The following is a 223,939-nucleotide window of genomic DNA, read 5'->3' as shown; positions in this document are numbered from 1 at the left end:
GACAGCCTCGCCGCCCAGGACTCCCGCGCCACCGCCAAGCCCTATGTCTGGCGGCTGATCCGCCCGCGCACCATCGTCTACGGCCTGCTGATGCTGGTGATCCTCGGCGCCATGGCCTGGAGCTTCGCCCTGCGGCCGCGGCTGGACATCACGGTGATCCGCGACCGTGCGCCGCTGTTCGTCACCCTGTCCGACGGCAGCATCCGCAACGCCTACACCTTCAAGGTCGCCAACAAGACGCGGCAGACCCGCAGCTATGTGCTGAGCGCCGAGGGCATCGCCGGGGCCGAAGTGAAGGTGATCGGCGAGGAGGATGGCAAGACCGCGGGCGACCATCTCGCCACCATCGCCGCCGATCCCGACAGCGTCGCCACCTATCGCGTCTATGTGACGGCGCCGCGCGGGTCGGTGACGGCGAACTCTCTGCCCATGACCTTCAAGCTGACCGATCGGACCAGCACCGACACGGACAGCCGCGCCACGGTCTTCCTGGGGCCCACCCCCAACTGATCCACCCTGCACATAGGGCGTAACGCCGGCGGCAAGTCTTTCCGGGCTTGCCGCCTTTTTGTCTGCGCGAAGGGGGAGCATCCGGAAGGGCAGTTTGCAGCGCGGGAACCGAGCCTAACCTGAATCGTTCGATGACACAGGCGATCCCGGAGCAAGGTGGGCCAACGCATGCTGTTCGACTTCGAGCCATCCGGCATCAACGACACCTATCTGCGGCTGACCCGTAATCACCTGTCCTGCATCCTGGCCCCGGCCGGGACCTGGAACGGGCTGGTGAGGGTCAACTATATCGTGGCCGGCTTCCCGGGCGGCGCCGACCCGCACATGGTCTTCCGCTGCCTGGACGTCGGGTGGGACGACGGCCGCTTCTGCTGGCGCGGCCGTGCCGCGCCGGTGATGACCAGCGCCGCCATGATCGACGTGATGCTGGAACGCGGGCTGGTCAACGAGGGCGAGGCCGAGCGGCTGCTGTTCGGCATCAACTCCCCCTCCTCCGGCGCTTCGTCGGATGAGACGCTGATCATGCGGGCGCTTCTGATGGGCTGCAGCTTCAGCCCGGTCTATGACAGGCAGCCGCTGTCGTCCGAGCCGCCGGCGCTCGCCGGCTTCGCCATGCGCACGCTCTCCGATGCCGGCGCCTTCATGCTGGAGGCCCGCGGCGGCGTGCCGGTGCTGGATTTCGAGGCGCGCGAGGCGCTGAAGCGGGCGGTCGGGGCGGTCTACTGAGCGCAGCCGGCCCCGGCGGGCCGCCTCACCCGCCGATCACGCTCTCGTCGAGGCGCCGAAGCAGGTCCTGCGGGTCGCGATAGATTTCCCGGCAACCGGCGTCACGCAGCGCACCCTCCGGAAAGCCGCCGCACAGCATGCCGATGGCGGCGATCCCGGCACGCGTCGCCGCCAGGGCGTCCCACGGCGTGTCGCCGACCACCACGGCCTCCGCCGGGCCGACGCCCAGCTTGTCCAGGGCCGCCTGGAAGATGTCCGGATGCGGCTTCGACTGCTCGGCGTCGGACGAGGCGGTCTCGACGTCCGGCAGCCCCTCGATCCCCAGGATCGCCTTGTAGCGCTTGATCTCGTCCGGCTTGCCCGACGAGGCCAGGGCGACCTTCCGCCCGGTCTCCTTCAGGCGCCGGAACAGGTCCGGCACCGCCGGGAAGGGCTTCACCTGGGCGATGTGGTCGCGCAGGAAGAGGGCGTGGCGATAGCGCTCGATCTCGGGCTGCAGCCGCTCGCGGTCGTCTTCCGGAACGAAGACCGGGACGAGCTGGTCGCCGCCCTTGCCGATCTGGGAGCGTACCTCGGCAAACTCCACCGCATATCCGAAATGGCGCAGGGTCTCCACCCATGCGTGCGTATGCAGATCGACCGAATCGACCAGCGTCCCGTCGACGTCGAATATGACAGCCTGCACCGTCCCTTTTGCCGTGGCGGTCATGCCTGCTCCCTCTCATCCCTGCGCTGGCATAGCGCAGGGATGGGAACATGACCGCCGTATCAGGGGTTCCTTACCGTTCGGCGGTGCAGCGATAGAAACTGTCACAGTGCCGCGGCAAGAGTGACGCCAACCGGACACGGACGCTGGCAAGGACGAGCCGACATGCGCCATCTGACCAAGGGCCTGAGGATCAAGAGCACTTCCGCGCTGTTCGGCCGCGCCCGCGCCGCCCTGCGCCTGCACAAGCGCCGGCCGCGCCGGCCCCGGCTGGAGCTTCTCGACCTGCAGCTTTTCCAGATCGACCTGCGCGACTGACCGGGACAGCCGGCACGCTGCCGCGGTCGGCCGATCCAAGGCCCCGGAAACGACGAAGCCCCGCACGAGGCGGGGCTTGATCGTGACGCGGAAGTGGCGTCCCCTAGGGGATTCGAACCCCTGTTACCGCCGTGAGAGGGCGATGTCCTAGGCCTCTAGACGAAGGGGACGTCGTCGGCGTGGGCGGCTTTGTAACGAAGCCTCGCCCGCCGATCAAGCCTTTTCTCACGCGCTCTTGGCGATTTTCACGAACGCGTCCACCGCCCAGGCCGGAGTGTCGAAAGAGGTGACGAGACGGATCAGTCCGCCGTCCCACCGGTAGAAGGAGAATCCCGCAGCCTCCAGCGCCACGATCACCGTCTCGGGAAGACGGATGAAGACCTCGTTCGCCTCGACCGGATAGGCGATCGTGGCGCCCGGCAGGGCGGAAAGGCCGGCAGCCAGCCGGTCGGCCATGGCGTTGGCATGGCCGGCCAGCCGCAGCCACAGCCCGTCCTCCAGCCAGGCGTCGAGCTGGGCCGACAGGAAGCGCCCCTTCGACACCAGATGGCCGCCGCGCTTGCGGCCGTAACCGAAATCCTCGGCCTGGGCCGGGTTGAAGAAGATCACCGCCTCGGCGGCCAGGCAGCCGCCCTTGGTGCCGCCCAGCGTCAGCACGTCCACGCCCGCCTTCCAGGTCAGGTCCGCCGGCGCGCAGCCGAGCCGCGCGACCGCGTTGGCGAAGCGGGCGCCGTCCATGTGCACGGCCATGCCGTGGTCGTGGGCGACGTCCACCAGGGCCGCCACCTCCTCCGGCCGGTAGACGGTCCCGGCCTCGGTCGCCTGGGTCAGGCTGAGGGCGGAGGGCTGCATGCGGTGCACGACGCCGAACTGGGCGGTCTTCAGGGCGTTCAGCACCGCGTCCGGCGTCAGCTTGCCGTTGGCGCCCGGCAGCGTGACCAGCTTGGCACCGCCGGTATAGAATTCCGGCGCGCCGCACTCGTCGACATGGATGTGGGCTTCCTCGTGGCAATAGACCGCGCCGAAGGGCGGGACCACCGCCGACAGGGCGAGCGCGTTGGCCGCCGTGCCGGTCGCCACCGGGAAGACGGCCACCTCCGTCTCGAACAAGGCGCAGAGGCGCTTATTGAGCCGCTCCGTCCAGGGATCATTGCCGTAGGGGCTGGCGAAGCCGGTGGAGGCGGCGGTCAGCGCCGTCATCACCTCGGGGGCTGCGCCGGCGACGTTGTCGCTGCGGAAATCGTGGCTCATCTCGACCTGCTCGGGGAACGGCCTCAGGGAACGGCCTTTCCGGCCGTGATGGTGGCGGTGACCGCGCCGGAGCGCGGATCGACAACATAGAGGCGATCCGGCCCCTGCGGCAGCGTCACTTTGAACAGGACACGGTTGCCCGTTACGACGATCTCGCCGATGCGCGAGCCGGCCGGCACGTCGAGCACCACGTCCTCGACCGCCTTGCCGGCGACCGGCCGGTCCGGCTCCGGCGTTCCGCGGGCCGGATCGTTCATGCGCTTGTAGAGTTCGACGCCGATCACGGCGAAGCCGGCGATGATCAGAACGCCCATGATGACGACGAGTGCCTTGAGGAACTGCACGGTTTGGGGTCCACTCTCGCGCGATTGGAACAGGAAGACGATCAGACGATGCCCGAGCCCGCGGATACCGGCAACAGCAACGGCCTCCACCTCTACACCGTACCGGACGATGCGGCCGGGGAAAGGCTGGACAAGGCGCTGGCGGCTGGGCTGGAGGGCCTGTCGCGCTCGCGCGTGCAGGCCCTGATGGAACAGGGCCACGTGCGCGAGGGCGGGCGGACGATAACGGACCCGTCCCTGCGGGTCAAACCCGGCCAGACCTTCGAGCTGGTCATCCCTGAGGCCGAGCCGGCCGAGCCGGTCGCCCAGGACATCCCCTGACGGTCGTCTACGAGGACGAGGACGTGCTGGTGATCGACAAGCCCGCCGGGCTGGTCGTCCATCCCGCCGCCGGCAACCCCGACAACACGCTGGTCAACGCCCTGCTCGCCCATTGCGGCGACAGCCTGTCGGGCATCGGCGGGGTCCGCCGCCCGGGCATCGTCCATCGACTCGACAAGGACACCAGCGGCCTGATGGTGGTCGCCAAGAACGACCGCGCCCACCATGCCCTGACCGAACAGTTCGCCGACCGCTCGCTCAGCCGCACCTATCTGGCGCTCGTCTGGGGCGTCCCGTCGCCCGGGCAGGGCCGGATCGAAGGCGCCATCGGCCGCAGCACGGCCGACCGCAAGAAGATGGCGGTGGTCGAGCATGGCGGGAAGCACGCCGCCACCCGCTACCGCGTCGTCAAGGCCTTCGGGCCGGCTGCGGCCCTGGTCGAATGCGTGCTGGAGACGGGGCGCACCCACCAGATCCGCGTCCACATGGCGCACATCGGGCATCCGCTGGTCGGCGATCCGCTCTATGGCCGGGGGCGCAGCGGGCGGCCCGGCGGGAAACATGCGTCGGCCCTGCCGGAACCCGTCCGCAATCGACTTGTTGGATTCCCGCGGCAGGCACTACACGCCACCGCATTGACCTTCAATCATCCCGGCCGGCAGGAAAAGCTGCGCTTTGACTCGCAATTGCCGGGCGATCTCCATGAACTGATTGTCACGTTGGATTCATTGTAATCGACTATACCTGTGCAGGTTCCTTGGCTATCGTTGACCAATGAGAGGCGGTGACGGCGGCTCCGGCCTGCCGTCCGGCCCAGACCAAGAGGGGTCCCGCGCCATCCCATCGGGAAGGCGGCAATGGCGACCCTCGCAGAGGGGTTGAACCATGGCGACGGCATCCAGCGTTCCGGTGATCAGCTCGGAGAGCAATCTCTCCCGCTACCTCCAGGAAATCCGCAAGTTCCCGATGCTGGACCCGGATCGGGAGTACATGCTTGCCAAGCGCTGGCAGGAGCATGCGGACTCCGATGCCGCCCATCAGCTCGTCACCAGCCACCTGCGTCTCGTGGCGAAGATCGCCATGGGCTACCGCGGCTACGGACTGCCCCTGTCGGAGCTGATCTCCGAAGGCAACGTCGGCATGATGCAGGCGGTCAAGCGCTTCGACCCCGACCGCGGCTTCCGGCTGGCGACCTATGCCATGTGGTGGATCCGCGCGGCGATCCAGGAATACATCCTGCACAGCTGGTCGCTGGTGAAGATGGGCACCACCGCCGCCCAGAAGAAGCTGTTCTTCAACCTGCGCCGGCTGAAGGGCCAGATGCAGGCCATCGAGGAAGGCGACATGTCGCCCGAGCAGGTGCGCTCCATCGCCCAGACGCTGGAGGTGCCGGAGCAGGACGTCGTCAACATGAACCGCCGGCTGGCGAGCCCCGACCACTCGCTGAACGCGCCGCTGCGCGCCGACAGCGAGGGCGAGTGGCAGGACTGGCTGGTGGACGAAAGCGCCAACCAGGAAATCTCGCTGGCCGAGCAGGAGGAGCTGAAGAAGCGCCGGAAGCTGCTGACCGGCGCCATGGCCCACCTGAACGAGCGCGAGCGCGACATCCTGATGGAGCGGCGGCTGCGCGAGACCCCCACCACGCTGGAGGATCTGTCGCAGAAGTACGGCATCAGCCGCGAGCGCGTCCGCCAGATCGAGGTCCGCGCCTTCGAGAAGCTGCAGAAGGCGATCAAGAACGCGGCGGTCGAGCAGAAGCTGGCGATGTGACCCAGCCCCGGTGACGCGGCGGCAAGCGGCGGCTCAGCCCGCCGCCTGCGCCTCTTCCATGCCCGGCTCCGGCCCGCCGCTGTCGTCGTAGAAGTCGCCTGCGACGTCCGGCCCCCATTCCTGCACCAGGGCGACCTTCTTCTGCTTCAGAACCTCCACGCGCTTTTCGGCGCGGGACACCTCGATGCCGGCGACCAGCGGCGGCACGGCGTAGTAGATGCCCCAGCCGACCGCGGCGGCGCCGTACATCACCAGCCAGGACACCGGATCGGCCAGCAGCTTCGCCGCGGCGCCGATGGTGTGGTTGTGCTTCCACAGTTGAATGGCGAAGGGCATGCAGCCGCAGAAGTTCAGCCCGCCGACGGTGATCGGCGCCGTCTTCTCCGGATCGCGGTCCACGACATAGGCGACGATGGTCGGGATCATCCCCACCGCGAACAGCATGGAGGTCGGCAGCACGATCAGCGCCGCCGGGATGATCAGCAGGATCAGCGTCAGCATCCCGCCTTTCTTCTTCCTGCGCCTTCCTGCCATGGATTGCTCCGATCCCTTCTAGAACGCGAAGAACAGGATGATGCCGGCGACCAGGATGGTGGACACCAGGCTTGACACGATCGCCGCCGCCTGCCGGCCGGAGCTTTCGACGATGCTGTTGCGGTCGGCGATGGTGTGGCGGACCTTCTCCATCTCCGCGTCGGCCTCGCGATAGGCGATCTGCGCCGCCTCGAACTCCAGCCGGTCGCGGCGCAGCGACTCGGGATCGTCCACCACCTTCAGCAGCTCGGTCAGGCGGCCGTTGTGCGCGGCCGAATCGGCGGCCTTGCGCACCACGTCCTGCTGCGGCCGGCTGTGGAACCGCCGGAAGGCGGGATCGAGCAGCGAGACCACCCAGGCGGCGAGATGCGACAGCCCGTCGATGCCGGTACGGGCCTGCACCTCCGCCAGGATCGTCAGCATGGCGATGACGCGGCGGATCGGCTCCACCCCGGCGGCGAGCTGGGTGTAGAGCAGGTCGTCGCTGCGCTTCATCCGGGCGGCCAGGAAGGCGGCGATATGGCGGTCCACCGGGTCCTTGTGCCGTTCGCCGCCCGCCGCCGCCCAGTCGAGCGCCCGCAGCAGCTCTCCCGGGTTGGTCGGCAGTTGCTTGAGAACCAGCGGGCTGATGCACGGCATCGCCGGATTCATCTCGTACAGCACCCGCTCGAGCCCCAGCCCGTAGGAGGTCCGCTCCATGAAGCTGCGGAGCTGGTCGTAGGTCTGGACCAGCGGCACGAACTCCGGCTTGAAGTCCGACTGGACGTTCACCCAGAACATGGGGAGCTGGTTGTTGATGATCTCGGCCACCGCCTGGGGCGACTCGCCGCGGATATAGGCGTCGGCCAGCGCGCCGCCGATGCCGTCCGGCATCATCGCCCGGCCGCGGTAGCGGATCGGCGCGGTCGGGTCGAGCGCCATGCAGACGCGGGCCACCAGCCGTTCCGCCATGCTGCCGACCTTGCCGCTGCTGGCGGTCTGCACGGCGTTGCCGACGGCATCCGCCCGCGCCTCGTCGCCCATCGAACGGCGCAGCCATTTGTCGAGCTCGCCGCTTTCGATCACCGAGGTGGCGGCGGAGACGTTGCGTGCGAAGGCGCGGCCCAGCGTGCGGCAGTGCCAGTACTCGGCCCCCTGGAATTCCAGCGGCCGGGCGGCGCGGCGGGAGATCTGCGGCTGCTTCGGGCTGAGCCGGCGGCCGGCGACCCAGAGGTCGAGGTCGTTCAGCGTCCAGCGCTGCTTGGGATCGTCGACCAGCAGGCCGCGGATCACCTCGCCGATTGCCAGCGGCAGGCGAAGCTGCCCGACCAGCGCGGGGAAGGAGCCGCGCTCGATCTTCGCCTGCAGGATGGCCTCGTCGTCCATGCCGGAGACCGGGTTGCGGCCGAGCAGGAGCAGCAGGAGCGTGACGCCCAGCGAGTAGAGGTCGTCGGCGATGGTGCCGGTGCCGCGCCCGGCCGGCTGGGCCATGCCGCGCTCGATGGTCTCCAGCAGCAGCGGCTGGCCGTAGCCGGGCTGCGTCGAGACGCATTCGCCCAGCATCAGCCCGCCCGAGGCGATGTCGCGGAAGAACAGGTTGGTCGGCCGGATCGCGCCATGCACCACGCCGCGACTCGAAATCTCCTTCAGCGCCGGCACCAGCGGATGGACGATCTGCCGGGTGAGCTGGTCCTCCGGCATCGGCTCCATGCTGTCGGTGATGGCGTTCATCAGCCGGCGGCCGCCCGGCCGCTCGAAGATCATGCAATACCGACGGCCTCCCCGTTCCTGCGGCCAGTCCACCAGCCCCCAGTCGAGCAGCCGCATGTGCGTGCCGTTGTCGAAGCTGGAGACGGTGGCCGCGATGTCGGTGCGCGGCAGGGTCGTCGGGTGGCAGATGATCGCGAAGGGTTCCTGCCGCTTGTCGCGCAGGGCCTTGGCCGTGAAGGCGTTTCCCCCGACGGCGTTCAGCGCCGGCAGCGGCAGGTCGGGAAGGATCTCGTACCGTTCGCCGAGCCGGACGGGGTCGGCGGTGGACAGCGTCCGATCGACGGCGGCAGCGGTGTCGGACGGCATGACCTGCGATTCCCCTGGGCCTGCGAGCGTGTGCACGCCTTAGGTGGCGCAAAAAGGGGAAATAAAGTCTTAATGGCAGGCCGGCCTGCCCTCTCCCTCCTTAAAGCGGAGTTAAAGGACCGGCCGGCTGCAATGCCTGGTGGGTAACCGCTCAGTCGGCGAACGGGTCGTGCATCAGGATGGTGTCGTCGCGCTCCGGGCTGGTCGACAGCAGGGCGACCGGGGCCTGGATCAGCTCCTCGACGTGGCGGACATACTTCACCGCCTGGGCCGGCAGCTCCGCCCAGGAGCGGGCGCCCTGGGTGCTGTCCTTCCAGCCTTCGAACACCTCGTAGATCGGCTCGACGCGGGCCTGGGCGCCGGAATTGGCCGGGAAATAGTCGATCTCCTTGCCGTCCAGGCGGTAGCCGACGCAGACCTTGATCTCGTCGAAGCCGTCCAGCACGTCCAGCTTGGTCATCGCGATGCCGTCGATGCCGCCGGTCTTGACGGCCTGGCGCACCATCACCGCGTCGAACCAGCCGCAGCGGCGCTTGCGCCCGGTGACGACGCCGAACTCCTTGCCCTTCTGGCCGATCAGCTCGCCGATGTCGTCCTTCAGCTCGGTCGGGAAGGGGCCTGAGCCGACGCGGGTGGTGTAGGCCTTGCAGATGCCCAGCACGTAGCCGACGGCGCGCGGACCCATGCCGCTGCCGGCCGCCGCGTTGCCCGCCACCGTGTTGGAGGAGGTGACGAAGGGATAGGTGCCGTGGTCGATGTCCAGCATCGTGCCCTGGGCGCCTTCGAACAGGATGCGCTTGCCGGCGCGGCGCAGCTCGTCGAGCTGCTTCCAGACGACGGCGGCATAGGGCAGCACCTGCGGCGCGATCTCGCGCAGGGGATCCAGGATGTCGGCCGGCGCCATCTCCGGCGCGCCCAGCGCGCGGAACAGCGCGTTGTGGTGGGCCAGCAGGGCGTCGACCTTCTCGACCAGCACCGCCTCGTCGGTCAGATCGCACAGGCGGATGGCGCGGCGGGCGACCTTGTCCTCGTAGGCCGGGCCGATGCCGCGGCCGGTGGTGCCGATCTTGCCGGCGCCGCGGGCCTCCTCGCGGGCGCGGTCGATGGCGCCGTGCACGGGCAGGATCAGCGGAACGTTCTCGGCGACCAGCAGGTTGGCCGGCGACACGTCGACGCCCTGTTCCTTGATGGCGTTCACCTCGCGGATGAAGGCCCAGGGGTCGAACACGACGCCGTTGCCCAGCACCGACAGCTTGCCCGGGCGGACGACGCCCGACGGCAGCAGGCTGAGCTTGTAGGTGACGCCGTTGATCACCAGCGTGTGGCCGGCATTGTGGCCACCCTGGAAGCGCACCACCACGTCGGCCCGGCTGGACAGCCAGTCGACGATCTTGCCCTTGCCCTCGTCACCCCACTGGGCGCCGACCACCGCCACGTTGGCCATCTGTGTCTCCGCAACAAGAATGAAAACGCAACTGTCCCCTCACCCCCGATGGGGAGGGGTCCGAAACCCTCAGTCCACCGGCTGGACGGAGCCGTCCGCCAGACGGTGGCCGCACTGGAGGCGCCTCGCCTCCGCCACCGGATCGGCTGCCGGCGAAAGCCCGGCCACCGTCACCCAGCCCTCGGCGCGCAGCTTGCCCGCGACGGCCCAGTCGGTACCATGCGGCACGAATACGCGCCTCGCCGCCTGCGTCGCCGGAACGACGCGCAGCAGCGTATCCATATACAGCGTGAACCCGGTGGAAGGTTCCCCGTCCTCTTCGGCATCCGGCCGGGCGCCGGCGCGATAGCGGCCGCCCTGCCCCAACTCGCCCGACGCATCGCGCGAGAACAGGGTGAAGCTGAGGCCGGTCTGGTACTCGAAGCCGCGATGCTCCACCAGGTCGATCGTCACCGTCAGGTCCGGCTTGGCGGCGCGCAGCAGGCGCAGCGTCTCGGTCAGCCGGCGGCGGTCGGTCTCCGCCGCTTCCGGCAGGGCCAGCGCGCCCAGCGCCTGCATGGCGCGGCCGGCCGGCCCGGAGGCGGCCATCAGCGTCTGCAGCAGGGGGGCTGCCGGACCACCCACCGCGGCCACGCCGGCGGCGTCCTTGCGGTCGAGGGCGGCACGCAGGTGGCGTGTCTCCTCCTCGCCGAGGCCCAGGCCGCGGCAGATGCGCGACACCATGGTGGGAACGCACAGGTCGACCGACAGGTGCGGGACACCGACCGCCTCCAGCGCCTGGACGGCGAGCAGGATCACCTCGGCGTCCGCCTCGGGCTGCAGCGGGCCGATCAGCTCGACGCCGACCTGGGTGAACTGCCGCTCCTGGCGAAGCTGCGACCCCTTCACCCGCAGCACCTGCCCGGCGTAGCACAGCCGCACCGGCCGCGGCTCGTTCTTCAGGCGGGTGGTGGCGATGCGGGCGATCTGCGGCGTGATGTCGGCGCGCACGGCCATCATCCGCTGCGACAGCGGGTCCATCAGCCGGAAGGTCTGCTGCGCCATCGCCGCACCGGAGCCGGACAGCAGACTGTCCTCGAACTCGACCAGCGGCGGCTTGACGCGCTGATAGCCGAGGCCGGCGAACTCCGCCAGCAGGCGCTCCACCGTGTCCGCTTCGTGCGACGCCTCGTTCGGCAGCACATCGTGCAATCCGGCGGGCAGCAGGGCGGTGCTCATCGGGTCGGCGGGCATGGCCAGCGTCGTCTCTTGAAAGGAACCGTGGTCGCCATTCGGCATGCGTCGTCACGAAACGACGGCACACGGGCCGGGTCAATACCCGACACCCGGCCGCCATGCAAACGGAAAAGCCCCGCGGCCCGTGACCGCCTCCCCTGCGCCCCGCACATCCGCGACCCGGCCGGCCGGCAGGACACCATTGTATTCAGGCGACAATTGGATTGATTTGCTCCGAATATCATCCAATCCTGCCACCGGATGCGCCGAACGGTTGGGGGCGGGCGCCGCATGTCTCCGGCGGGAAGCAGTTACGAAGTCCAGCTCTACCTGCAGGACCATTGGGTCCTCGACGCCCGCTTCACGAGCGAGGCGGAGGCCCGCAGCCATGCCCGGCGCCTGCTGTCCGGCGGCCGGGTGGAGGGGGTGCGCATCGTCCGCGACTGGCTGCGCGCCGACGGCCGCCATGTCGAGACGGAACTGCACCAGGAGTTCCGCGCGCTCCACACCGCCGTCACCGTCGCCCCGCTGGACGAGGCGCCGCCCCCCTGCCGGGCGGTGGCCGACCTCTTCTCGGTCGACGCGCGCATCGCGATGAACCGGCTGCTGCGCAACTACGTGGAGCGGCATGTCGTCACACCCACCGAGCTGCTGCACAACTTCCCCGAACTGCGCCGGCTGACCGACAGCGACACGCTGCTGCAGAACGCGGTCGGACGGGTGGCGGTGCTGCAGGCCGAACACTACGCGCTCGACAGCCGCGGCCGGCGGGACGAGTTGCACGGCCTGATCGACGGCGTGCGGGAACGGACGCGCAGGGCCTGTGCCCGGAAGGACCTGCCGGAGGTCGCGGACAGCGGCTTCGCCCCGGCCTTCTCCCGGCTGGCGGAGACGGAGGCGCCGGAGGAGCGCGACTTCCTCGCCCGCGTGGTGCTCTCGCGCGAGCTGGTCCAGCTCCGCAACTGGCTCGCCAAGCTGGAGTATCTGGCGGAGCTGGTCCGGCAGGACGGCGGGCTGGCGGAGGAGCCGCTGGCCGTGCTGGACGGCGCCATCGCCGACGTGCTGGGCGCCCCTTCGGTCGTGCAGGCGCTGCTGGGCGCCCAGGGCAGCCTGGGCGAAGCGTTGTGCAGCCTGGCCGACCTCGCCCGCGGACGCCTCGACGCCAAGGGCCGGCCGGACGATGATGCCGCACTCCATCTCAACGAACTGCTGGCCTTCCACGATCTGGTGGAGACGCGGACCGTCCTGCTGGACATCCTGCGACGGCAGTTGCGGGGGACCCAGCCGCTCCATCGCCACGACCGCAACGCCGACTGGGCGGCGCATTGCGACATCCTGAGGCGGCTGACCGGCCCGGACGGGCTGCTCGGCGGCCCTCCGATGGCGGAGGCGCTGGTCCTGCGCCACATGCGCTTCCTGGAGAATGGCGGAGCGCTCGGCCGCCGCAAGGCGATGGAGGAACTGTCGGACCTCCACAAGGACCGCGGCGACCGGGTGCGTTTCCTGCTGGCTCTGGCGGACTCCGGCCTCGGACGGCAGCACGCCGCCGACGTCGGACGGCTGCTGGAACGGACGACGGCCGACCCGCAGGAGTTCGAGCGGTTCCTGCGGATCGAGGAAACGCCGCGGATCAACCTGGAGAAGATGACGCGCCTCTACCGGCAGGTCGCGGACTCGACCCTCGCCGAGCCCCTGCGCGGCCGCATCTCGGAGAACATCGACCGGCTGCTGGTCCGCTACATCACCGACTGCCGGGTGATCGAACGGCTGGACCGGATCGACGATCCGCTGCGGCACCGGGCCAACCGGCTGATCCAGCTTTGCGCGCCGGGCATCCTGCAGAGCCCCGGCGCGCTGGCGCTGGTGCGCGACCGGGTGATCGCGCATCTCCGCCAGCCGCAGTTCGAGCAGAAATACGTCAGCGACCTCCCGGACCGCGCCCTGCAGCAGGGGGCGCTCCGGGAGTTCTACCGGCTGCTCGGGCAGGCCGGCCTGCGCTAGAGGAAGCTGCGGGAAGCGTCAGCGCCCCAGCGTTTCCGCCTTGGCCGTCCGGAAAGCCCAGTCGAGCCAGGGAAGCACCGCCTCCATGTCCTCGTTCTCGACCGTGGCGCCGCCCCACAGCCGCAGCCCCGCAGGGGCGTCGCGGTAGGAGCCGGCGTCGAAGGCCGCCCCCTCCGCCTCCAGCAGGGCGGACATCTTCTTGGCGAGCGCCGCCTGGGCCTCGGCCGGCAGGGCCAGTACCTCGGGATCGGTGAAGCGCAGGCAGATGGAGGTGCAGGAGCGGGTCGCCGGGTCGGCCGCCAGGAAACCGGCCCAGTCGCTGCGCTCCACCCACTCCGCCACGATGGCGAGGTTCTGCTCCGACCGGCGGATGAGCTGCGGCAGGCCGCCCGCCTTCACCGCCCAGCGCAGGCCGTCGATGGCGTCCTCGACGCAGAGCATCGACGGGGTGTTGATGGTGTCGCCCTCGAAGATGCCCTCGATCAGCTTGCCGCCCTTGGTCAGGCGGAAGATCTTGGGCAGCGGCCGGCCGGGGTCGTAGCTTTCCAGCCGCTCCACCGCGCGCGGGCTCAGCACCAGCATGCCGTGCGCCGCCTCGCCGCCCAGCACCTTCTGCCAGGACCAGGTGATGACGTCGAGCTTGTCCCACGGCAGCTCCATCGCGAAGGCGGCGGAGGTGGCGTCGCAGATCGACAGCCCCTTGCGGTCGGCCGGGATCCAGTCGGCATCGCGCACCCGCACGCCCGAGGTGGTGCCGTTCCAGGTGAAGACGACGTCGCGGTCGAAGTCCACCTGCGACAGGTCGGGCAGCACTCCGTAATCGGCCACCAGCGTCCGCACGTCCGGCAGCCGGAGCTGCTTGGTGACGTCGTTCAGCCACTCCCTGCCGAAGCTCTCCCACGCGACCATGTCGACGCCGCGCGCGCCCAGCATCGACCACAGCGCCATCTCCACCGCCCCGGTGTCGGAGGCCGGGACGATGCCGATGCGATAGTCGCCGGGGATGCCCAGGATGCCGCGGGTGAGGTCGATGACCTCCTTCAGCTTCGCCTTGCCCGGCTTGGAGCGGTGCGACCGGCCGAGCAGCGCGCCCTCCAGCGCCTCCAGCGACCAGCCCGGGCGCTTGGCGCAGGGGCCGGAGGAAAACAGCGGGTTCGAGGGCCGGCGGCTGGGCTTCATGGGCACTTCCTCCCCGAAGAGGTGGGGTTGCAAAAGGAATGAAAGGCGACGCGGGCGCGGACGATAGGGGCCGTGCGCGCCCCGCGTCAATCAGGATAGGTACGCCGGTCAGGCAGGCCGGATCTTCATCGTGCGGCGGGCGGAGTCCGCGCCGCGATCAGGTGGTTCATCGTCACCGTCATGACCTCCTCCCCGCGCTGGTTCAGCGCCGTGTAGAACAGGCGCACCGTGCCGCGGTCGCCGCGGCGCGAGGGCGTCGCCTCCCGCACCTCCACCCGCACCCGCAGCGTGTCGCCCGGCCGCACCGGCCGCAGCCAGCGCAGCTCGTCCGCCCCGGATCCGCCGAGGCTGGTGCCGGTGATGGCGCCGGTGTCGCGGAACAGCCGGAAGGTCAGCGCCAGCGTCTGGAACCCGCTGGCGATGATCCCGCCGAACGGCCCCTCCGCCGCCGCGACCGCATCCATGTGGAAGGGTTGCGGGTCGTAGCGCTGGGCGAAGTCCATGATCATGCTCTCGGTCAGGGTGGCCCCTTCCGTCTCGATCACGTCGCCGACGCGAAACTCCTCGAAATAGCGGCCCGGCATTTGTCCTCCCCTTTGCTGTGTCGGGCGACAGTTTGCACGGGCCGCCATTGCTTGCCCAGCCGGTCAGACGCGGATGCTGCCCTCCAGATAAAGCACGGCATGGCCGCCGATCCTCACCCGGTCGCCGGCAAGCTCGCAGCTCAGGTTGCCGCCGCGCGCCGAGATCTGGCGGGCCTCCAGCCGCGTCTTGCCCAGCCGCTCCGCCCAATAGGGGGTGAGCGTGCAATGGGTCGACCCGGTCACCGGATCCTCCGGAATGCCGAAGCCGGGAGCGAAGGAGCGCGACACGAAGTCGCCGCCATGGCGGGCCGGCGCCGTCACGCAGACGCCGGGCCGGTCGAGCCGGCCGAGCCGCACCATGTCCGGCGCCAAACGCCTCACCGTCTCCTCGTCCTCGTAGACGACGTAGTATTCGCGCCCACCCAGGATCTCCACCGGCCAGCCGCCGCCCAGCGCCTCCACCAGATTGGGATCGGGCGACTCGGCACGGGCCAGCGGCCGGCTGGGGAAGTCGAGGACGAGGCGGTCGCCCTCGCGGGTGACGGTCAGCGTGCCGGCCTGCCGCGTGGCGAAGGCCATGTGGTCGCGGCCGGGTTCGAGGATGGTCGAGACGACGAAGGCGGTCGCCAGCGTGGCGTGGCCGCACAGATCGACCTCCACCGTCGGCGTGAACCAGCGCAGCTCGTAGCCATCCCCGACTTCAGGAAGAAGGCGGTCTCCGCAAGGTTGTTCTCCGCCGCGACGGCCTGCAGCCGGTCGTCGGGCAGCCACGTCTCCAGCGGCACCACCGCCGCCGGGTTCCCGGCGAAGACGGTGTCGGTGAAGGCATCGACCTGATAGATGGGCAAGCGCATGGATGGCTCCCTGTTCCGGGGCTGAGCTGGTCAGACCGTCGACGGCCCTGACGCCGCCCGAATGCTGTTGGCGGTCTATGCCGCCTGGACGAGTGCCGCGAAGCGGGCGAGGTCGACGTTGCCGCCGGTCAGCACGATGCCGACGCGCTTGCCGCCTACATCGAGACGCCCGGACAGGACGGCGGCGGCGGCGAGACAACCGGTCGGCTCCACCAGGAGCTTCATCCGGCCGGCGAAGAAGCGCATGGCCTCGACCAGCTCGGCGTCGCTGACCGTCTCGATGTCGTCGACCAGCCGCTGCATCACCGGGAAGGTGAGCTGGCCGACGCTCCGGCTCTGCGCACCGTCGGCGATGGTCCGCGGCGGTTCGATGCGGACGATGGCGCCGCTGCGCAGGCTCCGCTGGGCGTCGTTGCCCGTCTCCGGCTCGACGCCGACGACGCGGCAGCCGGGACTGAGGCTCTTCGCGGCGACCGCGCAGCCGGCGAGCAGCCCGCCGCCGCTGGTCGGCACCACCAGCAGGTCGAGCGCGCCGGCCTCCTCGATCAGTTCCTTGGCGACGGTCCCCTGCCCGGCCATCACATGCGGATGGTCGAAGGGCGGGATGAGGGTACCGCCCCGCTCGGCCAGCACGCGGGCGACCGCGGCCTCGGGTGGCTCGGCATAGCGGTCGTAGAGGATCACGTCGCCGCCGTAGCCGCGCGTCGCCTCCAGCTTCGCGGCAGGGGCATCCATCGGCATCACGATGGTCGCCCTCACCTCCAGCAGGCGGGCCGCCAGCGCGATCGCCTGGGCGTGGTTGCCGGAGGAATAGGCGACGACCCCGGCGGCGCGCTGCTCCGGCGTGAACCGGGCGATGGCGTTGTAGGCGCCGCGAATCTTGAAGGCGCCGGTGCGCTGCAGATTCTCGCACTTGAACAGCAGGGTCCCGCCGGTCCCCGCGTCGGCGGTCCGGCTGGTCAGGACCGGCGTGCGGTGGGCGACGCCGGCGATCCGCTCCGCCGCCCCCGCCACGTCGGCGAAGGAGATGGCAAGGCCCGTGGTGTCGGTCATGCGGCGGAACTCCCTGGACAAGAACCGGGTGGTTACTTGAGGTCGGTGAAGAGGAAGGCCTGCGGGTGCCGCTGCAGCCCGGCCGCCTCGTAGAAGCTCACCGCCTTGGGCGCGGAAAGGAGCAGGCACATCGTCCCCTCGCCCACCGCGTCGCGCGTGCGGCGCATCAGCTCCTTGCCGATGCCGTGTCCCTGCCAGGCGCGATCGACCGCCAGGTCCGACAGGTAGCAGCAATAGACAAAGTCGGTGACCGAGCGGGCGACGCCAATCAGGGCGCCGTCCGCCCGTGCCGTGATGATGAGCTGCGCGTTGCGGAGCATCGCCTCCACGCGCGGCCGGTCGGAGACCGGCCGGCGCTCCGCCAGGCCCGACCGCTCCAGCACGTCGACGAAATCGTCGGCCGTCAGGTCGGGTTCGATGGCGTAGGTGATGAAGGTATCGGTCATGGGGCCTCAGCCTCTCCAGAAGGGTTTGCGGACCTCGTGCTCGGCGTCGGTCCGGCTGATGCCGATATCCTTCAGCAAATAATCGTCAAGCGCCATCAGCGCGCGGCGCTGCCGCGACCGCTCGCAGGCGTCGAACAGCATGTCGACGATTTTCCACAGCGGGCGGACCCAGGTGGAAACCCCGCGCACGGTGACCTGGACGGCGGCCAGGGACGGGCCGTTGCTGTCGGTCGCTTCGAACTTGCGCATGGGGACCTCCCGATAAGGTGCGTGTTGCTCGGAAAATCGAGACAATCGCGATTATCCCTGCGCAATCACGCGGGTCAAAAGCATAATTGTCACCATTACATTTCCGACCGCGGATGTATCTCGGCGGCCACACCCCAATCCGCGTGCCCGACGAAGGACACAGCCGCGCCGCCCCCCGTCACTCCGCCGGTTGTTGCCGGGCGTACATCGCCGGCGGCACGCCGACATGGCGGGCGAAGGCGACGCTGAAGGTGCTGGCGGAGCTGTAGCCGACGCGTTCCGCGATCTCGGCGATTCCGCCCTGTTTCCGGCGGAGCATGTCCTTCGCCAGCGCCATGCGCCAATGGAGCAGATACTCCATCGGCGCGACACCCACCGCCCGCCGGAACCGCTCGAAGAAGCTCGACCGCGACAAAGCGGCTTCCTTCGCCAGTTGGGCAACCGTCCACGGCGTCGCCGGGCGTTCGTGGATGTGCCGCAGGGCGACGGCGAGACGCTCGTCGCCGAGGCCGCGCAACAGCCCCGGGAATCCGTCCGGCCCCGCCGCCGAGCGCAAGGCCTCGATCAGCAGCACCTCAAGCAGGCGTGCCAGGACGACCTCCCGCGCCGGCCGGAGAGCGCGCGACTCCTCGTTCACCAGCTGCGCCAGGGTCGCCAGCCTGCGGTCGCCGCGAACATGGATGAGCTGGGGAAGCAGCGAGACCAGGATGGCCGCGTCGGCCGATCCGAAGGCGCAGTAGCCGATGAGATTGCAAACCTCCGGCGGACGGTCGGGGGTGCCGAGCAGGAACTCCCCCGGTCGCAGTTCGACCGGCAGCGTGTCGCCGGCCCCCCACGGCGTCGGGTCGCGGCTGGACATCGCGAACTCGTGCGCCGCGGGGATCAGCACGAAATCGTCCTTCTCCAGGAGGATCGGCTCCTTCCCGCGGACGGTGAGGCAGCAGGAGCCATCGAGGACCAAACAATAGAACGGACGCCCGGATTCCGATCGGCGGACCCGCCAGGGGCCGGCGCCATGAACGATCTTCGAGAAGGCGGCGCTCGGCTGGAGCAAGCCGACCACCTGCGCGAGCGGGTCGGTCATGTTCGGACTCCTGCAAATGAAGAACGGACTTCCAATCGTAGATGGTCCGGGACGGCCGGTCTATCGTCGTTCCCGCACCCCACCGACAGGAGCCCCTCTCATGAAGACCATTCTCGTCACCGGCTGCTCGTCCGGATTCGGACTGGAAACCGCCCGTCACTTCCTCGGCCGCGATTGGACGGTCATCGCGACCATGCGGACGCCGCGCGACGACCTGATGCCCCGATCGGACCGCCTGCGCATCCTGCGCCTCGACGTCACCGATCCCGACAGCATCCGGCGCGCGGTCGACGAGGCCGGTCCGGTCGACGTGCTGGTCAACAACGCGGGGATCGGCCTTCTGAACGCGCTGGAAGGCGTCCCGATGGAGGCGGTGCGCGAGATCTTCGACACCAATACCTTCGGCACCATCGCGATGACGCAGGCGGTGCTGCCGCAGTTCAGAGAGCGGCGGTCGGGTGTCATCATCAACATCACCTCCAGCGTCACCCTGAAGCCGCTGCATCTGCTTTCGGTCTACACGGCGAGCAAGGCGGCGGTGAACGCCTTCACGGAATCCCTGGCGCTGGAACTGGAGCCGTTCGATGTGCGCGCGCATCTGGTTCTTCCGGGCCGGGCGCCGGACACCGCCTTCTCGAAGACCGCACAGTCCCGCATGAAGGACGGCATCCCGCCGGCCTATGCCCCACTGGCGCAGAGCGTGTTCGCCGCCTGGCAGCAGCCGTCCCTGGTCACCCGGCCAGCCGACGTGGCGGACGCGGTCTGGCGGGCCGCCACCGATCCGGCCAGCCCGATGCGGCTCGTCGCCGGCGCGGACGCCGTGTCGCTCGCCTCGCAGTCCTGAGCGCTTCGCCGCTGCGCCGGGCAGGCGGCGACCGGTCCGGAGATGGCTCTCCCACATCAGGATTGTCACCGTCGCACTTCCCAGAGGATGATGACAATCAGCCAACCATTGCCATTGTCCCCAGGGAATGTCATCATTGTCGCCCATGACACCCTGGACTCCGGATCTGGCCGGGCGCACCGGTCCCCGCTACCGCGCCATTGCCGACGCACTGGCCGACGACATCGCCGCCGGCCGGCTCGCTGCCGGCACGCGGCTTCCCACCCATCGCGAGCTCGCCTACCAGCTCGGCGTCACCGTCGGCACCATCACCCGCGCCTATGCCGAGGCGGAGAAGCGCGGGCTGATCGGCGGCGAGGTCGGGCGCGGCACCTTCGTGCAGGGACACCGGCTGGACCGCGGCCGGGCGCTGCCCATGCCCGAGGGGGAGGACCTGGAGGCGGTCAACATGACCGTCGTCCATCCCCAGCACAGCGTCGCCGACCAGATGTTCGGCCCGACGCTGGCCGCCATCGCCGCCTCCGGACAGGCGGTGCAGTTCCTGGCCTATCCGCCCCATGCCGGCCTGCCGGCCCACCGGGCGGCCGGCGCCCGCTGGCTGGAGCGGCACCATCGGCTGGAGGCGACCGCCGACTCGGTCGTGCTGACCACCGGGGCACAGAACGCCATGGCCGTGGCGCTCGCCGCCGTCGCGCGACCCGGCGACGTGGTGCTGACCGAGCGGCTGACCAACTACGGCATGAAGACCATCGCCGCGACGATGGGCTACTACCTGGAAGGAATAGCGATCGACGAGCACGGAATCGTGCCGGACGCGTTCGACAGCGCCTGCCGGCGGCTGGGCCCCAAGGCGCTCTATTTCGTGCCGACCATCCAGAATCCGACGGCCGTGATGACGCCCTACGAACGCCGGCTGGAGATCGTGGAGATCGCCCGGCGGCATTCGGTGGTGCTGATCGAGGACGATGTCTTCGGCCATCTGGTCGATGACGCCACGCCGCTCCAGGCCATCGCGCCGGACATCACGCTGCACGTCAACAGCGTGTCGAAGAGCATGAGCGCCGGGCTGCGCGTCGGCTACGTCGTGGCGCCGCCGTCCCTGCGCCCACGGGTGGAGGCGACGGTCCGCGCCCTGCAATATGCGGCGCCGGGGTTGGCGGCGGAGGTGGCGACGCGCTGGATCAACGACGGCACCGGAGACCGGATCGTCGAGGTCCAGCGGGCCGAGGACCGGGTGCGCCGGCAGATCGCCCGCGCGATCCTGCCGCCATCCGTGGTGTCCGGCGATCCGGCGGCGCCGTTCCTCTGGCTGGTGCTTCCCGAGCCCTGGCGGCGTGACGACTTCATCGCGGAGGCCCGCCGCCGCGGCGCCATCGTGACCGGGGCCGACGTCTTCGCGGTCGGCCGCAGCAGCGCGCCCCATGCCGTGCGCGTGGCTCTCAGCAAGCCGCCCAGCCGGGAGGAGGCGGAACGCGGGCTGCGGGCACTGGCCGCAACCCTGGACGCCCCGGCCACCGCCCCGCTGTCGATCGTCTGACGCCGACTCCGGGACAGGCCCCCTCTCAGGGGAAGGGGCGAACCGTGTGCAGGTGGTTCAACGGCCCGTGCCCATGCCCCAGACCGGGCGCGGTGAGGATCGCCGTCTCCACATAGGCCCGCGCCCGCGCCACCGCGTCGCGCACGCCCATTCCCTGGGCCAGCCCGGCGGCGATGGCCGACGCCATGGTGCAGCCGGTGCCGTGGGTGTGCGGGGTGTGGACCCGCTCGCCGCGGAACAGCTCCTCCCCATCCTCGGTCACCAGCAGGTCGAACAGCGTGTCGCTCTCCAGATGGCCGCCCTTCAGCAGAACGGCCTTCGGCCCGAAGGACAACAGAAGCTCGGCCGCCTGCCGCATGCCGTCGAGGTCCTTCACCTCGATGTCGGTCAGGGCCTGCGCCTCCGGCAGGTTCGGGGTGACGATCTCCGCATAGGGCAGCAGGCGCTTGCGCAGGCTGAGCACGGCGTCCGGCTCCAGCAGGAAGTGGCCGCTCTTGGCGACCATCACCGGATCGACGACCAGTGGGATGTTGATCGCCCGCGCCTCGATCTCGGCCGCGACCGCCTCGATCACCGCGCTGTTGCCGAGCATGCCCAGCTTGATGGCGTCGGCCCCGATGTCCTCCAGCACCACCTTCATCTGCAGGGCGACGAAGGCGGGATCGACCGGCACGACCCCGAACACGCCCTGGGTGTTCTGGGCGGTCAGGGCGGCGATGGCGGTCGCCGCATAGGCGTCGAGCGCACTGACCGCCTTGATGTCGGCCTGGATGCCCGCCCCGCCCCCGGAATCGGAGCCGGCGACGATCAGGACCCGTCCCTTCATGTTACGCCTCCGCAGTCTCGGCCTCTGCGGTGGCTTTTATCATGGCCGCGATGTCGCCGACCACCTCCGCGACCAGGGCGGCGTCGTCGCCCTCCGCCATCACGCGGATGACCGGTTCGGTGCCCGATTTGCGGATCAGCAGCCGGCCGGACGCCGCCAGCCGTGCCTCGCCCTCGCGGATCGCCTGCTTGACGGCGGCGCTCTCCAGCGGCTTGGAACCCGCGGCGAAGCGGACGTTGGTCAGGAGCTGCGGGACCGGGGCGAAGACCCGGCAGACCTCGCTGGCCGGACGGCCGTCGGCCTGGATCAGCACCGCCAGCACCTGCAGCGCCGCGATCAGTCCGTCGCCGGTGGTCGAATAGTCCGACAGCACGACATGGCCCGACTGCTCGCCGCCGACATTGTAGCCCTGCTCGCGCATCCGCTCGACGACGTAGCGGTCGCCGACCGGCGTGCGGGCGAGATGCAGGCCGAGGCCGGTGAGGTGCCGCTCCAGCCCCAGGTTCGACATGACGGTCGCGACGAGGCCGCCGCCGCGCAGCTTCTCCTCCCGCGCCCAGGATCCCGCGATCAGGCCCATGAGCTGGTCGCCGTCGATGGCGCGGCCGGCCTCGTCCACCATGATCAGCCGGTCGGCGTCGCCGTCCAGCGCGATGCCCAGATGGGCGCCATGGGCGACCACCTGTTCCTGCAGGGACTGGGTGGCGGTGGCGCCGCAGCCTTTGTTGATGTTGGTGCCGTCCGGCGTGATGCCGACCGGGATGACGTCGGCGCCCAGCTCGTAGAGCACTTTGGGAGCCACCTTGTAGGCGGCGCCGTTGGCGCAATCGACGACGATCTTCAGGCCGTCGAGCCGCAGGCCGCGCGGGAAGGTGTTCTTCACATACTCGATGTAGCGGCCGGTCGCGTCCTCCATGCGGCTGGCGCGGCCGAGCACGGCGGGGCCGGCGAGATCGGGGCCGAAGGGCTGTTCCATCCGCCGCTCGATCTCGATCTCCACGTCGTCCGACAGCTTGTAGCCGTCCGGGCCGAACAGCTTGATGCCGTTGTCCTGGTAGGGGTTGTGCGAGGCCGAGATCATGACGCCCATGTCGGCGCGCAGCGAGCGGGTCAGCATGGCCACCGCCGGGGTCGGCAGCGGGCCGACCAGCACCACGTCCATCCCCATGGAGATGAAGCCGGCGGTCAGCGCCGGTTCCAGCATGTAGCCGGACAACCGGGTGTCCTTGCCGATCACCACGCGGTGGCGGTGGTCGCCCCGGCGGAACTGCAGCGCCGTCGCCATCGCCACCCGCAAAGCGGTTTCGGCGGTCATCGGCTCGATGTTGGCCGTACCGCGGATGCCGTCGGTGCCGAACAGGTGTCGCGTCATGAAACCCTCGAAAGAAGTGGCCGGCGCCCCGCCCGGAACGGGGCGCCGGGTTGCATTCCACACAAGCCGCAGTTCTGCGCCCAGCCAACCCGGCGGGTCAAGGCGCCCATCCGCGCAGCCGCCAAATGGCTACACCCCGCCCGGCCGGGCCGGATGCAGCCCTTCCCACACCGCCCGCGCCTGGACGGTCTCCGCCACGTCGTGGACGCGCAGGATCTGCGCTCCCTGGTCCCAGCAGGCGATCCCGGCGGCGAGCGAGCCGGCCAGCCGCTCCTTCGGCGGCTCGCCACGCGACTGGCGGCCGATGAAGCTCTTGCGCGACAGCCCGATCAGCACCGGGCAGCCCAGCGCGTGATAGAGCGCCGTGTGGCGCAGGATCTCCAGATTGTGCTCCACCGTCTTGCCGAAGCCGATGCCCGGATCGACCGCGATCCGCTCCGCCGGCACGCCGGCGGCGGCACAGCGCTCCACCAGCGCCTCCAGCCAGTCGAAGACGTCGAGGGCCGCGTCCTCATAGACCGGGTTCTGCTGCATGGTGCCCGGCTCACCCTGCATGTGCATGACGACCACCGGCGCGCCGGTCCGGGCGACGACCGGCAGCGCCTCCGGGTCGGCAAGGCCGGCGATGTCGTTGACGATCCGTGCGCCGGCCGCCAGCGCCGACGCCATCACCCGCGCATGGCGGGTATCGACGGAGACGCAGGCGCCCTTCTCCGCGAAATGCCGGATGACCGGCAGCACGCGCGCCTCCTCCACCTCCGGCGGGACCGGATCGGCTCCGGGACGGGTGGACTCGCCGCCGACGTCCAGGATGTCGGCCCCGGCCTCCAGCATGGCCTCGCCATGGCGGATCGCCGCGGCGGGATCGAGGAAGTCGCCGCCGTCGGAGAAGCTGTCCGGCGTCACGTTGACGATGCCCATGACCAGCGGCCGGCCGAGGTCGAGCCCGCCGAAGGGCGGCCGCCCCCGCGTCAACGCGCCGAGCTGCCGGTCGAGCCGGGCCGCCACCTCGCGCCCCCGCTCCCAACCCCAGGCCATGACCTCCGCCAGCGGCGCGAAGGCGCGCTCGATGCGGCCCGCCCGGCGGACGATCAGCTCGGCGGTGGCGAAGGCGAAGCGGCCGCCGGCCAGCGGCACCGCCGCCCCCTTGGCCCAGGCGGCGATCGGCAGCAGCCCGACCGGCCGCAGATAGACACGCACCCCCGCCTCCCCCGCCCAGGGACAGAAGGCGGCGAGCGACCCGGCGGCCGATCGGGCCGGCTGGGGTTTGGCCGGTTGCGGCTTGGCAGGCGGATTGGAAGGGGTCATGGAACTGTCCTCCGCGACAGGATGCCGGAACGCGAAGGAGCCCTTCCCCGGTCGGAGGAAGGGCTCCTTCGTCTGCTTTCGGTGCCGGGGAGCGGCGTTACGCCCCGGCCTTTTCGGCGACCGCCTTCTCGATCGCCTCGATCGCCGCGGGGGCGAGGGAGGCATCGGGGCCGCCGGCCTGGGCCATGTCGGGACGGCCGCCGCCGCCCTTGCCGCCCAGCGCCTCGGCGCCGGCACGGACGAGGTCGACGGCGCTGAGCCTGCCGGTCAGGTCGTCGGTGACGCCGACGACGATGGAGGCCTTGCCGTCATTACCGGCGATGACCGCGACGACGCCGGAACCGACCTGCTTCTTCAGCTCGTCGGCCATCGGCTTCAGGTCCTTGGCCGGCAGGCCGTCGACCACGCGGGCGAGCACCTTGACGCCGCCGATCTCCTTGGCTTCGGCCCCGCCGGACGCGGCGCCGCCGCCGCTGCCGGCGAGCGCCACCTGGCGGCGCAGCTCGGCCAGCTCGCGCTCCATCTTGCGGCGCTCCTCGACCAGGGCGGCGACGCGGGCCGGAACCTCCTCGGGCCGGACCTTCAGGGCGCCGGCGGCCTCGGTCAGCAGATGGTCGCGCTCCGACAGCCAGGCCTTGGCGCCGGTGCCGGTCACCGCCTCGATGCGGCGGACGCCGGCGGCCACGGCCCCTTCGGAGACGATCTTGAAGATGCCGATGTCGCCGGTGCGGCGGACATGCGTGCCGCCGCACAGTTCGATCGAATAGTCGCGGTCGAGCTCGCCGTGCGGGCCGCCCATGGAGACCACGCGCACCTCGTCGCCGTACTTCTCGCCGAACAGCGCCATCGCGCCCATCTCGCGCGCCTCGTCCGGCGACATCAGGCGGGTGATCACCTCGCTGTTGGCGAGGATGCGGCTGTTCACCTCGTCCTCGACCGCGGCGACGTCGGACGGGCTGAGCGGGGTCGGCTGGCTGATGTCGAAGCGCAGCCGCTCCGGCGCGACCAGCGAGCCCTTCTGGGTCACATGGTCGCCCAGCCGGTGGCGCAGCGCCTCATGCAGCAGATGGGTCGCCGAGTGGTTGGCCCGGATGGCGGAGCGGCGGGAGGTCTCCACCCGCAGTTCGACCACGTCACCGACCGACAGCGTGCCCTTGCCCAGCGTGCCGACATGCGCCCAGACGGCGCCCAGCTTCTTCTGGGTGTCGGTCACCGCGAACTCGGCGCCGGTGGCAGAGAAGATCACGCCGCTGTCGCCGACCTGGCCGCCGGACTCGCCGTAGAACGGAGTCTGGTTGACGATCACCATCGCCTCTTCGCCGGCGGCGATGCTGTCGACCCGGCTGTCGCCCTTGACCAGCGCCGTCACCTTGCCCTCGGCGACCTCGGTGTCGTAGCCGAAGAACTCGGTGGCGCCCAGCTCGTCGCGCAGCTCGAACCACAGCGTCTCGGTCGCCGCCTCGCCCGACCCGGCCCAGGATTCGCGGGCCTTGCGGCGCTGCTCCTCCATGGCGGCGTTGAAGCCGGCCTCGTCGACCGCCCGGCCCTGCCCGCGCAGCACGTCCTGCGTCAGGTCCAGCGGGAAGCCGTAGGTGTCGTAGAGCTTGAAGGCCACGTCGCCCGGCAACGGCTGCGTCTCGCCCAGGCGGCCGACCTCGTCCTCCAGCAGGCGCAGACCGCGGTCTAGCGTCTGCTTGAAGCGGGTCTCCTCCAGCTTCAGCGTCTCGACGATCAGGGCGCGGGCGCGCACCAGCTCGGGATAGGCGTCACCCATCTGCTGGATCAGCGCCGGCACCAGACGGTGCATCAGCGGCTCACGCGCGCCGATCATGTGGGCGTGGCGCATCGCCCGGCGCATGATGCGGCGCAGGACGTAGCCGCGCCCCTCGTTCGACGGCAGCACGCCGTCGGCGATCAGGAACGAGGTGGAGCGCAGATGGTCGGCGATCACCCGGTGCGATACGGCGTGGCTGCCGTCCGGCGAGGTCTTGGTCGCCTCGGCCGACGCGACGATCAGCGCGCGCATCAGGTCGATGTCGTAGTTGTCGTGCTTGCCCTGCAGGACGGCGGCCAGACGCTCCAGCCCCATGCCGGTGTCGATCGAGGGCTTGGGCAGCGGCACGAGGTCGTCAGGACCCCGCTGCTCATACTGCATGAACACGAGGTTCCAGATCTCGATGAAGCGGTCGCCGTCGGCGTCGGCCGAGCCCGGCGGGCCGCCCGCCACGGCCGGGCCGTGGTCGAAGAAGATCTCGGAGCAGGGGCCGCAGGGGCCGGTGTCGCCCATGCGCCAGAAATTGTCGTCGGTCGGGATGCGGATGATCCGGTCGTCGGAAATGCCGGCGACCTTGCGCCAGATCGCCGCCGCCGCCTCGTCCGAGCTGTGGACGGTGACCGTCAGCTTGTCCGCCGGCAGCCCGAACTCCCTGGTGACGAGGTTCCAGGCGAACGCGATGGCGTCGTCCTTGAAATAGTCGCCGAAGGAGAAGTTCCCCAGCATCTCGAAGAAGGTGTGGTGCCGGGCCGTGTAGCCGACATTGTCCAGGTCGTTGTGCTTGCCGCCGGCGCGCACGCACTTCTGCGAGGTGGTCGCCCGCTTGTACGGCCGCGTCTCCGCCCCGGTGAAGACGTTCTTGAACTGCACCATGCCGGCGTTCGTGAACATCAGCGTCGGGTCGTTGCGCGGGACGAGCGGCGACGAGTCCACGACCTGATGGCCATTCTTGGCGAAGAAGTCCAGGAACGTGCGGCGAATGTCGTTGGCGGTCTGCATGTGACGGTCAAGGCTCCGGTACGCGGGCGCGGCCTTTCAATGGCCGAACCGTGCTTGTAGCGTGACTTGCTCTGACTGTCCACACACGGACTATTCGTTGCGGCATAGGCCACGTCGTCTGCCGCGGCCCATCGGCGCGCAATGTCCCGGCCCCGCCATCCGCGAGACATAAAATTGCTCGCGCCGCTTCTTTAGTTGCTTTTGACGATTGTCACACACCCTGAAGCTGTTTCGATGCGATATCGTGTCGCGCCTGCGCACGCATGGCACGCAGGCGGAAGCGGCATTAGGTTTGTGTTGGAAACTTTCTTTAAATACTGTCCCATATAATTCACCGATCAGAGACGAAAAGACGCGCCTCTTCAACTTCGCGTTGCCGATTGACCCAAGACCAATGCGCGGCCAACCGAAGCACGCAATAAGAATCGGAGACCCAAAATGAGCGTGCGGATCCAGAGCATAAAGGTAAAACTTCTGGCTGTTCAGGCCCTCCTGATCCTCGCCATCTTGGGCGAAGGGATGTGGTCGGCCTACGACAAGCGCCAGATGATGCTGGATGGATATCAGAACTCGATCCGTGCAGTGACCGAGTCCGCCGTCTCGATCATGAAATCCTACGACCAGCGGGCGGCGAAGGGCGAATTCTCGAAGGAAGAGGCCCAGAAGCGCGCGAAGGATACGCTGCGCTCCCTCCGTTTCTTTGGTCCGGAATACATGTTCGGGTACGAATATGACGGCACCAACGTCATCCACGGCACCATGGCCGAGGTGGAGGGGACCCGCAAGCTGGCCGACTTCAAGGACAGCACCGGCAAGCTGGTGATCCGCGAGCTGGTGAACGTCGCGCGGGCCGGCGGCGGCTTCGTCCCCTACGAGTTCCCAAAGGCGAGCGGCGGCGCCCCGCTTCCCAAGGTCGGCTATGCGCTGGCCTATGAGCCCTGGGGCTGGATCATCGGGACCGGAGTCTATGTCGACAACGTCGACGCCGAATTCCAGACCGTCCTGCGCAATACGCTGCTGATCGCGCTTCTGGTGTCGGCCGTGCTCGGCGCCATCAGCTATCGCATCGCATCGCGCGTCGCCAGCGACCTCGGCCGCATCACCGGCGCCACCGGCCGGATCGCCGCCGGCGACCTCGCCACCACGGTGGAGGGCATGGAGCGCGGCGACGAGGTCGGGCGTCTCGCCCAGTCGGTCGAGGCGCTGCGCAAGACCGCCATCGAGGCGGCCGAGTTGCGCGAGCGTCAGGCGGCGATGCAGGCCCAGGCCGCCGAGGAGCGCCGCCAGATGATGCAGAGCCTGGCCGGCGACTTCGAACGGACGGTCGGCGGGTTGATCCAGTCGGTCTCGGCCGCCGCCGACGAACTGACCCGCACCTCCTCGAAGATGAGCGTCGGGGCGGAGCAGACCACCGGCCTCGTCTCTTCGGCCGCGGAGACCGCCGGCCACACCTCGGCCAACGTCAACGCGGTCGCCGGCGCGACGGAGGAGCTGTCGGCCTCGATCCGCGAGATCGCGCGCCAAGTGGCCGAATCGACCACCGAGTCCTCGCGCGCCGTCCACGACGTGCGCCGGACCTACGAGTTGATCGAGCAGTTGGACGGCACAGCCAAGCGCACGGTGGAGGTCGTGGACCTCATCCGCTCCATCGCCGCCCAGACCAACCTGCTGGCGCTGAACGCCACCATCGAGGCGGCCCGCGCCGGGGAGGCGGGGAAAGGCTTCGCCGTCGTGGCGAGCGAGGTGAAGAACCTCGCCAACCAGACCGCCAAGGCCACCGACGACGTGCAGTCGCAGATCGAGGCGATGACCAGCGCCACGGCGTCGGTCGTGCAGGCCATGCAGGGGGTCGGCGGCGTGATCGAGGCGGTGAACGCCATCGCCTCGGCCATCTCCGCCGCCATCGAGCAGCAGGGGGCGGCGACGCGCGAGATCAGCTCCAACGTCAACGAGGCCGCGCAGGGCGTCGCCGCGGTGTCGGGCAGCCTCAACCAGGTCTGTGAGCAGGCGACGGAGACCGGATCGGCCTCCGCCCACGTGGCGCGCGCCGCCCACGCGATGGCCGAGCAGTCCCAGCGCATGCAGGCGGAGGTCGCCCGCTTCCTGGCGACCGTGCGGGCCGGCTGAGCCGGCCCGGTTGCGAAAGGCCTGAGGGCCGGCTCAGCCGGCCCGCCTCCCCTGTGAAAGACGGCGCGCCTATCCCACCGACAGGTGCGCCGTCGCCTCCCGCGGCACGATGGCGCCGGGATGGCCGATGACGATGCCGGCCATGCGGTGGCCGAGCCGGGCCGCCTCCACCGGGTCGCGCCCCGCCTGCCGGGCGGCGAGATAGCCGGCGCAGAAGCTGTCGCCGGCAGCCGTAGTGTCCACCACACGCTCCACCCGCTCGGCGGGCACGGCCGCGGCCTCTCCGCCGTGCCGCCAGACGAGGCAGTCCTCGCCGCCGCGCTTCACCACCACTTCGCAGGCACCGGAGTCGCGCCAGCGGCCGATGATGACGGCGGCATCCTCCTCGCCATGCAGCAGGGCTTCGTCCTCCACGCCGGACAGGACGATGTCCACCCGGCCGGCCAGGGCCGCATAGGCACTGCGCGCCATCGCCACGGTCGGCCAGCCGCGCAGGCGCAGGTTGGTGTCGAAGGCGACGCGGGCACCGGCCGCCCGCGCCGCGTCGAGCGCGTCGTAGAGCCGGGCGCGCCCATCCTCTCCATACAGCGACAGCGTGATGCCCGACAGCATCAGCAGGTCGTAACCTCCCAGCGACTCGACCAGCGGCCGGGCGTCGGGATGGGTGAACAGCTCGCGCGCCGGGGCGCGGTCCCGCCAATAGAAGAAGGACCGCTCGCCCCGCTCGTCGGTCTCGATGGCGTAGAGGCCGGGCAGGCGGCCCGCCAGGCGGAGCACCCGGCCGGTGCCGACCCCCTCCGCCCGCCAGGCCTCCAGCATCCGCCCGCTGTAGGGATCGTCGCCCAGCAGCGTCACGTAGTCGACCGGGACACCGAGCCGCGCCAGATAGAGCGCGCAGTTCAGCGTGTCACCGCCGAAGCCGAAGCGCGCCGTCCCGTCGCCGTTGCTGCGCACCTCGACCATGCATTCGCCGATGGCGGCGATCCGTCCCTTGCCAGACACGTCCCGGCCCTCTCCCCCTGTCAGCCCTGGACCACCCGCTGGCGCTGGCTGCCCAGCCCCTCGACGCCCAGCGTCACCTCGTCGCCCTCCTTCAGGAAGACCTGCGGCTTCTGGCCGAGTCCGACGCCCGGCGGCGTGCCGGTCGAGATGATGTCGCCCGGCCGCAGCGACATGAACTGCGACAGGTAGGACACGAGGTGGCGCACCCCGTAGACCATGGTGCGGGTGCTGCCGTCCTGGAAGCGGTGGCCGTTCACCTCCAGCCACATGCCGAGATTCTGCGGGTCCGGCACCTCGTCCGCCGTCACCAGCCAGGGGCCGGTCGGACCGAAGGTGTCGGCCGACTTGCCCTTGGTCCACTGGCCGTGCCGCTCGGTCTGGAAGGCGCGCTCCGACACGTCGTTGATGACGCAGTAGCCGGCGACATGGTCCATCGCCTCGGCTTCGGAGACATACTTGGCCGTCTTGCCGATGATGACGCCGAGCTCGACCTCCCAGTCGGTCTTGGTGGAGCCGCGCGGAATCTCCAGGTCGTCGTTGGGGCCGACGATGGCGCTGGTCGCCTTCATGAAGATGATCGGCTCCGGCGGGACGGTGGCTCCGGTCTCCGCCGCATGGTCGGAGTAGTTGAGGCCGATGCAGATGAACTTGCCGGTGCCGGCGACGCAGGGGCCGAGTCGCGGGGTGCCCTCCACCAGCGGCAGGCTGGCCGGGTCGATCGCCTTCAGCCGGGCGAGGCCGGCGGGCGACAGCGCCTCGCCGGCGATGTCCGCGACATGGGCGGAGAGATCGCGGATGCGCCCCTCGGCATCGAGCAGGCCCGGCTTTTCCTGGCCCGGCGGGCCGTAACGCAGAAGCTTCATGTCCGATCCGTCTGTGACTCCGGCCGCTACGCCGCCCCATCGGGACGGCCGCCGCACCGTTGGATTAGGTGACGAACAGATTGTAGTGAGCTTTCATCTGCCTGTCGACATGGCGGACGGCATGTAGTAAAACTACATCACACTACATTCACGGCCGCCGCCATGCTCTCCGCAATCCGTTCCGCCACAGACCAGCTCCGCCGGGCAGAGCTTGCCGTGGCCCGCGTGGTGCTCGCCGCACCCGCCTCCGTCCTCAACGACAGCATAGCCCAACTCGCCGCCCGCGCGGGCGTCAGCGAACCGACCGTGCTGCGATTCTGCCGGGCGGTCGGCTTCACCGGCTTCCAGGACTTCAAGCTGAAGCTGGCGCAGGACCTCGCCGCCACCGCCGCGCGGGCGGAGGCGACGCGCGAGTCGGTGGCGCTCGCCCGCGACCTCAGCCCCGACGACAGCGTCGGCAGTGCCGCGGAAAAGGTGCTGAACCGCGCCATCGACGCGCTGCTGCGGGTGCGCGACGGGCTGGACGCGACGGCGCTGGAACGGGCCGCCCGCGCCATGATCGGCGCCCGGCGGGTGGAGATCTTCGGCGTCGGCGCCTCCGGTTCGGTGGCGCAGGACGCGCACCACAAGATGTTCCGCCTGCTGCCGGCGGTAAGCGCCTCGTCGGACCCGCACATCCAGGCGATGGCCGCGGCGACTCTCGGCCCCGGCGACGTGGCGGTCGCCCTGTCGAAGACCGGCACCAGCGTCGAGATCCTCAATGCCGTCGCCGTCGCCCGCAGCGCCGGAGCGACCGTCGTCGCCATCACCGCCCCCGGCTCAGACCTCGCCAGGGCCGCCGACATCGTCCTGGCGGTCGAGGTGGACGAGGACACCGCGATCCACACCCCCATGGCCTCCCGCCTCGCCCAGCTCGCCGTGCTCGACGCGCTGGCGGTCGGCATCGGCCTGCTTTCCCCGCCCGACCTGAACGAAAGGCTGGGCCGCATCAAGGCCGTTCTGCGCGAGCGGCATCTGACCAGCACCGGGGCCGCCGTCAGCCCGACGCCCCTGGTCCCTCTCTCCTACGAGGATCACCGATGACTGCTACCGAAACCATCGACCGCCTGATCGCCTACGGCGTCGTTCCGGTCATCCGCAACAGCTCGGCGGAGCTTGCCGGCACGGCGGTGTCCTGGCTGCGCGAGGCCGGCTACGGCACCTTCGAGATCACCATGACCACCCCCGGCGCGGTCGGCCTGATCGAGCGTCTGGCCGCCGAGGGCGGCGCCCTGATCGGCGCCGGCACCGTGCTGACCGCCGACGCGGTGCGGGAGGTGGTGAAGGCCGGGGCGCGCTACGTCGTCTCGCCCTGCGTGGTGCCCGAAGTGGCCACCGCCTGCCGCGACCTGAACGTCGCCTGCCTGATGGGGGCCCTGACCCCGACCGAGGTCCATGCGGCCGTCACCGCCGGCGCCGACGCGGTGAAGATCTTCCCGGCCTCCACCGTCGGGGCCAGCCACATCAAGGCGCTGCGCTCGGTCTTCCCGTCGGTCCGCTTCGTGCCGACCGGCGGCATCGACGCCGGCAACGTCGCCACCTTCGTCGCGGCGGGCGTCGTCTGCGTCGGGGCCGGCGGCAAGCTGGTGGACGAGACGCTGGTCAAGCGCGGCGACAAGGACGCGATCCTCGCCGCCGGCCGCCAGCTCCTCGACGCCTACCGGGCGGCCACCGGCAAGGCCTGAGCGGCATCGGAGGGGGCGCGGCGCCCCCTCCCGCCCGCTCCGCTACCGCTCCTCGTCCTGCTCGATGACGAAGGCCTCGGCCTCGTCGTCGTAGGAGAACAGTTCCGCATAGCGGGCCCAGCTCGTCACCGCCTTCAGCGTCTCCTCCGCATAGTCCTCGCTCATGAAGCGGGCGAGATCGCGGGCGAACTGCGCCCAGGGGACGCGCTGGTCCGGCCGCTCGCACAGCGTGGCGTGGATGTGCGCCGCCAGCGGCACGAAGCGGACGAGATGCTCCGCGAACAGCTTCTTGCGGTCGTCCAGATCCGCCCCGGCGAACAGGTGGCCGGGCTCGGTCAGCCGGATGTCGCCCTCCGCCACTTCGGCGAAGCCGAGGAGCTGCAGCGTCTCGGCGATCGGGAACAGGTCGTCGATCTCGTGCTGCAGGGACGCCGCCAGATGCGGCAGGTCCGCCTTGCCGTGATAGGCGGGCGAGGCCAGCGTCTCCATCAGGCCCGACAGCAGGTTGGTCGAGACGTGCTGCAGCGGCTCGGCCCACACCGGCCGCAGCCGTTCGGCCGGCGCAGCCGCAGCCAGCGGCTTGCGCGCGGTCATGCGGCCGTAGATGTCGTCCACCATCTCGCGGAATTCCGGCGCCAGCCGGTTGCGCGGATGCGGGATGTCCACCCGGATCTCCGCCGCCACCCGTCCGGGATTGGAGGAGAAGACCAGGATGCGGTCGCACATCAGCACCGCCTCCTCGATGTTGTGGGTGACCATCAGGATCGAGCGGATGGGGAGCTTGCGCTCCATCCACAGGTCCAGCAGGTCGGTGCGCAGCGTCTCCGCCGTCAGGACGTCGAGCGCGGAGAAGGGCTCGTCCATCAGCAGGATTTCCGGATGCACCACCAGCGCGCGGGCGAACCCCACCCGCTGGCGCATGCCGCCCGACAGCTCCTTCGGGTAGGCGTTCTCGAACCCGGACAAGCCGATCAGGTCGATCGCCTCCTCCGCCCGCGCCGCCGCCTCCTGCTTCGGCACGCCGAGCGCCTTCAGCCCGGCCAGCACATTCTCCTCGACGGTCAGCCAGGGGAACAGCGCGAAGGTCTGGAACACCATCGCCACCCCGTCGGTCGGCCCGGCGACCGGCTGGTCATGGTGCAGGACATGACCGGCGGTCGGGTGGGCCAGCCCGGCGACGATCCGCAGCAGGGTGGATTTGCCGGAGCCGGAGCGGCCGAGCAGCCCGACGATCTCGCCGTCGCGCAGGCTGAGGTCCACGTTGTCCAGCACGACATACTCCTGCCCGCTGGGCTTGGTGTAGGCTTGGCGGACGCCGCGCAGCTCGAAGATGGTCTTGGAAAGGGTCTGCAGCATGGGACGGGTCCTCCGTCAGGCGAGGCGCAGGCGGCGCTCGGCGTAGCCGTAGAGCGGACGCCAGAACAGGCGGTTGAACAGGATGACGAACAGCGACATGACGGCGATGCCCAGCACGATTCGCGGGTAGTCGCCGGCGGCGGTGGCCCGGGAGATGTAGCTGCCGAGGCCGTGGGCGGTCACCTGGCTGTCGCCCCAGCTCACCGCCTCCGCCACGATGCTGGCGTTCCACGAGCCGCCGGACGCCGTGATCGCCCCGGTCACGTAGTAGGGGAAGACGCCCGGCAGCATGACGTCGCGCCACCACTGCCAGCCGCGGATCCGGAAGTTGGCCGCCGCCTCCTTCAGGTCGTTGGGGAAGGCCGCCGCTCCGGCGACGACGTTGAACAGGATGTACCACTGGGTGCCCAGGATCATCAGCGGGCTGAGCCAGAGGTCCGGGCTGAGGTCGAAGCGCATGATGCCGACCACCGCCACCGGGAACAGCAGGTTCGCCGGGAAGGCCGCGAGGAACTGGGCCACCGGCTGCACCTTCTCCGCCAGCCGTGGCCGCAGCCCGATCAGCACGCCGACCGGCACCCACACCAGAGTCGCCACCGCGATCAGCAGCACGACCCGCAGCAGCGTCACCGCCCCCAGCAGGACCACGCCCGCCACGTCTCCCCAGCCGGCGCCGGAGGCGATGAAGGACACCATCGTCCAGCCGGCATAGAGGCCGGCGGCGGCGAGCACGGCGTACCACGCCCGGTCGAGCATCCGCGACCCGGCCGCCCCGACCGGCCGCGCCATCCCCGGCGGCAGCGACAGCCGCAGCCAAGCCAGCCGGTCGACGGCGGCGCCGACCGGCGCGAACAGGGCACGGAAGAAGCCCGTGCGCTGGAACAGATCGAGCAGCCAGGATTCCGGAGCCTCGCGCCCGCCGGTCTGCTCGAAACGGAACTTGTCGGCCCAGGCGACGAGCGGGCGGAACAGAAGCTGGTCGTAGGCCAGGATGACCACCAGCATCGCCAGCACCGCCCAGCCGACAGCGCCCAGATCCTTCTGCGCGATCGCCTCCGCCAGATAGGCGCCGACGCCGGGCAGCGTGATGCTGCGGTCGCCCACCGTGATCGCCTCCGACGCCACGACGAAGAACCAGCCGCCGGACATCGACATCATCATGTTCCATACCAGCCCGGGCATGGCGTAGGGCGCCTCCAGCTTCCAGAAGCGCTGCCAGCCCGAGAAGCGGAAGCTGGCCGCCGCCTCGTCCAGGTCGCGCGGCACGGAGCGCAGCGACTGATAGAAGCTGAAGGCCATGTTCCAGGCCTGGCTGGTGAAGATGGCGAAGACCGCCGCGCACTCGGCGCCGAGCACGCTGCCGGGGAACAGCGACAGGAAGAACGCCACCGTGAAGGAGATGTAGCCGAGCACCGGCACCGACTGCAGAACGTCGAGCACCGGAATCAGCACCATCTCGGCCCGCCGGCTCTTCGCCGCCAGCGTCGCGTAGGTGAAGGTGAAGAGCAGCGAGGCCGCCATCGCCGCCAGCATGCGCAGCGTGGAGCGCAGCGCGTAGTCCGGCAGGTCCCAGGGAGACAGCGACACCGGCGCCGCCTCGACGCTCTCCAGCGGCGCCGACATCTCGTGGCCGCCGATGGCGATCAGCACGAGCAGGCCGATGACCAGCGGCAGCGCCACCAGATCCCACCGGTTGGGCGCCGCACCGCTCGCCTTTACCGAAATGCTTGCATTTGTCCAAACCATGACCGTTCCATCCCGCGGCACCGGATCGACCGGGCCGCTCCTGGCGAAAAAACGAGCCCTGCCGCCCTGATCGGGCGCTCAGGCGGAAATGCCGGGGGAACGGGTCAACTTCGGGCGAAGCGCCGGCAGACGGACGGCCATGCCGGCGGCACGGTCGCGTCGGGCACCCGCCCCTGTGCGGTGAGGAGCACTGTCACCATGGTCCACCTGAAACATCTGTCGGCCGGACGCCGACCGTGGTGGACCTTCGGGAAAAGGTCAGCCTTGGATCAGCGTCTTCGCCTGGGTCTTGCGGGATCGACTACTGGGGCTTTCCATCTCTTGCCTTCTCGGCGGCAAAGCCGGCGACCGCGCCGGGCCTGACGCCGATCATGCGTTGGCATCGCGGCCGGCTGTACTCCCAAGGAGCGAACGCCGTCAAGTCTCCGCAGCGCTGCGGTCCGCGCATGACGGTTCTTTCATGGACGAACCGGCCGATGGGCGCAGGGTGCCAAACGAAACGAGGCCGGCGCGCGACGTCACCAGCCACTTGCGAAACATGTTTTGGGAAGGATGGTGGGCGCACAAGGACTCGAACCTTGGACCCGCTGATTAAGAGTCAGCTGCTCTACCAACTGAGCTATGCGCCCATCCTGAGACCACCTGCCGCCATCTGGCGGATGACCGTGCTGGTCGGCGACCAAACTGAAGAGATGGTGGGCGCACAAGGACTCGAACCTTGGACCCGCTGATTAAGAGTCAGCTGCTCTACCAACTGAGCTATGCGCCCATCTCTGGTCACCGCCCGAAGGATTTTTCGCCGTTTTGCCCGGCGCGTTCGCGCCGTTCGTGCCGACTAGCCATCCTTCCGGCCAAGCCGTTGTCCCGGCCGGTGTGGCGCGGTTTATAGCCAAGGCAGGCGGGCTTGTCGATACCAAAATGACTGGTTTTTGCATTTTTTGCGACACCCCGTTAAACCAACCCGGACACCGGCCGATGCACCCGCGGCAGCCGGAGACGGGGGAGAGGCGCACCATGCAGAGCTGGACCGAGGGCTATGTCGGCGGCATCGACTATATCCGGAACTTCTACCGCGAGATGTCGCCGTCGCTGATCGCCTTCTCCCTGGTGCTGAAGGGCTGGCGGCCACCGCCGGGGCTGGCAGCCGGGCGGTTCGACTATGCCGAACTCGGCTGCGGCTATGGGCTGACGAGCACGGTGCTGGCGGGGGCCTGCCCGCAGGCCCGTTTCACCGCGCTGGACTTCAATCCCACCCACATCGCCGCCGCCCGCCGTCTCGCCGGGGAGGCCGGGCTGGAGAACACCGTCTTCCTGGAGGAGAGCTTCGCCGATTACACCCGCTCCGACGGGCCGCAGTTCGACGTCATCGCCCTGCACGGGATCTGGTCCTGGATCAGCGCCGGGAACCGGGCGGTGCTGGTCGAGCTGCTGCGCCGCAAGCTGCGCCCGGGCGGCGTGGTCTTCATCAGCTACAACACGCTGCCGGGCAACCTCGTCTTCCAGCCGCTGCGCCGCATCCTGACGGAGCACACCGCCGGCGGCTCCGGCCCCCTGCCCGCGCGCATCGCCCAGGCGATCGACTTCGCGTCGCGGGCCGCGGCGCTCAATGCCGGCTGGTTCGCCACCGCCGAAGGCATTCCGTCACGCATCGAGTCGCTGCGCCGCAAGCCGGCCAACTACATCGCGCACGAGTATCTGAACAGCGACTGGACCGCCTTCTACCACGCCGACGTGGCGCGCGAGCTCGCCGGAGCCAAGCTGGACTTCGCCGCCGCCGCGGTGGCGCTGGAACAGTATGACGACCTGATCCTGTCGGCGCAGGCACAGGCGCTGGCCGCCGAAGCCACCGACTCCGCCTATGCCGAGACCCTGCGCGACTACCTGTCCAACCGCAGCTTCCGCCGCGACCTGTTCGTCAAGGGGGCGGAGCGGCTGACGGAGTCCGAGCGGACGGAGCGGCTGCGCGATACCCGCTTCGCCCTGCTGAGCGATCCCGAGTCCCTGCCGGAGGTCGTTTCCACGCCCATCGGCCGCGTTCCACTGTCTCCCACCCTCTACAGGCCGTTGGGCGAGGCGCTGGCGGAGGGGCCGCGCAGCCTGCGCGACCTGCTGCGCCGTCCCGCCCTGGCCGTCCATGGCGAAGACCAGGTGCTGCGCGCGCTGGCGATGCTGAGCAGCCTGTCCCTCGCCTCCCCGACCCTGGACGCCGGGACGGCCGAGGGCGGGCGGAGCCATGCCGATCGCTGCAACGCCGCGCTGATGAGGGATCACCGCCCCGGCGAGGGAACGACCTATCTCGCCTCGCCCGTGCTGGGGACCGGCGTCGCGGTGTCCTGGGATGAAGCCCTGTTCCTGCTGGCCGCCCGGCAGGGCGAGGAGCCGGCCGCCTTCGCCTGGCGCCACCTGTCGGCCCAGGGCGTCGCCTTCCTGCGCGACGGCCGGCGGATGGAAACGGCGGAGGAGAATCTGGAAGAGCTGCGGCAGCGGCATGCCCGCTTCGTCGAGCGCCGGCTGCCGATCCTGCGGACCGTCGGCGCGGCCTGAGCCGGGCATCGATCCGGCGGCCGGAGACGGCGCTACCCGCGCGGTTCTTCCGGCCGGCCCGGGACCGGCCCCTCGGCCACCGCCGCCCGGCCGGGATCGCGCTTCTGGGTCTCCAGCAGGATGTCGCGGGCGATCGGCGCCGCCACGGCGGACCCGCCGCCGCCATGCTCGACGAAGACGGCGCAGGCATAGCGCGGCGCCTGGACCGGCGCGAAGGAGACGAACAGCGCGTGGTCGCGCTCCCGCCAGGGCAGGTCCTCGTTCTTCTTCACGCCGGTGTTGCGCTCGGCCATGGTGATGCGGCGCACCTGGGCGGAGCCGGTCTTGCCGGCCATCTCATAGCCGACCTCGGTGATGCGCGACTTGTAGGCCGTGCCGTTCGGTGCGTTGGTCACCTCGTTCATCCCGCGCAGGACGAGGTCGAGGTTCTCCTTCTTCACCCCGATGGGCGGCCAGGCGGTCTGCTCGCCCGCCACCGTCTTGATCTGCTTGGTCAGGTGCGGCTTCACCGCATAGCCGCCGTTGGCGAGACGGCAGGTCATCACCGCGAGCTGTAGAGGAGTCGCGAGCACGTAGCCCTGGCCGATCGAGGCGACCAGCGTCTCGCCCATGTCCCAGCTCTTGCCGTAGGTCGCCTTTTTCCAGGCGATGGAAGGGATCAGGCCCGGCCGCTCGTGCGGCAGGTCGAGCCCGGTACGCTCGCCCAGACCGAAGCGCTTCGCCATCTCGGCGATGCGGTCGACGCCGACGCGGCGTGACAGGTCGTAGAAGAAGACGTCGCAGGAATGGCGCAGCGCGCCGACCACGTCCACCGTGCCGTGACCGCCCTTCTTCCAGCAATGGAAGCGGTGGTCGCCCAGCTCCATGTAGCCGGGACAGAAGACGCTGTGCCGGCCGGTGATGGCGCCGCTCTCCAGCCCGGCGAGGGCCACGATCATCTTGAAGGTGGAGCCCGGCGGGTACTGGCCGACCACCGCCTTGTTGTTCAGCGGGGTCGCCGGGTTGGACAGCAGCTCTTCCCACAGCTCCGCATTGATGCCCATGGTGAACTGGTTGGGATCGTAGCTGGGGTGGGAGCACAGGGCGTAGATGCCGCCGGTATGCACGTCCATGACCACGGCGGATGCGCTCTGCTCCTGCGCCAGCCGCTGCTGCACGTAATGCTGCAGCGCGATGTCGATGGTCAGCTGGATCTCGCGGCCGGACTGCCCCTCGTCGCGCGACAGTTCGCGGATCACCCGGCCGACCGCATTGACCTCGAGCTGGCTGGTGCCGGCGGTGCCGCGCAGCACCTTCTCGTGATACTTCTCGATGCCCGCCTTGCCGATGCGGAATCCCGGCAGCGACAGCACCGGGTCGCTGTTGCCCTTCAGCTCCGACTCCGAGACGGCGCCGACATAGCCCATGATGTGGGCGGTCGCCTCGGCATGCGGATAGTGGCGCAGCTCGCCCACCTCGATCGCCACGCCCGGCAGGTCCGGGGTGTTCATCTCGATGGTCGCCACCTGCTCCCAGGTCAGGTTCTCGCGCACCGTCACCGGCACGAAGCGGCGCTTGCGGTGCAGTTCGCGCAGGACGCGCCGGCGGTCGCCGTCGGTCAGCGGCACGATGCGGGAGATCTTGTCCAGCGTCTCCTGGATGTTGTGGATGCGCTCCGCCACCACGACGACGCGGTAATTCTGCTGATTGACCGCCAGCGGCTCGCCGAAGCGGTCGACGATCGGCCCGCGCGACGGTGCGATCAGGCGCAGGCTGATCCGGTTCTCCTCGGCCAGCATGGTGTAGCGCGCCGACTCCACCACCTGCAGGTAATAAAGCCGCCCGACCAGGGCCGACAGGGCGCCCAGCTTCAGCCCGCCGAGCACCAGTGCGCGGCGGCCGAGAAGGCGGGAGCGGTCGGTATCGCGGTCGATCGAACTCATGGATGCCGAGGCCTGTGCGAGGAAACGGAACCGGTCAGGTCTGCAGGAAGGCGCGGTGGACGCGGATCAGCAGCCACGCCACGCTGGGAAAGATGGCCATGGTGAGCAGCCCCTGGAACAGTACCGTATTGAATGGCAGCAATGTCGCATTCAATGCGGAGAAGGCCAGCCACTGCAGGAAGCAGATACCCAGCATCACCATGGCGAAGCCCACCCACAGCAGCAGGAAGGTGCTGGACAGGAACACCCGCCGCTGGTTCAGCACCACCCATTGCGTGACAACCAGCAGCAGGGCGTTGACCCCCAGCGGCCCGCCGGTCAGCAGATCCTGCAGCAGCCCGATAAGGAAGGCGACGCCGGGCCGCATCAGATCCGGCCGATGGATCGTCCAGTAATAGACCGAGATCACCGTCAGCATCGGCGCCACCGGCGTGTAACCGGGGATCGGCACCGGCACCATGCCCAGCAGCATCAGCATCACGGTGACGGCGAACGGCGCGAGGTTGCGGCCGGCCTTGTCCAGCCGCTGCCAGAACGTCGTGGTCATTTCCACTCGGATGCCTGGTCCAGATCGGTGCCCGGCAGTCCGAATTCCACGAGACGCAGATGCTCGATGCGCGACAGGTCGGCGTTCGGCAGGACGCGCACGCCGCGCTCGCCCGCCGAGGTCACGACGCCGACCGGCAGGCCGGGGGGAAACAGCCCGCCATGGCCCGAGGTCACCACCCGCTCGCCGACCTGCACCGGCGTCTCCGGCGGCAGGTAGAGCAGCTTCGGCTGGTCGGAGTTGTCGCCGGCCAGCACCGCGCGCTGGCGCGAGGATTCCACCACCACCGGAACGCGGGCGTTGATGTCGGTCAGCAGCAGGATGCGCGACGACCACTCCCCCACCTCGATCACCCGGCCGACCAGCCCCGGGCCGGCAAGCGCCGCCTGCCCCTTGCGCACCCCGTCGCGACGGCCGGCGGTGACGACCAGCGTGCGCAGGAAACTGCTGCCGGGGGCGGCGATGACGCGGGCGGTGATGTAGGAGACGGAGGGTTCCGGCGTCGCCTTCAGCAGGCTCCGCAGGCTGGCGTTCTCGGACTCGAGCCGCAGGGCGGCCTGCTTCCATTGCAGCAGCCGGGCATTCTCCGCCTTCAGCCGCTGGTTCTCCTCGAAGGCGTTCTGCACCTCGACCGCCGACTCCACCACGCGGGCGGCGGTGGCCGCCGGGCGCGAGATGGCGTCGAGGATCGGGGCGAAGGCATCGGTGACGCGCGCACGCGCGTTGTCGACCGACAGCGCCTCGATCTTGCCGACCATCATCAGCGCGACGCAGGCCAGCACAAGGAGAAGGAAGGAAAAACGCTGCGCGAGGGCCCGGAGCGGAGCGGCGAGGCGTATGACGGATCCGGATGTGCGTGGCTTCACAGGATTATCCCGTCGAGATACGCGGTCCGTCTCCGGCCTTTCACTGTGCGGTGTCTAATCCGCAGGAGCAAAAAGGCCGGAGGCATCCAACCGAGGAATACACCAATCAGTAGGCGCTGACCAAGACGTTTCGCAGCGTCTTCATCTCTTCCAGCGCGCGGCCTGTGCCCAGCGCGACACAGGAGAGCGGATCCTCGGCGATCGACACCGGCAGCCCGGTGGCGTGGCGCAGGACGAAGTCCAGGTTGCCCAGCAGGGCGCCGCCGCCGGTCAGCACGATGCCCTTGTCGACGATGTCCGCGGCCAGCTCGGGGGCGGTATGCTCCAGCGCGACCTTCACCGCCTCGACGATGGCCGAGACCGGCTCGGCCAGCGACTCGGCGATCTGCCGCTCGGAGATGATGAGCTCCTTGGGCACGCCGTTCATCAGGTCGCGGCCCTTGATCTCCAGGATGCGGCCCTCGCCGTCCTCCGGCGGGCAGGCCGACCCGATCTCCTTCTTGATCCGCTCGGCCGAACCTTCGCCCACCAGCAGATTGTGGGTGCGGCGGATGTAGCCGATGATCGCCTCGTCCATCTTGTCGCCGCCGACGCGGACGGAGCGCGAATAGACGATGCCGCCCAGCGACAGCACGGCCACTTCGGTGGTGCCGCCGCCGATGTCCACGACCATGGAGCCGGTCGGCTCCGTCACCGGAAGGCCGGCGCCGATCGCGGCGGCCATCGGCTCCTCGATCAGGAAGACCCGGCGCGCGCCCGCGGCCTCGGCCGATTCCTGGATCGCCCGGCGCTCCACCGCGGTCGAGCCCGACGGCACGCAGACGATGACCTGCGGGCTGGCGAAGCTGCGGCGGTTGTGAACCTTGCGGATGAAATGCTTGATCATTTCCTCCGCCACCTCGAAATCGGCGATGACGCCGTCGCGCAGGGGGCGGATGGCCTGGATGTTGCCGGGCGTGCGGCCCAGCATCATCTTCGCCTCGTCACCGACGGCGAGAACCTGTTTCTTGCCGCGCACGTTGGCGATGGCGACGACCGACGGTTCGTTCAGGACGATGCCGCGGCCCTTGACATACACCAGGGTGTTGGCCGTCCCCAGATCGATCGCCATGTCGGCAGACAGCACGCCGAGCAGTTTGGAAAGCATGGAGCTGACGGACTCTATCTATGCGGTTGAGACGGCCTTGCCGACGGGATGGCCTGCCATGCCCGCCAACGGTTCCATAGACGAATGCCCCCTCGCGCTCAAGCGGAGTGTGCGCGCGGCCGGGCGACGCCCGATCCGGCGGCATCGGAACCCCGCAAGATCCCGTGGCAAAGCCGGCCCCCCGTCAAGAGGCGCCAGCTTCTAGGAGCACCGGCGTTCTACCGGACGTCGGTGCCGGAGAAACTGCCGGATCAGAGTTAATTTTCCGTCAACGGCAGGTACGCGAATAACCTGCCGGGACAGTCATACCCCCGGTCCCGCCGGGGGCTATGTCTAGGCTGAATCCCCCTCCCCCGCAACGGGATTGTGACAGCGGGGGCCTGCCCGCCCGTCATGGCCGGACCGCAGATTTCCCGGGTGGCCGTCTAGTTTTTGTAACATTTGTCCGGTACCCTGCCGGAATTCCCATTTTGCTACTCCTGCAGGGACGCCGGGCGGCACCGCCCGACGCGTCAGAGGTCGGACAGATGAAGAACAACGTTCCGCACATCGTTTCCGCGTTCGAAGATGCGCTGAAGCGGCTGAAGGCCGGCATCGTACAGATGGCCGGCGCTGCCGAGACCCAACTCGACCAGGCGCTGAGCTGCCTGACCCAGCGCAACCCGGATCTGGTGCAGGAGATCGTTCAGTCCGATGCCCGACTCGACAGCTTCGAGCATGAGATCGAAGCGCACTGCATGCGCCTGCTGGCGCTGCGCCAGCCGGTGGCCGACGACCTGCGCGAGGTGGTGGCGGCCCTGAAGATCGCCGGCAATCTGGAGCGCATCGGCGACCATGCCGCCAACTGCGCCAAGCGCGCCGCCATCCTGGCGGAGGGGCCGGAGCTGGCGCCGATGGCCGCCCTGCCGAAGCTCGGCCGCCTGGTGCGCGAGCGGCTGGCCGCGGTGGTCGACGCCTATGTCGACAGCGACGTGGAGGGCGCGCTGCGCATCTGGCGCACCGACGACGAGGTGGACGCCCTCTACACCAGCATCTACGAGGACATCGTGCGCTCCGCCTCGGCCGGGCAGGACCGCTTCACCACCCACATGCATCTGGCGCAGATCGCCAAGAGCCTGGAACGCATCGGCGACCACGCCACCAATATCGCGGAGGTCGTGCATTTCGTCGTCACCGCCCGCCCGCTGCTGGAGGACCGGCCGAAGGCCGACCGCTCGCGCGAGGTGGTCAGCCCCTGAGGCCGGCCGCCCGGCGAGCATTATTTTTCCCGGACCGATCACGAGGCGGATGGAAAGCGGGCCTGCGACTGTTCATATTCCAGTATAGTTTGTACATGAACAGTCCGATGACCGACGATCTGATCCGCCTCTACGACGCCATCCTCGAACGGCAGGGCATGGACCCCGCCGCGTCCAAGACCGCGCGGCTGTTCGCCTCCGGGCCGAAGAAGATCGCCAAGAAGGTCGGGGAGGAGGCCGTGGAGGTCGCCCTCGACGCCATGAGCGGCGACCGCGAAGGCGTCATCAACGAGAGCGCCGACCTGCTGTACAACCTGTCCGTCCTCTGGGTCGCCCTGGGCATCCACCCCGACGAGATCTTCGCCGAGCTGCGCCGCCGCGAATCCCTCTACGGCATCGCCGAGAAGCTGCCGAAACTCGCCGTGTCCGGCGGCGGAAACGGGGCGTAGCGCATACCGCACAGCCCCGCGGAACGGCGGCTGCGTCTTACGACGCCCCGAAGTCCAGCCCCCAGGCCTCGTACCGCTCCGGGTCGTCCACCCAGTCCTCGCGGACCTTGACGAACAGGATCAGGTGGACGCGGCGCTCCAGCATATCCTCCAGCTCGGTGCGGGCCGCCTTGCCCAGCGCCTTGATGCGCTGGCCGCCCTTGCCGAGCACGATGGCCTTCTGGCTCTCGCGCTGGACGAAGATCACCTGGGAGATCTTGACCGACCCGTCCTCGAACTCCTCCCAGGCCTCCGTCTCCACCGTGGCGGAATAGGGAAGCTCCTGGTGGAGCTGCAGGAACAGCTTCTCGCGGGTGACCTCCGCGGCCAGCAGCCGCATCGGCATGTCGGAGATCTGGTCCTCCGGGAACAGCCACGGCCCCTCCGGCATGCGGTCGGCCAGCCACTTGCGCAGATGGGCGATGCCGTCGCCGGTGGAGGCCGACACCATGAAGATGTCGGTGAAGACCCCTTCCTGCTGGAAGCTGTCGGCGATGCCCAGCAGGACCTCGCGCTTCACCAGGTCGATCTTGTTCAGGATCAGGATGGCCGGGCGCTTCAGCTCCTTCAGCCGGGCGACGATGCCGCGGGTGTCCTCGTCGATGCTGCGGCGGGACACGTCGTAGAGCACGCAGATGACGTCCGCGTCCTCGGCCCCCTGCCAGGCCGCCGCCACCATCGCGCGGTCCAGCCGGCGCTTCGGCCGGAAGATGCCGGGGGTGTCGACGAAGATGAGCTGGCTGTCGCCGGCGATGGTGATGCCCAGCACGCGGGTGCGGGTGGTCTGCACCTTCGGGCTGACGATGGAGACCTTGCTGCCGATCATCGCGTTCAGCAAGGTCGACTTGCCGGCATTCGGCGCGCCGACCAATGCCACGTAGCCGCAGCGCGGATGCTCCGGCAGGACGGTCGGCGGCGGCAGATCCTCCGTCACCCCGTCCAGCTCGTCCTCATCCCCGAAATCGTCGTCGGCCTCGTCCCCGAACCCTTCGTCGGGCTCCTGGTCGAGCTTCTCATCATCGTTGTCGATGTCGTCGCGGCCGTCAGTCATCGACCTTCACTCCCACCTGGCTCAGCAGCACGCTGGCCGCCTTCTTCTCGGCGATCCGCTTGGACGGGCCGGTCCCGGTCACCGGATCCATCCCTTCCACGCGCACCGCCACGCGGAACACCGGCTCATGGGCCGGGCCGCTCCTGTCCAACAGTTCATAGGTCGGCAGCGGCAGCCCCCGACCCTGTACCCATTCCTGCAGCGCCGTCTTGGGATCGATCGGCGGCGGCTGCGGCCGCTCGATCTGCTCGGCCCAGGCGCCGCGGATGAAGCGGCGCGCCACGTCCAGCCCGCCGTCGAGGTAGAGCGCCCCGATCACCGCCTCGCAGGCGTCGCCCAGGATGGTCTGGTTGGTCCGCCCGCCGCCCTGCGCCTCCGCCGGCGACAGCCGCAGATAGCCGCCGAGCCCGATGCCCTCGGCCACCCGGCCGACCGCCTCGCGGCGCACCAGCGCGGCATGGCGCTTGGCGAGCGCGCCTTCCTTCTCGTGCGGGAACTGCTCCAGCAGCCATTCGGCGATCACCAGCCCAAGCACGCGGTCGCCCAGGAACTCCAGCCGTTCATAGGCGAGCCCCGGCCCATGGTCGGGCCGCTGGCCGCGACGTCCGCCACGCTCGAGCCCCATCAGGCTGGGGTGGGTGACGGCGTCCTCCAGCAGGCCCGGCTTGGCGAAGCGGTGGCCGAGCGCCTCGGCCAGTCCCGCCAGATCGGCCGTCCCGGCGTCCGCAGCGGATCCCACGGACTCCTCCATCTCAGCACCCAATTACTTGACCCCGCTGAACAGCCGGCTGAAGCGCAGGTCCATCGGCCAGCGCCAGACCTCGAAGAAGCGGGTGCCCTCGTCCAGCGAGAAGAACAGGAACTCGGCGCGGCCGACCAGATTCTCGAGCGGGACGAAGCCGACCTGCGCCGGGACCCGGCTGTCCAGGGAGTTGTCCCGGTTGTCGCCCATCATGAAGACATGGCCCTCCGGCACCTTGTAGGCCGGCGTATTGTCGAGCGGGCCGTTGTCCGTCTCCTCGATGATGCGGTGGCTGCGGCCGTTCGGCAGGGTCTCGACATACTGGGCGACGTGCAGCGTGCGGCCCAGCGCGTCCTGCGTCACGAAATCCTCGATCCGATCGCGCTTCACCGGCTGGCCGTTGATGTGCAGGATGCCGCCGATCATCTGGATCGTGTCGCCGGGCAGGCCGACGATGCGCTTGATGTAGTCGGTCTTGTTGTCGCGCGGCAGCTTGAAGACGATGACGTCGCCGCGTTCCGGCATCTTGGCCATGATGCGGCCCTCGAAGACCGGCAGGCCGAAGGCGATGGTGTGCTTGCTGTAACCGTACGAGTATTTGGAGACGAAGAGGTAGTCGCCGATCAGCAGCGTCGGGATCATCGAGCCCGACGGGATGTTGAACGGCTCGAACGCGAAGGTTCGCACGCCGAAGGCGATCAGGACGGCATAGAGCACCGTCTTCACCGTTTCGGCAAATCCGGCGTCCTTGGTCTTGGCGCTGCCCGCCGTCTGCTTCTCGAAAGTCATGCTGGTGTCGCCGTGGCGGTGGAAACGGAAGGGGTGTCGGGTTCGGCACTGATGATGACGATGGCTTCCGCCATGGGATACTCGTCGGTCAGCGTCACGTGGATGCGCGGGCGCATGCCGGGGGGCGTCATCGTCTCCAGCCGGGCGAGCGCGCCACCGGTCAGCGCCATGGTCGGCTGGCCCGACGGCAGGTTCACCACCCCCATGTCGCGCCAGAAGACCCCGTCGCGGAACCCGGTGCCGAGGGCCTTGGAGCAGGCCTCCTTGGCGGCGAATCGCTTGGCGTAGGTGGCGGCGCGGGCACTGTGCCGTCCGGCGGCAGCGGCGCGGCGCTCCGCCTTGCCCTTCTCGACCTCGGTGAAGACGCGGTCGATGAAGCGGTCGCCGAAACGCTCCAGCGACTTCTCGATCCGGCGGATGTCGATCAGGTCGTTGCCGATGCCCAGGATCATGCCGGCGATCGCCGGTCCGGCAGTCATCGACCGCCTCTCGGCCGGGCCTTGTCCATCAGGGTGCGCATCTCGCGGATGGCGGCGGCCAGCCCGCCGAACACCGCCTCGCCGACCAGGAAATGCCCGATGTTCAGCTCCACGATGGTCGGGATCGCCGCGACCGGCCCCACCGTGTCGAAGCTGAGGCCGTGGCCGGCGTGGCACTCCAGCCCGATGGCCTCGGCATGGGCGGCGGCGTGGAGGATGCGGGAAAGCTCGGTCTCGCGCTCCTGCCAGGTCTCGGCCTCGCAATAGGCCCCGGTGTGGAGCTCCACCACCGGGGCGCCGAGCGCCCTGGCGGCGTCGAGCTGCGCCGGCTCCGGATCGACGAACAGGGAGACGCGGATGCCCGCCGCCCCCAGCTCGCCCACGAAGCGCGTCAGGTGGTCGAAGCCGCCGGCGGCGTCGAGGCCGCCTTCCGTCGTCACCTCCGTCCGCTTCTCCGGCACGATGCAGGCGGCATGCGGCTTGTGGCGCAGCGCGATCGCCAGCATCTCGTCGGTCGCCGCCATCTCCAGGTTCAGCGGCAGCGGGATTTCGGCGACCAGCCGCTCGATGTCGCTGTCGATGATGTGGCGGCGGTCCTCGCGCAGATGCGCGGTGATGCCGTCAGCCCCGGCCTCGGCCGCCAGCAGGGCGGCGCGTACGGGATCGGGATGCCGGCCCCCCCGCGCGTTGCGGATGGTCGCCACATGGTCGATGTTCACGCCGAGGCGCAGGTGACGGGACATGTGTCCAGGACTCCGGAATCCCTTGCGGCCCCGCCGGAGGTCGGCGGAGGTGGTGATCCGTCTATATAGCGAGGGTGCGGCGGCACGTCACCTTTCTTCCCGTTCATCCGCCGCCGGACCGGGCCGCAGGACGTACAGGCTGCCGGTCACTCGACCCGGATGCGGGAAGCCAGGGCCTTCAACTCGTCCATCGGCGGCGAGCGCCGCGGCCAGACGAGCTCCGCCCCGTCGCCTCGGTAGCGCGGCACGACATGGACATGGATGTGCGGCACCGTCTGCCAGCCGGCCGGCCGGTTGGTCTGCAGCACCGTGATCCCCTCCGGCGCGAAGGCGGCCTCGACGGCGCGGGCGACCTTGTGGACGGTGCGGAACAGGGCGGCCGCCTCGTCCTCGCTGAGGTCCAGCAGGGTCTCGGCCGGCCGCTTCAGCGCCACCAGCACATGGCCGGGATTGACCTGGCCGGCGTCCATGAAGGCAAAGGTCCGCTCGTCCTCATAGACCTTGGCGCAGGGCAGCTCGCCGGCGATCAGGCGGCTGAACACGGTGGGTTCGGAGGGCGCCGGGCCGGGCATGGGGCGATCCTTTCCGCTCTACCGGCCGCGTGCCCGGTCCACCGAGTTGATCGCCGGGGTCGCGCGCAGGGCCGCCATGATGTTGGTCAGGTGCTTGGCGTCCTTCACGTCGATGTCGATCAGCAGCTCGAAGAAGTCCGGGTTGCGGTTGGTGATCTTCAGGTTGGTTATGTTGCCGCCATTCTTGCCGATCACCGTGGACAGCGTGCCGAGCGAGCCCGGCTCGTTCGCCACGACGACGGAGATGCGGCCGACATGCTCCTCCGGGCTGTCCGGGCCGGTGTCCCAGGCCACGTCGATCCAGCGCTCGGGCGAGTCGTTGAAGCTCTCCAGCGTCTCGCAGTCGATGGTGTGGATGGTCACGCCCTTGCCCGTCGTCACGATGCCGACGATGCGGTCGCCCGGCAGCGGATGGCAGCAGCGGGCGTAATGGACCGCCATGCCGGGGATCAGCCCGCGGATCGGCAGGGCCGATTCCTTGCCCTTCGCCTTCGGCTTGGGCTTCGGGATGATCTGGTTCTTCTCATCGGGCTGCGGGGTCGCCGCGTGCGGCTTGTGGCCGGGGAAGACCGCGTGGAAGACCTCGCGGCCGGAATTCAGTCCCGACCCGACGCTCGCCAGCAGGTCTTCCGAGCTCGGCTGCTGGAAGATCCTGATGACGTTGTCGAGCGCCTTTTCCGAGAACTCGTAGCCTTCCGCCTTGAACTGCCGCTGCAGGATGGCGCGGCCCAGTTCGATGTACTGGGAGCGCTGCTGCGTGCGCAGGAACTTGCGGATGCGCGCCCGCGCCTTGCCGGTGACGACGAAGCGTTCCCAGCCGGGGACCGGCGTCTGCGCCTTGGAGGTGACGATGTCGACCTGGTCGCCGTTCTGCAACTGCGTGCGCAGCGGCAGCATGCGGCCGTTGATCTTGGCGCCGACGCAATGGTCGCCGACCTCCGAGTGGACGGCATAGGCGAAGTCCACCGGGGTGGCGCCGCGCGGCAGGGCGATCAGGTCGCCCTTCGGCGTGAAGCAGAAGACCTGGTCCTGGAACAGCTCCAGCTTGGTGTGTTCCAGGAACTCCTCGGGCTTCTGAGCGTGCTCCAGGATGTCCAGAAGCTCGCGCAGCCAGCGGTACTCGCGCCCCTCGGTGCTGTGGGGCGTGCCCTGCTTGTAGGCCCAGTGGGCCGCGACGCCCAGTTCCGCGATCTCGTGCATGTCGCGGGTGCGGATCTGCACCTCGATGCGGTTGCGGCCGGGGCCGATCACGCCGGTGTGCAGGCTGCGGTAGCCGTTGGGCTTGGGCGTCGAGATGTAGTCCTTGAAGCGCCCCGGAACGACCGGGTAATGGGCGTGGATCACGCCCAGCGCCTGATAGCATTCGCCCAGGTTTCCGACCGTGATGCGGAAGGCCATGATGTCGGACAGCTGCTCGAAGCTGACGTTCTTTCGCTGCAGCTTGCGCCAGATCGAATAGGCGGTCTTCTCGCGGCCGGAGACCGAGAAGTCGCGCAGCCCTTCGGCCTCCAGCGTCTCGCGCAGTTCGCTGATGATGCTCTGGACGCGGCTTTCGCCCTCGTTGCGCAGGCGGGCGAGCTGGGCCAGGATGCTGTCGCGGGCGTCGGGATTCAGCTCCGCGAAGGCGAGGTCGTCCAGCTCGTCCTTGATCTTGTGCATGCCGATGCGCTCGGCCAGCGGCGAGTAGATCTCGATCGTCTCGCGGGCGATGCGCTTGCGCTTCTCCGGCTTCAGGTGGTGGAGCGTGCGCATGTTGTGCAGCCGGTCGGCCAGCTTCACCAGGAGGACGCGGATGTCCTCCGACATGGCCAGCACCAGCTTGCGGAAGTTCTCGGCCTGCTTGGCCTGCTCGCTGTGCAGTTCCAGCCGCGACAGCTTGGTGACGCCGTCGACGAGCCTGGCGATCTCCTTGCCGAACAGTTTCTCGATGTCGTCCAGCGTCGCCACGGTGTCTTCCACCGTGTCGTGCAGCAGCGCCGTCGCGATGGTGCCGGAGTCGAGCTTCAACTGGGTCAGGATGCCGGCGACTTCCAGCGGATGCAGGAAGTAGGGGTCGCCGGAGGCCCGCGTCTGCGAGCCGTGCGCCTTCATCGAAAAGACGTAGGCGCGGTTCAGCAGATCCTCGTCCGCGTCGGGGTCGTAGGCCTTTACGCGCTCGACAAGTTCATATTGCCGGATCATGCCGCCCGACCCGGCGCTCCGCGCGCCATGCTTGTTTTTGGTTGGTTCGCGTCTTCGTGGTCCGCGCTATCGTGCCCGACGCCGGTCCGGTCCGCATGCGGGGATCGGGCGGGGAACCCTGTGCCCCCCGCCTGCCGTCCAGGGGCAGCGTCAGAGGTCCCCGTCGGCATCGCGGCCGACGACGTCGTCCTCGGTCATGCCGAAGGCGGCACCCGGCTCGGCGTCCATGTCGCCGGCGATGTCGTCATCCTCGCCGAGTTCCTCGCCGTCGCTCATCGCGTCGTCGTCGCCGAGCGAGTTGTTGCCGCGGGCGGCCCAGTCGTTCTCGCCGGCCATCAGCTCGACGATCTCCTCCTCGGGCTCGTCGGGCTCGACATGCTTCTGGTGGCCCTTGATCAGAGCGTTCTTCAGGTATTCGAGCGACACGGTCTCGTCCGCGATCTCGCGCAGGGCGACGACCGGGTTTTTGTCATTGTCGCGTTCGATGGAAAGCGGGGCGCCGGACGCCACCTCGCGGGCGCGCTGGGCAGCCATCATGACCAGCTCGAACCGGTTCGGAACCTTCAGGACGCAATCTTCAACGGTAACGCGGGCCATGCGAAACGAACTCCGGATTCTGGGAGGCCATTGACTATATGGATAGCACCCCATGGGTGCAAGTGCGAACGACTGCATTGCAGGCAGGCGGCCCGATCAACCTTGACCGTGGCGGCACCACTCTTGCGACCCCGCCCGTCCTGCCGGTTACCGGCTTGTCCTCTTGCCGGAGAGTATCACAGGCACTAATTTCACTGACGGGCGGCCGGAATTAGCCGGACCGCCATGACATACTAGAAGCTCTTGTAGAAGGATTTAGACATTGGATCGCAATACGACTTTGCCGCGTGATGTGAGCAAATTGTTTTACAAGGAAGAGCGGCTGGCCATGTTCATCGACGGCGCCAATCTGTATGCCGCGGCGCGGGCGCTGGGCTTCGATATCGACTATAAGCGTCTGCGCGATGGTTTCGCCGCCGAAGGGCGTCTGGTGCGGTCCTTCTACTACACCGCGCTGGTCGAGGATCAGGAATATTCGCCGATCCGCCCGCTCGTGGATTGGCTCGATTATAACGGTTACACGATGGTGACCAAGCCGACCAAGGAGTTCACCGACGCGTCGGGTCGCCGCAAGATCAAGGGCAACATGGACATCGAGCTCGCCATCGACGTGATGGAGATGGCGGAGCATGTCGACCACATCCTGCTGTTCTCCGGCGACGGCGACTTCCGCCGCCTGGTGGAGGCAGTCCAGCGCAAGGGCGTGCGGGTCAGCGTGATCAGCACCGTCCGCTCGCAGCCGCCGATGGTGGCGGACGAGCTGCGCCGGCAGGCCGACAACTTCATCGAACTGCAGGACCTCGCCCCCAACATCGCCCGCGTCCATCACCATCGCGAGCCGATGAACGCCGGCCAGGACAACGTCCACCAGGGCGGCCCGACCCTCTACGACCCGGACGACCGCATGTAGGCGGCCGGGCCTCCCCGGGGACCGGAAGACGACGCCCCCGCCCGGCCAGCAGGCCAGGCGGGGGCGTCTCCTTTTCGGATCAGCCACCCGTCTTGGCGGCGGCCAGCCCGTCCTGCCACATCTGCGCTTCGGCGGCACGGCGGGCGCGCAGCCCGGCCGCGTTGGGCCAGAGCCGCTGCATCGACAGGAACTGCGCCGGCACCTTGTCCAGCTCGTTCTTCTGGATCAGGTCGTGGATGGCGCGCATCTCGGACCGCGGGCCGGTGGTGTCGCCCGGGTCGCCCAGGCCGGGGCCGCGGTTGTAGACCAGACTGACCAGGGCCGCGCGGCACAGCGGCGGCAGGGGCATCAGGTCGCCATAGGCGCCTTCCGTCGACCTCACCTCGGCAGGCAGGGTCAGCGCGGTGAAGACGTCCCAGGCGGCGAAGAACGGGATGCTGTACTGCGACAGGGACGCCGCAGCAGCAGCCGAGCCCTGCTTGCCGATCCAGGGGCGCAGGGCCGCCGCGGTGGCGGCGGGCAGGCGCGGCGCCCAGCAGCTCTCGAAATCGCCCTGGAAGCGCAGGTCGTAGCCGATGCCGATGGTGACGCCGCTCTCGCCGCCCGGCCAGGTCGGCTTGGCGCAGGCGTGGTCATAGTTGGTGCGGCTCGACACCTCCTGCCGGGCGATGAAGACCACCCCCTCGGTCGGCACGACCGGCGACGGATCGGGCTGCTTCTGCAGCCATGCCACCAGCGCGTCGTCCACACCGCCGGCCGGCAGCCCGGCCGCTTCCCGCGCGTCGCGGATGGCGAGTTCCGTCTCCGGCCCCGCCTTGCCGTCGACCTCCAGGATCCCGCCGACCTTGTTGAGGAGCTGCTGGAGCTCCACCATCGATACCGTCGTCATGCGCCACGCTCCGCTTCGCATGCGAACACGCCCGTTCGCGCGCCGACGATGCGCGAGCATCCTTACTCAATCGTGAAAAAGTGGAATTACTTCCATACTAATCGTCTCTTGATTGCAGACGATTGTATGCCATTCCGGCCGCGGCCTTCATCGCCGCGACCAGGCTGGTCTCGCCGGCTTTCCCGGTGCCGGCGATGTCGAGCGCGGTGCCGTGATCGGGAGAGGTGCGGACGAAGGGCAACCCCAGCGTGATGTTGACCCCGGTATCGAAGTCGATGGTCTTCAGCGGGATCAGCGCCTGATCGTGGTACATGCACAGCGCCGCGTCGAATCCGGCGCGGGCGCGGACATGGAACAGCGTGTCGGCCGGGCGCGGCCCGTCGACCGCCAGCCCCTCGGCCCGCAGGGCGGCCACCGCCGGAGCGATGACGTCGATCTCCTCGCGGCCCATCGCCCCGCCTTCGCCGGCATGCGGGTTCAGCGCGGCGACCGCCAGCCGGGGCCGCGCGATCCCGAAATCGCGGACGAGCGCCGCCGCCGTGACGCGCCCGGCATGGATGATGGCGGCGGTGGTCAGCTGCTCCGTCGCCGCGCGCAGCGAGACATGAATGGTCACCGGCACCACACGCAGGTCGGCCGACGCCAGCATCATCACCGGCTCATCCGCCAGCCCGGCGAGATGGGCAAGATACTCGGTATGGCCGGGATGACGGAATCCGGCGGCATAGAGCGAGGATTTCTGGATGGGGTTGGTCACCACCGCCGCGGCCTCGCCGCCGCGCACCAGGGCGACCGCCCGGTCGATGCTGGCGATGACCGCGGCACCGTTGGCCGGGTCCGGCCGGCCGGGGACCACCGGCGCGGCGAGGGGCTGCGGCAGGACCGGCAAGGCCTTGTCGAACAGCTGCGCCGCCTCCGCAGCGGAAGCGATCCGCCGCACCGGAACGTCGAGCCCGATCCGCGCGGCCAGGGCGGCGAGCCGGTCCGGATCGTCGATGACGAAGAAGGGAGGAAGTCCCGCCGCCGCCCTCGCGGCCCAGGCCTTCAACAGGATATCCCCGCCGATCCCCGCAGGTTCGCCCATCGTCACGACGAGCGGCGGCAGTCTTCCCGCATGCGGGGACGGCAGGGGCGCCATCAGCTCCGGATCTCGATGAAGGCGGAACGGCGCAGGTCGCGCAGGTAGCGGCGCGACAGCAGGTCGGCCCGCTCGTTGACCAGATCGCGCTCCACCTCCTCGCGCGTCGGCAGCTTGGCTTCCTTCGGCGGCGGCGGGGGCGGCGCCGGGGCGGCGACCGGCTCGGGCTTCGGCTGCGCCTCCGGCGGCGGCTGGATCATCGGCACGTCGCGCTTGCAGACGATCAGGATGATCGCGGCGGCCGGGCTCATCAGCACCGGGCTCGGCTGGCCGAGCGGGATGCCGACGGCGAGCTGCTGCAGGCCGGCCGGCAGATCCTTGACCCGCAGCGTGCCCATGTCGCCCGACTCCGGAACCCCGGTGGCCTTCGCCTTGGCCTCGAAGTCCTCGCAGCTCTTGATCGACTTGCGCAGCTTCTCCGCCTGATCCTTCAGCGCCTTGATCGCCTCCTTGGAGGGGTTGGGCTCGGCAGCCGGCAGGACGATCTGCTTCATGTTGACCTTCGCCTTGGCGAGGTCTGGCTTCGGCTGCGCCACCGGCCGCGGACGCGGCGGCGGGGCGGAGCGGCCATCTCCTCGCCGCCACCGCTGCCATAGGCGCGCTGGCCGCGGACCAGCAGGATGTGATAGCCGGTCGCCGTGCGGACCGGGGCCGAAAGCTGGCCCGGCCGCATGGTGGCGAGCGACCTGTCCAGCTCGTTCGACAGCTCGCCGGACCGCACCCAGCCGAGGTCGCCGCCCGACGCCGCACCGGCCGACTGCGAGAACTGGCGGGCGAGCGCCGCGAAGTTGCCGCCGCGGCGGATTTCCTCCACCAGCCGGTCGGCGGTGCGGCGCACGTCGTCATCCTGGTCGGGGGTGTCGACCGCCAGGAAGATCTCCGCCACCAGATACTCGGGCTTGCCGATGTTGGCCTTCGCCCGTTCCATCGCCGCGTCGATCTCGTCCTCGCCGATGGCGATCTCCTGGCGCATGCGGCGCTGCATCACGCGCTGCCAGGCCAGCAGGGCGCGCACCTGCTCCTGCAGGGTGGTGACCGGCACGCCCTGGGCCTTCAGCATGCCCTCGACCTGTTGGCGGCTCATCCGGTTCTGCTCGCCGATGCGCTTGATCGCCTCGTCGATGTCGGCCTGCGAGACGGTGACGCCGTTGCGCTTGGCCTCCTGGAGCTGCAGCCGCTCGTCGATGAGCTGGCGCAGGACCTGCGGGGCGAGGCGCTGGCGCGTCTCCGGATTCTCCGCGGCACCGTTGCTGACCAGCGCCAGCCGGATGCGGGCGTTGACGTCGGAGACGGAGATCACCTCGTCGTTCACCACGGCGGCGATCCCGGCCGCCGGCACGCCGCCCGGCGCTGCGCCGGACTGAGCCTTCGACGCCGCTCCGCCGGGGACCTTGGACGTCTGTGCCGCTGCCGGCAGGGCAAGGACGGCGCAGGCGGTCGCCACGGCAAAGGCGGACCGGACGGCTCGCAAACTCGACATGGTGCTCCAGCTCCCAGAAGAAATCGCCGTTACATAAGGCGGGGTCGGTGCCCGTGTAAACGGAATCCTATGTCACGCCCCCGCGGCCGAATTGTGGCGGCGATTGTCATCGCGGCCCTGCGGGGACAGCGCGGCACGCCGTTCCGTCCTTCCGGCCATCGTCTCAGCCGTCCTCCAGGTGCAGCAGGGCGGCGGTGCCCAGCAGCAGGCTGATGCCTGCCGGGCTCCAGGCCGCCATCAGGACCGGGATGGTCTCCGACATGCCGAAGGTGCGGATGACGTCGGTGGTGACGAACAGCACGAAACCGGTCAGCACGCCGCCGGTCACCATCGCCATCGTGCCGCCACGCCGGGGCAGGCGCAGCGAGAAGGCGGCGGCGAACAGCACCATGGCGACGAACAGCAGCGGCTGGGCCAGCAGCGACTGGTAGTGCAGCCGGTGGCGGATCGCCGGGAATCCGGTGGTCTCCAGCGTCTGGATGAAGCGCGGCAACTCCCAGAAGGAGATGGTCTCCGGCGGGGAGAAGCTCTCCTCGATCGTCGCCATGTCCAGCTCGGTCGGAATGGTGAAGGTCGGCAGCGCCTCGGGATCCTTGCCCGGCCGGTTCAGCACGGCGTTCTGCAGCACCCACTTCTTCTCGCTCAGCACGGCGCCCGGCGCGTCGACGCGGCCGAGGTAGCGCTGGTCGGGGTCGAACTCGAACACGATGACCTGCGCCAGCCGGAAGGTCAGCGGGTCCACCAGGTCGGCGTGGATGAAGAACTGCTGCTTCTCGTTGGTCTGGCGCAGCCACAGGCCCGACCGCGAGATCGCCATGGAACTGGACTTCAGCTTCAGATAACGGTCCTGAAGCTGGTCGTACTTGGCGATGAAGACCGCGCCCACAGGATTGATCAGCGTCACCTTCACCACGCCGATCAACGCCGCGGCGATCAGCACCGGCGTCAGGAACTGCCAGGCCGACACCCCGACCGCGCGCGCCACCACCAGCTCGGCGCTGCGGGTCAGCCGCCAGAAGGTGAACATGCCGGCGAACAGGATGACGAACGGGAACATCTGCTGCCCGATCTCCGGCAGCTTCAGGAAGGCCATCTCGACGATCAGGCCGAAGGTCACGTTCGGCTTCGTGCCGGCCCGCCGCAGCAGCTCCACCGTGTCGAGCACCAGCACGATCGACAGCAGGATCAGCAGCAGCAGGACGAACCAAGTGACGAACTGGCGGCCGATGTAGCGGGACAGCGTGGGGGATGAATACATGGCGTCGGCCTTGCGGCGGCCTTCCTTGCAACCGGTGACGGACTCCGGGCCAGCCCGGGCATGACGTGGCTGTGTACGCCCAATCGCGGCGGCGCACAACCCGGTGGGACTTTTTCCCCGGTCCGCCCGCGGCGATGCCGCCTTTGCGACTGGACTTCCCGTCCGCACCTCCCAAACTCTTCCCTATGGACGCCGTTGCGGCGCCAGCCATCCGGACGGGAGACGGTCGATGACGGACAGCAGCGTGACGATCCGCGATGCCCGCCCCGGCGATGCCCCGGCCATCGCCCGCGTCCATGTGCGGAGCTGGCGGACCACCTACCCAGGCCTGATCCCAGCCGCCTTCCTTGTCGGCCTGTCCGAGTCCGCCGCCGCCGCCCGCTGGGAGGCGATCGTCCGCAGCCGCGGTCCCGGCCGCGGCGCGCTGGTCGCCACCATGGGGGCGGAGGTGGTCGGCTTCGCCAGCTATGGCGCGCACCGCGTCCCGGTCGCCGATCTGGCCGGCGAATTCTATGCGCTCTACCTGCTGGACGAGGCGCAGGGCCGGGGGATCGGCCGGCGGCTGCTGGGGGCGATGGCCGAACGGCTGCTGGAGGCCGGAACACGGTCCGCAGCGGTCTGGTGCCTGCGCGACAACCCGGCCCGCTGGTTCTACGAACGGCTGGGCGGAACCCGGATGGCGGAGCGTCCGATCCGCTTCGCCGGGCGGCAGCTCATCGAGATCGGCTACGGCTGGCGCGACCTGGCTCCGCTTGCACGCTTGTCCGCGGGGCCGGAGGTGGGGTAGTCAAGGGCCTTGATCGTCCCGCAGCAGGGTCCGCCATGTCTTCCTCCGTTTCTTCCGCCGACCGCATCCTCATTCTCGACTTCGGGTCGCAGGTCACGCAGCTCATCGCCCGCCGCATCCGCGAGGCCGGCGTCTATTGCGAGATCCATCCCTTCAGCATGAGCGACGAGCGGATCCGCGATTACGCCCCCAAGGCCATCATCCTGTCGGGCAGCCCGGCCTCCGTCACGGAAGAGAACAGCCCGCGCGCGCCGGAATCGGTCTTCGGCATGGGCGTGCCGGTGCTCGGCATCTGCTACGGCCAGCAGACCATGTGCCAGCAGCTCGGCGGCGCCGTCTCCGGCTCCGACCACCGCGAATTCGGCCGCGCCTTCATCGAGGTGAAGGAGCCCTGCGCCCTGTTCGACGGGCTGTGGGACCTCGGCGCCCGCGAGCAGGTGTGGATGAGCCACGGCGACCGCGTCACCGCCCTGCCCGAGGGCTTCCGCGCGGTGGCGGTCAGCGAGGGCGCGCCCTTCGCCGTGATCGCCGACGATTCCCGCCAGTTCTACGGCGTGCAGTTCCATCCGGAGGTGGTGCACACCCCGCACGGCGCCCAGCTCCTCGCCAATTTCGTCCACCGCGTCGCCGGGCTGAAGGGCGACTGGACGATGGCGGCGTTCAAGCAGCAGGCGATCGAGAAGATCCGCGCCCAGGTCGGCACGGGCAAGGTGATCTGCGGCCTGTCCGGCGGCGTCGACAGCTCGGTCGCCGCCGTGCTGATCCATGAGGCGATCGGCGACCAGCTCACCTGCATCTTCGTCGACACCGGCCTGATGCGCGCCGGCGAGGCGGAGGAGGTGGTGACGCTGTTCCGCGACCACTACAACATCCCGCTGGTCCACCGGAACGCGTCGGAGCTGTTCCTCGGCAAGCTGGCCGGCGTCACCGATCCCGAGAAGAAGCGCAAGATCATCGGCGGCCTCTTCATCGACGTCTTCGACGAGGAGAGCGCCAAGGTCGGCGGCGCCCAGTTCCTCGCCCAGGGCACCCTCTACCCCGACGTGATCGAGAGCGTGTCCTTCACCGGCGGTCCCTCGGTCACCATCAAGTCGCACCACAATGTCGGCGGCCTGCCGGAGCGCATGAAGCTGAAGCTGGTGGAGCCGTTGCGCGAGCTGTTCAAGGACGAGGTGCGGGCGCTCGGCCGCGAGCTCGGCCTGCCGGAGAGCTTCATCCGCCGCCACCCCTTCCCCGGCCCCGGCCTCGCCATCCGCGTCCCCGGCGAGATCACGCCGGAGAAGCTGGACATCCTGCGCAAGGCCGACTCGATCTACTTGGAGGAGATCCGCGCGGCCGGCCTCTACGACGCGATCTGGCAGGCCTTCGCCGTCCTGCTGCCGGTGCGCACCGTCGGCGTGATGGGCGACGGCCGCACCTATGACCATGTCCTGGCACTGCGCGCGGTGACCTCCACCGACGGCATGACCGCGGACTGGTACCAGTTCCCCCACGACTTCCTCGCCCGCGTCTCCAACCGCATCGTCAACGAGGTGCGCGGTGTCAACCGCGTCGTCTACGACATCACCTCGAAGCCGCCGGGGACCATCGAGTGGGAGTAAGGGGCGAGTGGGAGTAAGGGGCGAGTGGGAGTAAGGGGCTGAGTGGGCGTAAGGCACGCGCAATAGCACAAGCATCAGGGGACGTGCCGGTCATGTCCCCTGATCTTGCGACCGGATGGTGCCCGGCCACCGGCCGGCGGTTCCCTCCGGGTAACCACCGCACCGGATTCTGCCTTCTTACGCCGGCGGCACAGGCGTCCTATCTTCGCCTCGTCTTGAGGAGATCATCGGATGGCCGACCGCCTGCGCCTGTTCTATCTTTTCGATCCGCTCTGCGGCTGGTGCTACGGCGCCTCCGCCATCGTCCGCCGTCTGGCCGCCCTGCCGGGCGTCGAACTGGTGCCATCCCCGACCGGCCTGTTTTCCGGCGACGGGGCGCGGCCGATGGACGAGGCATTCGCCGCCTATGCCTGGGCCAACGACCAGCGGATCGAGCGACTGACCGGCCAGCCCTTCACCGAGGACTACCGGCACCGGGTGCTGGGCGACCGCAGCCGGCCCTTCGACTCCGGCCCGGCGACCCTCACCCTCGCCGCCGTCGCGGTGACGGAACCCGGCCGTGAACTGGAGGCGCTCGCCGCCATCCAGGCCGTCCGCTATGTCGAGGGACGTGACATCACCGACGCCGCGGTCCTGTGCGACATGCTGCATGCCTGCGGACTGGTGGAGGCCGCAAGGCGGCTGGCCGCCCCGGATGCCCCCTTGCACGCCGCCGACGAGGCCCGTCGGACTGCCGCGTCCGGCCTCATGCACCGCTTCGGCCTGACCGGCGTCCCCGCACTCGTCGCCGGCGAGGGGGCGGGCGCCCGCCCGGTCGGTGCCAACCGGCTGTTCGGCGACTTCGACCTGCTCGTCCGCACCATCCGCCCGACCTGACCGGACAAATGATCGAGCGGCGCAGGCAGGGGCTTGCCGGCGACCTTCCCCATAGGTACGTTTGTTGACGCATACTGTATGATCAACGGACAACCGCCCGGCCAACGGACGGGGCCGCGACGGGGAGGACCTCATGCCGATCATCGCCGACGGGGCGGTCGCCCTGATCGCTCTGCTGCACTTGTATATTCTGGTCCTGGAGATGTTTCTCTGGACCAGCCCCGCGGGTCGGCGCGCCTTCGGGCTGACCCCGGACTTCGCGCGTCAGACGCGGGTCCTCGCGGCCAACCAGGGGCTGTACAACGGCTTCCTGGCCGCCGGCCTGCTCTGGGGCCTGTCGCTGGGCGCCGCGGGGACGCAGGTCAAGCTGTTCTTCCTGCTCTGCGTCCTCGCCGCCGGCCTCTTCGGAGCGGCGACGGCATCCCGGAAAATCCTGGTCATCCAGGCGTTCCCCGCTGCCGTCGCCCTCGCGCTCGTCGCTCTGTCGGGCGGCTGACCGTCACTTGGCGAGGCTGGCGATCTCGATCCTGTGCGCCTCCAGCCACGCCTCGAAGGGCTGCGGGTCGCGCCCGGTCAGCGCCTTGAAGTCACCCGTCACCTCGCCGAAGCCGCCCTTGGCGGTGTTCTCGTCGAAGGAGGCGAAGACGCGCGCCACCGGTTCCGGCAGGCCGGCGCCCAGCATGCCCTGAACCAGCCCCTCGACCGGCACCTGGATCACCTGGATCGGCCTTCCGGCGGTCTGGCCGATCAGGTCCGCCAGTTCCGCGGTGGTGTAGGCGCGGGCGCCGCTCAACGTCAGGACCGTCTTGCCCTCGGTCTTGCCGGCGAGCGCCGTCGCGGCGGCCAGCGCCAGATCGTCCCGCGCGATGTGGGCGAGCCCCCCGTTGCCGGTCGCGGCGTACCACTGCCCGGTGGCGAGGATCGACGGCAAGGCGTGGAAGATGTTCTCGAAGTACCAGTGGTTGCGCAGCACGGTCCAGCCCGGCAGACCGCTGGCAGCCAGCGCCGCCTCGGTCCCCGCATGGTCCGGCGCGAACAGCACGGCGGAGGTCTGCGGGCCGGGCATGGAGGTGTAGACGACATGGCCGACCCCGGCCTGCGCCGCGGCCTCCACCGCCGCCTTGTGCTGCGCCAGCCGATGGCCCGGCCGGTCGAGCACATCGGTGCTGATCAGCAACAGCCGGTCGACACCCCGGAAGGCCGCGGCGAGCGAGGCCCGGTCGTCGAAATCGGCGGCCCGCACCGTCACGCCGCGGGCCGCCAGGGAGGCCAGCCTGTCGGGGTTGCGCGTGGTGGCGACGATCCGCTCCGCCGGAACCTTCAGCGTCTCCAGCAGATGATGCAGCACCCGCTGGCCGAGATGGCCGGAGGCGCCGGTGACCAGCAGGGTCGGGAAGCTCGGGGTCGACATCGCTTGGGTTCCTTTTCGTGAAAGCAGGTCTCTGAATGAGAGTTGCTTTACGATAGAGATCGACAGCGCGCGGTAAAGAAGGCATGTTTTTGGGAGATGGTCACCTGAAGGGAACCGGCAGCATGGACGGCAGCGCAAGCGGAACGCCCTCCCCCGACCTGTCGCGGAAGATGCGGGAGTGGAAACAGCAGGATTGCGGGCTCGCCGCCTGCCCGGTGCGCGACGTGCTCGACCAGATCGGCGACAAGTGGAGCACTCTGCTGCTGATCACCCTGTCCGACCGGCCCCACCGCTTCGGCGAGCTGCGCCGCGCCGTGCCGGACATCTCGCAGCGGATGCTCACCCAGACGCTGCGCGACCTGCAGCGCAACGGCCTGATCAGCCGCCACGTCTTCCCCACCCAGCCGCCGAGCGTCGAGTACCGGCTGACCCCGCTGGGCGCGTCGCTGATGGGGCCGATCCGTCATCTCGTCCAGTGGGCCGACGAGAATCACGGCGCCATCCGGGCCTCCCGCGCCCTCTACGACGCGCAGCTTGCGGAGGAGGAGTGACGGCGACGGGCGGATCATGATGACGAATTCATGAAATTCCCCCTTCACCGCCGGACGTTGCGCCGCCACACTGGCAGCCTCCCTGCCCCATCGACCGACAGGCAATGTGTCGCTTCCTTGCGTATTGCGGTGAGCCCGTCTACCTCGAAACCCTGGTCTGCACGCCCTGCCATTCGCTGATCGAGCAGTCGATGCACGCGTCGGAGGCCAAGACCGAAACCAACGGCGACGGTTTCGGCGTCGGCTGGTACAGCGAGCGGACCGAGCCGGGGCGCTATTGCGAGATCCGCCCCGCCTGGTCGGACGAGAACCTGCTGTCGATCTGCAGCCATGTCCGCTCGCACCTGTTCTTCGCCCATGTGCGGGCGGCGACGGGCACGGCGGTCAGCCGGGCCAACTGCCATCCCTTCAAGGCCGGGCGCTTCCTCTTCATGCACAACGGCCAGGTCGGCGACTGGACGCGGCTGCGCCGCCGGATCGAGGCGATGATCCCCGACGAGCTCTATCCCGCCCGCACCGGCACCACCGACAGCGAGGCGATCTTCCTTGCCGCGCTGGGCCAGGGAATGGAGCAGGATTCGGTCCGCGCCTTCCGCAGCGTCCTGGCACAGATCGAACGGGAGATGGAGGCGACCGGCGCCACGGCGCCCCTGCGCTTCACCGCCACCTGGACCGACGGCGAACGGGTGTGGGCGGTGCGCTGGGCGTCGGACGGCAAGCCGCCCAGCCTCTACTGGCGCCTCGGCGACAGCGGGCTGATCGTGGTGTCGGAGCCGGTGGACGCCCAGCGCGACGCCTGGACGCCGATCCCCACCGGCGGCGGCCTCGTCGCCCGCCTCGGCTCCCGGCCGGAGACCTTCACCTTCCACTGACGCCAGTTCCCGCCGGCCGGCGGCGGCCTCAAACCAGCCGGGCCACCGGAAGCAGGATGGTCACGGTGGTGCCGCGGCCGGGTTCGCTGTCCAGAACAACGCTGCCGCCATGCAGTTCGGCAAAGCGGCGCACGATCGGCAGGCCGAGCCCGATGCCCTCGTGGTGGCGCACCAGCGTGCGCTCCGCCATGTTGAAGGGATTGAAGATCCGCTCCATCTGCGCCGGCGGGATGCCCGGGCCGTTGTCGCTGACCACCACCGCTATGCCGTCCGGCCGTCGTTCGACCCGGGCGGCGACCCGCCCGCCGGAGGGGGTGAACTTCACCGCGTTGTCCAGCACGTTCAGGATCATCTCGCGCAGGCGCCTGTGGTCCGCCCGGATGCGGAACGGCTCGCTCTCGGCGATCTCCACGGCCAGCCGCTTCGCCCGCACCTTGTGGGACAGCATGTCGGCGGAGGTCTGCAGCAGGTGCGGCAGGTTCACCTCCGACTCCACCAGCTCGATCGCGCCGGAGGAACCGCGGGTGTAGTCCAGGATGTTGTTGACCATGGCGAGCAGCGCCTTGCCGCTCTCCTCGATCAGCTTGACGTATTCCATGTAGTCGGGATGGCCGAGCCTGCCCAGCGACTCCGAGGCCAGCACGTCGGCGAAGCCGATGATGGAGTTCAGCGGCGTGCGCAGCTCGTGGCTCATCACCGCCAGGAAGTCCAGCTTCGCCCGGTCGGCCTGCTGGGCCGAGGCCAGCGCCTGCGTCAGCTCCACCGTGCGCTCCTGCACCCGGCGCTCCAGGTCGCGGTTCTGCTCGGCCGTCCGGCGGTGGAGCATGCGGATCTCCACCATGTTGCGCACGCGGTGCAGCAGCTCCCACGCCACGAAGGGCTTGGTCAGGAAATCGACCGCTCCCGATTCCAGCGAGCGCCGCCGCGTCTCCTGGTCGGTCTGCGCCGTCAGCACCAGGACCGGCACGTGATCGCCGCCGAAGACCGGCTTCAGCCGCTCCATCAGCTCGAACCCGCTCATGTGCGGCATGCGGATGTCGATCAACAGGAGGTCGAACGGCTCGGCCCGGCACAGGTCGGGGACCAGCCGCGGATCGGTCTCCCCCCGGACCCGTTCGTAACCGTCATGGGTCAGGATCTCCCGCAGCAGTTCGACGTTGGAGGCGTTGTCGTCCACGATCAGGATGGCGGCCTCCCGAACCTGACGGGCGAGCTCGGGGTCCATATGGCTCCGGATCATGGGCGGGCAGCCTCCGCGTCGGTCGAACGGCCGGTCGGCCCGGTTCGGCGTCGGGCGGCAGGCGAAGGCCGCCGCGCCGAATGCTTATGGTCCGAAGGGTTGCCGGAAGCGGTCGGAAAAGCAATAAATATATTGGTTTTGCCGAAATCCGGCATCAGGCTTTCTTCTCCCAGCCGCCACGGTCCGTCTGCTGCCAGTAGGTCAGGGCGTGGCCGGCGGCCTTGAAGGCCTTCCAGCGGTCGCGGGCGGCCAGTACCGCCTCCTCGTCGTTGCCATCGAAGATGTCGCAGACGAGGTCGTAGGTGGCGGCCCGCTCGCTCATCACCCCATCCACCTGGACCAGCACGCCGGCACCGTTCGGGTTCTCGTCCTCCGCGGTCAGCCAGATCGGCTGCTTGTCCGCGAAGCCGTCCCGTGCGGCGCCGTGCGGCAGGAAGGAGGCGGGGTCGTAGGTCCACAGATGCTGGTTCAGCGCGTCCACCCGCTCCGGCGAGGCGGCGAGCACGACCGCCCGCCAGCCGCGCTCGACCACCTTCTCCAGGATCTTCGGCAACGCCTGTTCGAGCGTGCGCCGCTGGAGGTGATAGAAGCGGACTTCCGTCATGGCCGGGCGGCCGGCTGGCGGCGGGAGGACGGCTGGCGCTGCATCAGCCCTCGTGGAATTCGGCCACGAAGCGGTCGAGCAGCCGGACGCCGAAGGCGGTGCCGCCCTTCGGCACGGTCGCCGTGTCCTTCTTCGACCAGGCCACGCCGGCGATGTCGATGTGCGCCCACGGCACGTCGTTGACGAAGCGCTTCAGGAACTGTGCGCCGATGATGCTGCCGGCCCCGCGGCCCGACCCGACATTCTTCATGTCGGCCGCGTCGGAGTTGATCTCCTTGTCGTAGGCGTCGCCCATCGGCAGGCGCCACAGCGGCTCGCCCACCTTCAGGCCGGCGGCCGTCAGGTTGTTCGCCAGCTCGTCGTTGTTGGAGAACAGGCCGGCATGCTCGCCGCCGAGCGCGATGATGATGGCACCGGTCAAGGTGGCGAGGTCGATCATCAGACGCGGGTTGCAGGCGTCCTGCGCGTACCACAGGCAGTCGGCCAGCACCAGCCGCCCCTCGGCGTCGGTGTTGATGACCTCGATGGTCTGGCCGGAGGCCGAGGTGACGATGTCGCCCGGCCGCTGCGCGGTGCCCGACGGCATGTTCTCCACCAGCCCGACGATGCCGACCGCGTTGACCTTGGCCTTGCGGGCGGCCAGCGCCTGCAGGGTGCCGATCACCACGGCGGAGCCGCCCATATCCCACTTCATGTCTTCCATGCCGGCGGCCGGCTTGATCGAGATGCCGCCGGAGTCGAAGGTCACGCCCTTGCCGATGAAGGCGACCGGGCGCTTGTCCTCGGCCTCCGGGTTGCCGGTGTAGCGCATGACGACGACACGCGGCTCGTTGGCGCTGCCCTGGGCGACACCCAGCAGCGCGCCCATGCCGAGCTTGCGCAGGCGCTTGGGATCCAGGATCTCGACCTCGACGCCGACCTCCTCCAGGGCGCGGCAGCGGTCGGCCAGCGTCGCCGGGTTCAGGACGTTCGGCGGCTCGGACACCAGGTCGCGGGTCAGGAAGACGGCGTCGGCGACGCGGTCCAGGGTGCCGAAGACCTTCTTGGCGACGTCGGCCTCGTCGGTCAGCAGCGTCACCTTGCGCAGCGACGGCTTCTGGTCCTTCTTGGCCTTGTCGGTGGTGCGGTACTTGTCGAACTTGTAGGAGCGCAGCTTCGCGCCGAAGGCCACCTCGGCCGCGGCGGCGGCACCGGTCAGCGCGGCGCCGTCCGGCAGGTCGACCAGGATGGACGCCTCCTCGGCAGCCTTGTCGAGCGCCGCAAGCGCGGTGCCGCCGGCCGCCTGCAGGGCGAGCGCGTCGATCTCCTCCGGCTTGCCGAGGCCGACCAGCACCACGCGCTCCAGCTCGACGCCTGACGGGGCCAGCAGGGTCAGCGTCTCTTCCTTCTTGCCGGTGAAGCGGCCGGCGGCCATGGCGCGGCTCAGCGCGCCGCCCGTCTTCTGGTCGAGATCCTGGCCGACGGCGCCCAGGCTGCGCTCTGCGGCGACGGTAACCGCTACGCTGCCGGACTTGGGCAGCGTCGGCTTGGCGAAGGAGAACTTCATCTGGTCCTCTCGGATGGTCTTTGCGACGGCGTTCTTGATGGGCGGCGCGCCGGGGCACGCCGGAAATCGGAAGGGCGGAAGCCTAGCGCAGGGAACCGGCGCTTTCCACCCCGCCTGCCGGTTCCGGCCGCCGATTCCGCCCGTTGCATGCTGTGCGGCGAGCGCGGCCGGTCAGCCGGCCGCCAACTCCGCGGCGTCATCCTCCGCCCCGTCTCCGGCGGCCCCGCTCTCCGCCGCCGTCACAGGCTCGTCGGCTTTTCGCTCGAGCACGGCGGCGAAGAAGCCGTCTGTATCGTGGCGCGCGGGGGTCAGGCGCAGATAGGGGCCTTCGGCCGGAACGCTGTCCGCCCCTTCCTCCGCCCACACCTCGGCGACCGGCTTGACGGTGAATTCCGGGTGCGACTCCAGGAAGGCGGCGATCTGCCCCTCATTCTCCTCCGGCAGCATCGAGCAGGTGGCGTAGATCAGCCGCCCGCCGGGCTTCACCAGACGCGAGGCGCTCTCCAGGATGCTCGCCTGCAGCGGCACGAGCTGGTCGAGGCCGGGGCCGAGCGCCCGCCAGCGGCTGTCCGGGTTGCGCCGCCAGGTGCCGGTGCCCGAGCAGGGGGCATCGACCAGCACCCGGTCGAACTTGCGCTTGTGCCGCTTCACCCAGGGGTCGCGTTCGCTGGTCAGCGGATGCGGCTCAATGTTGTGGAGCCCGGCGCGGCGGAACCGCTCGGCCGCGCGCTTCAGCCGGCCGGCCAGCACGTCGCAGGCGACCACCCGGCCCTTGTTGTTCATCAGCGCCGCAATGGCCAGCGTCTTGCCGCCGGCCCCGGCGCAGAAATCCACCACCTGCTGGCCCGGCTTCGGCGCCACGGCGAAGGCGACGAGCTGCGAGCCTTCGTCCTGGATCTCGACCAGCCCTTCCTTGAAGGCGTCGACGGTGGCGAGCGGCGGACGGCCCTGGACGCGCAGGCCGAGCGGCGACCAGCGGGTCGGCTGCGCCTGGATGCGGGCGCGCGACAGCGCCTTGATGGCGCTCTCGCGGTTGGCCTTCACCGGGTTGACCCGCAGGTCGAGCGGCGCGGAGTCGAGCAGCGCCTCCATCTCGCGGGCGAACTGGGCGCCCAGCGCCGCGCGCATCGGCCCCTCCGCCCAGGACGGGCATTCGACGCGCACCGCCTCGGGCATCGACGGGTGCTCCAGCGTATGGGTGTCGAGCGCGCGGCCGAGCGCCAGCTCCTCCGGCGACAGGCGGGCGGGACCGAACTTCGACCCGTCGAACAGCTCCAGCACCGTGGCGAGCGGCTTGCCCTCGGCCAGGATTTCGTTGGCGAGGACGCGGGCGCGCGGCGTCGCGGTGCGTCCCTCCCGCTCCAGCCACCAGGTGAGGCGGGCGTGCCGACGCAGGATCGCGTAGGCCGTCTGCGCGACCGCGGTGCGGTCCTTGGAGCCGATGTAGCGGCGGGCGCGGAAATAGGCGCTCATCACCGCGTCGGCAGGGCGCGGGGTCTCGTCGATCTCGGTCAGCAGGTCGATGACCGCCTGAAGGCGGGCGGCGGGAGTCATGGTCGGAACCTCGGGGGAAACTGGGGCGGGCGGTGACCGGCGAACAGCGAACGGCGGCCGCAGCCCGAAGGGTCTGAATACCCGGTTTCCCGGCCCATTGCCACCCTGCACGGACTCCTGCCGGGACCGTCGTCATGGATCAAGGACTTGCCGCCCGCTCCTCACACAGAGCTTCACAAGCGCACGCCGCGTGCCGCGACTTGCCCCGCCAGGTCGCACTGTGACATCACCGCTTGAGTTACTCCTAAATCGCAAACACTTATTGACGCACCGCCGCCGCCCCGGCAAAAAGAAGCCAAGGGTCATGACTTCGCCGTGACAGTTGCGGCAGGTCGAGCGCCCCTCCTGATCAATCCTGCATTCACCGGCACGGGGTTCGCGATGGCGGCTGCGGTCGAGGGTGGCTTCGCGCGTGCGCTGGCACGGGCGGCCGGAGCCTGTACGCTTCTTCTTCTGGCCGCCTGCGCCGGCTCTCCATCCATCCAGACGTCCCAGGGCGTCCACCGGCCACGCGTCAGCCTGGATCAGGTGGCGCCGGAGTACCGGACGCTTGCCGGCTGGATCGACGACGACCATGCCCAGGCCGTTCCGGCGATCCAGCGCACCTGCGGCTGGGTGAAGAACCAGCCCCCGGGCAAGGCGCTCGGCCCGCTGCGCTCCGCCGGCACCACCGACGACTGGCGCCCGATCTGCGCCGCCGCCGCCGGGCTTCCCGCCGGCGATCCGGAGGCCGCCCGCCAGTTCTTCGAGCGGTTCTTCACCCCCGTGTCGCTGTCGCCGGGAGAGGAAGGCCTCTTCACCGGCTACTATGAGATCGAGCTGCAGGGAAGCTGGACGCGCACCGACCGCTACACCATCCCGCTCTACCGCCCGCCGGTCCGCGGCAAGCACGGGCTTCCCAGCCGGGCGCGGATCACCGACGGCGCGCTGGCCGGCCGCGGTCTGGAGATCCTGTGGGTGGATGATCCGATCGACGCCTTCTTCCTGGAAATTCAGGGCTCCGGCCGGGTGCGCATGACCGACGGCTCGGTGGTCGGCCTCAGCTATGCCGGACAGAATGGTCACAGCTACTACCCCATCGGCCGCTACATCATCGACCGGGGCGATGCCACGCCGGACCAGATGTCGCTGCAGCTGATCCGCCGCTGGCTGAAGGACCACCCGGACGAGGCCAGGCGCGTGATGAACCTCAATCCCTCCTATGTCTTCTTCAAGCTGCGCAACGAGGGCGGCCCGCGCGGCGCCCGCAACATGGAGCTGACGCCCGGCCGCAGCCTCGCGGTGGATGCCGAGCATGTCCCGCTCGGCGTGCCGCTTTGGCTGGAGGTGCGCAACGCCCCGGTGCCGGCCGGCGAGATCAAGCGGCTGGTCGTCGCCCAGGACACCGGCGGCGCCATCAAGGGCCCCGTGCGCGGCGACCTGTTCTGGGGCCATGGCAACGAAGCGGAGGAAGGGGCCGGCGTGATGAAGGCCCGCGGCCGCTACACCATGCTGGCGCCCCGCGCGGTGTCCATCGAAACGGCGGCCCGCAGATAGCGTGATCCGCCTCGCCCGCCTGACCGACCTGCCCGACCGCGCCGCCGCCCTGGCGGCGCTGGAGGAGATCTTCTTCCTCTCCACCACCCGGACCGACTTCGCCTCGGCCGGGGACCGTGCCGCCTTCCTGCGCACCTGGACCGGCTGGTACACCCAAGAGGCGCCGCAGGACATCCTGTTCGCGCTGGCGGAGGATGGCGTGGTCGTCGGCTACCTGACAGGATGCCGCGACAGCGCCGGCGCGGCGGAACTCGCTCGCACCATCCCGAAATACGAGGTCTTCGCCGACCTCTTCGCCGCCTACCCCGCCCATTTCCACGTCAATGTCCGGCCGGGCTGGCGCGACCGCGGCATCGGCCGGCTGCTGGTCGACGGGTTCGCCGACGACTGCCGCGCCGCCGGCATCCCCGGCGTCCACCTCGTCACCGCGGTCTTCGCCCGCAATGTCGAGTTCTACCGGCGCGCCGGCTTCACCGACGCCCACCAGCGCGGACCGCTGCTGTTTCTCGGCCGCCGCCTGTGCTAGCGAAAGGGCGATCCCAGCTTCGGACGCTTCCCATCATGACCCGGCCCCTCCACCGCATCGAAAGCCCGCAGAACCCGCAGTTCAAGCTGTGGGAGTCGGCCCTGGACAGCCGCGGTCTGAAGAAGACCGGCAAGTTCCTGCTGGCCGGGCTGAAGACAGTGCCGGAGGCGCTGGCCCGCCATCCCGGCGGTTCGAGCGCATCCTGGTCACCGACCCGGCGCAGATCGAGGGCTGGTCCCTGCCCCCGGCGGTGGAGCCGGTGCTGCTGTCGCCCGCCCTGTTCCGCGCGCTCGACGTCTCCGGCACCAACCACCCGCTCCTGGTCGGCAGCGTGCCGGCGATCCCGGCCATCGACCTGACGCAGCCGCCCCAGGGTCTGGAGCTTCTCTGCGCGCTCGGCGACCCCAGCAACCTCGGCGCCCTGCTGCGCAGCGCCGCCGCCTTCGGACCGGCTCGCGTCGTGCTGCTGGAGGGCGCTGCCCACCCCTTCCACCCCAAATGCCTGCGCGCCGCCTCCAACGCCCAGTTCGAGCTGACCCTGCTGCGCGGCCCGCGCTGGGCCGAGGTCAACCATGCCGCCGGCCCGCTGGTGGCGCTGGATGCGGGCGGCGAGGATCTGACGCGCTACGACTGGCCGGCCGACCTCCGCCTGATCCTCGGCGAGGAGGGCCAGGGCGTTCCGGCCGACTGCCCGGCCCGCCGCCTGTCGATCCCCACCACCGGCGCCGTCGAATCGCTGAACGCCACCGTCGCGGCGAGCATCGCCCTGTTCGCCCGTCATACCCGCCGAACGGCCTAAGCATTGAAGCGCGGCGGAATTCCCTTACCTTTTGTGATACATAGTATTCGTGCGGCCCCCTTCGCAGTCGGCGGGAGACGACGGCATCGTGTTGAGCATCGCCTACATCAGCATCGCCAGCAAAGACCTCTCGGCGGAGGAGCTGAGCGCGCTGGTCGACCAATCCGCCGCCAGTAACGCGCGCGACGGCATTACTGGTATGCTTGTATACCATGCCGGCCAGTTCATGCAGGTTATCGAGGGACCGGAGGAGGCGATCAAGGCCCTGATGCTGCGCATCCGCCGCGACCCACGCCACCACGACGTCTACGAACTCTTCCGCCGCCCGGTCACGGAGCGGGAGTTCCCCACCTGGACGATGACGCTCTGCAACAGCGAGGCGCTGACGGTGAAGGACCGCTCCGTCCTCAGCGACTACCTGCATCAGGTGCGCGCCGGCACCGGCGTCGGCGCCGACCGGGAGGACGCCGCGCGCTTCGGCACCGCCCTCCTGGAGCAGTTCTGCAAGGCCATGCTGCGCCACAGGCCCTGCTGATCGGGCTTCCGGCCGGGGGGCGGGCTGCGCTAAGCCTGTGGCTCCCGTCCTGCCAGCCGTGAAGACGTCCCGCCCCCGTGCCGCAGCTCATCCCCATCGACACCCCCGACGATCCCCGGATCGAGGTCTACCGCGCCGTGCGCGAACGCGACCTCGTGGGGCGCGAGGGGTTGTTCATCGCCGAGGGAGCGGTCGTCCTGCGCACGCTGCTCACCGCCTCCCGCCACAGCCCCGTGTCCCTGCTGCTGGCCGGCAAGCGCGTGGAAGCCCTGCAGCCCCTGCTCGACCGGCTGCCGCCGGAGGTTCCCGTCTATACGGCCGGACAGGCGGTGCTCGACGCCATCGCCGGCTTCCCGCTCCACCGCGGCATCCTGGCGCTCGGCCGGCGGGCGCCGCTGCCCTCCGCGGCGGAGCTTCTCGGCGGGCTCGGCCCGCGGGCGCGGGTGGTCGTGCTGTTCGGCATCGGCAACCACGACAATCTCGGCGGCATCTACCGCAATTGCGCCGCCTTCGGCGCCGATGCCGTGCTGCTCGACCCGCACTGCTGCGACCCGCTCTACCGCAAGGCCATCCGCGTGTCGGTCGGCGCCACGCTGATCGTCCCCACCGCCCGCCTCGCCGCGGGGAGGATGCGCCGACCCTGCTGGAACGGGCGGGCATCGCCCCCTTTGCCCTCAGCCCCTCCGGCGCCGCGACGCTGGCCCGCCTCGCCGTTCCCGACCGTGCCGCCTTCCTCTTCGGGTCGGAGGGGCCGGGCCTGCCCGAGGCGATCCTGGCGCGGACGACCACCGTGCGGATTCCCATGGCCGGCGGTTTCGATTCGCTGAATGTGGCGACCACCTGCGGCATCGTGCTTCACCACGCCGCCGCAGCCTTCGACGAGCCCCGATGACCGACACGCCCGATCCCCATCCGGTCCCGGATCCACATCTGGTTCACGAGATCGCGTCCGCGCACCCGGAAGTGCTGACGCTCGCCGCCGCCGGCCTGACCCGGATCGATCAGGCGGAGGGGCGCGGGCTCGTCCCGCTCGGCCTGCCGCTGCCCAAGGGCAGACGCGACCTTCTGGTGCCCGCCGACCGCCGACCGGCCATCCTGCTGGAGATCGAGGGGCGCATCGACCGCGCCCTGCGCCGCAACGGCCTGCTCGCCCAGGGCCGCCGGGCGCTGGACGGGACCTCCACCACCCTCACCGCCGCCGAGGACCGCACCCGGCTGCGGGTGACGCGCAGCGACGCCCTGCCCTGGCCCGGCTTCGCGCAGCCGATCCGGTTGCAGGTATCCCGCACCGTCGATGCGCTGGAGCTGGCCGACCTGCCGGACGAGGAGCTGACCGGCCGGCTCGACCATGACCCGGCGCTGACCCGGGCGATGGAACAGGCGCTGTCCCGCGTCGCCGCCGCCCTCCACCGCTATGCCGAGGCGGCGGGACAGGCGCAGGACGGCTGGGGCTTCGACAGCCTCGCCGACCGGCTGGCGCGGGCCTCGCGCAACCGCACCGACGCCGACGATCTGCTGGCCCGCTGGGACCGCGAGTACGACCAGTGGCGGCGCGACCGGGCGGAGGCGCGCGGCCGCGCCTATGTCGACCGCCATTTCGACTTCGCCCGGTTCGAGCGGCTGTTCCCGGTCGCCCGCGGCCTGGGGCGCAGGCTGGTCCTGGTGATCGGCCCGACCAACTCCGGCAAGACCCACCATGCCATCGAGGCGCTGAAGGCGGCCCGCGACGGCGTCTATCTCGCCCCGCTGCGCCTGCTGGCGCTGGAGGTGATGGAGCGGCTGAACGCCGAGGGCACCCCCGCCACCCTGGTGACCGGGGAAGAGGAGATCCGCACCCCCGGCGCCCGCCACGTCGCCTCCACCATCGAGCTGATGGACCCCGACCGTCCGGTCGAGGTGGCGGTGATCGACGAGATCCAGATGCTCGCCGACCGCGACCGCGGCTGGGCCTGGACCGCCGCCCTGATGGGCGTGCCGGCCGACACCGTCTACATCCTCGGCGCGCCGGAGGTCCGGCCCCTGGTGGAGCGCGCCGCCGCGCATCTCGGCGAGGCGCTGGAGGTGGTGGAGCTCGGCCGCAAGACGCCGCTGACCCTGCTCGACCGCCGGCTCGACTGGCAGGATGTCGAGCCCGGCGACGCCCTGATCGCCTTCTCCCGGCGCGAGGTGCTGTCGGTGCGCGACACGCTGCTCGCCCGCGGGCTCAGCGTCGCCACCGTCTACGGCGCGCTCGCCCCGGCGGTGCGGCGGCGTGAGGCGGCCCGCTTCCTGTCGGGCGAGGCCGACGTGGTGGTGGCGACCGACGCCATCGGCATGGGCCTGAACCTTCCCTGCCGCCGCGTGCTGTTCACCGCGCTGGAGAAGTACGACGGCAGCGCCGTCCGCCCGCTGACCTCGACGGAGGTGAAGCAGATCGCCGGACGTGCCGGCCGCTTCGGCAAATTCGAGGAGGGCGCCTTCGGCGTCGTCGCCCGCGGAACGCCGGCGGCCCTGCGCACGCTGCTGGAGAAGGCCGACCCGCGCCTGAAGCCCGACGCGCCGCTGTCGGTGCGGCCGACCCGTGCCATGCTGGCCCGCCTCGCCGGCCATGTCGGGACGGACGGCGCCGCGCTGGCCGTCTCCTGCTTCGCCGACGCCCGCACCGCCGGATCGCCCTACCGGCTCGCCGACCTCTCGACGCTCCGCCGGGTGGCCGTCCTGCTCGACGGGCGGCGCCTGACGCTCGACGACCGGCTCGACCTGCTCTTCTCGCCGGTCGATCTCGACGAACCGGCCGACGCCGAGGTCTTTTCCGCCATCCTCGACGCCGTGGAATCGGGGGAGACGCTGCCGCTGGCCCGGCTGGTGCCGGCCCGTCTCGACGGGCTGGAGGCCGACGTGCTGGAGGCGGCGTCGCGCGCCTGCGACCTCTATCACTGGGCGGCGCGCAAGTTCCCGGAACGGCTGCCCGACCGCGACCGCGTGCGCGCCACCCGCGACGCCATCGGGCAGCGGCTGTCCGAGCGTCTGGCCTCGCGCGCCCGGCGGCGCGAGCCGCCGCCCCAGGCCGGGTTCCGCGGTGCCCCCCGCAAGCGCTTCAGTCCGCGGCGGCGCTGAAGGGCAGCCCTTGCCACCGCGCCTGAGGATGTCCATGTGAACCCTTGATTTTCCTTGGATTCCGACGGAGCACCTTCCGATGATGCTGAGAGAGCTGGGCCGATCCGGCCTGCGCATCGCCCCCTTCGCCTTCGGCGGCAACGTCTTCGGCTGGACGGCGGACGAGGCGACCTCGTTCCGGCTGCTCGACGCCTTCGTCGACGCTGGTTTCACCCTGGTCGACACGGCGGACGTCTATTCCCGCTGGGTTCCCGGCCACAGCGGTGGCGAATCCGAAACGATTATCGGCCGCTGGCTCACCCGCTCCGGCAAGCGGAACCGGGTGGTGATCGCCACCAAGGTCGGCATGGAGATGGGGCCGGGTGAGAAGGGCCTCTCCGCCGCCTACATCCGCCGCTCGGTGGAACGCTCGCTGCAGCGGCTGCAGACCGACGTGATCGACCTCTACCAGTCGCACGAGGACGATCCGGCGACCCCGCTGGAGGAGACGCTCGGCGCCTACGCCGACCTGATCCGTGAAGGAAAGCTGCGCGCCATCGGCGCCTCCAACTACAGCGCCACCCGTCTGGCGGAAGCGCTGGAGGTCAGTGCCCGCAACGGCCTGCCGCGCTACGAAACCCTGCAGCCCCGCTACAACCTGTACGACCGTGCCGAATTCGAGGAGGCGTTGCAGCCGCTCTGCCTGCGCGAGGGCATCGGCGTGATCCCCTATTACGGGCTGGCGAGCGGCTTCCTCACCGGCAAGTACCGGACGGAAGCCGACCTGTCCAAAAGCCCGCGCGGCCAGGCCGCCCGCCAGCGGCTGAACGAACGCGGCCTGCGCATCCTCGCCGCGCTGGACGAAGTGGCGGCAGCCCGCCGCTCCACTCCTGCCGCCGTGGCGCTCGCCTGGCTGATGACCCGCCCGTCGATCACCGCCCCGATCGCCAGCGCCACCAGCCTCGACCAATTGCGCGAGCTGACCGCCGCCGCCGCCCTGTCCTTGAGCCAGCCCGACCTCGACCGCCTGGACCGGGCGAGCGCCTGACGGCCCTGCGGATCACCGCAGCCCCGGGGACCGGGCGGACGCCCGGCCTCCGGCATGAGCAGCCGGCATGGGAAGAATGAGGAATGAGCATCGCGGCAGGCCCCCGGTCGCCGGATCCTGCCGCGATCCGTCCCATTGCCTTGTCCGCCCGACGGGGACACGCTACATTAAATGCGAATAGTTATCGTTCGCAGTCCTACGCATGCTCCGCCCGGTCCTTTCCCTCCCCCGCCCCTGCACACCCCGCACGGGGACTCGTCGCCAGTCTGGAAAGCCTCTATATTACTCCGGCTGCGGACTTTCCGCGGCGCCGAAGAACCTTCGACCGCTTCGGTTGTTGTCGTCTGTTGGCAGGGCTCTCCAGTGCAGGCAGGGGATCGATAGGAAGCGCCTATCGCAGTCCACGGATCTTGCGATTGGACGGCCTTGCGCGGCCCTGCCACCCTCACGGTGTTTCCCACCTGCGCGGTGTTCCAGGGCACGGCAAGACCTCCAGCCCCGCCCAACAGGAGATCCGGTGTGACCACCTCCCCAGTCCCGAACGGCCAGACTCCGACCAGCCAGACTCCGACCGGCCAGATGATGAGCGACGCCAAGCCCGTTCCGATCCAGACCACGCCGCTGCAGGGCCTGCCGCAAGGCCGGCATTTCTGGTCGCTGCTGGGGCCGGGCTTCGTGGTGGCGGTCGGCTATGTCGATCCCGGCAACTGGGCCACCGACATCGCCGCGGGCTCGCAGTTCGGCTTCGCCCTGCTGTCCGCGGTGCTGATCGCCTGCATCGCCGGCGTCTTCATCCAGACGCTGATCGTGCGGCTGACGCTGGCGACCGGCCGCGACCTCGCCGCGCTGATCCGCGAGCGCTTCCCCAAGCCGGTCGCCATGGTCGTCTGGGCGGTGTCGGAGCTGGCGATGGTCGCCACCGACCTCGCGGAACTGCTGGGCAGCGCCATCGCGCTGAAGCTGCTGTTCGGCATCCCGATCCTGTGGGGCGTGCTGATCTCCGCCGTGGCGACCTTCGCGATCCTGCTGATGCCGGGCCTGCGCGGCCGGGCACCCGAAATGATCATCAGCGCCCTGATGTGCGTCGTCGTGATCTGCTTCGCGTCGGAGCTGCTCATCACCAAGCCCGACGTCGGCCTGATGGCCGCCGGGCTGGTCCCGACCCTGGAGCTCGCCCGCGATCCGGAGATGCTGTACCTGTCGCTGGGCATCATCGGCGCCACCGTCATGCCGCACAACCTGTTCCTGCATTCCGGTCTGGTGCGGTCGCGGCTGGCTGCCTGCGGCGACGACCTGGACCGCCGCCGCGCCGCCCGCATCCTGACCATCGACCTGGGTGCCGCCCTGGCGCTGGCCGGTCTGGTGAACGGCTCCATCCTGGCGGTCGCCGCCGTCGCCTTCCAGGGTGCCGCCGCGGCCGGCGCCACCCCCGGCATCGAGGACGCCTATGCCCTGCTGGGCTCCAGCATCGGCAGCGGGGCCGCCCTGATCTTCGCGGTCGCCCTGCTGGCCGCCGGCCAGAGCTCCACCGCCACCGGCACCATGGCCGGCCAGATCGTGACCGAGGGCTTCCTCGGCCTGCGCCTGTCGCCGCTGGTCCGCGGCGTCGTCACCCGCAGCGCCGCCCTGGTTCCCGCCCTGGCGATCCTGTGGCATGCCGACGACAGCTCGGTGGACGCGCTGCTGGTGTTCAGCCAGGTGGTGCTGGCCCTGACCCTGCCCTTCATCCTGGTGCCGATGCTGCTGATGCTGCGCAACCGCGACCTGATGGGCGTGCTGGCGATGAACCCGATGACCCTGCGCTTCGCCAGCCTGACCGTCGCCCTGCTGACCGGCCTCTCCGGCTGGCTGGCCGGCACCACCGCCATCGCCTGAAGGGCGACGGCCCGACGGGACGGAACGGGGGAAGGCGGCGGCGCCTTCCTCCGTCGCCGGGACGCGCCATACCGCGCAGCCATGGCGGACCCGATGTACGGGGCTATGCAGAACTGTCACAATCCTCTGCTATGAGATCCGGCAAAGACCAAGGGGCGGGCTCTTTCCGCCGCCGGAACGAGAGGGGAAGTGACATGCGGGGTTGGATGTTCGGCGCGGCGCTCGCCGCCGCCGTTCTCGGCGCTTCGGCGCCCCGGGCGATGGCCCAGCAGGCGGCGCCGTCAGGGACGCTGACGGTCTACACCTCCCAGCCGTCCGACCAGATGGCCGAGGTGATCAAGCTCTTCAACGCCTCCTACCCCGACGTGAAGGTGGAGCTGTTCCGCTCCGGCACGACCGAGGTGATGAACAAGCTCCAGGCCGAATTCGCCGCTGGCGGCGCCAAGGCCGACGTGGTGCTGATCGCCGACGCGGTCGCCGCCTCGCAGCTCAAGAAGGACGGCCGCCTGCAGCCCTATGCCGAGGCCAAGGTCGGCTCGATCCCGAAGTCGCTGGTCGATCCGGACATGAGCTGGTTCGGGACGAAGCTGATCACCACCGGCATCGTCTACAACACCACCCTCGTGAAGGCTCCGCCGAAGTCCTGGAAGGACCTGCTGGCGCCGGAGGCCGCCCGCTCGACCATCATGCCGAGCCCGCTCTATTCCGGGGCCGCCGCCATCCACATCGGCACGCTGGTGCAGCAGCCGGGATTCGGCTGGCCCTATGTCGAGACGCTGGCGAAGAACGGCGCGGTCGCCGGCAAGGGCAACGGCTCGGTCATCGAGGCGGTCGCCCGCGGCGAGAAGGCGTACGGCATCATCATCGACTACATGACCTACAACGCCAAGGCCAAGGGGTCGCCGGTCGACTTCGTCGTCCCGGCGGAAGGCGTCAGCGTCATCTCGCAGCCGGTCGCCATCCTGAAGGGCACCCGCAACCCGGAGGCGGCCAAGGCCTTCGTCGACTGGCAGCTCGGCGAGGCGAGCCAGCGGCAGGCGGTCGCCCAGGGCTACTACCCAGTGATCCCCTCGGTCGAGGCGCCGAAGGGCTATCCGCCCGTCTCCTCCATGACGCTGATGAGCGCCGATCCCGCCGCCATGATGGCCGCGGACGAGGCGATGAAGCAGAAGTTCGCCGAGCTGTTCGGTGGCTGACCAGGCCCTGGCCGAGGGGCGGTTCGGCGGCCGTCCCCTCCGCCCGATGGACGGCGAGCGCATCCTGCTCGCCCTGCTGGCGGTCTATGTCGGCGTCCTCGCCGCGTGGCCGCTGGCGCGCCTGTTCGGGGAGGCGCTGGCCCCCGCCGCCGGCACCCCCTTCGGCCTCGTTTCCCGCGTCTGGAGCAGCCCCGCCACCCAGCGGGCGCTCGCCAACACGCTGGAGGCCGGGCTCGCCGCCACCGCGCTGTCGGTGGTGATCGGCACCGCCGCCGCGCTGCTGGTCGGGCTGACCGACATCCGCGGCAAGGCGGCCGCCGTCTTCCTGCTCCTGCTCCCCCTGCTCGTCCCGCCACAGATCACGGCGCTGGCCTGGATCGAGCTGACCGGCTCGGGCAGCCCGATCCTCGCCCCGCTCGGCCTCGCGCCGGCCCCCGGCACGACCAACCCCCTCTATTCCAGGCTCGGCGTCATCCTGGTGATGGGGGTGGAGCATGCCACCATCGTCTTCCTGGCGGTGCGCGCCGGCATCCGCGGCCTGCCCCGCGACCTCGTGGAGGCGGCACGGGTCGCCGGGTCCGGCCCCGGCCGGGTCGTCGCCACGGTGGTCCTGCCGCTGCTGCGCCCGGCGATCCTCGCCGGGGCGGCGCTGGCCTTCGTTTCGGCCATCGGCAATTTCGGCGTGCCGGCCCTGCTGGGCATCCCCGGCCGCTATCCCATGCTGACGACGCTGATCTACCAGCGGCTGAGCGGCTTCGGACCGCGCGTGCTGGGGGAGGTCGCGGCCCTCGCCCTCATCCTCGCGGCGCTGGCCGCCGCCGGCCTCGCCATCCGGGCGCTGGTCATGCGCAAGGCACGCAGCGTCACCACGCGCAGCGGCCCGGCGCGGCCCTTCGCGCTCGGCCGGGCGCGCCCGTGGGCGGAGGGCGCGCTGTGGACCTTCCTGATCCCGACCGCGGTGCTGCCCCTGCTGGCGCTCGCCGCCTCGTCCCTCACCCCGGCGGTGGGGTGGCCTTGAGCGCCGACAGCCTGACGCTGCAGCACTACCGCTTCGCCCTGCTGGAGCAGGACGCGGTGCGCCGCGCCTTTACCAACAGCCTGTGGCTCGCCGGGGTGACCGCCGCCGTCTCCGCCGCGGTCAGCGTGCCGCTCGCCTATTTCGCCGTGGTGCGGCGCAACCGCCTGGCCCGTGTGGTCGACCTGCTGGCCGATGCCCCCTACGCGGTGCCGGGCATCGTGCTGTCCATCGCGGTGATCCTGGTCTTCCTGCGCCCGCTGCCGCTGCTCGGCGTCAGCCTCTACGGCACCGCGGCGATCATCCTGGCGGCCTATCTGGCGCGATTCCTGACGCTCGCCCTGCGCCCGGCCGCCGCCGGGCTGGAGCCGCTGGACCGCGCGCTGGAGGAAGCCGCGGCCGTCGCCGGGGCCGGGACGCTGCGCCGGCTGGTCGGCATCGTCGGGCCGCTCGCCGCCCCCTCGGCCGCCGCCGGGGCGCTGCTGGTCTTCATGACCGCCTTCCACGAACTGACCGTGTCGATCCTGCTGTGGTCGACGGGGAACGAAACGCTGGGCGTGATGATCTTCACCCTGCATTACGAAGGAAATTCGCCGGCCGCCGCCGCCGTCTCCACCGTCGCGGTGGTGGCGACGCTGGCGCTCGCCGGCCTGATCGGCTGGCTCGGCCGCCGCCTGCCCGAAGGGGTCGTGCCGTGGCGCGCCTGACCGCCGTCTCCGGCGTCGGCGCCAAGGGTCCGGCCTGCTTCCTGGTGGAGGCCGCCGGGCGCCGCCTTCTCCTCGACCTCGGGAGGGGCCGGACGCCGGCCTGCTGCCCGACGTGAGCGGGATCGGCCCGGTCGACGCGTTGCTCGTCAGCCACGGCCATCCCGACCATGTCGGGGCGCTGCATCTCCTGGCGCAGCTCGGCAATCCGCCGGTCTGGGCGACCGAGCCGGTGCTGGCCGGCCTCCCCGCCGGACTCGACCGCCGCATCCTGCCGCCGCAAGGCGCCGTCGAGATCGTGGACGTCGCCGTCGCCACCGGCCGGGCCGGCCACGCGCCGGGCGGCGTCTGGCTGCATCTGGCGGTCGGCGACGGGCTGCTGTACATGGGCGACGTCTGCGTCGAATCGCCGGTCTATGCCTTCGATGCGCCGCCGCGCGCCGGGACGATCATCCTCGACGCCTCCTACGGCATCTACGACGAAGGGATGGGGGCCTGCCGCGAGGGGCTGCTGCCGTTCCTGAGCGGTCCCGCCCTGCTGCCGGTGCCGGCGGGCGGGCGCGGGCCGGAGATCGCGCTGCTGATCCTGTCCATGGGCCGGCCCGCCCCGATGATGGACGACGCGGTGCGCGGCGCCCTCGGCCGGCTGCTCGGCCCCGACGCCGCCTACGTGCGGGACGAGGCGCGCGACGGGCTGGCCCGCCTGTTCGGCGATGCGCCGCCGCCCTCGTCCGGCCCCGACCGCGTGGTGCTCGCCGCCGATGCCAACGCCACCGGCGGCACCGCCGCCGCCCTGGTCGCGGCGTGGGAGGAGCAGCCGGGGCCGCCGATCGTCTTCACCGGATACCGCGCCGCCGGCACGCCGTCGCAGCGGCTGGTGGAGAGCGGCCGGGCGGTCTGGCGCCGCTGGAACGTCCATCCCCGGCTGTCGGACAACGCCGCGCTGGTCCGCTCCACCGGCGCGCGGCAGGTCATCCCCGCCTTCGGCGACGCCCGCCACCTGCCGGTCTGGCGCGAGGCCTTCGCGCCGGCCGCCGTGACGCTCGACAGGACACTCGACCTCTAGCGCCCGATGGTTCAGGGTGCCGCCCCACCGGAACACGCGGACCGAGGACCCATGGCCGACACACCCGACCCCAGCACCGACCAGCGCCTGACGGATCTGGAAATCCGCCTCGCCCACCATGAGAAGATGGCCGAAGAGATGTCCCAGGTCCTGTTCGAGCAGGGCCGGACCATCGACCGCATGGCCCAGCAGATCAAGCGGCTGCGCGACCGGCTGCTCGAACTGGAATCGAGCGCCGCCCGCGCGCCGATCGACGAGCCGCCGCCGCCCCACTACTGACGGGGACTATTGACGGGGCCGCTCACGCATAGCCGTCATAGACGACCTCGGTCATCATCCCCACCGCCATGTGCAACAGGTTGTGGCAGTGGAGCGGCCAGCGGCCGGGATTGTCCGCGTCGAAGGCGATGGTGACGGAGCCGCCGACCGGCACCAGAACCGTGTCGCGCACCGCCCCCGCCAGCGGCGTGCCGTCCAGCCCCACCACCTGGAAATGGTGGCCGTGCAGGTGCATCGGGTGGGCCATGTGGCTCTGGTTCACCATCGTCACCTCCACCCGCTGGCCGGGCGCCACCCGCAGCGGCCGGTGCTCGCCGAACGGCTGGTCGTCGATGGTCCAGACATAGGGCATCATGCCGCCGGTCAGCCGCAGGGTCGCCGTCACGTCGGCCGGCCGGGCGGCGGGCGGCGCCAGCGGCACCAGCCGGCGCTCCAGCGACAGGTCCACCGGGCCGGCGGCGGTTTCCGCCTCGCCCGCCAGCCGGGCCACCGGCGCGCCGGCGCTCGCCAGGACGATGCCGGTGCGCTGCCGCTCCCCCTCGCGGCGGGCGAGGACCGGAAAGGCGCCGCCCTCCGCCGGCAGGCTCAGCAGGATGTCGAGCCGCTGGCCCATCGCCATGCCGAAGCGGCTGCCCTCCACCGGCTCGACCGGCAGGCCGTCCACCGCCACCACCCGCCCGGTCAGCCGGCCGAGCTCGATGTGGAAGGCGGTGCTGGTGGCGCCGTTGATCAGCCGCAGCCGCACGCGCCCGCCCTTCTCGACCCGCACCACCTCCGGATCGTCGAGCGTCCGGTCGTTGGCGAGATAGGCATCGTACTCGACGTCGTTGAGGTCCATCGCCATGCCCTGCGGCATGGCGTGGTTCGGCGTCCCGTGCCCCGGCATGGCATGACCGCCCCCATGACCGCCCCCGTGAGCACCATGCGCCATCATGCCGCCGGTCAGCGCCCCCAGCACCTCGGCCGGATCGCGGAAGGTGAAGTCGTGCAGCAGGACCGTCACCTCCTGCAGGTCGGCGCGGATATCCTCCTCGCTCCGCACCACCAGCGGGGCGGCCATCAGCAACTGTTCCTGCAGCCCGAAATGGGAGTGCATCCAGTGGGTGCCCGGCTGTGCCGCGAAGTCGTAGAGCTGCTCCGCCCCGTCCGGCAGCGTCGGCCGGTTGCGGTCGGCGACGCCGTCCTGCACGTAGGGGGGCCGCTGGCCGTGCCAGTGGATGATCGCCTCCTCCCCCGACCGGTTGGCCAGGGAGACCAGGAAGCGCCGCCCCGGCTCCAGCGTCAGGCCGGAGGTGCCGTCGGGCTGGCGGATGCCGAAGACGCGGGCCGCCCGGCCCTTCACCTCCAGCGTCCGGCGCTCGATGGCGAGCGGGCGCGGCGCAGGCGGTGCGGCAGGCAGGCCCCCGGGCAGGGCGGGAACGAGAAGGGCGGCCCCGGCGGTGCCGAGGAACTGGCGTCGGGAAATCGTCATGATGCGCGATCCGTCGATGGGTGTGCCTGAAGGCCCGCGGCGCCGGACCGGCGCCCGGCGGGCATGCGGATGCTCCGGCGACGGACGGACCCCGTCCGCGCCGGTCAGGCGGTCGCGCGTGGTGGTCGGAGCGCGGGCGGCACGCCCAGCCCTTCCGCCAGCCGTTCGGCCGGCAGCGGCAGCTTGCGCCCGGCGGCGCTCGGCCAGGGCAGGCCGTCGGACGCCGGCAGACCGGCATGCATGATCAGGCAGGCGACGCCGCTGCAGCAGAGGGGCGGACCGCCGCCGTGATGCCGCGGCGGCCCATGATCGGATCGGCCAGCCGCCAAGACGCCCGATGCGGACACGCCCAATGCGGCCACGGCAGCCGGTCCGGACACGGCGGAGTGCGAAGCGACGCCCGGTACCTGCGGCGCACCGTGCCCCCATGCCATCCGGAACGGTGCCCGTCCATGGCCGCGGCCGGCGCACCACCACCCAGCAGCATCCCGGCGAGCAGCAGAACGGCCACGAGCACCCAGCCCGCGCCGCCATGCCGTCCTTGCCTGTTCCTGCCAGCCGTCATGTGCTGGAGATAAGGCGGCCTCCCCGCCGGGTCAATCAGCCTCTCCGCCTCGCACGCATCGCCAGCGGGAAGCCGAACCATGGCGATGGGATCAGCGCAAGCAGCGCCCCGGCTCCGCCGGCCGTGCCGACCGGCACCTGCGTGCCCAGCACCATGACGCGGCCTCGTTCAGCACCGTCGCGACCACCGTTGGCGAGCCGTCCGTCCCCGCCCTGCTCCCGTCCCCGTTGCCCGTCACGGCGATGCACTCGGCAGCCGGGCGGTCGGTTCGGCAGCGGCGCCGGGACCGCTGCGGCGGAGCCGCCTCTCAATGGGAGTAGTCACGCAGGCGAGCATCAAACTGCAACATCGCGTTCCTATAGTCCGGGCCAGTCGAAACAACGGGTCTCCAAGGTCATGATCGCCTCCGTCCGTCCGGGCCGGACTCTGCACTGCACCTGCTGCGGCCGCCCCTTCGCCCGCCCGTCCAACCGCGGACCGGCCCCGCTCTACTGCTCCAGCGACTGCCGCAAGCAGATGCGGGTGCGCCTGCGGATGTGGAGCGATGCGTCCGGCGGCCGTCGCGCCATGGCGGGCAAGCGCACGGATCTGCTCCGCGCCTCCTGACCTTCCGCCCTATCCGCTTGATCGGTCGTATTCCGTCTCCCCCACAGTCCGAATGATCAACGGCCCGTCCCTTCCAGATAATGGAACGGCCGGCGAAGCTGTGCGACGCTGACCGGATCGATCCGCGTCCAATCCGCTGAAGACAAGCCCGGCGCAGGCCTGCGCCGGACCGCACCGTCATTGCCTCGGCGACCGAACGGGACCTGCAGGAAAGCAGGCAGCATAACAAGGACATGCGGGATGACGTGATCGTATCGCCACCCAATGATCGGGAGGAAACGTCACCATGAACGACCAGACCATCCGGATTCACCCGTCGGTCGACACCGGCATCCGGCACGGCGACCCCGCCTTCGCCGGAGGCCGCCTGCACTGCAACTGCGCCGAGAACCCGGTGGAGATCACCATCACCGGCAACACCGCGCACAACCATGTCTGCGGCTGCACCAAGTGCTGGAAGCCGTCCGGGGCCCTGTTCTCCATGGTCGCGGTGGTGCCGCGGGACAATCTCCAGGTGACGGCGAACGGCGACAAGCTGCGCGTCGTCGATCCCGCGGCGACGATCCAGCGTCATGCCTGCCGCGACTGCGGCGTCCATATGTTCGGCCGGATCGAGAACAAGGACCATCCCTTCTATGGGCTGGACTTCGTCCACACCGAACTGTCGGACGAAGAGGGGTGGAGCGCCCCGGAATTCGCCGCCTTCGTCTCCTCCATCATCGAATCCGGCGCCTCGCCGGACATGATGCCGGCGGTCCGCGCCCGCCTGCGCGAGTTGGGGCTGGAGCCCTACGACTGCCTGTCGCCGCCCCTGATGGACCTGATCGCCGCCCATGTGGCGAAGAGCCGGTCCGCGATGGCGGCCTGACGGCCGGCACCGGCCGTTCCGCTCACCGGATCTCGACCGTCGCGCTGTCGCTTCGGCCGTCGGCGTCCAGCACCGTGATCCGCACGGTGCCGGCGCCGTCCGGGCGCCATTCGACGTCGCGTCGGATCGGCGTCACCGCCACCCGCCGCCCGTCGACCAGCCAGGACAGCGGGCGCCGGCCGCCGGTCGCCGACAGGGTCAGCGGATCGCCCTGCCCGTCCGGCCCCAGCGCCTCCAGCACCATGTCGTTCGACGGGAAGACCAGCCGCAGCCGGTCGGGCTGGCGCGGCCCGGCGGCCAGCGTCGGGTCCCCGGCGTTCAGCCGGCGCAGCAGCACCGGCGGCGCATTGCCGGCGGCCAGCGGTCCGGCCGGCCGGCCGCGGTCGCGCGGCAGCAGGTCGTAGACGCGGTAGAGCAGCGGGGCCGCCGTGTTGCGGCCATAGCGGTCGGGGCTCGGCGTTCCGTCGGGACGGCCGACCCAGACGCCGACCGTGAAACGCTCCGTCACCCCGAAGGCCCAGGCGTCGCGGAAGCCGAAGCTGGTCCCCGTCTTCAGCGCGATGGGGCCGAGCGCCTGCTGCCCCTGGTCCTGCACCACGCCGGCCGGCGGCGGCGCCCCCTCCAGGATCGCCCGCACCTGCTGCGCGGCCGCCGAGGAGAGCAGCCGGACCTCCTCCCCCTCTTGCGCTTTTCCCTCCGCCGCCGGGTCGGCACGCAGGGGCGCGACGAGGCCGTCGCGCGCCAGCCCGGCATAGAGCGTCGCCATGTCCAGCAGGCTGATCGAGGCACCGCCGAGCGCCACCGGAAGGCCCGGCTGCGTCGTGCCCGGCGGCATCACCAGCGTGACGCCCGCCCGCCGCAGCGCCTCGGCGAAGCGCACCGGTCCCACGCGGTCCAGCACCAGCACCGCCGGCACGTTCAGCGAGCGCTGCAGCGCCTCGGCGATCGTCAGGTCGCCGCTGAAACCGCGGTCGAAGTTGCGCGGCGCATAGTCGCCGAAGCGGGTGGAGACGTCGGCGACCTGGGTCAGCGGGTGGATCACCCCGTCGTCGAAGCCCAACCCGTAGATGAAGGGCTTCAGCGCCGACCCCGGCGAGCGGACGGCCCGCACCATGTCGATGGGTCCCTGCCGCCGCTCGTCGAGGAAATCCGGGCTGCCGACCCAGGCGAGGATCCGGCGGGTCCGGTTGTCCACCACCAGGACGGCGATCCCCGCCCGCTCGTGCAGCGTCTCGACCTCGCGCCGGGCCAGCAGCTCGACGGAGCGCTGCAGGCCGCCGTCGAGGGTGGTCGCCACCAGCGGAGCGCCGGGATGCGCCGCGCGCAGCAGGTCTGCCAGATGCGGGGCGGAGGCCGGCAGCGCCAGCTTGCCCGCCGGCACCGGCTCCTGCTTCGCCTCCTGCGCGGCGCGCGGGGAGAGCGCACCGGCCAGCACGGCGCGGTCGAGAACCTTGTCGCGCGCCGCCCGCGCCCGCTCGGCCGCCCGGTCGGGCCGCAGCAGCGACGGCGCCTGCGGCAGGGCGACCAGCAGCGCCGCCTCCGCCGGGGTCAGCTCCTTCGGCGGCTTGCCGAACAGGGTCAGCGAGGCGGCCCGGATGCCCTCGACATTGCCGCCATAGGGCGCCAGCGTCAGGTACATGCCGAGGATCGCCTGCTTGTCGTAGCGCCATTCGAGCTGGGCCGCCCGCGCCATCTCGATCAGCTTCGACCGCAGGGTGCGCGGCCGCGGCTCCAGCAGGCGGGCGACCTGCATCGTCAGGGTCGAGGCGCCGGAGACGACATGCCCCGCCGTCAGGTTCTGCCCCGCCGCCCGCAGCACGGCCAGCGGATCGACGCCGGGATGGTCGTTGAAGCGGCGGTCCTCGTAGGCCAGCAGCAGATCGACGAACAGCGGCGCCACCTGCTCCGCCGCCGCCGGCAGCCGCCACGCCCCCGCCCGGTTGGTGAAGACCCGCAGCGGTTCCCCCGTCCGGTCGGTGACGGTCACCGACAGATCCTGCAACCGCTGCAGCGGCGGCGGGAACAGCAGGTCCAGGGTGAGGAGGCCGCCGGCAAGCAGCCCCACCCCTGCGGCGGCGCCCGCCAGCAGCCTGCGCCAACGTCGCCTGCTCCCGTCCCCGCGGGGGGAGGGGCGTGCCCTCGCCCCCGCTCCCCGGTCATTGTGCCGGCTTCACCGCGATCCGCCCGGCGGCCTGGCGGGCGAAGAAGCGCGGCTTGTACATGTCCTCGACCGCAGCGCCCGGCAGCTCGTAGCTGCCCGGCGTCACCGCCCGGACCAGGAAGGCCAGCTTGAAGGTCTGCGGTCCGTCCTCCGCGATGTCGAGCGCCGCGGTGAAGCGGTCGTCGCGCGATTCGAAGCTGATCGGGGCGGACAGGTCCGTCAGCCATTCGAAGTCGCTGGTTCCCCGGCGCCGAAGCGCGGGTTCTCAATCTCCCAGCCGGCCGGCAGCGGATGCGTCACGACGAGCTGGTGATAGAGCTTCGTCGTCGACTCACCTTCCATCACCACCAGGAACACGTCGTTCTGGCGGATCTCGTCCAGGTTCACCGGGCTGCCGTCCTTCTTGAAGAAGTAGCGCTTGATGCGCAGCCCCTCGCGCGCCGCCGGCGCCGGCGAACTCGGCACGCCGGAGACCGATACCGCCTGCCAGATCGCCGCCTTGCCGTTGTTGGTCACCGGCAGGCCGCCGGAAAGCTGCGCCGGCGTCGGCGTCAGGTCCACCCGCTTGCCGCTGCGCTTGACGCCGCCCGGCAGCGCCACCTCGACCGGGGTCGGGCTGCCGCGCAGCAGCGTGTCGGCCGCCAGCACCGCCCAGGACTTCTCCTGCGTGTTGGTCCGGTTGGCCGCCGTGGCCGAGGCCGGCAGGCGATCGAGCAGGGCCGGCAGCCGGTTGCCCAGCATGTTGACCTCCGAGGCCAGAACGATCAGCGCCGCCGCGTCGCGGGTGGTCGAACCATAGTCGGCGTACCACTCGTTGCGCGCCAGCCGGCCGACCGCGGAGTCGAAGGCGCTGTTCGCCCGCTCCAGGTCGCCCATGCGGGCGAGCGCCGCGCCGAGCTGCCCCTTGGCGAGCGGCGTCGGAAGCTGCTCCAGCGCCGTGTCGTGCAGGTAGCGCGCCGGGCCGGGCAGCGAGATGCCGCCGAGCGCCAGCACATGCAGGGCATAGGCGCGCACGGCCAGCTCTCCCGGCTCGGACGCGCTGGCGATGGCGCGCTGGCGCAGCCAGGCGAGCGCGTCGGCCAGCGGCTTGTCGGGCACCGGGTTGCCCTTCTCCTTGGCGCGGATCAGGAACTCCGTCGCATAGGCGGTCAGCCAGGCGTCCGTCGAGTCATAGGCGCTCCACAGGCCGAAGCTGCCGTCGAAGCGCTGGCGGTCCAGCGTGCGGGCGACCGCCTGCTGCACCCGGCTCTCCAGCCCGTCGTCGGGCTTGCGGTCGGCGCCGATCGCCAGCTCGACGTCGCGCACCACCAGCAGCGGCAGGGCGCGGCTGATCGTCTGCTCGGCACAGCCGTAGGGATAGCGGTCGAGCGACCGCAGGATCCCCGCCACGTCGAAGGGCGGCGTCGTGCTGTAGCTGACCGACAGTCCGCCGGTGCCCGGCACGAAGCTGGCGAGCTGCGCCCCGTCGAAGCGAACCTGCTCGCCCGGCCCGACCTGGCTGGTGACGAACTGCGTCTCGACCGGCCGCGCCGGGCGCACCGTGATGCCGTACTCGTGCGACAGCGACAGCCCGTCCGGCCCCTTCACCGACAGGGCGATGCGGCCGATGCCGGCGGCAACCCCCTTCAGCGGCAGGACCAGCGTCTTGCGCTCGCCCTTCGCCAGCGGGACCGACATCTGCCCGCCCTCCACCGTCACCGCGTCGCGGCCTTCCACCGTCACGGCATAGGCGCCCTCGGCGGCCTCGACATTGTGGAGGTTGAGCGTCACGCGGCTGTCGTCGCCCGGCGCCAGGAAGCGCGGCGTGATGGCGTCGGCCACCAGCGTGTCGCGCACGGTCAGCGGCTGCGCGGCGGAGCCGACCCGGCTGCGGCTGTAGGCCACCGCCATCAGCCGCAGCTCGCCGTTGAAGTCGGGAATGTCGAAGCTGATGCGCGCCGTCCCGTCGGCGCCGACCTTGACCGGCCCCTTGAACAGCGACACGACGGTGAAGGGCACCACCGGCAGCCCGGCGCCGCTGGCGTCGCCGCCCTGGCGCAGCGCGCCGAACGGCCCGTCGAGCGCGTCGAGCAGCCGGCCGTAATCGTCGCGGATGTCGAGCCCGAGCATCCGCTTGCCGAAGAAATGCTTGCCCGGCTGCGGGCTGACGAAGTCGGTCAGGCGCAGGATGCCCTCGTCGACCGCCGCCAGCGTCACATAGGCCTCGTCCAGCGAACCGCCGCCGGCCGCCGCAACCTTCACGCCGACCTCGACCGGGCCGCGCGGCCGGATCACCGCCGGCGCGTCCAGCGCGACGTCGAGCGTGCGCACCGCCGGATCGATGCCGAGCCAGGCGAGGCCGATGGCGCGCACCGGCTGCCGCTCCTTGCCCTTGACCGGCGGGCGGAAGGCGGTGGCGGTGACATAGGCGCCCGGCCCCCAGGCGGAGTCCACCTTGACCTCGACCGTCGTCCCGCCGGCCGGCACCGACAGGGTGCGGACGTCGAACAACCGGTCGGTGGCGACGGTCAGCAGCACTTCCCCCGCAAAGGGCGGCGTGATCTTCAGCCGCGCCGTCTCGCCCGGCTTGTAGGCCTGCTTGTCGGTGGTGACCTCCAGCTTGTCCGGCGTGTTGCCGGCATCCTCGGCGATCGACCAGCCCGACGAGAAGCGGATGGAGGTCGCGACCCCCGACGCCTTGTCCGTCACCTCCAGCCGGTAACGGCCGAAGTCGCGCTTGCCGACCGACAGGACCGCCGGCTTGTCGGCACCCACCGTCACGGTGCCGGAGGTGATCGGCATGTCGCGCGTCACGGCGCTGTAGTTCACCCGGCCGTTCTGCCGGTACCACTGGAAGGTGACGCGCTCCTCGACCAGCTCCCAGGTCAGGGTCTGCTTGGCGACCGGCGTGCCGTCCGGCGCCAGGGCGACGAGGTCGAAGGCCGCCTCCTGCCCTTCGCCGATATGGCCGTCGCGGAACTGCGGGCGCAGGCCGATGGCGTAGGACTTGCTGCGCACCGGCACGGTCACCGACTTGCGCGCCGGACGCCCGCCCGGCTCGGCCAGCGTCACGCGGATTTCCGCGCGCAGCGGCCTGCTGGTGTCCGGCAGGCCCGGCAGGGCGACCGCGATGTGCGACTTGCCCTCGGCGTCGGTCGTCGGGAACTCCAGCGTCTCCAGCCGGCTGTCGATCTGCTCCTGGACGAGACCGAAGCGGTAGTCCTTGAACTGCGGGTAGGGCAGCGGGTCCGGCTGCAGCGCCACCTCCGCCGTGCCGTCCAGCCCGGCGGCCGGCGGGCCGTAGAGGAAGCGGCCGCTCGCCACCACCTCGAAGGGCTGGCCGAGCGTCAGGATCGGGGCGGAGGGGGCCACCTCCAGCGCCAGCTTCAGCGGCACGAAATCCTCGACCTGGAAGCTGGCGCGGCCGACCGGCTCGCCCTTCGGATCGGTATAGACCAGCACCTGCCAGCCGCCGAGCGGCGCCGTCTTCGACAGGCTGAGCGGCAGGAAGAAGCCGCCCGCCGGATGGGCCGGAGCAAGACCGGAATAATACTCGGTCCCGCTCGGCCGCAGCACCTTGACGGTCAGCGGGAAGTTCTCCACCGCGTCCGTCTTGTCGTCGCGCAGCAGGATGCCGAGGTTGACCGTCTCGCCCTGCCGGTAGACGCCACGGTCGGTATAGACGAAGGCGTCCATCGGACCGGGGGCCGCCCTCCCGCCGACCCCGCGGTCCGACAGGTCGAAGGCGGCGCTGGTCAGGTCCAGCATGGCGAAATCGGCGCCGGCATAGGCCATCGCCATGTCCGGCGTGTTGCCGCCGCGGTTGCGCACGACTCCCGCCGGGAACTTCGCCCGGCCGAGCTGGTCGGTGGTCACGCGCGCCAGCTCCGCGTTGTTGCGGGCGACCAGCGCCACCTCGACCCCCGGCATCGGCTTGGCCGTCCCGTAGGACCGCGCGAAGACGGTGATGCCGTCCGCCCCGCGGAAGCTGGTGAGACCGATGTCCGACACCACGACCCATTGCGTGGCGAGGTCGGACCATTCGTCCGCCGGCTCGACGTCCGCCGGCTCCGCCGTGACGACGTAGAGCCCGGCCTTCGGCGTGTCGCCCACCGCTTGGCGGAAGGGCAGCGCCGTGGTGTTCTCCTTGTTGCGCTCGCCCTTGGTCTCCAGCGTGCCCTTCCACACCAGCTCGCCATGCTGCTCGGCCAGCGCCTCGGCGGCGCTGCCGGTCAGCGGGTTGAACAGACGGCCGTCATGCGAGCCGGGGACGAGGTTGCGGTCGGCGATGCGGTAGACCGCGACGTTCAGCTTCTCGGTGTTGACGCTGACGACCGGGATGCCGTCCGCCCCGCTGCGCGGCAGGATGAAGGCGGAGCCGCGGAAGGCCGCCATGGCCGTGCGGTCGGGAATGCGGATGCGCTGCGTCTCGTCGGCCTTCAGCAGCACCCCGTCCTCGCCCGGCAGCCCCTGGCGCAGGGTCACCGCATAGCCGTTGCCGTGGGCGAAGCCGCGCAGGCAGAGGTCGCGGTCGCGCGTCTCCACCGCCACCTGGGCCTGCGGCTCGATGCGCAGGAAGTCGTCGAAGCGCAGCCCGCGCTTGCTGCTCAGCGGGTCGGAGAAGGTGAAGCAGACCCGCGGCGACTCGTCGTCCGGGTTGACGCGGACCGAGCGCAGCGACAGCCCCGCCTTCTGGCGCAGCGCCAGCACGCGGGCGTCCAGCCCCGGCGCGCGGGCCTCCAGCAGGGCCTTGTCCAGGCGCGGCGCCATCGTCTGGATGTCGCGCAGCACCATGGCCGCGTCGCCCGGCCGGCCGAAGGCGCCGTCGAGCAGGTCGCCCATCCGCCACAGGGCGGCCACCCGGTCCTCGTCCTTGCCGTCGGCGATATAGGCGAGGCGGGCGGCCTGCAGCGCGCGCTCCTTGTTCGGCGTCGGCAGAGCCATCCAGGCGTTGCTCAGCTCCAGCCAGACCGAGGGGGCGACGGCGCCCAGCGTGATCGCCTGCTCGAACTTCGGCACCGCGGCGGCGGCGTTGCCCTGCTGCAGCGCGGTCCGCGCCTGCTTCAGCGCGTCCGCCCGCTGCTGCGGGTTGGGCTGCGGCGGCGCCTTGGCGCGCAGGCTGTCGGCATAGGCCCCGGCCTCGTTGCCGAGGCCGGCCGGCACATACTCCGCCCGCACCGGGAAGGATGCGACGAGGACGACGAGGAGGAACGCCAGCAACCGGGCCATGGGTGACACCTTCCGAGCGGGGACGTTAAGACGCCTTAACCAACTTTTGGGTGTTATAGCCGAGCAATCGAGGGCTGGCGAGCAGGGAAGGGTTAAAGCCCGGTTTAAGCTGGCTTCCCCCGCAATCCCGTCCGCTGCCCGGCCCGCTGCCCGGCCCGCTGCCCGTGCCTGCCATCTCGATCGCAGAACGAAACCATCACGAGAATTCGTTTCCCGGCCCCGCAGCCGCCCCCTAGACTCGGGCGCCATGCACGCCATCCCCGCCGATCCCTCCCGCTCCCTCCTCGGCCATCTGCGCGTCGGCTCCGGCCCGCGGCCGGTGGTGGTCCTGCATGAATGGCTGGCCGACCACCGCAATTACGCGGCGATGACTGGGTGGCTGGACGGTGGGCGCTTCACCTGGATCCTCGCCGACCTGCGCGGCTACGGCCTGTCGCGCGATCTTCCCGGCGACTTCACCGCGGCGGAGGCCTCGGCCGACGTGCTGCGGCTGATGGACGGGCTGGGGCACCGGCGCTTCGACCTCGTCGGCCATTCCATGTCCGGCATGATCGCCCAGCGCGTCGCGCTCGACGCGCCGGAGCGGGTCGGCCGCCTCGTCCTGATCTCCCCCGTGCCGCCCTCCGGCTTCCGGGCCGACGCGGCGACGCTCGACCGCATGGCGGCGCTGATCCACGACGATGTGGCGGCGCGCGAGGCCATCGCCGCGCGCACCGGCCACCGCTACGGCGCGGTCTGGCTCGACCGCAAGCTCGCCCTGCTGCGCAGCTCGGCCCGGCCTGAAGCGATGCGCGGCTATCTGCGCATGTTCACCGGCACCGACTTCGCGGCGCAGGCGGCCGGCCTTCCCCTGCCGATCCTGGCCCTGCTGGGCGAGCACGACATCGAGCCCTACCGCGAGCCCCGCATCCGCGCGGCGCTGGAGCCGCTCTATCCCGCCCTGGCCGTCCGGGTCTGCCGCGAGGCCGGCCACTACATGATGTTGGAGGCGCCGGTCTTCACCGCCTCGTCCATCGATGCCGCCCTCGACGCAGCCGGCCCCCCCGAAGGAGACACGCCATGAACGCCGCCCGCGCCCGTGCCGAGGCCTTCTGCACCCGTTTCGGCCTGCGCCTGCCGATCCTGCTGGCCCCGATGGCCGGCGCCTGCCCGCCCTCCCTTTCCATGGCCGTCATGAAGGCCGGCGGGCTCGGCGCCTGCGGCGCGCTGCTGATGGCACCGGAGGAGATCGCCGCCTGGGCCGCCGAGGTGCGGGCCGGCGCCGGCGGCCCCTTCCAGATCAACCTGTGGATCCCCGACCCGCCGCCCGTCCGCGACCCGGCGCGCGAGGCGGAGGTCCGCGCCTTCCTCGGCAGCTGGGGTCCGCCGGTCCCGGCGGAGGCCGCCGACGCCCCGCTGCGCGACTTCGCCGCCCAGTGCGAGGCGATCCTGCAGGCGGCCCCGCCGATGGTCTCCTCCGTCATGGGGCTCTACCCGGCGGAGTTCGTCACCCGGCTGAAGCAGCGCGGCATCCTGTGGATCGCCAACGTCTCCACCGTCGCCGAGGCCCGCGCCGCCGAGGCGGCCGGCGCCGACGTCGTCGCGGTCCAGGGCATGGAGGCCGGCGGCCATCGCGGCTGCTTCGACGCCGCCCGCGCCGAGTCCGCCATGGTCGGCCTGTTCTCCCTGATCCCGGCGGTGGCCGATGCGGTCGGGCTCCCGGTGGTGGCGACCGGCGGCATCGCCGACGCCCGCGGCATCGCCGCCGCCCTGACGCTGGGGGCGAGCGCCGTCCAGATCGGCACCGGCTTCCTGCGCTGTCCCGAGGCCGGGCTGCCCCCCGCCTGGGCCGACGCGCTGGCGCGGACGCTGCCGAGGACACGCTGGTCACCCGCGCCTTCAGCGGCCGGGCCGGGCGCAGCATCGCCACCGCCTATGCCCGCGCCGCCGGCGCGCCGGACGCCCCGCCGCCCGCCCCCTACCCGGTCCAGCGCGCCCTGACCGCGGCGATGCGCGGCGCCGCGGCGAAGGCCGGCGACCTCGCCCGCATGCAGGCCTGGGCCGGCCAGTCCGCCGCGCTCGCCCGCGCCGAGCCCGCCACCCCGCTGACCGGGCGGCTGTGGCGCGAGGCGGCGGAGCTGCTGGGCTGAAGCGCCGCGAGGTCCCGGACGGGGACGGGCACGCACGGTCCGGGCGACGGCGGGCGGCCTCCGCCGAGGGTGCCGCCATGCCGCCGCGAACATCGCCCTGTCGCATCCCGCTGCGCGTGTGCTAGCATGCCGCCCGGCTGCCGCTGCCGTGCGAGCGGTCCGGTAGCCGCAAAACCCCCGGACCCGCTCGCAACGGACAGAGCGTTGATTTTCCAGGGTTCTTGGACATCGTAGAGAACGAAACGGAACCGGATTTCCTGACCGATCGGTCAAGATCCCGGACCGCTCGAATCCGCCTCCGATTCGGGCGTCTTTCCAACGGGGTACGCGGTACCCTGTCTTCCTGGGCAGTAATGCCCAGGCCTCATTGAAGCCTGCGCCAAGCTGGGTGGCGATGACTATAGCGCAGCGCCCGTCTTCCTGGGCAGTAATGCCCAGGCCTCATTGAAGCCGGCCGGTCTCATCAAGGCTGGTGTACCAGCGCGCGAGTCTTCCTGGGCAGTAATGCCCAGGCCTCATTGAAGCTGCCATTGGCGCATCAGCAGATTGTTGTACGTGAAACTGGTCTTCCTGGGCAGTAATGCCCAGGCCTCATTGAAGCTGCGCGGTCTGGCCATACTTGCGCATGTTCGGCAAGCCGTCCTCCTGCCCGGCAATGCCCAGGACCCTTGATGCCCGGTCACCGACAGCACCGCCGGCCGCGCCGCCGCACGCCCCGGGTCCGGTTCTATTCAGTCATACGCATCATCACCGTTGCAAATTGGTGATCGATCCTCCTAATCCTTCGACGGCGGGCGCGCCGGTCGCTTACACTGGGTGCCGGCACGCTCGGCGGAGCGGCGGCCGGTGTCCCGGAGGTGTCGCGGAGGAGAGCATCATGCGCGCTCGCAGCATTCGCCCGTCCGGCGGGCCAGTCCCACCCTTCGCAACCGCCGCCATGGCGGCGCGATGACCGGCACGGTGATCGAGACGCGGGAGAATCACTGGGACGCCAAGCGCCGCTCGATCGCCGCCCTTGCACTGGCGCAGGTCCTGGCGCTCAGCCTGTGGTTCTCCGGCACGGCGGTGGTCCCGGCGCTGCGGGCCGAGGCCGGGCTGACCGACTTCCAGGCCGCCGCCTTCACCAGCGCCGTGCAGATCGGCTTCGTCGCCGGCACCCTGGTCAGCGCCCTGCTCGGGCTTGCCGACCGGCTCGACCCGCGGCGGCTCTTCATGGCCTCGGCCCTGGTGGCCGGGGCGGCCAACGCAGCACTGCTTCTGGTCGATCCGGCCGGCATGGTGGCGCTGGCCCTGCGCTTCGTCACCGGCGCCTGCATGGCCGGCATCTATCCCGTCGGCATGAAGATCGCGGCGAGCTGGGCGCGCGGCGACCTCGGCCTGCTGGTCGGGCTGCTGGTCGGCGCCCTGTCGGTGGGGTCGGCGTCGCCGCACCTGATCGGCGCGCTCGGCGGGGTCGGCTGGCGCTCCACCATCGCCTTCACCTCGCTGCTTGCCGGGCTTTCGGCCCTGGTCGCCGCCTCCGTGTCGCTCGGCCCCAATGCCGCGGCCCCCCGGCGCTTCGTGCTCGCCACGGCGTGGGAGGTGTGGAGCGTCCCCAGCCTGCGCCTCGTCAATCTCGGCTACCTCGGCCACATGTGGGAGCTGTACGCCCTGTGGGCCTGGGTCGGCGTGTTCCTCCAGGCCAGTTTCGCGCACAGCCTGCCACCGGGCGACGCCGCCTTCTGGGCGAAATGCGCGACCTTCGCCGTGGTCGCCGTCGGCGGCATCGGCTGCGTGCTGGCCGGGCTGATGGCCGACCGGATCGGCCGGACGGCGGTGACCGCCGGGGCGCTGGCGATCAGCGGCTCCTGCGCCCTGCTGGCCGGAACCAGCTTCGGCGCCGCCCCGGCGCTGACCACCGCCCTCTGCCTCGTCTGGGGGGCGAGCGCCGTCGCGGACTCCGCCCAGTTCTCCGCCGCCGCCACCGAACTGGCGGTCCCGCAGCATCTCGGCACCATCCTCACCGCCCAGGTCTGCGGCGGCTTCACGCTGACGCTGCTGTCGATCCATCTGCTGCCGGAGCTTGCCGCGGCGGCCGGCTGGTCCGTCGCCCCGGCCGTCCTCGCCCTCGGCCCGGCGGTCGGCATCTGGGCCATGCTCCGCCTGCGCGGCCGGCCGGAGGCGAAACGGCTGGCCGGCGGACGGCGCTGAGCCGCCATCGTCGCACCCGCCCGTTTCCGGCCGGCCCGTCCCATTCCCACCCGCGGCACCACTCCGCTGTTGCGGCGGGCGCCGGGCTTGGCGATGCTCGGGACCTTCGGCGACCGATTGCGGACCTCCCATGCTGATCGCGCAAATCTCGGACCTGCACGTCACCGCCAGGGGCACCCGCCCGTTCCCGGCGGCGGACACCAACCAGCGTCTGGCGGCCACCGTCGCCCATCTGAACGCGATGACCCCGCGGCCCGACCTGGTGCTGATCACCGGCGACCTGATCAACGGGCCGGCCGAGGGCGAGTACGAGGCGGTGCTGGAAGGGCTGGAGCCGCTGGAGATCCCGTTCCGCGTGCTGCCCGGCAACCATGACGACCGCGCCGGGTTGCGCCGGGCCTTCGGCGATCGCGGCTGGCTGCCGATGGAGGGCCAGTTCCTGCATTATGCGGTGGAGGAGTTCCCCGTCCGCGTCCTGATGCTCGATTCGGTGATCCCCGGGTCGCCGGTCGGCGCGCTCTGCCCGGCCCGGCTCGCCTGGATCGCGGCGCGGCTGGCCGAACAGCCCGACCGGCCGACGCTGGTCGCCCTGCACCATCCCCCCTTCCCCATCGGGATGCAGTTCCTCGACACCATGCGCTGCATCGAGGGGGCGGAGGAGCTGGGGGCCATGCTGCGCCGGCACGGCAAGGTGCTGGGCGTGGTCTGCGGCCACATCCACCGGCAGGCGACGGTGAACTGGGGTGGACTGACCGGCTTCGTCGCCCCGTCCTCCGCCTACGTCATCGCGTTCGACCTCGCGCCGAAGCCGCCCTACCGCTGGACGGAGGAGCCGCCGGCGGTGGCCCTGCACCTCCATCGCCCCGATGTCGGGCTGGTCACCCACCTGAGCCCGGTCGGCGACTTCCCCGGAAAGGCCTTCAAATAATCGCTCCCGACGCGCCTATTTCGAAAGCACAGCACTAAAACAGGCGAGTTGACTCGCCCGGTTGCACTCTCATGCTTTGGGAGTGCGCGCGTCGTCAACGGCCATCGTGTCGATGACGGTGCAACAACCCAAAGAACTGGTGCGCCGCATCAAGCCGTCACTTCGTCCCGTGCCGGTGATGGCGGCTCCGTGCGTGCGGGGAGGACTTTCCAATGGCAGTCGAATACGTCTACGGGTCCAATGGCAGTGACCGGATCTTCCGTGGCCGCGGCTCGCAATGGATTTTCGGCCGCGACGGCAACGACACGCTGGGCGGCGGCAACGGATCGGATACGGTGGAGGGCGGTTCGGGCCACGACGTCCTTTATGGCGGCGACGACGCCAGCCGGGACCTGCTGATCGGCGGAACCGGGAACGACAGCTTCTGGGTCAACGGCCCGGAGGACGGCATCATCGAGGAGCGGGGCCAGGGCACCGACACGGTCCATGCCCGGTCCTCCTGGATACTCGGCCGGAACCTGGAAAACCTGGTGCTGCAGGAGGCCGGGGCCACCGCCAACGGCAGCGCCACCGGCAACGAGCTGGCCAACCGCATCACCGGCAACAGCGGCAGCAACCGCATCGACGGGTTGGCGGGAAACGACACGCTGCTCGGCCTCGACGGCCGGGACACCATGTGGGGCGGCGCCGGCAACGACTGGCTCTATGGCGGGACGGGCAACGACCTGATGGGCGGGGGGAGCGGCAGCGACCGGCTGTTCGGCGGAGCGGGCAACGACACGCTCTATGCCGGCGACGACGCCAGCTCCGACACGCTGGCCGGCGGCCTCGGCAACGACGTCTACTGGATCAACGGCACCGCTCCCGACCGCATCGACGCCCTGCGCGACACGGTCCAGGAGGGCGCCGGCGGCGGGACCGACACCGTCTACATCAAGGGCAGCGGGTGGCTGGCCGCCAATGTCGAGCGGATGATCGCGCAGGAGCAGGATCCGGGATCCCGCTCGCTGCTCATCGGAAACGGGCTGTCCAACGGGATCAGGGGGAATTCCGGCGCCAACTCGCTCGCCGGCGGCGGTGGGGACGATACGCTGGACGGCATGGCGGGCAACGACACGCTGCTCGGGCAGTCGGGCGACGATGTGCTGCTGGGCCGCGACGGGACCGATTCGCTGACCGGCGGTTCGGGCGACGACCTGCTGATGGGCGGCGACGGCGACGACGTGCTGACGGCGCACGACCTCTTCCAGTACGGCAACGCCGGCCGCGATACGCTGATCGGCGGACGGGGCGACGACCGGATCGACGGCGGCGGCACGCCGACGCGATGGGATGCGGTCGACTTCGGCGACCCCGGCGACCTGTTCCTCTTCAGCAAGGAGGTGGGAGGGTTCGGCACCGACGAGCTGACCGGGTTCAACGACGAGAACGACCGGATCGTCTTCAGCCGATACGGCCGCGACGACCTCGCCGGGGCGGTGACGGTGACCAGCCTCGGTGCGCTGCCCAACAATCCCGGCACCGTGCAGTGGGCCGCCGATTTCAGCTTCAGGGACGGCTCCTCCCTGCATGTCACCGGCGTTTCGATCGGCGCCCCGGCCTTCACCGAAGGGCGCGACTATGTCTTCGCCGGCAGCGACACGTCGGGGGCGGGCGGGCTTCCCCTGCCGCTCTCCGGAGGCGGGGTGCCCTTCTAGACCACGCCTTCCGCCGCCGGCTGCGGCCGCAGCGCCAGGAACTCCTGGAAGTTCGCGCAGCGGCCGGCGCGGAAGGCCTCCTCGAAGGCAGCGTTCAGCGCCCGCTTGGCCGCGATCGCCGCGGCGAAGCGGGCGCGCAGGCCCGGATCGGCGATGCCCAGCCCGTCGCCCTCCAGCCGGGCCAGCACATGGCGGTAGCAGCGTTCCGCCCGGTCGCCGCTGTCGGCGGAGAAGGTGATGGATCCCTCGCGCTGCCGGTACTCGTAGAGCGGCCGGCGGACCAGCGCCATGCGGCCGGCGCGGTCGAGGACGCGGACGTTGAACACCACGTCGTCGCAGAAAGTCACATCCTCCTCCCACAGCGGGTCGAGGTCGCGGCGAACCACCGGGAACATCGGGACGGAGGTTCGCAGGAACGCGTCGGCGTCCAGCCAGCCGGTGCCCCCGGTTTCCGGGAACAGGGTGGAGAGCGGCCGGCCGTCGCTGTCGCGCACCACCGCGACATTGTCCGCCGCGGCGCCGTGCCGGGCGGCGAGCGGCGCCAGCAGGGCGAGGCGGTCCGGCGCGAAGCGGTCGTCGGCGTCGAGCGGAGCGACCAGCGGCAGGCGTGAGGCGCGAAGCGCGGCGTTGCGGGCGGCCGGCGCCCCGGCGCCGATGCGGCCGGTGCCGGTGAACACCAGCCGCGGATCGTCGAGTCCCGCGGCCAGCAGCGTCGCGCGGTAGTCGGTGCCGTCGTCGCTGGCGATCACCGCTTCCCATGCACCCCAGCTCTGCGCCATCAGGCTTTCCACCGCGCGGACGATGGTGCCGTGCGCCCGGTGGGCGGCGATCAGGACGGAAACCCCCGCGCCGGCAACAACCCCGTCCATCCTCGCCACCCCGCCCGTTCCGCTGAGCGGGAGTGTGCGGAATGGCCGCAGGCCGCGTCAACCGGTCCGGCAGGACGGCGGGCGGACGGGCCGGCTTTTCGCCCGGCGGGACGTTGAACATCCGCCCGATACGGGCTATGTGGAGAGAGCTATTGAGGCGCAGTGCGGCTCAGGTCCGATTCCAGGGAGAAGAACAACGATGGCGCAGGACGGATACACCCGGTTCGACGACGAGCCCGAACAGGAACCGGACGAGAAGTCGAAGGAAAGCGCCCAGCCGCCGTTCGCTGCCGTGCAGCAGAACCTGTTCAAGGCGCGCACCGTGCTGATCTTCGGCCAGATCGACATGAAGCTGGCGCAGGCGGTCTCGGCGCAGCTCCTGGCGCTGGCGCATGAGAGCGACGACGACATCACCGTGGTGGTGAACTCCCCCGGCGGCCATGTCGAGGCCGGCGACACCATCCACGACATGATCCGCTTCATCAAGCCGCGGGTGAAGATGCTGGGCACGGGCTGGGTCGCCAGCGCCGGCTGCCACATCTATCTGGCGGCCAGGAAGGAAAACCGTTTCTGCCTGCCGAACACCCGCTTCCTGATCCACCAGCCGCTGGGCGGCACGGGCGGACGGGCGACGGACATCGCGATCGAGGCGAAGGAGATCATCCGCATGCGCGAGCGTCTGAACCGGATCATCGCGCAGGAGACGGGACAGCCGCTGGAGAAGGTGTCGAAGGACACCGACCGGAACTACTGGATGCTGGCGGACGAGGCCAAGGAATACGGCATCGTCAGCCACATCATCGGCACGATGGAAGAGTTCAAGTAACTCCGCCGCGCATCGTCACCGCAAAGCCCTTCTCCCGCCTGGGAGGAGGGCTTTCGTTTTTCGGGCAGATCGCCGGACGGCCGCCCGGTACCGCCCGGCTCCATCCCGTCCCTCCTGCGAATTTTGTGTTCCAGTGTCAACTCGCCGCAGGCCCACCCGTGTCACGCTGCCTTCGTCGCAGCACGAGGACATGGAGGAAACGCCATGGCGGAGTACAGGCACAGGCTGGGACAGAACAGCTACCGGTTCGCCGACCTGAAGGCGGTGATGGCCTGCGCCTCGCCCCGCCGGTCGGGCGACGAGCTGGCCGGCCTCGCGGCGGAGAGCGACGAGCAGCGGGTCGCCGCCCGCCGGGTGCTCGCCGACCTGCCGCTGAAGACCTTCCTGGAAGAGCCGCTGATCCCCTACGAGACGGACGAGGTCACCCGCCTCATCCTCGACAGCCACGATGCCGGCGCCTTCCGGCCCGTCGCCCACATGACGGTGGGGCAGTTCCGCGACTGGCTGCTGTCCTACGAGGCCGACGCTGCCGCCCTCCCGGCGCTCGCCCCCGGCCTGACGCCGGAAATGGCGGCGGCGGTCAGCAAGATCATGCGCAACCACGATCTGGTGACGGTCGCCGCCAAATGCCCGGTCGTCACCGGCTTCCGCACCACGGTCGGCCTTCCCGGCCGGCTGTCGAGCCGGCTGCAGCCGAACCACCCCACCGACGACCCCACCGGCATCGCCGGCGCCGTGCTCGACGGGCTGCTCTACGGCATGGGCGACGCGGTGATCGGCATCAACCCGGCGACCGACAACCTGCCCGCCTGCATCGCCCTGCTGGAGATGCTGGACACCGTGCGCCGCCGCTTCGACATCCCCGTGCAGTCCTGCGTGCTCGCCCACGTCACCACGACCATCCAGGCGATCGAGCGGGGAGCGCCGGTCGACCTCGTCTTCCAGTCGGTCGCGGGGACCGAGAAGGCGAACCGCGGCTTCGGCGTCACCCTCGCCCTGCTGCGCGAGGCGCATGAGGCGGCGCTGTCGCTGAAGCGCGGCACGGTCGGCAGCAACGTCATGTATTTCGAGACCGGCCAGGGGGCCGCCCTGTCGGCCGAGGCCCATCACGGGGTGGACCAGCAGACGGTGGAGGCGCGGGCCTATGCGGTGGCGCGGGCCTTCGACCCGCTGCTGGTCAACACGGTCGTCGGCTTCATCGGCCCCGAATACCTCTACGACGCCAAGCAGATCATCCGCGCCGGGCTGGAGGACCATTTCTGCGCCAAGCTGCTCGGCGTGCCGATGGGCTGCGACGTCTGCTACACCAACCATGCCGAGGCCGACCAGGACGACATGGACGTCCTGATGACCCTGCTGGCGACCGCCGGGGTGAACTTCCTGATCGCGGTGCCCGGTGCCGACGACGTCATGCTGAACTACCAGAGCCTGTCCTATCACGACGTGCTGGGCCTGCGGCACCTGCTGAAGCGCCCGCCCGCCCCGGAGTTCGAGGCGTGGCTGGAGCGCGCCGGCTGGCTGGACGACCGGCGCCGCCTGCCGCCCTGGCCGGACCAGAGCTCCACCGTCTCCGCCCTGCTCGGGAGGATTCCGGCATGACCGACCGCGGCCTTCCCCCCGACCCCTGGGCGCGCTTCCGCACCGCCACCCGCGCCCGCATCGGGCTGGGGCGCAGCGGCGACGGGCTGCCGACGGCGGCGCTGCTCGACTTCCAGCTCGCCCATGCCCGCGCCAGGGACGCCGTGCACGGCGCGGTGGATTTCGACCGGCTGGCCGCCGACCTTGCCCCCCTGCCCAGCCTGCGCGTCCACAGCGCCGCCGCCGACCGCGCGGTCTATCTGCGCCGCCCGGACCTCGGCCGCCGGCTGGACGAGGCGAGCCGCGCGGCGCTCGCGGCGGGGCGCTGGGACATCGTCTTCGTGGTGGCGGACGGGCTGTCGGCCGCCGCGGTCCAGGCCCATGCCGCACCGCTCGTCCGGGCCTGCGCGGAGCGGCTGCGGGGCTGGGAGATCGCCCCGGTGGTGCTCGCCGGGCAGGGCCGCGTGGCGCTGGGCGACGAGGTGGCGGAGCGGCTGGGGGCACGGCTGGTCGCCATGCTGGTGGGGGAACGGCCCGGCCTGTCGGTCGCCGATTCCCTCGGCGTCTATCTCACCTGGGATCCGAAGCCGGGGCGGCTCGATTCCGAACGCAACTGCATCTCCAACATCCATGCCGACGGCCTGCCGATCGGGGCGGCGGCGGACAAGCTCTGCTGGCTCGCCACCGAGGCGGCGCGGCTGAAGCTGACCGGGGTGGCCCTGAAGGAGGACGCCCCCGCCCTGCCGCGGCCGGATGCGGGCCTCCCGCCCGTCCTCGACGGCCGCTGACCCCCCTTACCGACAAGAAGCGCGGACGGAAGAACCGCGCCCGATTGCACCTGCACAACCTTGAACAGGAGGGCAAACCATGTCCGGGAGCAGCAAACCCGAACTGAGCAAAAGCCTGAGCGGTCTCCAGCTCTGGGGCATCGCGGTCGGCCTCGTCATCTCCGGCGAATATTTCGGCTGGAGCTATGGCTGGGCGGCGGCGGGGACGCTGGGGTTCCTCGTCACGACGATCCTCATCGCCCTGATGTACACCACCTTCATCTTCAGCTTCACCGAGCTGACGACGGCGATCCCGCATGCCGGCGGACCCTTCGCCTACAGCTTCCGCGCCTTCGGGCCGAACGGCGGCTTCCTCGCCGGCTTCGCCACGCTGATCGAGTTCGTCTTCGCCCCGCCGGCCATCGCGCTGGCGATCGGCGCCTACCTGAACGTCCAGTTCCCGGCGCTCGACCCGAAGCTGGTGGCGGTCGGCGCCTATGTGGTGTTCATGGGGCTGAACATCGCGGGCGTGTCGATCGCCGCCAGCTTCGAGCTGTTCGTCACGGTGCTGGCGATCTTCGAGCTGCTGGTCTTCATGGGCGTGGTGGCGCCGGGCTTCTCGTGGGCGAACTTCACGGCCAAGGGCTGGGCCGGGTCCGACACGCTGACGCTGGAGGGCTTCGGCGGCATCTTCGCGGCGATCCCCTTCGCCATCTGGTTCTTCCTCGCCATCGAAGGGGCGGCCATGGCGGCGGAGGAGACCAAGGACCCGCGCCGCACCGTGCCGCGCGCCTATATCGGCGGCATCCTGACGCTGGTGGCGCTGGCCTTCGGCACCATGATCTTCGCCGGCGGCGTCGGCGACTGGACGCAGCTCTCCAACATCAACGACCCGCTGCCGCAGGCGATGAAGGCGGTGGTCGGCGAGTCGAGCGGCTGGCTGCACATGCTGGTGTGGATCGGCCTGTTCGGGCTGATCGCCTCCTTCCACGGCATCATCATGGGCTACTCGCGGCAGATCTTCGCGCTGGCCCGTGCCGGCTACCTGCCGCCGGTTTTCGCCACGCTGCACCCGACCCGCCGGACCCCGCACTGGGCGACGCTGGCCGGCGGCGTGGTGGGCATCGCCGCCATCTACTCCGACGAGTTGGTGACCATCGGCGGCCAGCCGCTGACCGCCAACATCGTCACCATGTCGGTGTTCGGCGCCATCGTCATGTACATCATGAGCATGGCGAGCCTGTTCCGCCTGCGCACCGTCGAGCCGGGGCTGGAGCGGCCCTTCCGGGCGCCCTTCTACCCCGTCTTCCCGGCCATCTCGCTGGTGCTGGCGGTGCTGGCGCTCGGCACGATGATCTACTTCAACCCGCTGGTCTTCGGGCTGTTCGTCGGGCTGCTGGCGGCGGCCTGGGTGATCTACCGCCTGACCGCCGGCCTGCGCACCACCGGCACGCTCGACCCGCTGCTGAACCTGAGCGCCGCCGATCTCGCCCAGGTCGAGGCGCGCACCCTGACCGACTGAGCGGCGGGTCCGGCGCCGCTTCCGGAACCTGAGCCTGCCCGATGGGGCCGCCCTCCCTCGTGATGACGGCCCTATCAAACTATTTGTCAATTGAACAGTACAAGCTTGCGGCGCATCCTCGCCCGGCACAGGGTTTGCTGAATCCCGCCGTGTGTCTGGAAAAGGGCGGTGTCATGACGTCGCACAGCCTATCCCTTGGGCGATTCCCTGTTTCCGAGCCCGGCCGCTGCCCCCCGATTGTGCAGCGCCACATCCTGGCGGCCGCGGCCTGCGGCGTGACGAGCTTCATCGAACGGCAGGGCGGCCGCGCGGACCGGGTGCTGCGCCGGGCCGGGGTGGACGAGCGCTCGCTCGACCAGCCGACCCTGCCGCTCGACCTCGGCTCCTACGTCGCGATGATGGAGGCGGCGGCCGAGGATACCGGCAACGACAACTTCGGCCTGCTCTACGGCCGCCAGTTCCAGCCGGAGATGCTGGGGCTGATCGGCTCCATCGCCCTCGCCTCGCCGACGCTGGGGGCGGCGCTGGACAATCTCGCCCGGCTCTTCCCCTTCCACCAGCAGGCGACCGAGACGCGCTTTTGCCGGGACGGCGATCTGCTGCGGCTGGAATACCGCATCCTCGACGGCCGGGTGGTGGAGCGGCGGCAGGATGCCGAACTGACCATGGGCATGTTCGCCAACGTCGTGCGCGCCTGCCTCGGCCCCGGCTGGATGCCGGAGGAGGTGCAGTTCGAGCATGCCCGCCCGGAAGGATGGCGTCAGCACGAGGCGGTGTTCGACGCGCCCGCCCATTTCGGCCAGCGCACCAACGCACTGATCATGCGCAACCGCGACCTCGACCGCCGGATGCCCGGCGGCGACCTCGGCCGGCTGACGGAGCTGAGCGACCGATTGATCCGTATCGCCCGCGACACCGGCCCGCCCGGCCTGCTCGACCGCGTGAAGACGGAGATCCGCGCCCGGCTGCCCGAAGGCTGCCCCTATGTCGAGCAGGTGGCCGACAGCCTGGGCATCGCCCGCTGGACGCTGCAGCGCCGGCTGGCGGACGAGGGGCTGGCCTTCTCCGACCTCGTCGAGCAGGTGCGCCGCGACCTCGCCACCATCTATGTCCGCCAGCGCCACGTGCCGGTGGCCGACATCGCCTTCCTGCTGGGCTACTCCGAGGTCAGCGCCTTCAGCCGCGCCTTCCGGCGCTGGTACGGCCTGTCGCCGAACGCCCTGCGGGCACGGGCGCCGAAGGCGGTGAACTGAGGCCGCCGGACGGGCCGGCAGAACGTCATGCCGGCCACCCCTGATACCCACATCCCGAACAAGGCTTTGCGTTCCTTGCGCCGAGCCATGCGCCGGCTGCAAGCTTGAGCGCCGCGCAAGGGCTTTACAAACTCTAGAACGTTTCGATATTTCAGTAATTCCTGAAAACTGAGGAAGCCATGAACCTCCCTCCGCTCGTCCAGGCCTTCGTTCTGCATTTCGGCGAGATGGGCAGCCGCTGGGGCATCAACCGCACCGTCGGCCAGATCTATGCCCTGCTGTTCCTGAGCAGCGAGGCGCTGAACGCCGACGACATCTGCGACCGGCTGGGCTTCTCCCGCTCCAACGTCTCCATGGGGCTGAAGGAGCTGCAGTCCTGGAATCTGGTGCGGCTGCAGCACAGGCCCGGCGACCGGCGGGAGTATTTCTCCACCCCCGACGATCTGTGGACGATCGTCCGGACCCTGGTGGAGGAGCGCAAGAAGCGCGAGGTCGATCCCACCCTTTCCATGCTGCGCGAGCTGCTGATGCAGTCGCCGGCCAGCGAGGAGGAGCGCCACGCGCAGGAGCGCATGCGCGAGATGCATGAGCTGATCGAGCTGCTGACACGCTGGCATGCCGACGTGCAGCGGCTGGAGACCGACCGGCTCGTCCAGCTCCTCACCCTCGGTTCACGGGTGCAGAAGGTCCTCGAGATGAAGGACCGGCTCCTCTCCCTGCCCGGCGGCAAGAAGAAGTCCGGCAAGGCGGAGCACGACAATGAATAACGAAACGGAGAGACGAGATGGACGCTTTAGTGCTCGCGCGGCTCCAGTTCGCGGCGAACATCTCCTTCCACATCCTGTTCCCGACGATCACCATCGCGCTGGGCTGGGTGCTGCTGTTCTTCAAGCTGCGCTTCAATGCCGGCGGGAACGCGAAGTGGATGGATGCCTACCGGTTCTGGGTGAAGGTCTTCGCCCTGTCCTTCGCGCTGGGCGTGGTGTCCGGCATCACCATGTCCTTCCAGTTCGGCACCAACTGGCCGGGCTTCATGCAGACGGTGGGCAACATCGCCGGCCCGCTGCTGGCCTATGAGATCCTGACCGCCTTCTTCTTCGAGGCGATCTTCCTCGGCATCATGCTGTTCGGCTTCCGCCGCGTGCCGAACTGGCTGCACACGCTGGCGACGCTGGTGGTGACGGTCGGCACCTCGGTGTCGGCCTTCTGGATCATCGCGCTGAATTCCTGGATGCAGACCCCGGCGGGGTTCGAGATGCGCGACGGCGTCGCCCATGCCACCGACTGGTGGGCGATCATCTTCAACCCGTCGATGCCCTACCGGCTGACCCACATGCTGCTGGCTTCCGGCCTGACGGTGGCCTTCCTGGTCGCCGGCCTGTCGGCCTACCGCTGGCTGCGCGGCGACCGCGGCGCCGACGTGTCCGCAGCACTGCGCACCGGCGTGACGATGGCGGCCCTGCTGATCCCGGTGCAGATCCTGGCCGGCGACCTGCACGGCCTGAACACGCTGGAGCATCAGCCGGCCAAGATCGCGGCGATGGAGGCCAACTGGCGGACCGGACCGAACGTCCCGCTGGTCCTGTTCGCCCTGCCCGACGAGCAGGCGCGCGACAACCGGTTCGAGATCGCGGTGCCCGACGGCGCCAGCCTGATCCTGCGTCACGACGCGGACGGCGTGGTCCCCGGCCTCGACCGGTTCGAGGGCAGGCATCCGCCGGTGGCGCCGGTCTTCTTCGCCTTCCGCGTGATGGTCGGGGTCGGGCTTTTGATGCTGGCGGTGTCCTGGACGGCCGCCTGGCAGCTCTGGCGCCGGCCGGGCGGCCTGTCGCCCTGGGTGGCGCGCGCGCTGGCCGCCATGGTGTTCTCCGGCTGGGTCGCCACGCTGGCCGGCTGGTACGTGACCGAGATCGGGCGCCAGCCCTGGCTGGTCACCGGCGTGCTGACCACCGCGCAGGCCGCCTCGGCGGTGCCGGCCCCCTCCATCGGGCTGACGCTGGGGCTCTACCTGCTGCTCTATGCCGGGCTGCTCGCCGCCTATGTCGGCGTGCTGTTCCGCCTTGCCCGCAAGGGGGCCGACGCGGGCCGTCCCGCCGCCGCCCTGCCGGTTCCCCCCGCTGCCGCGCTCCGCACCTGAGGTGACGTCATGAACACGCTGATGATCGAGACCGCCGCGGGGGCCGGCCACTGGCTGCCGGTCGCCTTCGCGGTGCTGATGGGCATCGCCATCCTCGCCTATGTCGTGCTGGACGGCTACGACCTCGGCGTCGGGATCCTGATGGCCGGGGCCAGCGAGGCCGAGCGCGACCGCATGGTCGCCTCCATCGGCCCCTTCTGGGACGCCAACGAGACCTGGCTGGTGCTGGCGGTCGGGCTTCTGCTGGTGGCCTTTCCCGCCGCCAACGGGGTCATCCTCGGCGCCCTCTACCTGCCGGTGGCGGTGATGCTGATCGCGCTGATCCTGCGCGGGGTCGCCTTCGAATTCCGCGCCAAGGCCGGCCCGGCCGCCAAGCCCTGGTGGAACCGCGCCTTCGTCGGCGGCTCCCTGACCGCCGCGCTGAGCCAGGGCTACATGCTCGGCGCCTATATCCTGGGCTTCGCCCCGGGTCTGGGGACCGCGCTGTTCGGCGCGCTGGTCGCCGTCTGCCTGACCGCCGCCTACGCCCTGATCGGCGCCACATGGCTGATCCTGAAGACGGAGGGGCCGCTGCAGCGCCGGGCGATCGATTGGGCGCGGCGGACGCTGTGGCTCGCGGCGCTCGGCATGGTCGCCGTGTCGGCCGTCACGCCGCTGGTCAGCGGGCGCATCCTCGCCAAATGGTTCGCCCTGCCGGAGCTGTTCCTGCTCGCCCCCATCCCGGCGGTGGCGGTGCTGCTGTTCGCCGGGCTGTGGCTTCTGCTGCGCCGGATGCCGCTGGCGGGGGACGGGCTGAACTGGCTGCCCTTCGCCGTCGTGGCTGCCATCTTCGCGCTGGGCTTCCACGGGCTCGCCTATTCCTTCTACCCGTTCGTCGTGCCGGAGCGGATGACGGTCTGGCAGGCGGCGAGCGCGCCGGAGTCGCTGATGATCATCTTCGTCGGGGCGCTGGTCGTGCTGCCGATGGTGATCGGCAACTCGCTGCTGGTCTACCGCGTGTTCCGCGGCAAGGCGACGGAGCTGACCTACTCCTGAGCCGCCAAGGGACTCGGCCCGCACCGGAAAGGGGATCGTCGGCGGATGCCGGCGATCCCCCGCGGGCCGCCGGCACTCGGGAAGGCGAATACACGCATAGGAGTGGATGAATAATACAGTTATTCAACCTTTATTCCCGTTCGGCAAACTTCATGACTCATTTTGTTGAGTTTTTGCTTTTTGATACCCTTTGAAATTGTCATACCCTCTCCCCCGTCGCCCATACCGACACCCATGGACGACACCCATAAACGACAAGGGGGAAACCAATGACCACCGTCACGTTGAAGGTTGAAATCGCGGACGACCAAGTCGTCGCCTTCGTCAACAGTGTCCAGGTCGCTTCGATCAGCGGCAACGACAGCGGCACTCACGACCTCACCCCGTACCTGTCGTCCGGCGACAACCAGATCCTCATCGTCGGGGTGAACACCGAGGGCCGCGGGCACTACAAGGGCAGCCTGGACATCAACGGCTCCTCGCAGCTTTTCGATCAGTCCACCACCAACGGTGGCCTGACCTGGTCGCAGAAGTACGTCGTGAAGAACTGATCGGCCCGGGGAGCCCGAACAGCCTGCCGGCAGGCGGTCAGTTCAGGACCGCCCGCAGCGGGCTTTCCCCCGCAGGCCATACCCCGCGGTCGGCGGCCTTGGCGCCGTCGAAGACCAGCCAGCTCTGCCGGCCGTAATGGGGCAGCGGACGCAGCAGCGCCTGCAGCGCCGCGGCGTCCCGCCCCGCCACCACCAGAGCCGCCCGTCCGGACGCCTGCCGGACCGTCCAGACCCGTGCGCTGCCACGCCCGGCGACGGCGTCCGGCGGCGCGGGCAGCTTCAGCATCTGCAACGCCCGCCCGACCGCGTCCTCGGTGCCGACCAGCAGCAGCGGCTTGCCCGGATCGGCCTTTTCCGCCGCGACCGTCGTGGTCCGCCCCTCCAGCAGGCGGGCGGCCAGCGCGCGGGCGGCCTCACCCGCCTCGCCGTCGGCGGCGATGACCAGCGCGCTGCCCTGGTCGAGCGTCACGTCCCGCAGGATCGGCGGCGCCTCGCCGGGGGCCAGCCGGCGGAACAGGTCGAAGGCGGGATCGACCGCAACCGCCGTGGGCGGCGCCTGCACCGTCAGCGTGACGTTGGCCTCGCGCCCGTCGAGGCGGACGACGTGCCGCTCCTCCCCCGCCGAACTGGTGACCGTCACCGGCACGCCGAGAGGATAGGGTGTCCCCTCCTGCCGCAGGGTCAGGTGCAAGGCGGTCCCCTCCGCCTTCGCTGCGGCAAGCTGCAGGGACGGCGCGCCCGGCCGGTCGAGCCAGGCGGCGAAGACCGCCGACAGGTCGCGGCCGGAGGCCTGCTCGAAGGCCCGGCGCAGGTCGGTCCAGCCGGCGTCGCGGAAACGCCGGTCCGCCCAGAAGCGGCGCAGCCCCTCGGTGAAGGCTGCCTCGCCGATGTCGTTCCGGATCATATGGAAGACCATCGCCGCCTTGCCGTAGCCGACGACCTGCGAGGCGTCGTGCGTCTTGCCGCGGAACTCCGTCAGCGGCCGGTCGCGCCCGGCGGGCAGCGCCGCATAGTCGCGCAGCCAGTCGAGCCGCATGGCCCGCGCGGCGTCCGGCCCGCGGTCCTCGGCCGCTGCATAGTCGGCCATGTAGGTGGTCAGCCCCTCCGACCAGTTGCCGCCCTCGCCGACCCGCACGCCGTTGCCCCACCAGTTGTGCAGGATCTCGTGGGTGAGCGACTGGTCGCGGATGAAGGGCAGCGGCAGCACCTGCCGCCCGATGTAGGTCAGGCCGGGAAAGCCGAGCCCGACGGGCAACGCGCCCGACACGATGGAGAAGCCGTCGAAGGGATAGTCGCCGATCCGCGCGGCGTAGCGGTCGACCGCCCGCGCGGTGAGCTCCAGGTAGGGCTCGGCAAGGGGAGCCTGCTCCGGGTGCAGGTAGGCGCGCAGGCGCAGCGCCCCCTCCCGCCGCTCGGTCACGGTCCAGACCCCGGCGAAGAGCGAGGGCTCCTCGACCGTCCGGTCCTCGGCGAAGACGGCATGGTAGCCGCCGGGACCGGTCTCCTCCTCCACCAGCCGGCCGGTGGCGACGGCCAGGAAGGGAGCCGGCACCCGCACCGACAGACGCCAAGTCGGCGGTTCCTCTCCCACCGAGGGCAGCCAGCCGGCAAGGCCCGGCAGATAGGCTCCCTCGGCCCCTGCCATCGGCCGCCCGGTGCCGCCGGAGGGGTCGAGCGCGTCGAGCGTCCCGCCATAACGCAGCGTCACCGGCCCGGCCCCCGCCGGCACCGTCAACCGGAGGAGGTCGCCGCGACGCTCCACCGCCAGCGGCCTGCCGTCCAGCACAGCCTCCGCCACGGCAAGCGCCGGCAGCAGGCGGAGCTCGTGACGGCCGGGCGGCAGGGTCAGGCGGTCGGTCGCCTCGATCCGCCGGGCGGCGGGGTCGAGCGACAGTTCCAGATCGTGATGAACCGGCTGCGCCGCGGCCGGCGCGGCGGCGGCCAGCAGCAGCAGGACGGCGGCAACGTGGCCGGCGATACGGGTGGCGATGCGGGCGGGGATCCGGATGGTCATGCCCCAGCATATGGGGCCGGAGCCGGTCCGGCCAAGCCGCCCGATGCCTCCACCCGCGCCGGACCGCTCAGGCCGCCCCGATCAGGCGGCCCGGATCCCGGCCAGGAAGCTGTCGACCTCCGCCCGCAGCTTCTCCGCCGCCTGGGCGAGCTGGCCGGCGCCGCCCAGCACCTGGCTGGCGGCGGCCCCGGCCTCCGCCGACGCCTGGTTGGCCGTGGTGATGTTGGCGGAGACGGTCCGCGTGCCCTGGGCGGCCTGGGTGACGTTGCCGCTGATGTCGCGGGTCGCGGCGCCCTGCTGCTCGATGGCCGCGGCGATGGTGCTGGTGATGCTGTTCATCTCGCCGATCACGTCGCCGATGTCGCGGATGGCGGAGACCGCCGTCCCGGTGGCCTGCTGGATCTCGGCGATCCTCGCCTGGATGTCCTCGGTCGCCTTGGCGGTCTGGTTGGCGAGGCTCTTCACCTCGCTCGCCACGACGGCGAAGCCCTTGCCGTGCTCGCCGGCGCGCGCCGCCTCGATGGTGGCGTTGAGGGCGAGCAGATTGGTCTGGCCGGCGATGGAGTTGATCAGGTTCACCACGTCGCCGACCTCGTTGGCGGCGCGGGCGAGGCCGCTCATCAGGTCGTTGGTCCGGGTCGCCTCGGTCACCGCCTTGGCGGCCACGCCGTGCGACGCCGCGACCTGCCGCCCGATCTCCTGGATCGAGGAGGAGAGCTGCTCCGTCGCCCCGGCCACCGTGTTGACGCTGGCCGAGGACTCGTCGGCCGCCAGCGCCGCTGCGGCGGCCTTGGCCGCGGCCGTCTCGGTGGTCGCCGACAGCGACTCCGCGGCGGTGCGCATCTCGGTCGCCGAGTCCGCGACGACGGAGACGACGTCGCGCACCGACCGCTCGAAGGAATCGGCAAGCCGCACCAGCATCGCCTTGCGTTCGGCCAGCGAGCGCTCCTCGGCCTCCTCCTGCTCGCGGCGCAGACGCTGGTTCTCCTCGCCGCGCTCCTTGAAGATGTCGACCGCGCGGGCCATCTCGCCGATCTCGTCGCGCCGGCCGGTGTCGGGCACCGTCACCGTCAGGTCATGGTCGGCCAGCCGGCGCATCGCCGCGCTGAGGCGCAGCAGCGGCCCGGTGATCGACCGCGAGACCAGCAGCGCCAGCGCCAGGGCGACCGCCCCCGCCAGCAGCCCGATGCCGCCGGCCTGCAGGGCATGGCGGCGGAATTCGGCATCGATGTCGTCGACATAGACGCCGGTGCCGACCACCCATTTCCAGTCCGGCGACAGCAGGGCATAGCCGATCTTCGGGCTGGGCGACGAGGCACCCGGCTTCGACCAGGAATACTCGACGAAGCGGCCGCCGGCCTGGGCGGCCTCGTTCAGGGCACGGAAGAAGGGCACGCCGTTGGGATCGGTGACGGCGATCATGTTCCTGCCCTCCATCTCCGGCTTGCCGCCATGGACGATGGTGTTGCCGTCCAGCGCGTTGACGAAGATGTACTCGTCGCCGGAATAACGCATGGCCCGCAGCGTGTTGCGCGCGCGGGTCCGCGCCTCCTCCGCCGGTAGCTCGCCGCGGGCGGCGCGCGCCTCGTAGTCCTTGATGATGGCGACGGCCGCCTCGGAGATAGCCCGGATGCGGCCCTTGTGGCTGTCCACCTGCGCATTGTGCAGCGCCGACAGCAGAATGCCGCCGACCACCAGCAGCGCCAGGACCGTGATTGCAGAAAGTAAGACGAATTTTATGCGAATACCGACGTCGTGCATGTCTCGCCTGTCCCGATTATTATTCAGGCTTAAAATGCACAGGCACCTAATCGTTGTCAAAAGAACTAACGCTTAGGTTATCACCGCGACCAAAAGGACTACCCCCGACCGGTGGCCGCGAGGTAGAGCCGGTAGAGCGCCGTGTCGCGGATGCCCAGCTCCTCCAGATGCTCGACCGTGTTGGCGAGATAGTCGATGTTCGGCCCGCGCTGGCCGCAACAGCCCGCGATCCGCTCGATCATCGCCGTCTCGTCGAGGAAGCCGCAATACTGGTGGTGGGCGCGGTTGACGACGAAGCAGCAGGCCTCCACCGCGGCCTCCCCAGCCTCGGTGCGCCCGTCGCGCAGGCGCACGCGCAGCATCTTCGGCAGATAGACGCGGTTGTCCATCTCCCGCTCCCACAGATAGTCGAGCGCCCGGGGCACGTCGGCGGCGGCGATGCGGAAGACGATCCCCCGGCACGACCCGCCGCGGTCGAGGCCGAGCACGAGGCCCGGTCGCTCCGGCGTGCCGCGGTAGCGGTGGGAGGAGACGCAGAAACGCCGGTGATAGCCGTTCAGCACCGCGGCATGCCGCTCCCGGAAGGGGAAGCCGGGGTTCCACATCAGCGAGCCGTAGCCGAAGACCCAGACGTCCTGCCCGCCCATCACCGTGATGTCGCGGGTCCAGACCGCACCGGGGCAACCGGGATCGGGGCGGCCGGGATCGGGGCGGCTGTCCGCCTGGAGATCGGAGGAGGAGGAGAGGAAGGAGGCGTTGGGGGAACGGCCGTTCAGCAGCATGTCCGCGTGCAGCGCTGCGGGCGCGTCCACTGCGCCCCGAAACCCCGAACCTAGCACGCAACCCCGCCGATCGCTATAAAAGAGGCTTCATCGACTGGAACAGCGACCGATGCGACTCCGCAAGCCCTCCCGCCGCGCCGCCCTGCTGGCGCTTCTGCTGCCCGCCCTGCTGGTCGCCGGCTATGCCGGCTGGTGGTGGTGGGCCGCCGGCATGGTCCGTCAGGGCGTGCTGGCCTGGGCGGAACAGCGCCGGGCCGAGGGCATGCTGGTCGAGTATGCGGCGCTGGCGGTGGAGGGCTTCCCCTTCGCCCTGCGCGCCACCGTGGACAAGCCGCACCTCGCCGCCCGCGGGCTGGAATGGCAGGGAACCCGGCTGGTGGCGGAGGCGCCGCCCTGGGCGGTGACGCGCGTCGCCCTGACCCTGCCGGGCGAGCAGCGCGCCATCGTCGCCCAGCCCGGCCAGCCGCCGCTGGAGATCCTGTCGCGCGGCGGCGGCGCCGGCCATGCCCTGTGGACCATCGGCGGCGAGACCGGCGGCACGCTGGAGCAGATCCGCCTGTCCTTCACCGACCTGCTCGCCCAGCCGTCGGCGGAGCGGCTGCCGGTCGCGACGCTGGAGGTCGCCGCCACCCAGCCGCCGCAGAGCCCGGCCGGGCATACCGCGACGGGCATGGCCCTGACGCTGACCGCCATCGGCGTCACCCTGCCGGAGACCGCGCCGCCGACGCTCGGCCGCCACATCCAGAAAGCGGAGCTGTCCGCCCGCGTCCTCGGCCGCCCGCCGCGGATCGAGCCGGCCAGCCTGTCGGCCTGGAGCCGCGACGGCGGCACGGTGGAGCTCGACCGGCTGGGGCTGGAATGGGGACCGCTGCGCATGATGGTGAACGGCACGCTGGCGCTGGACGGCGAGCTGCAGCCGCAGGCCGCCCTGACCGCGGAGGTGCACGGCGCCCAGGCGGTGCTCGGCGCCGTACAGCCGATGTTGCGCCCCAACGAGGTGGCGATGGCCCGCACGGTGCTGACCATGCTGTCCCGCCCGACCGGGCCGGCGGGGGAACCGGTGATCACCGCCCCGGTGACCGTGCAGGACCGCGCCCTGTTCCTCGGCCCGGTGAAGGTCGCCTCGGTCCCGCGGGTGGTGTGGTAGCCGCCGCCGTCAGGCCGGGCCGGGGAGCGGCACGGGCGCCTGCAGCGGCAGCCTGAGGGTGAAGCGGCAGCCGCCCTCCGCCGGGCAGGCCAGCGTGATGGCGCCGCCGAGCGTGCCGACCACGATGTTGTGGACGATGTGCAGGCCGAGCCCGCTGCCGCCGTCACCGCGCCGGGTGGTGAAGAAAGGCTCGAACACCCGCTCGCGCAGGTCGAAGGGAATGCCGGCCCCGTCGTCGGCGACCTCCAGCAGGATCCAGCCCTCCTCCGCGTCCGCCCGGACGGCGACGGCGACCGCGCCCGCCTGGTCCGGCGCGAAGGCATGGGTCAGCGCGTTGATGACGAGGTTGGACACCACCTGCGACAGGGCGCCGGGGTAGCCGTCCATAACGATGTCGTCGGGGCAGACGAGCGAGACGCGGTGCCGCGTCCGCTTGACGTGCGGGGCGAGGCTGCCCAGTACGTCCTCCAGATAGCCGCGCAGCTCGAAGCTGCGGCGCGCCTCCGACGTCTGGTCCACCGCCACCTGCTTGAAGCTGTTCACCAGCGTGCCCGCCCGCTCCAGGTTCGCGAGCAGGATGGCCGAGGCCTCCTGCACCCGGTCCATGAAGCTCTCCAGGTCGCGGCGGCGCAGATTGCCCTCCGACATGGTGGAACGGAACTTCCGCACCTCCTCCGCCAGGAAGGAGGAGGCGGTGACCCCGATGCCGACCGGCGTGTTGATCTCGTGCGCCACCCCGGCGACCAGCGCGCCGAGCGAGGCCAGCTTCTCCGCCTGCACCAGGCTGCGCTGGGTGCGCTGCAGGTCGGTCAGCGCGGCCTCGGCCTCCTCCTTGGCGGCGCGCAGCGCGTTCTCGGCGTCCTTGCGCAGCGACATGTCCTGCACCGCCAGGAACATCGCCCCCACCCCCTCGTACTCCATGGCGACGGCGGTCAGGATTCCCCAGAAGACGCGGCCGTCGGCGGAGCGGAAGCGGGTTTCGATGCTGGTGGCGCGGTTCAGCCGGTAGAGGGTCGCCGGCAGGGCCATCGCCTCCGCCGGATCGTCGAGGAAGTCGGCGAGGCCGAGGCGCAGCGCCTCCGTCCGGACGGACGGCGGCAGGGCGAGCAGTTCGCCGGTCGGGGCGTTGGCGAAGAGGATCACCCCGTCGGAGCGCCGGGCGATCATGATCGGGAAGGGCGCGGAATGCAGAATGGTGCCGAGCCGCGCCTCCCCCGTCCGCAGCGCCCCGGCCTGGGCGTGCAGCGCCACCAGCGTCCCGGCGAAGCGGGTGACGGCCTGGCCGATGCGGTCGAACTCCTCCAGCAGCGCGCGCGGCGGCGTCACGGGCTGCGGATCGTCGGGCAGCCGCTGCAGAAGGTCGCTGAGGGTCCGCACCGGCCGGACCACATGCCGCAGCAGCAGCACCGCCACGCCGAGCAGGACCAGGAAGGTGGCGCCGACCCCGATGATGCCGGTCCACAGGGCACGGCGCCCGTAATCGACGATGCGGTCCGCGGTGGCGAGCGCCGAGGACGCCGCCCCGCTGGCCAGGCCCTCGGCAAGCTCGCGCAGCAGGCGGTGGGCGGTGTCGATGTCCTGCCGCATCTGCCGCTGCACCGCCAGCCGGCCGCGGTGCAGGTCGGTCAGGGTCCGGGCATCGGAGATGCGCTGCAGCAGGTCGACCAGTTCCTCCATATGGGCGGCGGCGGCGGGCGACAGCTCGTCCAGCAGGGCGCGCTGGGCGCGGATCAGAGTCAGGATCTCCTGGTCGCGGGCGCCCAGCAGCTCCGGCGTATCGGCGACCACCGCCTCGCCGTAGAGGCGGCGGAGCTGGTAGAGGTTGCTGAGGAAGGCATAGTCCTGGATCGCCTTGTCCGGTTCGGCCAGCAGGCGGGTGGCGCGGGCCAGCACCTCGTCGACGGCGCCCAGCCCCTCGCGCACGCTGTTGGACAGGGAGTCGATCAGGTCGGCGCGGTGGTTGCTGTAGCGCACCGCCGCCAGGGCACGGTCCAGCCGCTCCACCGCGGCGCGGTCCGCCCGCTCGGCGAACTGCAGGGCCAGCGTCTCCGCCTCCTCCAGCGCGGTGGCACGGCGGCCGCGGTCGTGGCTGTTCAGGATCACCTCGGCGAGGCGGCCGAGCTGGGCGGCGGCCAGGGCGTCGCGCTGCTGCAGCACGACGCGCGGCACGGTCTGCTGCCGAGCCTCCTCCGCGATGGAGACGATGCCCAGCAGGGCGGCTCCGACCACCGCGGCCAGCGCCGCCAGGACCAGCGCCACCGTCCCGACGAGCGCCGCCGCCGCGGTCTGCAGACGCGGCTTGCCCGAAGGCCGGAGGCGCGGTGGCGGAGCCGCGCCGCGCCGGGACGCGGCCATGCCGCCGGGGCGTGTTGTCGCCGCCGCCCCGGTCATCGATCCCATGTCCGGCGCGCCGTCCGCCATACCCCCGTCCGCGATCCTTCCCTTTTCCGGCATGCCCGAAGCCGGCATCGGCCCCGCCTGCGGGACGATCCCGCAGGGCGACGTTATAAATGGTTGCGTCAGAAGCAGACATTACCCGCGCAATCGGGCGGGCGGCTAGGATATTTCGCCACACCACGCCCGCGCGGGAGCCTCCGCCCGTCCGGGGGGTGCGGGCGGCGGAGCCGGGCGTCAGCGGGGCGGGATCAGCGGGGCGGGATCAGCGGGCGGCGACCGCCGTGGTCGGGATCGCCGGCCGGGCGGCGATCTCCAGGATCAGCTTCTGCCGCAGGGCTTCGATGAAGCTCTCCTGGTCGGTGGCCGACTTGGCGAAGCAGTTGTCGCCGCCGATGACGTTGTCCTTGAAGTAGTCTTCCAGCCAGGGGAACTCGTCGAGGATCGCCAGCCCGTTGATGGTGATGCCGCGGGCGACCGCCCGGTCGCGGGCGGTGACGGGATCGACGCCGCTGTTGGAAAAGCCGTTGGAGACGATGTCGATCACCTTGCGCGGCGCCGCATAGCCGCTGCCGCCGAACAGCGCCGCCGCATCCTCGATTGCCGCCCCGATGGCTGTGGAGTCGCCCTGGTGGTTGCGCGGCAGCCCGTCGATGGCGTCGGCGAAGGCCCTGGCATCGGCCTCGGAGCGGAGCAGCCGCCAGGGCACATGCACCTGCAGCGACCGCGGCCCGGAGTAGGAGACGAGCGTCACCGCGACCTCGCTGTTGCCGATCGCGGCGGCGACGTCGGGGTCGCGGAAGGCGGCGGCATGGCCGCGGAGCTGGAAGTCCAGGTCGCTGTCGGTGATGGAGGCGGAGCGGTCGAGCGCCAGGACCAGTTCCACCGCCGCCCGCGACGGGCCGGCCCTGCCTCCCGTCTTCGACTCGGCCCGGCCGTCGGCCGGCCCGGCCATGACGGCGAGAAGAAGCACGACGAACAGCACCGCGTGTCGGATCATGCCGCACCCACCCCCGCGAGGACCTGCCTCGCCATGAAGGAACGATCAGGCGTGGGCGAGCGCGTGCCGCACCACCTTCACCATAACGGTCGGCAAGGCCTGATCGCCCAGCCGGTCGATCGGAATCCAGCGCCCGTCGGCCTGGCGCCAGCCGTCGCCGGCCACCGCCGCCACGACCTCAAGCTCGAGGTGGAAGTGGGTGAATGTATGGCGGACCAGCCCGGGCAGACGCTTCCAGACCGCCGGCAGCGGTGCCTGGGCGGCCACGGCGGCGGCATCCGGCGCCTGCGGTCCCCAGCCGGTGGAGGGGATTTCCGCCATCCCGCCCAGCAGCCCCTCCTCCGCCCGTCGGCGCAGCAGGACAGCGCCGTCCGGGTTCAGCAGCCAGTAGGCGACGCCGCGGCGGGTCGGCTTTTCCGCCTTGGCAACCTTGCGCGGCAGCTCCTCCGCGATGCCGGCGGCGCGGGCGTCGCACAGGTCGGCCCAGGGGCAGAGCATGCATCTGGGCTTGCGTGGCGTGCAGACGGTGGCGCCGAGGTCCATCATCGCCTGGGCGTAGTCGCCCGGCCGCCCGTCCGGGGTCAGGGTGGCGGCCAGCCGGCGCAGGGTGGTCTTGGCGGCCGGCAGCGGCTCCTCCACCGCGAAGATGCGGGCGATCACCCGCTCGACGTTGCCGTCCACCACGGTCGCCTTGCGGTCGAAGGCGATGGCCGAGATGGCGGCGGCGGTATAGGCGCCGACGCCCGGCAGGGCCAGCAGCTCCGCCTCCGTCTCCGGGAAGCGGCCGCCATGCCCGTCGGCGACGACCCTGGCGCATTTGTGCAGGTTGCGCGCCCGCGCGTAGTAGCCGAGCCCCGCCCATGCGACGAGCAGGTCGTCGAGCGGCGCCGCGGCGAGGTCGGCGACGGTCGGCCAGCGCTCCGTGAAGCTGCGGAAATAGGGGGCGACGGCGGGGACCGTGGTCTGCTGCAGCATGATCTCCGACAGCCAGACCCGGTAGGGATCGGCGGTCTCCCCCGGCTTGGCGCGCCAGGGCAGGTCGCGGCGGTGACGGTCGTACCAGGAGAGAAGCTGCGCGGCAGCCTTGCGGGAATCGCGGATCATCGTGAGGGAAGACATAGGCGCTCCGCCGCGTCTGATAAAGCGCCACCGCTTCGCCACGGTTTGGTTTCAGCCTGACGGGGCGCGGACGGCGGCGGGCGGGCTGGATGAGGATGCCGCCTTGCGCTACCGTGCGGCCGGACCGAGAGAAGCGATTTGGACGGAAGAGCGACCACCATGAGCGGACCCAAACGGATCGGCCAGACCGTGCCCGAGGTCGCCGGCAAGGTGCTGGGCAAGCGGGGGCTCGCCTTCGGGGCACTGATCACCGACTGGCCGGCCATCGTCGGCCACCAGCTTTCGCTGCGCACCGCCCCGGACAAGCTGAGCTTCCCCCGCGGCAAGCGGGAGGAGGCGACGCTGCACATCCGGGCCATGGGCGCCATCGCGCTGGAACTGCAGCATCTGGAGCCGCAGATCATCGAGCGCATCAACAGCTTCTTCGGCTACCGCGCCGTGGCGAAGATCAAGCTGATCCACGCGGCCCTGCCCCAGCGCCCGACGGCGGTGGTCCGGCCGCGCGACCTCAGCATGGACGAGGAGCTGTCGATCATCACCACCACCGCCAGGGTGGAGGACGAGGAGCTTCGCGCCACGCTGGAACGGTTCGGCCGGTCGCTGCTGGCCCGGCCCAAGCCGGCGCGGCGCTGATGCCCGGGCCGGGAACGGGATCGGGCTGCCCCTTGCCGGGCCGCCGCCCCTTTGGCTATACATCAACATCTGGTAGGGAAGAGACCAACGTGAACCGCAAAATTTTGGGACTCGCCGGATTGCTCGCCACCGGGCTGCTTGCTTCGGGCCTGACCGGCTCCGTCACGCCGGCCGCCGCGCAGACCGCTGCCCCGGCCGCCACGCCGTCCGCGGCCGACCGGCTGGGCGACCGGGTGCTGGGCGATCCGAACGCCCCGGTCACCATTCTCGACTACTCGTCGATGACCTGCCCGCACTGCGCCACCTTCCACACCACCGTGCTTCCCCAGATCAAGGAGAAGTACATCGACACCGGCAAGGTGAAGCTGATCTTCCGCGACTTCCCCTTCGACCAGGCGGCGCTGCGTGCCAGCCAGATCGCCCGCTGCGCCCCGGCCGAGCGCTACTACCCGCTGCTGGACGTGATGTTCAAGAACCAGGGCCAGTGGACGCGGGCGGCCGACCCGGCCAAGGCGCTGTCCCAGTACGGCAAGCTGGCGGGGATGAGCCAGCAGACCATCGATTCCTGCATCGCCGACAAGGCGCTGGAGGACAGCATCCTGACCAGCCGCATGACCGGCGAGCAGCAGCACAAGATCGAAGCCACCCCCACCTTCATCCTGAACGACGGCAAGGAGCGGATCGAGGGCGCCCAGTCCTTCGAGACCTTCGCCAAGGCCATCGACAAGCTGCTGAAGTAGTTACGAAGGGTATCGTCCGGTGCATTTCACGCGCCTCCGCCTGTCCGGCTTCAAGTCTTTCGTGGATGCCACCGAACTGGTCATCGAACCGGGCATGACCGGGATCGTCGGCCCGAACGGCTGCGGCAAGTCGAACCTGGTGGAGGCGCTGCGCTGGGTGATGGGCGAGACCTCCGCCAAGAAGATGCGCGGCGACGACATGGACGACGTCATCTTCGGCGGAACGTCCAACCGTCCCGCCCGCAACCTGGGCGAGGTGACGCTGTGCATCGACAACCACAGCCGCACCGCCCCCGCCGCCTTCAACGAACATGAGGAGCTGGAGGTCACCCGCCGGATCGAGCGGGGGTCGGGCTCCGATTACCGGATCAACGGCAAGCTGGTGCGCGCCCGCGACGTCCAGCTCCTGTTCGCCGACAACGCCTCGGGCGCGAACTCGCCGGCCCTGGTCAGCCAGGGCAAGGTCGGCCAGATCATCAACGCCAAGCCGCAGGACCGGCGCATGCTGCTGGAGGAGGCGGCGGGCATCACCGGCCTCCATTCCCGCCGTCACGAGGCGGAGCTGCGGCTGCGCGCCGCCGAAACCAACCTGATGCGCCTCGACGACGTGATCGGGGCGATGGACACCCAGCTCCAGGGGCTGAAGAAGCAGGCCCGGCAGGCCGCCCGCTACCGCAACCTGTCCGACCAGATCCGCCGGGCGGAGGCCGTGCTGTGGCACCTACGCTGGATCGCCTCGCAGGCGGAGCTTCAGCGCGCCCGCACCGCCTTCGAGGCGGCGGAGGGCACGGTGCGGGAGCTGATGCTGTCGGTCACCCAGCTCACCACCCGGCGGACCAGCGACGCCGCCGGGCTGCCCGAGCGCCGGCAGGCCGAGGCGCAGGCCGCCGCCGCGCTGCAGCGGCTGGTGATCGCCAAGGAACAGCTCGACGCCGAGGAGAAGCGCGTCGCCGAGCAGCAGCGCGCCCTGCAGGCCCGCCTGCGGCAGATCGCCGGCGACCTCGGCCGCGAGGAGGCGCTGGCCGCCGACGCCGGGGACGCGCTCGCCCGGCTGGAGGCCGAACGCGACCGGCTGACCGAGGCCCAGGCCGACGAGGAGATGCTGGAGGAGGCCGCCCGCGAGGCGCTGGCCGAAGCGCGCGAGGCGGTGGACGAGCTCGACCGCGAGCTGACCCGCCTGACCGAACAGGTGGCGGCGGACGAGGCCAGGCGCGGCTCCATCCAGCGGCAGGTCGCCGAGCTGGACGGTCGCGCCGCCGCGCTGTCCAGGCGGCTGGACGAGCAGCGGGCCCAGCGCTCGGCGCTGGAGGGCGAGATGGCGGCCCGCGGCGACCTCGCCGAGGCGGAGATGGCCGTCGAGCTTGCCGAGCAACGGCTGGAAGACGCCCGCGAGGCCGCCGAGGAGGCGGAGCGGGCGAAGGCCGACACCGAACCCGCCCAGGCCCGTGCCCGCGACGCCCTGCATGCCGCCGAATCCGCCCGCGCCAAGCTGCGCGCCGAGGAAAGGGCGCTGGCCGAACTGCTGTCGGCGGGCTCCTCCGACCTGTTTCCGCCGCTGGTCGATGCGGTGGCCGTGGCGCCCGGCTACGAGGGCGCGCTGGCCGCGGCCCTCGGCGAGGCGCTGACCGCCCCGCTGGACGAGGCTGCCCCGGTCCACTGGCGCCGGTTCCCGGCCTTCGCCAGCGTCGCCCCGCTTCCCGCGGGGGTGGAGACGCTGGAGGCGCGCGTGCAGGGACCGGCGGCGCTGACCCGCGCACTCGCCCATATCGGGGTGGTGGCCGACGCCGCGGCCGGCGCCAGCCTCGCCCCCGCGCTGTCGCCCGGCCAGATCCTGGTCAGCCGCGACGGCGGCGCCTGGCGCTGGGACGGGCTGACCGTCCAGGCCGGCGCCCCGACCGCCGCCGCCATCCGGCTGAAGCAGCGCAACCGGCTGGCCGAGCTGCGCGGCGAACTCGACCTTGCCGAGGAGCAGGTGGAGACGGCGCGCGGTGCGCTCGACGAGGCGAAGCAGGCCGCCGAGGAGGCCGCCCAGGCCGACCGCCGCGCCCGCGATGCCGTGCGCGAGGCCTTCGCCGGGCTGCACGCCGCCCGCGACCGCCACGCCAAGCTGGCGCGCGAGGCCGACGCCGCCGCCTCCCGCCTCGCCGCCCTCACCGAGGCGGTCGAGCGGCTGGCGGCCGACCGGGCCGAGGCGGGAACCCGGCTCGCCGAGGCGCGGGCGGCGCTCGACGGCCTGCCGGACCCGCGCGAGGGGCGCGAGCTGGTGAACGAGCGGCGCGCCGCGCTGGCGGAACAGCGCACGCGGCTGGCGGAGAAACAGAATGCGCTCGACCGGCTGACCCGCGAGGCGCAGGCCCGCCGCCAGCGCCTCGCCGCCATCGCGCAGGAGGTCGCCTCCTGGGGCACCCGCTCCGCCGGCGCCGGCGGACGGATCGGTGAGCTGAAGGAACGCGCCGACGCGGCCGAGGCCGAACTGGCGCAGCTCCAGAGCCGGCCGGGTGAGATCGCCGCCGAGCGGCAGGACCTGCTGAACCGCATCGCCGAGGCCGAGCGCAGCCGCAAGCGCGCCGCCGACGCGCTGGCCGAGGCGGAAACCCTGCTCGCCAGAACGGAAACCGCCCTCCACAAGGCCGAGGCCGGGCTCGCCGACGCCCGCGAGGCCCGCGCCCGTGCCGAGGCCGCCGTCTCCGCCGCCCTTCAGCAGCAGCAGACGCTGACCGAGCGCATCGCCGAGCGGCTGAACTGCCGGCCGGAGGACACCCGCAAGGCGGCCGAGCTGGAGGAGGGCGAGGCGCTGCCCGACGCCGCCGCCCTGGAGACCCGGCTGGACAAGCTGGTGCGCGAGCGGGAGACCATGGGGCCGGTCAACCTGCGCGCCGAGATCGAGGCGGCGGAGCTGGAGCAGCAGATCACCGGCCTGCAGACCGAGCGCGCCGATCTGGTCGCCGCCATCGCCCGGCTGCGCCAGGGCATCGCCAGCCTGAACCGCGAGGCGCGGGAACGGCTGGTCGCCAGCTTCGACACGGTCAACCGCAACTTCCAGGACCTGTTCACCCGCCTGTTCGGCGGCGGCAAGGCCCATCTGGAACTGGTCAACGCGGAGGACCCGCTGGAGGCCGGGCTGGAGATCTACGCCAGCCCGCCGGGCAAGAAGCTGCAGGTCCTCTCGCTGCTGTCGGGCGGCGAGCAGGCGCTGACCGCGCTGTCGCTGCTGTTCGCCGTGTTCCGGTCGAACCCCGCGCCGATCTGCGTGCTGGACGAGGTGGACGCCCCGCTGGACGAGGCCAATGTCGGCCGCTTCTGCGATCTGGTCGAGGACATCGCGCGGGAGGGCGACACCCGGTTCCTGATCATCACCCATCACCGCCTGACGATGGCCCGCGTCGACCGGCTGTTCGGCGTGACGATGGCCGAACGCGGGGTCTCGCAACTGGTCAGCGTCGACCTGCGGGGCGCGGAGGAACTGCGCGGCGTCGCGTGACGCCTCCGGCCGGTTCCGCCCGGCCGGGGCCCGCTCCCTGGCGGCGCTCCCCTTACCGGCGACGCGCGACGCGCGGCTCGGCGGTGAAGCCCGGAGCGATGCGCAGCTCCTCGCGGCGGCCGGAACCGAAGCTCGGCTCGCGGCGGTCCTCGCGCGGGCGGTCTTCCTCGGGCACGGAGGCCAGTCCGGCCGAACGGCCGCTGCGCCACCAGGCGAAGCCGATGCCGCCGAGCGTGGCGGCGAGCAGCCCCATCACCCCATAGCGCATCAGGTTGGTCATCCAGCCGGCAGGGCCGGAGCCCATCTCCGCCTGCGGCACGGTGGAGACCTGCTCGCCCGCCGCGTTGGTCGCGGTGACCGCGGCACGCGGGGCGGCCTGGGGCACGGGGCCGTCGGCCGGATTGCCGGCGTGGCCCGACGCGGTTGCCGTGCCGCGGGCGGCAGCGGCCGGAGCAGGGGCGCCGGAGGACACCGGGCCCGGGGAGACGGACGCGGAGGGAGCCGCTGCGGTGGAGGAGGCCGAGCCGCTGCTGCGGCTGGCCGGCGGGGCGCTGCCGAACTGGGCATAGCCGCCCACCGACTCGTTGCCGCTGTCGACGCGGGTGGTCGGGGCGGCGCGCGGCGCCACCTCCTTCTCCTTCGGCGTCTGGCCGATCTGGCTCTTCGACAGCGAGCCCATGGTCGGCGAGGCCTTCTTCTCCCGCTCGCCCATCATGTGGGCGACGGTCGCCTTGTCGAGCTGCCCGGTAACCGGCAGGCCGGACGCCTTCTGGTAGGAGCTGAGCGCCGACCGCGTCTCGGCCGTCATCTGGCCGTTGGCCCGGCCGCCGATGTTGTAGCCCTTCTCCTTCAGGATGATCTGCGCCCACTGGATGTCGGCCGCTCCCGGCTCCGCCCGCACCGGCAGGGCTCCCGCGGCCAGGACCGGAACCGCCACCGTCAGCGCCATCAGCAGCCGCGCGCGCCGCGATCCCCCAGACATGCACCTTCCTCCGTTCGCGACTCGAAATCGTCAACAAAACCGTCCCAATTGAATTACCAGATTGCGGCGCATTTCCGGTGGCGATTTTTGTGCCCCAGTGTTGCGGCGCACGCACCGTTGCCGAAAAAGCGCGCCCGAAAATGGATGGGCGGACCCCAGGCGTGATAGCCTTCCCCGGTCCGCGCAACGGGGGGAGGAAGCGAGCATGTCGGTGGCGAGACTGGCCCTTGCGCCGGGACTGATGCTGGGGGTGGTCCTGCTTCTGGCCGGCTGCGGCGGCAACCCGTCCTATCGGGAGTGGACGGCGAGCAACCACACCCCCAACATCGCCTTCGACGAGTGCACGGAGGAGGTGGACAGCATCATGCGGCTGCGCGGCTATCCCTACCGCCCGCTGCCGGAAACGCCGCAATACCGCTACCGCAAGGAGATCCTCTCCCAGTGCATGCGGCGCAAGGGATACGAGCCCGACTGACCGCTCCCGCCCGGCCGTCAGTGCGCCGGCAGGCCGTAGCGCAGATAGGCGAGCCCGCCGACCAGCGCCCCGATCAGGATCACCGCGAGGTAGAAGCGCAGCGGCAGCCCGACCTTCTCCCCGGTGCGCGGCGCTTTCGCGGACGGCTTCCGCGCCGCCGGCGGGCGGGCGCCCTTGCGGGTGGGATCGTGAAGCTCGATCAGGGTCCAGTTGAACTCCATCCCCTGATAGTCGGACTGGTCGTTGTAATCGAGCCGGATCAGACGGAAATAGGCCCGCGGGTTGACGCTCACCATCAGGTCGAAGCGCGCCTTGGCCTGGTCCGGGTCCTCCCCCACCTCCAGCGTCTTCCAGCCCTTGCCGCGCGCCTTCTGGATGGCGTAGCGGGGCGGCTGGGGCGGGCGGCTGGACGGCATGGGCTCAGTGCGGCAGGAGGGAGCGGGAGGAGGGAGGCGGGAACGGGCGCCGCACTCTAGCACAGCGGGCCCTCCATGCTATGGTTGCGGCCACCATGCGCATCCAGACGATCCTCGCCCATCCGCTGTCCGACAGCTTCGCCGCCGCGGTCCACCGCACCGCGGCCGACAGCCTGCGCGCCGCCGGCCACACGGTGACGGAGACCGACCTCTATGCCGAGGGGTTCGAGCCGGCCCTGACCGCGGCGGAGCGGGCACGCTATTTCGACCCGGACTACGACACCGGCCCGGTCGCCCCGCTGGTCGAGCGCCTGCTGGAGGCGGAGGGGCTGGTCTTCTGCTATCCCCACTGGTGGTTCAATTATCCGGCAGTGCTGAAGGGCTATTTCGACCGGGTGTGGGCGCCGGGCGTCGCCTTCCGCCACGATCCCGCCGGCGGTCGGATCGTCCCGCTGCTGACCGGGCTGCGCAGGGTGGCGGTGCTGACCAGCTTCGGTTCGCCCTGGTGGGTGGTGAACCTCCACATGCGCAACCCGGCGCGGCGCATCCTGAAGAACGGCATCCTCACGGCCTGCGCCCCGACGGCATCGTTCCGCTATCTCGCCCACTACGACATGGACCGTTCCACCGACGCCACGCGCAAGCGCTTCCTGTCGCGGGTGGAGCGGGAGATGCAGCGCTTCGGCTGAACCCGCCGGATCAGACCGGCGGCAGACCGTTCGCGCGGATGGCCCTGGCGTACCAGTCGTAGCTGGCCTTGGGCGTGCGCTTCATCGTCTTGCGGTCGACCTGGACGAGGCCGAAGCGCCGGCGGTAGCCCTCCGCCCACTCGAAATTGTCGAGCAGGGTCCAGACCATCCAGCCCTTCAGGTTCACCCCCTCGTCGATCGCCTGGCGGGCGGCCATCAGGTGGTCGCGGATGAAGCGGATGCGGTCGCCGTCGTCGATCCGCCCGTCCGGCCCCGGCCGATCCTCGAAATGGGCGCCGTTCTCGGTGACGTAGACCGGCGGGTTGCCGTAGCTCTCCTTCAGCTCCACCAGGATTTCCGCCAGCCCGTCCGGCTCGATCGGCCATTCCATGCCGGTGCGGCGGGTTCCCTCCGGCGCCATGCCGTAGCCGGTGCCGAACAGGCCCTGCGGGTCGGGCTGCTGGTGCATGCGGCTGTAGTAGTTGACGCCAAGGAAGTCGATCGGCTGCCGGATCAGCTTCAGGTCGCCGTCCTTGACCAGCGGGGCGAACTCGGCGGCCAGCAACTCCGGATAGCTGCCCTTCAGCAGCGGGTCGAGGCAGGCGCGGTTCCACAGCGCATCCCACTTCAGCGAGGCCGGATAGTTGGACTCCAGCCCGCCGACCGGCCAGACCGGCTGCAGCGACAGCACGGTGCCGAGCTGCCAGCCCCCCGCCCCGCCGGCCTTGCGCAGCGCTTTGATCGCCATGCCCTGGGCGAGGTTCTGGTGGTGGATCGCCTTGTAATAGTTGGCCTGCCCGGTCAGCCCCGGCGCATGGGTGCCGTAGCCGTGGCCGAAGATGGCGTGGACCGACGGCTCGTTCAGCATCGACCAGTGCTTGGCCCGGTCGCCGATGCGGCCGGCGACGATCAGGGCGTAGTCGGTGAACCACTTGGCGATGTCGCGGTTGGTCCAGCCGCCCTTGTCCTGCAGGGCCTGCGGCAGGTCCCAGTGGTAGAGGCAGGGCCAGGGCTGGATGTTGCGCGCCAGCAGCGCGTCGGTCAGCCGGTCGTAGAAATCGAGGCCCTTGGCGTTGACGGCCCCCACCCCCTCCGGCAGGACGCGCGGCCAGGCGACGGAGAAGCGGTAGGCCCGCATGCCGGCCCGCGCCATCAGCTCCACATCCTCCCCATAACGGTGGTAGTGGTCGCAGGCGACGTCGCCGGTGTCGCCGTTGACCACACGGCCGAAGGAATGGCTGAAGCTGTCCCAGATGCTGGGCGCCCGTCCGTCCTCCGCCACCGCCCCTTCGATCTGGTAGGAGGAGGTGGAGCAGCCCCAGAGGAACCCGTCCGGCATGGTGGGCACCTCCGCCCCGCCGTCCGCCGCCAGCGCCCGCGCGGCGCCGCCGGCCTGGATCGCCGGAAGGGACGGGGCCAGGGCCGCCGCTGCCGCCGCCTTCAGGAAGGTCCGCCTCTGCATGACAAAGCCTCGTCGATGACCCGGTGAAACCGGGGCGGCGCCCTCGCCCTCCCCGCTCGTCGCCGACAATGTAAGGAGATCGGCGGCTTTCGCAACGCGGCTCATGCCGATTGAACGGTCCCGCGGAGAAAAAAGGAACCCGCCGCCGGGATAGGCGGGGCAGGGGTGGCGCGCTATAGTCATCGGCATGACACATCTTTTTCCGACCCTCATGGTCATGGCCCTGCTGGCAGTGGTGGCATCGCTGTTCTCGGGCCTTTTCTTCATGGCGCGGAGCGGCCAGGGCGACGCGCGCCGGTCCAACAAGGCGATGCGCATGCGCGTGGTGCTGCAGGGTGCGGCGCTCCTGCTGTTCCTCATCGCCATCCTGACGCGGGCGTGAGGGCGCGATGGTCAAGCTGACCCGGATCTACACGCGCGGCGGCGACGCCGGAGAAACCTCGCTCGGCGACGGCACCCGCGTACCCAAGCACGACCTGCGCGTCACCGCCTACGGCACGGTGGACGAGGCGAACGCCGCCATCGGCATCGCGCGACTCCATACCGCCGGCATGGCCGAGGTGGACGCCATGCTGGGGCGCATCCAGAACGACCTGTTCGATCTCGGCGCCGATCTCTGCACCCCGGAGGAGCCGGAGCCCAAATACCCGCCCCTGCGCGTCGTTCAGTCGCAGGTTGACCGGCTGGAGCGGGAGATCGACGCCATGAACGCCGAGCTCGCGCCGCTGACCTCCTTCATCCTGCCGGGCGGATCGCCCGCCGCGGCCCACCTGCACCTCGCCCGCACCGTCGCGCGCCGTGCCGAACGGCATATGACCGCCCTTTCCCGGACGGAGACGGTCAATCCGGTGGCCTTGAAATACGTGAACCGTCTGTCGGACCATCTCTTCGTCCTCAGCCGCCACGTGAACGACAGGGGGGCCGGCGACGTGCTCTGGGTGCCGGGCGGAAACCGCTAGAGGCCGGATATCCGGCATTTGCCTTGAGCTTGGGCGACATTGACAGCCGAAACGGCGGCCCCTATGGTCCGTTCGCAACCACAGCAATTTGTCTCTGTGTCCGCCGGACGGATGTCCCGGCAGGCAGGGCCACAGCAAGCAAGGTGGGTCATGAAGGTTCTGGTCCCGGTCAAGCGGGTGGTGGACTACAACGTGAAGATCCGCGTGAAGGCGGATGGGTCCGGCGTTGAGACCGCCAACGTGAAGATGAGCATGAACCCGTTCGACGAGATCGCGGTCGAGGAGGCGGTCCGTCTGAAGGAGGCGGGCAAGGCGAGCGAGATCGTGGCGGTGTCGATCGGTCCTGCGGCCTCGCAGGAGACGCTGCGCACGGCGCTGGCGATGGGGGCCGACCGGGCCATCCTGGTGCAGACCGACGCCGAGACCCAGCCGCTGGCGGTGGCCAAGACGCTGAAGGCGCTGGTCGACAAGGAGGGCCCGCAGCTCGTCATCCTGGGCAAGCAGGCGATCGACGACGACTGCAACCAGACCGGCCAGATGCTGGCGGCCCTGCTCGGCTGGGGCCAGGGCACCTTCGCCTCCAAGCTGGAGGCCGGCGAGGGCAAGGTCACGGTGACGCGCGAGATCGACGGCGGTCTGGAGACGGTCGAGCTCGCCCTGCCGGCGGTGGTGACGGCCGACCTGCGGCTGAACGAGCCGCGCTACGCCTCGCTGCCCAACATCATGAAGGCCAAGAAGAAGCCGCTGGAGACCGTGACGCCCGACAGCCTGGGCGTCGACGTGGCGCCGCGGCTGAAGACGCTCAAGGTGGCCGAGCCGGCCAAGCGCAAGGCCGGCGTGAAGGTGGCGGACGTCGCCGCCCTGGTGGACAAGCTGAAGACCGAAGCGCGGGTGATCTGACCATGGCCAGCATTCTTGTTCTCGCGGAGCACGACAACGCGACGCTGAAGCCCGCCACGCTGCATGCGGTGACGGCGGCCGGGAAGATTGGTGGGGAGATCCACGTGCTGGTGGCCGGCCAGGGGGCGCAGGCCGCGGCGGCGGCGGCGGCCAGGGTGGCCGGTGTGGCGAAGGTGCTGCTGGCCGACGATGGCGCCTATGCCCACCAGCTTCCCGAGGCGGTGGCGCCGCTGGTGGTGGGGCTTGCCCAGGGTGGCTACGGCCATGTGCTGGCGGCGGCGACGTCGATGGGCAAGAACCTGCTGCCGCGGGTGGCGGCCCTGCTGGACGTGGCGATGGTGTCGGACATCACGGCGGTGGTGTCGGCGGACAGCTTCGAGCGGCCGATCTATGCCGGCAACGCGATCGCGACGGTGCAGTCGCCGGACGCGGTGAAGGTGGTCACCGTGCGCACCACCGCCTTCGAGGCGGCGGCCGGCGAAGGCGGCGCCGCGGCGGTCGAGAGCGTGGCGGCGGCGCAGGACGTGGCGGCCGGTCTGTCGCGCTTCGTGTCGGCGGAGCTGACGAAGTCGGAGCGTCCGGAGCTGACGGCGGCGCGGGTGGTGGTGTCGGGCGGCCGGGGCATGCAGTCGGGCGAGAACTTCGTGCTTCTGGAGGCGCTGGCCGACAAGCTGGGGGCGGCGGTCGGCGCCAGCCGGGCGGCGGTCGACGCGGGCTTCGTGCCCAATGATTACCAAGTCGGGCAAACCGGCAAGATCGTGGCGCCCGAGCTGTACATCGCGGTCGGCATCTCCGGTGCGATCCAGCACCTCGCCGGCATGAAGGACAGCAAGGTCATCGTCGCGATCAACAAGGACGAGGAAGCGCCCATCTTCCAGGTCGCCGATTACGGGCTCGTCGCGGACCTCTTCAAGGCCGTGCCGGAGCTGACGCAGGCCCTGTAAGGCGCGGATAGATACTCCTCCACAAAATATTGCGGGAACTTCCAATGCCTGAGATCAAGAAGATTGGCGTCATCGGTGCCGGCCAGATGGGCAGCGGCATCGCGCATGTCTGCGCCCAGTCCGGCTACGACGTGATCGTGTCGGACATCAGCGAGGAGGTGCTGCAGAAGTCCCTCGCCAACATCGCCAAGAACCTCGACCGTCAGGTCCAGAAGGGCAAGCTGAGCGAGGAGGAGAAGGCCGCCACGCTGAGCCGCATCTCCACCGGCACCGACCTGTCGGTCTTCGGCGACGCCGACCTGGTGATCGAGGCGGCGACCGAGAACGAGAACCTGAAGCGCGACATCTTCAAGAAGCTCGTTCCGAACCTGAAGCCCGAGGCGCTGGTCGCCACCAACACCTCGTCGATCTCCATCACCCGCCTGGCCGCCTCGACCGACCGTCCGGCCAAGTTCATGGGCATGCACTTCATGAACCCGGTGCCGGTGATGCAGCTCGTCGAGCTGATCCGCGGCATCGCGACCGACGAGGAGACCTTCGAGGCCGTCCGCGAGCTGACCGCCAGGATCGGCAAGACCGCTGCGGTCGCCGAGGATTTCCCGGCCTTCATCGTCAACCGCATCCTGCTGCCGATGATCAACGAGGCGGTCTACACCCTGTATGAGGGCGTGGGCGGCGTCGAGGCGATCGACACGGCGCTGAAGCTGGGTGCCAACCACCCGATGGGCCCGCTGGAGCTGGCCGACTTCATCGGCCTGGACACCTGCCTCGCCGTCATGCAGGTCCTCTACGAAGGCCTCGCCGACAGCAAGTACCGCCCCTGCCCGCTGCTGGTGAAGTATGTCGAGGCAGGCTGGGTCGGCCGCAAGGTCGGCCGCGGCTTCTACGACTATTCGAAGAACCCGCCGGTCCCGACCCGGTAAGGTTTCTTTCCGGAAAGCCCCTCTTCCCCAGGGAGGAGGGGCTTTTTCTTTTCAGTGAGCGGGCTTCCTCACCCGCCGGTCTTGACCACAGCCGGTCCGCGCCCCTGCGGCGCACCGCCACTACCGCCCATGTGCTTCTTCAGGAAGGCCGTGACGGCCGGGGAGTCCCACTCCACCGCCCCCTCGACGCGGCCGAGCTCCCGCCCCTCCTGGTCGACCAGCAGCGTCGTCGGCAGGCCGCGCAGGCCCAGCGTCTGCATGGCGCCGCTCGCCGGGTCGAGGAACAGCGACAGGTTCTTCACGCCGGTGCGCTCGTAGAAGGGCGCCACCACGTCGCGCCCGCCGCGGTCGAGCGACAGGGCGACCACCTGGAAGGCATCGCCGCCGAGCTGCGCCTGCAGCCGGTCGAGCGACGGCATCTCCTTGACGCAGGGACCGCACCAGGTGGCCCAGAGGTTCAGCAGCACCAGCCGCCCCCTGAAGTCGGCAAGGTCGGCCCGCCGGCCGTCGCCGTCCACGAAGGTCAGCGGCGGGACCGGCTTGGGCGCCTCCGCCCCGCGGAACTTCTCCAGCCCCGCCGCCGGCGTCGCCGCCCCGCCCGCCGGCTGGTCGAGCCGCAGGATCTCCGGGCCGGCCGGACGCGCGAAGGCAGTCCATAAACCGACCCCTGCCAGACCCACACAAAGCATTGCGGTGGCCGCCAAAGTCCGCATACTCACGCTCTCCGCTCCCTACCCGAAATCCGCCCCGAAATGAGCGCCGAACAGACCAAGCACGCCCCGGACGCCGCCAAGGACGCTTCTGCCGCCAGCCAGATGTGGGGCGGCCGTTTCGCCAGCGGCCCCGCCGCCATCATGGAGAAGATCAACGCCTCCATCGGCTTCGACAAGCGCCTCGCCGACCAGGACATCGCCGGGTCGAAGGCGCATGCCGCCATGCTGGCACGGCAGGGCATCATCAGCCAAGCGGACGCCGACGCGATCCGCGACGGTCTGGACCGCGTGAAGGAAGAAATCGACTCCGGCCGCTTCGAGTTCAAGGTCGAGCTGGAGGACATCCACATGAATGTGGAGGCCCGGCTGGCCGAGCTGATCGGGGAGCCGGCCAAGCGCCTGCACACCGCCCGCTCGCGCAACGACCAGGTGGCGACGGACTTCAAGCTGTGGGTGCGCGACGCCATCGACCGCGCCGACGCCGGGCTGAAGGCGCTGCAGACCGCCCTGATCGACCTGGCGGAGCAGCATGCCGACACGCTGATGCCGGGCTTCACCCACCTGCAGGCGGCGCAGCCGGTCACCTTCGGCCACCATCTGCTGGCGTATGTCGAGATGTTCGGGCGCGACCGCGGCCGGCTGACCGACGCCCGCGCCCGCCTGAACGAGTGCCCGCTGGGCTCGGCGGCGCTGGCCGGCACCCCCTACCCCATCGACCGCTTCATGACGGCCGAGGCGCTGGGCTTCAACCGCCCGACCGCCAACTCGCTGGACGCCGTCTCCGACCGCGACTTCGCGCTGGAGTATCTGGCGGCCGCCTCGATCTGCGCGGTGCACCTGTCGCGCTTCGCCGAAGAGATCGTGCTGTGGTGCTCGGTCCAGTTCCGCTTCATCCGGCTGTCGGACGCCTTCACCACCGGCTCGTCCATCATGCCGCAGAAGAAGAACCCCGACGCGGCGGAGCTGGTGCGGGCCAAGGCCGGCCGGGTCATCGGCATGCTGAACAGCCTGCTGATCGCCATGAAGGGCCTACCGCTGGCCTATTCCAAGGACATGCAGGAGGACAAGGAGCCGGTGTTCGAGGCCGACGACACGCTTGGCCTGTGCATCGCCGCCATGGAGGGCATGGTCCGCGACATGGAGCCGAACCGCGAGGCGATGCGCGAGGCGACGGCGCGCGGCTTCCTCAACGCCACCGACCTCGCCGACTGGCTGGTGCGCGAGCTGGGCATCCCCTTCCGCGAGGCGCACCACATCACCGGCCGCGCCGTGAAGATGGCCGAGGAGAAGCGCGTCGGGCTGACCGACCTGTCGCTGGCCGAGCTGCAGTCGATCGAGCCGCGCATCAGCGAGGCGGTCTATCCGGCGCTGAGCATCGAATCCTCGCTGAACAGCCGGTCGAGCTACGGCGGCCCGGCGCCCGACCGCGTCCGCGAGGCGGTGAAGGTCGCCCGGGAGCGTTTCCTGTGAGCCCCCGCATGACCCGCATCCGCCGCCCCGCCGCCCTCGCGCTGCTGGCGCTCGCCGCATCGCTGGCGCTCGCCGGCTGCGGCAAGAAGCCGGGGCTGGTCGATTACCCGCGCCCCGAGGGGCAGGTCGATCCCTATCCGCGGAAATACCCCCTGCCCTCCACCGATCCCAAGCCCGGCCAGCCCGACAGCGGTTTCACGTTCCCATGAGCAGCCCGCCGATGAGCGTCTTCGCCTACCGCTACGGCGTCCTGCACGCCGAGTCCGTTTCGCTCGCCGCGGTCGCCCGCGAGGTCGGGACCCCCTTCTACCTCTACTCCACGGCGGCGCTGGAGGCCCATTACAGCGCCTATGCCGGCGCCTTCGCCGGGCAGGATGCCGGGGTATGCTATGCGCTGAAGGCGAACTCCAATCTCGCCGTCATCCGCACCTTCGCACGGCTGGGGGCCGGCGGCGACGTCGTGTCGGTCGGCGAGATGAAGCGGGCGCTGGCGGCCGGCATCCCGGCGGAGCGCATCGTCTTCTCCGGCGTCGGCAAGACCCGCGAGGAGATGCGCGCCGCGCTGGAGGCCGGAATCCACCAGCTCAACGTCGAATCCATCCCGGAGCTGGAGGCGCTGAGCGAGGTCGCCGACTCCATGGGCGTGGTGGCTCCGGTCGCCTTCCGCGTCAACCCGGACGTCGACGCCAAGACCCATGCCAAGATCGCGACGGGCAAGAAGGAGAACAAGTTCGGCATCGACTACGACCATGCCCGCGAGGTCTACAACCGCGCGGCGGCCCTGCCGGGCATCAAGCCGGTGGGAATCGCGGTGCATATCGGCTCGCAGCTCACCGACCTCGCCCCCTTCCGCGCGGCCTACGAGCGGGTGGCCGCCCTGCTGCACCAGCTCCGCGCCGACGGGCACGACATCCAGCGGCTCGACCTCGGCGGCGGCCTCGGCATCACCTACAAGAGCGAACGGCCGCCCGACCTCGCCGACTACGCCGCGATGGTCCGCTCCATCACCGGCAACCTCGGCTGCCGCATCACGCTGGAACCGGGGCGCTCGCTGGTCGGCAATGCCGGCATCCTGGTCAGCAAGGTCATCTACGTGAAGCAGGGGCTGCACCGCCGCTTCGCCATCGTCGACGCGGCGATGAACGACCTGATCCGCCCGTCCCTGTATGAGGCCTATCACGGCATCGTCCCGGTGGCGGAGCCGGAGGCGGGCGCGGTGGAGCAGCCCTACGACGTGGTCGGCCCGGTCTGCGAGAGCGGCGACACCTTCGCCGTGCAGCGTCCGCTGCCGCCGCTGCGCGACGACGACCTCGTCGCCTTCCTGTCGGCCGGCGCCTACGGCGCGGTGATGTCCTCCAGCTACAACACCCGCCCGCTGGTGCCCGAGGTGCTGGTGAACGGCGAGCGCTTCTCCGTCATCCGGCCGCGCCCGACGGTGGAGGAGATGCTGGCGGCGGAGCGGATGCCGGACTGGCTGTGATCACCGCCGCCTCTCCGGTCAAGGCACCGGCCGAGAGCCCGCGGCAGCGCCGGCCGCTGATCGACGTGGCGCGCGGCGTGGCGCTGGTCGCCATGGCGCTCTATCACGGGTCCTGGAACGCCACCTTCCTCGGCCTGGCGTCCTTCGACCTGCTGGGCGACCCGCTGTGGCTGGCCGCCCGCACCGTCATCCTGTCGAGCTTCCTGCTGCTGGCCGGCGTCAGCCTCGTGCTGGCCAGCCGCGGCGGTCTGGACCCGCTGCGCTTCCTGCGCCGGCTGGCGATGCTGGCGGCGGCGGCGGTGGCGGTCTCGCTGTCCTCCTACCTGCTGTTCCCGGACAGCCCGATCTTCTTCGGCGTGCTGCACCATCTGGCGGTCGCCAGCATCCTGGGGCTGGTCTTCGTCCGGCTGCCGGGGCTGGTGACGCTGGCGGCGGCGCTCGCGGTCGGGCTGGTTGGCGATACGCTGTCCTTCCCGGCCTTCGACCAGCCCTGGCTGATCTGGGTCGGCATGGCGACCGTCCCGCCCAACTCCAACGACTATGTGCCGCTGTTCCCATGGTTTTCCGGCGTGCTGGCCGGCATCGCGCTGGCCCGGCTCTGGCCGGGGATCGGCCGCGGGGAAGCGCCGGCGGGCGGCATCGGCCGGGCGCTGGCCTGGGGCGGGCGTCACAGCCTCTCTGTCTATCTCGTGCACCAGCCGGTCCTGTTCGGCCTGTTCTGGCTGGCCGCTCAGGCGGTCGGGACGGAGCCCGCGACGGTGCGGGAGTTCCATGCCTCCTGCATCGCGGCCTGCACCCAGTCCGGCGGCGGGCTGGACCAGTGTCAGGCGAACTGCCGCTGCGTCCAGCGCGAGCTGACCCGCGCCGGCCAGTGGGAGGCCTTCCTGGCCGACCGGCTGGACGGCCCCGGGCGGCAGAGCATCGGCGAGGCGGTGCGGAGCTGCGGCGGGGGCTGACCCGGACCGCCGCCGGTCATTTCCCCATCCGGCGGCCCACCGTGTCGGCGACATAGGCGTCGCGGTGGCCGAGCGGCCGTTCGCCGCGCCCGCTGTCGGTGGTGTCGCGCGCCGTCTGGTGCTCGATCTCGGCGTTCAGCTCGGCCCCCAGCAGGATGACGTAGGCCGTCAGGTTGAACCACAGCAGCAGGACGACGACGGCGCCGACCGAACCATAGGTCTCGTTGTAGCTGCCGAAATACGAGACGTAGAGCGAGAAGCCGACCGAGCCCAGCAGCCAGACCAGGGTGGCGATCACCGATCCCCAGGAGACCCAGCGCCATTTCGGCTCGCGCCGGTCGGGAGCGTAGCGGTAGAGCGCCGCCAGCCCGAGGATGATGGCCACCGCCAGGATCGGCCAGCGCGCCAGCCGGGCGACCCAGCCGATCACCGTATCCTCCAGCCCGACGATGGCGATCGCGGCGGGAACCGCGACGATCAGGCCGAGCGTCACGATGATGAACAGCAGCCCCGCGACCGTCATGGCGAGCGACAGGATGGCGAGCCAGACGAAGCTCCGCCGGTCCTCCTCGCCATAGGCGATGTTCAGGGCGGTGATCAGCGAGTTGGTCCCGCGCGAGGCGCTCCACAGCGTCAGCAGCAGGCCGATCAGCACGCCCAGCCCCAGCCCCTGCGGCGGCGCGCTCGCCACCTTCTGGGTCTGGTCGCGCACGATGTCGATGACCTGCTGCGGCAGCAGGCCGGCCCATTGCTGGAGCTGCTGTTCCACCCCCGCCGGGTTGGCGACGAGGCCGTAGATGGACACCAGCGCCGCAATGGCCGGGAACAGGGCCAGCAGGGCATAATAGGCCACCCCGCCGCGACGATGGAGATGTTGTCCTTGCTCTGCTCCTCGTAGGTGCGCCAGAGGATGTCCTTCCAGCCTTTGGAAGGAATGTCGCCCGGCCGCTCGGCGGTCCGGCCGCGTCCCTGGGTGGAAATGCGGGGGTACTGGTAATGGTGACGGCGGCTCAACCCCAGCATCGGCCCACCCTTACGCCAGAGCTTCGCGCAGGGCGCCGACGCGGTAGCGCACCATCTCGATGTCGTGGAAATGCGTGCCGACGACGACGCGCAGGTCTTCCGGCAAGGGCTCGTGCAGCACCTCGCGGAACTGCTGCAGCGTGCCGTCGAGGCCGGATTCGAGACCGGCGAGGGTCAGGGTGCGCGACCGGCCGCCCTCGGGCTCGCGGGCGAAGTCGTGCCAGACCGGGTGCACCGGGGCGTCCGGCTCGGTCTGGCCGCCCAGGCGGTACAGCTCCTCCTCCAGCGCGAGGGCGCTGCGTTCGAGCTGGGTCGCCACCTGGGACAGGCGGGGCGACAGGTCGGTGTCGGCCAGCCGCAGGTCGGCCTGGCGGAAACGCTCGGCCCCCTGGCGGCAGGCGCCGGCCAGCCCGACCAGGAGGATGCGCGCCCGCTGCGGGGAGACCGGGTCCTGCAGCGCTTCGGGCGGAGCGCCGGTCACCAGCGGCGGCGTGCGGGAGATCGCCCAGGCCAGCCACAACGCGCCGATGCCGATCAACGCGACGGGCAGCGGGTTGCCGCGGATGGCGCGGGCGATACGCGTCGGATTGCCCTGAACGACGTCGCGCGCCACCTCGATCGCGCCGCCGGAAAGCTGTCCCGGCGAGAGGCGGTACTCGATCTCGTCCAGCACATGGTCCATGCGCGAGCGGATCGCGCGGATGTCCTGCTCGATGTCTTCCGGCCGGCGGCGGCCACGCGCCGAGCCGGCGGCTGCGGAGGGGTCGTGAGAGGTGTCGGTGCTGCTGCTCATGCCGGCGTTCCTCTGTTGAGGCTGCCGGCAAGCAACACGGCGACGCAGCGAAGGTTCCGCCGCCGCAGCCCAGGACTTGCCTGCGGTATCCGTCAGTAGAAGGCGGCTGCGGCCGACAGGATCTCCAGGCTGCCGCGCCAGATCATGTTCAGCGCGACATAGGCGATGATGGCGAGACCGATGTAGGCGATCCAGTGGAAGCGGTTCAGCAGCCGCGCGATCACGCTGGCCGCGGCGCCCATCAGCGCCACCGACATCAGCAGTCCCAGCGCCAGCACCCAGGGATGCTCCCGCGCCGCGCCGGCGACCGCCAGCACATTGTCCAGCGACATGGACACGTCGGCGACGATCACCTCCCACACCGCGGTGCCGACCGGCTTGCTGCCTTCGGCCGAACCTCCGCCATCCTCCTCCGCCATCAGGGCGGCGGCCTGCGCCTCCTCGTGCTGGGCGCGCAGCTCGCGGAACAGCTTCCAGCACACCCACATCAGCAGGATGCCGCCGGCCAGCGTCAGGCCGATGATGTCGAGCAGCCAGGTGGTCGCCAGCGCGAAGAGGATGCGCAGCACCACCGCGGAGGCGATGCCCCAGAAGATCACCTTGGCCCGCTGCGCCCGCGCCACCCCGGCCGCCGCCATGCCGACGACGATCGCGTTGTCGCCCGCCAGCACCAGGTCGATGAAGACCACCTGACCGAGCGCGATCAGCTCCGGAATCAATGAATCGAACACGGCGGGAAATCCCTTTCTCCGGCGGCCGGCATGACCGCTTCCGGGCGGCCCCCGGGCGGGGGCGTCGAGGCTATAGCTCCTGAACAGGCTGCAGCGCAACCGTTCAGCCTGGGAACCCGGATTCCTGCATGGCTGCGGTTGCGCCGGTGCGGGAGCCGGACGGACGGGCAGCCGGGCGGTGCGGCGCCCTTGCCGCACCCCGAATCCGGACCGCGCCCCCATGATCCGGAGGACCAGCAATCACCGGGCGGGTTGCTCCTCCGGACATCCCCTCCCACCGGCGTACCGCGCCGTTGCCACCGTCTTCCGCCGATGCGGGCGAACAAACCTGCGGCTGCCTGTGTTGCCATGCGCGCACCGTTCAATTGCGAACCGAGAGGAACAGATGGCACTTCCGCAGTCCGTCCGGCTGGGCGTCCCCCGGTTGGACCCCGTCGATCTCGCCGGCGCCGCGTCGGCCGAGGACGCCGTGGCGCGCCTGCCGGCGACGGAGCCGCTGTGCCGGAATCGGGTCAAGCGGGCGTTCGACGTCGTCGGCGCTCTCGGACTTCTGCTGCTTTTCGGACCGCTGATGCTGCTGATCGCCCTGCTGATCGTGCGCGACGGCGGCCCGGCGGTGTTCGGGCACAAGCGGATCGGCGTCGGCGGCCGATCCTTCACCTGCCTGAAGTTCCGGTCGATGGTGGTCAACTCCGGCGAGGTGCTGGAGGAGCTCCTGGCGCGCGACGCCACGGCGCGGGCGGAATGGCTGGCGACGCGCAAGCTGCGCAACGACCCGCGAATCACCCCGGTCGGCCGCTTCCTGCGCCGCTCCAGCCTGGACGAGCTGCCGCAGCTCTTCAACGTGCTGCGCGGCGACATGAGCCTGGTCGGCCCGCGCCCCATCGTGGAGGACGAGATCGGCTACTATCAGGCCTGCTATCCCTTCTACCTGCGCTGCCGGCCCGGCCTGACCGGCCTGTGGCAGGTCAGCGGGCGCAACGACGTGGACTATGTCCGCCGGGTGCAGCTCGACACCGCCTATGCGGTGGGCTGGACCTTCTGGGGCGACATCCGCATCCTGCTGCGCACCGCCGCCGTCATGGTCACCGGCCGGGGAGCCTACTGACCCGCCGGCTGCCCCCTTGCCTCCTTGCACTGCACCCTGCCGTTGCAGAACCGTGAGGCCGCCCCTACGGGAACTCCGTGCCGGGCAGCCTTGGAGATCGGCGCAACGGCATGCTAGGGTCACCCCGATGCCGTCGGCACGCCCCCGTGCCGGCGGCGTTCTGACTCGTCTGATCCGCTGAACCGCTGGTATGTTATCTTGATGCTGTCGAACCCGCCGGCCGGACCGGATAGTCGAAAGGGGCCAAGGATGGCGAAACTGCTGGCGGCTCTGCTGCTGATGATGGTGGCCATGGGGCCGGCCTGCGCGGTCGCGCCGACCAGCCGGGCCGACACCGTGGCGGCGCTCGACCGGTACAGGACCGAATTCGCCAAGGTCCGCGGCTATGGCGCGCTGTCCTCCTCGGACCGCAACTACGTGTTGTTCTCCGACGCCATGCGGCGGGTCCTGACCGAACATGTGAAGCCCTTCGACCCGCAGTATCTCGTCGACAAGGCGGTGGCCGGCCTGCAGAAGAAGAAGGCCGAGAACTCCCATGCCGGCGACCGCGCCCTGACCGAGGCCGCGCTGGACAGCATGCTGGGCTCGCTCGACCCCTATTCCAGCTTCCTCGACTCCGAGCGCTACCGCTACATCCGCGAGCAGACGCAGGGCGAGTTCGGCGGGCTCGGCATCGAGGTGACGATGGACGAGGACAGCGGGCTGATCCGCGTCGTCTCGCCCATCGACGGCTCCCCCGCCGCCCGCGCCGGCCTGCGCGCCGGCGACCTGATCGCCCGCATCGACGAGGTGGCGGTCAAGGGCATGAACCTGCAGGATGCGGTGGCGCGCATGCGCGGGCCGGTCGGTACCTCGGTCGCCCTGACGCTGCGGCGCGGCGCCAACGACCCGACCACCCGGGTGTCGCTGACCCGCGCCATCGTCAAGATCCACCCGGTGCGCTACCGGCTGGAGGGCGACGTCGCCTATATCCGCATCGCCACTTTCAACCAGCAGACCTCGACCGCGCTCGACGCGGCGGTGGAGGACATGCGGCGCCAGACCAACGGCCGGCTGGCCGGTGCGGTGGTCGACCTGCGCAACAATCCCGGCGGCTTGCTGGAGCAGGCGGTCAACGTCGCCGACCGCTTCCTGGAGGCGGTGGACATCGTCACCGTGCGCGGCCGCGACCCCGACGAGACGCGCGCCCATCACGGCACCGCCGGCGACCTGCTGCCCGGCCTGCCGATCGTGCTGCTGATCAACAGCGGCTCGGCCTCGGCGTCGGAGATCGTCGCCGGCGCCCTGCAGGACCACGGGCGGGCCCTGCTGTTCGGCACCCGCTCCTACGGCAAGGGCTCGGTGCAGACCATCTCCTCGCTCAGCGCCGACACCGGCATCCGGCTGACCACCGCCCGCTACTTCCGGCCGTCCGGCGCCCTGGTGGACTGCTTCGGCGTTTCCCCGAACCTGGAAATCAAGCCGGCCAACGGCAACGCCGAGGAGACCCACCCCGACCCGGCCACCTGCGACCCGCACGCCCCGCCGCCGCCGCCCGTCCGCACCTGGAAGATGGAGGACATGTGCCCGGAGGTGGCGGCCAACCAGTCGAAGCCGGACGCCGACCGCCCGCTGGAATGCGCGGTCACCGCCATCCGCACCCGGCTGACCGGAACGCTGGTCGGCAGCCACGACTGACGGGCGCGGCCGTCCCGCGACAGCGGGCGAGCCCCCAAAATGAGAACCGGCGCCCCACCCCGGCCGGGGTGGCAGGCGCCGGTTCCGTTCCTGCCCGCCCCCTTCCGGGGGCCGCCGCCGGTCAGGCGCCGACCGGCTCCACCTTGCCGTCCAGGCCCATCAGCAGCAGTTCGACCTCCAGGTCGGGGTGCTTCTGCCTGATCATCGCACCGAGCTTGGTCAGGTACTGGCCGTGCACCTCGGCCTCCTTGGCCTTGTCGTCCTTCAGGTCCATGCCGAGGAAGACCTTGTAGGCGCCGCAGTCGCGGTGATCCATGACGATCACCTTCTTGATGTGGTGCAGGTCCTTGGCGACCGCGACATGGTCCCAGAAGGCCTCGTTCCAGGCCGGCTTCTTGTCGGTCAGCGCGCCCAGGCTGGCACCGGCCAGCACGATGTGGTCGTAGTTGTTCAGCAGGTTGCGGCCCTGCATGTAGGCGGCGACCTCGTCCATCAGGCGATAGTCCATGCAGGACAGCAGCAGCGCCTCGACGTTGCCGGCGGCGCGGGCGCTGCCCGCCACCATCGGCGACAGCAGGGCGACGCCGGCGCTCAGCGTCGCCAGCTTCAGGAACGTGCGGCGCGAGTTGTGCTCGGCGTGGCAGCAGCCGTGGGTATGCTCGGGATGGTGCATGCGATGTCCCCTGATATGGCGGGGCCGGCGGCCCGGTCGGTGAGAACGCTGACGCCAAAGGGTTGCCTCTTCCGGCGTCATTCGTCCGGATATTCACGAGATACCAGGGGTTGTTCAAGATCAAACCATCCGTCGCGAAGCGTCCGGAACCGACTTCGCAGCATTGTCACGGGCGAGCCGACATAAATGGACTGACCGGGCGACAGTAAAATCCACCCGCCACGGCTCCGCCGCCGGCGAAATACATAGAATGCAAATAAATTCTTATGATCCGGAAGAATTTGCGACCCGGAAAGAAAACGGGCCGCCCCCGGTGAGGAAGGCGGCCCGCTTGGACATGGGTGCTGCCGGTCGGATCCTGTTCCGACCCCGCAGCCGCTGGTTCAGCCGGGCACCGACCCGCGGGTCGGCGTCGTCGGTCCGGCCTTGCCGTCGGCAGCCGGTGGGGTGGAGGTGCTCGCGCTGTGGGTGGGCGAGCAGTCCGCGTTGGCGACCCCTGCCGTCAGGAGAGCGGCAAGACCGAACAGCGCGGCTACGACCGGGCTGGCTCCATGAGACATCGGATCACCTCCTTTCGCAAAGTTTCGTACCGGCTTTGATGGTGGATCCGATAGTGCGCCCCGTCAATCACCCCGAGTCGGTTTATTCCAGCCGGGGCCGCGGCAGGGTCGCGCGGTGGTCGAACGGGAGCGGATCGGCGGGCCGTCTCCGGGCCCGGAAACCGCCGATTCCCGCAGGACGAGTCTCCTGCGACGCCAGTTCCCTTGAAAGGCGGGCAAAAATTGCCTACTCTTTCGGATAGGTCCGATGAGGCCGAGGGAGAATCATATCATGGGCGTCAGCAGCGTCGGCGGCTACGGGTCCTACCCGCAGCCTTACTCCACTCCGCTGAGCAGCGGCCCGGCCGCCGTTCAGCAGACCCAACCCACCCAGCAGGCCGAAGCCCAGCAGCAGGACGAGACGGAGCGTACGCGCCGCCAGCAACAAGCGCAGGCGAGCACCGCGACCGGCGGCAACACGACGCCGACGCGTGGCCAGAACCTGAACATCTCGGTCTGACCGACCGGGGGCGACGAAGCGGCCCGTCACGGTCGCGGCAGGACCGATCCGGGATCCGACCCCGGACGGGCCGGCCCATGCGGACAGGGAACGGCGGGAGGCACCGATGGAAATCCGCAGTGTTTCCAGCGTACCGGTAAGCCGCGGCGTAGCCCCCCTGACCGAGGCTCCGGCCGGTCCCGTCCCTGTTGCCGCCCCGTCCGCATCGCAGTCCGGAGTGCAGCCCGGACCGCCGTCCGGCGGCGCCGCGAGTTCCGACGCGCCGACCGGCGGGTCGTCCGGCGGTGGCTACATCAGTCCCTTCCTGCGCTACGACCAGCTCGCCCGCGTCGCGGTGCTCTATTTCCGCGACACCGACACCGGCGAAACCCAATCCCAGATTCCGTCGGCCCGCGTGGTGGAAGAGTATCGCCGCGCCGCAAGCCGGCTGACCGCCAGGCAGGGCGAGACCGCCCGACAGGACGAGACCGCCGGCCAGACGGCTGCTGGTGACGCCAGGACCGCGACCGCTGCTGGCGGCGAGCGTTCGGCGGCCGGCCGGGCCTCCGGGAGCGGAACGGCGGGAGATGGCCCGAGCCTTGGCCTTCCCGGCTATGGCGCCTCCCCTGCCTTCGGGGCTGCGGTACCGGCCGGCGGCGGGACGGGGGGCGGTTGGGCAAGCGGCGCGGCCAGCGGGGGACCGGCGGGAGCCGTTGGCATCGCCCCATCGAGCGGCGGAGGCGCCCCCTCCGGCGGCCCGACGGGCATCACCGGTCCGCCGGCCGCCGGCGGGGGGTCTTTCGGCGGCAGCACCGGCGCCCTGGTTTCGGTGACGGTCTAGCCACCGGGCCGTCCGGCCGTGTTAGCCATCATGCCGGTCATCGCCGGGCCGGCACCGCGCGACGGACGAGGCGGCGGTCGAGGTCGTCGGGTGCGACCGTCGGTTCGCCCAGGCTGCTCATGACGAAACGGAAGGTGTCGAGCACACGGTCGAGAACGATCTCCTGGTCGTCCGGCCGACGGCTGACCGTCACCACGGCATAGCCGGCGGCCCGCGCCACGGCAGGCTCGCCGCGCAGGCCGCGCACGCCCCACCCGGCCAGCGCCTGCTTGCAGCGGAACAGCTCGGCCGCCAGACCGCCGGCCGGCGCGTTGCGCCCGACCACATAGGCGGCGGCCACCGCCAGCGGGGCCAGCAGCCCGTCCCAGTCCAGGCAGTCCTCCCGCGAGACCCAGACGCCGCCGAGCGAACAGGCGGCGGCGCCGATCGCCTCCCCCAGCCCGCCGCGGAAGGCGCGCAACGTCTCCGCCGCCTCGGCCGCCGGCATCGGCTCCACCCGCGTGCCCTCCGGCATCAGCATCAGCCGGCCCGCCCATTCGGACGAGGGCGGGAGCTGCATGGTCAGCCGGGCCAGCAGGGCCTCTCGGGCGGCGGCGAAGGGGACGACGTCGGACATCGGGTCCTGCGCGGGAAATGACAGGGGGGATAGGACGCGCAGAAACCTGAAACCACCCCCGACTGTCAACCACGGCGTGCGATCGGCGAGCTTTGTCACGGCCTCCCGGCCCTCCGCCGAAAAAATGACGGGGGGATGAAAGAAACCTCTTGCCAGGGTCCGGAGGGCGCTTTATAAGGCGACCTCCGTTCCCGATTAGCTCAGTCGGTAGAGCAGCGGACTGTTAATCCGCGTGTCGCTGGTTCGAGTCCAGCATCGGGAGCCAGCGCGGGTGTAGCTCAGTTGGTTAGAGCGCCGGCCTGTCACGCCGGAGGCCGCGGGTTCAAGTCCCGTCACTCGCGCCATTCTCCCCCCTCCGCAGGGGGAATATTTCCGAGAGGGAATGGCCGCCGCGACCGGGGTTCCGCAAAACGGAGCCTGCCCGGTCGCGTTTTCGTTTGCGCGTCACAGCGCAAAGGAAACTATCCCATTCGTTCGCATATCGGGGTAACATCCTTTCCGTCATCAACAATCCGCGCGGCGACCGATTGCTGCCGCAAGCGGAGGATATGGGGGAGGATGCACCTGATGGAGCTGAAGACGCTTGCCCGCAGGCTGGCCGGAACCGTCGCCGTTCTGACCGCCCTGCTGGCCCTGCCCGCCGCCGCGGAGGAGCTGAAGGCCGGCTACTCGCTGCCCGCCACCTCCCACTACGGCGTCGGCGTCACCGCGATGGCGGAGGAGCTGGCGAAGCTGTCCAGCGGAAAATGGACGGTGAAGCAGTTCCCGGCCAACGCGCTGGGCGGCGAGCGCGAGATGGTGGAAGGCGCGCAGATCGGCACGGTGGACATCGTCGCCACCTCCTCCGGCCCGGTCGGCAACTTCGTTCCCGACACGCTGATCACCGACATCCCGTTCCTGTTCAAGAGCTACGAGCACGCCCATGCCGTGCTGGACGGTCCGATCGGGCAGGCGATCCTCGACCAGTTCCCCAAGCACGGGCTGATCGCGCTGGCCTGGGGCGAGAACGGCTTCCGCAATCTGACCAACGCCAAGCGGCCGGTGAGGACCCCGGCCGACGCCAAGGGCCTGAAGATCCGCACCATGGAGAACCAGGTGCACATGACGGCCTTCAAGACGCTGGGCGTGCTGCCGACCCCCATGGCCTTTCCGGAGCTGTTCACCGCCATGCAGCAGGGCACGGTGGACGGCCAGGAGAACCCGATCGGCGTGATCCTCGGCGCCAAGTTCTCGCAGGTGCAGAAGTACCTGACGGTGTCGCAGCACGTCTATTCGCCGGCCCTGATCATCCTGTCGCCCTCGGTGTGGAACAAGCTGAACGACCAGGAGAAGGGCTGGTTCAAGCAGGCCGCGCTGGCCGGCGCCAAGGCCATGCGCAAGAAGGCCGAGGACGACGCCGCCAACGGCATCGAGGAGCTGAAGCGCCAGGGCATGGAGGTGGTCACCGACGTCGACGTCGCCGCCTTCCAGGAGGCGCTGAAGCCGGCCTATGCCGAGTACGCCAGGAAGTTCGGCCAGGACAAGATCGACGCCATCCGGAACTACAGGTTCTGAGCCCAACCGGCACCCTGCCGTGTCGGGGCGCCCGTCCGGACACGGCAGGCTGGCGCAACGAGGACGTCCCATGCTGACAGCCCTTTCGGCCTTCGAATCCTTCCTGATGCGCTGGACGCTGCGGGTGGCGATGGCTCTGCTGGTGCTCGCCGCCTTCATCTCGCTCTGGCAGGTGGCGACGCGCTTCCTGTTCGAGGAACCCTCCACCTGGTCGGAGGTGGCGGCGCGGTCGCTCGACATCTGGATGGTCTATCTCGGCGTCGCCGTCGCCTTCCGCACCGGCTCGCTGATGGCGGTCGAGTTCCTGATGAACCGGCTGCACGGCACGGCCAAGGCGGTGCTGCTGGTGGCCGTCGCCGGCCTGTCGTTGGGCGTCCTGTCGGTGATGCTGTGGTACGGCTGGGAGATGGCGCTGCGCGTCCGCTTCCAGATGCTGGCGGGCGTCGAGAACCCGTTCACCGGCGAGGGCATCTCCATCGCCCTGGTCTATGCCGCGGTGCCGGTCGGCGCGGCGCTGGCCATCGTCGGCGTGCTGGCCCGCGCCGCCGAGGAGATCGCGACGGCGCTGCATCACCGCCGCCTGACCGAAACGTCGCGCCACGAGATCTACGAGGTCTGAGCGATGACGAGCTTCATGCTGCTGGTCATGGTGGGCCTCTTCGCGCTCAGCGTGCCGATCGCCGTCGCCGTCGCGGCGGCCAGCATCGGCGGCATCGCCGTCTTCACCAGCATGCCGCTGATCGTGGTGGCGCAGAAGCTGGTGACGACCATCGACAGCTTCCCGCTGATGGCGGTGCCCTTCTTCATCCTGGCCGGCAACCTGATGGAGGCCGGCGGCATCTCGCACCGGCTGGTCGATTTCGCCAAGGCGGTGGTCGGCAACGTGCAGGGCGGCCTCGCCTGCTCCTGCGTGCTGACCTGCATGATCTTCGCCTCGGTCTCGGGGTCGAGCGTGGCGACGACCTTCGCCATCGGCTCGATCATCATCCCGGCGATGATCCGGCATCGCTACCCGGCGGAGTTCGCCGCGGCGCTCCAGGCCACCTCGGCCGAGCTGGGGGTGATCATCCCGCCGTCGATCCCGATGATCCTCTACGGCGTGTCGGCGGAGGTGTCGATCGGCGAGCTGTTCGCCGCCGGCATCGGGCCGGGCCTGCTGATCGGCGGGGCGCTGACCGTCTTCGTCTATATCACCTGCAAGCTGAACGGCTGGGGCAGGCAGGACGGCGACGGCAACCTCGGCTTCGTCAAGGCGACGGAGCGGGCGGCACTGGCCCTGCTGATGCCGGTCATCATCATCGGCGGCATCTACCAGGGCGTCTTCACCCCGACCGAGGCGTCGGTGGTCGCCGTCTTCTACGCCGCCATCGTCGGCATGGGCGTCTACCGCGCCATCGGCCTGACCGACCTCGGGCCGATCCTGAAGAAGTCGGTGCTGTCGTCGGCGATCATCATGTTCATCATCGCCGCCGCCGGGCTGTTCAGCTTCCTGATCACGCGGGCCGGCGTGCCGGCCGCCATCGGCGCCTGGATCGCGGAGACCTTCGGCAGCGGGGCCGCCTTCCTGCTGGCGGTGAACCTGTTCCTCTTCATCGTCGGGATGTTCGTCGAGACCTCCGCCGCCATCATCGTGCTGGCGCCCATCCTGGCGCCGGTGGCCGTCCATTTCGGCATCGACCCGGTGCATTTCGGCCTGATCATGGTGGTCAACCTCGCGCTGGGCATGGTGACGCCGCCCTTCGGCGTGAACCTGTTCGCCGCCTGCCAGGTGGCGGGGCTGAGTCTGGAGCGGATCGTCGGCCGGCTGATCCCCTTCGTGCTGGTGGTCTTCGCCTGCCTGATGGTCATCACCTACGTCCCGGCGGTCACGCTGTTCTTCCGCAACCTTGTCTATTGAGGGTCCGGACCCATGGAAACCAAGATGCTGATCGGCGGCGCCTTCGTGGACGCGGCCGGCGGCGGCACCATCCCCTGCATCGACCCCTCGACCGGCGAGCGCTTCGCCGCCCTGCCGCGCGGCGGAGCCGACGACGTCGACCGGGCGGTCGCCGCCGCCCGCAGGGCGTTCGAGGGCGACTGGGGCGCCCTGACCGCGGCGGAGCGCGGCCGGCTGATGCTGCGCCTGTCCGCCCGGATCCTGGAGACTGCCGAGACGCTGGCCCAGCTGGAATCCCGCGACGTCGGCAAGCCGCTGACCCAGGCGCGCGCCGACGCCGTCGCCTGCGCCCGCTATTTCGAGTTCTACGGCGGGGCGGCCGACAAGGTGCATGGCGAGACCATCCCCTACCTCACCGGCTACACCGTGATGACCGTGCGCGAGCCGCACGGGGTCACCGGCCACATCGTGCCGTGGAACTACCCGCTGCAGATCATCGGGCGCAGCGTCGGCGCGGCGCTCGCCATGGGCAACGCCTGCGTGGTCAAGCCGGGGGAGGACGCCTCGCTCAGCACGCTCTTCCTCGCGCGGCTGGCGAGCGAGGCCGGCTTCCCGGCCGGCGCCATCAACGTCGTGACCGGCTATGGCGAGGAGGCGGGCGCGGCGCTGTCGGCCCATCCCGGCATCAACCACATCTCCTTCACCGGCAGCCAGGAGGTCGGCGTCCTGGTGCAGCGCGCCGCCGCCGCCAACATCGTTCCGGTGACGCTGGAGTTGGGCGGCAAGTCGCCGCAGATCGTCTTCGCCGACGCCGACCTGGAACAGGCGCTGGGCTTCGTGGTGCGCGCCGCCGTCCAGAATGCCGGCCAGACCTGTTCCGCCGGCAGCCGGGTGCTGATCGAACGGCCGGTCTACGAGCGGTTCACCGCGATGATCGCCGAGCGGTTCAAGGCCCTGCGGGTCGGCCCGGCGCTGGAGGACCATGACCTCGGGCCGCTGATCAACGCCAGGCAGCGCGACCGCGTCGCCGGCATGGTGGCGGCGGCGCGGCAGGCGGGCTTCCCCCTGCTGGCCGAGGGCCGGATCGTCGAGGGTGCGCCGCAGGGCGGCTTCTACGTCACCCCGGCGCTGTTCGGCGACGTCGCCCCCGGCTCGGCGCTGGAACAGCAGGAGGTGTTCGGCCCGGCGCTCGCCGCCATGCCCTTCGACGGGGAGGAGGAGGCGGTGCGGCTTGCCAACGGCACGCCCTTCGGGCTGGTGGCCGGCGTGTGGACGCGCGACGGCGGCCGGCAGATGCGCCTCGCCCACAAGCTCCAGGCCGGGCAGGTCTTCATCAACAACTACGGGGCCGGCGGCGGGGTGGAACTGCCCTTCGGCGGCGTCAAGCGCAGCGGCTTCAACCGGGAAAAGGGGTTCGAGGCGCTCTACGGCTTCTCCGCCGTCAAGACGATCGCCCTGAAGCATGACTGACACGCACGACCGACCGGCACGGCCGATCGCACGACTGGGCGGATAATCGGGAGAGGGAAGAGGAATGCGGCTCGCAGGCAAGGTCGCCGTGGTCACCGGCGGCGGATCGGGGTTCGGGGCGGGGATCGCCAAGCGCTTCGCGGCGGAGGGCGCCAGGGTGGTGGTCGCCGACATCAACGAGGCGGCCGCGGCGGCGGTGGCCGGGGAGATCGGCGAGACCGCCCGCGCGGTGCGCGCCGACGTCTCCGTCTCCGGCGACGTGAAGGCGATGGTGGAGGCGGCGACCGGGGCGTTCGGCCGGCTCGACATCCTCGTCAACAATGCCGGCTACACCCACCGCAACGGCCCGATGACCGAGGTGGACGAGGACACCTTCGACCGCATCTACGCGGTGAACGTGAAGTCGATCTATCTCGGCGCCATCCACGCCGTGCCGGTCCTCCGGGCACAGGGCGGCGGCGTCATCCTCAACATCGCCTCCACCGCCGGGGTCCGGCCGCGGCCGGGGCTGACCTGGTACAACGGCTCCAAGGGCGCCGCGATCACCCTGACCAGGTCGATGGCGGTGGAGCTGGCGCCCGACCGCATCCGGGTCTGCGCCCTCAACCCGGTGGCGGGAGAGACCGGGATGCTGCACCTGTTCATGGGCGAGGACACGCCGGAAAAGCGGGCGCAGTTCCGCGCCAGCATCCCGCTCGGCCGCCTGTCCACCCCGGAGGACATCGCCAACGCCGCCCTGTTCCTCTGCTCCGACGAGGCCGGGTTCCTGACCGGCGTCTGCATGGAGGTGGACGGCGGGCGCTGTATCTGAGGATCAGTCCCGGTCGCCCTCTGCCTCCCCTGCAGCGGCCCGCTCGGCATTGATCGCCGCCAGGATGCGCTGGACCTGCGCGGCGGTCAGCGGGCTGTCCATGCCGAGGTCGTTGGCGAACTTGCGGATCGCCCCGATGGCGCGGCGCTTGGCGATGAAGTCGGCGTCGCCCTCGGCCTCCGCCTGGACCACCGGCCCCTTGTAGAAGGAGCCGCGGAATCCCCATTGCCGGCGCCCGTCCGCCCGCCACTGCGAGCCGTCCGACAGCTCCATGCAGCGGTTGTCGTGGGTGAAGCGGGCGACGGTCGCCAGCGTCTGCGGGCCGGACTGGCTGCTGTGAACGGTGACCTTGTCGCCGATGCGGAAGGCTGGCGCTTTGTCCATGGACGGGTTCCTGGGAAGAGAGGGTCAGGGCGAGCGGGGAAGCGGATCGCCGGGGATCAGGGTGGTTTCGGCGGCACGCCGCTGCTCGACCGCGGCGATCAGCCGGGCCTTGGCGGTCTCGCGGCTGTCCACGGCGTCGGCCATGGCGCCGCGGATGCCGTTGATCGCCGCCAGGAAGCTGGAGCCCGGGCGCTGGCCGCCCTTCGGCGCCTCCACCGTCACGGTCTGCAGCTCCTCAGCCCGGCCGCCGCCGCGGCCGACGAAGGCCAGGGCCTCGGCAGTGGCGCGGGCGGCGATGCGGGCGCGGAACTCCGGGTCGATGGTCTCGAAGACGCGGCCCGCCTCCTGCAGCTCCCGCTCGTCGCGCGACTCGGCGGCGCGGCGCAGCGCGTTGATCAGCAGCCGGAACTCCAGCACGCCGGGCACCCGCGCCTGTTCCACGGCGCGGATCAGCACGCCGATGGCGTCGAGGGTACTGTCGTCGAGCGGGGGTGCTGGCATCTGCTCACTGGATGGCTGCGTCACGGCAGCGCAGTATCGGTCCCGGCGGGCTGCGGTTCAACCTGTCCGTGACCCTGATGGGGTATCTCCGCCACACCATGTGGCCGGCGGGCGACGGGCGGGCTCAGGAAAGGCGCGGCGGCACGTCGCCGACCGGACCGGCGTCGCCCTGGGTGTCGCGCTCCACCGTGCCGCGGCTCTGCAGCCACTGGGCGACCAGCCAGCAGATGGCGGCCCAGCTCGCCCCGACGCTCCAGCCCGCCAGCACGTCGGTCGGCCAGTGGACGCCGAGATAGACGCGGCTCGACCCGATGACCAGGGTCAGCAGCACGGCCAGCACCAGCAGATAGGCCTTCAGCCGCCGCCGGGCGACGAAGCGCGCCAGCAGGGCGCCCAGCGTCAGGTAGACGATGGCCGACAGCATGGAATGGCCGCTGGGGAAGCTGGCGGTGAGCACGACGTCGCCGTGCGGCACCAGGTCGGGCCGCGGCCGGGCGAACAGCAGCTTCAGGACCGACGACAGGGCGAGGCCGCCGCCGACCGACACCAGCACCAGCAGCGCCGCCCCCCGCTTGCCCGTCAGCATCAGGAAGCCCAGCGCCGCGAGCGTGATCAGCGTCAGGATGGTGATGCTGCCGAGCGCGGTCAGGTCCTGGGCCGCCCGCTGCAGCCACCAGGGACCCAGGGGCTGGTCGGGATCGGCGGCGCTGCGCAGGGCGAGCAGGATGTGCCGGTCGAAGGCCAGCGTCTCGCCCTCCGCCACCTCGCCGGCCAGCTCGACGAAGCCGAGCAGCAGGGCGGCGGTGACGGCGAGCGTCAGGAGGATCGTGAGCTGATACCCGCTGAGGCGGGTCCACAGGCCGTTTCGCAGCACGGTCTTGTCCTTGGGTCAATAGGCCCCTAGAGCGTTGAAAACCAGGAGCCGTCAGGCGCCGAGCAGCCGGATCGGCTCCCCGGCCGCCCAGGCCAGGATATCCTCCAGCGCGTCCCGGTAGAACAGCGCGTAGTTCTCCCGCGTCACATATCCCAGATGGGGGGTGAGCACGGTGTTGGGCGCGGTCAGCCAGGGGCTGTCGGCCGGCAGCGGCTCCACCGGGAAGACGTCGATGCCGGCCCCGGCGATGTGGCGGCGGTGCAGCACGTCGAGCAGCGCGGCCTCGTCCACCAGCCCGGCGCGCGAGGTGTTGATGAACAGCGCCGTCGGCTTCATGGCCGAAAGCTCGCCCGCCCCGACGATGCCCCGCGTCCGCTCGCCGAGCACCAGATGGACGCTGATCACGTCGGACGTCGCGAACAGCTCCCGCTTCTCGACGCGGACGGCACCGCCCGCGGCGGCGCGCTCGTCGGTCAGGTTGGGGCTCCAGGCCACCACCTCCATGCCGAAGGCGCGGCCGACCTGCGCCACCTGCGTCCCCAGCTTGCCCAGCCCGACGAGGCCGAGGCGACGGCCGGACAGGCTGCCGGTCAGCCCGGTCTGCCATTGCCCGGCGCGCAACGCCCGCTCCTCCACCGTGATGCGCTTGGTCAGCGCCAGGATCAGGCCCCAGGTCAGTTCGGCGGTCGGGGTGCCGACCATCCGGGTGCCGCAGACCGTGATACCGCGCGCCTTGCAGGCCGCCAGATCGACCGACAGGTTGCGGGCGCCGGTGGTGACCAGCAGCCGCAGCTTCGGCAGACGGTCGATCAGGGCGGCGGGGAACGGCGTGCGCTCCCGCATGATGACCACCACCTCGAAGGGCTGCAGCGCGGCGGCGACCGCATCGAGGTCGCCGATCGGCCGGTCGAAGACGGCCAGGCCGCTGCCCTGGGGCAGCCGGCTCCAGTCCGCCAGATCGCGGGCGACGCGCTGGTAGTCGTCGAGGATGGCGACGTTCATGGCCCTGCCGTCACTTCACGAAGTAGGGCGCCAGGTTGCGGCGGATGCGCTCCAGCACCGGCGTGGCGTCCGCCGGGATCCCGAAGCTCTGGCCGGTGATGGTCTCGAACGCCTCGATGTAGACGCGGGCGGCCTGCAGGATGATGTCGGCGGGGATCTCCGGGATGTCCTGGGTGTAGGGATCGCAGCGGGCGGCGACCCAGCTCCGCACGAAGTCCTTGTCGAAGCTCTCCGGCCGCTCGCCCGCCTCGAACTTCTGCTGGTAGCTGCCGGCGAACCAGTAGCGCGAGCTGTCCGGCGTGTGGATCTCGTCGGCCAGCAGGATGTTGCCCGCCTCGTCGAAGCCGAACTCGTACTTGGTGTCCACCAGGATCAGGCCGCGCTCGGCCGCCATCTCGCGGCCGCGGGCGAACAGCGCCAGCGCCTTGTCCGACACCTCGTCCCACTGGGCGCGGGTCAGCAGGCCGCGCTCGACGATCTCCTTCGCGGTCAGCTCCTCGTCGTGTCCGGCGTCGAAGGCCTTGGTGGTCGGGGTGATGATGGTGGTCACCAGCTTCTCGTTCTCCCGCAGCCCGTCGGGGAAGCGGTGGCCGTACATCTCCCGCCGGCCCTTCCTGTACATCTGCAGGATCGAGGTGCCGGTGGTGCCGGCGAGGTAGTCGCGGACCACCACCTCGACCGGCATGATGGTCAGCCGCTTGGCGACCACCACGTTGGGATCGGGATAGTCCAGCACATGGTTGGCGCAGATGTCCTTCGTCGCCTCGAACCAGAAGCGGGCGGTCTGGGTCAGCACCTGCCCCTTGAAGGGGATGCAGGTCAGGATGCGGTCGAAGGCCGACAGCCGGTCCGTGGTGATCAGGATGCGGCGGCCGTCGGGCAGGTCGTAGTTCTCCCGCACCTTGCCCCGGTAGTGGTTGGGCAGTTCGGGGATGGCGGCGTCGGTGAGGACGTTCGTCAGGTGCGGGGCGAGGGCTGCGATGTCGACCATGGTTCCTGGAATCCGGCAGGACGGGAAAGGCCGGCATGATAACGCAATCGCCGCCGGGAGCCAGGACGGTTTATGCTCCCCCGAGGGGGAGGCCTGATCCGATGAAAACCCATAGCTTCGCGCTGCCGGAGCGTACGATCCAGGTCTGGTTCGCCGACCTGACCCGGCTGGAACCCCGGCTGGAGGAATTGCGCCGCCTGCTGACGGAGGCGGAGACGGCGCGGGCCGACCGCTTCGCCACCGGCCGGCTGCGCGCCCGCTTCATCCTGCGGCGCGGGTTGCTGCGGGTCCTGCTCGGCCGCTACACCGGCCGCTCGCCGGGCGGACTCGCCTTCACCGAAGGGGAGCACGGCAAGCCCGCCCTGCCCGGCGGCCCCGCCTTCAATCTGGCGGACAGCGAGGATTCGGTAGCGATCGCCGTCGCGGCGGAGGGCCAGCTCGGCATGGACATCGAGCGGCTGCGCCTCATCCCCGATGCCGAGCCGCTGGCCGAGCGCTTCTTCGCCCCGGCGGAGGCCGCGGCGCTGAAGGCTCTGCCGCCCGAGAGCCGTAACGAGGCCTTCCTGCTGGGCTGGACGCGCAAGGAGGCGGTGATCAAGGCGGTCGGCACCGGCCTTTCCCTGCCGCTCGACCGTTTCGCGGTGGAGCTGGTGCCCGGCCGCCCCGCCCGGCTGCTGTCGGTCGAGGAGACCCTGCGGCCGGTGGCCGGCGTCCCGGAGGACTGGACGATGGAGGATCTGCGCGGCCTGCCGGGAACGGTCGCCGCGGTGGCGATCAAGAGCCCCGGCTGGCGGGTGGAGAGCGTCACGCTGGAGGATGCGCTGCTCAGCGCTTCTGCATGACCTCCCAGGCGATGCGGGCCGGCTTCTCGCCGATCTCGGTGGAGCCGATGACGATCTCCCCCCGGCCGGCCAGCGGCGCGAGGTCGCCCTGGCGCAGCAGGCGCGGCTCGCCGCCCGCCGGGACCAGGCAGGTGCCGTTGCGGCTCAGATCCTCGACCACGAAGCCGTCGCCGCGCACGCCGACCAGCAGATGCCGGCGCGAAGCCGACGCATGGTCGAGCACGATGCCGCAGTCGGTGGCGCGGCCGATCACCAGCTCCGCCCCGCCCTCCTGCAGGACCAGCTCGCGGCCCTGGTAGGTCAGCACCAGCCTGGGCGCCGGCGGTTCCGGATTGCGGATGTCGTAGGTCTCGTGGCTGTGCGAGATCAGCGGGGCGGTGACCCGCTTCTCGTCCGGGATGGCGGTGATCTTGGCGATCAGCCCCTCGGCCAGCGCCCGCGGGATGCCGGCGGCGCGCAGCCGGCGGCCGAAGCCGTCGCGCACCTCCTGCGGGGTGACGCCGGGGGCGGTCAGTTCGGCGGCGGAGCCGATGCGCTCGAACTCCTCCGCCACGCGGGGGATGAGGACGCTGAGCTTGCGCCGGCCGAAGGGGCTGGTGGCGAGGTCGAGCAGGAAGCAGATCCGCGCTCCCGGCCCGCCCAGCCGGTTGGTCAGCCGCAGCACCGCATCCTCGAAGGGCAGGTCGACGCCGCCCGCCGCCCAGACCGTCTTGCCGCGCTTGACCAGCGCCTCCGCCATGCCGGGCCGCCGAGATAGCCGTCGAAGCCGGCGAGCCGGTCGACGACCGACTGGAACATCTTGACCTGCGTCCCGCTGCCGGTGCGGGTCAGCGGGGTCAGCCCCTCCACCCCGCCGCGGATGCGGCGCAGCAGCGCCTCCCGCGTGCGGCCGAAGCCGCCGCCGCCGATGGCGCCCGACAGCGCCAGCAGCGGGTCGGTGTAGGGCAGCCGGTCGTCCAGGTCGCCATGCAGGGCCGCCAGCAGGCTGAGCAGGGCGGAGCCGAGGTCGGGGGCATAGCCGATCAGCGCGCGGATCGGCTCGCGGCCGTCCACCACCTCCGCGGCGAACTCGTCGACGAGGCGGGTGTTCTCGGCGTCGCCGTCCTCATGGACGCGCAGCACCGCCGCCAGCTTGGCGCCCCACTCGCGGTGGGGCTCCAGCAGGGCGCCGAAGGCGTGGGAGACGATGCGGTCCCGCTCCTCCGGCGCGCGGTCGAGCGCCGCGGCCAGCAGCCCGGCCACCCCGCCGCGGGCCAGCGCCCGGTCGAAGGGCTCCAGCGCCGCCGACTGCTGCGCCAGTTCCTTCAGCCCGCCGAACAGGCGGATGATCTGGTCGTAGCGGTCGGTCGGCCTGATGCCGAGCAGCGGCGCCTGCAGGGCGGCCAGCCGGTTGACCGCCGGGTTGAACAGCAGGGCCTCCCGCTCGAAATAGCGCAGGGGGTAATAGCGGTGGAGCTGTTCGGCCGGCACCACCGACTGGTCGTCCCAATAGCCGCGCAGCAGCCGCAGCAGGGTCATCCGGCTGTCGAAGGAGAAGACCTGCAGCACGTCGGCGCAGACCGCCGCCTCCTCGATGTGGGAGATGGTGGTGGGCCGCCCGCCGCCGCCGGCCGACGCCTTCTGGAAGACCGTCTCCTCCGCCCGGCGGAATTGACCTTCACGACACGGACGACCGGAAACTTGGCGAGGCGAAGCAGGTAATTGGCCCGGTCGGTCGCGGCCTTCTCGTCGGGGAAGATGCCGTCGATGTTGGGCTTGCCGCCCTGCTCGACGACCACCTCGAAGCGGACCTCGCGTCTGATGGCCATCCTGCCGCAGCCTCCGCCCCAGCACCGGCCCGACGCGGCCGAACCGTTGATTTTTCGCAATCCAAACCTTATCGCATGGCTCCGGAAGCTGCGGCAAGAGGGTGGTACCCCGGATTGCCCGGCCGGATGCGGGCTGAGGGGTTACAGGATGCGGAAGGCACTGCTGGCGTTGCTGGTCCTGGTGACGATGGGCGCCGTCGGGACCGGGCCGGGCGGCCGGGCCTGGGCAGGGCAGGCCGAGGATGCGCTGGTCGCCCGCCACGGCTTCACCGCGGACGCCGTCGGCTATCTCGTCTTCGAGCTGGAGAGCGGGCGGGCCGTCGCGGCGCAGCAGCCGGACCGCCCCTTCATCCCCGCCTCGGTCGCCAAGGTGCCGACCGTCGCGGCGGCCCTGGCCCTGCTGGGTCCGGACCACCGCTTCACCACCGCCGTCCACGCCACCGGGCCGGTCCGCGGCGGCGTGGTGCAGGGCGATCTGGTGCTGCGCGGCGGCGGCGACCCCTCGCTGGCGACCGAGGGGCTGACCGACCTCGCCGCCCGGCTCCGCGCCGCCGGGATCACCGGCGTGACGGGCCGCTTCCTCTACGATGCGACCGCCCTGCCGGAGCTGCCGGAGATCGACGGCGGCCAGCCGTGGAGTGCCGGTTACAACACCGGGGTCGGGGCGCTGTCGCTGAACTTCAACCGCTTCCAGCTCGTCTGGGGGCGGACGGCCGACGGGCGGGTGGAGCTGTCGGCCTGGTCGGTGTCGGACGTCGGGCGGCATCCGCTGGACAGCATCACCCTCACCGCCGCCGCCGGCCGCGCGGTGCCGCTGGAGCCGCAGGCCCGCGACCACTGGATGGTGACGCCGTCGGCCGGGCTGGCGCAGCGGGTCTGGCTGCCGGTCGCCCGTCCGGCCCTGGCCACCGCCGTCGTCTTCCGGCAGGTCGCGGCCGAGGCCGGCATCGCCCTGCCGGCGCCGGAGCCGGGGACGGTGCCGGCCGGCGCGGTTCCCGTCGCGGCGCATGACGGCCCACCGCTGGCCGTGCTGGCCCGGCAGGTGCTGCGCTGGTCGAACAACCTGACGGCGGAGATGATCGGGCTGGCGGCCTCCCGCCGGCTCGATGCCGCCGCGGGCGGGGCCGGGCCGTCCACGCTCGACCGCTCCGCCACCCTGCTGCAGGGCTGGCTGACCCGCAACGCCGACGCCGACTGGCGCGGGTTGCGGCTGGTCAACCACTCCGGCCTCAGCAGTGCCGCGCGGGCGACCCCGCGCCAGATGGCGGCCCTCTTGCGCGCCGCCGGCCCGGCCCTGTGGGAGCTGCTGCCTGGGGAGGAGGAGGGGAAGTCGCTGCCGCCCGGGGTGCGGGCGAAATCCGGCACGCTGGCCTATGCCAAGGGGCTGGCCGGGGTGCTGCCGGGCGGGCGGCGCGGCTTCGTCCTGTTCATCGCCGACGACCAGGCGCGCCGCCGCCTCGACGCCGCGATGGACCGCCGGGTGGCCGAGATGCCGCCGGAAGCGCGGGCCTGGCTGGATCGGGCGCGCGCCCTTCAGGGGGATCTGGTCGCCCTGTGGGCCGCCGGCCGCTGACGCCGGCATTTCCCTAAAATACGGGTTTTTCCTGGCGGGCGAGAGACTGGTCTGGCGCTCTCGCCGTACTACCTATACACTCGGCATAGGCCGAACGGGGCCTTATCCGCCCTTTTCCGACCGAAGAACGACGGGGTCGCCGCAGCCCATGTCCACCTCCCTCGCCCTGTCCGCCACGTCGCGCATCACGCTCCGCCGCCGGCTGGAACGGCAGGACACGGCCGCCCACCGCTATCATGACGGCCGGCTGGGAGCGGAGATCGTGAACATCGTGGTCGGCGGCTGCGTGGTGAGCGACGACCCCAACATCATCATCACGACGACCCTCGGATCCTGCGTGGCCGCCTGCATCTTCGATCCCGACGCGGGGATCGGCGGCATGAACCACTTCCTGCTGCCGGACGCCGGGCTGGACACGCTGTCGCTGTCCTCGCGCTACGGCAGCGCGGCGATGGAGCAGTTGATCAACCGCATGCTGTCGGTCACCGGGCGGCGCGACCGGCTGCGGGCCAAGGTGTTCGGCGGCGCCAGCGTCAATCTCGGCACCATACGGGGCGCCGCCATCGGCCAGCGCAACGTCGAGTTCGTGATGGAGTATCTTGCGACCGAAGGGATCCCGACCATAAGCTGGGACGTGGGCGGAACGCTGCCCCGTTCGGTGCGGTTCTACCCCACCACCGGACGGTCGCAGCGCCGCCTGATCGGTGAGGACAGGCTGCGCGACATCGCGCGGTCGGAGGAGACCTTCATGGATCGCCTGCGCAGCAGCGATATCGAAGGCGACGTCGAACTGTTCTGACCGGGTGCTGTTCTAACCGGTGCCCGAACGGCAGAGCCTCCGGCCGCAATGCCGGAGCGGCCGGGGCGACCCGAATCCCGGACCGGATCCCATGCCAGAAAGCGCCACCCCCGACAGCAGCCCCTCCAGCAGCCCGCTGCGCATCGCCACCTTCAACCTGGAGAATTTCGACGATGCCGGCGACCCGCCCTTCGAGGCGCGGGCCGCCGTGCTGCGTCCCCAGCTCGAACGGCTGGCGGCCGACGTGCTGTGCCTGCAGGAGGTCAACGCCCAGCACCCCGCGAAGGGAGAGCCGCGGGTGCTGCGCGCCCTCGACCGGCTGCTGCAGGGCACCCGCTACGAGGGCTTCCATTGCACGGCCGGCGACGGCCGCAAGCTGGCCGACCGGCACAATCTGGTGGTGGTCAGCCGCTGGCCGGTCGCCGCGGCCCATCTGCTGCGCCACGATCTGGTTCCGCCGCCGCAGGTGCGGATGGTGACGGCCGACCCGCCGGGCGAGGCGCCGGGCGACGTCACCTGGGACCGGCCGGTCCTGCAGGCGGAGATCACCCTGCCCGGCGGCCGGCCCCTGCATGTCTTCAACCTGCATCTGCGCGCGCCGCTCGCCGCGCCGGTGCCGGGCCAGAAGGTGGCGGCGCTGACCTGGCGGACGGCCGGCGGCTGGGCGGAGGGCTTCTACCTCGCCGCCATCAAGCGCGCCGGACAGGCGCTGGAGACCCGGCTGGCGGTGGACAGGGTGTTCGACGCCGATCCGGAGGCGCTGATCGTCGTCGCCGGCGACTGCAACGCCGGGATGGAGCAGACGCCGGTCCGCATCATCCGCGCCGACCTCGACTCGACCGGCAACGGCGACCTCGCCGGCCGTGCGCTGGTCCCGCTGGAACGGTCCCTGCCGGAGGACCGGCGCTTCTCCGTCCTGCATGGCGGCGACGCCGTGATGCTCGACCATCTGCTGGTCTCGCGCAGCCTGCTCGGCTGGTTCCGCAGCGCCGAGATCCACAACGAGGCGCTGAGCGACGAGCTGGTCGCCCACGCGACGGTCGACCGCTCGCCGGAGAGCTACCACGCCCCGGTCGTCGCCAGCTTCGAGCTGCCGGGCGACGGGCCGCGATGAACGAAGAACGCCTCCCTTCACGGGGAAGGGAGGCGTTCCGTCCGGCGGTTACATGCCGCCCGGATAGTTCGGGCCCCCGCCGCCTTCCGGCACCACCCAGTTGATGTTCTGGGTCGGGTCCTTGATGTCGCAGGTCTTGCAGTGCACGCAGTTCTGCGCGTTGATCTGCAGCCGCGGGTTGGAGCCGTCGTCGGCGCGCACGATCTCGTAGACGCCGGCCGGGCAGTAGCGGGTCTCCGGCGCGTCGTAGAGCGCGAGGTTGACGCGGATCGGCACCTCCGGATCCTTCAGCGTCAGGTGCGCCGGCTGGTTTTCCTCATGGTTGGTGTTCGACAGGTACACCGAGGAGAGCCGGTCGAAGCTGACCTTCCCGTCCGGCTTGGGATAGTCGATCCTCGGCGCCTCGGCGGCGTTCACCAGCGACTCGTTGTCCGCATGCTTGTGGTGCAGCGTCCACGGGGTCTTGCCCTTCATCGCCGTCTCGAAGGCCGCGTTGGCGAGGCCGGACCACAGGCCCTTCTGGAAGCCCGGGCGGATGTTGCGCACCGCGTGCAGCTCCGACCACAGCCAGGACTGCTTCAGCTTGTCCGGATACTCGGTCACCTCGTTGCCGGCGGCACCGCCGGTCAGGTGCTCGTACACCGCCTCGGCCGCGACCATGCCGGACTTCATGGCGGTGTGGTTGCCCTTGATCTTCGGCACGTTGAGGAAGCCCGCCGCGTCGCCGATCAGCACGCCGCCCGGGAAGGTCAGCTTGGGGATCGACTGGAAGCCGCCCTCGCTCAGCGCGCGGGCGCCGTAGGAGATGCGCCGGCCGCCCTCGAAGGTCGGGCGGATGTAGGGGTGGGTCTTGTAGCGCTGGAACTCCTCGAACGGGCTCATGTGCGGGTTCCAGTAGTCGAGCCCGACCACGAAGCCCACCGACACGAGGTTCCCCTCCATGTGGTACAGCCAAGACCCGCCGTAGGTCTTGGGATCCATCGGCCAGCCGATGGTGTGGATGATCAGGCCGGGGTTCGACTTGGCCGGATCGATCTCCCACAGCTCCTTGATGCCGATGCCGTATGTCTGCGGGTCGACGCCGTCGCGCAGGCGGAACCGCTCGAACAGGGTCTTGGTCAGCGAGCCGCGGCAGCCCTCGGCGAAGATGGTCTGCCTGGCGTGCAGCTCCATGCCGGGGGTGTAGCTGCCGGTCTTCTCGCCGTCCTTGCCGATGCCCATGTCGCCGGTGGCCACGCCCTTGACCGCGCCGGTCTCGTCGTACAGCACCTCGGCGGCGGCGAAGCCGGGATAGATCTCCACCCCCAGCTCCTCGGCCTGGGTGCCGAGCCAGCGGGCGAGGTTGCCGAGCGAAATGATGTAGTTGCCGTGATTGTGCATCTGCGGCGGGACGACCGGGAAGGGATAGGCCTTCGACTCGGTGAGGAAGACGAAGCGGTCCTCCTTCGCCTGGGTCGTCAGCGGCGCGTCCTTCTCCCGCCAGTCGGGGATCAGCTCGTCGAGCGCATGCGGTTCGAAGACGGCGCCGGACAGCAGGTGGGCGCCGACCTCGGAGCCCTTCTCGATGATGCAGACGGAGAGGTCCTGGCCGGTCTCGGCGGCACGTTGCTTGAGACGGATGCCCGCGGCGAGGCCGGCAGGGCCGGCGCCGACGATCAGGACGTCATACTCCATTACCTCGCGCGGTTCGCGCTCCATTGCAGGTCCCCCACGTTTTTTGTTTTGGACCGCCACCGTCCCGCCAAGGATGCCGGTCCTACCGCATCGCACCCATATCGGGTATTCAGCCCATGTAAGACCACAAGCCTTGTGGTAAGGTCAAACGATGATTGACGTAAGCGACATCTTGGATGCCCTGCGCTGGCATGCCGACATCGGCTGTGACGAGGCGGTGGGGGACGAGCCGATGGACTGGGCCGCCTTTTCCGCCCGGTCCGCCATGGCGCGGCCCGCGCCAGCCGGAGCTTTGCCGCCCGGCGCCGCCCGCGCGCCGGCCCGGCCGGACGCCGGCCGGCCTCCCGCATCGGGCATGATGTCGCACCCCGCCGCTTCCCATTCCGCTTCCCCTGCCGGTTCCCCTGCCGGTTCCCATGCCGGCCACCCCGCCGGCGTGCCGCTCGGCGCCAGCGAGGCGGGGGCGAGTGCGCGCGCCCGCGCCGCGGAGGCGAGGACGCTGGAGGAGCTGGAGGCGGCCCTGCGCGCCTTCGACGGTTGTCCGCTGAAGGCGACCGCCATGAACACCGTCTTCGCCGACGGCAACCCGGCGGCCGGCGTCATGCTGATCGGCGAGGCCCCCGGCGAGGACGAGGACCGGCTGGGCAAGCCCTTCGTCGGGGTCAGCGGCAGGCTGCTCGACCGCATGCTGGCGCAGATCGGGCTCGACCGCGGGCAGGTCTACATCACCAACATCCTGCCCTGGCGCCCGCCCGGCAACCGCAGCCCGACCCAGGCGGAGATCGCCGCCTGCCTGCCCTTCCTGGACCGCCACGTCGCGCTGATCGCCCCGAAGGTGATCGTCCCGCTGGGCGGCACCTCGGCCAAGACGCTGCTGAACCGGCCGGACGGCATCACCCGGCTGCGCGGCCAGTGGAAGGAGTATGCCGCCCCCGGCCTTGCCGCGCCGGTCCCGGTGCTGCCGATGCTCCACCCCGCCTATCTGCTGCGCAACCCGATCGCCAAGCGCGAGGCGTGGCGGGACATGCTCGTCCTGCGCCAGAAGATCGACGAATGGCAGGCCCGGACGGCGTAATATCCGGGACCGTCCTTTACAGTCATCTCCAAGACGATCGACAGATACCGTTCAGCCACCATCCAGTCACCGCGGAGCGCCCGCCCCCAAGGCTTCGCCGTCCGGGGTAAGGCTATTGCGCACCCCTCGGTAAGTGATTGGAAACACGTACGAATGCTGAAATACCGCGCATAAGGTGAAATCCTATGCTTGCGGTTCGCTCCGCTGTGCGTTATTCCGATCAAATGCTCCGGATATTTTGCAGTGCAGCAAACTCCGTCGGACCGACGGCGTCGCTGCAGCGGAACCTTCTGGGGGCCTTGGGCATCGCGGTGGTTCTGGCCGCGGCACCCGACGGATTGGACGGCTACCGTCCGGCCCGTGCCGCCCTTGTGATCCACGCGCCGGACGGGCGACCCGTCACTCCGCCCGGCCATGCGCGTGCCGACCAGCCGTTGCTCCTCGCCACGGACGAGGAGGCTCGCGCCGTCCAGCTCGGCGAGGAGGACGCCGGCCGCTACCGCCGGATCTTCCTGCTGCAGGAGCGGGCGGAGTGGGACGCCGCCGACGCCGAGATCAGGCAGCTCTCCGACACCCGCCTGCTGGGCTACGTCCTGCGCCAGCGCTACCTGCACCCCGACCGGCGCGCCTCCTACGAGGAACTGGCCGGCTGGATGCAGCGCTATGCCGACCATGCCGGGGCCGAGCGCGTCCACGGCCTGGCCCAGCGGCGCCAGCCCGCCGGCCAGCGCCCGCCCAAGGCGCCGAACAGCGAGCGCGGCGAACGGCTGTCCGGCTCGCTGGAGCGGCTGGGCGGGCTGCGCACCGTGTCGGAGAAGCGGGCGGCGGAGAAGCAGGGGGCCGACAGACAGGCCGGCGAGGAGCGGACGGACGAGGCCGCCCCCTCTCCCATCGCGTCGGGCGAGGAGTCGGTGACCGTCGCCCCGCGCAGCCGCACGGTCAGCCGGCCGCGCACCGACCGGGCCGCCATCGCCCGGATCGAGGATCTGCTGCGCAGCGGCAAGCCGGGCCCGGCGCTGTCCCTGCTGAACCAGGACGAGTTCGGCCGCTCGCTCGACACCGCGCAGTATGACCTGGCGCGCTCCCGCATCGCCGCCGCCCTCTATTATGCCGGCGATGTCGGGGAGGCGCTGTCGCTTGCCTCGGCCAGCGCGTCGCGCTCCGGCCAGCTTCTTCCCGAGGCGCACTGGATCGCCGGGCTCGCCGCCTACCGGCTGAAGCAGGTCGACCGCGCCTCGCGCCATTTCGACGCCATGGCCGCCGGCGCCCCGCGCTCCCCGTGGCTGGCCGCCGCCGGCCATTACTGGGCCGCCCGGATGCACAAGCTGAAGGGGCGCAACGGTCAGGCGGGCGAGCAGCTTCTCGCCGCGGCGCGCTATTCCCACACCTTCTACGGCCTCGTCGCCCTGCGGGCGCTGGGCGACACCGGCTCGCTGCGCTGGCAGGCGCCGGAGCTCTCCGGCCGGCAGCTCAAGGCGCTGGCCGAGCGGCCGGAGGGGCTGCGGGCGATCGCCCTGCTCCAGGCCGACCAGCGCGACCTCGCGGAGATGGAGCTGCAGCGCATCCATCCCAAGGGCAACGCGCTGATCGAACAGGCGCTGGTGACGCTGGCCGACCGCGCCGGGCTGCCGGCGCTGTCGCTCCAGATCGGCAATGCGGTGGCCGGGCCGGACGGCGCTCCCTATGCCGCCGCCCTCTATCCGCTGCCCCACTGGAAGCCGCGCGACGGCTTCGCGCTGGACCGCGCGCTGGTCTTCGCGGTGATGCGGCAGGAATCGCGCTTCGATCCGCGGCTGGTCAGCTCCGCCGGGGCGACCGGGCTGATGCAGATCATGCCGGCGACCGCCCAGCACGTGCAGGAGCGCAACGCCGACATCGGCGACGCCGACACCGACCGCTCCGCCCTGTTCGATCCCGCACGCAACATGGAGCTCGGCCAGCGCTATCTGGCAGAGCTGCTGACGATGCCGGAGATCGGCGGCAACCTGTTCCTCGCCGCCGCCGCCTACAATGCCGGTCCCGGCACGCTGATGCGCTGGCGGCGCGACCTGTCGGACGTCACCGACCCGCTGCTGTTCATCGAGAGCCTGCCCTTCGCCGAGACGCGCGACTATGTCGAGAAGGTGCTGGCGAATTTCTGGATCTACCGCCTGAGGCTCGGCCAGGAGACGGCGTCGCTCGACGCCGTTGCGGCGGGCGGGTGGCCGGTCTATATCGCGGAGGACAAGCGCCCGGCCGTGGAACCGACGCTGGTGGCGACCAAGCCGCCGGCGGACCTCCGGCCGGACGCGGTTCCCGAGGCCGCCCCTGTCCCGCAGGAGGCCCCGGGGATCGAGACCGCCACCGCGGCCGAAGCCGTTCCCCAGGGCGTCCTGCCGGGTGGGGCGCTGTCCGGATCCTCGGTGGCGGAGCGCGAGACCGCCACCCCGGACGGATCCGATGCCAAAGATTGACGAGACCCGCCCCTTCCTGCCCGTCAACATCGCCGTCGTGACGGTGTCCGACACGCGCACGCCGGAGGACGACCGCTCCGGCGACGCGCTGGCGGAGCGGCTGACCGGGGCCGGCCACCGGCTGGCCTTCCGCACCATCGTCCGCGACGACCTCGCGGCGATCCGCGCCCAGGTGCAGGCCTGCGTCGCCGACCCGCAGATCGACGTGGTGCTGACCACCGGCGGTACCGGGGTGACCGGCCGCGATGTGACGCCGGAGGCGGTGGAGGCCCTCTACGAGAAGGCCATTCCGGGCTTCGGCGAGCTGTTCCGCCAGCTCAGCTACGCCAAGGTCGGCACCTCGACGATCCAGAGCCGCGCCACGGCCGGCGTCGCCAACGGCACCTACATCTTCGCCCTTCCCGGCTCGCCCGGCGCCTGCCGCGACGCCTGGGACGACATCCTGGTCTGGCAGCTCGACAACCGCCACCGGCCCTGCAACCTCGTCGAGCTGATGCCGCGGCTGCGCGAGCACCAGCGCTGACGGCGGCCCTCCGGTGAGCGTCGATCCGGCGGCGCTGCACGCCGCGCTGACCCGCCTGCCCGGCCTCGACGGGCTGGCGGCGTCTGACCTCCACCCCATGCCGCTGAAGGGCGTCGCGCACGACCATGTGCGGCTGGCCGGCCGCGGGCTGGTCGCCCGCATCCCGCGCTGGAGCCAGATGGGGCTCGACCCCGCCGCGGCGCTGGAGCATCAGGCCACCGCCTTCCGCCGGGCCGAGCCCTGCGGCCACACGCCGCCGCTCGCCGCGGTGCTGCCGCCCGGCGACGGGCTGCCGATGGGCGCCCTGCTGGTGCGGGAGATCGCCGGCCGCCCGCCGCGCCTGCCCGGCGACATGGCATCCGTCGCCCGCGCCCTGGCCGCCCTCCACAGCCTCCCGCTGCCCGCCCCGCAGGACCGGCCGCCGCTGCCCGCCCCGGCCGACCCGGTGGCCGCCACCCTGGCCGTGGTGGAGCGGCAGGCGGAATGGTTCGCCCGCGCCGGGCTCTCCGCCGCCGCCGCCGGGGCCGTCGCCGCCGAGCTGGAGGAGGCCCGCCGCTTCCAGCGGGATCCGCGGCTCCGCGACCGCCCGATGCCGGTCACCGCGGTCGGCAGCGACACCCACCCGGCAATTTCCTGATCGACGCGGCGGGCAAGGCTTGGTTCACCGACCTGGAAAAGCTGCAGTACGGCCATCCGGCGATCGACCTCGCCCATGCCAGCCTGGTGACCTCCACCCGCTGGGACCCCGACATCGACGCGGAGCTGTCGCCGGCCGACACCGCCGCCTTCCTCGCGGCCTGGGAGGAGGCGGTGCCGCCGGCACTCGCCGCCGCGGTGCGCCCGTGGCTGGCCCCGCTGCGGCGGCTGACCTGGCTGCGCACCCTGTCCTGGATGGCGCGCTGGAAGGTCGAGGGGGCGCGGCTGTCCCCCGGCATGCCCGACCGGCTGCGCGCCCACATGGACGCCCATGTCGCCTTCATCCTCTCCGCCGGCTGCATCGAGCGCGTCCGGCAGGAGTGGCGGTGACGGAGCCGCCGCCGCATCGGTTGCGCCGCCCGCATTCCGCGGTAGCTTTCCTCCCGGTTTTTCATAGTTAATGGTGGGGCAAGGGATTCGACCGCAATCTGAGGGTCCCGGATCCGCGGATGCTGTGCAGGTGAGGCAGGGGATGACGAGTTTCCACAGGGTGCTCCACAGGGCGCGTCGGCCGCTGGCGGCCATTCTTCTCGCCACGGCCGGCCTCGGCCTCGGGATGCCGACGCAGGCCGCCGGCACGCCGGACGACGCGGTCTCCGCCACCGGCAGCTATCTGGCCGGCCGCTTCGCCCAGCACCAGGACGACTGGAAGGCGGCGGCGGTCTACATGTCCCAGGCGCTGCAGGCCGATCCGCAGGACCTCTCCCTGCTGCGCCGGACCTTCCTGCTGAAGCTGGGCGAGGGGCAGTACGATCCGGCCCTGGCGCTGGCCGGCAAGCTGCTGGACCAGGATTCCGACCCGCAGCTCGCCATCTCGCTGCTCGCCGCCGACCATCTGGTGAAGAACCGTCTCGACCAGGCGGAGGCGACGACCGCCCGCATGCCGAAGGACGGCATGGGCCGCTTCATCGCGCCGCTGATGCAGGCCTGGCTCGCCGCCGCCCGCGGCCAGACCGACCGCGCGCTCGATGCCCTGCAGCCCCTGTCGGAGGCAAGCGGCTTCACCGCGCTGCACGACCTGCACGCCGCCCTCATCCTCGACATCGCCGGCCGCGCCGACCAGGCGGCGGCCCGCTACGCCAAGGTGGTGGAGAAGGACGCGCCGCTGCGCGTGGTTCATCTGGCCGGCAACTTCCTGGAACGCACCGGCAAGACCGCGGAGGCCCGCGCCCTCTACGGCACGTTCCAGTCCGACAACCCCGACAGCCTGCTGATCGAGCCGGCGCTGAAGTCGGTGGGCAGCGGCAAGCCGCCCGGCCGCATCATCGGCGACGCCCGCCAGGGCATGGCGGAGGCGCTGTTCGACCTGGGAAGCGCGCTGCATCACGAGGGGGCGGAGGAAACCGCCCTGCTGTTCGGCCGCATCGCGCTCTACCTGCGGCCGGACCTCGGCCTGACCCAGCTCATGATCGGCGACATCCAGGCCTCGCGCGACCACCATGCCGACGCCATCGCCACCTACGGCGCGCTGCGGGAGGATCCGGTGCTGGGCTGGCCCGCCCGCATGCGCATCGCCGACAGCCTCGCCCGGCTCGACCGCAACGACGAGGCGATCGCCCTGCTGACCGAGCTGTCGGCCCAGCGGCCGGAACGCACCGACGCCGTCATCCGCCTCGGCGACCTCTACCGCGTCGCCAGGAAGCACGAGGAGGCGGTGAAGGCCTACAGCACGGCCCTGCAGCGCATCGGCACGCCGCAGGAGCGGCACTGGCCGCTGCTTTACGCCCGCGCGATGGCCGAGGACAAGCTGAACCGCTGGGCCGAGGCCGAGGCCGACCTCAAGGCGGCGCTGGCGCTGAAGCCGGACGAGGCCATCCTGCTGAACTATCTCGGCTACAGCTGGATCGACCGCGGCCTGAACCTGGACAAGGCCAAGGCGATGGTGGAGCGGGCGGTGGAGCTGCGCCCGCGCGACGGCTACATCATCGACAGCCTGGGCTGGGCGCTCTACCGGCTCGGCGACTACGAGGGCGCCGTCGTCAAGCTGGAGCGCGCGGTGGAGCTGAAGCCCGGCGACCCGACGATCAACGACCATCTGGGCGACGCCTACTGGCGGGTGGGCCGGCGCAACGAGGCCCGCTTCCAGTGGACCCGCGCGCTGCGCAACGCCGACGAGGACACCCAGAAGGACCAGATCCAGGCGAAGCTGGACAAGGGCCTGCCGGAAACCAAGGCCGCCGCCGCCGGCGAGGCGCCGGCCAAGTAGCCGGGCCGCCCGGCGGCGGATTTTCCGCTTGGTAAGGCGGAGGCATTGATGGTGAAACATCCGGGCGACCTTCCCGGAGACCCGCCCCCATGCCCCCTGCGACCTCTGCAGCGACACCGATCGTCGAGCCGGCGCCGGCCAAGCTGAACCTCTACCTGCACGTCGTCGGCCGCCGCCCGGACGGCTATCACGAGCTGGACAGCCTCGTCGCCTTCGCGGAGGTCGGCGATACGGTGACGGTGCGGCCGGGGGCCGCGCGGATCGTCCTGCGCGGGATGGAGCTGCCGCCCGCCGCCCCGCGGCTCGCCATTTCCGGCCGCTTCGGTCCGGCACTGATGGGGGAAAGGCCGGCGGACAACCTCGTCATCCGCGCGGCCTATGCGCTGGCCGCCCGGCTGGGGCGGGAGGCGGACGCGATGATCGCCCTGTCCAAGGCGCTGCCCGTCGCCTCGGGCATCGGCGGCGGGTCGGCCGACGCGGCGGCGACGCTGCGCGCGCTGGCCGCCCTGTGGGGGGTGCCGCCGGGCGACCCGCTGCTGTTCGAGGTGGCGGCGGGACTCGGCGCCGACGTGCCGGTCTGCCTCGCCGGGCGGAGCTGCTTCTTCGGCGGCATCGGCGACCTGCTGGACGAGGCCCCCGCCCTGCCGGAGGTGCATGCCGTCCTGGTCAACCCCGGCGTCCCGGTCCCCACCCCCGCGGTGTTCAGGGCACGCCGCGGCGGCTTCTCCACCGCCGCCCGCTTCACCGCGGCGCCGGCCGACGCGGCGGCGCTGGCCGCCCTGCTGCGCGAGCGGCGCAACGACCTGACCGAACCGGCCCTGACCGTCGCCCCGGCGATCGCCGACACGCTGGCGGCGCTGGAGCGTACCCGAGGCATCCTGCTCGCCCGGCTGTCGGGCAGCGGCGCCACCTGCTTCGGCCTCTATGCCGGGGCGGCGGAGGCGGCGGAGGCGGCGCGGCTGATCGCGGCGGCCGAGCCCGGCTGGTGGGTCGCGCCGACCCGCCTGCGCCCGACGCCCGCCGACGCCCCGCCCCTGCCGCGCGGCCCCTGCCCAAGGCGCCGGCCGGCGCCGTCCCGCCGCCCGCCGTGCCCTTCCCGGACACCGGCGGCTGGGGCGTGGGGTAAGCGGCGCGGACGCCGCCCTCGGAAGCCGCCCTCGGGAGCCGCCCTCGGGAGCCGGGCGTCTGGGAATCGGCCGTCAGGCCGCCCGCACCTTCGCCAGGAAGCCGGCGACCTCCGTCCGCAGGGTGGCGGCGGAGCGGGACAGCTCCTGGGCGCTGGACAGCACCCGCGCCGCCGCGGTCCCGCCCTGCGAGGCGGCGCCGCTGACCTGCACGATGGCGCCCGACACCTCGGAGGTGCCGGCGGAGGCCTGCTCGACGTTGCGCGCGATCTCCTGCGTCGCCACCGCCTGCTGCTCCACCGCGGCGGAGATGGTGGCGGCGATCTGGCTGCTCTCGCCGATCACCTGGGCGATGCCGCGGATCGAGTCGACGGTGCGCCGGGTCACCTCCTGCACCTCCGAGATCTGGGCGGTGATGTCCTCGGTCGCCCGCGCGGTCTGGCTGGCGAGGTTCTTCACCTCCGACGCCACGACGGCGAAGCCCTTGCCGGCCTCGCCGGCCCGCGCCGCCTCGATGGTGGCGTTCAGCGCCAGCAGGTTGGTCTGCTGCGCGATGGAGTTGATGAGCTGCACCACCTCGTCGATGCGCTGGGTGGCGGACACCAGGCCTTCCGCGGTGCCCTGCGCCTGCTCGGCGTTCTCCACCGCCCGCCCGGCGACGGAGGCGGACTGGCGGACCTGCTGGCCGACGCTCTCGACCGTTCCGGCGAGCTGGCGGCAGGCCTCGGCGACATTCTCCACGTTGGCGGTCGCCTGGGTGGCGGCGGCGGCGACGGTGCTGGCCTGCCCGTTGGTCTGCTCCAGCGTCCTGTTCAGCGTCTGGGCGGCGGCCTCCAGTTCCGTCGCGGCGGAGGCCACCAGCCCGACGATGGAGCCGACGCTGCGTTCGAACTGGTCGGCCAGCGCGGTCATGGTGCGCCGCTTCTCCTCCTCGGCCCGGCGCTCGGCCTCCTCCTTCTCCTCCTCCATGCGGCGGGTGCGCAGCATGCTGTCCTTGAACACCTGGACGGCGCGGATCATGGCGCCGACCTCGTCGCGGCTCTTCGAGTCGGGGAGCGTCACGCTCAGGTCGCCCTCGGCCAGCTTCAGCGTGGTGTCGGTCAGCCGGCGCAGCGGACGGACCGTCGCCACCGACCACCCGGCGAGCGCCACGCCCAGCACCAGCGCCAGCGCGCAGACACCGATCATCAGCATCCGGAAGTCGGCGGCGACGGTGCGGGCGTTCTGCGCGACGCCGCGGTTGTCCTCCTCCTGCAGGTCGATGAACTGGTTGATGCGGGCCAGCCATTCGACGAACAGCGGGCGCGCCTGCTCCACCAGCACGCGCGTCGCCTGGGCGGTGTCGCCGGCCCGGCGCAGCTCGATCACCCGGCGGATCAGCGGCAGGGTCTTCGCCTCCGTCTCCTTGATGCCGGCGAGGATGTCGCGCTCCCGCGCGGTGACGTCGGTGCGGCTGGCGAACATGCGGTCGAGAAGCTCGGCCGAGCGGGCATAGTCGGCGGCGAGCTTGTCGATGGTGGCGATCTCCTTCGCCAGCTCCCCGGCGTCGGTCAGCAGGGTGACGTCGCGCAGGCTGATGGCGCGGTCATGCACGCTGCCGCGGAAATTGATGGCGTAGCGCTGCTTGACGTTGTTCACGTCGTTGATGAGGGTCAGGCTTTCCTTGATCAGGTCCACCTTCTCGATCGCCACCGCCGTCAGTCCGATCAGCAGCACAAGGATCCCGCCGAAGCTGACCGCCAGCCTCGTGCCGATCTTCGCGTTCGTCAGCCATCCCATCTCTGTCTTCCTCCGGGTTCCCATCCGTTGAGCCGGCGCCGGCTGAAACGCCGTCGGCCTGCGGCTCGCGCCTGAAGAGGTAGTACGACGGGAAAGACCGGCCGGATCATCGCAGACAGCGATTATTTTCCCGGCGGATAGCGTTTCGATGTTCTTGTTTTGTTCGATTGCGCGTGGCATTGTCCCGCCCATGGTCGATGAACTGCCGGACATCCCGCGCAAGGGGCGCGGCGCGGTCAGCAACCGCAGCGGACGCTACGAGCGGGAGGCCCGCGTCGCGGTGGACGACGGCTGGGGGTCCTGGCAGGACGAGGAGCTTCCGCCGCTGCGCACCACCCTGCTGGTGGACAGCAGCCGCAGCATCATCACCCGCAACCAGTCGCCCGACGTGCCCTTCGACCGCTCCATCAACGTCTACCGGGGTGCGAGCATGGCTGCGTCTATTGCTTCGCGCGGCCGACCCACGCCTATCTCGGCCTGTCGCCGGGCCTCGATTTCGAGACGGTGCTGTACCACAAGCCGAACGCGCCGGAGCTGCTGGACCGCGAGCTGCGCGCCCGCTCCTACCGGGTCGAGACCATCGCGATGGGAACCAACACCGACCCCTACCAGCCGGTCGAGCGCGAGCTGGCGCTGACCCGCCGGGTGCTGGAGGTGCTGGACTCCTTCAACCATCCGGTCTCGCTGGTCACCAAGTCGGCGCTGATCCTGCGCGACCTCGACATCCTCGGCCGGATGGCGGCGCGCAACCTCGCCCATGTCTGCATCTCGGTCACCACGCTCGACCGCGAGCTGGCCCGGACGATGGAGCCGCGCGCCTCGACCCCGTCGAAGCGGCTGGAGGCGATCCGGCGGCTGGCCGACGCCGGCGTGCCGGTCTCGGTCATGGCGTCCCCGATGATCCCCGGCCTGACCGACCACGAACTGGAGGAGATCGTCGGGGCCGCCGCCGCCGCCGGGGCCAGCGGCGCCAACTACATCCTGGTCCGACTGCCGCTGGAGATATCCGGCCTGTTCGAGGAGTGGCTGCACAGCCATGTCCCCAACCGGGCCGACCGCGTGCTGAACCTGATCCGCCAGTGCCGCGGCGGCGATCTCTACCGGTCAGGCTTCGGCGAGCGGATGCGCGGGGAGGGCCCCTATGCCGCCCTGCTGTCGGCACGGTTCAAGCGGCTGGTGACGGCGCTGGGGCTGGGCGGACGCTGGCTGCCGCTGGACCGCGCCGCCTTCCGGCCGCCGCCGCGGGCGGGCGATCAGCTCCCGCTCTTCTGAGAGGCCGGCACCACCCCGCGCAGGAACAGGTCCGTCGCCTTGTCGACGAAGGCGTAGCGTTCCTCCTGCGTCGGCTCAGGCCCAAGGCCAAGGACCAGGGCGCAATAGGGCGCCCCCTGCAGCGCCGCAAGGAACTGGGTGGCGGCGAAGGCCGGATCGTCGGTGTCGAGCAGGCCCCCGGCCGCCAGATGCTCGAACAGGGCGACGACCGCCCCGATCCCCTTCTCCGGTCCCGACCGGTAGTATATCTGGGCCGGCTCGGGCTGACGGGTGGACTCGCCGGCGACCGACTGGAAGACGCGGATCGCCGGCTCCGACCAGACGAGATCGACGAAGCGCCGGCCGATCCGCCGCAGCGCGTCCCTCAATGACAGCCCGTCGAACTCCTCCGGCCGGAAACGCAGTCCATGCCGCTCGCATTCGGCCGAGATGGTCGCGGCATAGAGGTCCTGCTTGGACGGGAAGCGGGTGTAGAGCGTCGTCTTCGACACGCGCGCCCGCTGCGCCACCATGTCCATGGAGGCACCGGCATAGCCGAGTTCGAGGAACACCTCGCGCGAGGCGGCGAGGATCTGCGCCGTCTTGGGATCGGCAGGACCATCCGCGACGGTCCGGCCGGCCCGGTCCGGGCCCTGATTGGTTAGGGACTGCACTGAACTGTATCGTTCACTCTTGACGGGGGATCGGCTTCGTCCTAGGAATCTAGCAGTACGATACAGTCCAGTCCAGTGGGGAGACGGGGATATGACCAGCGGGTTCGCAACCGGGTGGTTGGGAGGGACGGTCCTGCGCGGCCGCGCCCTGGGGGCGGTCGCCCTCATGGCCGCCGCTGCGGCGCTTGCCGGCTGCAAGGAAACCCACTCCGCTCCCGAGGTCGAGGCACGGCCCGTCCGCGTCGTCACCGTGGCGCTGGAGCCCGCCAGCGACACCGTCCGCTACCCCGCCGTGATCCGCCCGCGGGTGGAGGCCGACGTCGGCTTCCGCGTCGCCGGCAAGGTGGTCGCCCGGCTGGTCGAGGTCGGCACGCGGGTGGAGCCCGGGATGGCGCTGGCCCGACTCGATCCCGCCGACATCGAGCTGCAGGTGCGCGCCACCCAGGCGCAGCTCGCCTCCGCCAGGGCCGATGCGGCCAATGCCCGCGCCGATTTCTCCCGCTATTCGCAGCTCCGCCAGGGCGAATGGACGACCAGGCAGGAGTTCGACCGCCGCCGGACCGCGCTGGACAAGGCGGAGGCGCGGGTGCGCGAGATCGAGGCGCAGCTCCATGTCCTGACCAACTCGCTGCAGTACACCAGCCTGATCGCCGATGCGCCGGGCATCGTCACCGCGACGCTGATCGAGCCGGGCCAGGTGGTCGCCCAGGGCCAGGCCGCCTTCCGCGTCGCCCGTCTGGGTTCGGTGGAGGCGGTCGCCAACATCCCCGAACAGCAGGTCGCCACCCTGCCCCAGCGCCGGTTGTCGGTGGAGCTGTGGGCCAACCCCGGCGCGCCGATCGCCGGCACGCTGCGCGAGCTGTCGCCCAGCGCCGACCCCGGCACCCGCACCTATCAGGCGCGCGTCACGCTGATCGACCCGCCGCCGCTGGTCCAGCTCGGCATGACGGCGACGCTGATCGCCCGGCAGGAGCGGGCCGGCGTGATCGCCCGCCTGCCGATGACCGCCATCACGCAGAAGGACCAGCAGCCCGCCGTCTGGGTCGTCTCCCCCGGCGCGGAGCGGCTGGAGCTGCGCCCGGTCGCCATCGCCGCCTATGCCGGCGACCTCGCCATCGTGTCCGAGGGGCTGAAGGAGGGTGAGCGGGTCGTGACCGCCGGCGTCCACAAGCTGGATGCCGGGCAGAAGGTGCGCGTGTGGACGGAGCCCGGCAAATGAGCCAGCCGCACAGCCCCCCGCCCGGCGCCGTCTCGCGCGGCAACCTGTCCGCCTGGGCGCTGCACCACCGCACGCTCGTGCTCTTCCTGATCCTGGCGAGCGTGCTCGCCGGCGTGCTCGCCTACCGGAACCTCGGCCGGGCGGAGGATCCGTCCTTCACCTTCAAGGTCATGACGATCCGCACCGAATGGCCGGGCGCCACCGCCCGCGAGGTGGAGCAGTACGTCACCGACCGGATCGAGAAGAAGCTGGAGGAGGTCCCCTACTACGACTTCGCCCGCAGCTATTCCAGGCCCGGCGAATCGGTGATCTTCCTGCAGCTCAAGGACTACACGCCGCCGCGCATGGTCGCCGACCTGTGGTACCAGGCGCGCAAGAAGGTCGGCGACATCCGCTACACCCTGCCGGAAGGCGTGCTCGGTCCCTTCTTCAACGACGAGTTCGGCGACGTCTATTCGGCGATCTACGCCTTCATGGGTGCCGACTTCACCCCCGCCCAGCTCAAGAAGGTGGCGGAGGACGTGCGCGCCCGGCTGCTGCGCCTGCCCGGCGTCGAGAAGGTCGACCTGATCGCCCCGCAGGACGAGAAGGTCTATGTCGAGATCTCCAGCCAGCGGCTGGCCAGCTTCGGCCTGTCGGTCGATTCGGTGATCCAGGCCCTGCAGCGCGAGAACGCCATCGCCGCCTCGGGCGACGTCGACACCGGTTCGCAGCGGGTCTTCGTCCGCGTCGACATGGGGCTGGAGACGGCGGAGGCGGTGCGCGCCATCCCGGTGGAGACCGGCGGGCGCCTGCTGACCATCGGCGACGTGGCCGACGTGAAGCGCGGCTATGTCGAGCCGCGCCGCTACACCCTGCGCTACAAGGGGCAGGATGCCCTCGGGCTCGGCGTCGTCATGGCGAAGGGCGGCAACGTCCTGCGACTCGGCGAGCAGCTCCACGAGGCGATGGCGGCCATCCGCGCCGAGCTGCCGGCCGGGCTGGAGATGGCGCAGATCGCCGACCAGCCGACCGTGGTGGACCATTCGGTCGGCGAGTTCATGAAGTCGCTGGCCGAGGCGCTGGCCATCGTCATCCTGGTCAGCCTCGTCAGCCTGGGCTGGCGGACCGGCATCGTGGTCGCGCTGGCGGTCCCGCTGGTGCTGGCGATGACGCTGGTCGCCATGCAGCTCCTCCACATCGACCTGCACCGCATCTCGCTCGGCGCACTGATCATCGCGCTCGGCCTGCTGGTGGACGACGCCATCATCGCGGTCGAGATGATGGTGGTGAAGATGGAACAGGGCTGGGACCGCATGAAGGCGGGCGCCTTCGCCTACACCTCCACCGCCTTCCCGATGCTGAGCGGCACCATCGTCACCGCCGCAGGCTTCGTGCCGGTCGGGCTCGCCCAGTCGGCGGCCGGCGAATACACCAACGCCATCTTCTGGGTGGTCGGGCTGTCGCTGCTGCTGTCCTGGGTGGTGGCGGTGATCTTCACCCCCTATCTCGGCTACCTGCTGCTGCCGAAGCCCAAGCATGTCGTCGAGGAAGGGCACGAGCTCGACATCTACAACACCCGCGGCTACCGCCTGCTGCGCCGGATGGTGGAGGCCTGCGTGCGCGCCCGCTGGGTCACCATCGGCGTGACGGTCGCCGCCTTCATCGCCTCGCTGGTCGGCTTCGGCTTCGTGCAGCAGCAGTTCTTCCCCTCCGCCAGCCGGCCGGAGCTGCTGGTGGACATCCGGCTGGCCGAGGGCTCCTCCTTCGAGGCGACGCTGGCCGAGGTGCGGAAGCTGGAGACGATGCTGTCCGGCGACCCCAACGTCGATTACTGGGCCGCCTACACCGGCGGCGGCACGCCGCGCTTCTACCTGCCGCTCGACCAGCAGCTCCAGACCTCCAACTTCGCGCAGTTCGTCGTGATGACCAAGGGGCTGGAGGAGCGCGAGCACCTGATCCGCGCGCTGGAGCCGCGGCTGGAAAGCGACTTCCCGGCCGCCCGCGTCCGCGTCAGCCGGCTGGAGAACGGGCCGCCGGTCGGCTATCCGGTGCAGTTCCGCGTGACCGGCGAGGATCCGGCGACCATCCGCAGGATCGCCTATCAGGTGCGCGACACCATGCGCGGCCACCCCAACATGGCGAACGTCCATCTCGACTGGGACGAGCTGTCCAAGCGCGTCCGGCTGGAGGTCGACACCGCCAAGGCGCGGGCGCTGGGCATCTCCAAGCAGGATTTGTCCAACGCGCTGCAGCTCCTGCTGAACGGCATGCCGATCACCCAGTACCGCGAGGGAACCGAACTGATCGGCGTCGTCCTGCGCACGACGCCGGACGAGCGGCTGGACCTCTCGCGGCTGGGCGAGCTCAGCGTCCGCACCGGCCGCGGCACCGCCGTCCCGCTCTCCCAGGTCGCCGGCATCCGCTACGAGCTGGAGGAGCCCGTGCTGTGGCGGCGCGGCCGCATGACCACCATGACGGTCAAGGGCGACGTCACCGGCGGCATCCAGGCCCCGGTGGTCAGCAGCCAGCTCAACGGACAGCTCAACGCGCTGCGCGCCACCCTGCCCACCGGCTATTCCATCGCCATGGGCGGCGCCATCGAGGAGAGCGCCAAGGGCCAGGGCTCGATCAACGCCATGCTGCCGGTGATGCTGCTGATCATGGTCGCGACGCTGATGATCCAGCTCCACAGCTTCTCGCGCGTCGCCATGGTGCTGCTGACGGCACCGCTCGGGCTGATCGGGGTGACAGCCTCGCTCCTGCTGTTCAACCTGCCCTTCGGTTTCGTGGCGATGCTCGGCGTCATCGCGCTGGCCGGCATCATCATGCGCAACTCGGTCATCCTGGTGGACCAGATCGAGCAGGACGTGCGCGGCGGCGCCACCCGCTGGCACGGCATCATCGAGGCGACCGTGCGCCGCGCCCGGCCCATCTGCCTGACCGCCGCCGCCGCCATCCTCGCCATGATCCCGCTGGCGCAGAGCGTCTTCTGGGGTCCCATGGCGGTCGCCATCATGGGGGGGCTGGCCGGCGCCACGGTGCTGACCATCTTCTTCCTCCCCGCCCTCTACGCCGCCTGGTTCCGCGTGAAGGCGCCGGAGCGGCAGGCGCAGCCCGTCGGCCACGACTCCGCCACCCTGCCCCGCCCGATGATGGGGGACTGAGCAGAGTCGTCCGCAAGCCGCACCGGCCGGCAGGCGGGGGAATGTCCGGACAACGAAGGTCCGGACAATGAAGGTCCGGATAATGAAAAACCCCCGCTCCAGTGGAGCGGGGGTTTTCTTGTCCTTCGAGCGGGCCTGAACCGCCGCGCCGGTGGCGCGGCGGCCGGTCCGATCTCAGTCCAGCAGTTCGACGCGCTGCGCTTCCGGACCCTTGGCACCCTGGCGGGTGGTCACGTTCACGCGGGCATTGTCCTCCAGGCCGGCGAGGCCCGAGCGCTCCAGGGCGCGGATGTGGACGAAGATGTCCTTCCCGCCGCCGTCCGGAGCGATGAAGCCGAAGCCCTTGGTGACGTTGAACCACTTCACGGTGCCTTCGACCGTCTCGCCGCCGGCGTCATTGCCGTAGCCGCCGCCGAACCCACCGCCGTAGCCGCCGCCGCCGCCGAAGTCGCTGCGCGGGGCGCGCGCCGGACGGGACGGAGCAGCGGTCGAGGTGTCGACGCTGTGGATGACAGCCACCTGCGGGCCCTTCGGGCCGCGCGACAGGTCGCACGTGATGGTCGCCCCTTCCGCCAGGCTGTCGTGTCCGCTGAACTGCAGGACGGTGGAGTGGAGGAAGGCATCCGGCGAGCCGTCTTCCGGCGTCACAAAGCCGAAGCCCTTGGTGCTGTTGAACCACTTCACCGTGGCCCGGATGTTGCGCTGGGTGATCTCGGGAGCGCGGAAGGCGTTGTTGCGCTGCGGACGGTCGAACATACGTGAGGTCTCATCTGTCGTGATAACGCCGTCGCCCCGACATGGGACGGGCCGGCACACCGAAGATGATCCGATCCGCCGCTTTTTTCAATTGAGATTGCGCGCCGGGCTACAAAAGACACGATGAATTTTCCGCGGCGCCCGCGAAGGCCCCGCGCCCGCCGGCGCTCCCCCGGGCGACCCGGGGGATTGCGTGCATGACCCGGCCCCCGGTCAGGCGGCCGCACCGTGGCACTTCTTGTACTTCTTGCCGCTGCCGCAGGGGCAGGGCTCGTTGCGGCCGATCTTGGGGCCGATGCGCGGGCGGGCGCCCAGCACGCCGTCCACATAGTACCAGCGGCCGTCCTGCCGGGCGAAGCGGCTGGTCTCGTGATGGGTGTGCGGCTTGCCGTTCATGGTGAAGCGGGCGACGAACTCGACCAGCCCCTCCTCGTCGCCCTCCAGCCCGGCCTCGGTGGAGCGCACCTCCATGCCGGTCCAGACGGAGTTCTTCGCCCAGGCCTCGACCTCGGCGCGGTCGAAATCCTCGCGGGTGGAAGGCAGCAGCGTGTCGTGCAGATAGTCGATGTTGCCGGTGGCGAAGGCCGAATAGCGCGACCGCATCAGCGCCTCCGCCGTCGGCGCCGGGGCGCCGGCCAGATAGGGGGCGCAGCAGGACTCGAAGGTCTTGCCGGACCGGCAATAGCATTCTGTGGCGGTGGTGCCGTCGGTCATGGGTCGGGCCTCTGGTTGGCGGCGCCGGGCAGGGCTCCTCCCGGCAGGGGCACTGCCGGGGACGCCGCCGGGCATGGGTCGTTTCGCGGGGCGCAATGCATAGCGCAGCAGCCCGGCGCTCTCAAGGCCGCTATCGGTTCGGTAAGGAATCGCGGCTATCGTGGCCGGGAACCGCGCAGATCAAGGCTGCCGCGCACCCGTTCCCGAGCCGCCGCCATGCCCGCCTCCCGCGCCGCCCCCGTCGTCCGCATCCCCGCCGGGCTGGTGCTCGTCCACCAGGGCCGGCACGGCGACCGCGCCTGGCTGGTCGAGGAGGGCGAGCTGGAGGTGCTGCTGGAACGGCCGGACGGGCTGAAGCGGATCGGCACGCTCGGCCCCAACTCCATCGTCGGCGAGATGGCGCTGATCGACGACGGGGTGCGCAGCGCCTCGGTCCGCGCGGTCACCGACGTGCATGCGCGGGAGCTGACGCGCGAGGCCTTCCGCGCCCAGCTGGAGAAATGTCCGCCGCTCGCCCGCTACCTGCTGGAAAGCCTGATCGCCGCCATCCGGCGCAGCTACGGCCTGCCCCAGCCGGAACGGCAGGAGGGCGGGCCCGAATTCAACACCGCCACCTCCTTCCAGACGGTGGTGGAGCGGCGGAGCTTCCGGCCCGGCCATGTCTTCTTCCGCCAGGACGATGCGGCGACCGCCGCCTATCTGATCCAGTCCGGCCGCGTCGCCATCCGGCGCGACGACGGAACGGGATCGCGCGACCTCGGCCTGCTCGGTCCCGGCCGCATCTTCGGGGAACTCGCCCTGCTGACCGACCGGCCGCGCGCCGCCACCGCGACGGCGGAGGAGCAGACGGTCTGCGAGATCATCCGCAAGGAAAGCTTTGCCAGCGCCATGGCCGCGATGCCAAAAATCCTGCAGGCGCTGGCCCGCCACTATGTGGAACAGCTCGCCGCCCCCCGCTGACCGCTCCATCCGCAGCCCCACCCGCAAGACGATCCATGCCCAGACCCGCCAGCACGCCGGCCGCCAAGCCGGCAGGACGCCCCCGTGTCATCCGCTCCCGGCCCGACCTGTCGATGGAGGCCGGGCTCGGCCGCGGACGCCTCGTCTGCGGCATCGACGAGGTGGGGCGCGGGCCGCTCGCCGGCCCGGTGGTCGCCGCCGCCGTGATCCTGCCGGCCGGCGGCCTGCCGCCGGAGATCGCAGCCGGGATCGACGACAGCAAGGCGCTGAGCCGCCGCATCCGCGAGGAGGTCGAGCCGGCGATCCGCGCCCACGCGCTGGCCTTCGCCATCGCCGAGGCCAGCGTCGAGGAGATCGACCGCCTGAACATCCACAAGGCCACGCTGCTCGCCATGCGCCGCGCCTTCGAGGCGCTGCCCGGACCGGCCCCGGAGGTCGCCCTGGTCGACGGCAAGTTCGCCCCCGATCTGCCCTGCGAGGCCCATCCCCTCATCAAGGGCGACGGCCGCAGCCTGTCGATCGCCGCCGCCTCGATTCTCGCCAAAGTGGCACGAGACCGCGAGATGTTGAGGCTCTCCACCCTCCATCCCCACTATGGGTGGGAGCGCAACGCGGGCTATCCGACGGCAGAACATCTCGCCGCGCTGCAGCGTTTCGGCGTCACGCCGCACCACCGAGTCAGTTTTGCACCAGTCGCCGCGCAAAAGGCCATAAGCGGCTGACTCCGCAGACTCTTGCGCAAGAAAGCAGTTGACGGCGACTCGGCCTCGACTCATTGTCGCCCCGAGTCCCATTCTTCTGCCGGTTGCACATATGCTCCCCCTCGATCGCATTCTGGTCGGTGATTGCATCGCCCTGATGAACGCCCTGCCGCCCGAGTCGGTGGACCTCGTCTTCGCGGATCCGCCCTACAACCTTCAGTTGGGTGGAGAGCTGCTGCGGCCGAACCACACCCGCGTCGACGGGGTGGACGACGAGTGGGACAAGTTCGAGGATTTCGAGGCCTACGACCGCTTCACCCGCGACTGGCTGGCCGCCGCCCGGCGCATCCTGAAGCCGGAGGGCTCGCTGTGGGTGATCGGCAGCTACCACAACATCTTCCGCGTCGGCGCCTCGCTGCAGAATCTGGGATTCTGGATTCTCAACGACATCGTCTGGCGCAAGACCAACCCGATGCCGAACTTCCGCGGCACGCGCTTCGCCAACGCGCATGAGACGCTGATCTGGGCGGCGCGCGACAAGGACGCCCGCTATCGCTTCAATTACGAGGCGATGAAGAACCTGAACGACGACCTGCAGATGCGCAGCGACTGGCTGCTGCCGATCTGCAACGGCTCGGAACGGTTGCGCGACGACGACGGCCGCAAGGTCCACCCGACGCAGAAGCCGGAATCGCTGCTCTACCGCGTCATCCTGTCCTCCTCGCGGGCCGGCGACGTGGTGCTGGATCCCTTCTTCGGCACCGGCACCACCGGCGCCGTCGCCAAGCGGCTCGGCCGCCGCTTCATCGGGCTGGAGCGCGACGAGAGCTATGCGGAGGCCGCCCGGATCCGCATCGACGCGGTCGAAGCGGCCCCGGAAGGGGCGGTGCTCGACACGCCGCCCAAGCGCAGCGCGCCGCGCATCCCCTTCGGCTGGGTGGTGGAGCGCGGGCTGCTGCGCCCCGGCACCACGCTGTTCGACCAGCGCCGCCGCGTCGCCGCCCGCGTGCGCGCCGACGGCACGCTGATCGGCTCCGGCCCGCGCGGCGACCATCGCGGCTCGATCCACCAGGTCGGCGCCGCCATGGCCGGACTGCCGGCCTGCAACGGCTGGACCTTCTGGCATTACGAGGACGGCGACAGCCTGCTGCCGATCGACGTGCTGCGCGAGCGCATCCGCGCCGAGACGCCGGCCGCCTGATCGGCCGGCCTCCGGACGGCGGCTTTTTTGCGCAGCCTCACCGGGGCAGGGTTGAGGTCTGCGCAGTTGGCAGCGCAGCGGTGCCGTGTTAGGGCTGTGCGCCATGAACAAGCTCTTCGCGACCGTTACCGCTCCGGTGCCGCGTGCGGCATCGGCGGCGCTGTCTTCCCGTTGTTTCGTGCGTGATCTGGTGATGGACGCGCTGATCGGCGTCTATGCCCACGAGCGGCTGAAGCCGCAGCGCATCCGGCTGAACCTCGACCTCGACGTGATCGCGCCGGGCGTGACGGGGGAGGATATGGCCGCCGCGGTCAAGGCGGTGGTCGGCCAGGGCCACGTCACCCTGATCGAGACGCTGGCCGAGCGCATCGCCGAACGCTGCCTGGCCGATGCCCGCGTGCGCAGCGCCCGCGTGCGGGTGGAGAAGCTGGACGTCTTCCCCGACGCCGCCAGCGTCGGCGTCGAGATCGAACGCGCCCGGATCTGATCGCCGGACCGCAGACCCGGCCGGCCGATTGCGGCCGCCGGTCGCGGCCGTCATGTGGCTTTTCGCGGCCCGCCGGGTCCGCCGCTTTACCGCGCGGCGGCTCTTGAGGCAGTATCCGGCCCGCATCCCCGCATCGCATAAACCGACGCAGGCTTCAAGGTGGCGGTCCTTTCCAACGGCGGATCGGTCGGGCTGGCCCCGCGCGGTCCCGAACTGACGCTCGGCACCAAGTTCCGGCTGATCAACTGGGGGCTGGTCCTGCTGATCTGCACGATCACCGGGATCGGCGTCGCCCTGCTGTTCTCGGCGGCCGGCGGCCACTGGAAGCCCTGGGCGCAGCCGCAGCTCGTCCGCGCCATTCCCGGGCTGGTGCTGATGCTGGGCATCGCGCTGATCGACGTCCGGCACCTGATGCGGTCGGCCTACATCATCTACGTGATCGTGCTGTGCCTGCTGATCGCGGTGGAGATGATGGGCCGCATCGGCATGGGCGCCCAGCGCTGGATCGACCTCGGGTTCTTCCAGCTCCAGCCGTCGGAGCTGATGAAGCCGGCGCTGACGCTGGCGCTCGCCCGCTATTTCCACGGCATCACGCTGGACCAGATCGGCCGGCCGCTGCTGCTGATCCCGCCGCTGCTGCTGGTCTTCGTGCCGGTCGCCTTCGTGCTGATGCAGCCGAACCTCGGTACCTCTCTGCTGCTGATCATGGGCAGCGGCGCGGTCTTCTTCGCCGCGGGGGTGCGCATCTGGAAGTTCCTGCTGGTGATCGGCGGCGGCCTCGGCGCCATCCCCATCGCCTGGGAGTTCCTCCACGACTACCAGAAGCAGCGCGTCTATACCTTCCTCGACCCGGAGACCGATCCGCTCGGCGCCGGCTACAACATCCTGCAGTCGAAGATCGCGCTCGGCTCCGGCGGGCTGTTCGGCAAGGGCTTCATGTCAGGGTCGCAGAGCCAGCTCATGTTCCTGCCGGAGAAGCACACCGACTTCATCTTCGTCGTGCTGGCGGAGGAGTTCGGCATGGCCGGAGCGCTGATCCTGCTCGGCCTCTACCTCATGCTGTTCATCTACGGCATCGTGATCGCGCTGAGCTGCCGCAGCCAGTTCGCCCGACTGGTGGCGGTCGGCATGACGACGCAGTTCTTCCTCTACGTCTTCGTCAACGTCGCCATGGTCATGGGCATGATCCCGGTGGTCGGCATCCCGCTGCCGCTGGTGTCCTACGGCGGATCGGCGATGATGACGCTGATGGTGGGCGTCGGGCTGCTGCTCAGCATGTCCGTCCACCGCGAGATCCGCATCCCGAAGAGCGGCGTGACCGACGTCTAGCCTGCCCCGGGCCGGGGAGGGGTCACCCCTCCTCCGCCCCAGATAGCTCTCGACCACCCGCGGGTCGGCGACGACGTCGGCCGGGGCGCCGTCGGCGATCTTCTCGCCATGGTCCAGCACGACCACCTGGTCGGACAGCGCCATCACGGCGCGCATGACATGCTCGATCATCAGGATGGTCAGCCCCTCGCGGCGGTTGAGGTCGCGCAGCACCTCGACCATGCGGTCGACCTCGGTCGGGCGCAGCCCGGCCAGCACCTCGTCCAGCAGCAGCAGGGTCGGCCGGGTCGCCAGGGCGCGGGCGACCTCCAGCCGCTTGCGGTCGGGCAGGGTCAGGCTGCGCGCCGGCCGGGCCGCCTGATCGGCGAGGCCCAGCCGCTCCAGCACCGCGCGGGCGAGGCGGCGGGCGGCCTCCACCGAACGCTCCCGGGCCAGCGCCCCGACCACCACATTGTCCTCGACCGAGAGCTGGCCGAAGGGCTTGACGATCTGGAAGGTGCGGCCGATGCCGGCGGCGCAGATCTGGTTGGGCTTCAGCCCGGTCAGCGGCCGGCCCTGCAGCGTCACCCGCCCCTCGTCGGCCGGATAGACGCCGGCGATCAGGTTGAAGGTGGTCGTCTTGCCGGCGCCGTTCGGCCCGATCAGCGCGACGATCCTGCCCTCCGGCACCAGGAAGCTGACCTCGGACACCGCCTTCAGCCCGCGGAACCGCTTGGACAGGCCGGCGACCTCGAGAAGCGCGGCCATCACGCCTCCTCCCCCGGCTGGCGCACCAGCCGCAGCCGGCGCGCCACCCAGGGCCACACGCCGTCCGGCCGGAAGACGATGATGGCCACCAGCGCGATGCCGTAGAAAAGCTGCTTCATGCCCGGCAGGTCGACGCCGGTCGCCTCGATCACGAAGGTCAGCCCTCGCCCAGCGGGGTCAGGATGAAGGCGCCGAGGATCGGGCCGATCAGCGTGCCGATGCCGCCGACGATGGCCGGCAGGATGATCTCGATGGAGCGGCCCATGGAGAAGACCTGCTCCGGGAACAGGTTGTTGAAGTAGAAGGCCTGGAACACCCCGCCCAGCGCCGTCAGCGCCGAGGAGACCGCCACCGCCGTGATGCGGGCGCGGAACAGGTCGACACCCGACGCCTCCGCCGCCTCCGGCTCCTCGCGCACCGCCAGCCACTGGTAGCCCAGGCGGCTGTGCAGCAGGATCCGCGACAGGACCAGCGCGCCGGCCACCAGCCCGAGGATGACGTAGTAGAACAGCAGCGGCGAGCCGCGCAGGTTCAGCGGATCGCTCTCCCCCGCCGTCACCGGCAGGAAGAAGCCGCCGGAGCCGCCCAGCCACTGGATATGGTCGAAGCCGATGCGCGCCACCTCGGCGAAGGCGATGGTCAGCAGGGCGAAATGCACGCCCTTCACCCCGAAGCGGAAGCCGAGGAAGCCGAGGAAGCAGCCGGCCGCCACCGCCGCCAGCATGGACAGCCACAGGCCGGCCCACGGTCCGATGCCGAAATGGACGAACAGCGCGGCGCTGACATAGGCGCCGAGCCCGACATAGAGCGCGTGGCCCAGCGACAGCAGGCCGGAAAAGCCCATCATCACGTTCCACGCCTGCCCGACATAGGCGAACCACAGCACCGTGGTCAGCACCGACAGCACATAGCGGTCGGCGACCAGCGGGGCGCCCAGCAGCAGGACCGCGAACAGGGCGAGGAGGATCATGCCGCGTGCCGTCAAGACCGTTTCCCCAGCAGGCCCTGCGGACGCAGGAGCAGAACGACGATCAGCACGCCGTAGCTGAACAGCGACTTCAGCGACGGCGTCAGCAGGAAGCCGGCCAGCGCCTCCGACACGCCGATCAGCACGCCGCCCAGCAGCGCGCCGGGCAGGCTGCCCAGGCCGCCGATGATGACGATGATGAAGCTGAGCAGCGTGTATTCCGGCGAAAGCTGCGGCCGGGCGTCGACCAGCAGGGTCATCAGCGCCCCGGCGATTCCCACCGTCCCGGCGCCGATCCCGAAGGTCAGGGCATAGAGCCCGTCCATGTCCAGCCCGACGACGCGTGCGCCGAGCGGATTGTCGGCGCAGGCGCGGATCGCCTTGCCCGTCCGGCTGAAGCGGAAGAAGGCGAACAGCGCCGCCGCCACCAGGATCGCCGCCGCCCCGGCGCGCAGCCGCACGGCGTCGAGCAGCAGCGGCCCGATCTCCACCGTGTCGAAGCCGTAGGGCACCTGCACCGACCGCGAGTCCGGTCCGAACAGCATCAGCATGGCGTTCAGGATGATGGTGGCGATGCCCAGCAGCAGGATGAACTGCATGTGCTCCGGCTGCTCGACGAAGCGGTTGACCAGCCCGCGCTGCAGCAGCCAGCCGGCGGCGAACAGCACGGCCGCCATGACCGGCGCCGACAGCAGCGGATCGAGCCCGAGATAGGCCGCCAGCAGCACGGCGCCGTACATGCCGGCGACCATCATCTCGCCATGGGCGAAATTCACCACCCGCACGACGCCGAAGATCACCGACAGCCCCAGCGCCGCGAGGCCATAGACGAGGCCCGTCAGCAGCCCTGAGGCGGCGATGTTGAGATAATACTCGACCGGCATGGGGACCGTGCGTGGTGAAGCCTGTCCTGCGGGCGTAGCAGTCCTTCGATTTCGAGGCAAGCGGGAACGATGCCGGACAATGCGCCGGGCCGATCGTCGGCCCTGTGAGCGCGGGGATCGGCGCGGGGGCAGCGCCGGGGTCAGCGCGACACCACCCGCGCCGCCCCCCGTGCGTCGGACTGCGCTTCCGCCCGCAGCTCCGCGATGCGCTGGGCCACGTCCTGCAGCCGGCCCCGCAGCGCGTTGGACAGGCAGGCCCGCGCCGCCGCCGCGACGGCCGGATCGCCCTCCGTGCCCTTGCGCACCCAGCAGAGCGCGGCGGTCCGCTCGTCGAACCGCCGGTCCTCCTGCGCCAGCGCATAGGCGGCGGTGGCGCCGTCCGGCAGGCCGGCCAGGAAGCGGTCCTGCAGGCCGCGCGCCCGGCCGTCCAGTTCCGCGAGATCCGGCGTGTCGCAGATCAGCCGGCGCAGCGGCGCCTGCGCCCCGGCACAGCGCGGGTCGGGCACGACGGGAGCCAGGACGGCCGGAGCGGGCGCAGCGGCCGGGGAGACGGCAGGCGGCGGACCGGCCGGCGGCGCGCCCGCCTTCACCGGACGGGGCGGCGGCGGGGCCGCGGCGGCGGCGGGGGCGGCGGCGGGGGCCACAGCCGGCACGGCGGGCTTCGGGGCCGCCTTGGCCGCGGCCGGCAGGGGCGGCGGCGGCTCCGTCCCCACAGCCTCGCGCACCACGCGCACGGGCGTGCCGACCTCCACCGTCCCGAACAGCGTCTCGATGTCCGCCGGCAACATGCGGAAGCAGCCGCTGCTGACCCGCCGGCCGACGGAGCCCGGCTCGTTGGTGCCGTGGATGGCGATGGCGGTCCAGCCGAGGTCGAGCGCGAATTTGCCCAGCGGGTTGCCCGGCCCCGGCGGCACCGACAGGGGCAGCGACGGCTTGGCCCGCCGCTGGCTGGCGGTCGGGTGCCAGGTCGGGTTGCGCCGCTTGCGCATCACCGTGCTGTCGCCGAGCGGAATGGTCACGCCCGGCCGCCCGATCGCCACCGGGAAGGAGCGGGTTGGCGCCCCATCCTGCATCAGGTAGAGTCGGCGTTCCGACAGGCTGATGACGATTCGCCGTCCCGGCGGTTCTTCAGGCAGGAGATCCTGCGCCGGCGCGGCGGCGGGATGCAGCAGACACGCGACAACCACAAGGATTGCCGCCAGGAGCCGGGAGTCCACAGGGGTCGTAAGGCCAAGCATGTGGAAAGTTGAGCGTGGCTCTCCTAAAACAGCGTAAACAGGGTGTTCGAAGGACCCCGTAAGGAAGAAGAAGGCCCCGCCATGGACATGATCGAACAATCGCTGGCCGTCGCGACCGAGCATCACCGCGCCGGCCGCACGGCGGAGGCCGAACGGCTCTATCGCGAGGTGCTGACCCTGTCGCCGGGCCACCCCGACGCGCTGCACCTGCTGGGCGTGCTGGCGCTGCAGTCGGGCCGGGCGGAGGAGGCGGCGGACCTCATCGGACAGGCCGCAGCGGGCGACCCGGGCTCCACCCTCTTCCACGCCAACCTCGGCCATGCGCTGCACGCCGCCGGGCGGACGCGCGAGGCGGCGCTGAGCTTCGCCCGCGCGCTGACCCAGCTCACCAACCAGGGCGAGAGCTGGTCGACCATGGGCGCGCTGGCCGGCCTGATCCGCCGCTACGACGACGAGACCCGCAGGGCCGCCGCCGCCGAGCTGGACGCCGGCTATGCCATGTCCGACGTGATGCGGCGCCAGTCGCTGCTGTTCACCCTGTCCGGCGACATCGAGCATTACCGCAAGCTGGTCCAGGCCGCGCTGGCGGAGCCGATGCGCTTTTCCATCCCCTCGCTGCACTATGCCTACTGGGGCATGGCCATGCAGCTCTTCCAGGGGCGGCCCGCTCGGGCGACATCGGCGGCTTCGTCAACGGCGACTATCTGCGCTTCTACCGCCTGCTGGTGGACGAGACGGCGCGCCGCTACGCCATCGCCGGCCGCCTCAAGCGCCAGCAGCCGCGCGACGCCATCCGCAAGGTGGCGGTCGTCACCAACCAGATGCTGGGCGCCGGCCACCAGCCGACGGTGGACGCCTTCGACTTCGCCCGCCGCCTGCAGGACGAGCAGGGCTGCGAGGTGGTGATCGTCAATCCCAACGCCATGGCGGTCACCGGCGAGAACGGCTTCGTCCCGGAATACAGCTACAACGTCACCGAGGAGTATGACGGGGAGCAGATGATCAGCGCCTTCGGCGCCACCGTCCGCATGATCTCCTTCCCGCAGAAGCGCTTCGACGAGGAGAAGCTGCACGCCGTCGTCGACGCGGTGGAACGGTTCGACCCGGACCTCGTGGTCGCCTTCGGCGGCTCCAACACCGTCGCCGACCTGTTCGCCCGCAGCCGCGCGGTGGTCTGCATCCCGACCTCCACCGGAATCACGCCGTCGCTCGCCCGCCTGATCCTCGGCTTCGGGCCGGAGGACGGCGCCAGGGGCTGGCCGGAGGAGATCCGCGACCGCTTCCGCCCCTTCAGCTTCGGCTACACCCTGCCGGAGACCGGCGGCGGCGGCAGCCGCGGCGATTTCGGCCTGCCCGACGAGGGGCCGGTCTATGTGGTGGTGGGCAACCGGCTGGACATCGAGGCCGGGCCGGAGTTCCTCGCCCGGCTCGACGCCCTGCTCGACCGCGTCCCCGCCGCCCGCGTCGCCTTCGCCGGTGCCGTGGAAAGCCTGCCGGAGCGGGTCGCCGCGCTGCGCAACGCGCCGCGCTTCCACGTGCTGGGCCACGTCGACGACATCCGCGCGCTCTACCGGGTCGCCACCGCCTACCTCAACCCGCCCCGCCAGGGCGGCGGCGGCAGCGCGGCCTTCGCGCTGGCCGAGGGGCTGCCGGTGGTCACCCTGCCCGCCGGCGACGTCGCCAGCATCGCCGGCGGCGCCTTCATCGTCGTCGACCAGGCGGATTTCGAGGCGCGCGCCGCCGCACTGGCCGACGACGCCGATCTGCGCGCCAGCCTGTCGGCCCAGGCGCGCAGCCGCTTCGCGGAGGCCGCCGACCGCAAGGCGTCGGTGGAAAAGCTGATGGCCTACGGGCTGGAGGCCCAGCAGGTGCCGCCGCAGGCCCCGACCATCTCGATCGCCGGCCTGACGCTGTAACTCCACGGGCGGGGGACATCCCCCGCCCGCTTCACAGCCCCAGATAGGCCTGCTTCACCGCGGGATCGGCCAGCAGCGCCTCGCCGGTGCCGGACAGCACGATGCGGCCGTTCTCCAGCACATAGGCGCGCTGGGCGAGCTTCAGCGAGGCGGCGACGTTCTGCTCCACCAGGATGATCGTCATCCCCTCCGCCGCCAGGTTGCGGATGGTGCGGAACAGCTCCTGCACCATGGCGGGGGAGAGGCCGAGCGACGGCTCGTCGAACATGATCAGCTCCGGCCGGCCCATCAGGCAGCGGCCGATCGCCAGCATCTGCTGCTCGCCGCCCGACAGGGTGCCGGCCGCCTGGGTCAGCCGCTCCTCCAGCCGCGGGAACAGCGCCAGCACCCGGTCGTAGCTCTGCTTCGCCGCGGCGCGGGCCCGCGGGATCACCGCCCCCATCTCCAGGTTCTCGCGCACGCTCAGCGTCGGGAAGATCTGCCGCCCCTCCGCCACCTGCCCGATGCCGAGGTCGCAGACCCGGTGGCTGGGCAGCCCGCCGATCTCCCGCCCCTTGAAGGCGATGCGCCCGCCTCCCGGCTTGAGGATGCCGGAGATGGTGCGGATCAGCGAGGTCTTGCCCGCCCCGTTGGCGCCGACGATGGCGGTGGTCGTCCCCGCCTCCACCGTCAGCGACACATGGTCGAGCGCCTGCGCGTCGCCGTAGAAGAGGTCGAGGTCGGTGACCGTGAGCATGGCGGATTCGAACCGTCGCAAGGGAGGAAGGGGCGCCACTTTAGCGCAGCGCCCGTCACTTCAGGAAGAACAGCGCGCTCATCGTCAGCCCGACGGCGATGATGCCGCCGCGCAGCGCCTTCGGCGGGATGCGCCGCCCGACCCGCGCCCCGGCATAGCCGCCGGCCACCGCCGCGACCACCATCAGCGCCGCCTTCGGCCAGTCCACCGCCCCGCCCGCCGCATAGGCCACCACCGCGATGGCCGTCAGCACGGCGGAGAACAGGTTCTTCAGCCCGTTCATGGCGTTCAGGTTGGTCATGCCGAACAGGCTGAGCTGGGCCAGCAGCAGGATGCCGAGCCCGCCGTTGAAATAGCCGCCATAGACCGACACCGCGAACAGCGTGGCGAGCAGCGCCCCGGTGCCGTGCAGCCCGACCGAGCGCAGCCGGGCGGCCAGCGGCCCGCCGAAGGCGAACAGCGCCGTGGCGACCAGCAGCAGCCACGGAACGATGCCGCGGAACACCGCGTCCGGCGTGACCAGCAGCAGCGCCGCCCCGGCCAGCCCGCCGACCAGGCTGACCGCGGACAGGGTGACCAGCCCGACCTCGCCCACCGGCTCCAGGTCGTGGCGGTAGCCGTAGACCCCGCTGGCATAGCCCGGCAGCAGGGCGACGGTCCCGGTGGCGTTGGCGGCGACCGGCGGCACGCCGGCATAGATCAGCGCCGGCAGGGTGAGGAAGCTGCCGCCCCCGGCCACGGCATTCATCGCCCCGGCCAGGAAAGCGGCGGTCAACAGCAGAAGCTCGGTCATTCTTTTTCTGGTTCCAGCGTTATCGGTTTCTCAGTTCGCGGCGGATGATCTTGCCGGTGGTCGTCATGGGCAGGCTGTCGAGGAACTCGATCGCGCGCGGATACTCGTGGGCGGCAAGCCGCGTCTTCACGAACTCCTGGATCTCCGCCTTCAGCCGGTCGTCCGGCGCCACCCCCTCGTTCAGCACGATGAAGGCCTTCACGATCTCGGTGCGCAGCGGATCGGGCACGCCGACCACCGCCGCCATGCGCACCGCCGGGTGGCCGATCAGGCAGTCCTCGATCTCGCCGGGGCCGATGCGGTAGCCGGCCGAGGTGATCACGTCGTCGTCGCGCCCGACGAAGCGGATGTAGCCCTCCCCGTCCAGCATTCCCTGGTCGCCGGTCAGCAGCCAGTCGCCGGCGAACTTCGCCGCGGTGGCCTGCGGGTTGTTCCAGTAGCCGAGGAACATCACCGGGTCCGGCCGGCGCACGGCGATCAGCCCCAGCGCGCCCGGCCCCAGCCGGTTCCCGCCGGCATCGACCACCGCCACCTCGTGCCCCGGCACCGGACGGCCCATGATCCCGGGCCTGGCCGGCATCAGCGTCGCCGCCGAGGAGACGATCATGTTGCATTCGGTCTGGCCGTAGAACTCGTTGATCGTCACGCCGAAGGTCTGGCGGCCCCAGTCCAGCAGCTCCGCCCCCAGCGTCTCGCCGCCGCTGGCGACCGAGCGCAGGCAAACCTCGTGGCGCGAGCGCGGATCCGGCACAGCCCGCATCATCTTCAGCGCGGTCGGCGGCAGGAAGGCGTTGCGCACCCCGAACTCCGCCAGCAGGCGGAAGGCCTCCTCCGCATCGAACTTCTCGAAGCGGTGCGAGACCACCGTCACCCCGTGATGCCAGGCCGGCAGCAGCACGTCGAGCAGCCCGCCGATCCAGGCCCAGTCGGCCGGCGTCCAGATGCGGTCGCCCGGCTGCGGGAAGAGGTCGTGCGACATCTCCACCCCCGGCAGATGGCCGAGCAGCACGCGATGGGCGTGCAGCGCCCCCTTCGGCTGGCCGGTGGTGCCCGAGGTGTAGATGATCAGCGCCGGATCGTCCGCCGCCGTGTCGGCCGGGGTGAAGCGGTCCGACGCCGCGTCGACCAGCCCGTGCCAGTCGAGGCAACCGTCGCCGCCCCCGTCGATGCGCAAGACCGTCCTCAGCTCCGGCAGGCGGTCGCGGATCCGCGCCAGCTTCTCCGCGCCCGCCCGGTCGGTCACCACCGCCCTGGCCCCGCAGTTGGCGAGGCGGTATTCCAGCGCCTCCACCCCGAACAGCGAGAAGAGCGGCACCGCCACCCCGCCCAGCTTGTAGGTGGCGACATGCGACACCGCGGTTTCCGGCGCCTGGGGCAGCAGGATGCCGACCCGGTCGCCCCGCCCCACCCCCTGGGCCGCCAGCACGTTGGCGAAGCGGTTCGACAGGGTGCGGATGTCGGCGAAGCGGTAGCTCTCCACCGAGCCGTCGCGCCGCTTGTGGATCAGCGCCAGCCGGTCGGGCGCCTCTGCCGCCCAGCGGTCGCACACGTCCACCCCGATGTTGTAGCGCTCCGGCACCGTCCACGCGAAGCGGTCGCGCAGAGCGTGATAGCTGTCCGCCTTCGGCAGCATGCGGGTTCCCTCCCAACGGCTTCTTCGCCGGCCTGCCTCCCGTCCGGGCGGCCGTTGGTCCGATCATAGGGGGAACGGATCGTCCGCGTCATCTGCGGCCCGCCGCCGGTGGCATGGAATAGGCCGCGGGGCTGCCATGTTGATAGGAGCAGCGTTGCCATTTCCGACGAGCGAGATCCCCGATGAAAGCCAAGCCCCTCACCGCCGCCGCCCTCGCCGCCGTCCTGCTCGCCGGGTGCGCGGCGCCGGGTTCCCAATATGGCTATGGCTACGGCGACAGCGGTTACGGCAACAAGCAGATGGCCGGCGCGCTGCTCGGCGGCGTGGTCGGCGGCCTCGCCGGCTCCCGCTTCGGCGGCGGCAGCGGCAAGCTGGTCGCGGTCGGCGTCGGCACGCTGCTGGGAGCAGCACTGGGCAGCGCCGCCGGCCAGTCGCTTGACCGCGCCGACCAGGCCTACGCCCAGCAGGCGGCGCAGGCGGCCTACACCGCCCCGACCGGCAGCACGGTGCGCTGGAACAACCCGCAGAGCGGCGCCTGGGGCAGCTACACCCCGACCCGCGACGGCACCGGCCCCTATGGCGAGCTGTGCCGCGAGTACCAGACCACCATCTCGGTCGGCGGCCAGCTCCAGCGCGGCTACGGCACCGCCTGCCGGCAGGCGGACGGAAGCTGGCGGGTGGTCGGGGGGTAACCTACCCCTCCGACACCTCCTCGTTGCGCTGGATCAGCACCTTGTCGATGCGGCGGCCGTCCATGTCGATGACCTCGAAGCGGATGCCGTTCCAGAAGAAATGCTCGGCCGCCTGGGGGATATGGCCCAGATGGTCGAGCATGAAGCCGGCGATGGTATGGAAATCGCCCTCGCCGCGCAGGTCGCGCACGCCGATCAGCGATTCGACCTCCTCCACCGGGGTCATGCCGTCGACCAGCCAGCTTCCGTCCTCGCGCTGCACGGCGCCGTCGCTCTCCTCGCCCAGGTCGGGCAGCTCGCCGGCGATGGCCTCCATGATGTCGGTCAGGGTGGCGACGCCCTCGACGCTGCCGTACTCGTCCACCACCACCGCCATCTGGGCGCTGGTCTGCTTGAAAAGCTCCAGCAGGCGGAACACCGGCGTGCCGTCATGGACGACCAGCGGCTTGGTCAGGGCGGCGCGCAGGTCGAAGGGCTGGCCGCTGAGCGCGCGGTTCAGCAGATCCTTGGCGGCCACGATCCCCTGCAGCTCGTCCACGTCGCCGCGGCAGACGGGGAAGCGGGAATAGCCGCTGTCGCGGATCTCGCGGGCCAGGGTCTCCGCCGGGTCGCTCAGGTCCAGCCACATCAGGTCGGGGCGCGGGGTCATGATCGAGCGCACCGTGCGGTCGGAGAGGTGCATCACCCCCTCGATCATCTTGCGCTCGGCCGGCTCGAAGACGCCGGACTGCGTGCCCTCCTTGATCAGGCTCTTGACCTCCTCCTCGGTCACCGTCTGCTCGCGCGTCGTCGGCAGGCGGAACAGCTTCAGCACCGCGTCGGTGGAGGCGCCGAGGAACCAGACGACCGGGGCGGCGACGGTGGCGACCAGCCGCATCGGCCGCGCCACGGCGGAGGCGATGCGCTCGGCGTTCACCAGGGCCATGCGCTTGGGCACCAGCTCGCCGATGATCAGCGAGAAATAGGTGATCGCCGCGACGACCAGCGCGAAGGCGACCTGACGGCCGTAGGGAGCCACCGACGGCACCGATTCGTCCAGGAAGACGCCCAGGCGGTCGGCCAGCGTGGCGCCGCCATAGGCGCCGGCGATGATGCCGGTCAGGCTGATGCCCACCTGCACCGTGGACAGGAAGTGGCCGGGATTGTCCGCCAGTTCCAGCGCGACGCGCGCGCCCTTGCTCCGCTTGTCCTCGACAAGCTGCTGAAGCCGGGCGCGGCGCGCCGACACCAGGGCCATCTCCGACATCGCGAAGAAGGCGTTCAGCAGGATCAGCAGGACGATAACCAGCAGTTCCCAGATCATGTCTTCGTGCCCCGTTGGGGGCGCTCCCTCATCCGGTTATTTGGTGGAGGACCAGGGCGGCCGCCTCGCCCAGCCCCAGCAGGACGGCGGCGACGATCGCCAGCGCCAGCACGCCGGCCGACAGCCCGGCCAGCACGAAGGCGCCGTCCCGTTCGATCAGTCCCAGCGCGATCAGCGCGATGGCGAAGGCCGGCGGCTGGTTGCCGAACATGATCGGCAGGGCGAGCACCGCCGCCAGGATCATCACCGCCACTCCCAGCAGCCGCTCCGCCGCCGGGCTGGTCAGCGCGCACAGGCGGCCTTGCATGTGGCGCTCCACCCGCAACACCCAGGGCCGCGCGCGCGCCGTCACGGCCAGCAGCTTGTCGCGTTCCATGGTCAGGGCGGCGAGGCGGCGCGGCAGCCAGGGCTGCGGCCGGCCGGCCAGGAGCTGGGCGCCGATCAGCACCATCGGCAGGCCCGTCGCGGTCGACAGGCCCGGCACCGGCAGCACGTTGGGGATGGAGAGCATCAGAAGCAGGGCGCCGAAGGCGCGGTCGCCCAGGATATGCACCATGTCGCCGAGCGCGATCCGCTCGCCATGGTCATGGGTCAGGAACTCGTCCAGCACGTCCGAGGCGCGGGCATGGCCCGGTCCGCCGGGACCTCGGTCGGCCGGGTCGGAGGCATCCGGTTCAGGGGTACCCGCCTTGCGGAGGTCGTCCGCGCGGGTGTCCGGAGGTCGGTCTTCGCTCACGGGAAAGCCGTTCGCCTTTGACTGGTGGACGGGAGACCGGGTGGCGGGAAGCCGGAAGGATGGACGGGTAAACCCATGGACCTTTGCGACGCAGCGGCGACTGAATTCCTTCTACAGGAAGCGCCGCCTCCGCGCCAGACCCGCTGAAGCGCTCAAGCTTCGGCCGGGCCGCGGACCGGCAGCTCGACCGTGAAGGTGGCGCCGGCGCCGGGCGCGCTGTCCACCTGGATGCGGCCGCCATGCCCCTCCACGATGGTCCGGCAGATGTAGAGTCCCAGCCCGACCGTCCCCTCCCCCGCCGTTCCCAGCGTGCCGGAGCGGGTGAAGGGCTGGAACAGCCTTGCACGCTCCGCCTCGGACATGCCGCGCCCCTCGTCGGCGACGCTCAGCCGCTGCCAGCCCTCCGCCCCCGCCGCCACGCCGACGCGGACCCGGCCGCCGCGGTGGGAGAACTTGATGGCGTTGGACAGCAGGTTGTTCATCACCTGCTCGGTCTTGCCGGAATCAAGCATGGCCTGCGGCAGCCCCTCCTCCGCCTCCAGCGCGATCGCGACGCCCTTGCCCTCGGCCAGCACGGCGTTCATCGCGACGTTGCGCCGGGCGAGCAGGGCCAGATCCACCGGCTGGCGGGTCAGCCGCAGCCGCCCGGCCTCCAGCGACGCCAGCGACAGGGCGTCCTCGACGAGATGACGCATGAACAGGCTCGATTCGCGGATGCGCTCCAGGCAGGACCGCTCGGTGGCGTCCAGCCGGCCCGCCACCCGGTCCTCCAGCAGTTCGGCGAAGCCGGCGATCACCTGCAGGGGCGAGCGCAGGTCGTGCGCCAGCATGCCCATCAGGCGGTTCTTCTGCTCGTTGCTCGCCGCCAGCTCGGCGTTGGCCTTGGCGAGCGCCCGCTGGGCGGTGGACAGCTCGTTGTTGAGGCGGCTCATCTCCTCGAACAGCGCCTCGGTCGCCCGGCCGGCCGCAACCGGCCGCGCGGCGGACAGCGGCGACAGCCGTGCCGCCAGCGCGGCGTCCAGCCCGGCGATGGCGCGGGCCACGGGCCGGCCGCGCCGGGTTCCCGCGCCACGGTCAGCACCAGCCCGGCCCCGTCGCCGCAGCCGGAGACGTGCAGCATCCCCGGCTCCGGTCCGGCCCTCTCCCGGCCCGCCCACTCCAGGCCGCGATCCACCACCACCTCGCCGCCGCGCAGGGCCGCGAAGAGGTCGAGCGCGCGCGTCATCGCCGCCACGCCGAACAGGGCGGGAAAGGCGCGGCCGGGGTCCATCCGCAGTCCCGGGATGCCGTCGCCGACGCTCAGCAGCCCCTGCAGCCGGCCCTCCGGGTCGCAGGTCAGCACCAGCCCGTCCACCCCGCCTCCTTTCGCCCGAGCGGACGCACCGTCATGCGGCGGCCCCGGCCAGACGCGCCGCCGTGGCGACCGCCTCGTCGGCGCTGGCCGCGAAGCCGTCCGCCCCCACCTTGCGCCAGAGATCCGGCACCAGGTTGAACGGATAGCCGCCGACCAGGATGCCCAGCGGCCGGCCGTTCAGCTCCCGCCGCACGTCGGCGATCAGGTCGGTGACGCGGCCGATATGGGCGGTGATGGTCGCCGAGACCGCCAGCACGCGGGCGTCGCGCTCCTCCACCGCCCGGACGATGCTGCCGGCCGGGGTGTTGGCGCCCAGATAATAGGTGTCCCAGCCGGCCATCTCGAAGAAGTCGGCGACCATCCGGATGCCGATCTCGTGCAGTTCGCCGCTGACGCAGGTGGCGACCAGCGACCGGCCGGCCCGTTCCCCGGCGAAGATGCGGGGGTAGAGCATGGACATGATCGCCTGGGTGGCCGCCGTGGCGAAATGTTCGTGCGCCACGGTGATCGTCCCGGTCTGCCACAGCCGGCCGACCTCGCGCAGCACCGGCTGGAAGACATGCAGATAGAGGTCGTGCACCGGCATGCCCGCCTCGACCCGGCGGCTCACCAGCTCCGCCGCCTCGCGGCGGTCGCCCTGCAGCAGGCTGTCGAGATAGGCGCGGGCAAGGTCGCCGTACGGGGCGTCCGGCTGGACGAAGGGCGGGATCTCGGCCGGAAGCTCCGGCAGGGCGCCGAGGGCGGCGTCGACGCAGGCGGTCACGCGGTCGGCGGTCTCGCCGCCCAGCCGCGCCACCACCACGTCGCGCAGGATCTCCAGGCTCTGCCCGATCTCGGAGGCCGGGATGTTCAGGCCGGTGAACAGAACCTTCACCCAGGCGACATATTCGCGGAACAGGGCGGGGCTGTCGGCCGCCACCGCCTCGGCCAGGTAGAGGACGTGGTAGCGCAGATCCTCCACGCATTTCTCCAGCCCCGCCTCGCCGTAGCGGGCATAGAGCTGGGGCCAGCGCTCGAACTGGATGGCGACGGCGGCGCGGGCCAGCTCGTCACGGCGTTCGGCGATGGGGTTGGCGGCGTGGCGCAAAGGCACTGTCTCCCGACATCGCGCCGGCGCGCCCGGCGGCCGGCCATGTCCTGACCATGAATGGAAGGGTGCGTGATCCGGCGGTCATTGGCAAGCCGGCACACCGCCGATCGGCCAAGGACCGGAAACCTGATGTCGTCCCTGCACCCGCCAGCATCAAGCCCCAACAGCCGGCACCCGAAAAAGGACTCCTCCGGCCGCCGGCAGTCGGGCACCGGCCCGGCCCGCCAAAGCACGGATGCTGCGCATCGCCTGATCTGGCGCTATAGAGGACGTTACCAGCCCGCACCGCCGCTTCTTCGGAACACGCCGCAAAATGACCGTCCGCCTGCGCGCCCATCATCTGCTGTGCATGCTGACCTATGCGGGGAAAGGCTACAGCCCGGCCTTCGTCGCCAACTACGACCTTGTCGTCGCCCGGCTGGCCGGCGGGGAGGACATCCTGATGGTCGAGGGGCCGGACGATCTCTGCGCCCCGCTGCTCGGCGATCCGCAGGCCCATTGCCGCAACGCCGGCGTCCGCGGGCGCGACGCCGCCGCGGCCGCGGCGGTGACCGCCCTGCTGGCGCGGCCGGTGGCGGCCGGCGACCGGCTGAGGCTCGACGCCGCCCTGCTGGAGCGGCTGCGCACCGCCTTCCGCGCCGGGACGACGCGCACCGCCTGCGGCGGCTGCGAGTGGTCGGGCCTCTGCACCGGCATCGCGGAGGGCGGTTTCGCCGGCACGCGCCTGCAGATCTGACCGGCGGGTCAGCGCTGGCGCTGCTGCACCACGAAGGTCAGGCGCTTGGTCAGGTCGGCCTTCGAGACCGGCTTCACCAGATATCCCGAAATGCCGTAGGCGATGGCGCGCTTGACGATCTCCGCCTCGCGGTGGCCGGTCAGCACGATCACCGGCAGGTCGGCCAGCACGTTGCCGGTGGCGGTGCGCAGGGCGTGCATCAGGTCCAGCCCGCTCATCCGCGGCATCTCCAGGTCGCAGATCGCCAGATCGACCTCGCCCGGGTTCTGGCGCAGGATGTCCAGCGCCTGGACCCCGTCCGCCGCCTCGAACACGCGGCGCACGCGGATGTCGTGCAGCAGGCGGCTGATCAGGGCACGGGTGAAGCTGTCATCCTCGATCAGCAGGATCCCCAGGTCGTTGATCTTGCGGACCTGCCGTGCACCCGTGTCTGCCGCCATGCCGTTCCCCCGCGCTCCGGTCCGTCCCTGCCCTCCGGCACGACGGCCGCCGGAACGGAAGTGTCGCGAAGGCACAGTTTATCAGTCGTTAACGGGACGCGCGGACCGCGCATCACCGGCGCCCGGATTTCCCGCATGGCGTGTCCATCTCCCCGTGATATAAAACCGCCGGCCGCCGCTGCGGCATCCTTCAACGTGGCAATCGCCGGCGTAAGCTTCTATGGTGGGCAGCCGCGACAGCAGGACCGGACGTAAGGACCCGACGACCGTGACCGCCTCTTTCCCCACCAGCGAGACCGCCGACGGCGGCCCGGCAGGGCTTCTGCCTGCCGAGATGCTGAGTCTGGTGGTGGAGGCGTCGAGCGCCGGCATCGCGGTCGCCGATCCCTGCCAGCCCGACCTGCCGCTGGTCTACTGCAACCCGGCCTTCCTGGAGATGACGGGCTACGGCGCCGGGGAGATGCTGGGCCGGAACTGCCGCTTCCTGCAGGGTCCCGGCACCGACCGCGCCACGGTGGAGGAGCTGCGCGCCGCCATCGCCGAGGGGCGGCCGACCGCGGTCGAGGTGCTGAACTACCGCAAGGACGGCACGCCCTTCTGGAACGCGGTGTCGCTGCGCCCGATTCCCGGCCCGGACGGGTCGGTGCGCTGGTTCGTCGCCTCCTGCACCGACGTCACCCGCCGCCGCCAGTCGGAGCAGGAGCTGCGCAACACCCAGGAACAGCTCACCAAGCTGGCGGCGGAGACCTTCGCGCTGGCCGAGGATCTGGACCGCGCCCGCGAGGAGGCGGAGGAGGCGCGCGTGACGGCGGAGAATGCCAGCCGCGCCAAGTCGCGCTTCCTCGCGATGATGAGCCACGAGCTGCGCACCCGATGACCGCGGTGATCGGCATGGGCGACCTGCTGATCGGCACGCCCCTGACCGACCAGCAGAAGACCTTCGTCAAGACCCTGCGCTCCTCGGCGGACACGCTGCTGACCATCCTGAACGACGTCCTGGACTTCTCGAAGATCGAGGCCGGGCAGCTCGTCCTGGAGGAGATCGACTTCTCGCTCCACCGGGTGGTGGAGGACGTGGTCCAGCTCTTCCTCGTGCGGTCGGCGGCGAAGGGGCTGGCGCTCAGCGCCTCCATCGCCGACGACACGCCGCGCCATGTCCGCGGCGACCCGACCCGGCTGCGCCAGGTGCTGTTCAACCTCGTCTCCAACGCCATCAAGTTCACCGACCATGGCGGGATCGAGATCGCCGCCTGGATGGCCGCCGAGGACGACGACGGCATCACCCTGCGCTTCGAGGTGATGGACACCGGCATCGGCATGACCGACGAGCAGCGCACCCGCCTGTTCGACGCCTTCGTGCAGGCCGACGCCTCGACCACCCGCAAATACGGCGGCACCGGGCTCGGCCTGTCCATCTGCAAGCGGCTGGTCGAGGCGATGGGCGGCGAGATCGCCGCCGCCAGCAGCCCCGGCAAGGGCTCCACCTTCCGCTTCTCGATCCGGGTTCGCCATTGCGAATCGCCGCCCGCCGCCGAGCAGGCGATGCGGCAGCGGATGGAGGGCTCCGTCCCGGCGATCGATCCGACCCCGGCCTCGCCGGTGTCGCTGCGGCTGCTGCTGGCGGAGGACAACGACGTCAACCGCATGCTGATCACCGCCATGCTGGAACGGATCGGCCATCGGGTGGAGGCGGTGGCCGACGGCCGCGCCGTGATCGACGCTCTGCAGACCGGCGAGTTCGACCTGCTGCTGCTGGACATGGAAATGCCGGTGATGGACGGCCGGACCACCGCCCGCACCATCCGCCGCATGGCCGGGCCGATATCGCTGCTGCCCATCGTCGGCATCTCGGCCGATGCCCTGCCGGAACACCGCGACGGCCACCTCGCCGCCGGGCTCGACGCCTATCTGACCAAGCCGATCGACTGGGACCAGCTCAACTCCGTGGTGCTCGACCTCGCCTCCCGCCCGCGGGAGCGCCGCGCCGTCCCGGCGGCCGGCCGGCCGGCGCCGGAGCAGGACATCTTCGCCCGGCTGCCGCTGGTCGACCGGGTGAAGCTGGCGGAACTGCGGCTGGCCCTGGGGGCTGAGAGCCTGGACGGCATGCTGCGGCTCCTGCCGGAAACCGCCAGCCGGGAGCTGTCGGCGGTGCGCGCCGCCGTTCTGGGCAACCGCCCGCGCGACCTGAAGCAGGCGGCCCACACGCTGGCCGGGCTGGCCGCCAATTTCGGTACGCCGCGGCTGGCAGCCGTCGCCCGCGCGCTCAACGACCATTACACCGACGCCGACCGGGTGGCGGCGCTGGTCCCGCTGCTGGAAACCACGATCGAGCAGACCAACCGGCTGGTCTGCGACCCGGACTCGGTCACCGGCGCGGACGGCTGAGGGCGGCCGGACCGGGGACCCGCGCCGGGCCGAAAGGCTGCCCCGCCGGAATTGCGGTTGCGCCTGGGCCGCGCCGCCCTGCACACAGGGGTGGTCGCCGGGGCCGAGGGGAACTCCGCCGTCCGGCATCCCACGGTCCTGGAGTCGTCGCAAGCATGCCCACCGCCTACCAGCTCGACCTGCTGATGAAGCCCAGCGGGCGGACGGCGATCCTGACGGCCTCGGGCTTCGTGCTCGACCTCGCCAGTCCGGACGCCACCGGGCTGCCGGTGGAGGATGTGGCGCGGGCCCTGGCCTATCAGCCGCGCTGGTGCGGCGCCACCAGCCAGTTCTATTCGGTCGCCGAGCACAGCGTGATGGTCTCGCACCTCGTGCCGGAGGCGCTCGCCTATGACGGGCTGTGGCACGACTGCGTCGAGTCCATCTCGGGCGACTGGCCCTCGCCGCTGAAGGTCCATCTCGGCCGGGAGGAGGTGAAGCGCAAGCTCGCCCCGCTGGAGGCCGCGTTCCAGCGGCGCTTCGGCTACCGCGCCGACCTGCCGGAGGTGAAGGCCGCCGACCTCGTCGCCATGGCGACCGAACTGCGCGACCTGCTGCCGCCGGCCTGGATGGACTGGGGTCACCTGCCCGATCCGCACCCGGCCCCCATCCGCCCCGTCGGGCCGGAGCGCGCCTACAGCCTGTTCATGGAACGCTACGAGGAGCTGAAGCACCTGGCCGCCCTGCCGGGCCCGGCCGCGAAGGGACGCGGGGGCACGAGGCGCCGGACCGCCCGCTGACCACCACCCGCCACCCGTCGGCAGCCGGCCGCGCAAGCCCGCCCGGGGCCGGTCCGCCGCTCAGGCGTGGCCGGCGGTCGCCTGACCGGCGCCGCGCCGTCCGCCCCGGCCGCGCATGCCGCGGGAACCGCCGCCCTGGCCCTGGCCCTCGCCGTCCCCGTCGGTACCGTCCGACTGGGCGGCGCAGCGCTCGGCCAGCTCGCGGATGGCGCCGCGCACGTCCGGATCGCGGATGCTCTGGAAATAGCGGGCCAGCATCAGCGCCTCGCGCGAGCGCAGCGTGCCTTCCGTCTCCTCGGGCTGGGCGCCGGCCTCCGGGTTGCCGGCTGCGCTGCGCTGCTCCTCCAGCCCGTCGAAGAAGACGGACACCGGCACCCGGAAGAACTGCGCCAGCTTGTACAGGCGGCTGGCGGACACCCGGTTGAACCCGCGCTCGTACTTCTGCAACTGCTGGAACGTCAGCCCCAGGGCCGCGGCCACGTCGCTCTGGCTCAACCCCGCCAGCATGCGCAGTTCGCGCAGCCTCTGCCCGACGAACACATCGACCTCGTTGAGGCCTTCCTTCTTTTCGCGGCCGCGTCGTTTCACAGCGTCCCCCTTACTCTCGGTGACAGGCACAACAGAAATGGCGATCCGCCGGCACGTGATCCCCGAAAGCACAGAACCCCTCGGGTTCTGGAAGAAATCGGTCGACCGCGTCACGGAATTACAACTCAGCTATGACCTGGAGGGCGCCACGTCAACCGCCGCTGTGCCGACTACCTCTTTTGGTGAAGTCCGGGCGACCCGAATTCCATATCCGTTGCGAAATCGGTGACAATTTCCCGCCAATTCCTTTCGAATCCGCATGGTTGCAGGCGGACGGCCCGAAGCCGCGCGCCGCTAGGCATATTTTGCCGGGCGCTGGGCAAAAACTGCCCAGGAATTAACCGTCTCTTCATCAAGACCGCGCAGCATGGCCCACGATACAGACCTCGGCGCGGTTCTTGCACTTTGCCTTCGCGGATGCGGGAGCCGCCCGGACCGCCCGGCACCGGGGGTTGATTCCGATCGGGGATTGGCGCGTGAACAACCTGCTGCAGACCTTGCGCAACCTGGGACCTGCCCGCCTCGCGGCGATCGGCGGCGTCGGGCTTCTGCTGATCGGGTTCTTCGTCTACCTGACGACCCGCCTCTCCTCGCCGGAGATGGAGCTTCTCTACGCCGAACTCCAGCCCAACGAGGCCGCCGCCATCGCCAAGAAGCTGGAGGAGGCGAAGGTCCCCTTCACGGTGGACAAGAGCGGGACGAAGATCACCGTTCCCGCCGACCAGGTCGGGCCGATGCGCATGCGCATGGCCGCCCAGGGGCTGCCGTCGGGCGGTTCGGTCGGCTACGAGATCTTCGACAAGTCCGAAGGCTTCGGCGCCACCAGCTTCATGCAGAACATCAACCACCTGCGCGCGCTGGAGGGCGAGATCGCGCGCACGGTGCAGACGCTGAACGGGGTGCAGCAGGCCCGCGTCCATCTCGTGCTGCCCAAGCGCGAGCTGTTCGCCCGCCAGCAGAACCCGGCCACCGCCAGCGTGTTCGTGAAGCTGCGCCCGGGCGCCCAGCTCTCGCGCGAGAACATCCAGGCGATCCAGCAGCTCATCGCCGCCTCGGTCCCCAACCTCGACCCCGGCCGCATCTCCATCGTCGACGACAAGGGCAAGCTGCTCGCCCGCGGCACCGGCACCGACACGCCGGAAGCCATGATGGCCTCGGCGGAGGAGAAGAAGCTCGCCTACGAGAACCGGCTGGCCCGCACGATCGAGGATCTGCTGGGCCGCACGCTCGGCTACGGCAAGGTGCGGGCGGAGGTGTCGGCCGACCTCGACTTCGACCGCATCACCACCCAGTCGGAGATCTTCGATCCGGAAAGCCAGGTGGTGCGCTCCACCCAGACGGTGAACGAAAACAGCGAGAGCGCCGACCGCGATCCGCTGCAGCCGGTCACCGTCGACCAGAACCTGCCGACCTCCCAGTCCGGCAACAACGCCGGCCCGCTCTCCTCGAACAAGTCCGCGCGCAACGAGGAGACGATCAACTACGAGATCAGCAGGACGACCAAGAACCATGTGCGCGAGACCGGGCAGGTCCGCCGCCTGTCGGTCGCCGTGCTGGTCGACGGCACCTATCAGCTGTCGAAGGAGGCGCCGCCCGCCTACCAGCCCCGGTCGGAGCAGGAGATCGAGAGCATCAAGGCGCTGGTGCGCAGCGCCGTCGGCCTCGACGCGGTGCGCGGCGACTCGCTGGAAGTGATCAACATGCGCTTCTGGTCGCCCGAGGACGACATCCAGAAGCCCGAAGAGCTGTTCATGGGCCTGACCAAGGACGACGTCTTCCGCATCGCGGAGATGGTCGTCCTGGGCATCGTCGCGGTCCTCATCATCCTGCTGGTCATCCGCCCCCTCATCTCCCGCGCCTTCGAGAAGGCCGAGATGCAGGAGGAGGACGAGATGGACCGCCTGCTGACCGACCAGGGCAACCTGCCGGCGGCGCTGGCCGCCCCCACCGGCGCGCTCGCCAGGATCTGGCGCTGGAAGCCGCCCAGGCCGACGAGGAGCTGGAGCAGATGATCGACATCAACCGGGTCGAGGGGCGGGTGCGCGCCTCCTCCCTGCGCAAGGTCGGCGAGATCGTGGACAAGCATCCCGAGGAAGCCGTGTCGATCCTGCGCAACTGGCTGTACCAGGAGAGCTGAGCCATGGCCGCCCGTCCGATGGTCGCTGACCTGACAGCCGGCAGCCCGGCTACCGGCAGCCCGACGCCCGGCAGGAGGATCCGCGCATGAGCGTCCGGAAGTTCCTGTTCGACGAATCCTTCGACGTGGAGGTCAGCCCCCGCGTCACCTATGCCGAGGACGACGACCTGCTGCCCGAGCCGGTGGCGGATGCCGCGGTGGAGGAGCCGGCCGCCCCGCCGCCGCCGGTCTTCAGCGAGGAGGAGCTGGCCGCCGCCCGTGCCGAGGGCCACGCCCAGGGCTTCGCCGAGGGCGAGTCCGCCGGCCGCTCCGCCGGCTACGGCCAGGGCTTCACCGAAGGCCTGAAGGCCGGGCAGAGCACCGGCTACGAGACGGCGCGGCAGGAGATCGAGGCGCAGGTCAACAGCCGCATCGCCCAGGCGCTCTCGCAGATTGCCGACGGCGTCACCCGCCTGATCGCGGAGCGCGAGGCGACCAACGCCATGCGCTCCGACCAGCCGGTCCACATCGCGCTCGCCGTCGTGCGCAAGCTGATGCCGGAGCTCGCCCGGCGCGGCGGCCTGCAGGAGGTCGAGGCGATGATCCGCAACTGCCTGACCGACCTGATCGACGAGCCGCGGCTGGTCGTGCGGGTGGCGGAGGACACGGTGGACCTCGTCCGCGACCATCTCGACCAGGCGATCTCGTCGCGCGGCTTCGGCGCCAGGCTGATGGTCATCGGCGATCCCGCCATGGCGCCCGGAAGCTGCCGCGTCGAATGGGCCGAAGGCGGGATGGAGCGCGACACGGCCCGGCTGCTGGCCGACGTGGAGCGTTGCGCCGCACGGTTTCTCGAGGCTCCGGCCCCGGTGTGACCGGCGGAGCCTAAGGGTTTACTCGGAGAGTTCGGATGGCCAGTGATAGCTTCTCCCTCAATGACCTCGATTCGGGACGGGGGGACATGTCCGACTACGACGCCACGCCCGGCGTCGCGAAGGATCTGGAGGCGGTGTACGACATCCCCGTCCAGATCTCGGCCGTGCTCGGCAAGTCGACCATGCAGGTCAGCCAGCTCCTGAAGCTCGGCCGCGGCGCGGTCGTCGAGCTCGACCGCAAGGTGGGCGAGGCGATCGACATCTACGTGAACAACCGCCTCGTCGCCCGCGGCGAGGTGGTGGTGGTGGAGGACCGGCTGGGCATCACCATGACGGAAATCATCAAGTCGGACCGCGGCTGATGACGGCGACCCGCGACACCGCCGAGACGACGAGGCCGAGGGCGGCAGCCCGCCAGGCCGCTGCCTCCGCGGCGGCCCCGGCGGCCGTGCCGGCCCCGACCGCGCCGGCCCGCAGCCTGAGGCTGCGCGGCGGTCTCGACGTCGCGACCCTGGTCGGGCTGGCCGCCGCCGCCGCGGTGATCGGGCTGGCGATGGGATCGGGCGGCTCGCTGCGCTCCTTCATCGACCCGCCCTCGCTGATGATCGTGCTGGGCGGAACGCTGGCGGTCACCACCGCCTCCTTCTCGCTCGGCGACGTGGCGGTCGCCTGGAAGGATGCCGCCGCCGTGCTGATCCACCAGACGCTCGACCCCAAGGGGGTGGCGCGGCAGGTGCTGCTGCTGGCGGAAGCCGCCCGCCGCTCGCCGGAGACCCTGCGCAACCTGCTGCCGGAGCTGCGCAGCGAGCCCTTCCTCTACCGTTCGATCACGCTGGTCACCGAAGGGCTGCCGCCCGACGTGATGGAGCGCATGCTGGCGGGCGAGGTGGAGGCGTCGGGCGGCGCCCGGGCCAAGAGCGCGGGCGTGCTGCGCCGCGCCTCGGAAGTGGCGCCGGCCATGGGGCTGATCGGCACGCTGGTCGGGCTGGTCCAGATGATGGGCAGCCTGAACGACCCCTCCGCCATCGGGCCGGCCATGGCGCTGGCCCTGCTGACCACCTTCTACGGGGCCGTGCTCGGCAACGTCGTCCTCGCCCCGCTCGCCGCGAAGGTGGAGCGGGCGGCGGAGGACGATGCGCTGGTCAAGACCCTCTACACCATCGGCGCCGTCTCCATCGCGCGCCAGGAAAATCCGCGGCGTCTGGAGATGCTCCTGAACGCCGTCCTTCCGCCTGGAAAGCGGATCCAGTATTTCGACCGGGAAGCCCCGAAAGTGGGAGCGTGAGGCTATGCGTCTGCTGATCGTTGGAACGTTGGAAGGACACATCACCGCCGCCGGCAAGATCGCCATGCAGCGCGGTGCCAAGGTGTCCCATACCGACAGCATCGAGGGAGCCCTGAACGCGCTGCGTTCGGCCGCCGGTGCCGATCTCGTGATGATCGACGTCAAGCTCGACATCGCCTCCTTCATCGACAGCCTGAAGAACGAGCGGATCACCATCCCGGTCGTCGCCTGCGGCATCGGCACCGACGCCGCCGCCGCGGTGCGGGCGATCCGGGCGGGGGCGAAGGAGTATCTGCCGCTGCCGCCCAACGCGGAGCTGATCGCCGCGGTGCTGGAGGCGGTGGCCGAGGAGAACCACTCCATCGTCTGCCAGGACCCGGCGATGCAGGCGACGCTGCGGCTGGCGGAACAGGTGGCGCCGTCCGACGCCTCGGTCCTCATCACCGGCGAGAGCGGCACCGGCAAGGAGCTGATGGCCCGCTTCATCCACCGCAAGAGCCGCCGGTCGGGCGAGCCCTTCGTCGCGGTGAACTGCGCGGCCATCCCGGAGAACCTGCTGGAATCCGAACTGTTCGGCCATGAGAAGGGCGCCTTCACCGGCGCCGTCGCCCGGCGCATCGGCAAGTTCGAGGAGGCCAGCGGCGGCACCCTGCTGCTGGACGAGCTGTCGGAAATGCATCCGCGCCTGCAGGCCAAGCTGCTGCGCGCCATCCAGGAGAAGGAGATCGACCGCATCGGCTCGTCGCAGCCGGTCAAGGTCAACGTCCGGCTGATCGCCACCTCCAACCGCAACCTGGAGGCCGAGGTCCGTTCCGGCAACTTCCGCGAGGACCTCTATTTCCGCCTGAACGTCTTCAACGTCGCGATCCCTTCCCTGCGCGAACGGCCGGCGGACATCCCGCTGATCGCCGAGCATTACCTGAAGAAATACGCCGAGGCGAACGGGCTGGGCGAGAAGCGCCTGACCGAGGAGGCCATGGCGATGCTGAAGGCCCACCACTGGCGCGGCAACGTGCGCGAGCTGGAGAACACCATGCACCGCGCCGTCCTGCTGTCGCGCGGGGTGGAGGTCGGGCCGGAAGCCATCATGCTGACCAGCCAGATGCTGGCGCCGGAGGGCAGCGCCCAGGCCTCCATCCCCGCCGACTCGCCGGTCGCCAACCCCTTCGCCGGCCCCGGCGGCACCGTCCCCGCGGCCCGGACGCCGGTGCAGACCCCGCCGGCCGCACCGTCGGCCGCCATGCCGTCGATGCCGGTGGTGGTCGCCCCGCCGGGCGCCCTGCCGACCAGCTACGGCCCGAAGGGCGCCAAGGGCGGCGGGCTGTCGGCCCTGGTCGGCCGCACCGTGGCCGACGTCGAGCGCGACCTGATCATCGAGACGCTCAGCCATTGCCTCGGCAACCGCACCCACGCCGCCAACATCCTCGGCATCTCCATCCGCACGCTGCGCAACAAGCTGAAGCAGTACACGGAGGAGGGCGTCCCGGTGCCGACCCCCGGCAGCGAGGAGCGGGCGAGCGCATGACGGACCCCGGCGCGCACTGACCGGCTGCGGAGCGATCCATGGCCCTGACCGAACAGACCAGCAGCAGGGGCGCCGGCGGCGGCGCCATGGCCGGCAACCTCGCCGCCTTCGGCGAGATGTGGAGGGTCGCCAAGGCGTCGCTGAAGCGCGGCGACGTGGCGATGGCGCTCGGCATCATGCTGATCGTCATCGGCCTGATCATGCCGCTGCCGTCGGTGATGCTGGACATGATGCTCGGGATCAACATCACCGTCTCGGTGCTGATCCTGATGGTCACGCTGTTCATCGCGCGCCCGCTGGACCTGTCCAGCTATCCGACGATCCTGCTGATCACGACGCTGCTGCGCCTGTCGCTGAACATGGCGTCGACGCGCCTGATCCTGACGCACGGGCACGAGGGCACCTCGGCCGCCGGCCACGTCATCGAGGCCTTCGCCAGCTTCGTGATGGCCGGCGACTTCGTCATCGGCGTGATCGTCTACGGCATCCTGACGATCGTCAACTTCAAGGTCATCACCGCCGGTTCGGGCCGCATCGCCGAGGTCGCGGCCCGCTTCACCCTCGACGCCATGCCCGGCAAGCAGATGGCGATCGACGCCGACCTGTCGGCCGGCATGATCGACGAGGCGACCGCCCGCGCCCGCCGCAAGGAGCTGGAGGACGAAAGCGCCTTCTTCGGCTCGATGGACGGTGCGTCGAAGTTCGTGAAGGGCGACGCGGTCGCCGGCCTGATGATCATGTTCATCAACATCATCGGCGGCGTCACCATCGCGGTGCTGCGCCACGACATGCCGGTGATGCAGGCGCTCGACACCTTCACCAAGCTGACCATCGGCGACGGCCTCGTCTCGCAGATCCCGGCCCTGGTCATCTCGATCTCCGCCGGCTTCCTGGTGTCGAAGGCCGGTGCCGGCGGCTCCACCGACAAGGCGGTGGTCGGCCAGCTCACCGGCCATTCCTCGGCGCTGGCGCTGTCGGCCGGCGCCATCGGCGTTCTCGCCCTGCTGCCCGGCATGCCGATGCTGACCTTCCTGCCGATCGTCGGCGCGGTCGGGGCGGCCGCCTACTTCATCCCGAAGATGCAGGCGAAGAAGGAGGCCGAGGAAGCGGCGGCGGCCGAAGCGGAGGCGGCGGCCGGCGGACCGGCCGGCCCCGGCGGGGCGCCGGTGATGCCGGACGAGCCGATCGCCACCGCGCTCGCCATCGACCTGATCCGGCTGGAGCTGGGCTACGGCCTCCTGTCGCTGATCAACCAGCCGCAGGCCGGCAGCCACCGGCTGACCGACCAGATCAAGGGGCTGCGCCGGCAGATCGCCGGCGAGGTCGGCTTCGTCATGCCGGCCGTGCGCATCCAGGACAACCTGCAGCTCCCGCCCAACACCTACGTCATCCGCATCAAGGAGATCGAGGCGGGGCGCGGCGACATCCGGCCCAACATGCTGCTGGTCATGGACCCGCGCGGCGACGCCATGAGCCTGCCCGGCGAGCAGACGGTGGAGCCGACCTTCGGCCTGCCCGCCATCTGGATCGAGCCCGGCTATCGGGAGGAGGCCCTGTTCAAGGGCTATACGGTGGTCGATCCCTCGACCGTCGTCACCACCCACCTGACCGAGCTGATCAAGGACAACATGCCGGAGCTGCTGTCCTTCACCGAGACGCAGAAGCTGCTGGACGAGGTCGACAAGGAGCACCAGAAGCTGATCGCCGACGTGGTGCCGGCGCAGATCACCATCGGCGGGCTGCAGCGGGTGCTGCAGAACCTGCTTGCAGAGCGCGTCTCAATCCGTGATCTTCCGACCATCCTTGAGGGCGTGTCCGAGGCGAGCAGCCAGACCCGCAGCATCACCCAGATCACCGAGCATGTGCGCACCCGCCTCGCCCGGCAGATTTGCGACGCGAACACGAACGAGATGGGCTTCATCCCGCTCATCACCCTGTCCCCGGATTGGGAACAGGCGTTCGCCGAGTCGCTGGTTGGTGACGGCGACGACCGGCAGCTGACGATGGCGCCCTCGCGCCTGCAGCAGTTCATCACCTCGGTCCGCCAAACTTTCGAGCGACACGCCATGATGGGCGAGACCCCCGTCTTGCTGACCAGCCCCCTGATCCGTCCCTTCGTCCGCTCGATCATCGAGCGGTTCCGGCCGGCCACCGTGGTGATGTCGCAGAACGAGATCCACCCCAAGTGCCGCATCAAGACCCTGGGGCAGATCTGATGGCAACCGGTTCGCCGCGTGCGGCACATGACGGAAGGGCCCGCCGATGCGGCTGAAATCCTTCCATGCCAAGACCATGGCCGAGGCCATGCGTCTGGTCCGCAAGACGCTCGGCGACGACGCCATCATCGTGGCGACGCGCGAGGAGGAAGGCGGCGGCGTGCGCGTCACCGCGGCGGTCGAGGACGACGACCTGCTGGTGGCGCAGGAGCGCCTGCGCCAGCCGGCCGCCGCCCCCGCCGACCCGGAGGAGCCGGAGATCGACGTCAGCGAGGTGGTGGCCGAGGTGCTGCAGCGCCACGGCGTGCCCGCCGCCCTCGCCGAACAGCTCGTCGATGCGGCGGCCGGGCTCGACACCGACGATCCCTGCCTGGCGCTCGGCGCCGCGCTCGACCAGTTCTACACCTTCAACCCGCTGCCCGACGGGCGCGGCCGGGTGAAGCCGCTGGTCCTGGTCGGCCCGCCGGGCTCCGGCAAGACGCTGATCGCCGCCAAGCTGGCGGCCCGCGCGGTCTTCAAGAAACGCTCGGTCGGCGTCATCACCACCGACACGGTGCGGGCCGGCGGCGTCGACCAGCTCGCCGCCTTCACCCGGCTGATGAAGCTGAAGCTGGCGACGGTGGAGGACCCCGACGCGCTGGCCGGCGCCTTCGAGGTCAACCGCGGCACCGATCTGGTGCTGGTCGACACCGCCGGCCGCAACCCCTTCGACCGGGAGGACATGAACGACCTGAAGGCCCTGCTGGCGGCCGGCGAGGCCGAGCCGGTGCTGGTGCTGCCGGCCGGGCTGGATGCGCTGGAGGCGGCCGACATGGCGCAGTCCTTCCGGGCGATCGGCGTGCGGCGCATGCTGGTCACCCGGCTCGACATGGCGCGCCGGCTGGGCAGCCTGCTGGCCACCGCCAGCCGGGCGCGGCTCGCCTTCTGCGATGCCAGCGTGTCCTCCAAGGTGGCCGAAGGGTTGACTCCGCTGAACCCGCTGGCCTTCGCCCGGATGATGATGCCGCCGGCCGAAGAGAAGAAGGCGCCCAAGCCGGCGCCCAAGAAACTCGCAACCAAGACCAAAGCCGTCAGTTCCCCGTCGTCGAGGACCATCCCATGACCGAACCGGTGTTTCCGGCCGCCCTCAAGAACGTTCGCCCGCTGCGCGGCGCCAACGTGATCGCCGTGGCCAGCGGAAAGGGCGGCGTCGGCAAGACGTGGTTCTCGATCACGCTCAGCCATGCCCTGACCAAGGCGGGGATGAACACGCTGCTGTTCGACGGCGACCTCGGTCTCGCCAACGTCGACATCCAGCTGGGATTCTCGCCCAGGAACGACCTCGGCGCCGTCATCAACGGCGAGGTGACGCTGGCCAAGGCGGCCCAGCGCTTCCCCGACACCGGCTTCGACATCATCGCCGGCCGCTCCGGCTCCGGCACGCTGGCCCAGCTTCCCAGCCAGCGCCTGTCCGGCCTGCGCAACGAGCTGCTGGAGCTGGCGAAGAGCTACGACAAGGTGGTGATGGACATGGGCGCCGGCGTCGACCGCACGGTGCGCACCCTGTCCGGCCCGGCCGGCACCACGCTGGTGGTGACGACGGACGAGCCGACCTCGCTGACCGACGCCTATGCCTTCATCAAGCTGACCCACGCCACCAACCCGGCCGCCGACCTGCGCATCGTCGTGAACATGGCGCAGAGCATCAAGGACGGCGAGCGGACCTACGGCACCATCCTGAAGGCCTGCCAGAACTTCCTGAAGTACAAGCCGGCGCTGGCCGGCATCATCCGCCGGGACCTGAAGGTGCGCGACGCCATCCGCAACCAGTCGCCCCTGCTGACCCGCTCGCCCGGCTGCGACGCCGCCCGCGACGTCGAGGCGATCGTGCAGCGGCTGCTCGCCGGGAAGTAAGGGCGGCCGATGGGCGGCCCGGCCGCTCTTCCCCCGGCGCCGGCCGCCGCACCCGCTTCCGGGCCGGCGGCGCCCGCCGCGGCACCCGCGGTCCCGGTGGCGGACGCCAGGGTCGCCCGGCTTCCCGAGCGGCTGCAGGACATCGCCCGCCCGGTGGTGCTGACCGGCACCGTCGCCGGACAAACGCCGGAAGGCCTGACCCGCATCCGCACCGCCGCCGGCGAGGTCCTGCTCGACACCCCCACCCCGCTGCCGGCCGACAAGCCGGTGACCATCCAGCTCACCCCGGCCCAGCCGCAGCCCGGCGCCCCCGCCGCCAAGCCCGCGGCCGTCGTGCTGCTGCAGAGCGCCGGGGCGCCGGCCACCCCTGCGCCGGCCACCCCGGCGCAGGGGGCCGGGGCCACGCCGGCGGTCATCCTGCCGGCCCCGCCCCCGCCACCGCGCCCCTGCCCGGCCTGCCCGCCCTGGTGCCCGGCGCGATCGTGCCGGCGCTGGTGCTGGCCGCCAACCCGAAGCCGCCCGGCACCGCCACGGCGCCCGCCCAGCCGACCGTTCCCGGCACCCAGGTGCCGGCGGCCCCGCAGGGTGCTCCGGATGCTCCGGCAACCGGCGGAGCCGCAACCCCGCCCCCGCCCCCGCCCCGGCCCCGGCCGCCTCTCCGGCGGGCCCGGCCGCGCCGGCCGGCCGGCCGCAGCCCGGCGTCCCGGTCGAACTTGGCGGCAATGCCGCCCACCCCGGCGCCGAGACCCCCACCCTCGTCCCCCCGGCGAAGGATCTTCCCGACCTGCCGAAGGGGGCGACGGTCGCGCTGAGGATCCTGACGGTGACCCCGCCACCGGCTCAATCCAGCACGTCGCAGGCCGCCACCGCGCAGCCCGGAGCCGCCCAACCCGGCAGCGCACAGCCGGCGGCGTCGCAGCCCGGCCCGCCGCAGGGCAACCTCGCCCGGCCCGCGATGCCGCCGCCGGCGCCACTCCAGCCGCAACCGCTCTCGCCGCCGACCACCGGGCCGGCCCCCGGCCAGCCGGCCGTTCCTTCGCCCCAGTTCCAGCCCCAGCAGCCTGCGGCACCGGCGCAGCCCCAACCGACCCAAACGGCATCCCAGCCCACCACCCAGCCGCCCCCGGGCCAGCGCCCGCCCGCCGATGCCGGCCGGCCGGAGGGCCAGGGCTCCGCCAACCGCGGCTCCGGGCATCCCGCCCCGCCCGATGCGCCGCCCGGCTCCGTCCCGGCGGATCAGCCCGACGCTCCGCTCATCCAGGGCACCGTGGCGGGGGCGACCCCGCAGGGACGGCCGATCCTGGCGACGACGTTCGGCATGCTGGCGCTGGCGGTGCCGGCCAGCCTGCCGCAGGGCACCCGGGTCACCGCCGCCCTGACCAGCGCCGCCGATGCGCTGACCACCGCCGCCCCGCCCGCCGGGCTGCCGGGTCCGCTGACGGAGCGCGACTGGCCGGCCATGCGCCAGCTCGTCGCCGCGCTGGCCGGGCTCGACCGGGCGCTGGCACAGTCGGTGCTGGCGGCGATCCCGCAGCCGAACCGCAAGCTGGGGGCGGCGGCCAGCTTCTTCCTGGCGGCGATCCGCGGCGGCGACGCCCGCGGCTGGCTGGGGGAGGAGGCGGCCGGGGCGCTCGACCGCGCCGGGCGCGGCGACCTGCTGGCCCAGCTCGAACGCGACTTCAGGACGCTGCAGCAGCAGGCGGCCGAGCCGCTGCCCGGCGACTGGCGCCTCTATACCCTGCCGATGTTCGATGGCCAGGGCCTCCGCCCGGTGCAGGTCCACATCCACCCCCTGCATGACGGGGAGGAGGCGCGCGGGCGCGAGAGCGACAAGCCGGGCAGCCGCTTCCTGATCGACGTCGATCTCAGCCGCCTCGGCCCGCTGCAGCTCGACGGGCTGGTGCGGCCGAACCAGTTCGACCTGATCCTGCGCAGCCACGCCGCCCTACCGGGAGAGTTGAAGGTGGAACTGATCCAGATCTTCGCCGACAGCGTGCGCGCCGTGGGCTACACCGGCGGCCTGTCCTTCCAGTCCGGCGCCAAATCCTGGGTGAAGCTGACGCGCGCCGGCCGGTCCGGCCTGGGGGTGAATGCATGACCGGGGGCATCCGGCGGGAGCGTCTGACCACCGCCCCCACTCCGGACTCGCGGCATGATTTCCTGGTGGAGCTGCGGGGCGAGCCGATGCCCGGCACCCGCCTGCGCATCCGCTACGTCCCGGACCGGCTGGTGCTCGATCCCGCCGGCCTCGCCGCCTACCTGCCGGCGCTCGCCACTGTTCCCGGCGGGCTGGAGGCGCTGGCGGTCGCCGTCCTCGACGATCTCAACAACGAACTGGTTCCCCGCTGGGTCGAGGTCTCCGCCGAACGCGACACTCCGCTGCCCCACCGCGTCTCCATCGAAGACCGCCAGCCGACCTGGGACAACCCGGTGCTGCTGGGCCGGCTGGGGTAGAGCCCCGAACCGGCCCGGCGAGCGGCCCTACCCTTCGAGGAACGCCTTCAGCGCATCCACCACGGCGCGCATCTCGGCCTCGGTGCCGATGGTCACGCGCAGGCAGCTCGGCAGGCCGTAGGAGGGCATCTGGCGGACCAGGATGCTGCGGCCCTTCAGGAACTGGCGCGCCGCCTCGGCGTCGTCCTTGCCGGGCTTCTGGCCCTGGAAGTCCACCAGGACGAAGTTGGTCACGCTGGGATGCACGGTCAGCCCCAGGCCGCGCACCTGCCGGGTGAACCACTCGCGCCACTGCTCGTTGTGCTGGCGCGAGCGCTCCAGGAACTCCGTGTCCTCCACCGCGGCGATGCCGGCGACGTGGGCGGCGGTCGAGACGTTGAAGGGGCCGCGCACGCGGTTCAGCACGTCGGCGACCGCCGCCGGGCAATAGGCCCAGCCGATGCGCAGCGAGCCCAGCGCGAAGATCTTCGAGAAGGTGCGCGTCATCACCACGTTGGGGAAGCGCTCCACCAGCTCGGCCCCGGCGGTGTAGTCGTTGCGGTTCATGTACTCGGCATAGGCCGCGTCGATCACCAGCAGCACATGCGGCGGCAGGCCGGCGTGCAGCCGCTCGATCTCCGAGGTCGGCAGATAGGTGCCGGTCGGGTTGTTCGGGTTGGCGAGGAAGACCAGCTTCGTCCGCGGGGTGACGCGCGACAGCAGGGACTCCACGTCGGCGGTCAGGTCGGTCTCCGGCGCCGTCACCGGCGTGGCGCCCACCGACCTGGCGCCGATCGGGTACATCAGGAAGCCGTACTGCGAATACAGCACCTCGTCGCCCGGCCCGGCATAGGCGCGGATCAGCAGGCTGATGATCTCGTCGGAGCCGGCGCCGCAGACGATCCGCCCGGCATCCAGCCCGAACCGCCGGGCGATGGCCTCGCGCAGCGCGGCGGAGGCGCCGTCGGGATAGCGGTGCAGGGTCGCGGCCGCCTGGGCATAGGCCTCCATGGCCCGCGGGCTCGGCCCCAGCGCGCCCTCGTTCGAGGCGAGCCGGATCGTGCCGTGATGCTCACCACCGACATAGGCGGCGATATCGAGAATCCCGGGACGCGGCACGGGGCCGTTCGACTGGCTCATGACGGTTCACATCCAGACAGTGGAGACAGGAAGACAGTGGAGATGGGAACGAGGGATCGTCCGCAGGCCGCTCAGGCGAACTGCAGCGGCACAGCATAGCCGCCGACCGTGTTCACCCGCACGGGGATTTCGCCCGACCGCTCCCTCAGGGCAGTCATGCGCGGATCGGCCGGATCCACGAAGTCGGCGATCTCCACCAGATGGATGGAGGGGCCGGCCGCATCCTTGGAATGCCAGGTGCAGAAGCTGACCGGCGGCAGGCCGCAGGCCTCCAGCATGTCCTTCAGCCGGCCGCGGCTGAGGTCACCCAGGATCTCGATGCTCAGCAGCGTGCGGTCGTCGCCGGTCGGCTCGTGCGGGACCATGGCGATGGCCAGCGCGTCGCGGTCCTCGCCCCGGCCGTTGCCGCGCCCGCCGAAGGGCAGCCGCGCCACGATCTGCGGCCGGCGCGCGTCGGCCGACACCAGGAAGCGCCACCAGGGGTCGCTGTCGTCCTCCGCCGGGTAGGGCACGATGCCGACGGTGGCGGTGCCCTCCGACACGGCGCGCAGCGCCGCCGCCGGGGTGTTGACCGCGGTCATCGGCACGAAGCTGCCGAAATGGTCGCGCGCCACGTCCCAGAAGCCGCGGCGGTCCTCCGGCGCATAGACGGCGACGGCGAAGGGGCCCTGCAGGCGGGTCAGCGCGGTGATCATCTCCCGCCACATGCGGACGATCGCCTGGGCGGGGAAGCTGCCGGCATGGCGCGCCATCAGGCGGCGCAGGATCGTCGCCTCGCGCGCCGGGCGCAGGAAGACGGGCGGGGCTCCCGAACCATCGGCCCCCTTGGCGAGGCCGATTCGCTCGACGACGGCGGCCCGGCGCATCAGCAGATCATGGATCGCGTCGTCGATCTGGTCGATCTCGCGGCGCAAATCGTCGAGCGGGGTGCTGGTTTGCGTCATGGAGGACTTGTGACCATCGGGAGCAAAGCCGGATAGTAGTAGTCCGCATGCGTCCCAAAATCAAAGAAAACATTGACACCCCCAAGGCCTGCGCCGTAGCTGTACGCTCCCTTGTTTCCAGAGGTCCCGACGCCGCCGCCATGTCTGCGCACCAGCCCTCCGTCGTCGCCGCCGACGCGGGCTCAGAGCCCGGCCGGTCCTTGGATTCCAGCCACAGCGGGGATACCGGCCCGTCGCGGCCGCTCTACGCCCAGCCCGTCTACAACCAGCCGGGCCACCGCGTCCTGCTGGGGACGGACAGGCCGTTGCGCCTGGACAGCGGGGCGGAGCTCGGCCCCTTCCACGTCGCCTACCAGACCTACGGCACGCTGAACGCCGACCGGTCGAACGCGATCCTGATCTGCCACGCGCTGACCGGCGACCATTTCGTGCTGGACCGCCACCCGATCACCGGCAAGTCCGGCTGGTGGGAGATGCTGGTCGGCCCCGGCAAGCCGGTGGACACCGACCGCTACTTCGTCATCTGCTCCAACGTCATCGGCGGCTGCATGGGCAGCACCGGCCCGAAGGACGTCAATCCCGCGACCGGCGAGCCCTACGGCCTCGCCTTCCCGGTCATCACCATCGGCGACATGGTGCGGGCGCAGAAGATGCTGATCGACCATCTGGGGATCGAGACGCTGTTCTGCGTCATCGGCGGCTCGATGGGCGGCATGCAGGTGCTGCAGTGGGCGGTCTCCTACCCGGAGACGGTGTTCGCCGCGGTGCCCATCGCCACGGCGGCCCGCCATTCGGCGCAGAACATCGCCTTCCACGAGGTCGGGCGCCAGGCGATCATGGCCGATCCCAACTGGTGCGGCGGCAACTATCTTCTGGAAGGCAGGCGGCCGGAGGCCGGGCTGGCGGTGGCGCGCATGGCCGCGCACATCACCTACCTGTCGGAGACGGCGCTGCACCGCAAGTTCGGCCGCAACCTGCAGGACCGCAAGTCGGTGACCTACGGCTTCGACGCGGACTTCCAGGTGGAAAGCTACCTGCGCTACCAGGGCGCCTCCTTCGTGGAGCGGTTCGACGCCAACTCCTACCTCTACATCACGCGGGCGATGGATTACTTCGACCTCGCCGCCGACGCCGGCGGGGCGCTGACCAACGCCTTCCGCAAGGACGGGCGGCCGACGCCGGTGCGCTTCTGCCTCGCCAGCTTCTCCAGCGACTGGCTGTTCCCGACCTCCGAATCGCGCGCCATCGTCCATGCGCTGAACGCGGTCGCCGCCAACGTCAGCTTCGTGGAGATCGGGACGGACAAGGGTCACGACGCCTTCCTGCTGGACGAGCCGGAGTTCCACCAGGTGATCCACGGTTTCCTGGAAGGCTGCGCCGAGCATCGCGGCCTCACCGTCCGCCGCCGCGCCCGCTGATCAAGCCTGCCGACCAAGAAAGCCAGTCGCCCCCGATGAGCCCCCTCGACGAGCAGAGCGCCCGCCTCACCCGCCAGCCCCCCGCCATCCGCGACGACCTGAAGCTGATCGCGGACATGGTGCGGCCGAACAGCCGCGTGCTGGACATCGGCTGCGGCGACGGCGCGCTGCTCGACTACCTGACCCATGCCAAGCAGGTGGACGGCCGCGGGATCGAGCTCAGCATGGACGGCGTGCGGCAGTGCGTGGCGCACGGCCTGTCGGTCATCCAGGGCGACGCCGAGACCGACCTGAAGGACTATCCGGCCGACGCCTTCGACTACGTCGTCCTCAGCCAGACCCTGCAGGCGATGCGCAATCCGCGCGCCGTGCTGGAGACGCTGTGCCGCATCGGGCGCCATGCCATCGTCTCGGTGCCCAACTTCGGCTACTGGCGCATCCGGCTGCAGTTGCTGGTGACCGGCCGCATGCCGGTGACCGAGAAGCTGGGCTACCAGTGGTGGGAGACCCCCAACATCCACTTCTGTACGATCCGCGATTTCGTCGTGCTGTGCGAGGAGATGAACATCCGGATCGAGCAGTCGCGGATCATGGACCGCGCCGGCCGCGTCACCGGACGGGCCCATTCCGGATTCGCCAACCTGTTGGGCGAACAGGGCGTATTCCTGTTGCGCCGGGGCTGAGGACGCGCTGCCGCCGCGACAGGCCGCGCAACGGTCGCGGCCCCGCCGGTGTTGACTCCCAAACCTCGTCCCGAGGCCAAGGAGGCTCCGCCCATGCGCCGCTGCGTACCGCTCCGCCCCGCCCTGCTCGCCGCCTGTGCTGCCGCCCTGCTCGCCGCGCCGGCGCCGGCCGAAACGACCGTCGCCCAGCAGACCGCCCCGCTGATGACCGCGCCGCGGCCGGAAGACCAGCCGGCGACCGACGCCACCACCTCGCCGACCGGCGTGGACGGCGAGGCGCCGTCGCGCGAGGTCCAGAACCCCGCCCCGCCCGCCGGCAGCGGTAGCGGCGCCCCCGTCGCCACCCTGCCGCCCGACGCGATGACCGCCGATCAGGCCCGCGCCCTGGTCGGCAGGATGGTCCGCACCCGCGACGGCCTGGCAAGCGGCGAGATCCAGGACTTCACCCTGTCCCCCGACGGCGACCGGGTCGAGCGGGTGGTCCTGTCGCGCCGCGGCGGGGCAACCGGCGGAGAGGCCGGCGGAGAGGCCGGCGGCAAACTGGTCTCGGTGCCGGTGACGGCGCTGCGCACCGACCGGGCGTCGGCCACGCTGGACCTCGACTCCGCCGACCTGACCGAGGCGCCCGCCTTCACCTATGGCGACAGCGACCGCACGCTGAAGCGACCGCAGTGACGGTTCAGCCGCCGGCGGCCTCCTCCAGCAGGTGGCGCAGCAGCGTCTCGCCCATCGGCCAGGGGCCGTGCCCGGAGTCGGCGTTGATGTGCCCGGCCTCGCCGGCGTCGATGAAGTCGGCACCCCAGGCGACGGCGAAGGCGCAGGCGCGCTCCGCCCGGCAATAGGGGTCGTTGCGGCTGCCGACGACCAGCGCCGGGAAGGGCAGCGGGTCGACGGGAACCGGCGCGAAGCGCGCCGCCTCCGCCGGGATGCCGTCCGGCGCGTCGACGTCGGGCGGCGCCACCAGCAGCGCCCCCGCCACCTTGCCCACCGCCGGCGTCCCGGAGGCCGCCCAGCGGGCGACCAGGATGCAGGACAGGCTGTGGGCGACCAGCACCACCGGCCCTGCCACCTTGCCCGCGGCCGGCGTCACCGCCGCCGTCACCGCCTCCTCCAGCCGCGCAGCCCAGACCTCCGGCGCCGGGGCGTCCCAATCGCCGAGGTCGACCCGCCGCAGCGCGGGCATCCGCCGTTCCAGCCAGCTCTGCCAGTGGCCGGGCGGGGAATTGCCGAGCCCGGGCAGGATCAAAACTGTCGCAGGGGCCATGTCCTCAACCTCACGTTAAGAAAGAGTCGCCGATCCTTCCCGGAAAGGACAAGCGGGTGCCATCGACGCACGCGAGAACGACACGGAACCCACAGACTGTCCAACCGGGGGAGCAACGCCTTGGACCTCAGCACCACCATCGCACAGGACATCTGCGATCACATCGGCCGCGAACTGGACGTGGTCGTTTCCGTCATGGGCAGGGACGGGGCGATCGTCGCCTCCACCGACCGCGGCCGGATCGGCACGCCCCACCCCGTCGCCGCCGAGATCATGGCCCGCCGGGCGGACGAGCGGCCGGTGACCCGGGAGGAGGCGGCGCGCTCCGGCGGCGCCATGCGCGAGGGTTTCAACACCGCCATCGACCTCGACGGCGAGCGGATCGCCTCGCTGGGCGTCGCCGGTCCGGTCGACCAGGCCCGCCGCTATGCCCGCGTCGCCCGCCACTGGGCCGTCTCCATCCTGCGCGCCGAGGCGGCGGAGGCCAGGCGCGCCCGCCAGTTCCGCGAGCTGGCCGACCGGCTGGAGCGCGAGATCGGCGGCATCGTCGCCGAGACCGCCGAGGCCGGGCGCGCACTCGACGAGTCGGTGGCGGCCGCCCGCGGCGCCGGGACCGACTGCCTGCGCCAGACCGGCGACGCGGCGATGGCCGCCCGCTCGGTGGACGCCTCGGTCGGGCAGATCGTCAGCGTGCTCGACCAGCTCGCCGCCACCGCCGACCGCATCTCCGGCGACACCGGCCGCGCCCGCGAGATCAGCCTCGCCGCCGCGCAGGATTCCGACCGCGCCACCACCGTCATGACCTCGCTGCGGGCGGCGGCGGAGCAGATCGCCAGCGTGGTGAAGCTGATCAACGCCATCGC

At 70.8% G+C, this 223,939-nt stretch carries 204 protein-coding genes, 5 tRNA genes and 8 pseudogenes (2 of these 217 only partly in view); 118 read left to right on the top strand and 99 right to left on the bottom strand.

Going from position 1 to position 223,939, the window contains the following annotated elements:
- On the top strand, positions 1-510 hold the 3' portion of the coding sequence (locus tag DEW08_RS32860; protein ID WP_342760798.1) for a 4Fe-4S dicluster domain-containing protein. The gene continues 309 nt to the left of window position 1, outside the view; only the last 510 of its 819 coding nucleotides appear in the window; its start codon lies beyond the left edge, outside the window; its stop codon occupies positions 508-510.
- A gap of 168 nt (positions 511-678) precedes the next feature.
- Positions 679-1,236 (top strand): hypothetical protein, encoded by a 558-nt coding sequence (locus DEW08_RS23920; RefSeq protein WP_109331960.1) that lies wholly within the window; start codon positions 679-681, stop codon positions 1,234-1,236.
- A gap of 25 nt (positions 1,237-1,261) precedes the next feature.
- On the opposite strand, the gene DEW08_RS23915 is transcribed toward DEW08_RS23920, so the two are convergent.
- Entirely contained in the window at positions 1,262-1,945 is a 684-nt protein-coding gene (locus tag DEW08_RS23915; RefSeq protein ID WP_109331959.1) for an HAD family hydrolase, read from the bottom strand.
- Positions 1,946-2,107: 162 nt separating this feature from the next.
- Here DEW08_RS23915 and DEW08_RS31345 point away from each other — a divergent pair, with 162 nt between their 5' ends.
- Positions 2,108-2,260: a hypothetical protein gene (locus DEW08_RS31345; RefSeq protein WP_168220493.1), complete on the top strand. Its 153-nt coding sequence runs from the start codon at positions 2,108-2,110 to the stop codon at positions 2,258-2,260.
- Positions 2,261-2,354: 94 nt separating this feature from the next.
- Here the strand turns inward: DEW08_RS31345 and DEW08_RS23910 are convergent.
- The 3 genes from DEW08_RS23910 to DEW08_RS23900 form a co-directional block, all read right to left on the bottom strand.
- Positions 2,355-2,430 (bottom strand) — tRNA-Glu (locus tag DEW08_RS23910).
- A gap of 55 nt (positions 2,431-2,485) precedes the next feature.
- A complete protein-coding gene (locus DEW08_RS23905) occupies positions 2,486-3,511 on the bottom strand; it encodes a threonine aldolase family protein (protein ID WP_109331954.1) in 1,026 nt (341 codons plus the stop codon).
- Between the two features lie 23 nt (positions 3,512-3,534).
- Positions 3,535-3,855, bottom strand: coding sequence for a hypothetical protein (locus tag DEW08_RS23900; protein WP_109331949.1), 321 nt, complete (start codon positions 3,853-3,855; stop codon positions 3,535-3,537).
- 48 nt (positions 3,856-3,903) lie between these two features.
- Between DEW08_RS23900 and DEW08_RS23895 the strand changes: the two are divergent.
- Both DEW08_RS23895 and rpoH read left to right on the top strand, forming a co-directional pair.
- Positions 3,904-4,910: pseudogene (locus tag DEW08_RS23895) on the top strand (RluA family pseudouridine synthase).
- A 151-nt stretch (positions 4,911-5,061) separates the two neighbouring features.
- The gene (gene rpoH, locus DEW08_RS23890) at positions 5,062-5,946 is read left to right on the top strand and encodes an RNA polymerase sigma factor RpoH (protein WP_109331948.1); all 885 of its coding nucleotides are present in this window, start codon (positions 5,062-5,064) and stop codon (positions 5,944-5,946) included.
- Between the two features lie 33 nt (positions 5,947-5,979).
- On the opposite strand, the gene DEW08_RS23885 is transcribed toward rpoH, so the two are convergent.
- From DEW08_RS23885 to DEW08_RS23870, 4 genes are all read right to left on the bottom strand, one after another.
- Entirely contained in the window at positions 5,980-6,447 is a 468-nt protein-coding gene (locus DEW08_RS23885) for a hypothetical protein (RefSeq protein ID WP_245986950.1), read from the bottom strand.
- A gap of 51 nt (positions 6,448-6,498) precedes the next feature.
- Positions 6,499-8,535 (bottom strand): serine/threonine-protein kinase, encoded by a 2,037-nt coding sequence (locus DEW08_RS23880; RefSeq protein ID WP_109331946.1) that lies wholly within the window; start codon positions 8,533-8,535, stop codon positions 6,499-6,501.
- A gap of 151 nt (positions 8,536-8,686) precedes the next feature.
- Positions 8,687-9,979 carry an adenylosuccinate synthase gene (locus tag DEW08_RS23875; RefSeq protein ID WP_109331945.1) on the bottom strand — a complete coding sequence of 431 codons (1,293 nt, stop codon included), beginning with the start codon at positions 9,977-9,979 and terminating at the stop codon, positions 8,687-8,689.
- Positions 9,980-10,048: 69 nt separating this feature from the next.
- Positions 10,049-11,212, bottom strand: coding sequence for an ATP phosphoribosyltransferase regulatory subunit (locus DEW08_RS23870; RefSeq protein ID WP_109331942.1), 1,164 nt, complete (start codon positions 11,210-11,212; stop codon positions 10,049-10,051).
- A 273-nt stretch (positions 11,213-11,485) separates the two neighbouring features.
- On the opposite strand from DEW08_RS23870, the gene DEW08_RS23860 reads away from it, so the two are divergent.
- Positions 11,486-13,195, top strand: coding sequence for a hypothetical protein (locus tag DEW08_RS23860; protein ID WP_109331938.1), 1,710 nt, complete (start codon positions 11,486-11,488; stop codon positions 13,193-13,195).
- 18 nt (positions 13,196-13,213) lie between these two features.
- Here DEW08_RS23860 and DEW08_RS23855 read toward each other — a convergent pair whose 3' ends face one another.
- The 7 genes and pseudogenes from DEW08_RS23855 to DEW08_RS23825 form a co-directional block, all read right to left on the bottom strand.
- The gene (locus DEW08_RS23855; protein ID WP_109331937.1) at positions 13,214-14,374 is read right to left on the bottom strand and encodes a phosphoserine transaminase; all 1,161 of its coding nucleotides are present in this window, start codon (positions 14,372-14,374) and stop codon (positions 13,214-13,216) included.
- Between the two features lie 125 nt (positions 14,375-14,499).
- On the bottom strand, positions 14,500-14,958 hold the full coding sequence (locus DEW08_RS23850) for a MaoC family dehydratase (protein ID WP_109331936.1): 459 nt from the start codon (positions 14,956-14,958) through the stop codon (positions 14,500-14,502).
- A gap of 63 nt (positions 14,959-15,021) precedes the next feature.
- Positions 15,022-15,812 (bottom strand): annotated as a pseudogene (locus DEW08_RS23845) (PhzF family phenazine biosynthesis protein).
- A 75-nt stretch (positions 15,813-15,887) separates the two neighbouring features.
- Complete coding sequence (locus DEW08_RS23840) at positions 15,888-16,865, bottom strand: threo-3-hydroxy-L-aspartate ammonia-lyase (protein WP_109331935.1); 978 nt, start codon at positions 16,863-16,865, stop codon at positions 15,888-15,890.
- A 32-nt stretch (positions 16,866-16,897) separates the two neighbouring features.
- Positions 16,898-17,311, bottom strand: coding sequence for a GNAT family N-acetyltransferase (locus DEW08_RS23835; protein WP_109331934.1), 414 nt, complete (start codon positions 17,309-17,311; stop codon positions 16,898-16,900).
- Positions 17,312-17,317: 6 nt separating this feature from the next.
- Positions 17,318-17,560, bottom strand: coding sequence for a DUF1127 domain-containing protein (locus DEW08_RS23830; RefSeq protein WP_109331933.1), 243 nt, complete (start codon positions 17,558-17,560; stop codon positions 17,318-17,320).
- 178 nt (positions 17,561-17,738) lie between these two features.
- Entirely contained in the window at positions 17,739-18,644 is a 906-nt protein-coding gene (locus DEW08_RS23825; RefSeq protein ID WP_109331932.1) for an AraC family transcriptional regulator, read from the bottom strand.
- A gap of 100 nt (positions 18,645-18,744) precedes the next feature.
- Here DEW08_RS23825 and DEW08_RS23820 point away from each other — a divergent pair, with 100 nt between their 5' ends.
- Together DEW08_RS23820 and DEW08_RS23815 are read left to right on the top strand one after the other, a co-directional pair.
- Complete coding sequence (locus tag DEW08_RS23820; protein WP_109331931.1) at positions 18,745-19,488, top strand: SDR family oxidoreductase; 744 nt, start codon at positions 18,745-18,747, stop codon at positions 19,486-19,488.
- 145 nt (positions 19,489-19,633) lie between these two features.
- Positions 19,634-21,025 carry an aminotransferase-like domain-containing protein gene (locus tag DEW08_RS23815; RefSeq protein ID WP_109331930.1) on the top strand — a complete coding sequence of 464 codons (1,392 nt, stop codon included), beginning with the start codon at positions 19,634-19,636 and terminating at the stop codon, positions 21,023-21,025.
- Between the two features lie 25 nt (positions 21,026-21,050).
- Here DEW08_RS23815 and thiD read toward each other — a convergent pair whose 3' ends face one another.
- The 4 genes from thiD to alaS all read right to left on the bottom strand — a co-directional run bounded on the left by thiD (position 21,051) and on the right by alaS (position 27,304).
- Positions 21,051-21,851, bottom strand: a complete 801-nt coding sequence (gene thiD / locus DEW08_RS23810) for a bifunctional hydroxymethylpyrimidine kinase/phosphomethylpyrimidine kinase (RefSeq protein ID WP_109331929.1) — start codon at positions 21,849-21,851, stop codon at positions 21,051-21,053.
- A gap of 1 nt (position 21,852) precedes the next feature.
- Positions 21,853-23,223 carry a phosphoglucosamine mutase gene (gene glmM, locus DEW08_RS23805; RefSeq protein WP_109331928.1) on the bottom strand — a complete coding sequence of 457 codons (1,371 nt, stop codon included), beginning with the start codon at positions 23,221-23,223 and terminating at the stop codon, positions 21,853-21,855.
- A gap of 129 nt (positions 23,224-23,352) precedes the next feature.
- Positions 23,353-24,531 carry a dihydropteroate synthase gene (folP, locus tag DEW08_RS23800; protein WP_109331927.1) on the bottom strand — a complete coding sequence of 393 codons (1,179 nt, stop codon included), beginning with the start codon at positions 24,529-24,531 and terminating at the stop codon, positions 23,353-23,355.
- Between the two features lie 97 nt (positions 24,532-24,628).
- Complete coding sequence (gene alaS, locus DEW08_RS23795; RefSeq protein WP_109331926.1) at positions 24,629-27,304, bottom strand: alanine--tRNA ligase; 2,676 nt, start codon at positions 27,302-27,304, stop codon at positions 24,629-24,631.
- A 438-nt stretch (positions 27,305-27,742) separates the two neighbouring features.
- Between alaS and DEW08_RS23790 the strand changes: the two genes are divergently transcribed.
- Positions 27,743-29,431, top strand: a complete 1,689-nt coding sequence (locus DEW08_RS23790; RefSeq protein WP_109331917.1) for a methyl-accepting chemotaxis protein — start codon at positions 27,743-27,745, stop codon at positions 29,429-29,431.
- 69 nt (positions 29,432-29,500) lie between these two features.
- Here DEW08_RS23790 and DEW08_RS23785 read toward each other — a convergent pair whose 3' ends face one another.
- On the bottom strand, positions 29,501-30,433 hold the full coding sequence (locus DEW08_RS23785) for a sugar kinase (RefSeq protein WP_281262075.1): 933 nt from the start codon (positions 30,431-30,433) through the stop codon (positions 29,501-29,503).
- A gap of 20 nt (positions 30,434-30,453) precedes the next feature.
- Positions 30,454-31,296 (bottom strand): fumarylacetoacetate hydrolase family protein, encoded by an 843-nt coding sequence (locus DEW08_RS23780; protein WP_109331914.1) that lies wholly within the window; start codon positions 31,294-31,296, stop codon positions 30,454-30,456.
- A gap of 162 nt (positions 31,297-31,458) precedes the next feature.
- Between DEW08_RS23780 and DEW08_RS23775 the strand changes: the two genes are divergently transcribed.
- Both DEW08_RS23775 and DEW08_RS23770 read left to right on the top strand, forming a co-directional pair.
- Positions 31,459-32,379, top strand: coding sequence for a MurR/RpiR family transcriptional regulator (locus DEW08_RS23775; RefSeq protein ID WP_109331913.1), 921 nt, complete (start codon positions 31,459-31,461; stop codon positions 32,377-32,379).
- Complete coding sequence (locus DEW08_RS23770; protein WP_109331912.1) at positions 32,376-33,020, top strand: bifunctional 4-hydroxy-2-oxoglutarate aldolase/2-dehydro-3-deoxy-phosphogluconate aldolase; 645 nt, start codon at positions 32,376-32,378, stop codon at positions 33,018-33,020. Before DEW08_RS23775 ends, DEW08_RS23770 begins: the two co-directional genes overlap by 4 nt.
- A gap of 42 nt (positions 33,021-33,062) precedes the next feature.
- On the opposite strand, the gene DEW08_RS23765 is transcribed toward DEW08_RS23770, so the two are convergent.
- The 4 genes from DEW08_RS23765 to DEW08_RS23750 form a co-directional block, all read right to left on the bottom strand.
- Positions 33,063-34,376: an ABC transporter ATP-binding protein gene (locus DEW08_RS23765; RefSeq protein WP_109331911.1), complete on the bottom strand. Its 1,314-nt coding sequence runs from the start codon at positions 34,374-34,376 to the stop codon at positions 33,063-33,065.
- 15 nt (positions 34,377-34,391) lie between these two features.
- Positions 34,392-36,122 (bottom strand): ABC transporter permease, encoded by a 1,731-nt coding sequence (locus tag DEW08_RS23760; protein ID WP_109331908.1) that lies wholly within the window; start codon positions 36,120-36,122, stop codon positions 34,392-34,394.
- 553 nt (positions 36,123-36,675) lie between these two features.
- Positions 36,676-36,751: transfer RNA gene (locus DEW08_RS23755), tRNA-Lys, on the bottom strand.
- Between the two features lie 64 nt (positions 36,752-36,815).
- Positions 36,816-36,891 (bottom strand) — tRNA-Lys (locus tag DEW08_RS23750).
- Positions 36,892-37,136: 245 nt separating this feature from the next.
- Here DEW08_RS23750 and DEW08_RS23745 point away from each other — a divergent pair.
- Entirely contained in the window at positions 37,137-38,666 is a 1,530-nt protein-coding gene (locus DEW08_RS23745) for a class I SAM-dependent methyltransferase (protein WP_109332384.1), read from the top strand.
- 32 nt (positions 38,667-38,698) lie between these two features.
- Here the strand turns inward: DEW08_RS23745 and mrdA are convergent, their stop codons facing one another.
- The 4 genes from mrdA to DEW08_RS23725 all read right to left on the bottom strand — a co-directional run bounded on the left by mrdA (position 38,699) and on the right by DEW08_RS23725 (position 43,148).
- Positions 38,699-40,588: a penicillin-binding protein 2 gene (gene mrdA / locus DEW08_RS23740; protein ID WP_109331907.1), complete on the bottom strand. Its 1,890-nt coding sequence runs from the start codon at positions 40,586-40,588 to the stop codon at positions 38,699-38,701.
- 34 nt (positions 40,589-40,622) lie between these two features.
- The gene (gene mreD / locus DEW08_RS23735; protein ID WP_109331906.1) at positions 40,623-41,135 is read right to left on the bottom strand and encodes a rod shape-determining protein MreD; all 513 of its coding nucleotides are present in this window, start codon (positions 41,133-41,135) and stop codon (positions 40,623-40,625) included.
- Positions 41,132-42,001 carry a rod shape-determining protein MreC gene (mreC, locus tag DEW08_RS23730; protein WP_109331899.1) on the bottom strand — a complete coding sequence of 290 codons (870 nt, stop codon included), beginning with the start codon at positions 41,999-42,001 and terminating at the stop codon, positions 41,132-41,134. Before mreC ends, mreD begins: the two co-directional genes overlap by 4 nt.
- A 106-nt stretch (positions 42,002-42,107) precedes the next feature.
- On the bottom strand, positions 42,108-43,148 hold the full coding sequence (locus tag DEW08_RS23725) for a rod shape-determining protein (protein ID WP_109331896.1): 1,041 nt from the start codon (positions 43,146-43,148) through the stop codon (positions 42,108-42,110).
- Positions 43,149-43,675: 527 nt separating this feature from the next.
- Between DEW08_RS23725 and phoU the strand changes: the two genes are divergently transcribed.
- Entirely contained in the window at positions 43,676-44,386 is a 711-nt protein-coding gene (gene phoU, locus DEW08_RS23720) for a phosphate signaling complex protein PhoU (RefSeq protein ID WP_109331894.1), read from the top strand.
- Positions 44,387-44,493: 107 nt separating this feature from the next.
- Entirely contained in the window at positions 44,494-44,835 is a 342-nt protein-coding gene (gene hisE, locus DEW08_RS23715) for a phosphoribosyl-ATP diphosphatase (RefSeq protein WP_109331893.1), read from the top strand.
- 37 nt (positions 44,836-44,872) lie between these two features.
- Here hisE and era read toward each other — a convergent pair whose 3' ends face one another.
- From era to rpoZ, 8 genes are all read right to left on the bottom strand, one after another.
- Positions 44,873-45,925: a GTPase Era gene (era, locus tag DEW08_RS23710; RefSeq protein WP_109331889.1), complete on the bottom strand. Its 1,053-nt coding sequence runs from the start codon at positions 45,923-45,925 to the stop codon at positions 44,873-44,875.
- Positions 45,918-46,676, bottom strand: coding sequence for a ribonuclease III (gene rnc, locus DEW08_RS23705; RefSeq protein ID WP_109331886.1), 759 nt, complete (start codon positions 46,674-46,676; stop codon positions 45,918-45,920). Before rnc ends, era begins: the two co-directional genes overlap by 8 nt.
- A gap of 12 nt (positions 46,677-46,688) precedes the next feature.
- Positions 46,689-47,456, bottom strand: a complete 768-nt coding sequence (gene lepB / locus DEW08_RS23700) for a signal peptidase I (protein WP_109331885.1) — start codon at positions 47,454-47,456, stop codon at positions 46,689-46,691.
- Positions 47,453-47,908 carry a holo-ACP synthase gene (gene acpS / locus DEW08_RS23695; protein WP_109332383.1) on the bottom strand — a complete coding sequence of 152 codons (456 nt, stop codon included), beginning with the start codon at positions 47,906-47,908 and terminating at the stop codon, positions 47,453-47,455. The genes lepB and acpS overlap by 4 nt, the downstream gene beginning before the upstream one ends.
- A gap of 23 nt (positions 47,909-47,931) precedes the next feature.
- Entirely contained in the window at positions 47,932-48,678 is a 747-nt protein-coding gene (locus DEW08_RS23690; RefSeq protein WP_109331884.1) for a pyridoxine 5'-phosphate synthase, read from the bottom strand.
- 146 nt (positions 48,679-48,824) lie between these two features.
- Positions 48,825-49,250, bottom strand: a complete 426-nt coding sequence (locus DEW08_RS23685) for an HIT family protein (protein WP_109331877.1) — start codon at positions 49,248-49,250, stop codon at positions 48,825-48,827.
- Between the two features lie 18 nt (positions 49,251-49,268).
- Positions 49,269-51,431, bottom strand: coding sequence for a RelA/SpoT family protein (locus tag DEW08_RS23680; protein WP_109331876.1), 2,163 nt, complete (start codon positions 51,429-51,431; stop codon positions 49,269-49,271).
- 150 nt (positions 51,432-51,581) lie between these two features.
- Positions 51,582-52,028 (bottom strand): DNA-directed RNA polymerase subunit omega, encoded by a 447-nt coding sequence (gene rpoZ, locus DEW08_RS23675; RefSeq protein ID WP_109331875.1) that lies wholly within the window; start codon positions 52,026-52,028, stop codon positions 51,582-51,584.
- A gap of 328 nt (positions 52,029-52,356) precedes the next feature.
- Between rpoZ and DEW08_RS23670 the strand changes: the two genes are divergently transcribed.
- On the top strand, positions 52,357-52,938 hold the full coding sequence (locus DEW08_RS23670) for a LabA-like NYN domain-containing protein (RefSeq protein WP_109331874.1): 582 nt from the start codon (positions 52,357-52,359) through the stop codon (positions 52,936-52,938).
- Positions 52,939-53,017: 79 nt separating this feature from the next.
- Here the strand turns inward: DEW08_RS23670 and DEW08_RS23665 are convergent, their stop codons facing one another.
- The 5 genes from DEW08_RS23665 to lptG all read right to left on the bottom strand — a co-directional run bounded on the left by DEW08_RS23665 (position 53,018) and on the right by lptG (position 57,703).
- Complete coding sequence (locus DEW08_RS23665) at positions 53,018-53,827, bottom strand: peptidoglycan-binding protein (protein ID WP_168220492.1); 810 nt, start codon at positions 53,825-53,827, stop codon at positions 53,018-53,020.
- Between the two features lie 97 nt (positions 53,828-53,924).
- Positions 53,925-54,965, bottom strand: coding sequence for a 4-hydroxythreonine-4-phosphate dehydrogenase PdxA (gene pdxA, locus DEW08_RS23660; RefSeq protein ID WP_109331872.1), 1,041 nt, complete (start codon positions 54,963-54,965; stop codon positions 53,925-53,927).
- Positions 54,965-55,459 (bottom strand): peptidylprolyl isomerase, encoded by a 495-nt coding sequence (locus tag DEW08_RS32855; RefSeq protein WP_245986948.1) that lies wholly within the window; start codon positions 55,457-55,459, stop codon positions 54,965-54,967. The genes pdxA and DEW08_RS32855 overlap by 1 nt, the downstream gene beginning before the upstream one ends.
- Positions 55,456-56,445: a peptidylprolyl isomerase gene (locus DEW08_RS23655; protein WP_245986947.1), complete on the bottom strand. Its 990-nt coding sequence runs from the start codon at positions 56,443-56,445 to the stop codon at positions 55,456-55,458. The genes DEW08_RS32855 and DEW08_RS23655 overlap by 4 nt, the downstream gene beginning before the upstream one ends.
- 163 nt (positions 56,446-56,608) lie before the next feature.
- Complete coding sequence (gene lptG / locus DEW08_RS23650; protein WP_109331871.1) at positions 56,609-57,703, bottom strand: LPS export ABC transporter permease LptG; 1,095 nt, start codon at positions 57,701-57,703, stop codon at positions 56,609-56,611.
- Between the two features lie 229 nt (positions 57,704-57,932).
- Here lptG and DEW08_RS23645 point away from each other — a divergent pair, with 229 nt between their 5' ends.
- From DEW08_RS23645 to DEW08_RS23630, 4 genes are all read left to right on the top strand, one after another.
- Positions 57,933-58,490: a GNAT family N-acetyltransferase gene (locus DEW08_RS23645; RefSeq protein WP_109331870.1), complete on the top strand. Its 558-nt coding sequence runs from the start codon at positions 57,933-57,935 to the stop codon at positions 58,488-58,490.
- 35 nt (positions 58,491-58,525) lie between these two features.
- Positions 58,526-60,091 carry a glutamine-hydrolyzing GMP synthase gene (gene guaA / locus DEW08_RS23640; RefSeq protein ID WP_109331869.1) on the top strand — a complete coding sequence of 522 codons (1,566 nt, stop codon included), beginning with the start codon at positions 58,526-58,528 and terminating at the stop codon, positions 60,089-60,091.
- Between the two features lie 231 nt (positions 60,092-60,322).
- Positions 60,323-60,967, top strand: a complete 645-nt coding sequence (locus tag DEW08_RS23635; RefSeq protein WP_109331863.1) for a DsbA family protein — start codon at positions 60,323-60,325, stop codon at positions 60,965-60,967.
- Positions 60,968-61,100: 133 nt separating this feature from the next.
- Positions 61,101-61,463 (top strand): DUF1304 domain-containing protein, encoded by a 363-nt coding sequence (locus DEW08_RS23630; RefSeq protein WP_109331862.1) that lies wholly within the window; start codon positions 61,101-61,103, stop codon positions 61,461-61,463.
- 3 nt (positions 61,464-61,466) lie between these two features.
- Here the strand turns inward: DEW08_RS23630 and DEW08_RS23625 are convergent, their stop codons facing one another.
- Positions 61,467-62,378: an SDR family oxidoreductase gene (locus DEW08_RS23625; protein ID WP_109331861.1), complete on the bottom strand. Its 912-nt coding sequence runs from the start codon at positions 62,376-62,378 to the stop codon at positions 61,467-61,469.
- 122 nt (positions 62,379-62,500) lie between these two features.
- Between DEW08_RS23625 and DEW08_RS23620 the strand changes: the two genes are divergently transcribed.
- Positions 62,501-62,929 (top strand): winged helix-turn-helix transcriptional regulator, encoded by a 429-nt coding sequence (locus tag DEW08_RS23620; protein WP_109331860.1) that lies wholly within the window; start codon positions 62,501-62,503, stop codon positions 62,927-62,929.
- A gap of 104 nt (positions 62,930-63,033) precedes the next feature.
- Entirely contained in the window at positions 63,034-63,801 is a 768-nt protein-coding gene (locus DEW08_RS23615; protein WP_109331857.1) for a class II glutamine amidotransferase, read from the top strand.
- Between the two features lie 28 nt (positions 63,802-63,829).
- Here the strand turns inward: DEW08_RS23615 and DEW08_RS23610 are convergent, their stop codons facing one another.
- The 4 genes from DEW08_RS23610 to DEW08_RS23595 form a co-directional block, all read right to left on the bottom strand.
- Positions 63,830-65,041 (bottom strand): ATP-binding response regulator, encoded by a 1,212-nt coding sequence (locus tag DEW08_RS23610; RefSeq protein ID WP_109331856.1) that lies wholly within the window; start codon positions 65,039-65,041, stop codon positions 63,830-63,832.
- Positions 65,042-65,195: 154 nt separating this feature from the next.
- The gene (locus DEW08_RS23605) at positions 65,196-65,645 is read right to left on the bottom strand and encodes a DNA polymerase III subunit chi (RefSeq protein ID WP_109331853.1); all 450 of its coding nucleotides are present in this window, start codon (positions 65,643-65,645) and stop codon (positions 65,196-65,198) included.
- Between the two features lie 43 nt (positions 65,646-65,688).
- Positions 65,689-67,191, bottom strand: a complete 1,503-nt coding sequence (locus tag DEW08_RS23600; RefSeq protein WP_109331852.1) for a leucyl aminopeptidase — start codon at positions 67,189-67,191, stop codon at positions 65,689-65,691.
- Between the two features lie 171 nt (positions 67,192-67,362).
- Positions 67,363-68,745, bottom strand: a complete 1,383-nt coding sequence (locus DEW08_RS23595; protein WP_109331850.1) for an RsmB/NOP family class I SAM-dependent RNA methyltransferase — start codon at positions 68,743-68,745, stop codon at positions 67,363-67,365.
- 381 nt (positions 68,746-69,126) lie between these two features.
- On the opposite strand from DEW08_RS23595, the gene mltA reads away from it, so the two are divergent.
- The 14 genes and pseudogenes from mltA to DEW08_RS23535 all read left to right on the top strand — a co-directional run bounded on the left by mltA (position 69,127) and on the right by DEW08_RS23535 (position 82,399).
- Complete coding sequence (mltA, locus tag DEW08_RS23590; protein WP_109331849.1) at positions 69,127-70,281, top strand: murein transglycosylase A; 1,155 nt, start codon at positions 69,127-69,129, stop codon at positions 70,279-70,281.
- A 1-nt stretch (position 70,282) separates the two neighbouring features.
- Positions 70,283-70,807 carry a GNAT family N-acetyltransferase gene (locus DEW08_RS23585; RefSeq protein WP_109331848.1) on the top strand — a complete coding sequence of 175 codons (525 nt, stop codon included), beginning with the start codon at positions 70,283-70,285 and terminating at the stop codon, positions 70,805-70,807.
- A 259-nt stretch (positions 70,808-71,066) separates the two neighbouring features.
- Positions 71,067-71,606 carry a TrmH family RNA methyltransferase gene (locus tag DEW08_RS23580; protein WP_245986946.1) on the top strand — a complete coding sequence of 180 codons (540 nt, stop codon included), beginning with the start codon at positions 71,067-71,069 and terminating at the stop codon, positions 71,604-71,606.
- 88 nt (positions 71,607-71,694) lie between these two features.
- On the top strand, positions 71,695-72,141 hold the full coding sequence (locus DEW08_RS23575) for a BLUF domain-containing protein (protein ID WP_168220491.1): 447 nt from the start codon (positions 71,695-71,697) through the stop codon (positions 72,139-72,141).
- 77 nt (positions 72,142-72,218) lie between these two features.
- A pseudogene (locus DEW08_RS23570) lies at positions 72,219-73,033 on the top strand (TrmH family RNA methyltransferase).
- Complete coding sequence (locus DEW08_RS23565) at positions 73,030-75,237, top strand: helicase-related protein (protein ID WP_109331844.1); 2,208 nt, start codon at positions 73,030-73,032, stop codon at positions 75,235-75,237. The pseudogene DEW08_RS23570 and the gene DEW08_RS23565 overlap by 4 nt, the downstream one beginning before the upstream one ends.
- 79 nt (positions 75,238-75,316) lie before the next feature.
- Positions 75,317-76,264 (top strand): aldo/keto reductase, encoded by a 948-nt coding sequence (locus tag DEW08_RS23560; RefSeq protein WP_109331834.1) that lies wholly within the window; start codon positions 75,317-75,319, stop codon positions 76,262-76,264.
- A gap of 519 nt (positions 76,265-76,783) precedes the next feature.
- Positions 76,784-78,139 (top strand): Nramp family divalent metal transporter, encoded by a 1,356-nt coding sequence (locus DEW08_RS23555; RefSeq protein WP_245986945.1) that lies wholly within the window; start codon positions 76,784-76,786, stop codon positions 78,137-78,139.
- A 194-nt stretch (positions 78,140-78,333) separates the two neighbouring features.
- Entirely contained in the window at positions 78,334-79,335 is a 1,002-nt protein-coding gene (locus tag DEW08_RS23550; protein ID WP_245986944.1) for an ABC transporter substrate-binding protein, read from the top strand.
- A complete protein-coding gene (locus DEW08_RS32850) occupies positions 79,328-80,353 on the top strand; it encodes an ABC transporter permease (RefSeq protein ID WP_245986943.1) in 1,026 nt (341 codons plus the stop codon). The genes DEW08_RS23550 and DEW08_RS32850 overlap by 8 nt, the downstream gene beginning before the upstream one ends.
- Positions 80,350-81,057: an ABC transporter permease subunit gene (locus DEW08_RS32845; protein ID WP_245986942.1), complete on the top strand. Its 708-nt coding sequence runs from the start codon at positions 80,350-80,352 to the stop codon at positions 81,055-81,057. Before DEW08_RS32850 ends, DEW08_RS32845 begins: the two co-directional genes overlap by 4 nt.
- A complete protein-coding gene (locus DEW08_RS33345) occupies positions 81,045-81,173 on the top strand; it encodes a hypothetical protein (RefSeq protein ID WP_281262074.1) in 129 nt (42 codons plus the stop codon). Before DEW08_RS32845 ends, DEW08_RS33345 begins: the two co-directional genes overlap by 13 nt.
- A complete protein-coding gene (locus tag DEW08_RS23540) occupies positions 81,170-82,120 on the top strand; it encodes an MBL fold metallo-hydrolase (protein WP_168220490.1) in 951 nt (316 codons plus the stop codon). The genes DEW08_RS33345 and DEW08_RS23540 overlap by 4 nt, the downstream gene beginning before the upstream one ends.
- 51 nt (positions 82,121-82,171) lie before the next feature.
- Positions 82,172-82,399 carry a SlyX family protein gene (locus DEW08_RS23535; protein ID WP_109331832.1) on the top strand — a complete coding sequence of 76 codons (228 nt, stop codon included), beginning with the start codon at positions 82,172-82,174 and terminating at the stop codon, positions 82,397-82,399.
- A gap of 22 nt (positions 82,400-82,421) precedes the next feature.
- On the opposite strand, the gene DEW08_RS23530 is transcribed toward DEW08_RS23535, so the two are convergent.
- Together DEW08_RS23530 and DEW08_RS31340 are read right to left on the bottom strand one after the other, a co-directional pair.
- A complete protein-coding gene (locus DEW08_RS23530) occupies positions 82,422-83,870 on the bottom strand; it encodes a multicopper oxidase family protein (protein ID WP_109331829.1) in 1,449 nt (482 codons plus the stop codon).
- A 104-nt stretch (positions 83,871-83,974) separates the two neighbouring features.
- The gene (locus DEW08_RS31340; protein ID WP_168220489.1) at positions 83,975-84,112 is read right to left on the bottom strand and encodes a hypothetical protein; all 138 of its coding nucleotides are present in this window, start codon (positions 84,110-84,112) and stop codon (positions 83,975-83,977) included.
- 719 nt (positions 84,113-84,831) lie between these two features.
- Between DEW08_RS31340 and DEW08_RS23525 the strand changes: the two genes are divergently transcribed.
- Both DEW08_RS23525 and gfa read left to right on the top strand, forming a co-directional pair.
- Positions 84,832-85,041 (top strand): hypothetical protein, encoded by a 210-nt coding sequence (locus tag DEW08_RS23525; RefSeq protein WP_109331828.1) that lies wholly within the window; start codon positions 84,832-84,834, stop codon positions 85,039-85,041.
- Between the two features lie 286 nt (positions 85,042-85,327).
- Entirely contained in the window at positions 85,328-85,909 is a 582-nt protein-coding gene (gfa, locus tag DEW08_RS23520) for an S-(hydroxymethyl)glutathione synthase (RefSeq protein WP_109331827.1), read from the top strand.
- Positions 85,910-85,931: 22 nt separating this feature from the next.
- On the opposite strand, the gene pbpC is transcribed toward gfa, so the two are convergent.
- The 3 genes and pseudogenes from pbpC to DEW08_RS23510 all read right to left on the bottom strand — a co-directional run bounded on the left by pbpC (position 85,932) and on the right by DEW08_RS23510 (position 93,278).
- Positions 85,932-87,974: a penicillin-binding protein 1C gene (gene pbpC / locus DEW08_RS23515; protein WP_245986941.1), complete on the bottom strand. Its 2,043-nt coding sequence runs from the start codon at positions 87,972-87,974 to the stop codon at positions 85,932-85,934.
- 205 nt (positions 87,975-88,179) lie between these two features.
- Positions 88,180-88,272 (bottom strand): annotated as a pseudogene (locus DEW08_RS33910) (hypothetical protein); the annotation flags it as partial.
- Positions 88,273-88,289: 17 nt separating this feature from the next.
- Positions 88,290-93,278 (bottom strand): MG2 domain-containing protein, encoded by a 4,989-nt coding sequence (locus DEW08_RS23510; RefSeq protein WP_281262073.1) that lies wholly within the window; start codon positions 93,276-93,278, stop codon positions 88,290-88,292.
- Between the two features lie 247 nt (positions 93,279-93,525).
- On the opposite strand from DEW08_RS23510, the gene DEW08_RS23505 reads away from it, so the two are divergent.
- The 5 genes and pseudogenes from DEW08_RS23505 (at position 93,526) to DEW08_RS23485 (ending at position 100,222) form a co-directional block, all read left to right on the top strand.
- Entirely contained in the window at positions 93,526-94,341 is an 816-nt protein-coding gene (locus DEW08_RS23505; protein ID WP_168220488.1) for an alpha/beta fold hydrolase, read from the top strand.
- Positions 94,338-95,407 (top strand): annotated as a pseudogene (locus DEW08_RS23500) (NAD(P)H-dependent flavin oxidoreductase). The gene DEW08_RS23505 and the pseudogene DEW08_RS23500 overlap by 4 nt, the downstream one beginning before the upstream one ends.
- 948 nt (positions 95,408-96,355) lie before the next feature.
- Complete coding sequence (locus DEW08_RS23495) at positions 96,356-97,597, top strand: MFS transporter (RefSeq protein WP_109331824.1); 1,242 nt, start codon at positions 96,356-96,358, stop codon at positions 97,595-97,597.
- A 130-nt stretch (positions 97,598-97,727) separates the two neighbouring features.
- A complete protein-coding gene (locus DEW08_RS23490; RefSeq protein ID WP_109331823.1) occupies positions 97,728-98,525 on the top strand; it encodes a phosphodiesterase in 798 nt (265 codons plus the stop codon).
- A gap of 212 nt (positions 98,526-98,737) precedes the next feature.
- A complete protein-coding gene (locus tag DEW08_RS23485) occupies positions 98,738-100,222 on the top strand; it encodes a calcium-binding protein (protein ID WP_109331822.1) in 1,485 nt (494 codons plus the stop codon).
- Here the strand turns inward: DEW08_RS23485 and DEW08_RS23480 are convergent.
- Positions 100,219-101,091, bottom strand: a complete 873-nt coding sequence (locus DEW08_RS23480) for a glycosyltransferase family 2 protein (protein WP_109331821.1) — start codon at positions 101,089-101,091, stop codon at positions 100,219-100,221. The two genes, DEW08_RS23485 and DEW08_RS23480, sit on opposite strands and share 4 nt — an antisense overlap.
- 199 nt (positions 101,092-101,290) lie before the next feature.
- Here DEW08_RS23480 and DEW08_RS23475 point away from each other — a divergent pair, with 199 nt between their 5' ends.
- The 9 genes from DEW08_RS23475 to DEW08_RS23435 all read left to right on the top strand — a co-directional run bounded on the left by DEW08_RS23475 (position 101,291) and on the right by DEW08_RS23435 (position 110,760).
- Complete coding sequence (locus DEW08_RS23475; RefSeq protein WP_109331820.1) at positions 101,291-101,917, top strand: ATP-dependent Clp protease proteolytic subunit; 627 nt, start codon at positions 101,291-101,293, stop codon at positions 101,915-101,917.
- A gap of 204 nt (positions 101,918-102,121) precedes the next feature.
- On the top strand, positions 102,122-103,516 hold the full coding sequence (locus tag DEW08_RS23470) for an ethanolamine ammonia-lyase subunit EutB (RefSeq protein ID WP_109331816.1): 1,395 nt from the start codon (positions 102,122-102,124) through the stop codon (positions 103,514-103,516).
- Positions 103,513-104,283 (top strand): ethanolamine ammonia-lyase subunit EutC, encoded by a 771-nt coding sequence (eutC, locus tag DEW08_RS23465; protein ID WP_109331815.1) that lies wholly within the window; start codon positions 103,513-103,515, stop codon positions 104,281-104,283. The genes DEW08_RS23470 and eutC overlap by 4 nt, the downstream gene beginning before the upstream one ends.
- Before the next feature lie 79 nt (positions 104,284-104,362).
- Positions 104,363-105,784, top strand: coding sequence for an ethanolamine permease (gene eat / locus DEW08_RS23460; protein ID WP_109331814.1), 1,422 nt, complete (start codon positions 104,363-104,365; stop codon positions 105,782-105,784).
- 275 nt (positions 105,785-106,059) lie between these two features.
- Positions 106,060-107,037 (top strand): AraC-like transcriptional regulator QhpR, encoded by a 978-nt coding sequence (gene qhpR, locus DEW08_RS23455; RefSeq protein ID WP_245986940.1) that lies wholly within the window; start codon positions 106,060-106,062, stop codon positions 107,035-107,037.
- 179 nt (positions 107,038-107,216) lie between these two features.
- Positions 107,217-107,804 carry a GbsR/MarR family transcriptional regulator gene (locus tag DEW08_RS23450; RefSeq protein ID WP_109331812.1) on the top strand — a complete coding sequence of 196 codons (588 nt, stop codon included), beginning with the start codon at positions 107,217-107,219 and terminating at the stop codon, positions 107,802-107,804.
- A gap of 17 nt (positions 107,805-107,821) precedes the next feature.
- Positions 107,822-109,174, top strand: a complete 1,353-nt coding sequence (locus DEW08_RS23445) for a cytochrome ubiquinol oxidase subunit I (RefSeq protein WP_109331811.1) — start codon at positions 107,822-107,824, stop codon at positions 109,172-109,174.
- A gap of 9 nt (positions 109,175-109,183) precedes the next feature.
- On the top strand, positions 109,184-110,209 hold the full coding sequence (locus DEW08_RS23440; RefSeq protein WP_245986939.1) for a cytochrome d ubiquinol oxidase subunit II: 1,026 nt from the start codon (positions 109,184-109,186) through the stop codon (positions 110,207-110,209).
- A 269-nt stretch (positions 110,210-110,478) separates the two neighbouring features.
- Positions 110,479-110,760 carry a hypothetical protein gene (locus tag DEW08_RS23435; RefSeq protein WP_109331801.1) on the top strand — a complete coding sequence of 94 codons (282 nt, stop codon included), beginning with the start codon at positions 110,479-110,481 and terminating at the stop codon, positions 110,758-110,760.
- Positions 110,761-110,797: 37 nt separating this feature from the next.
- On the opposite strand, the gene DEW08_RS23430 is transcribed toward DEW08_RS23435, so the two are convergent.
- The 3 genes from DEW08_RS23430 to DEW08_RS23420 all read right to left on the bottom strand — a co-directional run bounded on the left by DEW08_RS23430 (position 110,798) and on the right by DEW08_RS23420 (position 115,347).
- Entirely contained in the window at positions 110,798-112,774 is a 1,977-nt protein-coding gene (locus DEW08_RS23430; protein WP_109331800.1) for a M1 family metallopeptidase, read from the bottom strand.
- An 81-nt stretch (positions 112,775-112,855) separates the two neighbouring features.
- Positions 112,856-114,535 carry a methyl-accepting chemotaxis protein gene (locus tag DEW08_RS23425; RefSeq protein WP_109331799.1) on the bottom strand — a complete coding sequence of 560 codons (1,680 nt, stop codon included), beginning with the start codon at positions 114,533-114,535 and terminating at the stop codon, positions 112,856-112,858.
- 98 nt (positions 114,536-114,633) lie between these two features.
- Positions 114,634-115,347 carry a gamma-glutamylcyclotransferase gene (locus DEW08_RS23420; protein ID WP_342760797.1) on the bottom strand — a complete coding sequence of 238 codons (714 nt, stop codon included), beginning with the start codon at positions 115,345-115,347 and terminating at the stop codon, positions 114,634-114,636.
- Between the two features lie 79 nt (positions 115,348-115,426).
- Here DEW08_RS23420 and DEW08_RS23415 point away from each other — a divergent pair, with 79 nt between their 5' ends.
- Positions 115,427-116,464, top strand: coding sequence for a DUF2125 domain-containing protein (locus DEW08_RS23415; protein ID WP_109331798.1), 1,038 nt, complete (start codon positions 115,427-115,429; stop codon positions 116,462-116,464).
- Positions 116,465-116,473: 9 nt separating this feature from the next.
- Here DEW08_RS23415 and DEW08_RS23410 read toward each other — a convergent pair whose 3' ends face one another.
- The 3 genes from DEW08_RS23410 to mutY all read right to left on the bottom strand — a co-directional run bounded on the left by DEW08_RS23410 (position 116,474) and on the right by mutY (position 120,962).
- Positions 116,474-118,864 (bottom strand): sensor histidine kinase, encoded by a 2,391-nt coding sequence (locus DEW08_RS23410; RefSeq protein WP_245986938.1) that lies wholly within the window; start codon positions 118,862-118,864, stop codon positions 116,474-116,476.
- A 259-nt stretch (positions 118,865-119,123) separates the two neighbouring features.
- Complete coding sequence (locus DEW08_RS23405; RefSeq protein WP_245986937.1) at positions 119,124-119,858, bottom strand: DUF1194 domain-containing protein; 735 nt, start codon at positions 119,856-119,858, stop codon at positions 119,124-119,126.
- Positions 119,859-119,903: 45 nt separating this feature from the next.
- Positions 119,904-120,962 carry an A/G-specific adenine glycosylase gene (gene mutY, locus DEW08_RS23400; protein WP_109331796.1) on the bottom strand — a complete coding sequence of 353 codons (1,059 nt, stop codon included), beginning with the start codon at positions 120,960-120,962 and terminating at the stop codon, positions 119,904-119,906.
- Between the two features lie 174 nt (positions 120,963-121,136).
- Here mutY and DEW08_RS23395 point away from each other — a divergent pair, with 174 nt between their 5' ends.
- From DEW08_RS23395 to smc, 3 genes are all read left to right on the top strand, one after another.
- Positions 121,137-121,610: a DUF721 domain-containing protein gene (locus tag DEW08_RS23395; RefSeq protein ID WP_109331794.1), complete on the top strand. Its 474-nt coding sequence runs from the start codon at positions 121,137-121,139 to the stop codon at positions 121,608-121,610.
- Positions 121,611-121,699: 89 nt separating this feature from the next.
- Positions 121,700-122,350: a DsbA family protein gene (locus tag DEW08_RS23390; RefSeq protein ID WP_245986936.1), complete on the top strand. Its 651-nt coding sequence runs from the start codon at positions 121,700-121,702 to the stop codon at positions 122,348-122,350.
- A 19-nt stretch (positions 122,351-122,369) separates the two neighbouring features.
- Positions 122,370-125,831, top strand: a complete 3,462-nt coding sequence (gene smc / locus DEW08_RS23385; protein WP_109331792.1) for a chromosome segregation protein SMC — start codon at positions 122,370-122,372, stop codon at positions 125,829-125,831.
- 52 nt (positions 125,832-125,883) lie between these two features.
- Here the strand turns inward: smc and DEW08_RS23380 are convergent, their stop codons facing one another.
- The gene (locus tag DEW08_RS23380; protein WP_109331791.1) at positions 125,884-126,813 is read right to left on the bottom strand and encodes a peptidoglycan-binding domain-containing protein; all 930 of its coding nucleotides are present in this window, start codon (positions 126,811-126,813) and stop codon (positions 125,884-125,886) included.
- A gap of 205 nt (positions 126,814-127,018) precedes the next feature.
- Here DEW08_RS23380 and DEW08_RS23375 point away from each other — a divergent pair, with 205 nt between their 5' ends.
- Entirely contained in the window at positions 127,019-127,288 is a 270-nt protein-coding gene (locus DEW08_RS23375) for a hypothetical protein (RefSeq protein ID WP_109331790.1), read from the top strand.
- A gap of 17 nt (positions 127,289-127,305) precedes the next feature.
- Here the strand turns inward: DEW08_RS23375 and DEW08_RS23370 are convergent, their stop codons facing one another.
- The gene (locus tag DEW08_RS23370; RefSeq protein WP_109331789.1) at positions 127,306-127,704 is read right to left on the bottom strand and encodes a hypothetical protein; all 399 of its coding nucleotides are present in this window, start codon (positions 127,702-127,704) and stop codon (positions 127,306-127,308) included.
- Positions 127,705-127,799: 95 nt separating this feature from the next.
- Between DEW08_RS23370 and DEW08_RS23365 the strand changes: the two genes are divergently transcribed.
- A complete protein-coding gene (locus tag DEW08_RS23365; protein ID WP_109332369.1) occupies positions 127,800-128,393 on the top strand; it encodes an NAD(P)H-dependent oxidoreductase in 594 nt (197 codons plus the stop codon).
- A gap of 10 nt (positions 128,394-128,403) precedes the next feature.
- Here the strand turns inward: DEW08_RS23365 and DEW08_RS23360 are convergent, their stop codons facing one another.
- Complete coding sequence (locus DEW08_RS23360; protein WP_109331788.1) at positions 128,404-129,855, bottom strand: GH1 family beta-glucosidase; 1,452 nt, start codon at positions 129,853-129,855, stop codon at positions 128,404-128,406.
- A gap of 217 nt (positions 129,856-130,072) precedes the next feature.
- Here DEW08_RS23360 and DEW08_RS23355 point away from each other — a divergent pair, with 217 nt between their 5' ends.
- The 5 genes from DEW08_RS23355 (at position 130,073) to DEW08_RS23335 (ending at position 133,581) form a co-directional block, all read left to right on the top strand.
- On the top strand, positions 130,073-130,237 hold the full coding sequence (locus DEW08_RS23355; protein ID WP_245986935.1) for a twin transmembrane helix small protein: 165 nt from the start codon (positions 130,073-130,075) through the stop codon (positions 130,235-130,237).
- Positions 130,238-130,244: 7 nt separating this feature from the next.
- Positions 130,245-130,814: a cob(I)yrinic acid a,c-diamide adenosyltransferase gene (locus tag DEW08_RS23350; protein WP_109331786.1), complete on the top strand. Its 570-nt coding sequence runs from the start codon at positions 130,245-130,247 to the stop codon at positions 130,812-130,814.
- Positions 130,815-130,964: 150 nt separating this feature from the next.
- Complete coding sequence (locus tag DEW08_RS23345; RefSeq protein ID WP_109331781.1) at positions 130,965-131,714, top strand: electron transfer flavoprotein subunit beta/FixA family protein; 750 nt, start codon at positions 130,965-130,967, stop codon at positions 131,712-131,714.
- A 2-nt stretch (positions 131,715-131,716) separates the two neighbouring features.
- Complete coding sequence (locus tag DEW08_RS23340; protein ID WP_109331777.1) at positions 131,717-132,658, top strand: electron transfer flavoprotein subunit alpha/FixB family protein; 942 nt, start codon at positions 131,717-131,719, stop codon at positions 132,656-132,658.
- 44 nt (positions 132,659-132,702) lie between these two features.
- Positions 132,703-133,581, top strand: a complete 879-nt coding sequence (locus tag DEW08_RS23335; protein WP_109331776.1) for a 3-hydroxybutyryl-CoA dehydrogenase — start codon at positions 132,703-132,705, stop codon at positions 133,579-133,581.
- A 68-nt stretch (positions 133,582-133,649) separates the two neighbouring features.
- Here DEW08_RS23335 and DEW08_RS23330 read toward each other — a convergent pair whose 3' ends face one another.
- Positions 133,650-134,270, bottom strand: coding sequence for a TlpA family protein disulfide reductase (locus DEW08_RS23330; protein WP_245986934.1), 621 nt, complete (start codon positions 134,268-134,270; stop codon positions 133,650-133,652).
- 63 nt (positions 134,271-134,333) lie between these two features.
- Between DEW08_RS23330 and argH the strand changes: the two genes are divergently transcribed.
- From argH to DEW08_RS23310, 4 genes are read left to right on the top strand one after another with little or no spacing between them, the layout of a single operon-like run.
- On the top strand, positions 134,334-135,764 hold the full coding sequence (argH, locus tag DEW08_RS23325) for an argininosuccinate lyase (protein WP_109331773.1): 1,431 nt from the start codon (positions 134,334-134,336) through the stop codon (positions 135,762-135,764).
- 8 nt (positions 135,765-135,772) lie between these two features.
- A complete protein-coding gene (locus DEW08_RS23320; RefSeq protein ID WP_109331772.1) occupies positions 135,773-135,973 on the top strand; it encodes a hypothetical protein in 201 nt (66 codons plus the stop codon).
- Positions 135,974-135,984: 11 nt separating this feature from the next.
- Positions 135,985-137,244, top strand: coding sequence for a diaminopimelate decarboxylase (gene lysA, locus DEW08_RS23315; RefSeq protein ID WP_109331771.1), 1,260 nt, complete (start codon positions 135,985-135,987; stop codon positions 137,242-137,244).
- The gene (locus DEW08_RS23310) at positions 137,241-138,200 is read left to right on the top strand and encodes an acetyltransferase domain-containing protein (protein ID WP_245986933.1); all 960 of its coding nucleotides are present in this window, start codon (positions 137,241-137,243) and stop codon (positions 138,198-138,200) included. Before lysA ends, DEW08_RS23310 begins: the two co-directional genes overlap by 4 nt.
- Before the next feature lie 16 nt (positions 138,201-138,216).
- Here the strand turns inward: DEW08_RS23310 and DEW08_RS23305 are convergent, their stop codons facing one another.
- The 3 genes from DEW08_RS23305 to DEW08_RS23295 all read right to left on the bottom strand — a co-directional run bounded on the left by DEW08_RS23305 (position 138,217) and on the right by DEW08_RS23295 (position 140,747).
- Positions 138,217-139,053 (bottom strand): YihY/virulence factor BrkB family protein, encoded by an 837-nt coding sequence (locus DEW08_RS23305; RefSeq protein ID WP_245986932.1) that lies wholly within the window; start codon positions 139,051-139,053, stop codon positions 138,217-138,219.
- 180 nt (positions 139,054-139,233) lie between these two features.
- Complete coding sequence (locus DEW08_RS23300) at positions 139,234-140,016, bottom strand: DUF3618 domain-containing protein (RefSeq protein ID WP_109331770.1); 783 nt, start codon at positions 140,014-140,016, stop codon at positions 139,234-139,236.
- A gap of 92 nt (positions 140,017-140,108) precedes the next feature.
- Positions 140,109-140,747 carry a TerC family protein gene (locus tag DEW08_RS23295; RefSeq protein WP_245986931.1) on the bottom strand — a complete coding sequence of 213 codons (639 nt, stop codon included), beginning with the start codon at positions 140,745-140,747 and terminating at the stop codon, positions 140,109-140,111.
- A gap of 385 nt (positions 140,748-141,132) precedes the next feature.
- Between DEW08_RS23295 and DEW08_RS23290 the strand changes: the two genes are divergently transcribed.
- Positions 141,133-141,855 (top strand): sugar transferase, encoded by a 723-nt coding sequence (locus DEW08_RS23290; protein WP_109331768.1) that lies wholly within the window; start codon positions 141,133-141,135, stop codon positions 141,853-141,855.
- Positions 141,856-142,104: 249 nt separating this feature from the next.
- Positions 142,105-143,532 (top strand): S41 family peptidase, encoded by a 1,428-nt coding sequence (locus DEW08_RS23285; protein WP_109331767.1) that lies wholly within the window; start codon positions 142,105-142,107, stop codon positions 143,530-143,532.
- A 121-nt stretch (positions 143,533-143,653) separates the two neighbouring features.
- On the opposite strand, the gene DEW08_RS23280 is transcribed toward DEW08_RS23285, so the two are convergent.
- Both DEW08_RS23280 and DEW08_RS31335 read right to left on the bottom strand, forming a co-directional pair.
- On the bottom strand, positions 143,654-144,205 hold the full coding sequence (locus tag DEW08_RS23280) for a carbonic anhydrase (RefSeq protein WP_109331766.1): 552 nt from the start codon (positions 144,203-144,205) through the stop codon (positions 143,654-143,656).
- 383 nt (positions 144,206-144,588) lie between these two features.
- Complete coding sequence (locus DEW08_RS31335; RefSeq protein WP_168220487.1) at positions 144,589-144,765, bottom strand: hypothetical protein; 177 nt, start codon at positions 144,763-144,765, stop codon at positions 144,589-144,591.
- A gap of 271 nt (positions 144,766-145,036) precedes the next feature.
- Here DEW08_RS31335 and DEW08_RS23275 point away from each other — a divergent pair, with 271 nt between their 5' ends.
- On the top strand, positions 145,037-145,264 hold the full coding sequence (locus DEW08_RS23275; RefSeq protein ID WP_109331765.1) for a hypothetical protein: 228 nt from the start codon (positions 145,037-145,039) through the stop codon (positions 145,262-145,264).
- Positions 145,265-145,370: 106 nt separating this feature from the next.
- Positions 145,371-146,084: a hypothetical protein gene (locus DEW08_RS31330; protein WP_168220486.1), complete on the top strand. Its 714-nt coding sequence runs from the start codon at positions 145,371-145,373 to the stop codon at positions 146,082-146,084.
- A 37-nt stretch (positions 146,085-146,121) separates the two neighbouring features.
- On the opposite strand, the gene DEW08_RS23265 is transcribed toward DEW08_RS31330, so the two are convergent.
- Positions 146,122-146,700, bottom strand: coding sequence for a hypothetical protein (locus tag DEW08_RS23265; RefSeq protein WP_109331764.1), 579 nt, complete (start codon positions 146,698-146,700; stop codon positions 146,122-146,124).
- Positions 146,701-146,889: 189 nt separating this feature from the next.
- On the opposite strand from DEW08_RS23265, the gene DEW08_RS23260 reads away from it, so the two are divergent.
- From DEW08_RS23260 to DEW08_RS23230, 7 genes are all read left to right on the top strand, one after another.
- A tRNA-Asn gene (locus tag DEW08_RS23260) sits at positions 146,890-146,965 on the top strand.
- Between the two features lie 2 nt (positions 146,966-146,967).
- A tRNA-Asp gene (locus DEW08_RS23255) sits at positions 146,968-147,044 on the top strand.
- Between the two features lie 223 nt (positions 147,045-147,267).
- Complete coding sequence (locus tag DEW08_RS23250) at positions 147,268-148,254, top strand: TRAP transporter substrate-binding protein (RefSeq protein WP_168220485.1); 987 nt, start codon at positions 147,268-147,270, stop codon at positions 148,252-148,254.
- A 70-nt stretch (positions 148,255-148,324) separates the two neighbouring features.
- Entirely contained in the window at positions 148,325-148,873 is a 549-nt protein-coding gene (locus DEW08_RS23245) for a TRAP transporter small permease (protein WP_168220484.1), read from the top strand.
- Between the two features lie 3 nt (positions 148,874-148,876).
- Entirely contained in the window at positions 148,877-150,151 is a 1,275-nt protein-coding gene (locus DEW08_RS23240; RefSeq protein WP_109331759.1) for a TRAP transporter large permease, read from the top strand.
- A 12-nt stretch (positions 150,152-150,163) separates the two neighbouring features.
- A complete protein-coding gene (locus tag DEW08_RS23235; RefSeq protein WP_109331758.1) occupies positions 150,164-151,600 on the top strand; it encodes an aldehyde dehydrogenase family protein in 1,437 nt (478 codons plus the stop codon).
- Positions 151,601-151,664: 64 nt separating this feature from the next.
- Entirely contained in the window at positions 151,665-152,411 is a 747-nt protein-coding gene (locus DEW08_RS23230) for a glucose 1-dehydrogenase (RefSeq protein WP_109331757.1), read from the top strand.
- 3 nt (positions 152,412-152,414) lie between these two features.
- On the opposite strand, the gene DEW08_RS23225 is transcribed toward DEW08_RS23230, so the two are convergent.
- From DEW08_RS23225 to DEW08_RS23205, 5 genes are all read right to left on the bottom strand, one after another.
- Complete coding sequence (locus DEW08_RS23225; protein WP_109331752.1) at positions 152,415-152,795, bottom strand: hypothetical protein; 381 nt, start codon at positions 152,793-152,795, stop codon at positions 152,415-152,417.
- A 24-nt stretch (positions 152,796-152,819) separates the two neighbouring features.
- Complete coding sequence (locus DEW08_RS23220) at positions 152,820-153,296, bottom strand: hypothetical protein (RefSeq protein WP_109331751.1); 477 nt, start codon at positions 153,294-153,296, stop codon at positions 152,820-152,822.
- Between the two features lie 124 nt (positions 153,297-153,420).
- Complete coding sequence (locus DEW08_RS23215) at positions 153,421-154,170, bottom strand: phosphatase PAP2 family protein (protein WP_109331748.1); 750 nt, start codon at positions 154,168-154,170, stop codon at positions 153,421-153,423.
- A gap of 51 nt (positions 154,171-154,221) precedes the next feature.
- The gene (locus DEW08_RS23210; RefSeq protein WP_109331745.1) at positions 154,222-155,172 is read right to left on the bottom strand and encodes a D-2-hydroxyacid dehydrogenase family protein; all 951 of its coding nucleotides are present in this window, start codon (positions 155,170-155,172) and stop codon (positions 154,222-154,224) included.
- A gap of 10 nt (positions 155,173-155,182) precedes the next feature.
- Positions 155,183-156,163, bottom strand: coding sequence for a phosphoribosylaminoimidazolesuccinocarboxamide synthase (locus DEW08_RS23205; protein ID WP_109331743.1), 981 nt, complete (start codon positions 156,161-156,163; stop codon positions 155,183-155,185).
- Between the two features lie 101 nt (positions 156,164-156,264).
- Between DEW08_RS23205 and DEW08_RS23200 the strand changes: the two genes are divergently transcribed.
- Complete coding sequence (locus tag DEW08_RS23200) at positions 156,265-157,005, top strand: 4'-phosphopantetheinyl transferase family protein (RefSeq protein ID WP_109331742.1); 741 nt, start codon at positions 156,265-156,267, stop codon at positions 157,003-157,005.
- On the opposite strand, the gene DEW08_RS32840 is transcribed toward DEW08_RS23200, so the two are convergent.
- Entirely contained in the window at positions 156,989-157,744 is a 756-nt protein-coding gene (locus DEW08_RS32840) for an FHA domain-containing protein (protein ID WP_245986930.1), read from the bottom strand. The genes DEW08_RS23200 and DEW08_RS32840 overlap by 17 nt on opposite strands.
- Positions 157,657-158,553 carry a hypothetical protein gene (locus DEW08_RS32835; protein ID WP_245986929.1) on the bottom strand — a complete coding sequence of 299 codons (897 nt, stop codon included), beginning with the start codon at positions 158,551-158,553 and terminating at the stop codon, positions 157,657-157,659. The genes DEW08_RS32840 and DEW08_RS32835 overlap by 88 nt, the downstream gene beginning before the upstream one ends.
- Before the next feature lie 408 nt (positions 158,554-158,961).
- Between DEW08_RS32835 and dacB the strand changes: the two genes are divergently transcribed.
- From dacB to DEW08_RS23180, 3 genes are all read left to right on the top strand, one after another.
- Positions 158,962-160,386: a D-alanyl-D-alanine carboxypeptidase/D-alanyl-D-alanine endopeptidase gene (gene dacB, locus DEW08_RS23190; protein ID WP_109331741.1), complete on the top strand. Its 1,425-nt coding sequence runs from the start codon at positions 158,962-158,964 to the stop codon at positions 160,384-160,386.
- A 148-nt stretch (positions 160,387-160,534) separates the two neighbouring features.
- The gene (locus DEW08_RS23185) at positions 160,535-161,185 is read left to right on the top strand and encodes a chemotaxis protein (protein ID WP_109331740.1); all 651 of its coding nucleotides are present in this window, start codon (positions 160,535-160,537) and stop codon (positions 161,183-161,185) included.
- A gap of 91 nt (positions 161,186-161,276) precedes the next feature.
- A complete protein-coding gene (locus tag DEW08_RS23180) occupies positions 161,277-162,299 on the top strand; it encodes an endonuclease/exonuclease/phosphatase family protein (RefSeq protein ID WP_109331739.1) in 1,023 nt (340 codons plus the stop codon).
- A gap of 48 nt (positions 162,300-162,347) precedes the next feature.
- On the opposite strand, the gene DEW08_RS23175 is transcribed toward DEW08_RS23180, so the two are convergent.
- On the bottom strand, positions 162,348-163,997 hold the full coding sequence (locus tag DEW08_RS23175) for an electron transfer flavoprotein-ubiquinone oxidoreductase (RefSeq protein WP_109331738.1): 1,650 nt from the start codon (positions 163,995-163,997) through the stop codon (positions 162,348-162,350).
- A gap of 127 nt (positions 163,998-164,124) precedes the next feature.
- Here DEW08_RS23175 and DEW08_RS23170 point away from each other — a divergent pair, with 127 nt between their 5' ends.
- From DEW08_RS23170 to DEW08_RS23145, 7 genes and pseudogenes are all read left to right on the top strand, one after another.
- Positions 164,125-165,048, top strand: a complete 924-nt coding sequence (locus tag DEW08_RS23170; RefSeq protein WP_109331733.1) for a uracil-DNA glycosylase — start codon at positions 164,125-164,127, stop codon at positions 165,046-165,048.
- A gap of 299 nt (positions 165,049-165,347) precedes the next feature.
- Positions 165,348-167,501 (top strand): lytic transglycosylase domain-containing protein, encoded by a 2,154-nt coding sequence (locus DEW08_RS23165; protein ID WP_245986928.1) that lies wholly within the window; start codon positions 165,348-165,350, stop codon positions 167,499-167,501.
- Positions 167,488-168,024: a molybdenum cofactor biosynthesis protein B gene (gene moaB, locus DEW08_RS23160; RefSeq protein ID WP_109331731.1), complete on the top strand. Its 537-nt coding sequence runs from the start codon at positions 167,488-167,490 to the stop codon at positions 168,022-168,024. The genes DEW08_RS23165 and moaB overlap by 14 nt, the downstream gene beginning before the upstream one ends.
- Before the next feature lie 13 nt (positions 168,025-168,037).
- Positions 168,038-168,661 carry a phosphotransferase family protein gene (locus tag DEW08_RS32830; RefSeq protein ID WP_245986927.1) on the top strand — a complete coding sequence of 208 codons (624 nt, stop codon included), beginning with the start codon at positions 168,038-168,040 and terminating at the stop codon, positions 168,659-168,661.
- An 86-nt stretch (positions 168,662-168,747) separates the two neighbouring features.
- Positions 168,748-169,050, top strand: a complete 303-nt coding sequence (locus DEW08_RS32825; RefSeq protein WP_245986926.1) for a hypothetical protein — start codon at positions 168,748-168,750, stop codon at positions 169,048-169,050.
- 142 nt (positions 169,051-169,192) lie between these two features.
- Positions 169,193-170,926 (top strand): tetratricopeptide repeat protein, encoded by a 1,734-nt coding sequence (locus DEW08_RS23150; RefSeq protein WP_245986925.1) that lies wholly within the window; start codon positions 169,193-169,195, stop codon positions 170,924-170,926.
- Positions 170,927-171,015: 89 nt separating this feature from the next.
- Positions 171,016-171,876, top strand: a pseudogene (locus DEW08_RS23145) (4-(cytidine 5'-diphospho)-2-C-methyl-D-erythritol kinase); the annotation flags it as partial.
- A 249-nt stretch (positions 171,877-172,125) separates the two neighbouring features.
- On the opposite strand, the gene DEW08_RS23140 reads toward DEW08_RS23145, so the two are convergent.
- Positions 172,126-173,829: a methyl-accepting chemotaxis protein gene (locus tag DEW08_RS23140; RefSeq protein ID WP_109331730.1), complete on the bottom strand. Its 1,704-nt coding sequence runs from the start codon at positions 173,827-173,829 to the stop codon at positions 172,126-172,128.
- 190 nt (positions 173,830-174,019) lie between these two features.
- Between DEW08_RS23140 and DEW08_RS23135 the strand changes: the two are divergent.
- A pseudogene (locus DEW08_RS23135) lies at positions 174,020-175,101 on the top strand (PA0069 family radical SAM protein).
- Here the strand turns inward: DEW08_RS23135 and DEW08_RS23130 are convergent.
- Positions 175,083-175,754, bottom strand: coding sequence for a TetR/AcrR family transcriptional regulator (locus DEW08_RS23130; protein WP_245986924.1), 672 nt, complete (start codon positions 175,752-175,754; stop codon positions 175,083-175,085). The pseudogene DEW08_RS23135 and the gene DEW08_RS23130 sit on opposite strands and share 19 nt — an antisense overlap.
- Positions 175,755-175,845: 91 nt before the next feature.
- Here DEW08_RS23130 and DEW08_RS23125 point away from each other — a divergent pair, with 91 nt between their 5' ends.
- Positions 175,846-176,973 (top strand): efflux RND transporter periplasmic adaptor subunit, encoded by a 1,128-nt coding sequence (locus tag DEW08_RS23125; RefSeq protein WP_109331729.1) that lies wholly within the window; start codon positions 175,846-175,848, stop codon positions 176,971-176,973.
- The gene (locus tag DEW08_RS23120; RefSeq protein ID WP_109331728.1) at positions 176,970-180,119 is read left to right on the top strand and encodes an efflux RND transporter permease subunit; all 3,150 of its coding nucleotides are present in this window, start codon (positions 176,970-176,972) and stop codon (positions 180,117-180,119) included. Before DEW08_RS23125 ends, DEW08_RS23120 begins: the two co-directional genes overlap by 4 nt.
- Positions 180,120-180,293: 174 nt before the next feature.
- On the opposite strand, the gene DEW08_RS23115 is transcribed toward DEW08_RS23120, so the two are convergent.
- On the bottom strand, positions 180,294-180,875 hold the full coding sequence (locus DEW08_RS23115; protein ID WP_109331724.1) for a cold-shock protein: 582 nt from the start codon (positions 180,873-180,875) through the stop codon (positions 180,294-180,296).
- 213 nt (positions 180,876-181,088) lie between these two features.
- Positions 181,089-181,589 carry a YchJ family protein gene (locus tag DEW08_RS23110; RefSeq protein WP_109331721.1) on the bottom strand — a complete coding sequence of 167 codons (501 nt, stop codon included), beginning with the start codon at positions 181,587-181,589 and terminating at the stop codon, positions 181,089-181,091.
- Between the two features lie 216 nt (positions 181,590-181,805).
- On the opposite strand from DEW08_RS23110, the gene DEW08_RS23105 reads away from it, so the two are divergent.
- The 5 genes from DEW08_RS23105 (at position 181,806) to rodA (ending at position 186,267) form a co-directional block, all read left to right on the top strand.
- A complete protein-coding gene (locus tag DEW08_RS23105; protein WP_109331720.1) occupies positions 181,806-182,549 on the top strand; it encodes a cyclic nucleotide-binding domain-containing protein in 744 nt (247 codons plus the stop codon).
- Positions 182,550-182,662: 113 nt separating this feature from the next.
- The gene (locus DEW08_RS23100) at positions 182,663-183,271 is read left to right on the top strand and encodes a ribonuclease HII (RefSeq protein ID WP_425429135.1); all 609 of its coding nucleotides are present in this window, start codon (positions 182,663-182,665) and stop codon (positions 183,269-183,271) included.
- Between the two features lie 91 nt (positions 183,272-183,362).
- Positions 183,363-184,451, top strand: a complete 1,089-nt coding sequence (locus DEW08_RS23095; protein ID WP_109331716.1) for a site-specific DNA-methyltransferase — start codon at positions 183,363-183,365, stop codon at positions 184,449-184,451.
- A gap of 103 nt (positions 184,452-184,554) precedes the next feature.
- A complete protein-coding gene (locus tag DEW08_RS23090) occupies positions 184,555-184,938 on the top strand; it encodes a dihydroneopterin aldolase (RefSeq protein ID WP_109331712.1) in 384 nt (127 codons plus the stop codon).
- Between the two features lie 159 nt (positions 184,939-185,097).
- Positions 185,098-186,267, top strand: coding sequence for a rod shape-determining protein RodA (gene rodA / locus DEW08_RS23085; protein WP_109331711.1), 1,170 nt, complete (start codon positions 185,098-185,100; stop codon positions 186,265-186,267).
- Positions 186,268-186,303: 36 nt separating this feature from the next.
- On the opposite strand, the pseudogene DEW08_RS23080 reads toward rodA, so the two are convergent.
- The 5 genes and pseudogenes from DEW08_RS23080 to DEW08_RS23065 all read right to left on the bottom strand — a co-directional run.
- Positions 186,304-187,014, bottom strand: a pseudogene (locus DEW08_RS23080) (ABC transporter ATP-binding protein); the annotation flags it as partial.
- Positions 187,014-187,166, bottom strand: a complete 153-nt coding sequence (locus DEW08_RS33575; RefSeq protein WP_342760796.1) for a hypothetical protein — start codon at positions 187,164-187,166, stop codon at positions 187,014-187,016. The gene DEW08_RS33575 and the pseudogene DEW08_RS23080, both read right to left, overlap by 1 nt.
- Positions 187,167-187,171: 5 nt before the next feature.
- Positions 187,172-187,999 (bottom strand): branched-chain amino acid ABC transporter permease, encoded by an 828-nt coding sequence (locus DEW08_RS23075; RefSeq protein WP_342760795.1) that lies wholly within the window; start codon positions 187,997-187,999, stop codon positions 187,172-187,174.
- Entirely contained in the window at positions 187,996-188,865 is an 870-nt protein-coding gene (locus tag DEW08_RS23070) for a branched-chain amino acid ABC transporter permease (protein WP_109331710.1), read from the bottom strand. Before DEW08_RS23070 ends, DEW08_RS23075 begins: the two co-directional genes overlap by 4 nt.
- Positions 188,866-189,005: 140 nt before the next feature.
- Positions 189,006-190,052 (bottom strand): L,D-transpeptidase, encoded by a 1,047-nt coding sequence (locus DEW08_RS23065; protein WP_245986923.1) that lies wholly within the window; start codon positions 190,050-190,052, stop codon positions 189,006-189,008.
- 132 nt (positions 190,053-190,184) lie between these two features.
- On the opposite strand from DEW08_RS23065, the gene DEW08_RS32820 reads away from it, so the two are divergent.
- Positions 190,185-191,009: a tetratricopeptide repeat protein gene (locus DEW08_RS32820; RefSeq protein WP_245986922.1), complete on the top strand. Its 825-nt coding sequence runs from the start codon at positions 190,185-190,187 to the stop codon at positions 191,007-191,009.
- On the top strand, positions 190,925-192,019 hold the full coding sequence (locus DEW08_RS32815; RefSeq protein WP_342760804.1) for a glycosyltransferase: 1,095 nt from the start codon (positions 190,925-190,927) through the stop codon (positions 192,017-192,019). Before DEW08_RS32820 ends, DEW08_RS32815 begins: the two co-directional genes overlap by 85 nt.
- A 31-nt stretch (positions 192,020-192,050) precedes the next feature.
- On the opposite strand, the gene DEW08_RS23055 is transcribed toward DEW08_RS32815, so the two are convergent.
- Genes DEW08_RS23055 through DEW08_RS23045 form a run of 3 tightly spaced genes read right to left on the bottom strand, consistent with a single transcriptional unit; the run spans position 192,051 to position 195,181 of the window.
- Positions 192,051-192,755: an ABC transporter ATP-binding protein gene (locus DEW08_RS23055; RefSeq protein WP_109331702.1), complete on the bottom strand. Its 705-nt coding sequence runs from the start codon at positions 192,753-192,755 to the stop codon at positions 192,051-192,053.
- Positions 192,756-192,810: 55 nt separating this feature from the next.
- On the bottom strand, positions 192,811-193,548 hold the full coding sequence (locus tag DEW08_RS23050) for a sulfite exporter TauE/SafE family protein (protein WP_109331698.1): 738 nt from the start codon (positions 193,546-193,548) through the stop codon (positions 192,811-192,813).
- A 19-nt stretch (positions 193,549-193,567) separates the two neighbouring features.
- On the bottom strand, positions 193,568-195,181 hold the full coding sequence (locus DEW08_RS23045) for an acyl-CoA synthetase (protein WP_109331697.1): 1,614 nt from the start codon (positions 195,179-195,181) through the stop codon (positions 193,568-193,570).
- Positions 195,182-195,363: 182 nt separating this feature from the next.
- Between DEW08_RS23045 and DEW08_RS23040 the strand changes: the two genes are divergently transcribed.
- Positions 195,364-195,873: an RT0821/Lpp0805 family surface protein gene (locus tag DEW08_RS23040; RefSeq protein ID WP_109331696.1), complete on the top strand. Its 510-nt coding sequence runs from the start codon at positions 195,364-195,366 to the stop codon at positions 195,871-195,873.
- Between the two features lies 1 nt (position 195,874).
- Here the strand turns inward: DEW08_RS23040 and DEW08_RS23035 are convergent, their stop codons facing one another.
- From DEW08_RS23035 to DEW08_RS23020, 5 genes are all read right to left on the bottom strand, one after another.
- The gene (locus DEW08_RS23035) at positions 195,875-197,176 is read right to left on the bottom strand and encodes a hemolysin family protein (RefSeq protein ID WP_109331695.1); all 1,302 of its coding nucleotides are present in this window, start codon (positions 197,174-197,176) and stop codon (positions 195,875-195,877) included.
- Positions 197,177-197,204: 28 nt separating this feature from the next.
- Positions 197,205-197,912 (bottom strand): exopolysaccharide biosynthesis protein, encoded by a 708-nt coding sequence (locus DEW08_RS23030; protein ID WP_109331681.1) that lies wholly within the window; start codon positions 197,910-197,912, stop codon positions 197,205-197,207.
- Positions 197,913-198,064: 152 nt separating this feature from the next.
- On the bottom strand, positions 198,065-198,955 hold the full coding sequence (locus tag DEW08_RS23025) for a sensor histidine kinase (protein WP_109331680.1): 891 nt from the start codon (positions 198,953-198,955) through the stop codon (positions 198,065-198,067).
- On the bottom strand, positions 198,841-199,266 hold the full coding sequence (locus DEW08_RS30830) for a hypothetical protein (protein WP_146214755.1): 426 nt from the start codon (positions 199,264-199,266) through the stop codon (positions 198,841-198,843). Before DEW08_RS30830 ends, DEW08_RS23025 begins: the two co-directional genes overlap by 115 nt.
- A gap of 31 nt (positions 199,267-199,297) precedes the next feature.
- Positions 199,298-200,359 (bottom strand): cobalamin-dependent protein, encoded by a 1,062-nt coding sequence (locus DEW08_RS23020; RefSeq protein ID WP_109331679.1) that lies wholly within the window; start codon positions 200,357-200,359, stop codon positions 199,298-199,300.
- Between the two features lie 310 nt (positions 200,360-200,669).
- On the opposite strand from DEW08_RS23020, the gene DEW08_RS23015 reads away from it, so the two are divergent.
- On the top strand, positions 200,670-201,092 hold the full coding sequence (locus DEW08_RS23015; RefSeq protein WP_109331674.1) for a DUF1284 domain-containing protein: 423 nt from the start codon (positions 200,670-200,672) through the stop codon (positions 201,090-201,092).
- Positions 201,093-201,100: 8 nt separating this feature from the next.
- On the opposite strand, the gene DEW08_RS23010 is transcribed toward DEW08_RS23015, so the two are convergent.
- Complete coding sequence (locus DEW08_RS23010; RefSeq protein WP_109331673.1) at positions 201,101-201,532, bottom strand: response regulator; 432 nt, start codon at positions 201,530-201,532, stop codon at positions 201,101-201,103.
- 268 nt (positions 201,533-201,800) lie between these two features.
- On the opposite strand from DEW08_RS23010, the gene DEW08_RS32810 reads away from it, so the two are divergent.
- From DEW08_RS32810 to DEW08_RS23000, 3 genes are all read left to right on the top strand, one after another.
- Positions 201,801-202,409, top strand: a complete 609-nt coding sequence (locus DEW08_RS32810; RefSeq protein ID WP_245986921.1) for a PAS domain-containing protein — start codon at positions 201,801-201,803, stop codon at positions 202,407-202,409.
- Entirely contained in the window at positions 202,406-203,917 is a 1,512-nt protein-coding gene (locus DEW08_RS23005; protein ID WP_245986920.1) for an ATP-binding protein, read from the top strand. Before DEW08_RS32810 ends, DEW08_RS23005 begins: the two co-directional genes overlap by 4 nt.
- Before the next feature lie 155 nt (positions 203,918-204,072).
- On the top strand, positions 204,073-204,696 hold the full coding sequence (locus tag DEW08_RS23000) for an HD domain-containing protein (RefSeq protein ID WP_109331672.1): 624 nt from the start codon (positions 204,073-204,075) through the stop codon (positions 204,694-204,696).
- 60 nt (positions 204,697-204,756) lie between these two features.
- Here DEW08_RS23000 and DEW08_RS22995 read toward each other — a convergent pair whose 3' ends face one another.
- Complete coding sequence (locus DEW08_RS22995; RefSeq protein WP_109331668.1) at positions 204,757-205,284, bottom strand: helix-turn-helix domain-containing protein; 528 nt, start codon at positions 205,282-205,284, stop codon at positions 204,757-204,759.
- Positions 205,285-205,760: 476 nt separating this feature from the next.
- Here DEW08_RS22995 and fliF point away from each other — a divergent pair, with 476 nt between their 5' ends.
- From fliF to DEW08_RS22945, 11 genes are all read left to right on the top strand, one after another.
- Positions 205,761-207,296 carry a flagellar basal-body MS-ring/collar protein FliF gene (gene fliF, locus DEW08_RS22990; protein ID WP_245986919.1) on the top strand — a complete coding sequence of 512 codons (1,536 nt, stop codon included), beginning with the start codon at positions 205,761-205,763 and terminating at the stop codon, positions 207,294-207,296.
- Positions 207,293-207,421: a hypothetical protein gene (locus tag DEW08_RS33335; RefSeq protein ID WP_281262072.1), complete on the top strand. Its 129-nt coding sequence runs from the start codon at positions 207,293-207,295 to the stop codon at positions 207,419-207,421. Before fliF ends, DEW08_RS33335 begins: the two co-directional genes overlap by 4 nt.
- A gap of 86 nt (positions 207,422-207,507) precedes the next feature.
- The gene (locus DEW08_RS22985; RefSeq protein ID WP_109331667.1) at positions 207,508-208,275 is read left to right on the top strand and encodes a FliH/SctL family protein; all 768 of its coding nucleotides are present in this window, start codon (positions 207,508-207,510) and stop codon (positions 208,273-208,275) included.
- A gap of 35 nt (positions 208,276-208,310) precedes the next feature.
- Positions 208,311-208,637, top strand: a complete 327-nt coding sequence (fliN, locus tag DEW08_RS22980) for a flagellar motor switch protein FliN (protein ID WP_109331666.1) — start codon at positions 208,311-208,313, stop codon at positions 208,635-208,637.
- A complete protein-coding gene (locus DEW08_RS22975) occupies positions 208,637-209,560 on the top strand; it encodes a motility protein A (protein WP_109331665.1) in 924 nt (307 codons plus the stop codon). The genes fliN and DEW08_RS22975 overlap by 1 nt, the downstream gene beginning before the upstream one ends.
- A gap of 4 nt (positions 209,561-209,564) precedes the next feature.
- Positions 209,565-211,085: a sigma-54-dependent transcriptional regulator gene (locus DEW08_RS22970; protein ID WP_109331664.1), complete on the top strand. Its 1,521-nt coding sequence runs from the start codon at positions 209,565-209,567 to the stop codon at positions 211,083-211,085.
- A gap of 38 nt (positions 211,086-211,123) precedes the next feature.
- Positions 211,124-213,301, top strand: a complete 2,178-nt coding sequence (gene flhA / locus DEW08_RS22965) for a flagellar biosynthesis protein FlhA (protein ID WP_181449475.1) — start codon at positions 211,124-211,126, stop codon at positions 213,299-213,301.
- Between the two features lie 46 nt (positions 213,302-213,347).
- The gene (locus DEW08_RS22960; protein WP_109331663.1) at positions 213,348-214,403 is read left to right on the top strand and encodes a flagellar biosynthesis protein FlhF; all 1,056 of its coding nucleotides are present in this window, start codon (positions 213,348-213,350) and stop codon (positions 214,401-214,403) included.
- Positions 214,400-215,194, top strand: coding sequence for a MinD/ParA family protein (locus DEW08_RS22955; RefSeq protein WP_109331662.1), 795 nt, complete (start codon positions 214,400-214,402; stop codon positions 215,192-215,194). The genes DEW08_RS22960 and DEW08_RS22955 overlap by 4 nt, the downstream gene beginning before the upstream one ends.
- A gap of 823 nt (positions 215,195-216,017) precedes the next feature.
- Positions 216,018-217,292, top strand: a complete 1,275-nt coding sequence (locus DEW08_RS32800) for a hypothetical protein (protein WP_245986918.1) — start codon at positions 216,018-216,020, stop codon at positions 217,290-217,292.
- Positions 217,289-217,648: a hypothetical protein gene (locus DEW08_RS22945; RefSeq protein WP_168220483.1), complete on the top strand. Its 360-nt coding sequence runs from the start codon at positions 217,289-217,291 to the stop codon at positions 217,646-217,648. Before DEW08_RS32800 ends, DEW08_RS22945 begins: the two co-directional genes overlap by 4 nt.
- 27 nt (positions 217,649-217,675) lie before the next feature.
- On the opposite strand, the gene hisC is transcribed toward DEW08_RS22945, so the two are convergent.
- Together hisC and pheA are read right to left on the bottom strand one after the other, a co-directional pair.
- Positions 217,676-218,767: a histidinol-phosphate transaminase gene (hisC, locus tag DEW08_RS22940; RefSeq protein WP_109331661.1), complete on the bottom strand. Its 1,092-nt coding sequence runs from the start codon at positions 218,765-218,767 to the stop codon at positions 217,676-217,678.
- Positions 218,768-218,838: 71 nt separating this feature from the next.
- Positions 218,839-219,711 carry a chorismate mutase gene (gene pheA, locus DEW08_RS22935; RefSeq protein ID WP_109331660.1) on the bottom strand — a complete coding sequence of 291 codons (873 nt, stop codon included), beginning with the start codon at positions 219,709-219,711 and terminating at the stop codon, positions 218,839-218,841.
- Positions 219,712-219,911: 200 nt separating this feature from the next.
- Between pheA and metX the strand changes: the two genes are divergently transcribed.
- The 3 genes from metX (at position 219,912) to DEW08_RS22920 (ending at position 222,487) form a co-directional block, all read left to right on the top strand.
- Complete coding sequence (gene metX / locus DEW08_RS22930) at positions 219,912-221,129, top strand: homoserine O-acetyltransferase MetX (RefSeq protein WP_245986917.1); 1,218 nt, start codon at positions 219,912-219,914, stop codon at positions 221,127-221,129.
- Between the two features lie 35 nt (positions 221,130-221,164).
- Positions 221,165-221,812, top strand: a complete 648-nt coding sequence (metW, locus tag DEW08_RS22925; protein ID WP_109331653.1) for a methionine biosynthesis protein MetW — start codon at positions 221,165-221,167, stop codon at positions 221,810-221,812.
- Between the two features lie 93 nt (positions 221,813-221,905).
- Positions 221,906-222,487, top strand: coding sequence for a PRC-barrel domain-containing protein (locus tag DEW08_RS22920; RefSeq protein WP_109331652.1), 582 nt, complete (start codon positions 221,906-221,908; stop codon positions 222,485-222,487).
- A gap of 4 nt (positions 222,488-222,491) precedes the next feature.
- On the opposite strand, the gene DEW08_RS22915 is transcribed toward DEW08_RS22920, so the two are convergent.
- Complete coding sequence (locus tag DEW08_RS22915) at positions 222,492-223,076, bottom strand: RBBP9/YdeN family alpha/beta hydrolase (protein ID WP_109331651.1); 585 nt, start codon at positions 223,074-223,076, stop codon at positions 222,492-222,494.
- Between the two features lie 120 nt (positions 223,077-223,196).
- Here DEW08_RS22915 and DEW08_RS22910 point away from each other — a divergent pair, with 120 nt between their 5' ends.
- Positions 223,197-223,939: the 5' portion of a methyl-accepting chemotaxis protein gene (locus DEW08_RS22910; protein ID WP_109331649.1), read on the top strand. The gene runs 472 nt beyond the window's last position; 743 of the gene's 1,215 nt are visible here — the first part of the coding sequence; its start codon is at positions 223,197-223,199; the stop codon falls past the right edge of the window.

The sequence above is a fragment of the Azospirillum thermophilum genome, assembly GCF_003130795.1.
In the GTDB taxonomy this organism is placed as follows: Bacteria; Pseudomonadota; Alphaproteobacteria; order Azospirillales; family Azospirillaceae; genus Azospirillum; species Azospirillum thermophilum.
Note: the sequence above shows the minus strand (reverse complement) of the source record. Positions and strands in the feature narration are given on the sequence as shown.

Excerpts from the sequence above, each read along its gene's own strand:
- DEW08_RS23380 (WP_109331791.1), bottom strand. The coding sequence starts at position 126,813 with ATGTCTGGGGGATCGCGGCGCGCGCGGCTGCTGATGGCGCTGACGGTG.
- rpoZ (WP_109331875.1), bottom strand. The coding sequence starts at position 52,028 with ATGGCCCGCGTTACCGTTGAAGATTGCGTCCTGAAGGTTCCGAACCGG.
- guaA (WP_109331869.1), top strand. The coding sequence starts at position 58,526 with ATGTCTTCCTCCGTTTCTTCCGCCGACCGCATCCTCATTCTCGACTTC.
- DEW08_RS23480 (WP_109331821.1), bottom strand. The coding sequence starts at position 101,091 with ATGGACGGGGTTGTTGCCGGCGCGGGGGTTTCCGTCCTGATCGCCGCC.
- alaS (WP_109331926.1), bottom strand. The coding sequence starts at position 27,304 with ATGCAGACCGCCAACGACATTCGCCGCACGTTCCTGGACTTCTTCGCC.
- DEW08_RS23125 (WP_109331729.1), top strand. The coding sequence starts at position 175,846 with ATGACCAGCGGGTTCGCAACCGGGTGGTTGGGAGGGACGGTCCTGCGC.
- DEW08_RS23405 (WP_245986937.1), bottom strand. The coding sequence starts at position 119,858 with ATGATCCGACACGCGGTGCTGTTCGTCGTGCTTCTTCTCGCCGTCATG.
- lepB (WP_109331885.1), bottom strand. The coding sequence starts at position 47,456 with ATGACTTTCGAGAAGCAGACGGCGGGCAGCGCCAAGACCAAGGACGCC.
- DEW08_RS22915 (WP_109331651.1), bottom strand. The coding sequence starts at position 223,076 with ATGGCCCCTGCGACAGTTTTGATCCTGCCCGGGCTCGGCAATTCCCCG.
- DEW08_RS23005 (WP_245986920.1), top strand. The coding sequence starts at position 202,406 with ATGACCGCGGTGATCGGCATGGGCGACCTGCTGATCGGCACGCCCCTG.
- DEW08_RS23450 (WP_109331812.1), top strand. The coding sequence starts at position 107,217 with ATGAACCTCCCTCCGCTCGTCCAGGCCTTCGTTCTGCATTTCGGCGAG.
- DEW08_RS23205 (WP_109331743.1), bottom strand. The coding sequence starts at position 156,163 with ATGGTCGACATCGCAGCCCTCGCCCCGCACCTGACGAACGTCCTCACC.
- DEW08_RS23050 (WP_109331698.1), bottom strand. The coding sequence starts at position 193,548 with ATGACCGAGCTTCTGCTGTTGACCGCCGCTTTCCTGGCCGGGGCGATG.
- DEW08_RS23855 (WP_109331937.1), bottom strand. The coding sequence starts at position 14,374 with ATGAAGCCCAGCCGCCGGCCCTCGAACCCGCTGTTTTCCTCCGGCCCC.
- DEW08_RS31335 (WP_168220487.1), bottom strand. The coding sequence starts at position 144,765 with ATGTCTCATGGAGCCAGCCCGGTCGTAGCCGCGCTGTTCGGTCTTGCC.
- DEW08_RS23470 (WP_109331816.1), top strand. The coding sequence starts at position 102,122 with ATGGCGGAGTACAGGCACAGGCTGGGACAGAACAGCTACCGGTTCGCC.
- mrdA (WP_109331907.1), bottom strand. The coding sequence starts at position 40,588 with ATGAGTTCGATCGACCGCGATACCGACCGCTCCCGCCTTCTCGGCCGC.
- DEW08_RS22945 (WP_168220483.1), top strand. The coding sequence starts at position 217,289 with ATGACCGGGGGCATCCGGCGGGAGCGTCTGACCACCGCCCCCACTCCG.
- flhA (WP_181449475.1), top strand. The coding sequence starts at position 211,124 with ATGGCCCTGACCGAACAGACCAGCAGCAGGGGCGCCGGCGGCGGCGCC.
- DEW08_RS23550 (WP_245986944.1), top strand. The coding sequence starts at position 78,334 with ATGCGGGGTTGGATGTTCGGCGCGGCGCTCGCCGCCGCCGTTCTCGGC.
- DEW08_RS23185 (WP_109331740.1), top strand. The coding sequence starts at position 160,535 with ATGTCCACCTCCCTCGCCCTGTCCGCCACGTCGCGCATCACGCTCCGC.
- DEW08_RS23615 (WP_109331857.1), top strand. The coding sequence starts at position 63,034 with ATGTGTCGCTTCCTTGCGTATTGCGGTGAGCCCGTCTACCTCGAAACC.
- hisE (WP_109331893.1), top strand. The coding sequence starts at position 44,494 with ATGACCGACGATCTGATCCGCCTCTACGACGCCATCCTCGAACGGCAG.
- DEW08_RS23745 (WP_109332384.1), top strand. The coding sequence starts at position 37,137 with ATGCAGAGCTGGACCGAGGGCTATGTCGGCGGCATCGACTATATCCGG.
- acpS (WP_109332383.1), bottom strand. The coding sequence starts at position 47,908 with ATGATCCTGGGCATCGGCAACGACCTGATCGACATCCGCCGGATCGAG.
- DEW08_RS23105 (WP_109331720.1), top strand. The coding sequence starts at position 181,806 with ATGCCCGCCTCCCGCGCCGCCCCCGTCGTCCGCATCCCCGCCGGGCTG.
- rnc (WP_109331886.1), bottom strand. The coding sequence starts at position 46,676 with ATGGAGGAGTCCGTGGGATCCGCTGCGGACGCCGGGACGGCCGATCTG.
- argH (WP_109331773.1), top strand. The coding sequence starts at position 134,334 with ATGAGCGCCGAACAGACCAAGCACGCCCCGGACGCCGCCAAGGACGCT.
- moaB (WP_109331731.1), top strand. The coding sequence starts at position 167,488 with ATGCCAAAGATTGACGAGACCCGCCCCTTCCTGCCCGTCAACATCGCC.
- DEW08_RS23770 (WP_109331912.1), top strand. The coding sequence starts at position 32,376 with ATGACTGCTACCGAAACCATCGACCGCCTGATCGCCTACGGCGTCGTT.
- DEW08_RS23180 (WP_109331739.1), top strand. The coding sequence starts at position 161,277 with ATGCCAGAAAGCGCCACCCCCGACAGCAGCCCCTCCAGCAGCCCGCTG.
- DEW08_RS22975 (WP_109331665.1), top strand. The coding sequence starts at position 208,637 with ATGACGGCGACCCGCGACACCGCCGAGACGACGAGGCCGAGGGCGGCA.
- DEW08_RS23635 (WP_109331863.1), top strand. The coding sequence starts at position 60,323 with ATGGCCGACCGCCTGCGCCTGTTCTATCTTTTCGATCCGCTCTGCGGC.
- eutC (WP_109331815.1), top strand. The coding sequence starts at position 103,513 with ATGACCGACCGCGGCCTTCCCCCCGACCCCTGGGCGCGCTTCCGCACC.
- DEW08_RS23885 (WP_245986950.1), bottom strand. The coding sequence starts at position 6,447 with ATGCTGACGCTGATCCTGCTGATCATCCCGGCGGCGCTGATCGTGCTG.
- DEW08_RS23140 (WP_109331730.1), bottom strand. The coding sequence starts at position 173,829 with ATGGGATGGCTGACGAACGCGAAGATCGGCACGAGGCTGGCGGTCAGC.
- DEW08_RS23505 (WP_168220488.1), top strand. The coding sequence starts at position 93,526 with ATGCACGCCATCCCCGCCGATCCCTCCCGCTCCCTCCTCGGCCATCTG.
- DEW08_RS23495 (WP_109331824.1), top strand. The coding sequence starts at position 96,356 with ATGACCGGCACGGTGATCGAGACGCGGGAGAATCACTGGGACGCCAAG.
- DEW08_RS23355 (WP_245986935.1), top strand. The coding sequence starts at position 130,073 with ATGGCCCTGCTGGCAGTGGTGGCATCGCTGTTCTCGGGCCTTTTCTTC.
- DEW08_RS23320 (WP_109331772.1), top strand. The coding sequence starts at position 135,773 with ATGACCCGCATCCGCCGCCCCGCCGCCCTCGCGCTGCTGGCGCTCGCC.
- glmM (WP_109331928.1), bottom strand. The coding sequence starts at position 23,223 with ATGACGCGACACCTGTTCGGCACCGACGGCATCCGCGGTACGGCCAAC.
- DEW08_RS32855 (WP_245986948.1), bottom strand. The coding sequence starts at position 55,459 with ATGAAGCAGATCGTCCTGCCGGCTGCCGAGCCCAACCCCTCCAAGGAG.
- DEW08_RS23835 (WP_109331934.1), bottom strand. The coding sequence starts at position 17,311 with ATGACCGATACCTTCATCACCTACGCCATCGAACCCGACCTGACGGCC.
- DEW08_RS23680 (WP_109331876.1), bottom strand. The coding sequence starts at position 51,431 with ATGATCCGGCAATATGAACTTGTCGAGCGCGTAAAGGCCTACGACCCC.
- DEW08_RS23595 (WP_109331850.1), bottom strand. The coding sequence starts at position 68,745 with ATGACTCCCGCCGCCCGCCTTCAGGCGGTCATCGACCTGCTGACCGAG.
- DEW08_RS23150 (WP_245986925.1), top strand. The coding sequence starts at position 169,193 with ATGACGAGTTTCCACAGGGTGCTCCACAGGGCGCGTCGGCCGCTGGCG.
- DEW08_RS23265 (WP_109331764.1), bottom strand. The coding sequence starts at position 146,700 with ATGTCCGACGTCGTCCCCTTCGCCGCCGCCCGAGAGGCCCTGCTGGCC.
- DEW08_RS23820 (WP_109331931.1), top strand. The coding sequence starts at position 18,745 with ATGAAGACCATTCTCGTCACCGGCTGCTCGTCCGGATTCGGACTGGAA.
- DEW08_RS23275 (WP_109331765.1), top strand. The coding sequence starts at position 145,037 with ATGGGCGTCAGCAGCGTCGGCGGCTACGGGTCCTACCCGCAGCCTTAC.
- DEW08_RS23605 (WP_109331853.1), bottom strand. The coding sequence starts at position 65,645 with ATGACGGAAGTCCGCTTCTATCACCTCCAGCGGCGCACGCTCGAACAG.
- DEW08_RS23510 (WP_281262073.1), bottom strand. The coding sequence starts at position 93,278 with ATGGCCCGGTTGCTGGCGTTCCTCCTCGTCGTCCTCGTCGCATCCTTC.
- DEW08_RS23245 (WP_168220484.1), top strand. The coding sequence starts at position 148,325 with ATGCTGACAGCCCTTTCGGCCTTCGAATCCTTCCTGATGCGCTGGACG.
- mutY (WP_109331796.1), bottom strand. The coding sequence starts at position 120,962 with ATGATCCGCGATTCCCGCAAGGCTGCCGCGCAGCTTCTCTCCTGGTAC.
- DEW08_RS23815 (WP_109331930.1), top strand. The coding sequence starts at position 19,634 with ATGACACCCTGGACTCCGGATCTGGCCGGGCGCACCGGTCCCCGCTAC.
- DEW08_RS23340 (WP_109331777.1), top strand. The coding sequence starts at position 131,717 with ATGGCCAGCATTCTTGTTCTCGCGGAGCACGACAACGCGACGCTGAAG.
- DEW08_RS23425 (WP_109331799.1), bottom strand. The coding sequence starts at position 114,535 with ATGCACGACGTCGGTATTCGCATAAAATTCGTCTTACTTTCTGCAATC.
- lysA (WP_109331771.1), top strand. The coding sequence starts at position 135,985 with ATGAGCGTCTTCGCCTACCGCTACGGCGTCCTGCACGCCGAGTCCGTT.
- DEW08_RS32820 (WP_245986922.1), top strand. The coding sequence starts at position 190,185 with ATGGACATGATCGAACAATCGCTGGCCGTCGCGACCGAGCATCACCGC.
- DEW08_RS23630 (WP_109331862.1), top strand. The coding sequence starts at position 61,101 with ATGCCGATCATCGCCGACGGGGCGGTCGCCCTGATCGCTCTGCTGCAC.
- mreD (WP_109331906.1), bottom strand. The coding sequence starts at position 41,135 with ATGACCACGACGTTCTGGCAGCGGCTGGACAAGGCCGGCCGCAACCTC.
- DEW08_RS23330 (WP_245986934.1), bottom strand. The coding sequence starts at position 134,270 with ATGCTTTGTGTGGGTCTGGCAGGGGTCGGTTTATGGACTGCCTTCGCG.
- DEW08_RS23920 (WP_109331960.1), top strand. The coding sequence starts at position 679 with ATGCTGTTCGACTTCGAGCCATCCGGCATCAACGACACCTATCTGCGG.
- DEW08_RS23915 (WP_109331959.1), bottom strand. The coding sequence starts at position 1,945 with ATGACCGCCACGGCAAAAGGGACGGTGCAGGCTGTCATATTCGACGTC.
- DEW08_RS23775 (WP_109331913.1), top strand. The coding sequence starts at position 31,459 with ATGCTCTCCGCAATCCGTTCCGCCACAGACCAGCTCCGCCGGGCAGAG.
- DEW08_RS23015 (WP_109331674.1), top strand. The coding sequence starts at position 200,670 with ATGACCGTCCGCCTGCGCGCCCATCATCTGCTGTGCATGCTGACCTAT.
- DEW08_RS23235 (WP_109331758.1), top strand. The coding sequence starts at position 150,164 with ATGGAAACCAAGATGCTGATCGGCGGCGCCTTCGTGGACGCGGCCGGC.
- DEW08_RS23335 (WP_109331776.1), top strand. The coding sequence starts at position 132,703 with ATGCCTGAGATCAAGAAGATTGGCGTCATCGGTGCCGGCCAGATGGGC.
- DEW08_RS22955 (WP_109331662.1), top strand. The coding sequence starts at position 214,400 with ATGACCGAACCGGTGTTTCCGGCCGCCCTCAAGAACGTTCGCCCGCTG.
- DEW08_RS23375 (WP_109331790.1), top strand. The coding sequence starts at position 127,019 with ATGTCGGTGGCGAGACTGGCCCTTGCGCCGGGACTGATGCTGGGGGTG.
- DEW08_RS23780 (WP_109331914.1), bottom strand. The coding sequence starts at position 31,296 with ATGAAGCTTCTGCGTTACGGCCCGCCGGGCCAGGAAAAGCCGGGCCTG.
- DEW08_RS23250 (WP_168220485.1), top strand. The coding sequence starts at position 147,268 with ATGGAGCTGAAGACGCTTGCCCGCAGGCTGGCCGGAACCGTCGCCGTT.
- DEW08_RS23825 (WP_109331932.1), bottom strand. The coding sequence starts at position 18,644 with ATGACCGACCCGCTCGCGCAGGTGGTCGGCTTGCTCCAGCCGAGCGCC.
- DEW08_RS23560 (WP_109331834.1), top strand. The coding sequence starts at position 75,317 with ATGATGCTGAGAGAGCTGGGCCGATCCGGCCTGCGCATCGCCCCCTTC.
- DEW08_RS23000 (WP_109331672.1), top strand. The coding sequence starts at position 204,073 with ATGCCCACCGCCTACCAGCTCGACCTGCTGATGAAGCCCAGCGGGCGG.
- DEW08_RS23200 (WP_109331742.1), top strand. The coding sequence starts at position 156,265 with ATGAAAACCCATAGCTTCGCGCTGCCGGAGCGTACGATCCAGGTCTGG.
- metW (WP_109331653.1), top strand. The coding sequence starts at position 221,165 with ATGAGCCCCCTCGACGAGCAGAGCGCCCGCCTCACCCGCCAGCCCCCC.
- DEW08_RS23360 (WP_109331788.1), bottom strand. The coding sequence starts at position 129,855 with ATGCAGAGGCGGACCTTCCTGAAGGCGGCGGCAGCGGCGGCCCTGGCC.
- DEW08_RS23095 (WP_109331716.1), top strand. The coding sequence starts at position 183,363 with ATGCTCCCCCTCGATCGCATTCTGGTCGGTGATTGCATCGCCCTGATG.
- DEW08_RS23840 (WP_109331935.1), bottom strand. The coding sequence starts at position 16,865 with ATGACCGACACCACGGGCCTTGCCATCTCCTTCGCCGACGTGGCGGGG.
- DEW08_RS22985 (WP_109331667.1), top strand. The coding sequence starts at position 207,508 with ATGAGCGTCCGGAAGTTCCTGTTCGACGAATCCTTCGACGTGGAGGTC.
- rpoH (WP_109331948.1), top strand. The coding sequence starts at position 5,062 with ATGGCGACGGCATCCAGCGTTCCGGTGATCAGCTCGGAGAGCAATCTC.
- DEW08_RS23100 (WP_425429135.1), top strand. The coding sequence starts at position 182,663 with ATGGAGGCCGGGCTCGGCCGCGGACGCCTCGTCTGCGGCATCGACGAG.
- DEW08_RS23830 (WP_109331933.1), bottom strand. The coding sequence starts at position 17,560 with ATGCGCAAGTTCGAAGCGACCGACAGCAACGGCCCGTCCCTGGCCGCC.
- DEW08_RS23790 (WP_109331917.1), top strand. The coding sequence starts at position 27,743 with ATGAGCGTGCGGATCCAGAGCATAAAGGTAAAACTTCTGGCTGTTCAG.
- DEW08_RS23040 (WP_109331696.1), top strand. The coding sequence starts at position 195,364 with ATGAAAGCCAAGCCCCTCACCGCCGCCGCCCTCGCCGCCGTCCTGCTC.
- mltA (WP_109331849.1), top strand. The coding sequence starts at position 69,127 with ATGGCGGCTGCGGTCGAGGGTGGCTTCGCGCGTGCGCTGGCACGGGCG.
- DEW08_RS23175 (WP_109331738.1), bottom strand. The coding sequence starts at position 163,997 with ATGGAGCGCGAACCGCGCGAGGTAATGGAGTATGACGTCCTGATCGTC.
- DEW08_RS23365 (WP_109332369.1), top strand. The coding sequence starts at position 127,800 with ATGCGCATCCAGACGATCCTCGCCCATCCGCTGTCCGACAGCTTCGCC.
- DEW08_RS23285 (WP_109331767.1), top strand. The coding sequence starts at position 142,105 with ATGGCGAAACTGCTGGCGGCTCTGCTGCTGATGATGGTGGCCATGGGG.
- hisC (WP_109331661.1), bottom strand. The coding sequence starts at position 218,767 with ATGAGCCAGTCGAACGGCCCCGTGCCGCGTCCCGGGATTCTCGATATC.
- DEW08_RS23090 (WP_109331712.1), top strand. The coding sequence starts at position 184,555 with ATGAACAAGCTCTTCGCGACCGTTACCGCTCCGGTGCCGCGTGCGGCA.
- DEW08_RS23475 (WP_109331820.1), top strand. The coding sequence starts at position 101,291 with ATGGCGCAGGACGGATACACCCGGTTCGACGACGAGCCCGAACAGGAA.
- DEW08_RS23870 (WP_109331942.1), bottom strand. The coding sequence starts at position 11,212 with ATGCCCGCCGACCCGATGAGCACCGCCCTGCTGCCCGCCGGATTGCAC.
- era (WP_109331889.1), bottom strand. The coding sequence starts at position 45,925 with ATGACTGACGGCCGCGACGACATCGACAACGATGATGAGAAGCTCGAC.
- DEW08_RS23120 (WP_109331728.1), top strand. The coding sequence starts at position 176,970 with ATGAGCCAGCCGCACAGCCCCCCGCCCGGCGCCGTCTCGCGCGGCAAC.
- folP (WP_109331927.1), bottom strand. The coding sequence starts at position 24,531 with ATGACCCCTTCCAATCCGCCTGCCAAGCCGCAACCGGCCAAACCCCAG.
- DEW08_RS23905 (WP_109331954.1), bottom strand. The coding sequence starts at position 3,511 with ATGAGCCACGATTTCCGCAGCGACAACGTCGCCGGCGCAGCCCCCGAG.
- DEW08_RS23290 (WP_109331768.1), top strand. The coding sequence starts at position 141,133 with ATGGCACTTCCGCAGTCCGTCCGGCTGGGCGTCCCCCGGTTGGACCCC.
- DEW08_RS23410 (WP_245986938.1), bottom strand. The coding sequence starts at position 118,864 with ATGGGATCGATGACCGGGGCGGCGGCGACAACACGCCCCGGCGGCATG.
- lptG (WP_109331871.1), bottom strand. The coding sequence starts at position 57,703 with ATGTATTCATCCCCCACGCTGTCCCGCTACATCGGCCGCCAGTTCGTC.
- pdxA (WP_109331872.1), bottom strand. The coding sequence starts at position 54,965 with ATGGCGCCCCTGCCGTCCCCGCATGCGGGAAGACTGCCGCCGCTCGTC.
- DEW08_RS23850 (WP_109331936.1), bottom strand. The coding sequence starts at position 14,958 with ATGCCGGGCCGCTATTTCGAGGAGTTTCGCGTCGGCGACGTGATCGAG.
- DEW08_RS23110 (WP_109331721.1), bottom strand. The coding sequence starts at position 181,589 with ATGACCGACGGCACCACCGCCACAGAATGCTATTGCCGGTCCGGCAAG.
- DEW08_RS23620 (WP_109331860.1), top strand. The coding sequence starts at position 62,501 with ATGGACGGCAGCGCAAGCGGAACGCCCTCCCCCGACCTGTCGCGGAAG.
- DEW08_RS23230 (WP_109331757.1), top strand. The coding sequence starts at position 151,665 with ATGCGGCTCGCAGGCAAGGTCGCCGTGGTCACCGGCGGCGGATCGGGG.
- DEW08_RS23225 (WP_109331752.1), bottom strand. The coding sequence starts at position 152,795 with ATGGACAAAGCGCCAGCCTTCCGCATCGGCGACAAGGTCACCGTTCAC.
- DEW08_RS23655 (WP_245986947.1), bottom strand. The coding sequence starts at position 56,445 with ATGTCGAGTTTGCGAGCCGTCCGGTCCGCCTTTGCCGTGGCGACCGCC.
- DEW08_RS23010 (WP_109331673.1), bottom strand. The coding sequence starts at position 201,532 with ATGGCGGCAGACACGGGTGCACGGCAGGTCCGCAAGATCAACGACCTG.
- DEW08_RS33335 (WP_281262072.1), top strand. The coding sequence starts at position 207,293 with ATGATCGACATCAACCGGGTCGAGGGGCGGGTGCGCGCCTCCTCCCTG.
- DEW08_RS23280 (WP_109331766.1), bottom strand. The coding sequence starts at position 144,205 with ATGCACCATCCCGAGCATACCCACGGCTGCTGCCACGCCGAGCACAAC.
- DEW08_RS23445 (WP_109331811.1), top strand. The coding sequence starts at position 107,822 with ATGGACGCTTTAGTGCTCGCGCGGCTCCAGTTCGCGGCGAACATCTCC.
- DEW08_RS23485 (WP_109331822.1), top strand. The coding sequence starts at position 98,738 with ATGGCAGTCGAATACGTCTACGGGTCCAATGGCAGTGACCGGATCTTC.
- DEW08_RS31345 (WP_168220493.1), top strand. The coding sequence starts at position 2,108 with ATGCGCCATCTGACCAAGGGCCTGAGGATCAAGAGCACTTCCGCGCTG.
- DEW08_RS23115 (WP_109331724.1), bottom strand. The coding sequence starts at position 180,875 with ATGTTCGACCGTCCGCAGCGCAACAACGCCTTCCGCGCTCCCGAGATC.
- DEW08_RS23220 (WP_109331751.1), bottom strand. The coding sequence starts at position 153,296 with ATGCCAGCACCCCCGCTCGACGACAGTACCCTCGACGCCATCGGCGTG.
- DEW08_RS23055 (WP_109331702.1), bottom strand. The coding sequence starts at position 192,755 with ATGCTCACGGTCACCGACCTCGACCTCTTCTACGGCGACGCGCAGGCG.
- DEW08_RS23535 (WP_109331832.1), top strand. The coding sequence starts at position 82,172 with ATGGCCGACACACCCGACCCCAGCACCGACCAGCGCCTGACGGATCTG.
- DEW08_RS23860 (WP_109331938.1), top strand. The coding sequence starts at position 11,486 with ATGTCTCCGGCGGGAAGCAGTTACGAAGTCCAGCTCTACCTGCAGGAC.
- DEW08_RS23880 (WP_109331946.1), bottom strand. The coding sequence starts at position 8,535 with ATGCCGTCCGACACCGCTGCCGCCGTCGATCGGACGCTGTCCACCGCC.
- DEW08_RS23300 (WP_109331770.1), bottom strand. The coding sequence starts at position 140,016 with ATGAGCAGCAGCACCGACACCTCTCACGACCCCTCCGCAGCCGCCGGC.
- DEW08_RS23525 (WP_109331828.1), top strand. The coding sequence starts at position 84,832 with ATGATCGCCTCCGTCCGTCCGGGCCGGACTCTGCACTGCACCTGCTGC.
- DEW08_RS23240 (WP_109331759.1), top strand. The coding sequence starts at position 148,877 with ATGACGAGCTTCATGCTGCTGGTCATGGTGGGCCTCTTCGCGCTCAGC.
- DEW08_RS23685 (WP_109331877.1), bottom strand. The coding sequence starts at position 49,250 with ATGCCCGGCCCGGCGCCCTCCGAACCCACCGTGTTCAGCCGCCTGATC.
- DEW08_RS23435 (WP_109331801.1), top strand. The coding sequence starts at position 110,479 with ATGACCACCGTCACGTTGAAGGTTGAAATCGCGGACGACCAAGTCGTC.
- DEW08_RS23070 (WP_109331710.1), bottom strand. The coding sequence starts at position 188,865 with ATGCCGGTCGAGTATTATCTCAACATCGCCGCCTCAGGGCTGCTGACG.
- DEW08_RS23610 (WP_109331856.1), bottom strand. The coding sequence starts at position 65,041 with ATGATCCGGAGCCATATGGACCCCGAGCTCGCCCGTCAGGTTCGGGAG.
- DEW08_RS23625 (WP_109331861.1), bottom strand. The coding sequence starts at position 62,378 with ATGTCGACCCCGAGCTTCCCGACCCTGCTGGTCACCGGCGCCTCCGGC.
- DEW08_RS23875 (WP_109331945.1), bottom strand. The coding sequence starts at position 9,979 with ATGGCCAACGTGGCGGTGGTCGGCGCCCAGTGGGGTGACGAGGGCAAG.
- pheA (WP_109331660.1), bottom strand. The coding sequence starts at position 219,711 with ATGACGCAAACCAGCACCCCGCTCGACGATTTGCGCCGCGAGATCGAC.
- DEW08_RS23035 (WP_109331695.1), bottom strand. The coding sequence starts at position 197,176 with ATGATCTGGGAACTGCTGGTTATCGTCCTGCTGATCCTGCTGAACGCC.
- DEW08_RS23345 (WP_109331781.1), top strand. The coding sequence starts at position 130,965 with ATGAAGGTTCTGGTCCCGGTCAAGCGGGTGGTGGACTACAACGTGAAG.
- DEW08_RS31340 (WP_168220489.1), bottom strand. The coding sequence starts at position 84,112 with ATGCATGCCGGTCTGCCGGCGTCCGACGGCCTGCCCTGGCCGAGCGCC.
- DEW08_RS23415 (WP_109331798.1), top strand. The coding sequence starts at position 115,427 with ATGCGACTCCGCAAGCCCTCCCGCCGCGCCGCCCTGCTGGCGCTTCTG.
- DEW08_RS23350 (WP_109331786.1), top strand. The coding sequence starts at position 130,245 with ATGGTCAAGCTGACCCGGATCTACACGCGCGGCGGCGACGCCGGAGAA.
- DEW08_RS32840 (WP_245986930.1), bottom strand. The coding sequence starts at position 157,744 with ATGGCGGAGGCGCTGGTCAAGCGCGGCAAGACGGTCTGGGCGGCGGGC.
- thiD (WP_109331929.1), bottom strand. The coding sequence starts at position 21,851 with ATGAAGGGACGGGTCCTGATCGTCGCCGGCTCCGATTCCGGGGGCGGG.
- DEW08_RS23725 (WP_109331896.1), bottom strand. The coding sequence starts at position 43,148 with ATGCTTTCCAAACTGCTCGGCGTGCTGTCTGCCGACATGGCGATCGAT.
- DEW08_RS32815 (WP_342760804.1), top strand. The coding sequence starts at position 190,925 with ATGCTGGGCGCCGGCCACCAGCCGACGGTGGACGCCTTCGACTTCGCC.
- DEW08_RS23210 (WP_109331745.1), bottom strand. The coding sequence starts at position 155,172 with ATGAACGTCGCCATCCTCGACGACTACCAGCGCGTCGCCCGCGATCTG.
- DEW08_RS22960 (WP_109331663.1), top strand. The coding sequence starts at position 213,348 with ATGCGGCTGAAATCCTTCCATGCCAAGACCATGGCCGAGGCCATGCGT.
- DEW08_RS23565 (WP_109331844.1), top strand. The coding sequence starts at position 73,030 with ATGACCGACACGCCCGATCCCCATCCGGTCCCGGATCCACATCTGGTT.
- DEW08_RS23170 (WP_109331733.1), top strand. The coding sequence starts at position 164,125 with ATGATTGACGTAAGCGACATCTTGGATGCCCTGCGCTGGCATGCCGAC.
- DEW08_RS23760 (WP_109331908.1), bottom strand. The coding sequence starts at position 36,122 with ATGGTTTGGACAAATGCAAGCATTTCGGTAAAGGCGAGCGGTGCGGCG.
- DEW08_RS22970 (WP_109331664.1), top strand. The coding sequence starts at position 209,565 with ATGCGTCTGCTGATCGTTGGAACGTTGGAAGGACACATCACCGCCGCC.
- DEW08_RS23440 (WP_245986939.1), top strand. The coding sequence starts at position 109,184 with ATGAACACGCTGATGATCGAGACCGCCGCGGGGGCCGGCCACTGGCTG.
- DEW08_RS23665 (WP_168220492.1), bottom strand. The coding sequence starts at position 53,827 with ATGACGACGGTATCGATGGTGGAGCTCCAGCAGCTCCTCAACAAGGTC.
- dacB (WP_109331741.1), top strand. The coding sequence starts at position 158,962 with ATGCGGAAGGCACTGCTGGCGTTGCTGGTCCTGGTGACGATGGGCGCC.
- DEW08_RS23645 (WP_109331870.1), top strand. The coding sequence starts at position 57,933 with ATGACGGACAGCAGCGTGACGATCCGCGATGCCCGCCCCGGCGATGCC.
- DEW08_RS23765 (WP_109331911.1), bottom strand. The coding sequence starts at position 34,376 with ATGCTGCAGACCCTTTCCAAGACCATCTTCGAGCTGCGCGGCGTCCGC.
- DEW08_RS23370 (WP_109331789.1), bottom strand. The coding sequence starts at position 127,704 with ATGCCGTCCAGCCGCCCGCCCCAGCCGCCCCGCTACGCCATCCAGAAG.
- DEW08_RS23045 (WP_109331697.1), bottom strand. The coding sequence starts at position 195,181 with ATGCTGCCGAAGGCGGACAGCTATCACGCTCTGCGCGACCGCTTCGCG.
- DEW08_RS23600 (WP_109331852.1), bottom strand. The coding sequence starts at position 67,191 with ATGAAGTTCTCCTTCGCCAAGCCGACGCTGCCCAAGTCCGGCAGCGTA.
- DEW08_RS31330 (WP_168220486.1), top strand. The coding sequence starts at position 145,371 with ATGGAAATCCGCAGTGTTTCCAGCGTACCGGTAAGCCGCGGCGTAGCC.
- phoU (WP_109331894.1), top strand. The coding sequence starts at position 43,676 with ATGAAGAACAACGTTCCGCACATCGTTTCCGCGTTCGAAGATGCGCTG.
- fliN (WP_109331666.1), top strand. The coding sequence starts at position 208,311 with ATGGCCAGTGATAGCTTCTCCCTCAATGACCTCGATTCGGGACGGGGG.
- DEW08_RS23490 (WP_109331823.1), top strand. The coding sequence starts at position 97,728 with ATGCTGATCGCGCAAATCTCGGACCTGCACGTCACCGCCAGGGGCACC.
- DEW08_RS23670 (WP_109331874.1), top strand. The coding sequence starts at position 52,357 with ATGTTCATCGACGGCGCCAATCTGTATGCCGCGGCGCGGGCGCTGGGC.
- DEW08_RS22920 (WP_109331652.1), top strand. The coding sequence starts at position 221,906 with ATGCGCCGCTGCGTACCGCTCCGCCCCGCCCTGCTCGCCGCCTGTGCT.
- eat (WP_109331814.1), top strand. The coding sequence starts at position 104,363 with ATGTCCGGGAGCAGCAAACCCGAACTGAGCAAAAGCCTGAGCGGTCTC.
- DEW08_RS23690 (WP_109331884.1), bottom strand. The coding sequence starts at position 48,678 with ATGTCCCGTCACCTGCGCCTCGGCGTGAACATCGACCATGTGGCGACC.
- DEW08_RS23395 (WP_109331794.1), top strand. The coding sequence starts at position 121,137 with ATGAGCGGACCCAAACGGATCGGCCAGACCGTGCCCGAGGTCGCCGGC.
- DEW08_RS23430 (WP_109331800.1), bottom strand. The coding sequence starts at position 112,774 with ATGACCATCCGGATCCCCGCCCGCATCGCCACCCGTATCGCCGGCCAC.
- DEW08_RS23530 (WP_109331829.1), bottom strand. The coding sequence starts at position 83,870 with ATGACGATTTCCCGACGCCAGTTCCTCGGCACCGCCGGGGCCGCCCTT.
- gfa (WP_109331827.1), top strand. The coding sequence starts at position 85,328 with ATGAACGACCAGACCATCCGGATTCACCCGTCGGTCGACACCGGCATC.